Source organism: Bacillus sp. FSL W8-0102 (assembly GCF_038007225.1).
Classification (GTDB): Bacteria; Bacillota; Bacilli; order Bacillales; family DSM-4216; genus Bacillus_O; species Bacillus_O smithii.
On the sequence record NZ_JBBOWT010000001.1, the window covers coordinates 3568014 to 3755543 of the forward strand.

Consider the following 187530-nt stretch of genomic DNA (forward strand, 5'->3'; position numbering starts at 1 on the left):
ACATTTGGCTGAATGCCGAGGCTGCGCAATTCTTTTACGCTATGTTGGGTCGGCTTCGTTTTCATTTCACCGGCTGCCTTTATATAAGGAATCAACGTACAATGGATGTACATCACATTGTCACGCCCAACATCATTTTTAATTTGACGGATTGCCTCTAAAAATGGCAGCGACTCAATATCGCCGACTGTTCCGCCAATTTCTGTGATCACCACATCCGCGTTCGTCGTTTTTCCTGCCCGAAATACCCGATCTTTAATTTCATTCGTTATATGGGGGATCACTTGCACCGTTCCGCCTAAGTATTCACCGCGTCTTTCTTTTCTTAATACAGCCGAATACACTTTCCCGGTTGTAACGTTGCTGTATTTATTTAAATTAATATCAATAAAACGTTCATAATGCCCAAGGTCAAGATCCGTTTCCGCTCCATCATCCGTAACAAACACTTCTCCATGCTGATATGGACTCATTGTACCTGGGTCCACATTGATATACGGATCAAATTTTTGAATCGTCACATTTAATCCTCGGTTTTTTAAAAGCCTGCCTAAAGATGCAGCCGTAATTCCTTTTCCCAAAGAAGAAACCACACCGCCAGTTACAAATATATATTTTGTCAATTTAGTTCCCCCTTCATAATGTTCGCTGATATCTGAAACAACTGTTGTATATAATGTTCCTTAGTTTTTTGGGTAAAATACAAAAACGCCCCTCTTACCTATGAACAGTAAGGGAGCGTTCTTTCTTCTTTATATACAAAAAAGTTTTTATAGAGCCCAGATAACATACTACAATTCTCATTAAAAGAAGTCAAGCGCAGAATTATAATTGAGTCAGTCAAGATTTTGTGGGAACTTTTTTGGTTCGCTAAAAAACAGGTGTAAGTCATAGGTTAGCGAACCATTTTTTTAAATTTCATCCGTAAGCGCTTTCGGACTCTCATCCCTTGCCATGACAGACCGATATGTATACCTTTTTTTACCATCCCTTGAGTTCAGACAGGGCATGATAGATCGGTGTCCCGGACGATTGCTGTAAATATGGCACGTTATTCCGCGTGATCTCCGGCCAAAGACGGCGGACGCGTTGTTTCGCCTTGTTCACGATCGTCTGTTTGGTGGATGCCGTCGACACCGTTTCCTCCGCCGGATGCGACGATTCTTCTCCTAAACGACGTCCGAAAAGACGAATCCCATCCATCCGGGCAATCATTGCCTTGAAAAACGCCCTGAGTCCCTTGTCTGTCCAACTGCGGCGGTATTTCACCCGATACGCCAGCTGGCTCATCACGCTTTCAGCCCTCCCCATCGGATACATGCCCGTTGTGTCCACTCCTTGCTCCTTCAGCCATTCCCGGTAATCACGGATGCATCCCGGCATCGATTCGATCCGGTGGATCAAGGCAGCCAGCTGTTGTTCTTTCGCTTCGTCCCCCAGCGTGCCGAGGGCGCTGTTCAGTTCCACAAGCAGCTTCTCTTCATCCTGCTTCGCCAGCTTTTGCCGAATCGCCTGCCACCGTGGATGGCCCGAGAGGCATTGGCGCAACTCACGCGCCACGTGGAATCGATCCAATTGGAAGCAGACCCGTCCCTTGAAATACTCCCGGCACGCGGTAATCCATGGAGCGCCGTCCCCGTTGATGACAAGAAGATCCCGACACGGATCATAGGCATATTCATTTATCAAAAATTCCTCGAAGCCTTCCCACACCTCCCCCTTGCCCTCATGGACGTAATGGCGCTGATTGACAAATTCGATCCGTGAGCCGTTGCGCTTCCACCCTTCGTGAACGGTTAGGATCTTGTCTTCCTTGGCCCGTTTTCCCTTCCCTTGGCGAGAAACAAACAGTCCATCGGCCTCCACAAACAGCACCCGTCCATATCGCTGGTTGACCGGGCAGTGCAGCGGAGCTTCAGCTTCGAGCACCAACTGGCGGATCGCCTCATGGCTCATCACCGGATACCCGACCATCTGGGCAAGCGTACGAGCCGCTTTGCGATAAGAAGAGCACTCCACCGCCAATCCCACCGCTGTTTCTTCTAGACAAGGGCTGATTGACTGCGATCCATCAAACGCTAAAAAGGAATCAAGCAAAAACGTGTAACGGTTTTGTTCCCGGTCTAAATAGTAGTTCCGCTCAAAGGTAACTTCGCCAAACAGGGTTTGAATCGTGATGCGTCGTTTGTCTTTCAAGTGGTACCGGCGCTTGTCCCGGGTTTCCGCCAATTGTCGGTCGATGTCCTCCAACAAAGCCGTAAACAGTTCGGCGAAGGCGTTTTGCAAGGCTCGAAACAAATCAAGTTCGATCTCTTTCCATGACAACGAATTTGTGGTAAGATGTTGTTGAATATTCATGGGACTCTCTCCTCCTGTTTGATGGTTTGGCAATGATCATCTTACCAGGGAGAGAGTCCTTTTTTCATGTTTCCTGCTTGGGATCCTACCGCGCTTCGCTTGGTGGCCCCGATGAGGGGGATTGCGAACCTACGTTCCCAACCCCCTCATCGGGGAATTCTAAGAATTTCTCCCACAAACATTTTACTCACACATTATAATTCCTTTTCTTTGTCAATAGTGTCTAAATCCTCGTCCAATTCGTCTTCGTCCAAATCATAGTCTTCATCCAGAAGATCGTCATCAAAATCTTCTTCTTCATCCAAATCGTCAAAATCCTCTTCGTCATCCAGATCTTCTACTTCGTCGAGGCTGTCATCAAAATCATCCAGATCTTCGAAATCATCATCCTCCACCGTATCATCGTAATCTTCGAGTTCATCTTCCACCGCTTTTTTCGCCTTTTTCTTTCGTACTTTCACCGTCGGAGCGGTTTCTTCTTCAATTTGATCAATTGGATACCACGCTCTTAACCCCCATTGGTTTTCACCTAAGGCAAGAAAACGACCGTCAATATTTAAATCCGTATAAAACTGAACCATTTTATCCTGAATTTCTTCATCGGACAACTCTAATATTTTTTGAATTTCGTTCAGTAATTGTTGGAATGGAATGGCTTGTTTTTTGTTTTCTAGAATGGCAAAGGCCAGCTCAATAAAAGACATTTCATTTAACTCATCTTTCGACAACTGTTCAAGATTCACTGTTCGCACTTCCTTTCTCTATTTCCACACTCTATAAGGAGCGAAAAAAACAAAATGTTGATCCATTCGGGTGCTTCCTGCTCAAGAGCACATAAAGAACACGGATTAAAACCCGGCCTTTTCTTATGCTGAAATTACGCTCTGTACATTATTGAACACTAGAATACATATTTTCCATTATAAACAATAATGCTTTGTTTATGCCATATATAATCCGCTTATTCACTCATTTTTTCACTCTTATAAGAAGTTCCCCAGATGCTCACATTCATTTTCTTCCGATCTTTTGTTTTCTCTCGATAAGCAGCCGTCAGGAAAAAAATAGATAAAAACAAAAAAGGAACAGCTCCCAATTGTTTTTCATAAAGAAAGGAGGAGACAGCTACAAAGAAACCGATTGCGACCCATCTTCGCAAAATTTTCATCGCTCCACGCCCCAAGTTATCTTTCGCTGTATTATTATAGCGCGAATATTCTTCATATACTACTCCCTACTGCAGCTTCAGCAAAAGAGAGGGACCCCTCTTTTGATCAACACTTGACGTACTTGGTCCCGTCTTTCGAAGAGATGAGCAAAATATTGAAATGTCTTATGAATGATCAGAAACCGACCGGCCTTTCCATCCGTACGACAAAATTGATTTCATCCTTTCCTCTTCTTCTTTTAACACCCTTTCGTTCCAAATGAAAGGGTGGTTTGTAAAAAAGACAGATATTCACAATTTATGTTTATGTCTTGGACAGACGAAATTGATTTGGTTTTTTACAATACGCAGTTTTTTATCGGAAAGAATACACAGAAACCTGCCAAATCTTTTTGCTCTTTCCTTGTTCCAACGTTTGTGAACTACCCGCCACCTTCGCTTCGCTTAGAGGTGAGGGCTTCTAAGGTAATCGCACCTAACGGTACGAAATTTACTTAGCTATCGAGCCTGTTCCATGCTCTATTTATGATGATGCTAATGCCAACAGTCGCAATCCTTCACGCTTGATATTGATAGAAGCATTCCAATCTCTATCTGCTACAAAACCACAATCACAATGGAATATGCGCTCAGAAAGAGATAGAGACTCCTTTACTCGACCGCAACATGAACAAGTTTTGGATGATGGAAACCACTTATCTATTTTGATAAGCTTTTTCCCTTGCTCCTCTAACTTGTATTGGAGAAATTTCGTGAACATGCCCCATGCATGATCAGCAACGCTTTTGCCGAAATTGAGTGCTTGGGACATTCCCTTCATGTTGAGGTCTTCGATAACCACGCAATCATATAGTTTCGCTAATTTGTGCGATTCCTTATGTAGAAAGTCTTTTCGTTGGTTCGCAATTCTTTCATGTAGCTTCGCCACTTTTAGTCGTTGCTTGTGCCAACGATTAGAACCTTTCTTTCTGCGTGATAGAACGTGCTGTTCTTTCGCTAATTTTCCCAAGGCTTGGCGATAGAAACGAGGGTAATTGGCTGTCTTACCTTCTTCACTATCGACAAATAAACCGTTCATGGAAAAATCTAAGCCAACAACAGCTTGTACTTCTTTTTGTACAGGTTGATGTTCGTATTCAGTGAGAATAGAAACATAGTATTTTCCTGTTTTTGTTCGAGAAACCGTACAAGACTTGATGATAGGATGTGACGGAATTTCTCGATGTTGTTTGATTTTTACAAGTTTCAGTTTCGGTAATTTGATATAACCATCCAAAAGCATAATGTTTCCGTTGACCACGTTGGTTGTGTAGGACTGTCTCGCCTTTCGGCTTTTGAACTTCGGAAATTCAGCACGACCAGAGAAGAAGTTTTGGTATGCCTTCTGCAAATTCAGTTGAGCGTTTGCCAACGCAAGGCTGTCTACTTCTTTGAGCCATGGAAATTCCTTTTTGTACTTTGCAGGAGTCGGGAATTTTTTTTGCTTTTTCAAAGCTTCTTTGTCGTCCTTGAATGGTTCATACGTTTCCATTCGTTCAGCCAACATTTTGTTGTAGACGAAACGAACGCAGCCGAAGGTTTTTGTAAGAAGTTGCTCTTGTTCTTGTGTTGGGTACAGACGAAATTTATATGCTTTGTTTGCCGTATCGAATCACCTCACTTCCTCCCTTGATTTTCTATATACTGCTTTATCACTTCAATGGGCGCACCACCTGTTGTAAGTAAGCAAAAGCTTCTTGACCAAAAATACTCTTTCCAAAGTTTTCTTTTCACTTGTGGATAATGCTTTTTGATAAGTCTTAGAACTTGCACTTTTATAGGCATTGATGAACTTTGATAGTTCACTATTCGGATGTGCCTTGAACAAAATATGCACATGGTCAAGATCGTGATTCCATTCGACCAAGGAAATATTGTAATGTTCACCAAGTCGAATAAACATATCTTTTGCACAGTCAGATATGGGGTCATCAATCACTTGTCTGCGATATTTTACGACCAGAACAAGATGATAATACAAAAGGAATACCGAATGATTATTATTATCTAATTCCGTTGATATAACAGTCTTTCATTATATAAATACTGATTATATCGTAATACAAAAAAGAGACAACTTTAGGCTACGCCTAACCGAAATTCATCTCCCACTTTCACTGGTGCTTCCGCACTTTCACGTTTAGAAGTAGGAGACTTCTTTCGGAGGGAAGTTAAATTCACTTGCCATTTCTTTAGTAGTTGTGCGATGAAACTCTTTTGTGAACTACCCTCCACTTACCACCCTTGCGGGTCGCTTGAAGTGGGGGCTTCTCGGGTAATCCTATCTAACGATAAGAAATTGACCGAGCTTACCCTCTCGTTCCGAAAGTTATTATTCTTTATGCTAATATGCGTAATCCTTCATTTTTGATATTGATTGCTGAATTGTGATCACGATCTAATACAAAACCGCAAGAACATTCATATACACGTTTAGATAATGGCATTTCTTTTTCCTTGCCACAACAAGAACATTTCTTAGTAGAAGGGAACCACTTATCGATTTTTACAAGTTGTTTCCCTTGTTCTTTTAGCTTGTATTCTAAGAAAGTAGTGAACATACCCCAGCCATTATCATGAACACTTTTTCCAAAATTGAGGGCTTGAGACATTCCTTTCATGTCTAAGTCCTCAATGATAACTGCGTCATAGGTTGATGCTAATTCTTTTGATTTATGGTGAAGAAAATTCTTGCGTTGATTGGCAATTTTCTCTTGTAACTTTGCTACTTTCAAACGTTGTTTTTCCCAACGTGCAGAACCTTTTTTTCTGCGAGAAAGAATTCGTTGTGCTTTTGCCAGTTTGTCTAATGCTTGTCGATAGTACCGTGGGTAATTGGCTTTCTCACCCTGTTCACTCTCGACATATAGACCGTCCATAGCAAAATCTAAGCCAACTACTTTTTGAATCTTTACTGACTGAATATCTTTCTCGTATTCTGTCAAAATCGAAATATAATATTTACCTGTCTTTGTTTTAGAAATAGTACAAGATTTGATTTTATAATCAGCAGGTATTTCTCTATGTCGGTTCATTTTCATTGGCTTTTTGATTTTTGGTAGTTTGATATGACCATTTTCTAGCTTAATATTGCCGTTGACCATATTGGTTGTGTAAGATTGTTTATTTTTCTTGCTTTTGAATTTAGGAAACTCCGCACGACCTTCAAAAAAGTTCTTATAAGCATTTTGCAAATTGATCTGTGCGTTTGCTAAAGCTAAAGAATCCACTTCTTTTAGGAATGGAAATTCATCTTTGTATTTCGCTGGTGTCGGGAATGCTTGTTGTTTAAGCGTTTCTTTATCGTTTTTGAATTTCTCATACGTTTCCTTACGTTCTTCCAGCATCTTATTGTAGACAAAGCGAACACAACCAAATGTTTTGGCTAATTGGATTTTCTGTTCTTTATTCGGATACAAACGAAATTTGAAGGCTTTGTTTTGTTTGGCCATATCAAATCACCTCACTTCTGACCTTGATTTTCAATGTATTTTTTTATGACTTCTATTGGTGCACCGCCTGTTGTAAGCAGGCAAAAGCTTCTTGACCAAAACATCTCTTTCCATAGTCTTTTTCGGATATGAGGAAAGTTTTTCTTTATCAGTCGAGAACTTGCACTCTTATACGTATTGATGAACTTCGATAATTCAGAATTAGGATGTGCTTTGAATAGGATGTGGATATGATCCTTATCATGATTCCACTCTGTCAAAGTAATGTTGTATTTTTTTCCGATCTCAATGAACATATCTTTTGCAAAATCAGATATTTTATCGGTGAACACTTCTCTGCGATACTTTACAACTAATACAAGATGATAATGTAATAGGAACACTGAATGATTATTACTATCCAATTTCATTGATATATCAATCCTTTTTTATATATAAGACTGATTATATCAAAACCTTTGGCTAAAGCCAACCGAAATTCATCTCCCACCTACTCATTGGGCTACGCCCTGCACATTCCTTGAGGATGGGAGACTTCTTTCGGAAATCCGTTAAAAAAAGGACCGTCCCTCTAATCATCTCATTTCGCCTTTTTTGAATCAGTTGTTCATCTTTTACAGAAGCATGAACTTTTCTTCCTTTCATACGATCGACCGCCTTTTCATCAGGCATAGTTTGTTCTAGTCTTGGCTGCTTTTGACCATTTGCGGTAAAAAAAGTCTGCGCTCCTTTGCGTATTCTGGCGCCCTCTTTGACGGAGACCTTTTGATACTGTGCAAAAAACGCAGAGGAGTCAGACTTCCGACTTCTCGTCCAATTGGGATCATAGTTATTTTATAGGCAAGCTCTTGCCGTTGATATTTTTTTCGATTTTTATTCCTTTGTTAACATTCTAGAGATAACCAGTTTTTGAATTTCTTGTGTTCCTTCATAGATTTGGGTGATTTTAGCATCACGCATAAAGCGTTCCACCGGATAATCTTTTGTAAACCCGTAGCCACCAAAAACTTGAACGGCTTCGATTGTGACTTTCATCGCTGTATCTCCGGCAAAAAGCTTCGACATGGCGGAAGCTTTTCCGTATGGAAGACCTTGCGATTCAAGCCAAGCAGCTTGATAGGTTAATAATCTGGCTGCTTCTACACCGGTTGCCATATCCGCTAATTTAAAAGAAATTCCTTGGTTGGCGATGATCGGCTTGCCAAATTGATGACGCTCTTTCGCATAGGCTATTGCGGCATCCAAAGCGCCTTGAGCAATACCAACCGCCTGAGCGGCAATCCCATTTCTCCCTCCATCCAACGTCATCATGGCAATTTTAAAGCCATCCCCTTCATTTCCAAGAAGATTTTCTTTTGGAACCCGGCAATCTTCAAAAATAATTTCCGTCGTAGGCGAAGAGCGGATTCCCAGCTTTTTTTCTTTTTTGCCAACGGAAAATCCCTCAAATCCGCTTTCCACAATAAACGCACTGATGCCACGGTGCTTCTTTTCCGGTTCCATCATGGCAAAGACGACATATATATCCGCTTCACCGCCGTTCGTGATAAAAATTTTCGACCCATTTAATATGTAGTCATCTCCATCCCGCCGCGCAGTGGTTTTCATTGCACTGGCATCCGATCCAGATCCCGGTTCCGTCAAACCGTATGCTCCGATCTTTCTTCCTTCCGCCATTGGTCTTAAATATTTTTGTTTTTGTTCTTCACTGCCGAATTTATAAATCGGCCAACCGGCAAGAGATGTATGAGCCGAAAGGGTAACGCCAATAGAAGCGTCTACTCTTGACAGCTCTTCTATCGCAATACAGTACGCAAGATAATCACTGCCGATCCCGCCGTATTCTTCCGGCCACGGGATTCCAGCAAGTCCTAATTCTGCCATTTTTTCAAATAAAGTCCGATCAAAACGTTCTTCTTCGTCCCGTTCACTTGCAGTCGGCTCCACTTCCTTTTGGGCGAAATCACGTACTGTTTTTCGAATCATTTCATGCTCTTCCGATAATTGAAAATTCATTTTCAGCACCTCTTCTCACAACCGTTTACTAATGACGATTCTTTGTATTTCATTTGTTCCTTCATAGATTTGGGTGATTTTGGCATCTCGGAAATAGCGCTCAACGGGATGGTCTTTCGAATAGCCCTCCCTCCCGAAGACTTGGATCGCCTCCGTTGTGACTTCCATGGCGATATTGGATGCGAACAGTTTTGCCATGGATGCTTCCTTCTCGCATGGAAGCCCCCGGGAATGCAAAAACGCCGCCCGGTATACTAACAATTTTGCCGCTTCCACATTCGTTGCCATATCCGCCAATCGAAAGTTCACGCCTTGCTCGGAGATGGACGATTCCCCCGTTGACCGCTGCTCTTTGACATAGGAGACCGCTTTTTCCAAGGCAGCTTCCGCAATTCCCAACGCTTGGGCCGCAATGCCGATGCGTCCGGCATTGAGATTGGTGATTGCCACCTTAAATCCCTCGCCTTCCTTTCCAAGTAAGTTTTCCGCTGACACTTTCATGTCTTCGAACGTCAATTGAACGGTTCGAGAGCCGTGAAGCCCCATTTTCCGTTCGTCTTTTCCTATATGAAAACCGGGAGTCTCCCTTTCAACGATAAAAGCGGAAATCCCTTTTCTTCCTGCTTCAGGATTAGTGGAGGCAAACACAATATATGTATTCGCCTCCCCTCCGTTCGTTATAAATATCTTTGAACCGTTTATAATATAGTGATCCCCTCGTTTGACCGCTCTCGTCCTTAAACTAGCCGCATCTGAACCGGAACCTGGCTCGGTCAGGCAAAAAGCTCCCAAATACTCTCCCTTTGCCAACTTCGGAATATACTTATGTTTTTGTTGAGGAGTTCCAAAATGCAAAATGGGATTCGTGCCAACGGACGTATGAACGGATAAAATAACTCCAATGGTTGCGCTGACTTTGGACAGCTCCTGAATTGCCAAAATATAAGAAATAAAATCCAGTCCGCGACCTCCGTATTCTTCCGGAATAGGAATGCCCATTAGCCCCTTTTTTGCCATTTTGTCTACAATAAGCCTCGGAAACACCCCTTGCTCCATTCGGTCCAAATACGGCTCTATTTCTTCCTTGGCAAAATCATGAACCGCTTTTCGAAACATTACCTGTTCTTCCGTGAAGTGAAGCTTCATCGCTGCCCCCCAAGAAAGTAGTGATGACAGCCTAAACAGCTCTTCCTGCTGTCCCTGTTTTAAACCCCTTTGTCCTTATTCAAACAATATTTAAGAATATTCATAAAATCCTTTTCCCGTTTTTTTGCCTAGCCACCCAGCTTTTACATATTTTCTTAAAAGCGGACATGGACGATATTTATCATCGCCGAACCCTTCATGAAGGGTTTCCATAATATACAAGCAAGTATCAAGTCCGATAAAATCGGCCAACGTAAGCGGTCCCATTGGATGATTCATCCCCAATTTCATCACTTCATCGATGGCTTCTTTTGTTGCGACCCCTTCATATAATGCATAAATGGCTTCATTGATCATCGGCATCAGCACTCGGTTCGAAATAAATCCAGGGAAGTCATTTACTTCAATCGGCACTTTTTGAAGAGATTTGGTCATGGACTCAATGGATTGATACACTTCCTCTGATGTTTGCAATCCGCGAATAATCTCCACAAGCCTCATTACCGGCACCGGATTCATAAAATGCATGCCGATTACTTTTTCCGGCCTATTCGTGGCCGCAGCGATTTCCGTGATCGGCAAGGATGAAGTATTGGAGGCCAAAATGGCGTGCTCCGGCGCATATTTGTCTAATTCGGCAAAAATGCTTTTTTTGACTTCCATATTTTCTACTGCCGCTTCAATGACTAAATCCACATCACCAGCATCTCGAATATCAATCGATTTCCTTAATCGGGAAAGCGTTTGATCTCTCTCCTCATTTGTTATCTTTCCCTTTTCCGCTTGCCGGGCTAAATTTCGGGCAATGACTGCGAAACCCTTGTCTAAAAATTCTTCCTTAATGTCGTTTACGATAACTTGATAGTCGGATTGCGCACAAACTTGTGCGATTCCGGACCCCATTTGGCCGGCGCCGACAACCATGACCGTTTTGATATCCATTCATTTCACCTCAACCATTCATTTGGGAACCATTTGATGCAAGACACTGCCAAATCTTCCTTTTCATTAGGAAGACAGCCTCCGTCTCCTTCACGCCAGCCAAAAAGGCGCAAAAAGGAGTAGCTGCCGGAGGCTTCCTTCTCCGGTTGTCAAAACGGTATCCCCATTGAATTCGTGTAATCTTTTCTATAGAATTTGAATCCCTCGCTTTTAAAGTGAAAATGATATCTGAACCGAATCTGTCCTGACGGAAGGTCCATCAACCAAACAGGTAAAACCACGCTTTATTGTTTGGGAACGTCAATCATAACGGCATCACCTTGACCCCCGCCGCTGCAAATGGCCGCCACTCCTATTCCGCCGCCTCTTCTTCTTAACTCATATGCCAACGTGAGAACTATCCGTGCTCCGCTTGCCCCGATCGGGTGGCCGAGAGCGACCGCTCCGCCGTTGACATTGATTCTATCAAGATCGATCCCGGCTATTTGACTGCTTGCCAGCGCCACTACGGCAAAAGCTTCATTAATCTCAAATAAATCGATGTCATCAATTGATTTTCCGGTTTTTTTCAAAAGCTCATTAATGACCAATCCGGGAGTTTTCGGAAAATTTTCCGCCTCTACCGCCACGGCCTCATGAGCAATAATCCGAGCAAGAATGTTTTTGCCTTCTTTTTCGGCGCGTTCTTCGCTCATCAGAACCAGAGCCGCCGCTCCATCATTGACACCCGGAGCATTTCCCGCTGTGATCGCTCCGTCTCGATCAAAAGCCGGCTTTAATTTGGCCAGCTTCTCAATGGACGTATCTTTACGCGGCGCTTCATCATCGGACACCACCACCGGATCGCCCTTTGGCTGCGGGACTTCGACAGGAACAATTTCCTCGGCAAACTTTCCTTCCTCCATTGCCTTAATGGCCAACTGATGGCTGCGATAAGCCCATCGATCTTGTTCTTCGCGGGAAATGCCCAGTTCTTTTCCTGTCTTGTTTCCGAACGTACCCATATGGACTCCTGAAAAGGCGCACGTTAAGCCATCATAGATCATTAAATCCACCAATTTGTCATCGCCCATTCTCAAGCCGGAACGGACGTTTTGCAAAACGTAAGGAGCATTGGACATCGACTCCATTCCGCCTGCTACCACTACTTCTCCGTCTCCCGCACGAATGATTTGGTCTGCCAATGTGATGCTTCTTATTCCTGATGCGCAGACTTTATTGATCGTTTCCGTTTTGACGTTCCAAGGAATTCCCGCTTTTCTCGCGGCCTGTCTGGACGGAAGCTGCCCCTGTCCCCCTTGAAGAACGGTCCCGATGATCACCTCATCGACTTCCGCCGGTTGAACATTGGCTCGAAGCATCGCTTCTTTCATCGCGACCGCTCCAAGTTCGGGAGCCGTTAAGGAACGTAAACTCCCGCCAAGTTTTCCGATCGGCGTCCTCGCTCCCTCAACAATCACTGTTTTCACCATTTTTTCCATCTCCTTTCCCCTCTAAAAGAAACGCTTACACACAAATGAACATTCGCTCAATGTATGGAATAAGGAGAAAGGGACAAGTGCCCCTTATCATCTTTTCTTTATTTTAAATGAAATTCGGATGAAAGGTAAATATATTTTTGAAAATTCAAAATTTAATGCATTATATTGGCTTTTGATCAAGATGAAATTGACATTTCTGCTTCTTTCGGACCAAACACTGCTCTTTCCAGAATTTCAGCAATATCCAGTGTAGCCACTGTCTCTTCCACTTCTTTAGCCTTTGTACCATCAGACAACATCGTCAAACAATAGGGACATCCTGAACTAATCACTGTCGGCCGGACAGCTAACGCTTGTTCAGTGCGAGCCACGTTGATACGTTGACCTGTGTCTTCTTCTGTCCACATCAATCCTCCGCCTGCCCCGCAACACATTCCTGTTTCACGATTGCGCTCCATTTCCACCAATTTTACCCCTTTAATGGACTTCAAAATATCCCGCGGCGGGTCAAAAACATCATTGTAACGGCCCAAATAACAAGAATCATGGAATGTGATCGTTTCATTCACTTCATATTTCGGCCGGAGTTTCCCTTCCTTTACCAGCTTGGCCAGAAGTTCAGTGTGATGATAGACTTCCGCTTTGAATCCAAAATCCGGATACTCATTTTTGAATACATTGTAAGCGTGCGGGTCAATAGTGACGATTTTCCGCACTCCAATCTTTTCAAATTCCGCGATATTTTGTTGAGCCAGCTCTTGGAATAAAAATTCATTTCCAAGGCGGCGTGGTGTATCGCCGGAATTTTTTTCTTTATTTCCGAGAATGGCAAACTTAACGCCCGCTTCATTTAGCAATTTTGCAAAAGACAAAGCAATTTTTTGGCTGCGGTTGTCAAATGAACCCATCGATCCAACCCAGAATAAATACTCGAATTCCTCTCCCGCTTTCTTCATTTCTTTTACAGTCGGAACATGAACATCTTCTTGAGCATCCCGCCAATTTTCTCTATCTTTTCTGTTTAATCCCCACGGATTCCCTTGCCTTTCTATGTTCTGCATAACTCTTTGGGCATCAGGCGCCACTTTCCCTTCTGTTAAAACAAGATAGCGGCGCAAATCAATAATCTTGTCGACATGCTCATTCATCACCGGGCATTGGTCTTCACAATTGCGGCAAGTGGTGCATGCCCAAATTTCTTCTTCCGTGATGACATCGCCTATTAAAGATGGGTTATAGTCTACAGCGGCTGCGGCTTCTATGGACCCTTCGTTTTTCGCGGCCAAAGCAAGCTGATTTCCTTTCGTATTTTGAAAAGCGAACGCCGGCACCCAAGGCTGTTTGGAGGTGACCGAGGCTCCGTAATTCGTTAAATGATCACGAAGTTTGACGATCAAATCCATCGGTGACAACATTTTTCCTGTCCCTGTCGCCGGACACATATTTGTGCATCTTCCGCATTCCACGCAAGCATAAAGATCAACAAGCTGAAGTTGTGTAAAATCTTCAATTTTGCCGACCCCGAACGATTGTTGAGATTCATCTTCAAAATTGATAGGGTGGAGTTTTCCTTTATGGTCCAGCCGATTTAAATACACATTTACGGGACCGGCGATCAAGTGAGCATGTTTAGATTGAGGCACATAAACAAGGAATGTCAGCAGAACGAGCAAGTGAATCCACCAGAAAATATAAAATACGGTGACAGCAGCGGTCTTGCTGATCCCCATTAGAGCCACCGCTATGGCGGAAGCTACCGGCTCGTTCCAAGTCCAGCTAATGGATGGTTCGTGCCAAATGATGTCCATGCCGTTACCCGCCAATACGGATATCATGAGCGATCCAATAAAGAGAAGTACGAGTCCCGCTTTAAAATTTCGTTTTAAACGAACAAGCTTTTCAATATATCGGCGATAAAACGCCCAACCTACCGCAAATAAAATCAGCAAACTGACGATTTCCTGAAAAAAAGTAAAACCTGGATACACCGGACCAAGCGGCAAATGGGACCCCGGGGCAATTCCTTTCCAAATAAAATCGACCGCCCCAAACTGCACAAGAATAAATCCGTAGAAAAAAATCACATGGTATATTCCGCTTTTCTTGTCTTTCAATAATTTTTGCTGGCCGAAAACATAGACCCAAATCTTGTTCAAACGCTCTTTAACACGGTGGTCAAACTCTGTTTTTTTTCCCAGTTTGATGTATTCTATTCGCGTTTTGACCACATAGGCAAACAAATACACAGCGTAAGCAGTGACAAGAATGGCCGCAATCAAATTTACCCATAATAATCCATTCATAACTTCTTCAGCACTCCCTTCCCCTATCTTTGAACAGCTCTTCTTTTCAATTATATTAGAGTAAAAATATATAATTTTCTGAATTTACTTATTTCTATTATATAATGAATGAATGTTCAGTCAATCTTTTTCTCGAACAAACTTTTTCAATCAACCAAAAACGGACAGCGGATCGAGGCTTTCATTCCTGGAATTTTATCTTCAATAACAGGCTAAATGCTTCTTGAAGCAACAAGATCCTTTCATTCTCGCACGTAAAATGGCTAGGAATGGGACAGACTAAAAGATAACGACATTTGGAAAGGGGATGGCTTTATGATATGGATGTGGGCTGTTGGATTGGTTATCGTTCTCATTATTTGGTTGACCATCGATTTTTACTTCGGAAAAAAATGGTTTAGAAAACGCGTCGCGCTGCGAAATTATCCCATACAGACAGGAGATCTTGAATTCATTACGGATGGACAGGATTTTTTCAAACGTTTGTTTAAAGATATAAACGATTCGACCAGTTCTATTGATATCCTCTTTTATATCGTAAAAAACGACGCCCTTAGCGAACATTTTTTAAAGCTTTTAGAGCAAAAAGCGAAAGAAGGAATACAAGTCCGTCTTCTATGCGATTGGGTCGGAAGCTTCGGTTTAAAAAGAAAAAGGATCAAACAGTTAAAAGCCAATGGCGTTCAGTTTGCTTTTTCTAACCGCCCGAAACCTCCTTTTTTCTTTTTTACTTTTCAGCAGCGGAACCACCGCAAAATCACCATCATTGATCAAAAAATTGCTTATATCGGCGGCTTTAATATCGGCGGCGAATACATCGGGAGAAAGCTGCGTTTATCCCCCTGGCGCGACTACCATCTTCGCTTGACAGGCCCTGGCGTCTCAGATCTCCTAAAAGAATTTAGGATGGATTGGCAAGCGGCTGGTGAAAAAAATACGGAACCTGCAGACTCGTCTGTTCCAAATGCAGGAAATGGCGGAATCATGCATCAATTTACCTTTTCGGACGGAGTCGGCCTTGATGAACAATTAGAAAATGAGCTGTTGAAAGCAAAAAAGTCTATATTGATCGGCAGCCCTTACTTTATTCCAACGAAACGCCTTTTAGATGCTTTATTAAAAGCTCTCAAACGAGGCGTCCATGTCTCCGTTATCATCCCTTGTAAAAAAGACCATCCGCTTGTTCGGGAAGCCGCCTATCCTTTTCTTCAACAAATATTGAAAGCAGGAGCAAACGTTTACCAATTTCAAGCCGGTTTCTACCACGCAAAAGCGATCATCATCGATCATGAGAAAGCCATTATCGGAACGGCGAACTTTGACCAAAGAAGCGTCAGCCTGAATTTTGAGTGCGACTGCTTTATTTACAACCCTTCTTTTATCCAAAACGTGATCATGAAAGAGATTCAAGAAGATATACGTCAATCGAAAATCATGACGTATAAAGAAGCCAAAAAATTGGATCCGGCAACCTATGCAAAGGCCATATTGGCTAAAACGCTGCTTCCTTTGCTATAAAATGAGGTGTTCAGCTTCTTCTTTCCATGAAAAAAGGGGGATCCCCCCCTATTGCATGAAAGGCTCCCTCTATTCCTCCAGTTTTGGCCCGTTTTTTGGACGAAATCTGTTTCTTCCGAAAAAACGCCTCGAGGAATGGGCAAGCCGAATGAAAAAGCAAAAAATGTTCTTGAATCGGTTTTTTCTTACATTTTTTCCGGTGCAGAAACACCGATCAAGCTTAATGCATTTTTAAGCGTTATTTGAACGGCTTTTACTAAAGAAAGTCGAGCCTTGGATAAAGAAAGATGATCTTGATCCAAAACTTTATTGGCATTGTAAAAGCTGTGGAAAGCAGAAGCCAACTCTTGAATGTAATTAGCTACCCGGTGTGGTGTCCGCTTTTCTGCTGCGTCAGCGATAACTAGTGGAAAATCTCCTAGTTTTTTCAATAAATCAATTTCTTTTTCCGTTCCAAGCAACGATAAATCTACTTGATCATCAATAGAAATTTGCTGTTCTTCCGCTTGCCGCAAAATGCTGCAAATGCGCGCATGAGCGTATTGTGCATAATAAACCGGGTTTTCATTAGACTGAGAAACGGCAAGATCCAAATCAAAATCCATATGAGTGTCCCCGCTTCTCATCGCAAAAAAGTAACGAACCGCATCCAGACCCACTTCTTCAATCAGTTCACGCATCGTGACCGCTTTTCCGGTACGTTTGCTCATTTTCATCTTCTCGCCGTTTTTGTATAAATGAACAAGCTGTATAATTTCTACTTCCAGATTCTCTGCATTAAAGCCAAGCGCCGAGATCGCTGCCTTCATTCTCGGAATATAGCCGTGGTGGTCCGCTCCCCAAATATTGATCACTTTATCAAACCCGCGTTCGAATTTATCGCGGTGATACGCGATATCCGGTGTTAAATATGTGTAAGAACCGTCGCTTTTAATGAGTACACGATCTTTGTCATCGCCAAAAGCGGTAGAGCGAAACCAAAGAGCACCGTCTTTTTCATATGTGTAGCCGCTTTTGCGCAACACTTCCAACGCTTCATCGATTTTTCCATTTTTATAAAGAGATGTTTCCGAATACCAAACATCGAAAGATACACGGAAGTTTTCTAAATCTTTTTTCAGTTTTTCCATTTCATATTTCAAGCCGTATTCTCTGAAAAATTGATAGCGTTCTTGCTCGTCTACATGAAGATATCGATCCCCGAACTCTTCTGCTAAACGTTTCCCGATCTGGACGATATCTTCTCCATAATAGCCGTCTTCCGGCAAATCTTTATCTTTTCCGAGCGCCTGAAAATAACGAGCCTCCACGGAAAGGGCAAGATTATGGATTTGGTTTCCGGCATCATTAATATAATACTCGCGCGTCACTTCATAACCGGCTTTTTCCATTACGTTGCACAATGAATCGCCGACTGCCGCCCCGCGAGCATGTCCAAGATGTAAATCGCCTGTTGGGTTAGCCGATACAAATTCCACTTGAATTTTTTGTCCAGCTCCCGCGTTGGACTCGCCGTAGCGGTCTTTCGCCTCTAAAATGGCCGGAATCAACTTTGTTAAATAATGATGATCCATAAAAAAATTAATAAAACCCGGTCCGGCAATTTCGATTTCTTTTACCGATGCCTGGGAACGATCGAATTGATTCTTAATTTCATCCGCAATTTGGCGAGGCGGCTTTTTCGCGATTCGAGCCAACTGCATCGCAATATTGGTCGAATAGTCGCCGTGCGCTTTATCTTTTGGAGTTTCTAACACAATAGCCGGCAACTCTTCCTCCGCTGCCAGCCCCGCTTTTAACACAGCCGCTTTAATTTCCGATTTCAACTGTTCCTGAATCTTTCCTACGATATTCATACATTCTTTACCTCCTCAAACGTGATGGTCAAGGAATATATTCCGAGGAACTTTCCTTGCATAAATAAATCGTATGTCAAAGCCAAACGGCCGTTCAACGGCTTCTCGCTGTATGTATATCGATCCATGTTCCGGGTGATCGTATTTAATAACAGTGTACCATAAGGGCTGTCGTAAGAACCGCTCATCGGGTGATTTTTATCGAAAACAAGCCTGGATTTTACCGCTCCATTTCTTAAAATGACGGCTTCTTCACCTGACATCTTTACAATCGTTCTAACGGTCCCTTCTTCTTGGACTTCCGTATATTTTAAGTAAACGGATCCGCCTTTTTCAAAGTATTCCCCAAATAAAACCAGTTCAAATTCTTCCTTTTCCTCATCGTTCGTAATCACTGTAGACAGATGAATTTTGACTGTTCTTTTTTGGTCGATCGAATCCGCCAAACCCTCCACATCCCTTTCAAAAAGACTCATTCCATTTATTTGCATCTTTAAATCAATGTCAACGGTCATGTTGAGAGGCACCTTTTAACCCGCTTGGGACAATATTCTGGAAAGTGCAATGACTCGTTTTCACTTTTTCGGTGCCGTGCCCAATGTTTTCATTCCTGTTCAATCAAACTAAAAAAACCGTTCCGTTTTTCGTTCACTATAACTTTATCATTATAAGAGGGATTTCTTCAAAAGGCAATGTAGGGAGGAGTCTTTAAAAAATTTTTCCACATCTTTTCTAACTAAAAGCTTGCTTAACGGAATCAAATTTTATAAAAAAAAGACCTGCCCGAAAACGGCTTAGCCGGAAAGTTGTCCTTCTCCCAGCCGTCTTGAGCAGATCCTTTTATATATAAGCCAAAATGATGATTAAAACCAGCCCAACAGCATTTCGCGAATCAATTTGCTGGCTGTATTAGCCGTTTGCTCAGAATGGTCGTACACTGGCGCCACCTCGACAAGGTCGGCTCCCACCACTTGAACTTCGGAACGGCTGATTTCCAAAATGGATGCGAGCAATTCTTTTGAAGTAATCCCACCGCAATCTACCGTTCCGGTTCCCGGAGCGTGGGCCGGATCCAGCACATCGATATCAATCGTCACATAAACCGGCCGGCCTTTTAATCGTGGCAAAATCTCTTTTAAAGGTTCAAGAACTTCAAATTTGGCAATGTACATACCATTTTCTTTCGCCCATTGAAATTCTTCTTTCATTCCGGAGCGTATGCCAAACGAAAATACATTCTCAGGACCGATCAATTCAGCTACTTTTCGAATCGGAGTCGCATGGGATAAAGGCTCTCCTTCATAATCCGTCCGCAAATCCGTATGGGCATCCATATGAATCACCGCCAAATTTGGATAGCGCTTATAGACGGATTTAATGACCGGCCACGACACGAGATGCTCTCCCCCCATTCCCAGAGGAGATTTCCCGTCTGCCAGCAATTGGTCAATATACTCTTCGATTATTTTTAAGCTTCTTTCTGCATTCCCGAAAGGAAGGGGGATATCGCCGGCGTCAAAATAGCGGATTTCCTTTAGTTCTCTGTCCAAATAAGGGCTGTATTCCTCAAGTCCAATCGACACTTCCCGAATCCGGGCCGGCCCGAACCTGGAACCGGGCCGGTAACTGACCGTCCAATCCATCGGCATACCGTATATGACGACTGAACTTTCCTCGTAATTTGGATGGCTGCCAATAAACACATTTCCCGAGTAAGCTTCGTCAAAGCGCATGTTTCAAGACCTCCCTGTGGCACCTCTTATTTTGTCAAATCTTGCACAAATTTTGGCAAAACAAATGCTGCTTTATGAATTTCTTTCGTATAGTATTTTGTTTCAATATCAAGAAATTGTTCATCAGGCACCGCAAGTGGGTCATATTTTTTCGAACCGATGGTAAATGACCATAAACCACTTGGATACGTCGGGATATTGGCAAGATATAATCTCGTAATCGGGAAAATTTCCTTTACGTCCTTCTGAACTTTGCGGATTAAATCGGCTTTGAACCAAGGATTATCGGTTTGTGCGACAAAAATACCGTCCTCTTTCAGCGCTTTGGAAATTCCGGCGTAAAAGCCTTTTGTAAATAAATTGACTGCCGGTCCAACCGGTTCCGTTGAATCAACCATGATGACATCGTATTCATTTTCACTTTGTGCGATATGCATAAAACCGTCGTCGACTTTTACTTCCACTCGTTCATCTTCCAACCCGGATGCAATCTCCGGCAAGTATTTCTTGGAATACTCAATGACCTTGCCATCGATATCGACTAAAGTCGCTTTTTTCACATTCGGATGCTTGAGTACTTCGCGGATTACACCGCCGTCTCCTCCACCCACGACCAGAACGTTTTCCGGGTTTGGATGAGTAAACAACGGAACATGCGCCACCATTTCATGATACACAAATTCGTCTCGTTGAGTGGTCATCACCATTCCGTCGAGAAGAAGCATGTTTCCCCACTCTTCCGTTTCAACCATTTCCAAGTATTGGAAGTCCGTTTTCTCTGTATGTAAAGTCCGTTTGACCTTCATCGTAATCCCAAAGTTTTCCGTCTGCTTTTCAGTAAACCAAAGTCCAGCCATTAACCTGCTTCCTTTCATTTTAAATTTGTTCTAAACTTTTTCAGCCATTTTTCTCATGAAACGATAGATTTTATCCATCGTTTAGCTTATTAGAATTCCCCATTCTTATCAAATTTACAAGATGGGAGTTTTCTGATTAAAAGAGTGGAAAAACAATAAATCCTAAAAGAAAAAACCAAACATGTCAATCAGTATATTGGAAACTGCCAAAATTTCAAGAGTTTTTTTCTGCCTATGCCGCTCCTTTCACCTGCCGATGTTTAAAAAGCTGACTTTTTTTTCATACTAAAAAATGAGAGAAAACTGCTTTTATATACAAGCGGGGTGAAAATATGGAAATTATCACAAATTCAAGATCCAGTAAAACCGTGAAATACTTTCGAGCTTTCTTCTTTATTTCCCTGCTTTTATTGATATTATTTTCGGCCGGAGTTCTCGCCATATTCTCCTATGCAAAACTTTTAGGACCTCCGCCGCTGTCAGTTCCTCAATCTACTCTTCTGTATGCGGACGACGGAACGTTAATAGGAGAATCCAACCGCGGAGAAAAACGATATTGGGTGAAAATAGAGGACATTTCTCCTTACCTCCTCGATGCCACCGTTTCGATAGAGGATCAAAAGTTTTACGAACATCATGGATTTGATTTAAAAAGAATTGCCGGAGCCGCTTTGGCTGATGTAAAAGCGATGTCCAAAGTTCAGGGAGCCAGCACCATTTCCCAGCAGTATGCCCGCAATTTATTTCTTCATCACGACAAAACGTGGAACCGAAAATTGTTGGAAGCATTTTATACGATCCGCTTGGAAATGAATTACACAAAAAAACAGATTTTAGAAGGATATGTGAACACCATTTATTATGGCCACGGCGCATATGGGATTGAAGCAGCCAGCAAATTTTATTTCAATAAAGATGCGAAAGACCTTTCTCTCGCGGAAGCCAGTATGCTGGCCGGCATTCCTAAAGGCCCCAGCATCTACTCGCCGCTTATTTCTTTTCAAAAAGCGAAAGAACGTCAATTATTAATTTTGCGCAAAATGGAGAAAGACGGCTATATTACTGCCAAACAACGCCAGCAGGCAGAAAAAGAGAAACTAACGATTGTCGGAAAACAAACGGATCCGAAAACCAATATAGCCCCTTATTTTCAAGATGTCGTCAAACAAAAGCTGAAAACGGATTTGGGCTTGGACGATCGAACGATTGAATTCGGCGGGCTTCGAGTCTATACAACCTTAAATTTAAAACAACAAAAACTGGCAGAAAAAGTAATCCAAAATCAAATCTCTCCAAACTCTCAAATACAGGTAGGGCTCGTGGCAATGGAACCGAAAACCGGCTACGTCACCGCGCTTGTCGGAGGGCGCGATTATGAACAAAGCCCTTTCAATCGTGCTGTGCAAGCCATCCGGCAGCCGGGATCCACTATGAAGCCCTTTCTCTACTATGCTGCTTTGGAGCACGGCTTTACGCCTGCCACAACGTTAAGAAGCGAATATACTGTTTTTCATTACAACCATGGTCAAAACACCTACACACCGCATAATTTTAACGACCAGTATGCCAACCGTGAAATTACGATGGCACAAGCTTTAGCTGTATCGGACAATATTTACGCCGTCAAAACCAATATTTTTCTTAAACCGAAAACATTGATCGAAACGGCCAAAAAATTCGGGATTACAACCCCGTTGGAAAATGTTCCTTCTTTGGCACTTGGGACTTCCGGGGTCAAATTAATCGAAATGGTGAACGCCTACTCGATGTTTGCCAACGGAGGGAAACAAATCGAGCCCGTTTTTATCAAAAGAGTAGAAGATGCCCACGGAAATGTGATTTATGATAATCACCCTTTGCAAAAGCAAATATTGGATAAACGTCTCGCTTTTGTGATGACCCATATGATGACGGGCATGTTTGATAAAAAATTAAACGGCTACGCAACGGTCACAGGAGCATCAATGCTGAAAGATCTGACAAGACCTTATGCCGGCAAATCAGGCTCGACTTCCGCCGATCATTGGATGATCGGCTTCTCCCCTCAGCTGACAACAGGGATATGGACGGGATACGATAACGGAAAAGAAATAACATTAACAGAGGACAAGAAACTCGCGAAAAAAATTTGGGCCGCTTTTATGGAAAAATCGTTAAAAGGGCAGCCTAAGAAATCATTCAAACCACCAAAAGGAGTGAAAGCGGTCGCCATCAATCCGCTGAACGGAAAACTGGCAACCAAAGACTGCCCCGTTTCCGTAAAGACTTATTTTGTTGCCGGAACCGAGCCGACCGAATATTGTACGGAACACTTGAAGAAAAAAGATCATTCAAATCCAACCAAAAAGAAAGAAGAAAAAAATTGGTTTCAAAGGTTGTTTGGCTTGTAACCAAACGGCCTGCCAACAGAAAAAGCCCGGAATCTGTCTACCGGGTTTTTTCGTGTCTTCATTATTCTTAGTGGCAAACGGTTCGAACATCCTTGTTTTTTCTAACAACTATCTTAGATTTATATAATAATCGTCGTTCCACACAAAATTATTGCAAGCCATTTTTCAATTGTTCGCTGGATCGCTCCCACATGCCTTTATCATGGCTTTCCAAAAAGTCTTTTAACACTTTTTTGGATTTGGCATCCATATGATCCAATATAAAATGTCCCTTTAACGATTTATCCAATCGGTTCACATGTTCAGGCAAAGATTTGTAGCCTCTTCTTGTTTCTTGATTGACGGTCATTTCGCAAGCGGTCGCCCCGTAATAATAAGGTCCTTCTTCTCCTTGCTGGACGGTCACCCAAACGATCCAGTACGGTTTCCCATCCGGCACTTCTTCCTTATGAGGAGTAAATTTGATTCTCTTCTCTACTTCACTGCGCGCATGCATGGCGCCTAAATCGACAAACGCTTCACCCGCCTCCACGTCAATGATGACCGGTGAAACATTGTCTAGGCTTACCGCTCCTTTTCCGAATCCTCTATGGCCATCCAGTGGATCATTTTTGATAATATGAAACCCGATATTTTTCTTTTTCTCCATGTATCCAACCTCTCCTTGAACAAGATTTTATTCTCAATATATCGCAAACGCTTTCCATATCCAAACAGAGATTTTTTTTCATTTTGAATTTACAGTTGAATCAAGCGGCTGCGCCATCCAAGCTGTGACTTGTCAACCATGCCTTCTCCATCGAATCATCATCTTTCAAGATCATTCATTATTTTTATTTTTTATTTCAGCTTCTAATTCTTCCATTTCTAAATTCCATTTATCCCGTGTACTATACAATATTTCAAGGATGAAACTAGAAAAAGAATCTTGATTTTGATCGATTTCTTTTTTTAGTTTTCTAAGATCTTCTCTCAATGTTTCAACTGCTTCTTTTTTCTCTTCGATGGACAGATATTCATAAATTTTCCTCATTCCATAACCACCCTTTTTCAGTCAACGAACATAATAGCGGCAATCAAGCCATAGCCTTGCAATGGCATCTACAATTAGCAACGACTATGTACTTGTTATTCGCCCATCTTAAAAAAACGGAGAAAACAACGAACTAAACCCTTGCAAAATCGCCGGCACAACCATATTGAAGAGGGGATGAATCGTATAACGGTCAAGCGGAGTAATGACTAAAATTAAAAAGATCAGCGCCCCATATTGCTCATACTGGCTCATTTTGACCCGAAAAGACGGTGTTACAAGATCTTCAATAATGCGATATCCATCCAGTGGCGGAAACGGCAGCAAATTAAAGACAAAAAGAACAAGATTCAGCCACAACATCATATTTAATAAATCCACGAAAAACTGTGGCAATGCGGAACCACTTCCGGAACGGATGAGAAAAAACATGATCACATAAGAGAGAAACGCAATCAAAAAATTGCTCAAAGGCCCGGCAATCGATACGAGAACACCGGCCAGCCTCGGGTTATGAAAGCGGCTGCGGTTGACAGGTACGGGACGCGCCCAGCCGAAACCAGCAATCAAAAGAAACAACGTTCCGATCGGGTCCAAGTGCGATACCGGGTTTAATGTTAATCTTCCTTCATCTTTGGCCGTAGAATCACCGAATTTATAAGCAACAGCAGCATGTGCAAATTCATGCACCGTAAAAGCCACCACTAAAGAGATAATGACAAACGGAAGTTCCTGAAACGAATAAGCAAAAAAACGATCCAAACTATCGACTCCTTTAATTGATGTTGTTTTTAGACAGCCAAACTATTAGGAAAAATGACGGATGCTTCCCCTATTCAACGTGCACCTTTTGTTTTCCTTCCTTTTGAAAAACATTCCTTTATCATCATCTTATACTAAAACTTTGAAAATTTTATCACAGATTGTTCTTTCCTTGCTGTTTCCAAAAGAAAAGCATAAAATCTGAGATAAGAAAGTATAAAGGAGAGTGATACATAATGCCGTATGTAACCGTAAAAATGCTGGAAGGTCGTACAGATGAACAGAAAAAAGCGCTGGTGGAAAAAGTCACGGAAGCAGTTTCAGAAACGACAGGAGCTCCGAAAGAAAAAGTGACTGTTTTTATTGAAGAAATGTCCAAAAACCATTATGCCGTCGCCGGCAAACGCCTGAGCGATGAAAACTGATCCCGGAAAGCCAAGCCTCAATGGGGCTTGGCGATTCCTTTTAATTCTTCAATATACTGGTACGCTTTTTCAATTTCTTCTTCCGTATAGTTTTGCTTCTTTTTTAAGGTAAAAATTTTCTCCTTTACTTCTTCCTCGGACAAATGATCGAAATACAAAACGGTAGATACCAGCTCCAGAAATCGGGCGCTTTGCTCATTCATATGGAGCACGCATTCTTTTAATTTAGGTATCTCCTCTTCATAAAGCTTTAAAAAATCCATTCCTTCTTTTGTAACGGTATAGCGATATTGGTAATAGCCGCCTTTCTTTTCCTTTTCTTCATGAACAAATCCCATATTGCATAGTTCTTCCACTCTCAACGTCAGCTCTTCTGAATAGGGTCCATAAAAATGGAACTGAAACTTTTCTTGAAAAGGAAAGGATATTTTTTTGGCAATGTAAATCATTTTTTGCAATTTTTTTCGTCCGATAATTTCCCCACAGGCGGAAAAGGCACTCATCAATTTGACATGTTCTTTTAACAACGTGGTCATCTCCTACTCCAAAATTCCTTACTTACCATTTAAATGTCCAGTATCTCGCGAATTTTTCGTTTGATCGACGGTTTTGAACGGTCATCTTTGAGGAAGTCGGCAGGATAATAGAGTTTATGATCCGTCCTCCTCTTTCCGGATATCGCGTCCACAATATCCGATTCTCTTGACAGTTCTCTTAATTCCCCGTTCCTCATCAGCAAATGAATGGGCAAACGTTCCTCTTCTTCACCTGGGCGATAAAAATCGTAAGGAAGATCTGATGACGAATCCAACACCAAGTAATAATCCGGATTGATTCCGGCCTTTCGAAACAACGACTCTAATTCACTGTATTTCTTATATTCTTTAGCCGGATCAAACTCGATATATTTGAAAAGATTCCTGTTGACAAAGCGATTGGCGAGATCCTTTAAAATTGGATCTTCCTCTTCCTGCCATATTTGGAAATAATAAAGGATAATGGATTCATCCAGCTTCAAATAATCTTCAAGGGTAATATTGCCTTGAAACAAAGAATAGAAGTGAACGGGATCCTGTTTAAAAGAATAACCATTTCGATACAGTTCTTTTGCGCGGTGAAGAATTTTCGTCAACACTACTTCCGCACTTCGAGTCACAGGATGAAAATAAATTTGCCAATACATTTGATACCGGCTCATTATGTAATCTTCTACCGCATGCATGCCGCTGTATTTAAAAACCACTTGATCTTCCCGAGGCCGCATAACCCGCAATATCCGCTCCATGTCAAAATGACCGTAGCTGACGCCGGTAAAATACGCATCTCTTTGCAAATAATCCATACGATCAGCATCAATCTGACTGGAAATCAAACTGATAACCAACTTATTATGGTATGTTTTGGCTATCACTTCCGCCACTTTTTCAGGAAAATCACTTCCCCCTCTTGAGAGGACTTGATGGATTTCCGTATCGCCGAGAATGATTTCTCTCGTAAATTGTTCATGATCCAAATCAAAGACTTTTTCAAACGAATGAGAAAAAGGTCCATGTCCGACATCATGGAGCAAGGCGGCGCAAAGCGAAAGTAGACGTTCTTCTTTATTCCACTCAGGTCGACCATCAAACACATCATCGACAATTCTGCGGACGATTTCATAAACACCAAGTGAATGGCTGAAACGGCTGTGTTCTCCGCCGTGAAATGTCAAAAACGTTGTACCAAGCTGGCGAACCCTCCGCAGTCTTTGAAATTCTTTCGTTCCGATCAAATCCCAAATCATTTGGTCTCTTACGTGAATATACCGATGAACCGGGTCTTTAAACACTTTTTCTTCATCTAACTTTTTTTTGGAATAGTCCATCTCACTACGCACAGAAGACCCCCACTGTTCCATAATAGCCAGGATAAAGCTCCGTAAAAGCAGGGGGAGGAATGAGTGTTGTGCAATGGCAAAACACTCCTGTACTTCCTCCTTTCAAATAAAATATGGTGAAATAAAAGCGGATTGAACAATGACGTATGATCCGTTCATTGGATAAACGGGAGCAGCACTAGTTGTCCTGCAACCAAAAATGGAAACATCCTTTATAATCCTGAGCATTTTGCAAAATTAGATTTTTTGGATAAAAGTATAAAAAATAAAGCACTCGACAAATAGCTACCAGCATGTTATTTTACAAAATATTACAATAATCCTGTTTTTGGGCATACCTGCAGAATTTTTCACATTGAATTTTTTTAAGCGGCTTTCTTCCCTTTATTTTCCTTTGCCATCGCTAGCGCTGAAACAAGTAATACAATAGCGTTCAGGTAAATATGGCTCTTTACTTTCTCAATTCCCCATACATGTAGGGAGTTCGCCGTAAGGTAGCTTTTCATTCTTGAATTACAGCGTTCTACACTTGTCCTCTCGTTGTAAAGCTCTTTCCAACGTTTTGTATCACGGTGCGGATTGGAATATCGGCGCACATCCTTTTTGATGTCGACTTTTACCACCATTCCATAGTTGGAAGATGAACAGGCTGCCATTCCTAATGGGCAATCCACTTTGCCGGTTGCGTGAGGACATCTGAACTTGAGCTGGTCCTTATCAGCTCCCCAATAAGTCATTTCATAACCCATGGAACAACGCGGAGTTCCATTGGAAGAAATCCCTTCAGGAGGCTCTTTTTCGTTGCGCAAATTGAGCGGGATAATGGCTTGCGCTCCAATGTTTTTGGCTGATTCATAGTTTTTTAGTTGGTCATATCCGCCATCCATGATCAGAAATTCAATTTTGGATTTGGTACGCTCTGCCACTTGCTCTATTAATTCTGGTGCGACTTCTCCATCGTTCACATGGGCAGGGGTTACTTTTATGGCCATTGGCAGTTCGCTTGCGGTATCGACTGAAAGATGCATCTTATAGCCAAACCAGGTAATTTTATTGCCGAAGGAATCATATTTTGCGCCCCAATTGGCATTACCCGTTTGTTCACTACGCTTTTTGGGCTGTTTCTTTTCATAGGCATCAATGGCGGCACTGTCGATGGCCTGGTGGCTGCCGTCAATTATTCCTTCCTCCTGAGCTAACTGTACCAAGTCAAGGAAGATCTTTTCAGCCAGCTTTTTTTTGGTAAGTGCCGCAAAAACCCGGCTGAGAGTGGAGATAGACGGTGCGGGGCGATCAATCGATAAACCGCATTGATAACGGAAACGAAGGTCTTTATCCAATCGATGATGAAGGGCGGTAAAGGTGTCGATGCCTTCGAGTGGGGCAGCGATGAGAGCCCTTAGAATCCCTTCTCTGGAATGACCGTCAGCCCCTCGGGGTGAAGAACTTCTCAACTGTTTAGCATAAGGGCGTAAATCAAGCGAGCTAAAAAAGATAGGTAATTTCTCTTTTGACTCTAATTTTTGCAGTTCTTCAAAGGAAAATAGGCTTTCTTGTAGAATATACAAAGTGACTTCCTCCTTTTGAATTTTTTGTTGTTTCGTCACTTCAAAAATTCTACATTTTAGGGGTGAAGTCCTTTTTTATGTCTTTGAAATCCTTATGGCTCTTGGGTCAAAAAATATGCAAAATGCTCAATCCTAAAAAAAACGAAAAGACTTTGCAAAGATCCTTTTATATACAAAATGTCCTATCGCGGGACATCAGGATGTTTGCATCAAAAGCTTTTCTTATGCCAACACCCACATCATTTGAACGAAACGCAAGGAATTCTCTTCCATCTTCCAACCTATTTCTATTGTATCAGCAAACAGACTTTTGCGAATCCCCCGTCTTCCATCCCAGATAATGAAAAATCACCTTTTCCGTTTGGAATGAGGTGACACGTTTCATCTATTTTAGTCTTTTCTTTACTTTTTCTATCAATTCATCTTCCGTTAATGCTGCAACCGGGCGGTTATTCACAAAGGTGAACGTTTTTTTGCGGCCTGGACCGCAGTAGGATTGGCAGCCGATTTTAATCTCTGCATCGGGATCCAAGGCTTTTAGCTTAGGCAGCAACGTTTTCAAATTGACAGCCTGACAGTCATCGCAAACACGAAATTCGTTTGCCATTCCATACAATCCCTTCTGTTTTGTCTCTTAAAGCTATCGGTATTTTACCCCTTAATTTAGCAGTTTGCAAGTTCAACGGGCAGCCTGTCTCGTTGGAAAAATCGTGATTTCTTATCATGTTCTGCGAATGGGAGACGGGATGATAGACATATGAAAAGGACTTTGATTCCCTCTCGAAAAACATACCGGGCTCCTTTGTCTGAAATGAACGTGCTTTCTCTTTTTCATCCATAAAAAATCGTATTTGCTTTAAGAATTCGTTTTATCGTCCTGTTCCCCGGCTGTCGGCATCGTCAACAATAAAAAAATCCCCATTTATATGGGGACCTGAAAAGCAAATATTTATTTCATTTTTGATACGTTCTCTTTTGTAACGAGCTTTAACGGTACAGCAATTTTCTTTTCTACTTTCTTTCCTTGTAAAACATCAATGGCTGCCTGTACGGACTTTTGACCAATCAGTTCCGGCTGTTGAGCCACGGTAGCAGATAATTTCCCTTTTTTGATGGCTTTGATTGCATCGTCATTTCCATCAAATCCAATGACTACAATATCACGGCCTGAACTTTTGATCGCCTCGATAGCGCCTAATGCCATTTCATCATTATGCGCAAATACCGCCTGAATATTTTTTTGAGATTGTAAAATATTTTCCATTACATTTAAGCCTTTGGATCGGTCGAAATCGGCAGCTTGCCGCGCGACAATATCCAGTTTTTTATCTGCAATACTATGGAATCCTGCACCGCGTTCACGTGTAGCAGAAGCACCTGGCTGACCTTCAAGTTCAACCACTTTTGCCTTTTCCCCTACTTGATCGATGATATAGTTTGCTGCCATTTTTCCGCCTTTTATATTATCAGAAGCTACAAATGTTGCGACATTTCCCTCGTCAGCTGAACGGTCGATCGTAATAACGGGTATCCCCATTTTATTAGCCGATTTCACAGCAGTCGAAATGGCTGCTGAGTCCGTTGGGTTAATGAGTAAAACGTCAACGCCTTGTTGAATTAAATCTTCGATATTATTGACTTGTTTGGTGGAATCATTTTGGGCATCTACGACTATGACATCCATTCCTTTTTTCTTGGCTTCTTTTAAAATGCCATTTTTTAACGTGACAAAGAATGGGTTATTTAAAGTGGAAATACTGACGCCAATTTTCATGTCTTTTAAATGGTCTTTTTTGGCTGGTTTGGCCCAATTAGGAGGCTCAAGTGAACATGCGCTTAACAAGAGAACGATACACATCATCATTATGCCTGCTAATTTTTTCATTTTGATTTTCTCCTTCAATTACGATGTTATTTTCAAAACTTGATAGGTTTTCAAAAGATTGTTTCCTTATGCTTTTCTCCGATCAATTAAAACCGCTATTAATATGACGACACCTTTTACAACTTGTTGGTAAAAGGAGGAAACACCCAATAAGTTTAACCCGTTGTTTAATGTTCCAATTATGAGTGCTCCAATTAAAGTTCCAAAAATTCTACCTCTTCCCCCGGATAAACTGGTTCCACCTAAAACAACAGCGGCGATCGCATCCATTTCATAAGCCGTTCCCGCTGTCGGCTCTGCTGAATTTAATCGAGACGTTAAAATCGCACCGGCCAAAGCAGACATCATACCTGCTAATCCATAAATCATCCATTTTACACGATTGACTTGAATACCAGAAATAAGGGCCGCTTTTTCATTACCGCCAATGGCATATGTTTTGCGACCGAATGACGTCTTATGAAGAACAAACCATAAAATGGCGAAGGTAATGATCATCGTAATCGCAGGAACAGGGATTCCCAGAAAGTATCCTTGCCCAAATAATTGAAAGGTGTAATGGTTCCCTAATCCTGTGATAGGGTTGCCGTCTGTGTAAACGAGCGTAAATCCTCGGTAAATCGTCATCGTTGCTAAAGTGGCAATAAAGGGCGCCATTTTTCCTTTCGTAATAAGCAATCCATTAAACATCCCCATGAGCGTACCGAGTAAAACACTAACGATGATAGCCAGAATAGGATCCATGCCTGATACAATCATTCCCGCCATTAAAGCACTGGAAAGCGCTAACATCGATCCAACCGATAAGTCAATTCCACCGGTCAAAATCACAAACGTCATTCCAAAAGCAATTAATGCATTAATAGATACTTGTCGCAGTAGATTGAGTATATTTAATGGTGCTAGAAAAGATGGATTTAAAATGGCTACAACTACGAACAATAGAACAAGTGCAATCAACGGACCCAATTTTGAGAACACTTGCGACAATGGGCGTTTAGTTGTTTGTGTGTTCATGTAATTTTCCTCCAGTCGCTAACGTCATAATCGTTTCTTGGTCAGCTTCTTTTCCTTGAAGTTCACCTGCGATTTTCCCTTCATGAATGACTAGAATGCGGTCGCTCATCCCTAATATTTCAGGAAGTTCCGAGGAAATCATAATAATCCCCATTCCACGATCGGTTAATTCATTCATGAGCTGGTAAATTTCACGTTTGGCGCCAACATCAATTCCTCTTGTCGGTTCGTCCAAAATTAAAACTTTCGGGCCAATGCCAATCCATTTCGCAATGACCACTTTTTGTTGATTACCGCCTGATAAATTTCCTGCAGCTTCTTCTATTGAAGATGTTTTAATTTTTAAACGCTTGCTCATCATGTCGACGAACTTTTCCTCTTCTTCACTTTGAACGATTCCTTTAGGTGCCAAGCTAAATAAGTTAGGAAGGGAAATGTTTTCTCTAATCGAAAAGTCTAAAATTAATCCTTCCTCTTTTCGGTTTTCCGTTGCAAAAGCCATATGTTTTCGCACAGCATCATATGGATTTTTAATCGTTACTTTTTGGCCGTCTATGAATATTTCCCCTTCATCCAGCGGATCGATGCCGAATAGGCTGCGCATGATCTCTGTGCGGCCCGCACCCATCAAACCGGAAATACCCAAAATTTCCCCTGAACGAAGCGAAAAATGAATGTTTTCGAAGTAGCCTTTTCTTGTTAAATTTTTGACTTCAAACACGATCTTCCCCGGTTTAGGTCGTCTCTCCGGAAAACGATCTTTTAGTTCACGCCCCACCATTTTTTTCACTACTTCATCAAAGTTCGTTTCTTTTATCGGGGAAGTATGGACGGTTTTCCCGTCGCGCATAATGGTAATGCGGTCGCAAATCGTAAAAATTTCCTCCATACGGTGAGAAATGTACACAATCGATACGCCGTCTTTTTTCAAAGATTCCATCAACTGAAAAAGTCTTTGAATTTCCCTGTCTGTTAAAGCAGAGGTAGGTTCATCCATTATGATCACTTTGGCATCGGTCATCAAGGCTTTGGCAATCTCGATCATCTGTTGTTCTCCAACAGAACAAAGACCCGCTTCTTGTTCCAAGGGAAGAGTCATCCCAAGGCGTTTAAAAATATCTTTTGCTAACGCTTTCATTTTTTTCGTATTTAAAATTCCGAGTTTATTCGTTACTTCTTTCCCAATAAACAAGTTTTCTAGCACGGTCATTTCCGGCCAAATATTTAATTCTTGGTGAATAAACATGATTCCGGCATCTTCTGCCTCTTTTGGACTTTGAAAATCTGTTTCTTTTCCATCGATGACAATCTTGCCGTTATCTTTTTTATGAAGACCTGTCAAGATGTTCATTAATGTTGATTTTCCGGCTCCGTTTTCCCCCATCAGTGCATGTACTTCGCCGGGTTCTAGCGTAAAATAAACACCATCAAGTACTTTATTAGCACCAAATGATTTATGAATATTTTTCATTTCAATCCGCACTTTTTTCACTCCTTTCCTGTTGAAAAAATGACGCCTGCTTGCAATATACAGTTGGAATAAGGAGTTGTTTCTCCTGTTCGGATGACCGCTTTTGCTTGTTTCATGAACTGTTTCAATTGTTCATGGGAGATAAAATCCACCATTCCGCTAAATTCAGATTCTAAAAATTGAAGCTGAGCGGGATTATTCGTTTTGATTTCTTCAGCTGCAATGACTTTTTCGACGACCATATCATCATGTATGACCTTCACAACCTCTTGAAAGGTAGGAGTTCCGATTTTTATAGCTAAATCAATTTTAGGAATATCTTTTGGCACCGGAAGGCCTAAATCACCGATGACGATCCAATCGGTATGGCCGAGATCCGCAAGGACTTTTGCAATAGAACTGTTCACGATTCCATGTCGTTTCATTTTGCAACCACCCTTTCCACTTCTTCCCGCGTCGGCATTCCACCTTGTGCTCCAAACTTGGTAACCGATAGGGAAGCAGCGCAATTCGCAAATCGCAAGCTTTCTGTTATCGATTTTCTTTCTGCCAAAGCGACTGCAAATGCGGCATTAAACGTGTCCCCGGCTCCTGTCGTATCGACCACATCGACTTTGTAAGACGGAATGACGACTTCCTCTGTTCCGTTATGATAACGCACCCCATGCTCTCCTTCCGTAATGATTAATTTATTCGGTAAAGCGGCAAGCATCTCAGATCGTTCTTTCCCGTCAAATAAAACTTGATATTCATGTTCGTTTGGCGTTAAAAACGTTGCTTTTGATATCACTTCTGGATTAATTTTTCTGGCAGGCGCCGGATTTAAGACAAGCTTCACTTCATTCGAAGCACAAACGTCTGCCACATATTCTACTGTTTCTTCCGGAATTTCTTGTTGAATCAACACTACATCCGCTTTCTCGATGGACTCTAAGGCTTTCTCTACATAGTCTGGAGTAATGAAATCATTCGCCCCTTTTACGACAATAATGCTGTTGTTTCCATCCGCCAAAGTAATGTGGGCTGTGCCTGACTCCACACCTGTAACCGGTTTCACAAAATCGGTTGAAACACCATTTTTTTGTAAATTATCGACGATCAAACTTCCATAATGATCATCACCGACACAACCAATCAATGTCACTTCGGCGCCAAGTCTTGCCGCTGCCACGGCCTGGTTTGCTCCTTTACCGCCCGGCACGGTTTTAAAAGAAGTACCAATAATGGTTTCTCCTGCTTCTGGTCTTCTTGGTGAAGTGACCACTAAATCCATGGACGAACTTCCGACTACCACTATTTTAACCATTAAGACTCCACCTTTCTTGTCGTTTCTCTTTCTATTAATTTTACGGGCAGTTTTATCTGAGTATCCATACATTTTTCTTTTCTTAAAATGGCCAACAAAAGCTTGGCTGCTTCTTCGCCCATTTTATAGGCTGGTTGATGAATGGTGGTTAAGGGCGGAAAAACTAGTTCACTAATGGGGACATCATCGTATCCGATTATTTGCAGATCTTCCGGTATTCTTTTGCCGATTCTCAACGCCTCATGAAGGACAGCGGTTGCCACCACATCATTACATGCCAATATTCCGTCTGTTTTAGGATACTTTTGAAAAACTTCCTTTGCACGGGCTTTTGCTCCATTAAAAGTAAAGGACGTATCCATGACGTAGAAGCAAGCACTGGATTGGCTTAAAACGTCAAGAGCGGCTAGAAAACGTTCTTGTGCAGGACGTATATGCTGCGGTCCTCTTAACACCGTAATCTCTCTGCTCCCGCGTTCCAATAATGTTCTAGCTGCCAATCTCCCTCCTTGCTGATGATTGGAGTAAACAGAAGGAAATTGATCTGTCGTTCGATCGAGCAGCACGACAGGAATTTTTAAATTCAAAAAACGATCTGAATGGATCGTGGATGCAATGATGCCCATTACATGATTTTGAAGAAACGTTTCAATATAACGAAACTCCTTTTCCATATCTTCATCGCTGTTGCCAACGATCAAACGATATCCCTCATTTTGAACAGCATCTTCCACACCACGGGCTAATTCGGGAAAAAAAGGATTGGTGATATCTGGAAGCAAAAGACCGATTAGTTTGGATTCCCGCTTGTATAAAGATCTAGCCACTACATTTGGTTTGTAGTTGAGTTTTTGAATGATTTCCAGAACTAATTTTTTTGTATCCTCCTGTACATAACCGCTCTTGTTTAAAACACGGGAAACCGTTGCTACAGAAACACCCGCCTCTCTCGCAACGTCTCTAATCGTCACCAATTTGTTTCACCTCTACGAAAACTGTAACCGTTTACATATATCTTACTCTTTCATGTTAAAAAGTGCAATCCTTAATTTTTTGTAAAAAAATCATGATAAATTAGTTTGTTTTCTTTCTCCAAGTTGAACGAATACATTCTCTCTTAAAACGGCTTTGCTTGCTCAGAATTTTTTAATGAACTCGAAATAGCCTCGTTCTTTTGGAAGGTTGATAAGGTTGATCTTCCCGGTCTCATGAATGCCCGCTTCTTAGCAGGGTGATTTCTTTTTGATCACCAATAAAACAAAGAAAAATTTTGCCATTAATCCTTCATTCCCAAAATCCGCAGAGTGATGATTATCGCCGAAACGGTCATTTACTCTCCTTTTTTTTGCCGTCCAAAATTCCATATCAAACTATTACTCAAAATATTTTCTTGCAAATGTATAAAACTATTCGTTATTGACCAAGATGTAAATAAGAAAAAAAAACATTTTTACAAAAGGGAGTTGAGAACCATGAAAACACGCCAGGATGCCTGGACTGAAGAAAATGATCTGCTTTTAGCAGAAACTGTACTGCGTCATGTAAGAGAAGGAAGTACTCAATTAAACGCTTTTGAGGAAGTTGGGGACAAGTTAAACCGAACGTCTGCTGCTTGCGGCTTTCGCTGGAACGCTGTCGTCCGCCATCAATATGAAAAAGCTCTTCAGCTTGCGAAAAAGCAGCGAAAACAGCGGCAAAGGCTGTTAGGCAAAGACCAAGGAGGCAAAAAGAAACTTCTTTATCAGCCGCCTGTGCCTTCCATAGAGGAAGTGGAAGCGATGTCCCTGCCCGTGGCAAACGATAATCTAAAAACCGGAGAACAAGAAGCGGCATTGCCTGCTGTTATCGCACCAAGCGGTGAAATCACGCTGGAAAAAGTCATTGCATTCTTGCAAAACATGACCCATTCCAACTACCACGCAGATATTTTAAAAAGCGAGAATGCCAGATTGAAGCAGGAAATTGCGACCTTAAAGCAAGAAAAAGAAGAATTGGAAAAGAAAGTGAAAGAACTAGAAAAAAATTCTATGATTATGCAAGAAGACTACGAAACTTTAATAAAGATTATGAACCGCGCCCGCAAACTAGTCTTGTTTGAAGACGAGGAACCCGCTCCGACTACTTTTAAAATGGATCGAAACGGAAATTTAGAAAAAGTGGCTGAATGATTATAGAAAGATCTGTCCTCCGCCGATGCTTTGGCGTTGAGGACGGATCTTTTTTGCATTAGCAGGAGGCAGCCAAGAGCTTTTCGTTGCGTTCCGTTACCCGCTTCAGGTAGTACTGATAAAGCTCTATTTCTTCCCCTTCCAATTGGCTCATATAAAGGGTTTCACTGACCGTTTTTAATGCCGTGAAAAATCGGGTCATCACTTTCGTCATCGATAAAGCTGGGTCGATTAACTCAGCGAGGGAGGCCATCACTTCCGGCCGAATTTCGGGGTACTCCCACTTGGTTACAATGTCTTTTTTCCCAGCTTGGTAAAATTTTCGAATCAGCTCTGCTCGTTTTGCCCCGCTTCCGGTAACGCCTATATAAATTTGGACGGCAACGCCATTTTTTATTCGTCTTTGCGATATCCCGGCAAACTTTTTTCCGCGAATGCTCAAATCATAGCTTCCGGGGCAGTAAGAACCTATGATTTCTCTCGCTTCGATTTCTTCAGGATAATCGTGAAACATTAATTGAACCAGCTTCCACACGGCATCATACCCTCTATCAATATCGATGCCTTTTTCCGTATCCGGAAATATTAAAGAAAGATTTAAAACTCCTTCATCAAGCAATACAGCCAGTCCGCCTGAGTTTCGGACAATATAGCGGTAGCCCGCATTTTCTAAGACTCTTAAACCATCTTGAAGAAAAGGAAGTTTTGTATCTTGGGTGCCAAGAACTACCGTCTGATGGTGAACCCACGCTCTTGCAGTCGCAGGGGAAGCACCTGCCCCAACGGAAGTGCAAAGCGTATCATCAGCCGCAAACGATTGCAAAGCGTCAAACATCGGCCCTAAACTTGATTGGTCGATAATCCTCCACGCTTTCTGTTGTAATAGAGCCAAAGCATTACTCATCAAAAAATTCTCCTTCAGTCATCGTTTCGTGATCCTATTATATCACCGCTATTTCACGGATGGAAAGAATAGAAAGCGATTGTTCGCCTGCCTAAAATAAAGGTCTACTCATTGTAATCCCTCTTTCTAATGAAGCTTCAAGAATTAGCCACAACTGCACAGGTTTCTTTTCAGATGAATAGGGACAAACTATGGTATATTAAAAAAAGAGAAAGTTGAAGCATTTTGAATAGGAGTTGATATCGTTGAGTGAAGCTGCGCAAACACTGGACGGCTGGTACGTCCTTCATGATTTTCGAACCATCGATTGGGCCCTGTGGAAAACTCTTTCCAGCGAAGAACGTCAATTAGCTCTGGCTGAACTTAACCGTTTCTTAGAAAAATTAGAAAAAACACAAGCTGAACAAAAAGGCAGCCATGCGCTCTACTCCATCGTGGGGCAAAAAGCCGATATAATGCTTATGACATTGCGCCCAACAATGGAAGAATTGAACGAGCTGGAAAATGAATTTAATAAACTAACAATCGCGGAGTTTACGATCCCGAGCTACTCATATGTATCCGTCGTGGAGCTAAGCAACTATCTCCCTTCTGATTCCGATGAAGATCCATATGAAAATCCATATGTGCGTTCTCGGCTTTATCCCATTCTGCCAAAATCGAAATACATTTGCTTTTATCCAATGGACAAACGCCGGCAAGGAAACGACAACTGGTATATGCTTCCAATGGAAGAACGCCGTGAATTGATGAGAAGCCACGGATTAATCGGACGTAAATATGCCGGCAAAGTCAAACAAATTATTTCCGGTTCTGTCGGTTTTGACGATTACGAATGGGGAGTTACCTTATTTGCCGACGATGTTCTCCAATTTAAAAAATTGGTCTATGAAATGCGTTTTGATGAAGTAAGCGCCCGCTACGGCGAATTCGGTTCATTCTTCGTCGGTCCGTTGTTGGAAAAAGAAAAACTTCCTCAATTTTTTCATATCAATGAATAAATCGAGATAGGTCCTTAAGAGCCAAACTCTTAAGGACCTTTTTCTTTCTCTCCGTTTATGAAAACCTGTATTCTTTCCCCCCAAAAAACTTTGTCACAAAATTTGTACAATTCTTTAAGAAAGCTGTTCATTTTTTGAAGATGCTTGCATAAGTATGAAAATGGGCTATTTCATTAAAAAACATAAAGACGCTCTTCAAAAAGTGAGGTGAAATACAGAAAAACTGCCTATAGCGAAGATGGTGCTTTTTCTGTCTGTTTTATAGGAAAGGTAAGCATATAATCCATAAAAGATGGATGTTCCAATGCCATTGCTTTCCTGTTTGCAACTGATAAGACCCATTGGCAGCGCCATGATTCCAACCTCCGAAGACATATCAGAAGAGCCAGAAATAAAAAATAGTTGGCAAAAGAACCATTTCACCCGTCAACTAAAAAGTGGTTGTTTCATGAACAGTTTCCTGAATAGAACCAGGCAGGTCTATTCCTTTTACTTTCTATTAAACCTCTTGCCCAAGGTGTATGAATATTAGAATAAGGAGGATCTCGAATGAGGCAACAACCAAGTGGTAACCAACAAGTGTATTATACTTATCCGCAAGGATATCCGGCTCAAGCGGTCCAGCCAAGCCCATATCCTCATGTACCCTTTTACCCTGGAGCGAGCCAGCAACAGCAGCTAGTAGGAGGTGCTGCTCCAAGCCAACAAACTCCAACCAGCGTCGCTCAATATATTCCGGGAATGCTGCCCCTAGAGCAATCGTATATTGAAAATATTTTACGGCTGAATAAAGGGAAACTCGTCACCGTATATATGACATTTGAAAACAATCGAGAATGGAATGCCAAAATCTTCAAAGGAGTTATCGAGGCAGCCGGCCGCGATCATCTTATTATAAGCGACCCGCAAACAGGCACACGCTATTTGCTTCCTATGGTATACGTGGACTACATTACATTTGAAGAACCGATTGAGTATGAATATCCGTTTGCAGGCGGAGGCGGCGGGCCAGGCGGATCGTACCAGCCAAGATAACGTGCCCTTTATTGGGGTGTTTTAAGCGTGATGATCCTGCTCGTTTAACGATTCAAATGCATGATTTCTATCCCTAGCTTCGCGGATATCACAAGCACAAAACAGAAACAATCAAAAAAAGAAGAGGCCCCTACAAAAGCGGATGGGATCGCCTCTTCCTTTTAATATTTGATTGTATTGACAATCCAATCTTTTTACATCCACTTGGTTGCTGCCAAAACAAGCAAAAACCAACCTATTAAAAACGAGATCCCGCCTAAAGGAGTAATGGCCCCCAAAATATGAATTTTCGTCAAACTGAGTACATACAAACTTCCCGAAAAGAGCACAATTCCAATAAACAAAAGCCATCCCGACCAAGAAATAAGTGAACTAGCCGGATATTTTCCCGCTAAAATGGCGACAATCAACAGCCCAAGTGCATGAAACATTTGATATTGGACGCCGGTTTTCCAAATATCCATATACTTTTGTTCCAATTTTCCTTCCAGTCCATGTGCGCCAAACGCCCCCAGCGCCACAGCTAGCAGTGCATTAATAGCCCCTATTATGACAAAAATTTTCATCCTGTTCCCTCTCCCTTCAAGGTTTTGCTGCCACTTATCTATACAGCCATCTGCTTAAAAAGCATTTTAGTGTTTCCATCTCCGGGTCTAGCGGCAAAAAATTCGTTAAAAATCAAAAATGGAATCTCCGTTGGCTCCATCATCCGTTTCCAGCTTGTTTCCTTGCAAAGGCAAAGCCCTTTCTTCAGCAGGACTGACAGGCGTGCTGTTCTCTTCCAAAAATGCCGCAGGGTTCAATTGTGAATCGAGCACCACTTCACACAGAGTTTTTATGGTATAAAGATGCTGATATAATGCATCGCTATTTTCTTCTTGGCGCGCCTTTTTCGTTTCCTCTTCAATTTTCTTTAAAAGTTGATAATGGCTGATCTGCAAAATCTCCACCTCCCTAAGCCCATTTTTAAACCCTTCTCTGTTTCACGGATTAAAAGTCCTCTATTGGCTTTTTCAGTATGCTTTCAAAATGAAAAGGACATGATAATTCCATTATGATCGTTCTGAAATATGTAATTCAAGCGAAAAAATTCTTCTGTAAATCGTCGCCACTTTTTCAAATAATCCGTAAAACAAGGCCCGAAAACCGAGTATTTTCACAGTATGCTTTGTTTTGCTACAATATGGGTCGTATAGATCTATTCTATCAAAACAGGTCTAATTTTTACATTTGTATGGGAATCAAAAAAGAAAGGAGACGATCATGATGAACACTAATCTCGAATGGCTGCAAGAAATAGACGGGAGCCTATGGCTGACAGAAAATGACCGAAATACGCTGAAAATCAGTTATAAACTAAAAGAGATTCTTTTCTCAGAACAATCCCCCTATCAGCATGTCATGATTGTAGATTCGTATGATTTCGGAAGAATGCTGGTTTTAGACGGGGTTGTACAAACGACTTCCTTGGATGGACACATTTATAATGAAATGATTACCCATGTTCCTATTCTGCTTCATCCCCATCCTAAAAAAGTGCTCATTATCGGAGGCGGCGACTGCGGCGCAGCAAGAGAGGCAGCCAAACATCCCGGCATCGAACAAATCGATATGGTGGAAATTGACGAACTGGTAGTGAAAGCTTGTAAACAATATTTACCGGATGTTTCAGGGAACTTATCCGATCCCCGCGTTCAATTTATTTTTGAAGACGGGATTGAATTCGTGAAAAATCGCCAAGACGAATATGATGTGGTCATCATTGACTCCTCCGATCCTGTCGGGCCCGCAGAAGCATTATTTACACATGACTTTTATGCAAGCGTAGAAAAAGTATTAAAAAAAGACGGCATTATAGTATGTCAAAGTCAATCTCCTTTGTTCCATCAGGAGATTCTTAAACAAACGTTTGATCATATTCAAAATTTATTCCCTTATGCCGGTGTCTATAAAGCTGTTGTTCCAACCTACCCAGGAGGAATGTGGAGTTTCACACTAGGATCAAAAGTCTATCCGATTGATACTAACAGCAAACAAGTACCTAACCTTGATACCAAATATTTCAACGCCGAAATTTTCCAAAGCTGTTTTCTTCTCCCTCAGCAAATGAAAAACCTGCTGAAATAAACTTCTTTCTATATCCATGCATGCAAGAAAAGCTGGAAATTCACAATAGATTCGTTTGAATGATAAAAAATCCTTCAAGCATTTTGTCGAAATGTTTCACGTGAAACATTTCGACTTTTGTTGTTATTTGTCAAAAGAATGAAAGATGGTTTATGAAAGATTGGGAATTTGCCAGTCAATTTCTGTCTCACCTATTTCCCGCAAAAAGCGATTTGCTTTTGAAAACGGACGGCTGCCAAAAAATCCTCGGTTTGCGGACAATGGACTAGGATGCGGCGAGCGGATGATAAAATGCTTCGTCTGATCAATCAGCGGCAATTTGCTTTGAGCCGGACGCCCCCACAAAATAAATACCGCCGGTTTTTCTCGATTATTGATGAGCGAAATCACCCGATCGGTAAATTGCTCCCATCCTTTTCCGCGGTGAGAATGGGCTTCTCCTTGACGAACCGTTAAAACTGTATTTAACAGCAAAACGCCTTGGCGCGCCCAAGGGATCAAACAGCCGTTATCAGGAATATAGCAGCCTAGATCATCATGCAATTCTTGAAAAATATTTTTTAAAGAAGGAGGGATTGGAACATTCGGTTTGACTGAAAAACTTAAACCGTGGGCCTGATTAGGTCCATGATAAGGATCTTGCCCTAAAAGCACTACTTTTACGTTCTTGTAGGGAGTAAAATGAAGGGCATTGAAAATATCATACATGTCCGGATAAACAATTCTTGTTTGATATTCTTTTTTTAAAAATTCACGCAAGCGTAGATAATATTCTTTTTCAAATTCTTCCTCCAATAACTGAGCCCAGTCATTGGATAGAATTTTCTTTTTCATTCGTTCCCACCTTTGCCTTTTCCATGAAATGTTTATTCTTGATTCAACTATACCTTATCAATTTTTGTCGAAATGCGCTACTTCCAACGAGCAAAGAAGGATTCCGTTATCTTCGCCATCAAAAAATTTTCGAAGTTGCTGTATACACAACAGAAAGCGCATCATCAGAAAAACAAAGATTTCAAAAAATTTTTCAAACATTCGTTTAAGAAAAAATACAAAAGTAAAAGAGCGGCCGGATGTTGAAACGGGCCGCCGCTTGTTTATGTTCATTAACAGCTATCCTAAAAGAGTTTGATAGATTTTTTTTGCCGTGGCTTCATCTTTCGTGCCGTGAATCAAAGCTCTGCCATCTTGAAATAAAACGATGCGAAGATCCTCTTTTTCAATGGCTAATAAATAAGGATTCCCCTCTACATTCCAGCCTGCTCTTCTCCATTGAAGAGCGAGTGCAGATAGCTCCATGTCTCGTTTTTTCCCCGGCCTTACCTGCACTGTGTCCCTTCCGCAAAGAACGGTTGTTTTTGTGCGTGCTTCCCGCGACAAGAAAGGATAAGCAGGCTGTGCCCCGCAAGATAAGCAGCTTTCATCCTTTAATGCCCCCGCTTTGATTTCCAAATGATCGTTTTTCCAAAGATCAAAGCTTACAAAAGACGGACGTAAATCTTCTTGATGGTCGGTTAAAATCTTTAACGCTTCCGCCGACTGATAAGCAGCCACCATTTGAACAGCCGGCCCGATCACCCCCACCGTGTCGCAAGTCAATCCTTGCATCGGCATTTGCTTTAATAAGCATTGAAGACAGGGAGTTTTTCCGGGAACAATCGTATAAGTCATTCCAAAACTTCCCACACAAGCGCCAAAAATCCAAGGAATTCGATATTTTTGGGAAATGTCATTGATTAAAAAACGAGTTTCAAAGTTATCCGTACCGTCCAATATGAGATCGACTTCCTGCGCCAACTCTTCCAGCAATGCAGCATCTGCCTCGCCGACAATAGAATTTACATCAATGAGACCATTGATCTCTCCAAGCCTTTTTTCTGCCGCGGCCGCTTTTGGCCAGCGCATGCGAGCATCTTCCTCACTATATAAATGCTGCCGTTGCAAGTTGCTTTCTTCCACATAATCGCGATCAATGACGGTCATCCGGCCTACTCCCGCTCTAGCCAATATTTCGGCTGTTGCAGAACCTAAAGCTCCGGTCCCCACGATCAAAACATGCTTTTGGGAAAGCTTCTTCTGTCCTTCTCTCCCAATTGGTTCAAACAGTATTTGCCGGGAATACCGTTCCATTGCTGCACCTTCTTTCCGTTAAAATAGCATCCTGTGGCGCTTGTTATCCCCCGCTAACAGGTGGAATAAAGGCAACGACATCTCCCTCTTTTACTCTGTAGTCTTCCGGAACGAATTCTTCATTGACAGCTGTCATAGCAGAATCGAGCCGGCTGGCGTGAAACTGTTCCACCACTTCTTTTTTTATTTGTTTGATCGTTTTTCCGGCTCCTTCTATTTCTGCTTCGGATTGCCCCGTTTCTTCACGAAGATGAGCAAAAAATAAAATACGAATCATCCTACATCCTCCATTTCTTCCTTCATGCCCGCATTGCTTGCACGTTTACTTCATCCATTTCACCAGGGACATTATGATTCTTGCGGTGGTTTCCCATCGGAATAAGCAATCGTGCCTTGCTGATTTCCAATCCACTCTTCTCCGTCTTCCCAATGCTCTTTTTTCCAAATCGGCACCATTTCTTTTATTCTTTCAATAGCATAGCGGTTTGCCTCATAGGCGTCCTTCCGATGCGGAGTGGAAACAGCAATCGCTACCGCAATATCAGAAATGTCCAGCCGGCCGATTCGATGCACGATCGCCGTTTTAGCCCCCGGCCATCTTTTTTCAATTTCCTCTCCAATTTGTCTCAATTTCTTTTCTGCCATGGATTCATAGGCTTCATATTGCAAATAAAGTGTCTTTTTCCCGTTTGTCAATTCTCTTACCGTACCTAAAAACGTCACTACCGCACCTGCTTCAGGCCGGATCACCTGCTGGACTACCTCTTCCATTTTGATTGGCTGTTTTGTAATCTTAAACATCGTTTCTTTTCATTCCTTTTATTTTCGTTTTCACCACTTTGAACGATTCGGGATCATTCATATTCCAAAAAGCATTCGCATATTCTGCTTTTAAAGCATCAGGAACATCGTGTTCCGCCACGATCTTCATATCCAACAAGCGGAGAAATTCTTTCAAACGATATTGCTTGCGCTTAAGCTGAATTTTGGCCGTTTTTTTCGCTGATGTCTTATAAACAGCGAATAAAGGATGAAGAATCCCATCCGTCATAGGGATAATGGCATCTTGATCGGTCTTTGCCAATTCGTCTATCATCCATTTCCCGATACGTCTGGAAGCGAACGGCATATCACAAGCCACAAACAAGTTCATCTCCGTATCCGAATGAAGAAGACCCGTATAAATTCCTGCAAGCGGCCCGCATCCTCGAAAAGAGGCATCGTCTGGCAGCTGGGGAAGATCCATAGAATAAGAATGACTGCCCGTCAGCAACACCATTTTAGAAGTCAACGGTTGAAACTCATCCTTTAATCGCTCCAGCATGGTTTTCCCATCGACTTCCAAAAGTGCTTTATTCATCCCCATTCTGGTCGATTGACCGCCAGCCAACAAAAACACCGTTGTTTCCACTTGTCTCGTTCCCCTCTATTGCGCTGCTTACATTGAAGATTCACAAAATGAAAATCACAGATTAAAATTTATTCCGATGGTTTTTGCCTCTTTGACAAATAAACATTCTTCCCAATAGTGTAATGTAGCGTTGCATCCGTTAAAAGTTACATGAACATCTTTCAGTTGTTCTTTTTCCTTGATTTTACTATATCGTTAAACAACGAACAAACCTTTTGACAGAAAACGCTTTATTTTTCCGACAGCGTCAAAACGTCCAAAAGTATTTTCTCCCACAGCGGCATATGGAAACGATCAGAACTTGTGTAATCGAAAGCCTTTGCGGTCAGCCGCCGAATTTCGGACTCTGTTCACTCGTCAGCAACGCTTCTATAGTAAGCACCGTTTGAAAAGAAGTTCAAACAATTAGTGTGAAAGAAAAGAAATTTAGAAGGGGACCATCGACCGTTACGAACATTTTGCAGAGAGTCTTTCATTGCCCAACTCTTTTCGCAATTCTATCTGTTTTCTAGTACAATGAATCTATATATTTTTGTATAGAGGTGAAGAAAATGGAGCCGATTCTCGCTGACAAGGTCCAAGAATATATCAATCAATTTGCCGGCAAAGACGTGTATATCCATGTGGAAACGACGAACGGCGCTTATGCTTCTCATTTTAACGAAGGCTTTTTTTCGGCCGGTTGTTTTATCCGGAATGCCAAAGTAAACTATGAACATGGCAAAATCGCAGGAACAGGTCCATATCGGATCGGTTTGAAGTTGGATCTCGGGTGGATTTACGTAGAAGGCCTCACCCATTTTGAACTGGATGACCAAGGAAGACTGCTTCTTTCGGGGCATGGCCATGACGGAAAATTAGCGGCTGCTTTGGAAATCAGCCACACACCGTTCGACTAAGGAAAGGAGCGATTTAAGAACATGAACAAAATCGAAAAAGAGCGTCATGTGCTGGTTATTTATCCACATCCGGATGATGAAGCACTGGGGGTTTCAGGAACACTTGCCATTTATGCGAAAAACAACGTTCCTATCACCTATGCGTGTCTGACATTGGGCGAAATGGGAAGAAATTTAGGCAATCCGCCGTTTGCTACTCGAGAAACATTGCCCAAAGTCCGTAAAAAGGAACTCGAGAAAGCAGCTGAAGTGATCGGCATTCAAGATTTGCGAATGATGGGGCTTCGCGATAAAACGGTGGAATTTGAAGATGATGAAAAAATGGTCAAACTGGTGACTGATTTAATCGAAGAACTGAATCCATCGTTGATCATTACTTTTTATCCCGGCTACTCCGTCCACCCGGACCATGAAGCTACCGGACGTGCGGTTGTAAGAGCGGTGCGCCGAATTCCAGTGGAAAAACGGCCGAAGCTATACTGCACAGCCTTTTCCAAAGACTGCGAAAGAAATCTAGGTGAACCCGATATTGTAAACGATATTCGTGAAGTACAGGATATCAAGATCGCTGCTTTAAAAGCGCATATCTCCCAAACTGCTTGGATGCTGAAGGGATTGGAGGAAAGCATAGCTCAAAACAATCCGATCAGCGAACGGTTAACAATAGAACGTTTATGGAGCTATCAATGGGATCGTGACGAAGTAGATTGATCCTATCTTTGTCATAAACGCTCGTAAAAAAGCAGCACTTTGCCTTTCATCTCTAAGCGATTGTTTTATTTTAAAAAGGCAATGATCGCAAGAAAGAGTTCGATTGCAACCAATACCTATCAAACCGATTCTACACAAAAAGCCAGCCCACTTCTTTCACGTTGGTACTGGCTTTTATTATTTTTCTTATCCACTCATCGCCTGAATCAAAACAGGAAAGAACCGATCCTATGTAAACTCTTTGGAGCGTCTTCTCTTTGACTTTGATCATCATCCCTTAATGAGGCGCCATGAGCTGGATGAAGATAGTGAACTACCCGCCACCTACGCTTCGCTTAGAGGTGAGGGCTTCTAAGGTAATCGCACCTAACCGTACGAAATTTACTTAGCTATCGAGCCTGTTCCATGCTCTATTTATGATGATGCTAATGCCAACAGTCGCAATCCTTCACGCTTGATATTGATAGAAGCATTCCAATCTCTATCTGCTACAAAACCACAATCACAATGGAATATGCGCTCAGAAAGAGATAGAGACTCCTTTACTTGACCGCAACATGAACAAGTTTTGGATGATGGAAACCACTTATCTATTTTGATAAGCTTTTTCCCTTGCTCCTCTAACTTGTATTGGAGAAATTTCGTGAACATGCCCCATGCATGATCAGCAACGCTTTTGCCGAAATTGAGTGCTTGGGACATTCCCTTCATGTTGAGGTCTTCGATAACCACGCAATCATATAGTTTCGCTAATTTGTGCGATTCCTTATGTAGAAAGTCTTTTCGTTGGTTCGCAATTCTTTCATGTAGCTTCGCCACTTTTAGTCGTTGCTTGTGCCAACGATTAGAACCTTTCTTTCTGCGTGATAGAACGTGCTGTTCTTTCGCTAATTTTCCCAAGGCTTGGCGATAGAAACGAGGGTAATTGGCTGTCTTACCTTCTTCACTATCGACAAATAAACCGTTCATGGAAAAATCTAAGCCAACAACAGCTTGTACTTCTTTTTGTACAGGTTGATGTTCGTATTCAGTGAGAATAGAAACATAGTATTTTCCTGTTTTTGTTCGAGAAACCGTACAAGACTTGATGATATGATGTGACGGAATTTCTCGATGTTGTTTGATTTTTACAAATTTCAGTTTCGGTAATTTGATATAACCATCCAAAAGCATAATGTTTCCGTTGACCACGTTGGTTGTGTAGGACTGTCTCGCCTTTCGGCTTTTGAACTTCGGAAATTCAGCACGACCAGAGAAGAAGTTTTGGTATGCCTTCTGCAAATTCAGTTGAGCGTTTGCCAACGCAAGGCTGTCTACTTCTTTGAGCCATGGAAATTCCTTTTTGTACTTTGCAGGAGTCGGGAATTTTTTTTGCTTTTTCAAGGCTTCTTTGTCGTCCTTGAATGGTTCATATGTTTCCATTCGTTCAGCCAACATTTTGTTGTAGATGAAACGAACGCAGCCGAAGGTTTTTGTAAGAAGTTGCTCTTGTTCTTGTGTTGGGTACAGACGAAATTTATATGCTTTGTTTGCCGTATCGAATCACCTCACTTCCTCCCTTGATTTTCTATATACTGCTTTATCACTTCAATGGGCGCACCACCTGTTGTAAGTAAGCAAAAGCTTCTTGACCAAAAATACTCTTTCCAAAGTTTTCTTTTCACTTGTGGATAATGCTTTTTGATAAGTCTTAGAACTTGCACTTTTATAGGCATTGATGAACTTTGATAGTTCACTATTCGGATGTGCCTTGAACAAAATATGCACATGGTCAAGATCGTGATTCCATTCGACCAAGGAAATATTGTAATGTTCACCAAGTCGAATAAACATATCTTTTGCATAGTCAGATATGGGGTCATCAATCACTTGTCTGCGATATTTTACGACCAGAACAAGATGATAATACAAAAGGAATACCGAATGATTATTATTATCTAATTCCGTTGATATAACAGTCTTTCATTATATAAATACTGATTATATCGTAATACAAAAAAGAGACAACTTTAGGCTACGCCTAGCCGACATTCATCTCCCACTTCACTGGTGCTTCAGCGCCTTCACATTTAGAAGTAGGGGACTTCTTTCGGAGGGAAGTTAAATTAAAAAATTAAATAAAAGCGGGTCATTGTTAATTTCCATATACGGGAAGCCTTTGCGATTCATACGCTCAATCAGCGGGTAATAGTCTTCCCGTTTTTTCAATTCAATGCCTACAAGCACCGGTCCTTCATCGCGGCTATTCTTTTTCGTGTATTCGAATCTTGTAATATCATCATGCTCGCCTAGCACATCAGACATAAATTCCCTTAATGCACCAGCTCGCTGCGGGAAATTGACGATAAAATAATGCTTTAATCCTTCATAAATAAGAGACCGCTCTTTGATTTCCTGCATTCGCGAGATATCATTGTTTCCTCCGCTTAAAACGCAGACAACATTTTTTCCTTTTATTTGATCTTTGTAAAAATCCAAAGCGGCGATAGGAAGAGCCCCTGCAGGTTCCGCCACAATCGCATTTTCGTTGTATAAATTCAAAATCGTCGTACAAACTTTTCCTTCCGGCACCACCACGATGTCGTCCACAACTTCTTTGCAGATTTCCATCGTTAAATCTCCTACTTGCTTGACCGCGGCGCCGTCGACAAATGGATCAATATTTTCTAAGTTCATCACTTTTCCGTTTTCCAATGATTTTTTCATACTTGGCGCCCCCTCCGGTTCAACGCCAATAATTTTTGTTTCCGGGCTGATGCTCTTTATATAAGAGCCGACGCCGGAAACTAATCCTCCCCCACCAATCGCAGCGAAGACAAAATCCACCGGTTCAGCACTGTCATTCATAATCTCTACCCCAACCGTTCCTTGTCCCGCAATAATGCGAGAATCATCAAACGGATGCACAAATATCATATCTTCTTTAGCACAACATTCTCTTGCTTTCATATAGGAATCATCAAATGTGTCTCCTGTTAAAATCACTTCTACATAAGAGCCGCCAAATAATTGAACTTGGGAAATCTTTTGCCGTGGAGTCGTCGTCGGCATAAAAATTTTTCCGTAGATTCCCAAATTTTTGCACGAATAAGCCACCCCTTGAGCGTGATTGCCGGCACTGGCGCATACGACTCCTTTTTTCCTTTCTTCTTCTGTCAAGCTCTGGATGAAGTGGTAGGCACCGCGTATTTTGAAAGAACGGACGATTTGCAAATCTTCCCTTTTTATATAAATATTGCATTGATAACGTTCGGATAATCGTTCATTTTTTTGTAGAGGTGTTTTTTCCACTACATCCTTCAGCATTTGATTGGCTACTACGATGTCTTCCACACTGATTTTTGTCAAAGCTTTGCTCATCATAACGCCCCTTCTTAATATTTGAATTTTAAACTGTAGATGAGCAAATTCACTGACATAAATTGACAACTAAACAAAAAAGGAGACATGAACCGGACTCCTTGGGTAAAATAGATGTGCTCAAAACCCATTCACACAAGGAGGTTCATGTCTCATGAATAGATTAGCACATCACCAAGGAATCCACAAGTTTTTCTTCACGCTGGGGTTGACGCTGCAGCTTTCCAAACCGGTCATCAAGCATCTCATTCATATCGTCGATGCCTTGACCACCAAGGGATTCTCGGGAACATTGACTGATATTCATTACTGGAGCTTTCATCCGAATCATCGAACGACGCTCAGTCACTTTTTCACGAAAAGCCCTTGGAACGAGGAAAGGCTGCTTGGGAAGCTTCAAGAGTGGATCCTTTCCCAGGTCAAACGACTGGCCAAACGGAAGAATCAACCCCTTTTTGTTTCGATTGATGATACGATTTGCCAAAAAACGAAGCCTTCGTCACGGGCTGCGCACGCCATTCAAGGGTGCGACTGGCACTACTCGCATAAAGATCATCAATCGGTCTGGGGGCATTCGCTCGTTTGGCTGATGGTGCACACCTTCACGCAGGCGTTCCCATTTGCGTTCCGCCTGTATGACAAGAAAGCGGGAAAAAGCAAGATCGACCTGGCGATCGAGATGCTTTCCTCGCTCAAGGTGAAGCGGGCTCAGCCGGTGTATGTGCTCATGGATTCGTGGTATCCGTCCAAAAAGCTCATTGAAGCCTGCTTGAAACAGGGATTCCATGTCATCGCGATGCTCAAGACGAACCGGATTCTCTACCCGAAAGGCATCGCCATCCAAGCCAAGCAGTTCGCCCGCTATATCGAGTCCAAAGACACCCGCCTCGTCACGGTGGGGCAGGAGCGTTATCGCGTGTATCGCTATGAGGGGGCCATCCATGGCCTCGATGACGCGGTGGTGCTACTGGCTTGGAAGGCGGATCAGCCGATGGCGCCGGAACATCTTCATTGCATCTTGAGCACCGACCGGGAACTCGGGGACGAAGACATCTTGCGTTACTACGCCCAGCGCTGGACGATCGAGTGCTTTTTCCGGCAGGCGAAAGATCAACTGAAGCTGGATGGATACCGCGTTCGCCACATTCGGGCGGTGAAACGGTATTGGGCGGTGGTGCTGTTGGCCTGCGTGTACAGCATCGCCGAATCCCGACAAAACCTCTCCACCGGGCTGGAGCTTCTTCGGTCGCGGAAAGACCACAGCGTCGTCGAGTTCATTTATGACGCTGCAAAGCAAGATATTCCCATTGATGTGATCAAAAAACAGCTCCGTATCGCGTAAGGGGTACCCTGTTTGTCTCTCTAACCATGGAAATTATTGTAATGAAAAATGCTCATCTACAGTTTTAAAAATAATTCTAACACATTTTCGGTCAAATAGATGAACAAATTTTCTTAAAATGATGATTTTTATGATAGCTCACCTTTGACTTTAAGCGCGAAAATAAACATAACGTCAACTTAGCCAATGCCACTGATGATAAAAGAAAACTTACCACCAGCTAAGAATTCACATTCCCTACTGACGGTAAGTTCGATAAGCTGTTTTTGGATAGCTTATTGTCTCTATTGAATTTATTCGTATCATTCGGTCTTGGGAATTTTTAAAGAACTTCCAGTATTGCTTTTCCAACCCCATCTTCGTCATTCACCGCTGTCTCATGGCTGCAAATTTTTTTGATATCCGGATGGCCATTTCCCATCGCAACAGAGCGCCCCACTCTCTCAAACATAGAGAGATCGTTCAAGTTATCGCCGATCGCCATTGTTTCTTGCATAGAGATGCCCATTCTTTCAGTAAACCACGTCAATGCGATTCCTTTTTGGGCTTTATTATGCGTCACTTCCAAATTCTCGCTTCCAGATGAACTTACCGAAATTTCCGGAAGCGCTTCTAATTTCTCTTTGACCCTCATCAATTCACTAGGATTTTTTGAAACAACAAGGAATTTATAAACAAGCTGATCATTGCTTTCGATAACGTGTTCATAGTTTTCTACAATCTGAATATGTCCTTTGGAGTATCGGTTTTTGGCCATTTCATAAATTTGATCCTCCGGCATATCTGGATTTGCCGTTTGAAAGATGTTCATTAACGTCTGAACGCCTTTTTCATAATGATCCGTATATATCCCTTTGTTAGTAAACACTTCGTAATAAGTATCCGAATGATGAAGAATTTCATAAATATCGAGGGATTGTTTGGCCGATAATTCATTTGTATGAATGATTTCGCCTTCTTTTGTTCTCACTTCTGCCCCATTCACACAAATAATTGGGCACTGTAAGCCAGCTTCCGCTAATACTGTTTGGGCTTCATCGTACGAACGCCCTGTGGCAATCACGACTTCTATTCCCTTTTCTTGGGCTTTTTTGATGGCTGTACGGTTACCCTCGCTAATCATCTGCCGGCTATTTAACAGTGTTCCATCCATGTCTGTAGCAATACATTTAATCATGCATTTCACCCTTATCTATTTCCTCATTACACTTTCAGCAATTCATTTCTATCTTACCATTTTTTAAAGACAAGATCAGTTTTCCGCACCCGTTTAAAGGCTGTCGAAACTTCAGTCCATAAAAAAAACGTATGTCCCTATACATACGTTTTTGTGAAATCATTAATGAATAATCTGCCTTAATTTTTCATATTGTTTATCAGTTTTACTTTTAATTTTTCTTCGTTCGATTTCCATTTCCAGCAATTGAATAAAATCTTTAGAGAGATTTTCCGTTTTAGCTCGTTCATATACTTCCATCAACTGTTCATCCCTCAGCAAAACAAGCGATGGATTCACCTTTCCCAACCTCCTTTCCCTTTTTAATTTCTTTTGAATCATGAAAAGTTCCTCAAAACAAAAAAGGGGACCCGATCCTTAAAAATATGGCAACATTCCCGTTTTGATCAAGTATTCATCATTTAAGAAATAATTCAAAATTTCTGGGTGATGATCGTTTTTTCTGGCCTGATCCTCATTAACATCGATATTTTAATATGATTTTTAATAGAAATAAAGGGTTTTTCAAAAAATGAGTCAGTCAAGATTTTGTGGGAACTTTTTTGGTTCGCTAAAAAACAGGTGTAAGTCATAGGTTAGCGAACCATTTTTTTAAATTTCATCCGTAAGCGCTTTCGGACTCTCATCCCTTGCCATGACAGACCGATATGTATACCTTTTTTTACCATCCCTTGAGTTCAGACAGGGCATGATAGATCGGTGTCCCGGACGATTGCTGTAAATATGGCACGTTATTCCGCGTGATCTCCGGCCAAAGACGGCGGACGCGTTGTTTCGCCTTGTTCACGATCGTCTGTTTGGTGGATGCCGTCGACACCGTTTCCTCCGCCGGATGCGACGATTCTTCTCCTAAACGACGTCCGAAAAGACGAATCCCATCCATCCGGGCAATCATTGCCTTGAAAAACGCCCTGAGTCCCTTGTCTGTCCAACTGCGGCGGTATTTCACCCGATACGCCAGCTGGCTCATCACGCTTTCAGCCCTCCCCATCGGATACATGCCCGTTGTGTCCACTCCTTGCTCCTTCAGCCATTCCCGGTAATCACGGATGCATCCCGGCATCGATTCGATCCGGTGGATCAAGGCAGCCAGCTGTTGTTCTTTCGCTTCGTCCCCCAGCGTGCCGAGGGCGCTGTTCAGTTCCACAAGCAGCTTCTCTTCATCCTGCTTCGCCAGCTTTTGCCGAATCGCCTGCCACCGTGGATGGCCCGAGAGGCATTGGCGCAACTCACGCGCCACGTGGAATCGATCCAATTGGAAGCAGACCCGTCCCTTGAAATACTCCCGGCACGCGGTAATCCATGGAGCGCCGTCCCCGTTGATGACAAGAAGATCCCGACACGGATCATAGGCATATTCATTTATCAAAAATTCCTCGAAGCCTTCCCACACCTCCCCCTTGCCCTCATGGACGTAATGGCGCTGATTGACAAATTCGATCCGTGAGCCGTTGCGCTTCCACCCTTCGTGAACGGTTAGGATCTTGTCTTCCTTGGCCCGTTTTCCCTTCCCTTGGCGAGAAACAAACAGTCCATCGGCCTCCACAAACAGCACCCGTCCATATCGCTGGTTGACCGGGCAGTGCAGCGGAGCTTCAGCTTCGAGCACCAACTGGCGGATCGCCTCATGGCTCATCACCGGATACCCGACCATCTGGGCAAGCGTACGAGCCGCTTTGCGATAAGAAGAGCACTCCACCGCCAATCCCACCGCTGTTTCTTCTAGACAAGGGCTGATTGACTGCGATCCATCAAACGCTAAAAAGGAATCAAGCAAAAACGTGTAACGGTTTTGTTCCCGGTCTAAATAGTAGTTCCGCTCAAAGGTAACTTCGCCAAACAGGGTTTGAATCGTGATGCGTCGTTTGTCTTTCAAGTGGTACCGGCGCTTGTCCCGGGTTTCCGCCAATTGTCGGTCGATGTCCTCCAACAAAGCCGTAAACAGTTCGGCGAAGGCGTTTTGCAAGGCTCGAAACAAATCAAGTTCGATCTCTTTCCATGACAACGAATTTGTGGTAAGATGTTGTTGAATATTCATGGGACTCTCTCCTCCTGTTTGATGGTTTGGCAATGATCATCTTACCAGGGAGAGAGTCCTTTTTTCATGTTTCCTGCTTGGGATCCTACCGCGCTTCGCTTGGTGGCCCCGATGAGGGGGATTGCGAACCTACGTTCCCAACCCCCTCATCGGGGAATTCTAAGAATTTCTCCCACAAACATTTTACTCACACTCAAAAAATTCAACAAAATTTTCTTTCGACTTTATTAGCGTTTAGCCAGCATTCACTGTTCCACTCGTATTCTTGACATCCATCGATCCATTAATTTCAAATTTTCACCTTCTATTTAGTCAGATTTCATCGGGCTGTCACATTTTTTGCCGAAATGCGTCTTCATCATTTAGCAGCTTATGTTCAATTGATGTTCCCTCTGTATGGAACGCATTAAGTAGAAGCGATTTTTTGTTAACGAACAAGATTGCATGTTATCGGCAAAAAAAAACACTCCATGGTCGAAGGAATTTTCAACATCCTTCCTTTTGATTTGAATAGCCATTCAAGATCACGCATCTGTTTGTTTGTCTGACCATCGTTTCTTACATGAAAAGTTTGCAAAAAACTCAAGTCTCCTTCTTAATTGATAAATCACTTCTATATTTATTTTGCCATCAAAACAATAAAGCCTTTCTCCTCCCCAGACACCTTTTAAAAATCCACCCAAAAAACAGAATTCTTTGCGCCATTTCCAAAAAAACTCCCTCATTCACCATCTTCTGTTTATTATTGCCACCAAAAACACATGACCCAATCGAATGCTGCTGGGCAAAATAAATTTTGAAAAGATCAATGCCTGACGGTGTTTTATACCAAAAATGAAATGTTCGAATGTACATCTTATTTTCAATTTTATATAGATATGATACAATGCACACGCATTGGAGGGTCAAAAATGAGTAAAAGCGGTAAAAATATACCTTTTTTATTGTCACTTTTACTGTTATTAGCTTATATCAGTTTTCAATTATTGAATCGTTCCGAGCCGGTCAATTCGCAAAATCAAACCTATATCGATCCACCGACCATTTTTGTTCATGGCTATAAAGGAACTTACAACTCTTTTAACGGAATGCTGAACCGCTTTGAATATAACTATCATTGGGGACATCGTGTGCTGATTTGCAAAGTGGCAAAAAACGGACATCTTTTCGTGAACGGGCATATCCCAAATGACAGCCATAGAATGTTCATTCAAGTCGTTTTTGAAAACAACCGAGCCAGTTTTCAGGACACTTCCCATTGGCTTTCTGAAGTGATGCTTTTGTTAAAAGAACGATACGGGATTGAAAATGTGAATATTGTCGGCCATTCCATGGGGGGAATTATTTCAACCAAGTTTCTCCTGGACCACGGCAACCAGCTTCGCTATCCTAAAGTAGAAAAATTGGTCACCATTGGCAGCCCTTTTTTGGGGATTGATCAATCCTCCTACTTTAAAGTGAATAGCGGACCAGCCGCTCTCGATTTAAAACCTGGATCTAAAGCTCTACAAGACCTATGGAGAAAATCGAACCACTTCCCACCAGACGTCAAAGTACTCGCTATTGCCGGAAAAGGCGACCAAGTAGTCAACACTTCAAGCGCCTTGTCTATCCGAAGAATGGTCCCTCGCCACAATTATCAAGACAAAATCGTCCAGAATGTACAAGTGACACATAGCGGCCTGCATGAAAGCACCGAAGTCGACCATTTTATCGGAACATTTTTATGGGGCCTGACCCCTTTCACACATTAAAGTGTGAAGGGGGTCAGGCCCCTTTAACTAGATCTTCTATTTTGGCGTTGACGACTTTTTGCAAGTCTGCGGGTGACAATTCTATTTGAACTCCAATTTTTCCTCCGCTTACTATAATTTCATGACAGTTTAACGCCTGCTTATCGATAAAAACGGGGTAATGCTTTTTCATGCCGATGGGCGAACAGCCTCCACGAACATAACCCGTCCACTTTTGCAGCTCGTTGACAGGGAGCATCTCTACCTTTTTTTCTCCTGCTACTTTAGCAGCCTTTTTCAAGTCCAGTTCAGACGCCACCGGAATGACAAACACATACAGCTGCTTTGTTCCACTTTGAACCACCAGCGTTTTAAACACACAATGAGGATCTTTGCCGAGGTTTTCCGCTACCGAAACACCATCTATTTTTCCGCCATGTGGTTCATACGTATAAACCTTATAGGGAATCTTTTTAGTATCCAGCATCCTTATGGCGTTCGTTTTTGCTTTTGACATCCTAATCACCTTTCCGTCTAGTTGCTTACTCCGCCGGCGCGTCAGCCACTCATAAAAGCAACGAGAGATTCCATTCTTCCATACGCCGTCTAATACATATCGCTGTTTTCATATCTCCTGTTCCCCTGGGAAACCGCTTCTTCGTTGATTTCTTCACTCTTTATTATCCGACAAATTTCGAGCATCTTCAATTTTTTGAACTTTCAACCGGTGGAAGACCATCATATATATCAAAAATAGATCAATTTTAATGTAAACGTTCTTTTAAGCACGGAATCAAGTTGGTATAATAAATGGTAAAGGTTTTACGATTTTCGAAAAAATCCAATATTTCGACATCGTTCATACAGAAGTACAAAGTTGGAGGAGTTGACACCTAGTGGACAAATTTACCGTCGCTTCTGTAATGGGAATTCTTTCTGAATACTTGCCTAAAAACACTTCAATCGCGATTTCCGACCACAAACAATATATTTATTATAAACCAAGTAAAACAGTTGATTTAAAAATAAAGCCCGGGGACCCCGTAAAACAAGGGACCGCTGCCTACAAAGCACTGTCAACAGGCCAAAAAGTTTCTCTCTATATTGATGAAGAAGTGTTCGGCGTTCCTTATTTCGGCATGAGCATCCCTATTTTTGAAAAAGATCGTCCTGCTGGAGCGATTACAACCATTCTGCCGGCTAAACCTTCACCCATTTCTGCGAATTTCTTAACCATTAAGTTTAATGAGAGATGGTATCCTATTCCTTATGAGCAAATTGTCTATTTAGAAGCGCAAAATCGCAAAACGAAAGTCCAATCGGAAACATTGGAAGGAACTCATAAACTGAATTTAACGGAACTCGAATATCTATTGCCAAATAACTTGTTTATTAGAGTTCACCGTTCTTATATTATTAATGTTCATTTTATTAAAGAAATTCATCCTGATTCCCATTCCACTTTTTTGCTGATTATGAAAAATAACGTAAAGATTCCTGTCAGCCAAACGTACGCTAGCATTTTTCGCAGATCCCTTAACTTTTAAAAGAACAATGAAAATTTTTTCCATTTTCTTTTATATGACCCTCTTGCGATGTCAAAAGCGAAGCCTTTTTTTAAAAATGCATCTAGCATTAAAGTATCTAAAATTCTTTTTTGCGAAATTTTTTTCTGCTTTACAACAAAATTAAGGCTTTTCATACAAAAAATAATGAGATTTCCCCCTTAAATTGGTAGAATGTTTTAAACAATCAAAGGGGGGATTTTTGGTGGAGAAACGTATTGCAGAACGCTTACGTGATCCTAGATTAGCTGATCGAATTGTTCCAGCTCACGAGGCTGCTTCATGGATTCAAGATGGGATGACATTGGGGTTGAGCGGTTTTACGCGCGCTGGGGATGCAAAAGCTGTTCCTCTAGCTTTAGTGGATCGTGCTAAAACCGAGAAATTCAAAGTAAACGTTTTCACAGGAGCTTCTCTCGGATTTGATATTGATAAACTAATGGCCGAAGCAGGCATTATCCATAAACGCCTTCCTTTCCAAGCAGATCCGGTAATGCGTAAAAAAATAAATCAAGGAGAAATGCTGTTTGTAGATCAACACCTTTCTCACGTAGCCGAATATGTCCGCAATGATGTGCTAAGCAAAATTGACTTTGCCATTATTGAAGCTACAGCGATTACCGAAGACGGACTTCTCATTCCAACTACATCAGTTGGAAATAATTCTATTTTTATTGAAAAAGCAGATGCCGTTATTGTAGAAATTAATTTAGCCCAACCTGCAGAATTAGAAGGGCTTCATGATGTTTATGATCTGTCTCCACAAGGAAAACGCGAACCTATTCCGTTGACAAAAGTGGATTCAAGAATTGGTCAAATCGGCATTCCTCTTGATCCGGAAAAAGTAAAAGGCATTGTGATTACAGACGCTTCTGATTCTCCTTCAACCATCGTGCCGCCGGATGAAGAGACCGCTGTTATGGCCAATCATTTAATTGATTTCCTCAGAAAAGAAATTAAAGCCGGTCGGCTGGATAACACTTTAGCTCCTATTCAATCAGGGATCGGATCCGTAGCCAATGCGGTGCTGCACGGCTTGCTGGTTTCCGAATTTGAAAATTTGGAAGTATATTCTGAAGTTCTTCAAGACGCCGTATTTGATCTAATTGACAGCGGTAAAGTACGTTTTGCTTCAGGCTGCTCCATCACGTTGTCCGAAGAAAAAATGAAAGCCGTTTTTTCAAATTTGGACCGCTATAAAGACAAGCTCATTTTGCGGCCACAGGAAATTTCCAACCATCCAGAAATTATCCGCCGCCTCGGATTAATTTCTATTAATACTGCGTTGGAAGTTGATATTTATGGCAATGTCAACTCGACACACGTGACAGGAACAAAAATGATGAACGGCATTGGAGGCTCCGGTGATTTTGCAAGAAATGCCCGTCTTTCTATTTTTGTGACTAAGTCCATCGCCAAAGACGGCAAAATCTCTAGTATCGTGCCTTTTGTCTCCCATGTAGATCATACCGAACATGATGTGGACATTATCGTAACCGAACAAGGATACGCTGATTTAAGAGGACTCGCTCCTCAAGAACGCCCACGCTTGATCATCGAAAACTGCGCTCATCCAATGTATAAAAAACAACTGCTTGCGTACTATGAAGAAGCCTTAAAAGTAGGTGGACAGACACCTCATGTTTTAGAAAAGGCATTTTCTTGGCATGCCAATTATTTAAAACACGGAACCATGCTGTTTGATCACCAATATATCAATTCTTAATCTTAAACTCCCGATTCCAGACGGGAGTTTTTCATTTTGACTTTAGTCAGTTGAACTAGCGATAGCGTGCGAAGCAATAAACCACCTGCTATGTGGGTGGCGACGATTGGCGCTTATGATCACCCGTAAACCTTCCCACCGAATATCTAAAAACAAAATCCCTCCTTTTACAGATTGGTAGAATCTATCTTATAAAGCCCGTCAAAACCGCCAGTCATCCATCGTTTTTATAAAAGGTCTTATTATTTAGGAATGCATGGAGAACATTTTTGTTGTGTTGATAACAATAAATAGTGCATCGTTTGGCAATTAAGAGCATGCACAAAATACTGCATAACCGCTGCTTTACATGGAGCAGAGGGCATAATGCCTGCAAAGCTTCTAAGACGCTGTCCTTTGCAAAAAATCATGACCGCGGAGGCTCCATGTCAATCATTGAAGTAGTGAAATATATTTAGTTTGATGAATCACTTATTTGCCATTTTACTACATTTTCTAATTGCCAAATACGCCTTTGTTATTCCGTTTTCTCCTCCCGCAAACACAGTATTCTTCCTCCCGCCAACGGATGATCCCTCGATTCCATATGCCTCTCTGTTATTCCTTAAGCGTTCCATCATAAATAACCCACACTCTTCCCCTTCTCCTTATCGCAAGTCAAAGATATTAAAAAGCGAGTTGGATATTTCAATCACATAAAACTTAAGGATAAATAAAACCTCTACTTCATTCAGTACAGAGTCAAAAAAATGGCTTTTGTTTCATTCTGCCTTCGCAAAACAAATGAAACAAAAGCCGATTCCTATAGATGTGATTATGCCCACGGATACAGAAAAACAAAATCTCCCTCCCTTAACAACTTGAATTGTTACAAGGGAGGGAGACATATTCAACACGTCATCAGTGAGGTGATTTCTCATCTGATGAAAGTTTTAATCCTTTATTTATTTTCTTTTATATTTTGTTCTGTCTTTTTGACAGAGTAATCATAATCTGCACGATTTACTGGTTTAAATCCTTTTGGATGGTGGAAACGTAGCAAGTCTCCGTATACTACTCGATCGGAAAAATCCAGCATAGCTTTTACTTGTTTATTTGGACGCGAACATGCATTTTTGTTTGGCACTTGTTTTCCAGTAACATTGCTGTAGCATTTTCCGCTTACATACGTATATTGAGGTGTTACAAAGTCGCCGTTTCGGAACGGAACAATTTGGCGATGTTGTTTAGAAAGCAAGTCCGTTCCAAACTCGATGTAATCTTTCGTATCAATTCCCAACAAATGAAGAATCGTTGGACGAACGTCAACATCACCGGCATATTCATGCATTACTCCACCTTTAACACCCGGCACGTGAATGAACAATGGCACACGTTGCAATTGGGCATTTTCGAAAGGAGTAATTTCTTTACCCATTACTTTAGCCATTGCATCGTTATGGTTTTCGGAAATTCCGTAATGGTCACCATACAACACAATGATGGAATTATCGTAAAGACCCGATTTCTTCAGATCGTCAAAGAATTGCTTTAACGCTTCATCCATGTAATGAGCTGTTTGGAAATAATGGTTGACAATCGAGTCTCCAAAATCTCCTGCTGGAAAGTCCGTATCCCCCTCATCCAACGGGAACGGAAAATGGTTCGAAAGCGTGATGAATTTCGCATAAAACGGCTGTTTCAAGCTCTTTAACAGAGGCATGGACTCTCTAAAGAACGGCTTATCTTTCAAACCATAGTTTAGCACGTCTTTATCATTCATATCATAATAGGCAGAGTCAAAGAAATAATCATACCCCAACGATTTATACATTTCATCGCGGTTCCAGAACGTCTTCGTATTGCCATGGAAAGCCGCGGAAGTGTATCCATGCGTTTTTAAAATGGCCGGAGTGGCTTGGTACGTATTCAAAGCTTTATTCGTGAAAACTGACCCTTGAGGTAACGGGAACAGCGAGTTTTCCATCATAAATTCTGCATCAGACGTTTTCCCTTGTCCAGTTTGATGGAAGAAATTATCAAAATAAAACGTATTGTTGTCGTGAGCCAACGAATTTAAAAATGGTGTTACTTCTCGTCCATTTAATTTATAGTCAATCATAAAGTTCTGGAACGATTCCAGCGAAACGAAAATGACATTTTTTCCTTTTGCTTTACCGAAATATTGCGGGTTCGGCTCTGCATAATTGGATTTTACGTAATTCTCAATATCCGCAATATCCGAGCTGTCCGCCAGTGCTCTTTGTGCAGAAGAACGGACGTTTTGAATCATGTCATACACAGCGTAGTTGTACATACCTAAGTATTTCACAATATAGTTGCGGTCAAACGTACGCTGCAGAAGTTCTGGACGATCTGATTCCGCCAGTCCCAAGTTGACCATAAAGATGATAAAACCGGACATAAAAACACCAACAACCGGGCGCCATCCAATTTTCCCTTGTGGTTTTACCACTTTGAAGACAACCAGTAAAATCAAAATGATAGTGTCCAAGAAATAAAGAACATCATACGGCTTCATCAACGCAAATGCGCTGTCTCCCAAATTTCCGATGCTATTCGTTTTTGCCTGCGTCAAAACCGGCACTGTAATAAAGTCATTGAAAAACCGGTAATAGACAATGTTTGCATACAGTAAAAAGGAAAGAAGAAAATTGATAACTATAATCGCAATATTTCTTCCTTTCCCTTTAAAAAACAATCCAAAGGCAAGAAACAAGATAGCGGAGCTAATGGGGTTTATAAAAAGCAAAAATTCTTGTATTTTATTGTTAATGCCAAGGTTGAATTCTACTTTGTAAGCAATATACGTCTTAATCCAGAACAAAATCACAGCTAAAAAGAAAAACGAGAGTTTCATATTAAACAACCCTCTTTTTCCTACCTTTTCCATATTCAACTTTGTTTCACTCCTTCGGATTAAAACTCTAATGACCATTATAATACATTGTTTAAGAAATTGAAAATATATTTTTAGACAAAATTTACAAACTGTACTTGCAATTTTACAAATAGGAAGCATTGAATGTAATTACTTCTTTTAATCTCATTTATACAACGTTTACAGCCATTATGCAAACAAAAACCTTTAGATAATTTTTCCATTTCAAAATTCAGCCATACAGCGGACGTTATGGCTGAAAACTGCAAACCAATGTTACGGCCCTTTTAAATGCTCATCCGCAAAACGTATCACTCTAAGCGGCTGTTCTTCATAGCATGATGATATATTTTGCGCTAACGGGGTGAAAAATAGTGAAACCAACATATCAGGACGCTCTTGCCGCTTATGGAATTGGCGGTGCTCATCCAGGAGGGCTGGCGTTAACGAGAAAGATTCTGAAGAAGGAGAACATCAGCCGGAGGTCAAAAATTTTGGATGCTGGCTGCGGGACGGGCCAAACGGCCGCCTTTCTTTCGAAATCTTTTCGATGTTCGGTCACGGCTTTAGACAATCATCCGACAATGATTCAAAAAGCCAAACAAAGGTTTTCCGATGAACGACTTCCCGTTCATGCGATTCAAGGGAATGTAGAAAGCCTTCCTTTTTCAGATGCCTCCTTTGATTTTGTGCTTTCCGAATCCGTTACGGCTTTTACAAACATTGCAGATTCTCTAAAAGAATACTGTAGAGTGTTAAAACCAGGCGGAGTTTTATTGATGATTGAAATGACAGCAGAAAAACCTTTCCAGCCGTTGGAATTGAAGGACATGAAAAGAGTTTACGGAATATCCAACGTATTTTTAGAGACCGAATGGATCCAACACTTGCATCGTTCCGGATTTGCCGAAGCTGCCGTTATCTTTTCCAACACCGTTCAATCGGAACTTCAAAAAAACTCTCCAGAAAAAGATGACTACCCGGAGTATCAAATCTCAGACCCCGTGGATCCCCAAGTGGAAGAATTGCTTCATGAACATATGAATCTTTCCCGTTTGTATCAAAACATTTTAGGATACCGTGTCCACCGTGCTGTTCGTCCATCTTTAGCAAGAAATCAAGAATAAAAGATCAAAACCTGATGCCTGTGCGAGATTATCCCTTTCGCTATCCCTCATAAATACAGAAAAAATTTGTTTCGGTCTTAGAACAGAACCTTTGTCTCTGGCTTTAGTTTGCTGCGTGAACGCCACTAACGGGAGGATGGTTTTTCAAAACGAATTTTTCTTGTCATTCTACTCTAAAAATCACCTAATCGATTCCCCTACAAAAAGCGGATTAGAAAAAAATAGAGACGTATCCTCTTAGTGATCAAAATGTGCTGTAAACAGACGTTTCGACATCTGCTGCCAAGATTTTTTGTTTTGATTTTTTTCAACATCATTTTTGAATAAGCTAACGTTTGTGCTACGAATCAGTACCAATGACACTAGGCATTCCATCGATATGACCATTAGGACAATACAACTAACCTTCCTTTGTTGCTTTCGATAATCGGACGGGGCTAAAATACCTATTCTCATCCAAAAATCTTATCACAACAGGAAATTCAAATCATGACATATATAATAGTAGAAAAACGGAAAATCCATCATACTCGCTTCCACGATTATAATGAAAGCAGCCCTTTATAACCCCCTATTTCATCACCTACAGTAGAAAGAAAAAGCGGCATCTAAAACGAAAGCAATCTTGCCAAAACATTAGAAGAGGCTGGAACTTTATGTGCCAGCCTTTCATTTTGAATGGATGAACGCACTGGGAATGAAACGATTTTTTGTCCTCTCTTCTTTCGCAATGGCTGGAGCGTTCGTAGCTGTTGTCAACGTCATGTTCCATATCTTTAAAGGTCAAGCAACTACCTTGTTAAAAATTGCAGCAAAATACATATTTCTACAGCAGTGAAATCTTGTTGAAAACCGATAATAGCCACTGTCGGACAAGCATGATATCGGTTTGCTTTATGGCAAGGTCGCATGCTTGCCGCATATCATTCGTTTCCTTCCCGGCGCTGAATATCAGTAGTGAACCTTTTAAATCCAACTGTTGCATGAAATAAAATCAAGTAAAACTTTCGATCTTTTTCACGAAAAAAAATCTATTAATAGATTAAAGACGATTTGTAAAAATTCAAATATCTATTATGTAAAAAATATATAAAAACAGTAAAAATATGACTAAATTTCCATAAACAAAAGATCTCTCCTATAAAGTCATCGGTTTGGATTCGCCTAAATTGCTTCAGCAAACTAAAGAAAGATTGTACGTAAAACTCTTCAACATGTTAGCCTTCCATGAACGTAAACACGAAGACATGAGATTAAAAAGTCTCTAAAAAATCATGTTTGTCATACCGCTCTCCTTGAATTCGCATTCATTTGACAATACAAGAAGAATCATTGCTTTTGCCAAAATCATTACATGTTTTTTCTTTCTGAACATATTTATACAATGAAAGGAGAAGAGGCCATGTTTTTTATCCATGTCGTGAAGCCCGGAGATTCACTTTATTCGATTTCTCAAAATTACGGGGTTTCTTTTCAAAGGCTGCAAGAAATAAACGGGGTATATCCGGGAGGTTTAGTCCCCGGCCAAGATATAGTTGTTCCAAGTTCCACCTACATTGTTCAACCGGGAGATTCTCTCTATACCATCGCTCAAAAAGCATTTTTATCTGTTCAAACGATCCGAGCTGCCAATCGATTAACTTCCGATGTCATTTATCCTGGAATGCGCCTCTATTTACCATCGCACCCCAAATATTCAACTGAAGATTTAAGTTTTATTTATCCTGGTACACCTACGGAAGATGAACAGCTGATCAGGTCTTTTTCTACCATCAGTACGTATTTTGCCATGTTTGAATATCACATTTTGCCCGGAGTCGCTTTAAGCACCTTAAATGATCGTTATACCATTCAAACATCTCGCTCGTTTCGGGTAGCCCCGCTTGCCACCATTACGAATTTAACTTCAGAAGGATTCAGCTCAGCATTGATCCGCCAAGTATTGTCAAACCCGCAGATCCGAAACAGGGTTGTGAATGAAATTGTCACGCTTGTAACACAAAAAAATTATTCAGGGGTGACCATCGACTTTGAAAGAGTGGCTGAAACAGAAAGAGACTTATTTACTGGATTTCTTCGGATTTTAAATCAACGTTTGAAAGATCGCGGCCGTTATTATCTTTCTGTCGCCCTTCCAGCAAAAACGGACGATCAAATTCCTTGGTTGAGAGGATACGACTATGGAGGGATTGGATCAGTTGTTGATTTCACGTTTATCATGGCCTACGATTGGCATACTCCTGATTCTCCTCCAGGACCTGTTGCCCCTATTCAAGAAGTGCAAAGAACCATAGAATATGCCATCAACCAAATGCCTTCAAACAAAATCATTCTAGGTTTTCCGCGTTACGGATATGAATGGACTATGTCAAACGGAAGCGTCCAAAGCGCCCGTGCTGTTTCGGTTGATATGGCCATACAACTAGCCTCTTCTCACCAAGTGCCCATCCAGTATTCAAATGAATACCAACAGCCCCATTTTACGTTCCGCGATGAAAATGGGAGAAGGCTTATTGTCTGGTATGAAGATGCCCGAGCACGCGTAGCGAAGCTTTTATTATTCCCTAGGTATCGATTAAGAGGAGTCGGAGCATGGCAGCTTGGATTGCATTTTCCTCAGTCCGGATTTATTGTCAGTGAATTGTTTGATGTTCGGAAAGTATTGTAACGGTCAGCCCCCAACTCTTTTCACGGGTGAGTAGATGGCTATTGACTTGTTTTTAAGATACCTTTTGTAAATTTCCACTAACAATTACACCCCAACAATCAGAACAAGATCCAGTTTAGTCCGTATAATTGTGTAAAAAGAGAAATAAGAAAAGAGCCATGTTGCTTCCCTTTGATAGAACAAACAATAACCGCCAAATATAAGGTGGTATGCAACAATGGCTCAATATCATATTCCCGTAAAAGATAGACTTTTGCACGGATTATCGACGAAGGATGGGGGAATCTGCTGGAATAAATTCCTAATTAATTCCTCTAGGCGCAAACAAAAGAACAGCCTGGTGCCCTCCGTTATGAACAAACGGATAAACATAAAGTCTATCGAAACAGTCCGTATCCATGTCAGTTGGCGCGTTTCACGAATAAGAGATGGAAGTTCACCACCGAATTGTTTCAACTATACCAACGAAGTGAACAAGTTCTAATACCAGCACGAATGAAAATGGTGAAGAATAGGGGTGTCTGCCCGAAAGATGACCTAATCACGGAAGACTCGTTTGGAACTTCATTTTCCAAATCCATTATCTCCTCGCCGTGCAATTGGTGTCGGGTCACATCATCTTGGTTTAGAAACATCGACAACCTTGGTAGTCGATTAACATTCAGTACATCAGAAAAATCTTATTCATGAAGATGATGTTATTGTATACTAAACTAACTTGTCTGAAAGGGAAAGATTTCAGAAAACCGCATCATTTTCTTTTTTTAAAAATATTTAAAATTGACGAAACTAAAAAACCAAAAGCAACTGCTACAATTATTTTTCCTGACGTTTGATTTATATAATTCGTCTTAGAAAAGTATGCAATTATAATTAAAGAAACAATAAATATAATAGAATACATTATCCTCATCGCTACATCTCCTTTAATTTTCCATTTGACATTAAATAAATTTTATTTGCTAGTTCACGCTGTAAATCTTTCAAGTGGCTAACAAATAAAATCGCTCCCCCATTTTTGCTATATGTTTTTAATAAATCTATCGCTATTTCTTGGGATTTTTGGTCTAACGCTGTAAATGGTTCATCAAGAAAAATTATCTCAGTTTTTCTTGCAAACATTGCGATAAAAAACAATTTATGTTTCATACCAAAAGAATAATTTTAATAACATAATTTGTCTATAAAATTGCAGGAAAATTCGAATTTAAATCGAGTAGGAGGGAGCGATTAACTCCCGTCCTCTCACACCACCGTACGTACGGTTCCGTATACGGCGGTTCAATTAAGATCATTGACGCAAGTCTTTATAACTTCCGTGAATAGCTGTTCTCTTTATGCCAGTGGTCACTCCACCCTCCAAGAGGTCTCCCACGGGATTCACCGCTTCCTCCCTCAAGTGAGGTACTACGTTTTCTGTGTTCATCATGACTCACTGAATACCAAGGGCTATTCTCTCTTAATTGTTCGGTCCTTCTTAGTTGTTCTAGACCAACTAATACTATGACCTCTGCTGACTTCTGACGGTTCAGCTACTTATCACTAAGTAGGTTATGAAGAGTACTTCACATATCCGCCAGACCTCCCCGGGTAAGTACATGCACTTTCACACCATCTATCCGCCTCATTTACTCGATATGACCTTCGACAGAAAGAGCTTTGTTTTGTTATGCAAACTCACTCAATCATACCTAGCCTTATATGAGGTTCGTGTTCCTCGGACCGGTGTTTTGCCTCCAGCTTCCTTCAGATTCCGCGTCACCACGGACACCCTTGCTCTTGGCTAACCTCTACTTCTGTCTTCGGGGTTCGGGACTTACACCCTATAGTTCATGTACATGCCGGGCGCACATAAAAAAAACAGTCTTGTTGTTGCTTAAAAAAGGCAAGATGTTGTTAAAACAATTTATAATAGTCCCCCCATAAAACTAGACACGAAATAAGGAGGCGTTAAAGTAGGTTTATGGAGAAAACGATATACAACAGATTATAAATTCCAGCTCGTACTAAAGGTCCTAAAAAGGGAAAAACGATGAATGAAATTCCTCTCTCAATGGGATTCACTTGAATCAGATCAGGCAATGGAGAAATGTATTTCTTGAACAATGCCTAGTTGTTTGCGAAAGTAAATTGAAATTACCCAATTTCAACGAGATGATATTCCCCACATTATGAACGTTTAATTCGACAACCACGAAGGATAAATGACTGCTTTTTCTTTTTCGCGGAAATGGTAGGAATCACCTATAATGTTAAAGACCCGAAATGGCTGTTGCTATTACATCGTTGCCGAATACTTTTCCCCTTTCAAGATAAGATTAATTCCCAAAAAATAGATATTGTGATGATATACATCTGCATGGCTGGAACGAAAAATCAAGACGCTCAATCAAAAATCAGGAGTCTCCAATTTTAAGAGAGCGGGATAAATTATTCGCCGTGTCAAGGAGAACGTGGAATCCAGAGCCGAGTAAGAATTTGTCGCAAACGTTTCTATCATGATATTTTGTCGGAGAAGGCGACTGCTAGAGAAACTTTCTGGATTTTCTAAAACCATACGTCATGCCCTCCACCTATTTACTGGTTGGAATGGTCGGCGAAGAATTCGGCGATTTGCAGCGAGCCTTCTTAAAATGGGCATGTGGTTCCACCATTGTCATGATCATCGTAGCCGTCATCATCCAGGTGATTCCGTTTTAAGCTTTATTTAAAAAGGTTGCCGAGGCCTTTCTTTCCCATTTTTGAAGAAAGCCTCCCTTATAAATGAAGCTCAATGCTGCCTATGAAAAGGAAACGGAATCGAGGCTTTTGACAATATTGATCCATGTTTTGCCGGGAACGAATGGAAGAGAGTGCCCGTTTTCGTACGGCAAAATCCTGCCGTTTTCGTTTCTCCATTCCACTTCTCGGCACACGCCCCGTTGAATCCAATAGGCTTTTCCTCCCGAAGTTAAATCAATCTCTCTTCGCCCTTTGCTGTCAATAACGCGATGGATCGTTTCGATAATCAACAGATTATCCACTAAAACAGGTTTTTTCGTTTCTGCATCCATTGTTGGCTCTCCACCGGAATAGCGTTCCATTTTTTTCGTTTTAGCATCGAATCGATAATCTGCATTAAAAAGTGAATATTTGGAATAAGCAATATGAACGTTCTCTACCTTACGTCCGGAAAGATGCTTCGATTCGTTATCCGTATAAAAAGGGAGCGGCCTAGGCGCAGGAGTCATTTTGAATTGCTTTTCGGCAGCTCCTTTTTGAATGTTTTCAAAGGTGATGTAGGAATTGTGGGGCGCCTTTCTGTCCTTTGACCGTTTAAATAAAGTGCCATCATACTGAATGCCATTCAGATTATCAATCAAGCCCGATTGGAGCATTTGTTTCGCCTCCGGGCTATAGCCGTGAGCGATAAACAGGCTATCGTAGCCCTTCGCCAAATCAATCATGTAATCTCTCGCGCTGCGGACAGGCCCTATTTTATCGGGCTTTTGGCTTTGAAAAATGGCCAGAAACCGAGTAATATCACCTTCGGCCAGCACTTCATACACAATATCAGCTGATTGAAGCCCTGATTGCGGCCGAGCTTTCGGATGATTATTGATAACCACAGCCACTGCGCGATCACTAGGCTTTTGGGTAGTCCAGATCCCAGTCAACGGGTAACGATATCGAATTTCGTGTTTGTCCGTGTCGGAAACTTTTTCTTGAATTCGATCTTGATCATTCCGTGAATTTTCTTTGCCGCTGCCGGCACATCCCGATAATGTCAAAATCATGATACAAGCTGCTGCTAACCATTTTTTCAACATAAACATAATCCCCTATTCTTATAATATGGACTTCTTCCCACCATCTTTTTGAAACGGCGATGATTCTTTTCTTGATCGCTGCTGGTTGAACTCTCCCTCTCATAAGGCATCTAAAATGAAATAAATTTGCACTTGAAAACAACTTGCTAAAAAAAGTACATTTCCTATTGATCATTCTTGTCAAATTTCTCTGTCAGCAACCGTGTACACGTCGATTCTTAAACTATGGAACTGTCTTGCAATCGGTTGTTCGGGAAAAAAAGCAAATGCCCGCAAATGAACCGCTTTTGTCAATATATGTTTCCGGCAGAAAACGGGTATAAGCTTATAAATTGATTTTCTCCTAAAACAAGAAGAAAGTATTTTAAAGGATGAATACAACTTGAAAACAAAATAATCCTTCTTCTTGTTACAAGGTTATATAAGCCCAAATGGAGAATACTACAAAATACATGAACCTTGTCGCCAAGTTTTTCAAGGGAGTGAAAACATTGCTTTGCTTAGATAAGAATCACGATCCTATCAAAAATAAAGATTTGATTGCAAACCTTTTGGATACGAAAACAGATTTGAAAAATGCCATCAAGGAAACCGATGAACTTTTTGATCAATACAGCAGCATGAGAAAGCAACGAAATCCTTTCATCGCTTCTGTGCTTTCCACCATCAAAAAAACAACAAACTTTTTACCTGCCCAAAAAAGGAACGATATTTCATGGGAGACAGATCTTGATGAGAACGGTTTTGTTTATCCAACATGGAAAAACCTTTTAGATCAAGAATACATCCATTTAATGTCCAAGATTGATAGGATCGTAAATGTGTTAGATTACGGAGCTATAGGAGACGGAAAAACCGACAATACCAAAGCGTTTCAAAAAGCGATTGGGAACGGGCGGGTAATAGTGTACGTGCCGGAAGGTAATTTTTTAATAAGAGGAATCAAACTGCCTTCTTGGACATGTTTAATTGGAAAAGGAAAAGGGATCACAATCATCAAGCTTCATCCTGATGCCCCCATCGCGACAAGATTAGTGACGAATGCCAACCATCGGAAAGGGAATCACCATATTTTAGTAAAAGGGATGAGTTTAGACTGGAATATAGAACGGCTCGGGAACATGGAGCGTACGAGCGCGGGCGGGCATAGCTCCAGCTGCTTCACATTCGCCAATGTCAAATATGGATGGGTCAAACAGGTGGAAGCTATTAACCCCGGCCTGCATTGTTTTGATGTGTCCTCAACCCGCTATCATTACGCAGGAGACGGAAAACGCGCCCGAGGCCGAAGCCGGTACATTTGGCTTGACCAATTAAACGGATATGGGTTTGGCGATGATGGAATCACCACTCATCACAGCGACTACGTTTTTATTTCCAACAGCCACATGTGCGATCCAAGCGGAAGAGCCCATCCAAAAGGGATATCCAATTCCAACGGCATCGAAGTAGATGATGGATCCAGAAACATATGGCTCGTCCATAACTCGACGTCAAGATGCTTCGGCGGCGTAGAAATTAAAGCCCACCACAATGCTTCGGCAGCATCCAACATCTACATCATCGGACATTTATCCGTCCACGATAACCGTTCTTATAACTTCCGTCATATCGGACACCATAAAATCTCGGATCCCGAATCAAAGACGGCTTATAACATAAAGGCGACAATGATGGTGTCAATCGCGCCGATCTATACAGATTTATATCAGCATTCTTCCCCCAGGGGACTGGTTGTTTCTGCCTATCGGAACGTAGTCATCAACCATTTTACGTTAATAGGCGACCCGGATTATGACTACAAGGGAAATCCTATGATCGCCATTCAATATCGGGCGCGTAATATCGTGTTGAATCATGTGTCGATACGGAATTTTCATACAGCAGGTGCTGATATTAAGATCTTTGGCGGCCCACAGCGGGCAGATGATGTCACCATTCGCCATTCAACCATCCGCCAGTCCGCTCCTCTGGCCATTCAGATTGGTGCCGGAGTTCAAAATATCCACGTTCATCACTTGAAAGCCTTTAATCAAAACGGCAAATGCGGGCTGAAAACCGTAGAGTTTCCCCCCTCCATTTCCAATTTTCAAGCTGTGGGCTATAAAATGCCGATTTGTATAAAATAAAAATTCCATCAGGGGAGTTTTTTCATCCTCCCCGATGGTTAGTGGAACTAATCGTGGGGCCGTTGTTCTTACGCCAAGTCATCCGTAGTTGATCTTCATTCCCATAACGACCATATAACATCTTTTCCTGATCTGTTCAATCCGGATAGGGAAGCGGAGAGTTCATTTCAACTTTCGAAATCTTCTCTTTGCGGTGGTAATTTTTCCTTTTATTTCTTATTCCCAATTCTACTTTTCCATCATCTGCAACGAGAAAAAAAGATGATTCATGTGGGATCAAAGATCTTATGAATCTAATGATTTCCTCAGTGCATGTCGTTTATTTTTCGTCTTTTAGGTAACCATAAATATAGAGAAACGAACAGGAAGGTGGGATTTTATGAACCAACATCAACAGCAATTATTTGATTATGTAACAAAATTACAACAAAAAGTAAGTATCTTACATGCAGACTATTGGGCACAATATTCCAGTTTTCATACATGGCAATTTTGGGTGGTTGTGTTAATGCTTATCGTTCCTTTAATTGTTTTAGCTTTTACGATAGACAGAGAGAAAATTTTTTTAATTGGATTTTATGGCTTTAATATACATGCTTGGTTTGCATATATTGATACATACGGGGTAAGGACAAGATTATGGGGATATCCCTATGAAGCCATTCCTTACTTTCCTAGTTTTTCATTGGATGCCTCCCTTGTTCCGGTCGTCTTTATGCTCGTCTATCAATGGACGTTGAATCACAATAAAAATTTTTATCTCTATTCCTTTCTTACCGCCTGTGTATTCGCTTTTATCGTGAAACCGATTTTGGCCAGCCTTGGTTTATTAGTCGTATTTGACGGGGTGAACTATTTTCACATTTTGATCGTATACTTGATCACATTCTTAATTTCTCGGATTGTGACAAAGATCTTTTTATTGGGTGAAAAAAAACCGGCTCATTAAACTTTAACGAACCATTCTGAAATCGATTGAAAAAATGCTTAACAGATCCTACTTTCGATGGAGAGTGAACCCTCACTCTCCTATTTTTTGCTCCCTTGACAATTACCACCGATCATGATATCTTGACGTTACTGTTTTTCTATAATTTATAATATAAATTATTTTTTTACAATTTAATATTGTGGGAACAGGTTCCAAAGACGATTTTTGTCCTTGGATGAAAAGGGAAGCCCGGTGCAAATCCGGCACGGTCCCGCCACTGTAAGAGGCGAGCAATGCCGATGCAGCCACTGGCCGAAAAGGCTGGGAAGGTCGGCAAAAAGCGATGACCCTTAAGTCAGGAGACCTGCCTGTTCTGACAACACTGCTTTTACCTACGGGAGATAGGGAGGTGTTATGAATGGAAAAAACAGGGTATTTTACACCCTTTTTTTGGCATTTCTAACTCCTTATCGAACGTTAGAAATGCCTTTTTATTTGGGGAAATTAATGAGGGAGTGAAAAAACACATGAAATCAAGCAATCTTGGTTATCCACGTATTGGTGAAAATCGAGAATGGAAAAAAGCATTGGAACAATTTTGGAAAGGCCAAGTGGATGAAAGCCAGTTTCTACAGACGATGGAATCCATTCGGCATCAACACTTGAAAAAACAGCATGAAATCGGGATCGACCTAATCCCCGTCGGCGATTTTACGTTTTACGATCAAATGTTGGACACGGCAACTATGTTTGGATTAGTACCGGAACGATTTAATTGGAAAGGAAATGACATTCCCCTTTCTGTTTATTTTGCCATGGCGCGCGGCAGCGACACTGCGCATGCTTGCGAAATGACGAAATGGTTCAATACAAACTACCATTATATTGTGCCTGAATGGAACAACGCCCAACCAAGACTCATTGAAAACAAGCCGCTGAAAGCGTACCAAGAAGCAAAAAGGAAACTTGGAATCTTAGGAAAACCTGTACTGATCGGGCCATATACCTTCATCAAACTGTCCAAAGGATATAAGGAAAAAGAGCTCCCTGCCCTTATTTTGCAGCTTCTTCCTCTTTATGAACAAATTTTACAGGAATTGCAAAATGAAAAGGTAGAATGGCTGCAAATCGATGAACCTATTCTCGTTACTTCTATTTCCAAAGAGGAAATGAAAACGATCCAGTTCATTTATCATCAATTGCATGAGGCGGCACCAAACTTAAAAATTATGCTGCAAACATACTTTGATTCCGTCGATTGGTATCAAGAGCTTATGGACTTGCCGGTTCAAGGAGTCGGACTCGATTTTGTCCATGGCGGCGAAAACAACTTAGAATCACTGCTTACTCATGGCTTTCCCGCCAATAAAGTGCTCGCGGCTGGCATCATTGACGGACGGAACATCTGGCGGTCTGATTTGGCGGAAAAACGTAGTCTCATTGAAAAGATCACTTCTGTCGTTCCGGAATCGATGCTGTGGATTCAACCTTCTTGCAGCTTAATTCATGTACCGGTAACGACGAAGAACGAAATAAAATTAGACAAAATCATCAAACAATCGCTGTCTTTTGCGGATGAAAAATTAACCGAAATTGTGTTCCTGGCAAGAGATCAACATGGGGTGGATGACGCTTATTTTCAAGAAAACCAACAAATCATCCATACATGGAAAAACCATTCGGAAAGACATCGCCAAAGTGTACAGCAAGCTCAAAAAAACTTACAACATGTATCAGCGAAAAGAAAATCGCCTTATTCCATTCGCCAATCCGTCCAAAAAGAAGCGTTCGACCTCCCTATTCTTCCGACAACGACTATCGGCAGTTTTCCGCAAACAGCTGATATCCGTAAGGCAAGGCAAAAATGGAAAAAAGGCGAATGGAATGAACAGCAGTACGAACAGTTTATTCAGCAGCAAATTCAAAAATGGATTTGTCTACAAGAAGAGATCGGACTGGATGTATTGGTTCATGGTGAATTTGAAAGAACCGATATGGTGGAGTTTTTTGGGGAGAAACTGGGGGGATTCGCTTTTACCGAAAATGGTTGGGTCCAATCCTATGGCTCACGCTGTGTCCGTCCCCCTATTATTTACGGCGATGTAGAATTTTTGCAGCCAATGACCGTGAAAGAAAGCGTCTATGCACAATCATTAACGGACAAGCCTGTAAAAGGGATGCTTACGGGACCGGTGACGATTTTAAACTGGTCGTTTGTTCGCGATGATAAACCTCGTCAAGAAGTATGCGAACAAATTGCGCTCGCTTTAAGAAAAGAAGTGGAAGCTTTGGAATCAGCAGGCATTGCGATGATCCAAGTGGATGAACCCGCTTTGCTGGAAGGATTGCCTTTGAAGGATCATGACAAGCAAAACTATTTGAATTGGGCCGTGCGGGCATTCCGAATCACCACCTCAACAGTCCAAGATACAACGCAAATTCATACTCATATGTGCTATTGCGATTTCGCTTCTTATTTAGAAGACATCAGCAAAATGGATGCGGATGTGATTTCAATTGAAACATCCAGAAGCCATGGCGAAATTATCCCTGTCTTTGAAAAACAAACGTACGACAAAGGAATCGGACTAGGCGTTTATGACATCCACAGCCCTCGAATACCAACTGTAGAAGAGATGGCCGCTATTATTGAAAAGTCATTACAAGTGTTGGATCCCGGCCAATTTTGGATTAACCCTGACTGCGGTTTAAAAACAAGAAGTGAAAAAGAAGCGATTGCCTCTTTAAAAAACATGACGGCTGCAGCCGACGAAATCAGAAACAAACTAAAGGAAACCATACGCTAACTTTATACGCTGAAAAGAAAGGGGCGCGACTTGCCCTTTTCTTTCATTATGAATCTAATAAATCTTTTCCATATCATGAAAAACACTATGTTATCGCTGTTGCTGAAGGGGTACTTATGACCCCTTATGAATGAACAAATCTCACAATCTTCTTTCAATCTATGAACGGTTAAAAAGAACCTTTTCAACTTTCCAAAATAATTTAGAAACCAAAGAAATAAAATGCCCCCGGATCCCCTTGTCTATACTCCCCTTTTCTCGTTCAAAACAAACGATTTTCCCATATTAGATTAGTTCTCATCTATGAAAAAATTTTCATTTTATAATAAAATGATATAAGACTGTTTTGTTTTTCTTAATAAAGGTAAATTCGTAAGGGTGTATGCACATGATGAACATTCTTGTGACACTGAATGCCAATTACTTACCCCCGCTGAAAGTACTATTACATTCACTGTTCTGCAACAACAAAAACGAGTCATTTTCCATCTATCTTCTATATTCCGACATACCGGATCAAGACATAAAAACTTTGGAGCAATACATAATCTCAAAAGGACATCGTTTCACTCCCATATTCGTAGATTCGAAATGGTTTCAAGATGCACCTGTATTTCGGCACTACACATCCGAAATGTATTATCGGCTGGCCGCTTATCAATTTTTGCCGGAGGATGTCGATCGAATATTGTATCTTGATCCGGATATTGTTTGTATTAATCCGATCACAGATTTTTATTGGACCGATTTTGAAAATTGCTTATTTGTCGCTGCCGAGCACGAACATTCCGCTAAAATGGCGCGGGCAATCAACAAATTGCGTTTGCGTACACCAAATGCGAAGGGCTATTTTAATACAGGTGTGTTGTTGATGAACATGGCGTCTATCCGAAAAGAAGTGAATATCGAAGAGATCTACCAGTTTATCGAAAAAAACAAATTAAAACTCGTTCTCCCAGACCAAGATGTATTGAATGCTTTATATTGGGATAAAATCAAGCCGGCAGACAGCCTGAAATACAATTATGATGCCCGCTATTATGAACTTTCGAAACTGATCCCTAAGCGAAAACACTCTATCGACTGGATTCGCCGCAACACCGTTTTAATCCATTATTGCGGAAAAGACAAACCTTGGCATAAACAGTACAAAAATGAACTCAAGTGTTTTTACGATCAATATAAGGAATGAAGATTTCAGAATAACGGAACCATAAAACATTGTTAACACTACAGACAATATTATTTTAATGTCTCTCATTCCAAGACTTTCAAGATAAAAAAGTAAGAGCTGTATGCGAAGATCTACGCGTACAGCTCTTTCGTTCTGTGGTGAAAAGTGTTAGAAACGCCCCATCTCTACTCGAATTTTGTTTATTAAAATTCGTTTAATTGGAATGTATTTTCCGTAATTCGACACTAAATCCAATGATGCCAATAAGACCAGAAATAGCAAAAGTGAAAGGAATTACAAGTGAATGAAATGACGGTGTTTCAAGAAACAAGCGATACACCCCATAAACGCATACAATAAGAGAACTTAATAACCCGATTACAGTCCTTGTCTTTATTTTGAATACCTCCGTAGAACTTATGGAAAGTTTTATATGGTTATATGAACACGCTTATTCAATATATTGGCAAAGTCGCTAACATGATAACAGGAATCTGCTAATATTTTCTTTTTTTCCTAAAATCACCAATGCAGTGATGTAAACCTCAATAGTTTACATATAGTATGAATGTCCAGCCATTTTCAGACTAATTGTTTTTCCATTTTTGCAACTGATTCACCGTGACGAATTTGTAGCCTTCTTTGGACAAGGTCGCTAATATTCCTTCAATGGCTTTTAACTCTTTTCCCGTATCATCATACATTGGATGCATCAAAATAATAGACCCGGGTTTCACGTTTTTCTCTACATAATCGACTTTGTCAGAAACGGAAGTATAATAGGTGTCTGGTTCAAGATTCCAAGTGATGGTATCCATATGATGTTTATTTAAGTAATACGGTAATCCCACCAATTTTTTGCCATTAGGTGGTCGAAAATCGATGGGCCCTTTATAACCTGTTTTTCTGATTAACGTATTGGTTTTTTCAATTTCCTGTTGAATAAAGGAAGGGGTTTTAAAGACCATTCGCTTATGGGAATAGCTATGATTGCCAATTTGATGTCCTGCTTGTGCTATTTTCTTTCCTTCCTCCAGATTCTTTTCCAACTCATTCCCAATGACAAAAAAAGTGGCTTTCGCATTGTATTTATCCAAAAGAGGCAACAGTTGATCGACATTCTTTGTAGGCCCATCATCAAAGGTCAAAGCCACAACTTTTTGACTTGTTTCAACCTGGTTGGTTAACCCTCCGAATAGCTGGTATGTTCGTGAATTCATTAATTTGTAAGTACCATACAAAAGAAGAAAAATGGCCAGGAAAACGATTCCGACTACAAAAATTCTTTTTTTCATACATTTACCTCTACTTCTTATTTAGTTTTAATGAAATGTTTAAAGGTCATATTGTTATATCAAAAATCGTATGCCATAGATTTTTATTGAGAAAGCCTAAACATTCGGTCGATTCAAAGCCTTGAAAATAAAAAAGTGAGTGCTAAAAACCATTGTTGGACTTAAAATAAAATTTTTCTTGCATTTTGGATCAAAATCTCAATCGGCTTACGAGTTTCATTGAAAACGATCTTTATCAGCAAAAAAGAAGGTGTTCGCGTGAAAAAAAGGAAAATAAAAAATTGTTGGTTTTCTCGATTGTAGAAAACATCCGAGAAAGTATGTATCCTCTCGGAAGAGTATAATATAAAATAAAACGTGAGGAGATGAACGAAAATGAAAAAGGAAGTAATGGAAAGATTTATTTCTTATGTCAAAGTGGACACTCAATCTGATGAAAACAGCAACACTTGTCCATCTACTCCCGGCCAGTGGACGCTTGCCCGCATGCTTGTGGACGAATTAAAAGCGATCGGCATGGAAGATGTGACAGTGGATGAAAACGGCTATGTGATGGCCACTCTTCCGGCCAATACGGAAAAAAATGTCCCGACCATTGGATTTTTGGCCCATCTGGATACAGCGACTGATTTTACCGGTGCCGGCGTTCAACCGCAAATTGTCGAAAACTATGACGGCGGTGACATTATCTTAAATAAATCTCTAAATGTCGTACTTTCGCCAAAAGATTTTCCTGAACTGGCTAACTATAAAGGCCACACGTTGATTACCACTGACGGCACCACTCTTCTCGGCGCCGATGATAAAGCGGGGATTGCCGAGATCATGACGGCTATGGCTTATTTATTGGATCATCCAGAAATTAAGCACGGAAAGGTAAGAGTGGCGTTTACACCGGATGAAGAAATTGGAAGAGGTCCTCATAAATTCAATGTAGACGCTTTTGATGCAAAATATGCTTACACAGTGGACGGTGGCCCGCTCGGCGAACTGGAGTATGAAAACTTTAACGCTGCCGCTGCCAAAATTACGATCAAAGGCAACAACGTACATCCCGGAACAGCGAAAGGGAAAATGGTGAACTCGACAAAGATTGCCATGGAACTCCATCGTAAACTGCCGGAAAAGGAATCACCTGAATATACAGAAGGATACGAAGGATTCTATCATTTGCTTGCGATCAACGGTGATGTCGAACAAACAACTTTGCACTACATCATCAGGGATTTTGATCGAGAACAATTCAACGCCCGAAAAGCCCAATTAGAAAAGATTGTAGAAGAATTCAGAAATATATACGGGAAAGATAATATTTTGTTGGAACTCAAAGATCAATATTATAATATGAAAGAAAAAATCGAACCGGTCAAAGAAATTGTCGACATTGCGTACGAAGCGATGAAAAATTTAGACATTGAACCGAAAGTTACACCGATCCGAGGAGGTACCGACGGCGCACAGCTATCGTACATGGGCCTCCCGACACCTAATCTTTTTGCAGGCGGAGAAAACTTCCACGGCAAATATGAATACATTTCCGCCGACAATATGGTAAAAGCAACGAACGTGATTATTGAAATCATCAAACTGTTTGAACAAAAGGCCAATGCATGATCCTTACCGTTATGTTTTAGCTAAAAAACACATCGGAATCATCTGCAAAAACGAACCCATCTTACATCTGGGTTCGTTTTTCTTTTTACAGACAATCAGAAAACAGAATTTTGGTAGAAAAGAAGCTAAGATCCTTCAATTTCTTTTTTAAATAGGGCCACATTTCCGAGAAATAGAATCAAGTATGCAGAAACGATCGATATGACAGACCTGTTTTATGTTTCAAAATATTTACTTCTATCTGAATATTTGATACCATTTAATTTAATTATTTAAAGGAAGGAAGGGAACAACTTTGGAACAACACACAATTCAATCACTGCAAACCAAAAAACCGCCATTTCGTGCGGATCAAGTGGGCAGTTTGTTAAGATCAAAACGGATTCAAAAAGCTCGTTCTCAAAGAGCAGCAGGCGAAATAACAGCTGACCAATTGTGGCTGATTGAAAATGAAGAAATCGCACGGATCGTTGAAAAACAAAAAGAAATCGGACTTCAAGCCGTGACAGATGGTGAATTTCGCCGAGCATGGTGGCACTTTGATTTCCTTGAAAACCTTGACGGTGTGGAAGGCTATGAAACAGAAAGCGGCCTCTCATTTCATCAAATGCAAACAAAGTCTCATGGAATTAAGGTGACAGGAAAATTGGATTTCACAGACCACCCTATGCTGGAAGATTACCGATATCTCCATAGCATCGCCGGCAGCCATATTGCTAAAATGACCATTCCAAGTCCAAGTATGCTTCATTTAAGAGGCAAAATCGAAAAAACCGCTTACGGGGACGAAGAAGAATTTTTCCATGATTTAGCTAAAACTTATCAAAAGGCGATACAAGCTTTTTATGATGCGGGCTGTCGCTACTTACAGCTCGATGATACGTCTTGGGGCGCCCTGTGTTCAACCGAGAAAAGAGAAGAAATGCTGGCTCAAGGAGTAGACCCCGATCAATTGAGCACTACATACATGAAGTTAATAAACGAAGCTGTGGCGGTCCGTCCGGATGATATGACGATTACCATGCACATTTGCCGTGGCAATTATCGCTCGACATGGTTTTCTTCCGGCGGCTATGAGCCGGTAGCAGAAGTCCTGTTTAACGGATTGAATATAGACGCCTTTTTCCTCGAATATGACAGCGACCGAGCCGGCGGCTTTGAACCGCTCCGATTCGTGAATCGATCCGATTTGAAAATTGTGCTCGGCTTAATCACATCAAAAGCGGGAGAATTGGAAAATCCAGACGATATTAAACGGCGCATTGATGAAGCCTCCCATTATGTTGATTTAAACCAATTATGTTTAAGCACACAGTGCGGTTTTGCTTCAACAGAAGAAGGCAACTTGTTAACGGAAGAACAGCAATGGGCGAAACTGCGCCATGTCGTTCAAATTGCCCAAGATATATGGAAATAATAAAATGTATTTAGAAAGACATATCATTCCGGTATTCACGGGTGATATGTCTTTTTATCAATGAAACCGAAACGTCGATTTTATGTTCTCTAAACAACACCGCCCCCCCAATCTGAAACGGATCGATTTTCCCATCAACACAAAATGATTTAAAAAATTTCAAAAGGATCATGAACGGAAATCGATTTTTTATTTTTGTGAATGCGACTCAATGAATCTTTAGGAACTATTGTAAAGATTCATTGAAAAACGGAAAGAAAAGCGAGGAATAGCGATGAAAAAATACCAAGTCTTTTTGTTTCTAGTCCTAGCCAATTTATTTTGGGCAGGTAATTATGTGTTCGGAAAATATGTAGTGGCCGAAATGTCTCCTTTACAAATGACATTTTCCCGTTGGGTGATTGCGATCTTTCTTTTATTCCCTCTCGCTCATTGGATTGAACGTCCGGATTGGAAAAACGTTTGGAACCAGTGGAAAATTCTCATCGTTCTGTCGCTGTTGGGGATTTTAGGGTATAACCTTCTTTTATATGAGGCCTTGCGGTTTACGACCTCCTTAAATGCAGCGCTGGTCAATTCGATCAATCCGGCAGTCATCGTCCTTTTTTCCGCCATTCTTTTAAAGGAAAGAATTTCGCTGGTGAACGGCTTCGGCCTCGTCATTTCCCTTCTGGGGGTTCTTCTTGTTTTAACGAAAGGACACTTGGAGCAAATTTTTCTCATTGACTATAACCGAGGCGATCTCCTCATGCTCTTGGACATCCTCGTTTGGACGTTTTATTCCATTTTAGGGAAAAGATTCAAAACGTTCCCCCCATTTCTGCTACTGCGGTATCCGTTCTATTGGGATTAGTGATGCTTCTTCCTTTTATTCTTGTTTCCGGCGTCCACTTTCCTCTTAGCAAAGAAGCCGCGATAGGAATCTTATATATTGGAATTTTTCCCTCCGTCGGATCTTTTGTTTTCTGGAATGCGTCCATTCGGGAAATTGGCCCCAGCCGAGCGGGAATTTATTTGAATTTGATCACGGTATTTACCGCTCTTCTAAGCCTGCTCATGGGGAACCCTATTACTTTCGTGCAGATTTTAGGAGGACTCCTCGTCTTTATCGGCGTCTATCTGTCCAGCCAAAAAAGAAGGCAAGAACAGGCCGCCCTGTTAAACCAACAAAAAATAAGTACGAAATAGCGACACATAAATAGATTTCACCAACTAAATGCAAGCCATAAAGAATAAAACATACACACAACAAAGCGATCATAGAATGGAGATAAATGACTTATTGCATGATCTGAGGAAGGGGAGCGTGTTTCATGGACAATCGAACTCGGAATCAGCATTATTATGGCCATGTGCCTCATCCTATAAGAGATGATGGCGCCGGTGCAACCGATTTCGGTCCGCGGGACATCATGAGGGACCTGGAGGACCCCGACATGCTGGTTCCGCCTGCCACCGATGCCGGAACGATCCCTAACTTGAAGTTCTCTTTTTCCGACACCAATATGCAGTTAAATCATGGTGGTTGGTCACGAGAAGTAACGGTAAGACAGCTGCCGATCGCAACCACACTGGCAGGCGTGAACATGCGTCTGACCCCTGGGGGTGTTCGTGAGCTGCATTGGCATAAACAAGCGGAATGGGCCTTCATGATTATGGGCCGGGCGCGCATCACCGCCGGCGATCAGAACGGTCGGAACTTTATTGCGGACGTCGGCCACGGGGATCTATGGTACTTTCCCCCCGGCATTCCACACTCCATCCAAGGGCTTGAAGAAGGCTGCGAGTTTCTGCTTGTTTTCGATGACGGCAACTTCTCCGACTTCGACACCTTCTCCATCTCAGATTGGTTCGCGCACACACCGAAAGACGTGCTGTCCGCAAATTTCGGCGTATCAGAAAGCGCCTTTGCTCATATGCCCAAAAAACAACGATACATTTACCAATCAAAAGTTCCCGGTCCTTTGGAGAGCCAAAAGATACCGGACCCTTATGGAACGGTGCCCAAAAGCTTCACACACCGGTTGCTTGCGCAGGAACCGCTCGTCACTCCGGGCGGGACAGTGCGTATAGTCGATTCCACCAACTTCCCCATTTCAACTACCGTTGCGGCGGCATTGGTAGAAATCAAGCCAGGCGCTATGAGGGAAATGCATTGGCACCCGAATAACGATGAATGGCAGTATTACCTATCGGGCACGGGACGCATGACCGTATTCGCAGCAAATGGCAAGGCGCGAACTTTCAATTACCGGGCCGGTGATGTAGGATATGTGCCGTTCGTCTTCGGACACTACATCCAGAACACCGGTGACCAAAGCCTATGGTTTCTGGAGATGTTCAAGAGTGACCGTTTTGCCGATGTGTCACTAAATCAGTGGATGGCGCTCACTCCTCGGGAGCTGGTAGCGGACAACTTGCATGCAGGACCAGAATTGATGAACGCACTACGTAAAGAAAAATGGCCGGTTGTCAAATACTCCAATCAACAACGACAAGTTTGATGCGACCAAACCGTTGATCATTTCTGTGAGCTGTCTGCCGACTCCAAAATTAGCTGTCGCTTATAATGATTTTTTACATCACAAACACAAGGAAAGATTGAAAAATCCTGTGCATTCGCTAAGTCTCACTCCTTGCCCTCATCTTCAATCTCCCAGTGAGCAGATCTTGCCTCCGCAAATGGTTATCCATGATTCATTTCACCTTATTTGAATCATTCACTGTTACACAAAGATTTCGCAACTTTATCCTATTGAACCAACAAGCACAAAGCATTTTATCCGGTTATAAAAGACAAGTTTAAACCATGACTTTTTAGTCATGGTTTTCGCTCTTTTTGTCAATAACTGATTATCAATTTATTTTTTATATCAAAAAATCATCAGCTTTGGCTCATGGAGCAGCGCTTGAACGATCCCAACCTTCTTTTTGTTCCCCAAAGATAAATCATCTATTTTTTTATTCAGATCCAAATCCATTATTTCAGCTAATTCTTTCATTCTCTTGCTGCAATCTTTTTTATAAAAGCTAGCTGAATATTTCAGCAAATCTATCACCTTCATATTGTCATAATAAAAAACTTCTGAAGGCAAATAGCCGATGTCTTTTTTGATTTCAGGAGCATATTTTATACAGTCTTTTCCGAAAATCTTGGCATTTCCGCTTGTCGGATAAATGAGAGACAATAACGTTCTTATAGTCGTCGACTTTCCCGCACCATTTGGTCCGATGAATCCAAAAATCTCCCCTTGTTCAACCGTAAAACTAATATCCGTAATTCCTCTTGCCTTTCCATAGGTTTTCGTCAAGTGGTTGATTTCAATGACATTCATTCTTTGAACCCCCTTTTTTAATAATGCAGACTTTCTCAATCTTCGGTTTCATCATAAAAAGATTCCTTAAGCAGATTTAGATAATGATCCATTTCCGATAATATTTCATCCATATCGAAATGCTTCAAAGAGAATTGCTTCATCTTTTTTTGCTGTTCATTTGATAATCCTTCCATCGTCCACATGATAATTTTGATAGCTCTGTTTATATCAAGGCCTTGTTTAAATTTTGAAGTATCAATATCGGTAAATAATTTTTGATAGCTGCTGACCAATATTTCGTTATTCCTTTGCTCTAACTCTTTTTTTACCTCGTCGGATTCTTCTTGAGAGGCGGCTATAAAGAAATTGAAGATATCGGGATATTTCTTCATTAATTCAAATTCCAGGACTGTGCATTCTCGCCATCTCATGAACAAGTCTTTTTCATTCCAATCGATTTTCGCGTAAAACTCATCCATGATCATCTCTACAAAATAGTCATACAAAAATAAAAACAATTCCTTTTTATTTTTGAAATAGTGAAAAAGCAGCCCTTTTGAGATATTGGCTTCTTTTACAATCTCATTGGTGGACGCTTTTTCATAACCATGTTTGGCAAATTCTTTTAGTGCCGCATTTAAAATTCGTTCTTGCTTTTCTGGATTTATTTGAAAGAAATTGGAAAACAAATGATGATCCCCCCATTTATTTACCGTTATTGACCGATTTGGTCAATTTCATCATAATTCTATTGACCAATTAGGTCAATAGAATATAAAATGAAATTTCCTGATTCATCCTATCCTCAAGAGGAATGTTCAAAACTTGATCGGAATATCATATAAAGTTTTGTGGAAAAAATACCGTTTGTATGAAAAGGTTCATCCTGCAGATTTTTTTGACATGAAAAAAGAACGAAAAGTAGAGGATGTTTCCATAAATGAGTGAATATAACTCGTTAGTATTTAAAAAAATCGTCGTTGATTTTTATTTCAATAGCCTTTATATTTAATGGCATGGAATTTTATATACAGTAAATATTTATAAAATGTAAATTTACCTCCAATAATTAGTAAGGAGAATCCGATTATGGGGGATATTTGTGACTACATTGCACGAATCCAATCGGCCAGTCATCTTGTTTACCAAAAAATACATCCGGAAATGTCGGAAAGTCTACATGATCATGGAATAACACCTACACAACTGTTTGTTCTGTCTTTATTAAAAACGCAAGGAAGATGTAACATTTCTCAATTAGCCGATCACCTGGGTGTAAAACCAAGTGCCGTAACATTTATGATGGATCGCCTTGAACAGAACAAACTCATTATGCGCGAGCATGATCAAAAGGATAGAAGAGTGGTCAATATTAGACTGACCAAACAAGGAGAAAATATGTTGGAAACCATTTTGGAAAGCAGAAAAGCCATCATAACCAAATACCTTTCCTATTTGACAGAAGATGAACTTTCGTTTATGGCGGAGACTGCCGAAAAACTTGCAAATTACACAGAAAAAGAACAAATAGAAGAACGAACAGACTGAAAGATAAAGGATCAACATGTTGTTTCGTTAACTTAAGATAACGAAACATCCCGTTTATAGATGATACAAAAGAAAAAAGGAGCTATGGATATGGATAAAACGATGGATACAAATCATAATCGTACGATATTATTGATTGGTCTTATTATTGCGATGTTCTTTTCTGCGCTTGACGGAACCATTGTGGGAACCGCTATGCCAAAAATCGTAGGAGACCTAGGCGGATTAAGTATGATGACATGGCTTACTACCGCTTATTTGCTTACTTCTACTACTATTGTTCCGATCGCAGGAAAATTATCGGATTTATTAGGCCGCAGAGTGGTATATGTTGCAGGACTGATTATTTTTATGGGGGCATCAGCACTTTGCGGAATGGCCCATAACATGACAGAGCTAATTATCTATCGTGGAATACAAGGAATTGGCGGCGGAATCATGATGCCGATGGCTATGATTGTCATCGGGGATACATTTACAGGAGAGCAGCGCGCCAAATTCCAAGGAATTTTTGGCGGAATTTATGGCCTCGCTTCTGTCATTGGTCCGCAAATCGGCGGATGGATTGTCGACTCATTAAACTGGAAATGGGTATTTTATATCAACCTCCCTGTTGGAATTTTAGCCACCATCTTTATCGCCTTAGGATTACAAAAACACAAACATACAGGCCCTATTCACTTTGACATTGCCGGTATGTTTACGATGATGGTCGGAACCGTCAGCTTGCTTCTGGCGCTTAGTTTAGGCGGAAAAGACTACGATTGGAATTCATGGCAAATTATCGGTCTGTTTGCATTGGCAGCCATCGGTTTAGTGAGTTTCGTGATCGTGGAAAGGAAAGCGAAAGAACCGATTCTTCCTTTGCATTTGTTCAGAAATAGAACATTCGTTTTCTTGAATTTAATTGGATTCTTTATGACGATTGGAATGTTTGGAGCCGTTACGTTTGTTCCGTTTTTTATGCAAGGCATTATTGGAGTCAGTGCTACTCAATCCGGAACGATCATGACACCGATGATGATTTCCATGATTATTACAAGCATTATCGGCGGCCAGCTCGTTTACAAGATGGGCATCAAACTGCAAATCATGATAGGGATGTTCATTATGGCCGGTGGACTCTTTTTATTAACTACTTTAGATATGGATACAAGCAAGTTAGTCGCAACATCTTATATGGTTGTGATAGGTTTAGGGTTAGGGTTCGTGATGCCAACAATTACTTTGGCTCTTCAAGAAAGTTTTTCAAAGCAAGAACTGGGGGTTGTCACCTCTTCCAGCCAATTTTTCCGTTCTATTGGAGGTACCTTTGGCATTACCGTTTTAGGAGCTGTCATGAATAGCACATCCGGTACATTATTGACAGACAAACTAGTTCCATTTTTAAATACATTGCCTGCACAGGCGGGACCTATCGTATCAAAATTTAAACAGATGATAGCAGACAATCCAGAAGGTTTGTTCCAAATGCTCTTTAATCCAAAAACGTTGAAACAGATGCCTCCTGAATTGTCCAATCAAATGGTGCCGATTTTAAAAACATCCTTAATGGATTCCTTGCATAGCGTGTTTTTTGTAGGTTTATGGTTTGTCGTAGCTGGAGCAGCGTGCACCCTTTTCTTAAAACAAATCCACTTGTCGAACAAAAAAGGTGAAAAAGAATCGAAACTGAAAAATAGAAAAAAAGTCGTTGCTACCAATTCGAATTAAATGAACGAAAATATCATTCATCAAAGGGCTGTTTGCAATGATTTCAATATAACAAGTTCCATCTTTTCTTAGCAACAGCCATGCGAAAAGAAGCCGTCCATTTGGATAGCTTCTTTTTTCGTTTGGCGAAGTAATAGTTCACTTATTTTTTTTGCAAAAACAACGGCTCTTGTGTAATCAACGCCGTCTAATAAAACACTCCCAAGAAACTTATCAAATAATGCCTCCTATCTCCCTAAAATTGGAACAATTATGGGAAACCACTTGAAAAAATCCTTCTTTTTCAAAAGCTGAGCTGAATGATTTCATTTAAATGATGAACGCAATAACTCGATAACCTGCGCGGCTTCTTGACTTTCAATTTCAAAGCTTCAACGTTCATGGCATTTTCATTGTACAAATAAAAAGTTCATATATTCTCAAAAATCCTATCATTAAATTTAAATAAAATTCTATTGATTTACGAAAAATTTTTTCATATAATTTACTTACAAAATGAAAATGCTTTCAATTATTAGTTGTGCTGCAGTGATCACATTCGGTCCCATCCGAAAAGGAAATTTGTGACCCCCTAACACAACAAAAACATGACAGTATCGTTTTCAACTTTTTTGAAAACGATTACCGTATAAAAGGAAGGTGAAATGAAGTATGGATCTATATTTGTTGACCATTACATTTTTGGCCATTCTCATTGTTATTTTAGGAGTATCATGGTGGAAATGGCATGCGTTTATCAGCTTGCTTGTCGCCAGTTTGTTCTTAGCGATCATGTCCGGAATGTCCTTGGATAAAATCGTAACTGCCTATGAAACCGGAGTTGGGGGTGTATTAGGCCATTTAGTCGGAATTTTGGCATTAGGCATCATTTTAGGACAGATGATGTCAGAATCAGGCGCTGGAATGCAAGTGGCCAATTTCTTCGTTCGGCTTTTCGGTGTAAAGAAATTGCCCTGGGCCATGCTTCTTTCAGGGTTTATTATTGGAATTCCTGTGTTCTTTGAAGTCGGAATTTTGATTGTATTGCCATTAGTCATTTCTATTCATAAAACGACGAAACAAAACATTTTATTAATCGCTTTGCCTGTCATTGCCGGTTTATCGATCGTACACGGTCTTGTGCCGCCGCATCCGGGAGCGATTGCCGCGATCCAGATTTACAATGCCAATCTTGGAAAAGTGCTTCTTTATTCCTTGATTATTGCGCTTCCTGCAGCCATTATCGCAGGACCATTATTTGCAAAATGGGTTCATAAACGCGTCATTCCTGAAAGCGAACCGGAGTTAATTCGCGTCAATATGACAGCGAAAACATTACCTAGTACAGGACTTTCGTTCTTCATCATTTTATTGCCTGTATTGTTAATGATTTTATCGGCCGTTGCACCATATTTGCCGCTTTCAAAAGGCTTCATGAAATTTTTCGAATTCATTGGAAGCCCTATCATTGCGCTTCTGATCGCTTGTTTCGCAGCATTCTACTTCCTTGGAATTCGTCAAGGAATGAGTAAAAAAGACATTAAGAAATTAACAGATCAATGCTTGCTGCCTGTTGGTTCCATCATTTTAATCATTGGAGCCGGCGGTGGATTTAAACAAATCCTTATCGATAGCGGTGTTGGTACGACCATTGGTCATATGTCCCAACATCTATCTCTGTCTCCCCTTGTTTTAGCCTTTATGATATCAGGATTAATTCGTATTGCTACAGGTTCAGCAACCGTCGCCTTAACCACAGCGGCTGGCATCGTTTCACCTATTATTGAACATATGTCCGGTGTCAATCTGGAATTGCTCGTGATCGCAACGGGTGCAGGTTCCTTAATGTTCTCACACGTAAACGATGCCGGATTCTGGATGGTAAAAGAATATTTAGGATTATCCATGAAAGAAACGTTTAAAACATGGACCGTATTGGAAACAATCCTTTCATTTACCGCTTTTGCAGGCGCTTTGCTGCTTAATATGTTTGTATAAAAACAAAACTCCTTCTACACATCCGTAGAGGGAGTTTATCTCTTTGAGAATTCAACAACATGAGCTGATGAAAACAAAACGAGACAGAATATGGTATGATGCAAACGATGGCAGAAGATTGTAAAAAGGAAATGATGGAAAAATTTTTAATCCTTAAGAGATGGAGTGGCTTAAAACGGTTCATGTCATCAACCTATGTAAAGAAAAGAACCGATGAAAACAACACTGGACCTTACTGATCATAGCTTGTTGCTAAAGAAAGAAAGGCGCTTATCGGAAAAGAGAGCACTTAGGTTGTCAGGTATTTGTAAGGAGGAAAAAATCATGAGTTCAAAATATGTAATCGGTGTAGATATTGGAACAACCAGTACAAAATCCGTTTTGTTTTCCGCAGAAGGATCCGTTATTTCAAGACATGGAATTGAATATTCTTTATTCTCCCCTACACCGGAAACGGCAGAACAAGATCCGGAAGAAATTTTCCGCGCTGTGGTCAACACCATTAAGAGAACGATACAAGATAGCCATGTTCAGCCAGCTGATATTCTTTGCGTTTCCTTTAGTTCCGCCATGCACAGCGTCATTGCTGTAGACAAAGAAGGCAAGCCTTTAACGAATTGCATCACCTGGGCGGATAACAGAAGCGCAAAATGGGCCGAAAAAATAAAAAAGGAAATGAATGGCCATGAGATTTATCGGCGGACCGGAACGCCTATCCATCCGATGTCTCCTCTTTCTAAGTTGACATGGCTTCGAAATGAGCATCCCGAAATATTTGCACGCAGCTATAAATTCATATCAATAAAAGAATATATCTTTTATAAGCTATTTAAGGAATATATGATAGATTATTCGATTGCCTCCGCAACAGGAATGTTTCATTTAAATTCCTTAAAATGGGATGAGGAAGCTCTACGTATCGCCGGTATATCAGAAGAGCAGCTGTCACGTCCCGTACCAACCACTTATCGTTTAACAGGTTTGGATGAAACGTTTGCAAAAGAAATGAATTTGCTTCCGTTCACTCCTTTTGTGGTAGGAGCCAGTGATGGCGTATTATCCAATTTAGGAGTTAATGCAATAGATCCCGGAGTTGTGGCTGTCACCATTGGGACAAGCGGTGCTATCCGAACCGTAACGAACCGCCCTGTAACCGATCCTAAAGAAAGAATCTTTTGTTATGCATTGACTGAAAACCATTGGGTCATTGGAGGCCCGGTCAACAACGGAGGCATGATTTTCCGATGGGTTCGCGATCAACTAGGTTCTTCAGAGGTCGAAACAGCGAAGCGTTTAGGGAAAGATCCATATGAAGTGCTGACAGAGATAGCGGCAAAAGTCAATCCCGGATCGGACGGATTATTATTTCATCCGTATTTAGCCGGAGAACGGGCTCCATTGTGGGATGCCAATGCAAGAGGCTCTTTCTTTGGATTAGGTTTGCATCATAAAAAAGAACATCTAATTCGTGCTGTTTTGGAAGGGGTTATTTTCAACTTATACACCGTTCTGCTTGCCTTAGAAGAATTAATCGGTGAGCCGAAAAAAATTCAAGCCACCGGAGGCTTTGCCAGATCCCCACTCTGGCGTCAAATGATGGCGGACATCTTCGATCAAGAGGTATATATACCGGAAAGTTTTGAAAGTTCTTGTTTGGGAGCCGCCATCCTTGGCTTATATAGTCTAGGTGAAATTCATTCATTACACGTAGTATCTGAAATGGTAGGTGCCACCCATCACCATGTACCGAATCCAGAACATGTATCCGTCTATAAAGAATTAATTCCTATCTACATTCGCCTTTCTAGACTGTTAAAAGAAGAATATGAAAGTATTGCAGCCTTTCAAAAGAAAAGAGTTTAGAAACTCTTAGTAAAGTGCAGAAATGGAATGAAAACAAGGGAACCTTTCGTCCAATCACGATTCCCTTGTTTTTTTATTTCCTAATCAGAAACGGTAAAGGCCCCGTTCTTGCTTTTGGTTAAGACAAAAAAGATCTCCAAGCATCTGTCAAACCACCCATCATCCTGCCAATAGTTTTTAATACCGTTCGCCATTATGATGGAACGAATGATCTTATCATGATGCAGCAAAAAACATTTTCTTGTTCCCATTTACCGTATCCAAAGTTTAAATAAGCCTTCGGTTACACCTAAATTATACATATAATGAATTCCGAATACCGTGCTGATAAAGCCTGTTATTTGAATGAAGGCATTGTGAATACGAATCTTTCTGGCACTCAGTGTAAATGGGATCCCAATTAAAGTCGTAAAGCAAAGCATGCCCAAAACCGTTCCGGCGCCAAAAAACAGAATATAAAGAAGACCTTCCCATGCATTTTCTACTGTACTCATTGTCAACAATACCATGGCTGCACTTCCGGCAAGTCCATGAATGATCCCAATAAAAAGAGATTTAACATAGGGAATCCCTTTATATGTATAAATAGGATGATCTTTATGAAGATGAAGACGAAAATGGGAATGTTCATGCGTTTTCTTAAGAGAAAGAATGGCTGAAATTCCAAAATAAACGAGTATGATTCCGACTAAAAACTCTAATGACATCGACCATTCTTGTGAAATTTTTTTCTTCATCAAAATAATAGTCATTCCAAATATAAGTAATGTGGATGTATGCCCGATCCCCCAAAAGACTCCGGCTAAAGAGGATCTCCAAAGTTTTTTACTTTGACAAACAATCGTTGATACAGCTATCACATGATCCGGCTCCATAGCATGTTTTATTCCAAGAACGAATCCTAAAGTTAAAACAGAAAGCAAGTCTACTTGGTCCATCTATAAGCCTCCTAATATCATTTATTCCTCACCCTATCTCAATACTTTCGCCAAATGACACCATTCTTGCCTAATAACTCTCGTCTGGCATATGAATGAGCGCGAGAAATCATGTTCTCAATGATACCCGTACTACGTGCAAGTATACGTAAAATAATGCCGCTAGCCGGTAATGATGTCATACCAAATCGAACGTCGGAATCAAAAGCCTCCATTTCATCATATAAACGGTCAAGAAATGTTTTATCTGCTTTTGGATGAAAGATCAAAAAAGTGCCGATATGAGTATGTCCGTCCATTTGCAGCATTCCGGACATATCTTCATCCGGCTCAAGCCGTAAATGATCAAACAACACAAGCCGGTCCTTTTTATATACTTTTAATTTCGAACGAATCCAATCATAAGGAAACAAACTCCCATCTTCCGCCCAACCCGGTGTAATGACATCGCTGTAAAAAAAACCGGCATCCTCTTCTATATGAACGGTCGTTTCTTGTATAAAACGTGCTTCTTTATAAGCAATTAAAGAATCCGGCAAGTATTCAAGAACGCTTCCTTTTTTTAAGTGAATGTTCGTTTTCTGAACAACAGGCTTCTTTGGTGTTTTATATACTTTTGTGGCGGATTGCGTTGTAACCGCCAGCTCAGCTTCTTCTTCCACGTTGAGATTGGTTAAATAAACATCCCCGTCTACATAGCCTCCGCCAACATGAATGAGATATAAGAAAGGTAGATCCTTTTCAAGATAAATGGGACGGCTCACTTTTAAGGCCCCTTCATGATAGCAAGATGAGATAATGGTTTTTTGCCGCTTTTTAGCGGCAGATACTTGTAATACTCCTGTATATTTCATGATTCCAATCCGTACAAAAGTGCATTGGTTTTAATCCATTCCAATACTTCTGCAAGACCGATTTCATCTTTTAAATTGGTAAAAATATATGGCTTATCCCCTCTCGCTGCCAGAGTATCGCGCTCCATAACCTCTAAACTGGCTCCAACATACGGAGCGAGATCAATTTTATTGATGATAAAAAGATCAGATTTAATCATCCCTTGTCCACCTTTACGCGGAATTTTTTCCCCTTGCGCTACATCAATAATGTAAATAGAGAAATCGACTAGTTCCGGGCTGAATGTAGCGGCTAGATTATCCCCGCCGCTTTCGATAAATATCAACTCAAGATCGGGATGCCTTTCTTTTAGTTCATCAATGGCGGCAAAATTCATGGATGCATCTTCACGAATAGCTGTATGCGGACACCCTCCTGTTTCCACACCAATGACGCGATCTGCCGGCAGCACTCCATGCTTCAGAAGAAATTGAGCATCTTCTTTCGTATAGATATCATTTGTCACAACGGCGATGCTCAATTCTTTATGCATGGCTCTCGTCAATTTTTCCACAAGCATCGTTTTTCCCGCTCCAACAGGCCCTCCGATTCCAATACGTATTGGTTCCACGTTTCTCACTCCTTATATTCCGAATTTTAAGACATAAATAAGCGCACATTTAAACGTTCATGGCGCATTTGAGCAATTTCCATCCCGGGACTTACCGCTCCTAAATCCTCTTTAGGCAATTGTGAAATCGTTCTTACCCCTTCCTCTAAAAGAGGTTGAATTTCAACTAAGATCTTTTGACCGTCTGTTTGACCAATCGGAATTCCACGCACCGCATTTTGCACAAGAGCAGATACATTGGCAAATAAATAGGCTCCAACTGCCGTTTCCTTTGTCACCTTTAAGTGGTAAGCGACAATCGCAAACACTATGGCAGAATGACCATACGCTTTCTTTTCTTTTATCCGGTTTGTATATTCTATTAAAATAGGAGATGGATACAGATCCACACATAGCTTGGCCATCCGTTCCCCCATCCTTTGATTCCCGCTTCTTGTTTCTTGCGCAACGTTCGATGCAAATAAAATGTGATCAAGCTCCTCCAATGTGGATGGTTCATTTTGTTCCATTGCTTCATAAGCCAGTCTGCAAGCAAGGCCTTCTGTGAAAAACAGCTGTTTCCGAATATAAACGGAAATAGCATTCTTAAAGCTTTCTTTATCCGTGATCACTTTTTCTTGAATGTATGTTTCCAATCCAAAAGAGTGAGAAAACGATCCCGATGGAAAGTTGGAATCACACAACTGAAAAAGTGAAAATAATCTATTCATGACGATGTCCTATTGGGCGAAATGCTTGTTTCATTTTTCTGTTTTCACGTGTAAATGGAATCGATAGCTTCTGAAGCAGTTCTTCTACTAAATAGTCATATTGCACAATCATTTCATTTCCTTCAAACTGCGCCGGCAAATGCCGATTGCCAAGTTGATGCGCAATTTCCCCCATTTGCTGCATGGATGTTGGTTTGATCGTTAATACATCATCTTCTAAGACCGATATCACAATCATATTGTGATCGTCCATGTATAAAATATCTCCATCTTGTAATTCCTGATGTTCTTTTAAGCGAATGCCAATCTCTTTGCCATGATCTGTCACAACCCGTTTCACCTGTTTGACTAAATCATCGCTTCGCATATAAACCCGTTCTATATGTGGAACTCTTTTCTCTAATGTCGTGATGTTTCCGACTACTTTTTCAACCATCATGTTTTTCTCACCTCAAAATAAGAAATACCGTTGTGCCATCGGGACGATTTCTGCCGGTTCACATGTCACTAATTGACCGTCTACCCTCACTTCATATGTTTGAGGATCGACGTCAATTTTTGGGGTTTTATCATTCAAAATTAAATCTTTTTTCGTCAATTTTCGAATTCCATAGACCGGTTTCACCTTTTTCTTCAAACCCAACTGTTCATGAATGCCTTTTTCATACGCTGCCTTTGAAACAAAGGTGATAGACGTTTGATATTTGGCATCTCCTTTCGCTGCAAACATCGGACGATATAAAACCGGCTGCGGTGTCGGAATGCTGGCATTGGGATCTCCCATAGTGCTGTAAGCAATCATTCCTCCTTTTAAAACCAGTTCAGGTTTCACACCAAAAAAAGCAGGATTCCACACCACTAAATCAGCTAATTTCCCCACTTCAACAGAACCCACATAATCCGCAATACCATGAGCAATGGCTGGATTGATCGTATATTTGGCAATATAACGTTTCACGCGAAAGTTGTCTCCCACACCTTTGTCTTCTTCTAATTTCCCTCTTTGCTTTTTCATCTTGTCAGCCGTTTGCCACGTACGAATGATCACTTCTCCTACGCGCCCCATCGCTTGTGAATCGGACGAAATCATGCTGAATACGCCTAAATCATGTAAAATATCTTCCGCCGCGATGGTTTCTTTCCGAATACGTGAATCGGCAAAGGCAATATCCTCCGGAATATTGGCGTCTAGGTGGTGGCAAACCATTAACATATCTAAATGCTCTTCCAAAGTATTGATAGTATAAGGTCGAGTTGGATTCGTGGAAGAAGGCAAAATATTCGGGAAGCCGGCCGCTTTTATAATATCCGGAGCATGCCCGCCTCCAGCTCCTTCTGTATGATAGGTATGAATCACTCGACCGTCTATGGCTTTCAATGTATCCTCGACAAATCCACCTTCATTTAAAGTGTCGGTATGAATCGCTACTTGCACGTCATATAGATCCGCCACTTTCAAACATGTATCAATAGCCGCCGCTGTCGATCCCCAATCTTCGTGAAGCTTTAATCCCACTGCTCCTGCTTCAATTTGTTCCTTTAAAGGAGCCTCATCAGAACAGTTTCCCTTTCCTAAAAAGCCCAAGTTCATCGGGAACTCTTCGGCTGCTTGAAGCATACGATGGATATTCCAAGGCCCCGGTGTACAAGTAGTGGCATTTGTGCCTGTAGCGGGTCCTGTTCCTCCGCCAATCATAGTGGTCACACCCGATGCAAGAGCTGTTTCGATTTGCTGAGGGCAAATAAAGTGAATATGAGCATCTATTCCTCCGGCTGTCACAATCATCCCTTCTGCAGCTATGACTTCCGTTGCCGCCCCAATCACCATATCGACCCCATCCATTAACAGCGGGTTCCCCGCTTTGCCTATGGAGGCAATCATTCCATCTTTTATGCCGATATCCGCTTTGTAAATACCTGTATAGTCAACAATAATCGCGTTTGTTAATACAAGATCGACGCATTCATCGCTTGTCGCCAAAGGATGCTGCCCCATTCCATCTCGGATCACCTTTCCGCCGCCAAACTTTACTTCATCTCCATAGGTTGTATAGTCTTTTTCAATTTCGATAAACAATTCTGAATCTGCCAAACGAATGGCGTCGCCGACAGTTGGTCCAAACATATCCGCATATTGCTTTCGAGACATCGAAAAACTCATTTTCTTTTCCCCATTTCAACTGATCCATTCGTTAAATTATTTAAACCATACACTTTGCGTTCACCTGAAAACGGAATTATTTCTACTTCTTTCACATCACCGGGCTCGAAGCGAACCGCCGTTCCAGCCGGAATATTCAAATGCATGCCAAATGCTTTTTCACGATGAAATTGAAGCGATTGATTCACTTCAAAAAAATGAAAATGGGAACCAATCTGAACAGGTCGATCACCCCGGTTTAACACGCGAATCTTGATGCTCTGCTTATTTTGATTGCATAAAATAGGTTCTTTTTTCAATACATACTCCCCTGGTATCAACGTATGTCCTCCTCATTTAACGAATCGGGTCATGAACCGTGACAAGCTTTGTTCCATCAGGAAAGGTTGCCTCAATTTGAATATCCGGGATCATTTCGGCAACCCCTTCCATTACATCTTCTTTTGTAAGAATCGTTGCACCGTATTGCATTAACTGAGCTACCGTTTTTCCATCCCGCGCCCCCTCCAGCACTTCATATGTAATCATCGCGACAGCTTCAGGATAATTTAATTTTAAGCCCCGCTCTTTACGACGACGGGCCAAGTCAGCCGCCACAACAATCATGAGCTTTTCCATTTCACGTGAAGTCAGTTTCATGGATAACCTCCTATTTTAAGTGGTTGTTCCAAACTATGAAATTGATCTTATAAATCCCCATTTATAAGATTGAATATTTAGAATTTTCTATCTAAAAATTATATCAAATTTCCTTCTAATACATCCAATAGATTCTCACTCATTTTACAAACCCGCCAGCAACAGCTTTTTTTTGTGATATATTATTGATCTTTCTTAAAAAGCTCCATCAACGGTCTGATCGTGATAAAAATACCGGCTACCATTAACCATACGAAAGCAAGTACAGTCCAACCTTTAAAAAACGATAAACTATACTGATATCCTGTGATAAACATAATCCCGGGCCACACAAATATCAAAATAACGGTTAACCCAATAGCCCACTGTATACACAACTTTGCGTCTTTATTTATTGGCTGTTTCTCCATAGCTAACTTCCTTTCCATATTCAGATAAGTCATCATCGTAGCTTTTAAACTTATCTTTTAAAGAATCAAAATCAAATTCCTGACTGGACAGCAATCCATGACCGATGGAAATAACACCACTAACAACAAAAACCGTTAAATTTCCAATCAACATAGGATAAAGCCCGCCTAACGATTCGATCGTAATTTCTCCTGATGTGGCATAAGCCGATGAAACCCATGCGATGAGTCCGCTGATCATTCCCAATAAAGCTCCATAAAAAGATCCTTCATTCGTTGCCCGTTTCCATAACAACCCAAGGGTAACAGGAATCACGGCACTGCTTATAAAAATTCCCATTGCCATATAAACGAAACTAAGGCTTATCCCTACTTTAAAAAGCAAAATGGACAATAGCCCCATTGCCAATCCGGCACATAAGGTTACTTGGCGGGAAACACTTAATATTTTTTGACTATATGCTTGTGGATGGATGGAGTGAAGGTAGATGTCCGTAACGATGATGTTTGTAATAGCCGTCAGTTCCGCAACACCCGTAGACATCACAGCCATAAAAAGCATAATTAAAAATAAGATAGATCCAACAGTCCCCATGACGTGGGCCGCCATAATAGGGGCAACAGAGTCCGGCGAGTCAACAGAAATTCCTAACCCGGCTGCACCCACACCTAGAAAAGTGGCCATGGTAAACGGAATTGAAAACCAAGCAATCCCTCCATAAATATAGGCTTTCGCTGCTGCTCTTTCTGTACTTGCAATGGCGCGCTGCCAATAAGATTGATCCACAAATACGGTTCCAAAATTACCAATAATATTGATCATTCCAAAAAACAGTCCCGGTATCGAAGCCATTGTGATCATTTGTTTGGATTCAGGGATTTTACGTAATCCTTCATAAATATCCGTAACACCGAATTTGTAATAAACAGCCGCTGCAAAAATAGCAAGAATGGCAAAGATAATAACTGTATTTAAGTAGTCTGCAATAAAGGAAGCTTTTAATCCACCGATCACCGTGAAAATCGTGAAAGTGATAGGAATTAAAAGCGCTGCAATATATACATTCATTCCCGTTAAAGAGTGTAAAGAAACCGCTCCACCCAAAATGACCATTGCCGTTACGATGATATTGGTCATTAAAGCGAATACGAGCATCAATCGGTGATTTTTCTTATCAAATCGCTGAGCGATAAATTCTAAAAATGTATGAGCATTCGGTGCTTTCCGTTTCAAATGAATGGCCACTATCGCAAATAGTAAAATTTGAATAGTAGCGCCAGCAGCATACCAATAAGGTCCACTAATTCCATATTGATATCCGGTAGAAGAAGACATCATTAATGTCGCTGCCCATGTCCAAGCGGCAATAATGGAAGCACTCGCTAAACCCACCCCGACACTCCTGCCTGCGGTGCTAAATTGTTCTGCCGTCATGACTTCTCCTTGACGACGTTGGATCAAAACTGTAATCACTGTAAAAACAATTCCAAAGATAAGCAATATAAGATACCCGACACTCGATGATAACATTCTATCCCTCCTTTAATATGATGGTAATGTTAGAATTCAAACAAATGTTATATAACTTAACACAAAATAAATATAAAATATAACTTAATTTTTTGTCAATACTAAATTTTCCGAAATATAAATCTGTAGTTCAGATTATTTCTCCCATTTTCGGTGGTTTTGACATTATGTTCTTAACACGATATGTTAAATTTTTTAACAATGAATAAAGAATAGGATTATAGAGGAAATAATGGAACTTTGTTTTTTTCACAACGTTTGAAATGGAAGATTTGGGGATTAGAGAGTGCAGATATAAGTATTGAAAAAGGACATGCGAACAATATATGGGGCATTTCGGCATTTTAAAGACCTAAAGAATAGAAAATATTTGTCACCAATCACTTTTGAATTGGACAAGAGCAGGCAAGAATGAATCCATAAATTCTTGCCTGCTCCTTCGATAAATGGTGTCCAATCCCACATGTGTCATTCTCTGATTCAATTCAATTGATGTTTCATCCGAATCTTCTCTTTACTAAGAATGTAGCCCCAGTGATTGGAGGCGACGATGTTTAAATGATTCGAAGCGGCCAATTGTTTTGTATAAAACCTTTTTTTCACTAAAAGCAAGGCTCTATCATTTTTTAAGAAGGCATGAAAATCTCCGCCTTGCACTTTCAAATCATTCACTAATTCAGCCGTTAGAACCGCACTTTGAGCCCATACCGCCTTATGTCTTTTTGGATGGTATTTAAATAAGCTATATCCCCTTACTCCATCCAATGACTTCGTTTTTTCAATCAAACTTAATTGATCATTCGGTATGGGGTTGTTGACATACATTAGAATTTCCCCTTCATAATAATGAGCAACAAAAAGAATGGTCGATAAAAGAACTATTTTGACCAACCATTTACCTTTCAACAAAATTCTGCTGGCCAAAATCCCTATCATGATGGCTAGCGGAGGATAAACCGGCAAAATATACCATCTTATCTTCGTTTTAGCTAATGTATACAGGATGAAAGGAACGATGACCCATAAACAGAGCCCTATTAAATAAGATCGTTTTTCATGCTTGGATAGATTAATCGAAAGATTTTGATGAAAATGATAGACTAAAATCATTCCCAATAAAACAGCGAACCACAAAAAGTAAAAATGGGATAATATGACTCCATAGTAAGATTCATCGCCTACATGACCTTCAATGGGAACCGTTGATCTATGCAGCAAGTCATACGAAATCATATTTTGGAAAAAAGCAAAGCCGTCATATTGATATCGCATAACCGCCCAAATCAAAATGGGCACGATCATGCACAAACATAAAATCATCCATTTTTTAAAGGATAATTTTTTGTATTTTCCAGTAATAAAGAGGTACAATCCCATAATGACGGCTATATTCCCTGCATGCCAACTTTTTGTTAAAAAAGCCAAAGCAAAGGCTAGTCCCGATACATACAGCCAATAATCCTTTTTCTCACTAAGCAGCAAAGACAGAATAGCCACTGTAAATAAAAAAACATAAAGAGAATCTGCGTCACCGGTTCGTGCACTATGATTGATTAAAAATTGAGTGCTTGTCGACAATGTTAGCATCGATAATAAGGAAGCTGCATTTCCGAAATTCTTTTTCACAAAAATGCCCACGATGATAATCGTCAACATAGCACAAATGCCTGAGATTAATCTTAATCCTAAAGCATTGAATCCCGCCGTTTTATAGCCAAGCATGATGGCCCAATAACTAAGAGGCGGTTTTAAATTCCAATAATCCATCTTATAACGATAAGTATTGACGATAAAATTTCCTTGTCTTAACATCTCATAAGCATTTACTCCGTGTCTTGCTTCATCCCAACTATAAATAGGAAATTTACCTAAATTGAAAAAGATATTATAGCAAGCAACAGATAACAAAATCAGAGCCAGCAAAAAATAAATGACGTTTCCTTTTCGATCTGACCAGTACATAAGCCAAACTCCTTGTTGTCATAAATTCAAAATCTAAAATTCAAAACCCATTATAAAAATTCCATAAAGAAACTCCATTTCCCCACACATGTTTATTGTGAAGAACAAAATTTTCTCCTACTCATGGAGTTTTATGGAATCCTTTACGCTTTTGATACCGTCACTTAAAACTTTTTGCAAAGATGCACTCCAAAAACTTCAAAAAAGGAAAAAGCCCCGTTACATAAAGATGAAAACAAGGCTAAATCTTCCAATATCATTATATTAAATCATCCTGTACAGAGATTGGCTAGCATCCTTCGTATGAATTTTAGCACTAAGATAAGGCCATGTCACGTACTGAATTTTTACGAATATGTCCAATTTTTTCAATCATAAGAGTGCGGTGCTTTCTTTTTATATGCTATTTTCCAATTCTTCTTTTGAAGCGAAAAATAAAAAAGGGGGCTTTCTTTTGATTGCTGCATTCTTCGATATCATCGTTTGGTTATGTATAACTTCAATACCTTCAAAAAACAAAGAAGAACGAATCAGAATATAGAAATACTGAAACAACAATTATGGTTCCATAACTTGCGAGAACACCACGGAACTTTGTTTTTATTGAATTCCGACGTAAGAATGATCATCAACCATTATAATCTGCAAGATGAAATCCACCTAAAAGAAAATATGGACCGTTTAAAACAGGAAATAGAAAACTTCATTCAACTCGAAATTTGTAAACCTATGAACTAAAAAGGTATTTTAATGAATTATAATGTCTACCAATAAAATCATTTTTCTTTTATACCACTATACACCGCAAATTTAATCAGCAGGTGTATCAACCCATCTCAACGTGTTCTACTTGCATATAACAAGCAGAAAAGAAAAGTGTTTCTGCTTGTTTCATTTTATTTGCAACATACGATCTATATATGGTTCAATATTTTTCATTTTTTGCAGCAATTCTTCGATTAGTCCTTCAAACGTAGTATGGTCCTTTAAAGGAACAAATAAAATCGAATTACTGCCATTTCGCAATGATACTTCATTCGAAAAATCCGAATTCAACACGGATTGATGAAAAGCTTTTGTACGTTTTGAGCGGAGCATGGTGTATTTTTCATAACCGGGAATACCTTCATACGTCTTTTTCGATTTGTATGGATTGGGTTCATAATGGACCGAAAAGCTAGATACTTTACCGGGCGAACTTCCTACCAAATTGACCGTAACTTCGAAATGAATATTGATTGAGTTTGCTTGGAGCTCTTTTCCGTTAAATTCATTTTGCTTCCATTCTTCTTTTTGAAATAAAAACACAGCAGAATTCCTTCCATATCCTTCTACTTCTCCGAAATGCATTTTTAACGATTCAGGAAACTGACTTTGTTGAAAAACTTGTATCCATAAAAGTTTTTTTGCAAAGAATCTAAGCCAGTCGTCGCTTTTTCAATCTGATCTTTTAAGTCTACATTTAAAATAGGGGCATAAAATGATTTTAAGTAAGAAGAAAAATCTTTCATGACTAGAACAGCTGTCGGATCTTGGATCAGTGTATCCCATTTCATGTCAACAAATTGTTGATAATCTCTTTTATGAAATTGCGTATTCTTTGGCAGCGTAAAAGGATCTAAAGTAAGAAAGAAAAACTCAATAGGAACCGGGGAAATCTTAAGAGCTTTAAAAAGCTTTTCCTTTCCCTGGTCGGATGCATACCGATTTGTTTGCTCATAGCCTTCTAAAGCACCTAGTTTATTTTCAATAACCAAAATCTTTTCAGCTGCTGAATCATTTTTCAATTCAATAATTAAATCCGGAGTTCCAATGCCCTTTCCTAATCCCACACGCGTATGTGCGTTCACCATCTTATATGAACCAGAAACATGACATACATGTTCCACAAACCAGTTCGCAAACTTCTTTTCTGTATTGATTAAATTTGCCATCAGATCCGTAACCACATCTTCTCTATAAAAGCAATTAAACAGTTGAATAATGTTCATGATGGTCACCCTCTTACTAAAGCCTAGTCATAAGATGATGATGTAAATCGAAAACTATAAAAAGAACCTTGATGCTTACTTTTTATACAAGCAGCATTAAAAGATGATATTTTAAACGATGAACGAACCGTCGATGCACATATTAGCCTAATCTGGAAGAAAATTGAAGATGATCCTACAAACCCTGTCTATTGTATGTTAACAAATGAATCCCCCTAAAGATCCTTTACAAATATTTAAAAAAAACTTTTCTAGCTAACTACGAAGCCAATTTAGTAGTTTTTAAGTTGGTTGGTCTAAACCTCCAATTTTTCTCCTGAATAAGTTATCACCCATGGAGGTGACAAAAATGGGGCAAGATAAGTCTCAAAAAGAAAATATTTGCAGTGAAGAGATAAAACAGGCTTACAAGGATATGGATGATTTGCATCAAGCGGCAAGTGCGCTCTTTATAATACCTGTTTTTTTCAGCCACCAAAACCTTATTTCTCTCGGACTACAGCAACCCCCATTTACAATGGAGCAACAATTTATCATTCGTATGTTTAAAGAAATAAAAAAAGGTACTGCTTTTCCCAAGAACATTGCCTAACACTGACCAGTTTCCTAATACTACATTGGAAAATATTCGTAGAATAGTTAAGTCAAGTTATGGAACGGCAGCTGCCCTTTTGAATCCAACAGGCCCTACAGCTCAAGGTAAACCATATTCACCTTTCTTGCAGATTGAACCTGCCATGGCCTTTCAATACGGACATCCATTGCTTCTTGTTAAACAGAGTACGATTCAAGCAAGCGGTGTTTGGGGAGATGCGGGACCACTTGCGCCTTTCACTCCACTGATATGGTTCTAGGATACAACAACAGTTGATGAATTTTTTGACACTGTTCAGTGGAAGGAAGCATAGCAAAACTGGGCTGGGCAAGTAAGAAGTGGATTTTTTATCCAAACTGATCCTGAATTTCAATACACTTGCAATGAATAAGTTTAAATACTAGAAACTGTTTTGTTCTTTTATTCTTCCATAGTTATAAGTTATATGTGATAAAATAACTGTTTTTTAAAGGAGACTACTGATTAGGACTGTAGTTTGATACAGTAGTGATGACATTTCCTATGTCTAACCGTCTCCCTTTTTATTTCTTTCTTATAAAAACCTCATTCACTTATGATACGGTTCACCGTGGTAATTTGAGAGGCAAAATATTAGCACTGGGATGTAATTTCTCAATGCTTTCAACAATTTTAATCAATATAAAAGTGTAATAAATAATAATTTCTACAGTTTCTCTTCCAGACTACGGACTTTCTCTAAATCCAAGAGATATTGCTTTATTGCCATTTCCATACAAGATTTCCTATTTTCCAGTGTTCTTTGGGATAAATACTTCCTATTATAAAACAGAGTGAAATCATAGATTGTTCCAATTAAATCCGCACATGCTTGACTCCAATCACGAATCTCATCAGGTGGGATATTTAAATTTTGACTTTCAACAACATACTTGTTTATTTCAGGAATCAAGTAGTCCATCTTCTTTAAAAAGTCTTCTTCTGTTAGAACTCTATTATTATATTCATTAAAAAAATGAATGACTTTTTGGGCAAGGGATATTACAGAGGCTAGTATTTTTTTGTTTCTAATATTAAATCATTTTTGCTACCTGTATTCTCCTTGTAATATGTTCTTATCAATTCATAGTAAGGAAAGATTTTATAATGGACACCGTTTATAAAAAAAGTGTCTTTATTATCTATTCTATACCACCATTTTTTATCTTGAGAATCATCTACCCACGTTGTAACACAAATATAATTATTTTTCACAATATCACTTTCATCACGCCCAAAATAATTCCAAATTATATTGGCTGATTTACCAAGATAAACGTTCTTTAGTAATTTCATTATTGTATACCTCTGCATGCTTTATTATCTTGGTAATTTCTAAAGAAATTTCACCTATTTCTTCAAGAGAAAATGGTTCTTTTAAAATAGTTTTCACAGCATATCTCTTTGTCAAACCAATGTGAAGAGGTTCTACAGTGTAAATAATATATTTATCATATTCTTCATATATCCTTGTTGTATAAAATGGTACATATTCTTTTACTTCGAAATAAATAGTACCGCCCATATTTGATCTAAATATAGGATGTTGTTGCTTATCAGGATTCTTTTTATTCCACACCTCTAAGTAAAGCCTAACGAGCTTCTGTATATCATATAATGAAACTTTACCTTGTCTTATAATATGTCTATCTTTAAGCGCAGAGCATAAAAAACTAGTAAAAATACTAATCTGCTTATCAGGATGTCTATATGATAATTGAGTAGAGCTACTAGATGAAAATACTGCATATCCTCTACCCACAAAATCATTAACTGTTTCCTCAATACTAAAAACTGGTGTCTCATCAACTGAAAAATTTCCTGAGTAGCAACAATCTAAAAATATAATCTTTCCTTTAGCTGAAACCCTCTCGAAATATTTTATAATTTCCTGTGTACTTATAAAGTTATCACTACACACAAGATAGTGTTGGTTTTCTATTTTGGCTCCATGCCCTGAAAAATAAAATATAAAATTGTCATCTTTATTCAAAAGACCTGAAATTTGCAAAATGGAGTTTATAAACTCTTCCTTCTTTACATCCTCTTTTTTTCCAAGTGTAATAATGTCATCGGTATTTAACTTCAAACCAGAACAAAGGGATTCCTCCATCTCAATTACATCATTCTTAACAAATGGGAGATTTCCGGCCCCAGCAATATAATAATTACTAACACCTACTACTAGTGCTTTAGTATTTGACATAATAACACCTACATTTAAAATTCATGAAAATACTATCTAATATATTTAAATTTATATAGATTCGCAATTTATGAGAGCCAATGTTCATCCTTTTCTAAGATAATGCACTTTTTTAAACAATCCCCGTCTGCGTCAATTTTAATGTATATAAGCGGGATCATCTACTATAACGCCCTGTATTTCTTCCTAACCATCCTTTGCTATTTCCCGAGAAGGAAAATTAATGGCTTCACCTTTAAAAGAATTTAAATAAATATCACCTTTTGTTTGCCTACTTGTCCAATAGATCCCAGTTAATTTATTTGTATCATCTATAATGAATCTACAGGTACCAAATTGTATTGGGTTTAAATCACTATATTTACTTTTCGGATTTGTAATATATGTATAATACAGGACGTAATTTCCATTTTCCTTAATAATCTTACTTGTAATGGTTGAACTAACAATCTCATCAGTTACTAACTTAATTTCTAGGTGAAATAAACTTTGCTTAACATAAACTCTTATATTCTTATTACTAGTTTTTCCATTATATTGATATTCTATAGTACCGTCATATTGATTAGATAGTTTAGGAGTTTTTTCAAAAGGATTTAGTCTCCAACCCCATTTTTCATATAAGGCTGAAATAATTATTGTTAAAAAAACGGAAATACCTGTGTAGCTAGAGATATCTTTAAATGAATCAGGCATTGATATTAATGAACAAATAATAAATATAGCAATAGCGATATATAAGGCAACCTTCAAGTGTTTTTTTACTTGTTCACTCAAGAACTCTACCTCCTAAATATCGTATTCATAAAAGTTATATAAATCTTTAATAAATCTAGTATATTTTTCAACATCAATTGTAGATTCGCATAATGGTTTTATTCCGTTTGCTTCCTTATAAAAAGGTAGCATATGACTATTCTTCCACAAATATTCTGTTATTTCCCCAAATGCATATCTATATATAGTATATTTTGTAAATGCTTCATTAGGTAAATTCCATAAAAGAGATTCTAAACCAAATGAACTTACATTATTTGCAGATTCATAGTTCTCATCCTGCATAATGTATCTCATTTTTTTAACATTATTTCCGAAAGAAGTCTCCCACTTCAAGCGTGTGAAGGGCGATAGCCCAACGATAAGTGGGAGATGAATTTCGGTTGGCGTTAGCCAACTAATAGGATAGAATATAGCTAGAACGGACACCTTCGGAACGAAGGGAAGCGTAAAGGGTTCTTGTGTGTGGCTTACCGTTCAGCGAACACGCACAAGTCGCTTGAAGCCCCCGCCTCTAAGCGAAGCGTAGGTGGTGGGTAGTTCACTAATCCTGACCATTTTTTTATAGTAAGTATTAGTTTGATTATTTTTTTCTCTTCCATTTCTTATGTGCTGTTCTGGATAATTGATAATTGTCTGACCATCATCAGAACGTATAAAGATTCCACCAATAAAATTATTTGGATCAGAATTATAGTCATTACTATAATCTCTATGCCTCATGCATGGGACAGCATCAGCATCTACACGGTATGTATTACCATGTATCTTTATGGACTTATTTTTCCGTTCTACGTCACTACCGAATTTTTTCCTTAAAGCATCTTCAACATCATCTTTAAACGTCATTACATTATCAGTAGAATTTGAAAATCCATATTTAGCATCATTTATATTTGGTCTATACTTAACTTTAAAAGTTGATTCTAATACTACAGCTATGTCAACATCACTTTCTGTCCTTACATTGGTATTATTTGCATAGGATCCTTTAACAAAAAGTTTAACCTTCCTATTTTTTGTTGCATTTCTCATTTCTAAAGAATAAGAATAGGTGTCTGCATATAATTTTTCAATCGTTTTTCCATCATCAGTAAATCCAATGTCTTTTAATGCGTCCCTTACCATACCAATAGCATTTTTACATTTCTGATCCTCAGTTTCACTTAAAGGAGCTGCAAACAACCTTAATTTTTCTTCTGAAAATTTCATTTATATCCCTCCCATTTATAGAAATTATTAATCTACTTATTGTTAGGTTTCATTTATACTAACTTCTATAAAAAAAGCAGTTCCAAAGAATCTGGAACTGCCTTCTGTTGGTATATCTAGTTGTTATGATCTGAGTAGCCCAATTCTTTATTTAAATCACTTTTCTTTTTTAAATCAAGGATTGAAGAGTAAAGAATTTGGCAGAAGTAATTATCACTTTAGTTCTTTTTTAATTTCATTTGAAGTAACTGAGGACAGTTTCTCTTAAACCTCATATTCACCTTTAGACTCCGCAGCCTGCAGCGTATTCCAATCTCTTACTTCAGTATGCTCCGCCATTAACTCTGCTTGTCGCATAACTGTGTCCAATGCTTTTTTCGCTTGTTCTGGTGGATAATCATACTTCTTCAATAGTCGCTTAATAATTCTCCTCATTCCTGCACGGGCGCTTTTTCGAACATGCCAGTCAATGGTCATGTTCCGTCTAATTGCTTGAGTCAGTTCATTGGCGATTTTACGTAAGACGTCATCTTCCATTAACTCTTTAACTATAGACTCAGATGTTAAAGCATCGTAAAAGGCAATTTCATCTTCATTTAAACCGAGATCTTTTTCTTCTTCTCGTTCTTTTTTCATGTCCTTTGCCATTTGAATTAGTTCTTCGATTACTTCGGCGTTTGTAATGGCTTGGTTTTTATATTTGTTCAGCGACTGTTTCAGTTTTTCCGAGTATTTTTGGGATTTGACAAGGTTGCGTCTTTCCATTGTTTTGATGTTGCCTTCCAGCAATTTTTTAAGCATTTCAAGGGCTAAATTTTTATATTCATATGAACGTACTTCTTCGAGAAATTCTTCTGACAATATGGAAACATCCGGATGTTTTAATCCCATCACTTCAAAGACATCCACTACTTCTTCTGAAATAATGGACCGTTCGAGTAATTGATTCACGCGTGCTTCGATTTCTTTTTTCGTCTTTCGCTTCGGCTGTTTTTCTTGAAGTTTATTTAGGCTAGCCTTAACCGCTTTAAAATAACTAACTTCAAGGGCTGCTGCTTTTCCTTCATCCGTCGCTGCACATAGTGAATGCGCCTTCGCTAGCTCGGTTGCCGTCTTTTTGAATTCTTTTTGTTCTTTTTCACTCTTACCAAAAATGACATTCATTCCGCCAGTGATGGCACGAATACGTCCTGCTTGGGATGAACCCATATAAGCAGAGTAATCAAACCCATGCATCATATCTTGCAGGATTTCAAGTTTCTCTTTCATCACAGCAATTGCAGCCGATGTATCGATACCCGTTGTTTTCTTATCACTTTCGGTATATTGATTTAAAGCTTTCTTTAAGCTTTCTAAAATCCCAATATAATCTACAACAACTCCACCTGATTTATCTTTAAATACACGGTTTACCCGTGCGATTGCCTGCATAAGGTTATGGCCCTTCATCGGTTTATCAATGTACATCGTATGCATGGATGGGACGTCAAATCCAGTGAGCCACATATCTCGTACAATGACGATTTTTAGTTCATCACTATTGTCTTTCATTCTTTTTGCCAATAAATCACGGCGTTTCTTACCGCCAATATGCGGCTGTAAGAAATCATCATCCCCAGCACTCCCTGTCATGACGACTTTAATTTTACCTTTATCGTCATCATCGGAATGCCAATCTGGACGTAATTTGACAATTTCGTTATAAAGTGCGACACAAATACGGCGACTCATACAAACAATCATTGCTTTACCATCAATGGTTTTTGCTTTTTCTTCATAGTGACTGACGATATCATTTGCTAATTGTTTAATACGGTTAGGTGAACCAACGATCGCTTCGAGCCTCGACCATTTGGACTTGTATTTTTCACGTACTGATTCTTCCTGATCTTCGGTAATCTCTTCAAATTCTTCATCGATCTTCGCTAATTCTTCTTCATTGGCTTCCAAGCGGATAATACGGTTTTCATAATAAATTTTAACCGTTGCTTTGTCTTCAACTGCTCGCGTCATATCATAAATGTCAATATAATTACCGAAAACTGCGGGCGTTGACTTATCTTCCAGCTCAATCGGTGTTCCTGTAAAACCGATAAAGGAAGCATTCGGAAGTGCATCACGAAGATATTTTGCATATCCATATTTCACTTCGCCTGTTTTTGTATCTGTCTTTGCAGAAAAACCATATTGACTGCGATGGGCTTCATCGGCAATGACGATCACATTTTTACGATCGGTTAAAACCGGCATTTCGCCATCTTCCGGTTTGAACTTTTGAATCGTTGTAAAAATAATACCGCCTGATTCCCGGTCATTTAGAAGATCATATAATCCGTTTATCTCTTTTGATTTTTCGTTGGCTTGTTGTTTTTTCTGTTCTTCATTCAATTTGCGGACATCTGCTTGTTTCGGTGTTTGTCTTAAGATATCCTTTGATTTTAAAAACGTAGAAAATAGCTGGTCATCTAAATCGTTGCGGTCGGTAATCACCACAATGGTTGGATTATTTAGCTGCTTGACAAGCTGTGCTGTATAAAAAACCATCGAAAAACTTTTACCCGAACCTTGTGTATGCCATATAACACCGATTTTACGGTCTCCATTCTCACTGGTCGCTATTTTTGTCTTTTCCACCGCTTTTTTTACCGCAAAATATTGGTGATAGGCAGCGAGAATTTTGGCAATCGTTTTTCTTTCGCCAATTTTCTTCCCATTTTCATCTCGTTCTTCTTCTTTAGATTCCTGAAAGAGAATAAAGTTTTCAATAATATCAATAAGCCGGTCTTTTGCCAGCATCCCTCTTAACAACACTTCATATTGCGGCACTTCAAGTGGTTCAATGTTTTCCCCATCCACCGTCCGCCAATTCATAAAACGTTCTTGACTTGCGGTAATCGTTCCCGCTTTCGCATTAATTCCATCGGATAAAATACAAAACGCATTATAATAAAATAAAGATGGAATATCACGTTTATACGTTTGAATTTGTGCATAGGCATTATCGATACTCACATTTTCATCAGATGCTGATTTTAATTCGATAACGACGAATGGGATGCCATTTATAAAAATAACTAAATCCGGGCGGCGTTCTTCTTTTTCAACGACCGTAAACTGATTCACTACCAAAAAATCATTATTAGCTGGTTCTTCAAAATCAATCAAGAATGCCTTCATGGAACGGCTAAGACCATCTTGATGAAACGACACATCAATGCCTTCCGTGATTAATTTGTGAAAATGACGGTTGTTTTCTTCTAAGCTTGGACTATTAAAAGCTATAATTTGCCGAAATGCTTCTTCTATTGCTTCCTGTGGCAAATGGCGATTATGTTTAAACAAAGCATCTTTTACACGGTCTTCTAAAATTACGGTACGATAATCTTTGCGTTCCGGTCTTTCCCCATCACAACTAATGTCCGGACCAAAGACATAGTCATACCCAAGTTCCTGAAGAATTTCTATAGCTGCTTCTTCCAGCTTATCTTCCGTAAAATTTTCAAAAAAACTCATTCTCCTCTCCCCTTTCGCAATCGGAACCTGCCATATTCCATTAACTCTGTTCTACTAAATTTTCATTATCCAGCGGGACACGAATTTCTCCGGACATTAGTTTAGGAAGGAGAGTATCGCGAAGTTTTTCTAAGCGCTCATTCTGTTCTTCATAAGTGGCAATTAACTCCCCAATTTTTTTTGTTCTTTGATTAAACTTATCTACTACATTCTGAGGAGGTAAAATTACTTCTATTTTTTTTAACTCTCCTCCTGAAATTTCTTTAAATGTAGAACCAGAAGCTCTATTTTTTATTGTTTCTATATTATTTTTTAAAGTTTGAAAGACGAATTCGGTTCCAAAATTTTCAAACGGAACAACAGATTTAAAACCTTGATTAGTAGTTACTTCATTACTAGCTATCGCAATGTAACCAATAGGCGCTCTTGAACTAAAAAGAACTGAACCTTTTGGTAACATTTTGGCGCTACTATTTTTATAACCTTTATGAGTTATATCAATAGATCCTTTTTTTATGTACCTCTTATTAAAACCTGATAAATCTTTCGGAGTAATCCAAGGAATACCATTAGATGTATAGTAATCATTTTTTTTCTTAGACGGTGTTCCACCACCAACTACTTCACCAATATCTTTTATTGTTCCAACTTCCCAACCCTTAGGTATCATCCCCAACTCACTTTCAACCATTTCGCCGCCACTTGATTTGTAAGGCTTGCCATTTTCATTTGGAAATTCAAAATCTACAAACCAATGTTTAAACAATGCTTGTGCCATTTCTTCAAGCTTTTCGTTGATTTGATTGTTCGTTTCAATTTTTTCGTCTAAAGTTGAGAGGATACGGGCTATGGCTTTTTGTTCGTTTATATTTGGTAAAGGAAGTTTCAGATTCACTAAATCTCTTTGATATAAATGAGGTATAACAGAACCTTCTATTCTTGAATGAATTAAACTTCTAAAAAAGTGACTTCTAAAATAATAAAATAGGTAGTTTACATCAATACTTGGATCTTCTACTCTAATTAAAAATAATCCAGATGCAATAGTCGTTGGTCCAGGAAGATTTTTTATAATTGCTAGTTTTCCTATTGTACCATCTTTTGTCATAACAATACCCGTGGTGCTAGTTGAGTGTCAGCGCTCAACCAGCCCTAGTGTGACCAAGGAATAAGCCAACAAGATGCCATCGAGTGCCACTTCAAACCCGGCAATGGAATTCGCTCGAATGTCGGTGATCCGGTATTGGTCTACGAGAATCGAAAACACCGTCTCGATGACTTTGCGTTTTTTCCTGATCCATTCTTCCCATGCCTTGGATGGGCCGTGCTTTTGATTGTGTCGAGACGGTGTCCAGAACGCGGCTTGGTGTTCTTCGTACAGCTTTTCTCGAAGAGCGTGGCTGATGTACCCTTTGTCCCCAAAGTTGTAGGGATGAGGGATTTGAGTCATCACCGTTTCAGCGGCTTTGACGTCGTGGCAGGACGCTTCCGTCACGACATAGCCCATGGCCAGCCCTTGATTGGTCACTTGAAGATGCAGCTTGAAACCGTAGTACCATTGCTTTTTGGAAGCACAATACCCCATATCCGCGATCCCTCGAAACCGCTTGACGCGCTGCATTCTTGCGGGATGGCACAACGGAAGAGGCAAGCTGTCGACGACCGCATAAGCATGGTGTTGGCCACGTTTCGCCAGCTCATGACGGATCCATTTGATGGCGAAACCAAGCGCTCGGCAGCGGCGGTTGTATCGGGAGCGTTCAAGAAACGAGCCGTTTGTGAACAAATTTCCCGTGACAAAACGATGCCAGGCTCGTTCGGAAGAAAAGCCCAGCAGCTTCCCCAAAAGGTGAACCGCCATGACCACTTCGTCTTCTTGCTTGACCAAGTGACGGTTGCGGCGATGAAGATACATTTGAATCAACGACAGTTGGGCAGAAACAAAACAGAAAATAGCGGCATATTGTTTTTGAAGTTTGGCTGGATCTGTAGTAAAATGAAAGTGCTCTTGCATGGGGGATCTCTCCTTTCGAATGTTGGGTGACACTTTCATTCTACTGGAGATCCGCCAGCAAGGGCTATTTTTATGCTTGTCTGAGTTTTATCTAGCACCACGGGTATAACAATATCATTTTCTTTAAGCATTATTTCAGGTGATTCTAGGTACCTTTCTTCAGAAATAAAACCACAATTTTCCCAATCAATTTTATTATCATTTGTAATATTAGATCCATTTATTATTCTAAAGTTACTTTCTTTTAGATATTCAGACTTTTTTAAACCTTTCCATCCTATCCTTCCTTTAATATAAAGAGAGTTCTTTAATGAATCTACTTTCCATTCTTCCGGTATCAAGCCTAAATCTGTTTCTTTAAAACTCATACCCAATCCCCCCTAGATTTTTTCTAATCTCTTCTTCCAATCGGTGGGATTTTTCAAATAGTTCTCTTAATTCACTGGTGAGAGTTTCCATTTTTTCTTCAAACGGTATACCATCATCCTCGACATCACTTATTCCAACATAGCGTCCGGGCGTTAATACATAGTCATTTTGACGTACATCTTCTAACGTCGCTGATTTACAGAATCCCTTGATGTCTTCATATTTCCCATCTGGTTTACGCCAGTTTCGGTATGTTCCAGCAATTTTTTGAATATCTTCTTCCGTTAATTCACGAAGGCGACGGTCAACCATTTGACCCATGTTTCGTGCATCGATAAATAGAATTTCATGCTCACGGCTTCGGTATTTAGGATGATTTTTCTTATTACGGTTTAAAATCCATAAGCTCACTGGTATTCCTGTTGAATAGAATAATTTGTCAGGCAAAGCAACAATGGCATCGACTAAATCCGCTTCAAGTATGTTTTTACGGATTTCCCCTTCATTCGATGTATTGGAACTTAACGAACCATTGGCTAATACAATACCAGCTGCGCCATTTGGTGAAAGGTGATAAATCATATGCTGTAACCATGCATAGTTGGCATTGCTCGCTGGTGGTGTACCGAATTTCCAACGAACATCATCCACTAATTCATTTCCGCCCCAGTCACTCACATTGAATGGAGGATTGGCAAGGATAAAATCTGCTTTCAGCGTTTTATGCAAATCGTTATGGAATGTATCCGCATGGTGTTCACCGATATTCCCCTCAATTCCACGGATAGCAAGATTCATTTTACAAAGCTTCCAAGTCGTTGAATTGAGTTCCTGACCATAAATAGAGAGATTATCAATTTTTCCTTGATGGCGTTCAACAAACTTTTCACTTTGAACAAACATGCCGCCGCTGCCACAACAAGGGTCATAAATCCGCCCTTCATACGGTTCAATCATTTCAACCAATGTTTTAACAACGCTTTGTGGTGTATAGAACTCACCACCGCCTTTTCCTTCCGCACCGGCAAACTTACCTAAGAAATATTCGTAAACACGACCAAGTAAGTCTTTTTCTTGCTTGCTGTGCAATTTAATCGTTGAAATGAGGTCTATCAGTTCTCCTAATCGGCGTTTATCAATTTCAGGACGGGCATAACGTTTATCTAACACCCCTCGCAGTGTCGGGTTTTCTTTTTCAATTTCGATCATCGCTTCGTCAATGTATTGACCGATTTTCGGATCTTTGGCATGGTCTTTAATAAAATCCCATCGTGACTTCTTCGGAACCCAGAAAATGTTTTCTGCAATATATTCATCGCGGTCTTCTTCAAAACCTTCTCCCTCTTCAACTAACTCGTTATACTTCATTTCAAACTTATCAGAAATGTATTTTAAGAAAATCAGTCCTAAGACTACGTGTTTATATTCGGATGCATCCATGCTTCCACGTAATTTGTCAGCAGATTTCCAAAGTGTTTCTTCGAATCCAATCTTTGCTGTTTCCATCATGAAGTCTCCTTTAATTCTAGTAATTAAAATCATCTAATACTTCGAATAATTCGCTTTCAAATTCATCTTGTTCTGGGCCTGTTGACACCCAATCTGGTAACACTTCTAAATAATGCGCTAAAGCTTCTATTGTTTTATGGAAAACCGGTTCATGCTGTGCTTTATCTAAAAGTTCAAGAACCAATTTAAATGTGTCTAAATAAGGTTGATGTTCAGCACGATTAAGCATGTTCCGAAATTTTTCGATTAGTTTGGCTTTTTCAATATCGTGTTCTATTTGATTCAATTCCTCTTTGTCATAAACTGGCACTTCAACAAGATCATTTTCTTCCCCAATGAGGAACTGTTCTTCATATTTCGTAATAATAGGCTGTAAATCCCGTTTTAATTTTTCTTTTTGAATCTCCAGTTTATCCAAATCAGTTAATTCTTTCGAAAAGTATTTAGCGTCTATGCCAAAAATTTGTTCCAACGTAGGTAAATGTTTTTTGGAGATCTTTTGCTTTCTTTTAATCCAAAGATTAATATTTTGCTTTTTAATTCCAAGCTTTTCGGCTAGTTCAATTTGCTGCATTCCATAAAGTTCAAGGATGTATTCTAAACCTATCAATTGATCACCCGCCAAAATATTGTCTGGGTCAATATAGTTATATTGTAATAGGTAAATAGCTTCCAGTCAATCAAACATTTACTATTATAGAGTTGAGTCCGTAAAATTGTGTAAAAAGGAAATGTGTCTCATCACCATATTCTGTGATGTTCACACAATTCCGGAAATAAGTTAGCGAGATTGATACTCAATCTAGAGTAGCTCCTTCGTCAGCTTGCAGACCACTAAGTGGGTAGAATGGAAGCGGTCAAGTGCTTTCCTTGACGGATTCCATTCTACCAACTACAATGCGGAAAGCTGATGAAGGGCATGGTTAAGCAACCTGATTTTTATAAGTTTTACCTGTACATTCCAAAAATACACGTAGCCGAAATCTTTCAAGGTTTCTGAAGCCAAAAGCACGTCTTTTGATGTTTTTAATCTTATGGTTTGTACCTTCAATCCGGCCATTCGTAAAAGGTGTAAGAAAATATTGTAAAATTTGTGCCTTCCAATTTTCTATCGTCTTGGCAACTTGATGAAATGAAGGAAATGGGCTGCTCCATGCGAGTTGAATCCATTCTTCTAAGAGTGAATCAGCTGTATCATAGTCATTCACTTGGTATATTTCTCTAAAGAGTTCTTTTAGAAAATAGGCATATGACAATTCTGAATGCTCTTTGAGCATCTCGTCTAATTGTTGTTTTTCATTAGCCGTTAACTTTTCAGAACCTTTCAAGAGTTTAAACCGTCCCTTTTTTAGTCCAGGAGTTTTCTTTCTAACTTGGTCAAGTGCATGTGTCACCTTTTGCACCACATGATATTTATCAATGACGATACAGGCCTCTGGGAATATAGATTTAACAGCTTTATGGAAGGGATCCCACATATCCATAACAACGGTATGAACACATTTATTAGACAGAATCTTCTTGGCAAGTAAGATCTGAGTTGAATGATAACTCCGTTGATGTTCCATACCAAGCACACTCCCGGATTGGGTATCCATAAGAACTGTTTCATATCGGTGACCCTTTCGGACAGCGATCTCATCAAGGCTAAGGATTAATTCATTGTTTTCTAAAACACTTTCAAGAGTTTCTAAATGCTCCTTCTCTTTTTCTTTAGCAACGGAATAAAATATTCTTTCAACAGTTGTATAAGGTATTTTTTCCTTTCGACTCACTTCTTGGATAGTAGAGCCAATGCACATTTCGTACAGATATTCTCTGTACCGATTGGTCTGATGCTTATTAGGACGGATAGATTCAAATGTTTGTGAAAATACCTCATTACAGTTGTGACAACGGTATCTATACACTCTGACAAATAAGAAAAGGGGCTTGCCTAATACGGACAAGTCACGAACCTTTCTTGTCCGCCAGTCATGGACATGACTAGAAAAAAAACCGCAGTAAGAACAGCGTTCTTCTGTAGTATTTTTCTCGACATGTAACAAATTGCAATCTTCAAGAAACACTTGTTTAACAACTTCAAATTCTGGCAAATCTAGTGATACGGAAAACACTTTAGAACCTCCTGTTTATGTTAAGTGACGCTAACATTATTGCCAGGAATTCGTGAGTGTTTTCCTTATTTTTTGGGTTAAATCACAAAATGTGGTGATGAATCGGAAATGTAAAAAGAGCCACGTTGCTTTCCCTTTGATAGAATGGACATTGACCAAAACAAAAACAAAAAGGAGGAAAGCAACTATGGCGCAATACAATATTACTTTAAGCGATGAAATTCTGCACGGGTTCCTGTCGCAAGATCAAAGACTGGCCAAACTGTTGGAACAGGTCTTGAATCAAATCCTTGAAGCTCAGTTAACGGATCAACTTGGCGGCGTCCGTTATGAGCGCACAGAGGAGCGAAAAGGCTTTCGAAAGGGTATTATCCCCGCCAATTGACGACTTGGGTGGGACGGTTGACCTTGCGCGTGCCGCAGACAAGGGATGGGGAATTTTCCACCAACTCTTTCAACGCGATCAACGGAGCGAACAAGCTCTGGTACTGGCCCTCATGGAAATGGTCGTAAACGGAGTGCCTCCCCCGCAAGATCACCCCGTTTTACAAAAAAATTTTGCGGAACATCATTTTCCAAGTCGTTGAGTTCATATTATTGTGAAAAAATGTTAAAGAGAAACGCATGGCTTTTTTTCTGCTGAGATGATTAAAAACATAGGCCGGCGTGTTTCATCTTTCATTTCAGGTTTATTTTTTAACATCTCATCACAAGGCACAGGTTCTTTGACCGCTTTTATACTAAAGCCAGCATGAATTAAATCATTAATATAGGTTGAAATCGTGCGATGGTATTTTACAACATTCTCGGTTAAGAAAGATGTTACACGCATGCCTTCCGATTGATAGTGGTCAACCGGCCAATGCAGTCGATTCCCTTGGTCATCGTAATACCAATCTTGTTCGTTTCGGCAAGTAAAGATCGGATGTTCTACTGAAAAAACAAAAGTACCCTCTGCCTTCAGCCAGTCATAAACCTTTTTGCAAACGGATGCAAACGGCTCAATGTAATGAAAAGCCAATGAACTGATCACAACATCAAATTGAGCGTCAGGAAAATCAACGTCTTCAATGGCCATTTTTATATACGTAATAAATGGGTCATCCGTCATTTCGCGAGCCTTTTGAAGCATTTTTTCTGAAATATCTACACCGATCACAGAACTTGCTTGTTGCTCGCGCGCATATCGGCAATGCCAGCCAAAACCGCACCCTAAATCAAGAACCCTTTTGTTTCGCAAATCTGGCAATAAAGATTTAAAAACATGCCATTCTCCCGCACCTTCAAGTCCTTTGACTGACCTAGACATTTTTTCATACGCAGAAAAAAATTCTTATCATCATATTTATTTTGTTTCACCGATCAATACATCTCCTAAAAGTCTCTCTTTTTTGGTTCCTACACATGCAAAAAACAACTGGACCACAATATTCATACTGTAGTTCGGCTTGACACTTTTAGTAGAGGACACTTGATGGCTTTTTGTCAATAAAGCAATTTAAAATTTACGTCACGACTTGAGATTTTAACTTGCCGCCAAACGGCAAGAAAAAATCATCCAGCAAAAAGAGTTGGCTTTCCGTTCGTTTATATAAAGCAGGAGCCTCCAAGCGCAAGGTTTTTTAAGAATGGATGATAAAATCCTTGCATTTGGTTTCGACAAAAAGGGATGAAAATCCTTGTAAATCGGGAAAATTCTATTTGTTCAGCAGCCCCTACTCAGGACGACAGTGCTTACATTTCTCAGCCCGAAACATTTCTCTACCTTCCACAAGACCATCAGTAAAGTAATACCAACGATTTTTTGCTGGCATTTTTCAATACTTTCTCTCGGAAGTTTGAAATATTTACATATGGACAGCCTGTTGTATGTATAACTCTTCTGGTTGTGTCGATTATGACGAAATAGCCGTCTCGGTACGCTTTATAGTGCTTAAATTCTTCTTCGCTCTTAATTTCAATATTCAACTTTTTCATCCTCTTGGAATCCTCTATTAAAGACTCAATCATAAGGTTATTTATTCCACGTCTGTTCTATATTGACCTACGTTCAACAATAGTCTTGAGTTCCCTTTTAATTGTCATCTATTATATCTTTATGAAAATGATAATCTGAACCTATTTCACTGGTAATGAGGCGGCCGTCGTTGATCCGCAGGATGCGGTCACCTCGCTTGGCCACCCGATCATCGTGCGTCGCCACGAGCACCGCCGCCCCCTTTTCTTTGAGAGATAGAATCAGAGTCATCACCGCATGGGCGGTCTCGCTATCCAGGGCCGCTGTCGGCTCATCGGCGAGTACGACGACCGGATCATTGACCAACGCCCGGGCAATCGCCACACGTTGTCGTTCACCCCCCGACAGCTCCGACGGTTTCTTCTTTAAGGCCCAATCAAGACCGACTTGTTCCAGCGCTTGCCGTATCCTCGCTTGCCGCTCCTGACGGCCAGGACGGGGTCTGGCATATTGCAGCGGAATCATCACATTGGCTTCGACGGTCTCATTCTCAATAATCGCGTATTCCTGATGGACATACCCAAAAAACGCATTCCGCAGCCTGGCCCGGCCGCGCTCATTTTCCGCGGCATTTTTGCCTTGGATGAGTATGTGCCCCTCGGTGGGTCGGCTTATCAAACCCAATAGACTCAGCAATGTCGATTTGCCGCTCCCAGACGCTCCCATCAACACGACGCACTCGCCCGCGGAGAGTCGCAGGGAAACGTTGTGCACCGCCGTGACTTGCGTACGACCGCTCCCATAAATCTTTGACACGTTGCGAGCTTCAAGGATCGTTTTCATTTTCACCCTCCTATCTTTTCCGTGATGCGCACCTTGCGCACCGACGAGAACCACAACAAAACGAACGTGAGCAAGACCGCCAACATGACCCAAAGCGGCACGCCCGGCGCGGGGGCACCCGCCACATGTAGATACCAAAGGAGCAGTGAAAGCAAGGTGAGCGGCGGGATCAGGATCACGGTTGCCAAAAAACCGCCAATTCGAAGGCTGAGATGAAAGGGCGTCGCCCCATACATGGCTCTGATCTTGAAAGCTCGATGCTCCTGCCGAATCGTCAAGCGGGCGGAGGACACGAAAGCAACGAAGACCAACACGAGAAAACTCAGCATGCCCACGATATACATGGCGGAACTCATCATGATCTCGCGGAACCGTTGTGGCTGATCGACGGCGACGTCATGGGGAACGAGAAACAATCCCCCATGTGCACTCCCGGCAACGAATGTGTCCACCACCTTGGCTTCTGGAGCCAGCAGGACCGTCCGGACCAACGCCTCCTCTCGCTCCTGTACATTGAGCAAAGGCAGCAGTTTCGTCGGCGCCCGGATGACGAGACGGTTATCCAAGGGTAAGCCGGCGGCATTGGGATCAAAAAAGGTCGCTCCCGGCGGCAGCGTTCCGACCACCGGGATGCTTTCGCCTGCTATGTTCACGGCATGGATCTTATCATCGGCGAGTTTCGAGCCGCGCATGGCGCACGGCGCGGGTTCGCACAGCGGGAGTTCCGGGAATAAATCCGGGAGCACGTCACCGAAAAGTACCAAGGTGGGATGCCCACCGGCGAAATCAGGATGATTAAGACCCATGTTGTAAATGATTGCAGCGTAGGCCTTCTGGCGGTTAATTAGGTCCATCACGTATTGCACGGTCTCGTTTCCGACGTGACTCGCCTCACCCGACGGGTAGTACGGAGTGAACATGACGGCGTGACGCTCCCGTAGATGCACGGCCCCTTTCAGGACGGCGACCTGGGACACAACGTCCTCCAAGGCCAACGCGAACACCACGCAGGCGGAGGCGATCATCCCTGAAAGTCCCAGCATTACCGGCCAACGCCGGCAAGCCATAACCACCCCATCCCACACCTCACGCATCAATGTTCACCTCCTTACGCGTTTTAATGACCCCATAAAGGGTCGCCGACCACGTCACGATGACCATGAGGAACGAGACAGCAGCACTGGCAAGCGTCCGGAAGTTGCCTAGCTCCGGATTCGTTTGGCCGATTCCCGCCACCAGCAGATCCGACAAGATCACTCCCACAACGCTGCCCACCCCCAAGCCGGGTAGCCCACCCACCAGATTTTCCCGGACGAGGTCAGTGGGCAAGGCGCCATGGCGCCACCGAATGCCGAACTCCCGCGCGCGTCCGCGAATGTAGAGAGCCCAGTCCAAGATGGCGCAGACGTGGCCCATGGCCAGAAAAAGCAAGGTGATCATCAACAGCGGATTTTGAAGGAAATATGTAAGTAATGGAATCTTTTGGCTCTGCTGAGGGACAAATCCCATCCGATAGAACAGATCGAGGATATGTTTTACTTGGGTCGGGTCCGTGGTATTGATCGTGTAGCGTCCAGAGGGCAGTGGCTCCCGACCGATGGTCCGTACATATTGAAGGTTATCTGTTCCGGGGGGAGCATCAATCACCCCGGCCACCTCGACTCCATTCGGCAAAAGGGGCGCTGTGCCCAAGGCAGACCACCGATGTGCCGTGTACGTGCCTCGAAAAAGGTAGGCACGGGCCGTCGTCGAGTCGGGACCTTCGTTGCCGGCTCTGGGCAACCACGGGAGGATATGATGCGGATCGCAAACAATCATCTCGGGACGGCCTTCGCCTACCGAGGCATAGACCAAGGCCAGCGACTGATCATTAAGATAGGCCTTTAGCGCCTCTCGCGCAGAGGCAGCATCGGCCGCTGAAACCTTCTGCGGACCCTCGAACATCGTCAGTATAGTGACCTCGCCCGGCAATCCGAACGTCACTTCCTTGCGATCTTCAAGGGTCCACTGGAAGGCCTGTACCATGAAAGCGGTCAGCATGCCGAGAAGGAGGCTGCTAAGCGCAAGTCTTAAGTTCATCAACAACTCTTTTTTTGTCTTCACGCGAAAAACCTCCTTCCTGCGGCATGCTCCCAGACAAAGTCAGTGATAAAAATTTTCAGCCAAAGATTCGAACTTAGAACCAAAAAAAGTCGTAGTAATAGTGGGTCGTGTACTTGTCACCCCAAAGCGGAGAATCCCATACGGAGTCCTCCCTGGACCGGATTTTACTGTCCGATGGTGAGCTTGCCGTTGACGTATAGAGACGACCCGTATCAAGCGAAGGTCCCGCTTCCCGTGTAAACCGGTGATAACCGCGCTTGGCGTGACGACCATGATCATTGTAGGACGCTTGGATCTGAACATGACCGTTCCATCGTGCACCAAACAATGTTTCCCATGCTTTGGCATAGTTCATGCCACTTGCATGCGCCGACACGGAGATGCTCAAGACAACCAAAATTCCGACGACAATTGATGCCAATCCAATACCGACATGGCGACGACTGGTTTCGACACTTCCGCTCATTGCTCTTATCCTTTACCCTCCCTTCTCAATAGAAGTGCTTCTGCTGCTTCTAAATCATCGCTGTTATGTAGACGTTAGACACGAAGTTATAATTATCCTCTTTTTTTGATAAAATCAGGATAAATTGACTATTTGTACAACCACTCTATTTGCTTATAGGACTTTCGTACCAGTGAAAACTAGCACATTATTTCCGTATTCCTTATTAGGATTGAATCATTTCCGGATGTTAGCATACTCTTTTTACAATTATAAATCTTTCTTTCCCTCGCCCCGACCTTCTACAGCCTCACTCCCCCAAGGCTTTGGGCCCGCTTTTGAGCTGATGGGCAATCGAGAGACCCCGGAATCCTTGCAGGCAAGGGATTGAGAGCAGAACGAAAAAGAAAAGAACCAAACCCGGTCAAGGATATGGTCCTGGTTTTGGTTCGACTGCGAATGGACTTTGGCCGATATCATATTCTATGGAATTTTGTTGAATCCAGTCTTTTCCCAGTTCATCCATTCAAACAGTCAGTCTGGCCTGTCCTACGTTTCTTTACAATTTAGGTGCTACCCTTCCACGGTTATCTCTCTATCTCGGAAACGATTTTCAAATTTTGACCATAGAAAGTAACAACCTATGCCAATCATTGCCCCTATGGTATTTAAAATCATGTCATCGATATCAACGCTTCTTCTTAATCCAAGAAAGAACAAACAATAAATAGACGTTTTGGAGAAATTGGATGCTTTCAATGGTTAGTGCACAAATCATAGAATATCCAATAGCCCGCCGATAGCTTTTGACCCATTTAAAATAAAGCATTGAAAAAGCGAAAGGCATGAGTAAAAAAACGTTGCCAAAAATTTGATAGAGTGCAGAAATAAGTGAAGGATTAATGCTTATTTCCTCAATAATACCTCTTAGAGGAATCCCATTAAATGTGTTGAACAAAGAGTGAAGACCATTTGGATAGTAATGATGTGGTACATTTAAAAAACCTCTAAAATAAATGGTTTTTTCGTATAACACACAAAAATAAAACACGAAACAGATCGCGATCCCCCAATGAAAGACGTGCTGTAAGTTTGTGCGTTTTAAAAGAAAATCTAAACAAATCACGACCACCATTAAGTTCAGCACATCCTCTAAAGAAAAATGGAGAATACTATTCTTGTAATGAGCATTTTGCACATTTTTCAACCCAAGAGCCATAAGGTTTTCTAAAGCATAAAAAAGGACTTCACCCCTTATTTGTAGAATTTTGAAGTGACCAAACCACAAAAATCCACAAGGAGGAAGTCACTTTGTATATTCTACAAGAAAGTCTATTTTCCTTTGAAGAATTGCAAATTTTAGAGTCAAAAGAGAAATTACCGATCTTTTTTAGTGCTCTAGATTTGCGTCCTTATGCTAAACAATTGAAAAGTTCTTCACCCCAAGGGGCTGAAGGACATTCCAAAGAAGGGATATTAAGGGCTCTTATCGCTGCCCCATTAGAAGGTATTGATACTTTTACTTCTCTTCACAATCGATTGAAAAATGACCTGCGTTTTCGTTACCAATGTGGTTTAGATATTAGCAGGCCTGCACCATCCATCTCTACTCTTAGCCGAGTATTTTCTTCACTAACCAAAACTGGACTTGTGAAAAGAATCTTTCAAGATCTCGTCCAGTTAGCTCAAGAGGAAGGAGTAATTGATGGAAAACATCAGGCTATCGACAGTGCCGCCATTGATGCTTACGAAAAGAAGCAGCCTAAGAAGCGAAGTGAACAAACAGGCAACGCCAATTGGGGGGCAAAGTTTGATTCCTTCGGTAATAAAATGACTTGGTTTGGCTATAAGATGCATCTTTCCGTTGACACCAAAAGTGAATTACCAATGGCGATTGAAGTAACCCCTGCTCATATCAACGATGGGGATGTCGCACCACAATTAATTGAACAAGTAAAGAGTTGTACAAACTCTAAAATTGATTTCCTGATAATGGATGGTGGGTACGACCAGCTTAAAAACTACGAATCCGCCAAGAACATTGGGGCTCAAGCTATTATTCCACTCAATTTGCGTAATGAAAAGGAGCCTCCCGAAGGAATTGCCTCCAATGGAACCCCACGCTGTTCGATGGGGTACGAAATGACTTATTGGGGAGCCAATAAGGATCAGCTCAAATTCAGATGTCCACACGCAACCGGAAAAGTGGATTGCCCATTAGGAATGGCAGCCTGTTCATCCTCCAACTATGGAATGGTAGTAAAAATTAACGTGAATAAGGATCTTCGCCGGTACTCTAATCCACACCGCGATTCCAAACGTTGGAAAGAACTTTACAATGAGCGAACCAGTGTAGAACGGTGCAATTCAAGAATGAAAAGTGATCTTACAGCGAACTCCCTGCATGTGTGGGGAATCGATAAAGTAAAAACTCATATTTACTTGAACGCCATCGTATTACTGGTTTCAGCTCTCGCAATGGCAAAAGAGAGTAAAAAGCAACAAACCGCTTAAAAAATTTTTAAAGCGAAAAATTCTGCAAGTACGCCCAAAAAAGGACAAACAGAATATTTGTAAACCAAAGATACAAAATACCCCAATTTATTTGGGTTTCTTTTAAAACTCTTTTTAATAAAAATCTAATTTTGCAAAACTCTCGTAATAAAAAATAGGGATGAGTAATAATAAATATTTTTTCATGACTCTTTTATCCTTCTTTTCCGCTTAATATTCAACTTAATTGACATAATAATCAAAATATCCAACCACTATAAATGGTAAAGTAATCCCGAACCAATGACAAGCGCCTGTTTTTTTAGACTGGCTTTTCCTTTAAAAAATAAGACATAAGAACTAATGAAGGGTCTGAACCCTCTATGTGTTGCCCAGAAGAAGCCATGGTACCGATAGAAATTGTTGTTTGGGGAAGCGATCAAATCACACCGAAAAAAAAAAGCCACTCCTTGTGGAAGTGACCCTTCTGAAGTCTCTATTCCATTCCATTTACTGCGGACTTATCCATCACCTTACGATTTTCGTGCCAATTCCTTTATCCACTTTGTACCGCCACGCGCCTTAAACGTGTTTCCTTTCCCCTCTCGCCCTGTCTTATGTATCACCTTAAAAACGAAGAAGCCGAACAGGTGATCAGGCATGAAATCAAACCTAATTTAGTGAGCTTTTATTATAGAAGAACAACTCCTACTATCTGATAATCGGCGATAGCTATCGATTAAAGTACCGCCAGACCATTTTGGGCAAATCGTGTTCAAAGTTATTTAGAGAAAATGGTTTAAAAGTACGTGACGGTTACATTTTTCCCTTAACCTGCTTTAACGTCGCTACGATAAGAAAGCTAACAATCACTAATAAGAACCATGAACTCACCTTTCCTGGATGAACGAGACTCCATGCATCGGTTTGGTATGGATATTCCCAAGCTCCAAAGAACGTTGCGATATTTTCGGCTATCCATATGAAAAATCCGATGAGCACAAAAGAAAGTGCGAGTGGCATACGGTAACGAGTTCCATCCACCTCGAATGTGACCTATGATTGCCAAAAGACGATAAATACAAGTCCGGATAACCACCAACGAACGTCCATCCAATAATGGTGGGTGAAAAAATTCAAATAAATCGCAGCTGCAAGAGCTACAACTACCAAAAACGGGGGCCACTTCACCAGTTCAACCTTAAGCCTCCTCCACGCCTGGCAAAGATAACTCGCTACACTTGCGTACATGAATCCGCTATACAAAGGCACTCCAAAAATTTTGCAATATCCTTTCTCCGGATAAGACCAGGAGCCCATATTTACCTTGAAAATTTCAAGGGCAAGTCCAATAAGGTGGAACAATATGATAACCTTTAGTTCATCCCGTGTTTCAAGCCCTGAATGCACCATCCACCACTGCATCAGAATGCAGATGATGAGCAGCCAGTCATACCGTGGCAGGAAAGGAAGCGGCATGATTTTTGTAAAAGCCAAAGAGGCAAAAATCACGACAGGAAACAAACAGGATAGGGCCTGTTCCCAACCAAAACGAACGAGTTGTTTTAGAGCGCTCATGATTTGTGCCACCAAAGTTTTCTTCTGAATATATGTAAGTTCTGATTAAGATAGATTTAGGGTTATGCACCCAGACTCACCGCCGAATCATTTCTTCTATTATTTAAAAGGCGATTTAAAAAATATTTATATCCCCCAATACATTTTATGCCTAAATATTTGTAAATTTTATGAATGGTTAAATTATAAGTGACTCCCCTTTCCTTTTAATTGATGATGGATAGGATTACAGCAAGGTTAGAAACAAAAAAATGTCAGCAATCATATCGTGTAAATTTTCCCGACTTTCATCATCCTTGAGTGTCTTCGTCGCTTTTGTATTCTAAAATATCGCCAGGCTGACATTCTAAAGCCTTACAAATCGCATCTAAAGTTGATAACCGAATGGCTTTTGCCTTTCCATTTTTTAATATAGAAAGATTAGCCATCGTGATTCCAACCCTCTCCGAAAGTTCTGTAAGGCTCATTTTCCTTTTAGCCAACATCACATCAAGATTGATTATAATTGCCAAGTGATTCACCTCAGATCGTTAAATCATTTTCCGATTTTATATCGATGGCTTCTTGTAAAAGTCTTTGGAGAACAGCAGCAAAAAAGGCGATCACCATAGAGGCGAAAATAATGACCAATCCCATTGGTATGAAACTTGGAGGGTCAACTTTTTTTCCCATGAGATAGTAGAGTGGCATACCTAGCAGGTACAAGGTACTGATCGTGATGGCACAGTATTTTATATTCTTTAAAGCCTTTAGTTGAGTCCGTAAAATTGTGTAAAAAGGAAATGTAAAAAGAGCCACGTTGCTTTCCCTTTGATAGAATGGACATTGACCAAAACAAAAACAAAAAGGAGGAAAGCAACTATGGCGCAATACAATATTACTTTAAGCGATGAAATTCTGCACGGGTTCCTGTCGCAAGATCAAAGACTGGCCAAACTGTTGGAACAGGTCTTGAATCAAATCCTTGAAGCTCAGTTAACGGATCAACTTGGCGGCGTCCGTTATGAGCGCACAGAGGAGCGAAAAGGCTTTCGAAAGGGTATTATCCCCGCCAATTGACGACTTGGGTGGGACGGTTGACCTTGCGCGTGCCGCAGACAAGGGATGGGGAATTTTCCACCGAACTCTTTCAACGCGATCAACGGAGCGAACAAGCTCTGGTACTGGCCCTCATGGAAATGGTCGTAAACGGAGTGTCTACCCGCAAGATCACCCAAATCACAGAAGAATTGTGCGGTACTTCGTTTTCTAAGTCCACGGTCTCCTCGTTGTGCAAAGGACTGGATCCGATGATCCAAAATTGGAATCAACGTTTCCTTCATGAACACGTGTATCCGTTTGTATTGGTCGATGCAAATTCAAGTTCTGCTAGTTCTCTAAACAACCTGAATAAAGAACTGTAGATGAGCAAATTCGCTAACATAAATTTACAACCAAACAAAAAAGAAGACATGAACCCGATTCCTTGGTTAGAATAGATGTGCCACAACTACTCACAAGGGGGTTCATGTCTCATGAATAGATTAGCACATCACCTAGGAATCCACAAGTTTTTGACGATGTTGGGGTTGGCACTTTATTTCTCAAAACCTGTCATGAAGCATCTCGTTCATATCGTGGATGCGATGATTACAAAGGGCTTTTCGGGAACACTGACCGATCTACATCACGGGAGTTTTCATCCGAACCATCGCACGACACTCAGCCATTTTTTCACGAAAAGCCCATGGGAAGAAGAGACGTTGCTTCGCAAACTCCAGCAGTGGGTGCTTCATCGTGTCGAACGCAGCTCGAAACGAGAGAATCAACCCATTTTTGTTTCGATCGATGATACGATTTGCCAAAAAACGAAGCCCTCGTCACGGGCAACACACGCCATTCAAGGGTGTGATTGGCACTATTCTCACGCAGAGAAAAAGTCGATCTGGGGACATTCTCTCGTTTGGCTCATGGTTCATACGATGACCCAAGCGTTTCCTTTTGCCTTTCGCCTCTACGACAAGACGGCGGGGAAAAGCAAAGGGGAACTCGCGATCGAGATGCTTTCTTCGTTGGATGTGAGTCGACCCGTTTATGTGCTCATGGACTCTTGGTACCCATCGAAAACACTCGTGGAAGCCTGCCTGAAAAAAGGATTCCACGTCATTGCGATGCTCAAGACGAATCGGGTTCTTTATCCAAAAGGCATCGCCATCCAAGCCAAACAGTTTGCCCGCTATATCGAACCGAACGACACCCATCTCGTCACGGTGGGAGAAGAGCGTTATCGCGTGTATCGCTACGAGGGAGCGCTGAAAGGTCTCGATGATGCCGTTGTGTTGTTGGCTTGGAAAGCCGATCAGCCGATGACACCTGAACATCTTCACTGCGTCTTGAGCACCGACCGGGAGCTAAGCGATGAAGAGATCTTGCGCTACTATGCCCAGCGTTGGTCGATCGAATGCTTTTTTCGACAAGCGAAAGACCAGCTGAAGCTCGATGGGTACCGCGTTCGCGGGCGTCGGGCGGTGAAACGGTATTGGATCTTGGTGCAACTCGCTTATGTGTACAGTATGGTCGAATCCAACAGCGATTTCTCTACCGGGCTTGACTTCCTTCGAAAGAAGAAAGGACATAGCCTCGTGGAGTTTATTTACGATGCAGCGAAACAAGATATTCCCATTGATGTCGTTAAAAAACAGCTTCATGTGGCATAAGGGGTACTCCGTTTGTCTCTTTTTACATGGTAATTATTGTAATGAAAATTGCTCAACTACAGTAAAGAACTAGAACAAATTGAAAACCGCTTGTTGGAAATCCAGCAATTGCAAGACAGTATACGGAAGTTTTTGAAAAGAATACACTCCCGATAGATATCCTACAAGAAAGATTACAAAAGGTTTCCAATGAAAAAAGAGAATTAGAACAGAAGAAAAATGAGATTACATTACATTTGAGTTCTTCTGACTCAAAAAGTTATTCAACCGGAGCTTATTGAATTGTTACTTGAAAAGTTTCTATTCGTTTATAAGCAGACATCAAGAGAAAATCAAAAACAATTACTTCATTTATTGATCGATAAAATTACAATTAAACAAACAGGAAAATCAAGAACCATTAAAAACATTGAACTTGAATTCGATTTTACAGAAGTCAACATTCTAAAACCTTTGTACTTATCCACGTGTTGTATCGTGAAGCGGATAATGAAACTGATTATCTACAGCCAATACCCGCTTCCGACAATAAAATTCCACCTTATCTTCAACAATTTTTGCCTCTATTTATGATACAATTCACCGCAACATCCCCCCGAGGCAAACAACACCAAAAACAAAAGAAAGCAAAAAAGTGTTTGCTTCCCTTGTAAGAACCGCTCGCAATTCCTTCACTTTATTCATCATTGTCCTTATGATTACGTAATAAAAAAAGAGCCGTATGCTGCTTCCTCTTTGTAAAATAATCCTTTTACAATAATGAGAAGGAGCACATCCATGGCTCAAAACGTATTTCCAAATACATATACAATATAAGATGCAATCATGTTCCGGCGATTTTTATCCATATCTTCAATCATTCAGTATGTAATGATTTCTCAATTAAATTCAATACATATTCTCTATCTTCAAGATTATTTTCAAAATCGATTTGATCCACATTGATTTTTAAAACAGGAGAAAACGAATATTGCTCAAAATAATCACGATAATTTTGATTGAGTCTTTCCCAATATTCTCTTTCTACTACTTGTTCATACTCTCTCCCTCTTTTTTTAATCCTCTTTATGGCTTCATCCGTTGAAATTTCTAAGTATACCAAGAGTTTAGGCGCTTTTAAATGCTCCATCATATTTCCGAATAAATCCAAGTATATTTGAAATTCAACCTCGCTCATTTCACCATTGTCGCGCAACATTTTGGCAAAAATGACGTCGCCATATATACTTCGGTCTAAAACCGAATTTGGATATTGAGACGCTTTTTTAATTTGTTTAAACCTTTCATTTAAAAAATAAATTTGCAAGGGAAAGCTATACCTTTCTCTGTCATAATAAAATTTATCCAAAATGGGATTTTTAGTGACAGGCTCTTTAAAAGCTATGTACCCGTTTTTCTCCAGAATTTCCATCAATGTACTCTTTCCAACACCTACCACTCCATCTATTACGATCATTTCCCCATAATCCCCCTTCTTTTGATTGAGTATTTTCAACTGGTTGTAGTAAAACAAAGAGGTCACCTACTTTTCTTAAGTTTGCACCTTTGAATGAGATAGGTTTCACTTAAATTGAATCGAACGATACCCATTATCTTTTTATAAGCATGAGATATGAATGAAAAACTTTTGCTATTTTTTGTTGATATTATTTATTGGAACTCCCTTTTCGGTAAATCCGTCCATGAATGACGAATCAGGTACACTTTTCAGTAAGAAGAAAGAGTCGTTGTTGAAAGGTTTATCTCATTGTTACGCAAGATTCTATTATATTAGCGCTGCTGTTAAATGTACAGTGGAACTTTTTAGAGGGTACTTGTCTTCTCTTTTCTTCTTTTTATTGATGGATGTGGAGGATCAATTTCCAGCTAACTCCATTGGGTAATTGCAAAAGTATGATAAAAATGACGTAAATCATATAGGGTAATGGTACTACCATATTTTTCATAAAAATCTGGTTCTTTCTGCTTTTCGAATAAGGTTTGTCTAGTTCCTTAAATACATATTACTAACAAAATGTTGTGAACTTATGACGAAAGATTACGGTTTTGATGAAAAATAAGTCTAATACTTTAAAGGAGATTTGATAGAATGCTGAATAATAGTCCTTGTGGATGACGAAGAAAATGTCATTGCATTAATGAAACCTTTTTAGAATGTAGAAGGATTTGAAACGTAACGGCAAAAACGGATAAGATGGGATATTCGAAGCAATAGAATAACCGTTCATTATTGACAACAGATTGGATGTTGCCGGAAGCAGATGGAACCGATGCTGACCAGAAGCTCTCAAAGGAGCGACCTTATTTGTACTATGACGTCTGCTGACTTCTGACGGTTCAGCCATGCATCGCTAGATGGGTTACCAACTCAGTTGGCGTGTCCGTCAGACCTCCCTGGGTAAGAGTACAGTCTTTCTCTCCATCTATCTGCTCCATTTACTCTGTAACATCTTCGGCAGTATGGACTTTATCTTGTTTTGCAGACTCATCCAATGTTACCTAGCCTTCTATGAAGTTCGTGTTCCGAGAGACCCTAAGTTTGCCGCTCGCTTCCTTCGGATTCCGTGTCACCACGGACACCCTTGCGTTAAGCTAACCACTACTACTGCCTTCGTGGCTCAGGACTTTCACCCTATAGACTGCACCCATGCCAGGCGCACAAAAGAGCTGGATGATACGAGAATCATCCAGCTCTATTAACCATTCCGCTAGCGAACATTTCTAATCATCTCATTCGCTTATGATACGGTTTTCTGCAACGTATATAAATTTCTCGAATAAATATTCCTCAAATATTATTCATATAATCGCATATATCTTAATTGGATCAGTGTGAGGCTGTACCAAAAATATCACCTAAACATTCTTTTTTATATCACTATTCCTTGCCAACCTAATTTATTTTTTCTTTCATCATGATGATGTTGCTCTTTTCAAATATGAAAGATTAGAAAATAAACCAGCTAATGAAACCAATTAAAATCAGTAAAACTAAACTGTACTTTATTGTAAACTTGAACAATTCGTTGTCTTTTCCTACCAGTCCTACAGCCGCAGCAGCCACAGCGATAGACTGCGGAGAAATCATTTTCGCCATTGTTCCCCCCATGACGTTAACAGCAACCATTGTTTCCGGCGGAATTCCGATTTGTGTTGCCGTTACAGATTGAAGAGGAGCAAATAATGATCCACTATTCACGACTGAACCGGTTAAAAATACCCCTAGCCAACCAAGAATGGGTGAAAATAGCGGGAAAATCTTTCCGCTAGAAGCAAAAGCAAGACCAAGCGTCGATGACATACCTGAATACATACAAATATAGGCGAATGCCAGTACGCTGCAAATGGTTAATATAGGTGAAATGAGTTCCTTTCCTGTTTCGACAGCCGTTTCTTTTATCAACTTCCAATCGCAGTGTAGTATCAGCAAAGTAAAAATGATCGCTAATACAATAGCTGTCGTTGTGGATGAGAATAAATCAAGTTTAAAAACAGCAGGATACGGGCTTTTTTCAGGCACCACCGGCGCATGCCGAATCACTAGATTATTTAATCCGGGAATCGGAAAAAGAAGAACAAGTTTATTCAACGGACCGCCTGCTTCAAACAATTTTTTTATGAAAGATAGATTAAACAACGTTACGAATACAGTTAATAATATGAATGGCAGCCAGGCAAATATAATTTTATTAACAGGATATGCTTCCTTTGCTTCTGTTGCTGCCGTCTCTTCTGTTGCTGTTTCCGAGTTGTTTTCAGAGCGTTTCACCTGATAGATTTCTTTTGGTTTCCATACTCTTAACAAAAGAATGAGTGCAAGTAAACTAACAATCGCAGAAAAAATATCTGCCAGTTCAGCTCCCAAGAAATACAATACGAAAGCCTGTGTAAGACTGAATGAACCACCGCTTACCAGTATAGCAGGGAAAGTTTGGCGTATTCCTTTAAAGCCATCCACAATGAAGATAAGCAAAAAGGCAATCATAAAGCTCACCAAAGGCAGAACCAAAGCAGTGTATCTTGCAACAGAAAGGCCATTTAAACCGGTAAGCAGTGCAGGGATGGTGACCGGTATTCCCATTGCACCGTAAGCCCCGCCTGCAATATTGGCTATCAAGCAAAGTCCTGCGGCATATAAAGGACGAAATCCAAGACCAACAAGAATCGCAGCAGTGATGGCTACCGGCGCTCCAAACCCTGCAGCTCCTTCCAAAAAGGCTCCAAATGAAAAAGCTACAAGCAACACTTGAATTCGCTGGTCTTCCGTTACAGATGAAATACTATTTTTGATAATCGTAAATTGTCCCGTTTTTACCGTTATTTTATATAAAAAGATGGCTGCTAATACGATGGATGCCACCGGCCATATCCCGGCAAGAACACCGTATACGGCAGCTGCAGCAACCATAGCAGCCGGCATTTTATAGACGAAAAGAGCCACAGCTCCTGCTGCTAGAACGCTTAAGCCACCTGCGACATATCCTTTTAACTTAATAAAGACTAACATAACAATAAAAAGGATGATTGGAATGGCTGCTATAGCAGCTGACAACCAAATGTTGTTCAATGGATTATATAATTGCTCCCATACACTCATGACCTTTCAACTCCTAATCAGTAATTCCTTTTTATTCTTGCCTGTAAAAATAAACTTAGTCTAAATATTATTGTGAAATATTTCACAATCAATTCTACAATGTTAATATACCATTACTTTGTGAAATATTTCACATTTATTTGTGAATTTAATTTGAACTTTTTCTATTTGCAGAGTTATCATCTTCAGACTTAAATGTTGAAAGAGACGGGCAGAAAAAAAACAAAATTCCCTTTAAATCAAAAACCCTTGCATATAAAGGAACTGACGTTTGACTAATGATATTAGCCATTATGGAAAATCTCAATCTAGTATGACAGGTATACTTGTATAATTTGATAACAATAGCCCTCAAAAAAATGAAAATGAAAAGATTCAATTTAATTGGAATGACCAAACATATTGAAAACTCAAGAATCGAAACTGGTCAACCAGTCCAAATATCAATAAATTGATTATTCTGAATGAAAACGGCATAAAAAAACAAAGGACTTTCATCCTTTGTCTGTTACTAAAATAAACCGAAAACTAGAAAATTCCATTTGGGATTCAGGTATAAAAAATAGTAGCACAAACCATGGTCTGGATTTGTGCTACTTATGTTAGTGTGTTTTGGATCAGTGCTCTTTGATTGATCTCCTTATCATGATCTTTTTTTATTTTTAATCAATCTCAAACGAGAAAAGGGAAACAATCAGGCATGGAGCTCCAACAAATTGTTGAGCTCCATCCATCATTTATTCTGCTGCAGGTGGGAGCAGGATCCTTAATTGTTTGCGATAACTTGATCCCATACTCCCCCGGTGCCGTAAAGTTTAGTATTAACACTGTCCCAGCCGCCTAAATATTTTGTAGTAAATAAACCTTCAGGTTGGGTATATTTGTCGGCATATTTTTTGGCAACGCTTGAATCAACAGGGCGGAAACCGTTTTTCGCAAAAATTTCTTGCGCTTCCGGTGACCAGAGGAATTTTAAAAACGCTTCTGCTACTTTCCGCGTGCCATGCTTATCAACATATTGATCTACAATAGCAGCAGGATTTTCAATGGATGTTGTGTATTTCGGAATGACTTCTTCGTATTTTTTCCCTGCTTTCTTTCGGGCAAGCAATTCATTTTCATACGTAATGATGACATCGCCACTTCCTTTATCAAAGGTGGCCATCGATTCTTCACCGCTTTTATCTAAAGATTTAACATTTTTATAGACTTTGCTGAGCAATTCTTTTGCTTGCTTTGGACTCTTTTTCCCTGTCTTTTCTTCCGAAATTTTCAGGCCGGCTCCGTAAACGGCATTTATGTCCCACTTTGCGCCGCCGGAAGTTTTTGGATCAGGAAGCAAAACTTGCACCCCTGGTTTGGTTAAATCGGACCAATCTTGAATATGTTTCGGATTGCCGCTGCGAACGCCAAGAGCTACGATGGACTTTGTAATAATGCCATTATGAGGAGCTGATTTCCAATTGTGTTTGATCAATCCGGCTTTTTGGATTTTGTCTACATCCCCTTCAAGCGACAAAGCAACAATGTCAGCTTCAAATCCATTGACGACATTTAAAGCTTGTGATCCTGAACCTTGGTAAGATTCTTTAAAATTAACGGTTTGGCCCGTTTTTTTCTTCCACTCTTTTTGAAACAAAGGAATAATTTCACCAAATTCATCTTTGATGGTGGAATAGCCTGCGATCGTTAGTGTAACGGTTTTTTTATTATCACTTGCAGCACTGTCGGCTTTACTGGAAGAGCAGCCGGAAAGCGCTACAGCGACAATTAGAGTGATTACTGCAAAAAGCGAAAAAATTTGTTTGTTTTTCATTTTAATCCTCCCTATTCTTAGAAAAATTATAGGTTTATAGGCATTAAATCGACTTTTGATCGATTTTCTAATATCCGTGTTTCTTTAGGTGTGAATACAGAGAGCCGATGTATGAATATGTTTACTTTGTCGCCAGGTTGATACACTTGTTGATTAATGGCCTGGTACGTAAATAATCGAATTCCGTTTAAAAGTTCAATCTCCAAATACCATGAATCACCCCGAAAGTGCACATGTCTTACTGTTCCTTCCTGCCCTGCTTCCGGACGGACAGGGGCATTTTCAGAATGGATTTCTATCCATTCGGGGCGGATGAGAACCTGGACATCCGGACCTTTATACTCCGATAGTTCCGGAAAGCCGTTTAATGAAAGCGGGGCATCCAGTTTATTGGATTCACCAATAAAAGATGCAACAAACGCAGAAGCTGGTTGGTTATAAATTTCCCATGGGGTACCCTGCTGTTCCACTTGCCCTTTTTGAATAATAATAATTTCGTCAGCAACCTCTATCGCTTCGTCTTGGTCATGTGTCACGAAAATGGTGGTCGTACCAAATTCGTTTATGAGGCTGCGCAGCCAAACCCGGAGTTCCTTGCGGATTTTGGCATCGATTGCTGCAAACGGCTCATCCAATAAAAGCAGCTTGGGCTCTGGGGCAAGCGCCCGTGCAAAAGCGACTCTTTGACGCTGCCCGCCTGAAAGCTGGTCGGGAAATTTATTTTCAGTCCCTTCAAGCCCCATAATGTTTATTAGATTGTGTACGCGTTCTTTGATGGCAGCCGGTTTCGTTTTTTTGACTTTTAAACCGTAAGCAATGTTATCAAACACAGTCATATGTTTAAACAAAGCATAATTTTGAAAGACAAAGCCGATTCCCCGTTCTTGGACGGACAATGAATTGGCAAGTTTGCCGTTAAAATAGATCTCTCCGGCATCGGGTTTCTCCAGGCCGGCCAGCATTCTTAAGATAGAGGTTTTCCCACCTCCGCTAGGTCCCAAAAGCCCGACCAGATGCCCTTCTTTAATTTGAAAACTTGCCTGGTTGACCGCTTGAAATGCTCCAAAGCGCTTTTCTAAATTTTTTACCTCGATATGCATAAACTTTTCCTTCCCTTCTATTTTTCATCCATTCTAAAACCAACAGAACGAGTATGGATAAAAACCCAAGCAGCAACGCAACACTATCGGCTGCTACGATATTGTTGTTTACTGAATCTTGATAAACTAAAGTGGTAGCAGTCTGAGTTTGATTGATAATATTACCGGATACGACCAGCACAGCCCCAAATTCTCCAACTGATCTTGCAATGGTGAGAACGAGGCCGTAATAAACTGCCCAGCGAATGGAAGGCAAAGTGATTTGAAAAAAAGTGCGTACCGGGCCAGCCCCTAAAGTGGCCGAAGCTTCTTCAGACGAAGTGCCGAGCTCAGATAACACAGGAACAATTTCACGTACCATCAGTGGAAAAGTAACAAAAACGGTTGCCATCACCATGCCTGGAAGGGCAAAAACGATTTTGAACCCTATATTTTCGAAAAACATCCCTAAAACAGTTGTGGGCCCGAACAAGAGAATAATCATTAATCCGCCAATTACCGGTGAAACGGAAAACGGCAAGTCGATCATGATATTGATGAAAGAATGGAGCCATTTTGGAATCCACTTGCCGCGCACGATTTCCAACGACAAGATAATACCGATTACCGCGTTCAAAATTACGACAATGACGGTAATGATAAAGGTGACGGTCAAAGCGTGAATGGCCTCAGGCCTCTTGAATGCCTGAATAACCGGACCAACTCCGTTTTGAAAAGCTCCGAAGACGATGCTTATAAAAGGCAGTATAAGAATCAGGACAAACAAAAGCACTGTAATGGATATGAAAACCTTTCTCATGCTTGTATGCCCCTCCTTTTTTGAAAACTATTGACCAATAATAAAACAATTAAAGACAGGGTAATGAGTACAATGGCCACAGCAGCGGCTCCCTGCATGTTATTGTTTTCAACTTCACCATAAATAAAAACGGATGCAACCATGGTTTTTCCCGGGAGATTGCCGGAAATAAGCGAGAGTGCCCCGAACTCTGACAATGCACGGGAAAAAGCCAGCATACTTCCGGCGATAATGCCAGGAAATACAGAAGGAAGCAGGATTCTAAAAAATGTATAGCCCTTTCCTGCGCCAAGCGTATAACTGGCCTCTTCTTGTGATGGGTCGAATTGCTCAATCAAGGGCTGGACTGTACGAATAACAAATGGAAAGGTCACAAAAACCATGCCGATGATAATGGCTGCTTGATTGTACAGAAGATGAATTCCCATTGTATTAAGCCATTTTCCGATCGGGCTTTGCGGCCCAAGAAGCGTTAGCAGCATCAATCCAGACACCGAAGTCGGCAATGAAAAAGGCAGATCAACCATACTATTGAATAAACTTCGCCCGAAAAAACGATAACGAACCAAAACAAAAGCAATGAAAGTCCCGATAACAGCTTGGATTAACGTAGTGAAAATGCTTAATTTCAAGGTTAATAGAATCGCTTTCCAGGCAATAGCCCCTGAAATTTCTTTCCAAAAGGGTTCCCAACCAAGGGAAAAGCCCTTTATGTAAACGGCTGAAATCGGCAAAATGATCAAAATCAACAAATATCCCATAACGACGGACCGTACTGCGATACGGAAACTTTTTATTTTCATACCAACACTCCCTAGATGTCCCAAAGAGAAATACAATATATTCACTTATTCTACTATTCTGAATAAAAAACGGCTGAATATTCACTTTCAGAAAGTTTTCCCAATAGGGAAACATAAATCATAAAATAAGGTTTTACAAAAAGATTTACGTAACTAATTTGTTTGCTGGCGGACGAAATCTATAAAATTTTGTAATTCTGGTTTATCAAAACGGTGCATTTTTTTCACCATAAACAAATCCCTTGTTAAGTGAAAACCGGAAATCTTGATCTCCCTTAACGTTCCATATTGCAATTCCCGCCTAACCGTCAACTTCGGAAGAATACTGACACCAAGATCAGCTTCTACAGCGCTTTTGATGGACTGCATGCTGCCAAGCTCCATTACACTCTCAATCTGGTCCAATACACCCCATACTTGTTTAATGCATTTTCGACAATCAGACGTGTTCCCGAATCCACTTCACGCCAAATCATCTGTTCTTCCGCCAGTTCTTCTATATGGATTTCAGGGCTGTCTTTCCATCGATGATGATATGGCGCAACCAGTATAAGTTCATCCTCAGCAAATTTTTCAATATGGAAGCTGTCGTTATTTACAGCACTTTCAACAAACGCAATATCCATTTGATTGTTTTCCAGCTTGGATAAGATATACGGCGTATTCCCAATGATCAAACTAAACTTCAGATTTGGGTTAATCTTTCGAAAACTTCCGATAAGTCCGGGAAGCAAATACTCGCCGATCGTTAAACTCGCACCTATGTATAATGTAGTCGTTTGTTTTTTGACTAACTCGGCAACCGACTCCAATGATCTGTTATAGTAATAGATCATTTCCCTTGCATAGTGATAGAGAACTTCTCCAGCCTCTGTAAGATTCAACTTTCCATTGATCCGCTCAAACAGCAAAGTCCCGTATACATTTTCCAATTGATGAATTTGCTTGGTAACTGCCGGCTGCGATATGTTTCCAAGGCGTGCAGCCTTGCTGATACTCCCTTCCTCTACTACTTGACAAAACATTTTTAAATTATCGATATTCATAAACGTACTCCACCTCTGATCCATTGGGTAAGCATGTACCTTATGTTTACCATTAGACTGTTCATTATCTATGAAAAATCTTTTGGTATTCACGTAGATAAACAATATACACTTCATCCCATTACATTGAAGTGTTAAATGACAAAATGCAGAAAGTTGGAACATTTGCTATTTTTTGAAATTTCAAATTACTCCTTCTGGTCTTCGCAAATCCGTTAATGCCAATTGTATTACTTATATTTATACCCTATAACTTTTGAGAAATCAACATGCAATATGAAAATGTATGTGTTCAGTTTTTCTTGACATTCGATTTAAGTGATCATGTACAATGTATGGCCTACTCAAAGCAACCACATCAACAAGCCAATCTTCATGAACTATTTCAGACCAATAATGGTTTATGTATTTCTTAAACATTCAATTGCTGTTATCTTTTCTAAACCTCATTCCTATTTGAAGTTTTAAAATAATAAAAGGAAAGAATTCATCAACAATGGATGAATTCTCTCCTCCGTTAAACATGAAGTGTTTTTCTATTACTCTGTTTAATTGTATTTGTATAGTGTCCATTTTTCTGTTTTCCGAGATAGTCATCTGATGAATCAACAAATGCAAAAATTGCTTGCGCTGTTCTTGTGTGAAAGCTTCCTTATAGTTTGTTATGAAATTCCGCATGACTTGCTTGACTACTTTAGGGATGCCACCTTGCCCCATCTGTTTCTCGATTGGAGCCAGTCGTTCCTCCAGCCGCTCTTTCTCATCATTCATGTTGGATAACCTGCCAACAAGATCAGCTTTGCTAATTACTCCATCTTCATAGCTTTGGATCTTTCCAGAGATTTTTATATGGACTAAATTGTAAATCATTATAAAATGTTATACCTTTCGCTGTTCTCAATAAAGTGCCATCGGTATACAATCGATACACATTTAGACTGTGAAATCCTATATGATTTGTTAAAAGTTCTGCAAGCAGCAGTAAGATTCCGTATTGTTTCGGTAAAAGCCAACTAGGCTATCGTGTACGGATCCGTATACGATACCCAATTTAAGCCCGACGCATATATACACGGAAGGTGATGGGGGCAAAGATCGCCACGATAACAGCGGCCCCGATGAGAGAGACAGCGAAATCCTGTCCAATAGTTCCAGCATTGATCAGATCGCGGACGGCAGCAATAATATGCGAGAGCGGATTGATCTTCGCAAACCATTGGAGCCAATCTGGCATTGTCTTGACTGGCACAAAAGCATTAGAAAGAAACGTAAGTGGAAACAGCACAAGCATCGAGATTCCTTGTACGCTTGAAGCCGTACGCGCAATCACCCCAAAAAAGGCGAAGATCCAGCTGATTGCCCAAGAGCACACAATCACGAAAACCGCAGCGATGGCGACATAACCCAGTCCTCCTTCTGGACGATAGCCTATAATATACCCCATAACAAAAGTGAGCACTGTCGCGATGGTATATCGGATCGTGTCTGCCAACAGGGCTCCCGCCAACGGAGCAATCCGTGCAATAGGCAGCGACTTGAACCGGTCGAAGACACCCTTATCCATATCCTCGCGCAATTGGACTCCGGTAACAATGGACGTCCCGATGACAGTCTGCACAAGAATGCCGGGAATGATAATCGGCAAATAGTTATGTACATTTCCCGATATGGCTCCGCCAAAGATGTAGGTAAACATCAAGGTGAAGATGATTGGCTGAAGCGTGACATCGAATAATTGCTCAGGTGTGCGCCGAATCTTCAGCAAACCTCGGTAGACCATCGTCAACGAATTGCGGACCGCCTGGCCAAAGCTTGTTTTGTTTTTTAATTGGCGATTCACATTTAGTTGATTGGAAGTGCTTTTCATACTCTTACCCCCTCTATTTCATTGGATGTCTCTGATGTTTCTTCCTTCACGCTTTGACCAGTAATGGCTAAAAACACTTCGTCAAGAGTCGGCTTCTGGACACTCAATTCGGCCAAGTGGATTCCTGCCTCGCGAAGAGCGATAAGCAAATCAGTCACTCGATCTGCGTCCGCCATCGGTGCCGTAATCTTACCCGTTTCCAACGACACATTTGATCGGACTTTGAGCACCTGTTCAACGGTCTGGCGCGCATTTTCGATATCTTTTGCATTTTGGATTTTCAATTGCAGCGACGAACTGCCAACCGACGCTTTCAGTTCATCCGCTGTTCCTTCGGCAACGACTCTCCCACGATCAATCACCGCGATTCGATCAGCCAGTTCGTCAGCTTCCTGTAAATACTGGGTTGTTAACAGTACGGTTGAGCCCTGCTTTAATAATCGCCGGATGGTATCCCACATTTGATTGCGGGTGCGTGGATCCAATCCTGTAGTCGGCTCGTCTAAGAAGATGAGCGGCGGCTGTGCAATCAGGCTTGCTGCCAGATCCAGCCGTCGCCGCATGCCGCCGGAGAAATGTTTCAGCGGGCGCTTCGCCGCTTTCGTCAAACCAAATTCCTCCAACAACTCCGCCGCTTTGCGCCGTGCCTCTGTGCGGCTCAGCCCTAGCAGCCGAGAAAAGATCACTAAATTCTCGATCGCGCTGAGCGACTCATCAACCGATGCATACTGGCCAGTCACGCCAATCAACTGACGCACGATTTGCGGTTCCTTTACCACATCGTAGCCAAAGATGTATGCCGAACCTGCGTCCGGTCGCAATAAGGTCGCTAGCATTCTGACTGTGGTAGTCTTTCCTGCTCCGTTCGGCCCAAGCACGCCGTAGATTGCACCAGCGCGCACATTCAAATTTACGCCATCAACCGCACATTTATCGCCAAAAGTTTTAACGAGTCCGTGCGCTTCAATGGCCCAATCACCATTGTCTGGCAATGTTCGGTGTAAATGTTTCATTTCCATACCTCCTCTATAACTGAGTCCATGGTAACAGTCATTTATGAACTGAATATGAACTCCCAAATCCAAAGGCTTTCCTCTTTTATTCATATTTAGTTCATAAAGAAGGAGTATGCTAAAAAAAATTAAATATTTTTAAAGGATGCAAAATGAATCATCACCTTGAAAAAGGAGTGAACAGTCATGGCCAAAATTTTGATTGTAGACGACGACCCTCATATTCGTAAATTGCTTCAAGTCATCTTGTCCGAGAAAGGCTTCACGATTCTTGAGGCGCAGGATGGGAAAGACGCGTTATCCTTGCTTGATTCCGAAAAAGTCGATCTCATCATTCTCGATATCATGATGCCAAATATGGATGGCTGGGACCTTTGCGAGAACATTAGAGCTTATTATTCTGATTCTCTCCCGATCTTAATGCTGACTGCAAAGGGAGAAACGGTCCAAAAAGTAAAAGGCTTTAATCTTGGAGCAGATGATTATTTAGTTAAACCATTTCATCCAGCTGAATTGATTGCTAGAATAAAGGCATTGCTCAAACGTTACCATATCATCATTTCAAATAAGGTGAATATTGGAAATTTTGAACTTGATCGCTCTACATACAAAGTGTTTGATGGCAAGAACGAAATCACATTGCCACTTAAGGAATTTGAACTTTTGTATAAGCTTGCAGCACATCCCGGCAAAACCTTTTCAAGAGAGCAATTGATAGAGGATATTTGGGGTTATGATTACGAAGGGGATGAGCGAACTGTAGACGTTCACATTAAACGTCTTCGGCAGCGTTTTTCAGATGAGAACTGTCCTTTTAAAATTACTACGATTCGTGGGCTCGGTTATCGTTTAGAGGTGAAAAAATGAAAATCATCAAGTTTTTAAAAAAAAGCGGCGAGGTTTTAGCCGTTTTACTACTATTATTTTTTTGCTGGACAGCGGCGTTTTTCATCACCTCATTGTTTTTCCGTGTTTTTCCAATTAATCATTTATCTTTCTATATGAGGGAGATTATCGATTCATTTTTGGGATTTTTCCTCTTTGGTCTTATCATGTATGGTATTTCCCGAATTGGCTTTGTTCAAGAAAAGCGGAGCCTTTTTTTCCGTCCCATAATTGATGCCATGAAAAAAATGTCTCAAGGGAATTTTAATATTGATCTTTCTTCCTACAAAGAAGAGCTTGGGAATCGAAATCATCCTTTTCATGAAATAGTAGAAAGTATTACCCAAATGGCAAAAGAGCTTGGAGAAATGGAACAAATGCGCCAAGATTTTATTTCCAACGTTTCTCATGAAATCCAATCACCTCTGACATCCATTTCAGGATTTGCTCATGCCTTAAAAAATGACCATTTATCTCATGAAGAACGTAAACAGTACCTGCAAATCATTGAGATGGAAAGTATTCGGCTTTCAAAGCTTAGCGAAAATCTGTTAAAGCTGACTTCATTAGAGTCAGCTCATCCGCCGTTTCAACCCAAAACATATCGTTTAGACCAACAATTACGCAGAGTGATCCTTTCGATGGAACCACAATGGAGAAATAAAGACCTTGAAATGGATGTTTCTTTAAATAAAATGACCATCCATGCTGATGAAGATCTGATGGATCAAGTTTGGATTAATTTAATCCATAATAGCATTAAATTTACACCAAATAATGGGAAAATAACGGTAAAAACGGTAAAAAAAGATACGGATACGATAGAGGTAATCATTAAAGATACAGGAATTGGGATGACAAAAGAGGTTCAAATGCGTATATTTGAGCGTTTCTATAAAGCCGATCCATCAAGAAACAGATCAAAGGGCGGGAGTGGATTAGGACTTTCCATTGTAAAAAAAATCATTGAAATGCATAAAGGGGACATTCAGGTCAAAAGTTCACCTAAAGAAGGTACGAAAATGAAAGTAATATTGCCAATACAGATACAATCCTAACACATGAAAGTAAATAAAAGTTTACAATTACTTTAACATGGGGCTGTCCAAAAAGTCAGGGTAACTGACTTTTTGGAGCCCGTTATTTTTCATATTTTTATAATAACACACCCATCTTAAATTTCGAGAAACTGGTATTCAGAACGTCAGCTATAAACTCTATCAAGATAGAAGACATGAGATGTTAAATGGGATTAATCGCGAAGAAGTATGTCGTGATGTGATCAACTGGTTGAAGCAGTACAACAATGAAATCCGGAGAATTTTGATGAGTATAACTTCATTACGGACAGAGGCAATGAATTCAAGAACAAGACAATGGATGAAGTGCTAGATATATTCAACATTAAACGATCGTTAAGTATGAAGGGTTGCCCCTATGACAACGCAGTCGCTGAAGCAACGTTTAAAATTATCAAAACAGAATTTGTAAAAGGGAAATACTTCGAAAGTTTAGAACAATTAAAAATGGAATTAGATGATTATGTTCATTGGTTTAATCATACAAAAATCCATGGAACACTAGGGTATTTAAGCCCAATGGAGTACAAAGAGAAACACCTCAAAAAAATTGTCTAGTTTAGTGTTGACATACCATACCTACCGCGCTTTCGCTTGGTGGCCCCTTTATTTGGTGAGTGATCTGACGATTCCTCACCAAATAAAGGGGTTTAATTTTGCCCACATTAATTTTACTCATACAATCACGCATGTAGAGGATCAAATCACTTACTTTGAAATCCATATTCAAACGCCTGTAAAAGTTCAAAAATGCCCCTGCTGTCAGAAGGAAACTTCCTCTGTCCATGATTATCGGATTCAAAAGATTCGTGATGTAAAGGTCTTTGAAAAATATTGTTTTCTCATCTTGAGAAAGCGCCGATACAGATGTAAGTCTTGTGGAAAACGGTTCTACGAACCCTATTCTTTTCTAGAGCGTTACCAGCGCCATACGAAACGACTCCTCCAAGCTCTTTTGGTTAAAGTGAGGGAGTATAACTTTAAGCAGGTTGCCAAGGAAACAGGACTTGGGCATTCCACCGTCATTCGGCTCTTTGACAAGTACTATTCCTATGACAATAAGGCCCTCCCGAAAGTTCTGGCCATTGATGAATTTAAAGGGACTTCTGAAACGGGCAAGTACCAATGTATCATTGGCGATCCTGTAAACCGAAGGGTTTACGATATCATTCCTAACAGGAATATATCCACCCTAAACGTACACTTCCAAGGGAGAAAATACAGATGGTGGTCATGGATATGTGGCAGCCCTACAAGACGCTCGCTTTGAAAAGTTTTGATAAACCGATTCTGGTGGTCGATCGATTCCATTATGTTCGGCATAATGTATGGGCATTGGAACGGGTAAGTAAGAGAGTCCAGAAAAACTTTCAAGAGAAGGATCGTAAATCCATGAAGAAGTTGCGTTATCTGCTTCATAAGCCACATGCCCATTTGAATGCAGATGAAATGGAACAACTGAACAATTTCTTTTCACTGGCCCCTGACTTAAAGAAGGCCTATATCGTAAAAGAGACCTTTTATCAGTGGCTGAAGGAAAGTGACCAAACGAACGCCAAAAGAAACCTTGAGCACCTCTATAAGGTAATAGAGAGGTCAGGACTTGAAGAATATCAATACATGAAAAGAACATTCAAAAACTGGGAAAAGGAGATCTTAAATTCCTTTCTCTTCCCCTACACCAACGGATTTATTGAGGGGATCAACAACAAGATAAAAGTCATTAAACGAATGTCATATAGCATTCGGAACTTTAAGAGACTAAGAAATAAAGTTCTCTGTTCACTCATCTAGTCAACTACAAAAAAGGGGGCACTTCGATAAGTGTACCCCAACAATTGACATAGAGCCTCTTTTTTTGTCTAACATCACAAAATGTCATGATGAATCTTTTTGTTTAATTCACCTATTGAGCTAAAAGCTCATGAATAATTTTTGTAAAATAGTACTTTTTACAAAAAGGTATATTGATTTAGTTTTTCTTATAGATTTGTGATTGACCTTCCTACTTAACCTTTGACGGTTTCCATGTAATCCATTCACCAGTATCTGGTTCAATAGATGATAGCCGAAGCCAACCGTTTTTTACTTTTTGGCGAAACGAATTATTTTGTTCAAGCAACCTTTCAATATAATAATCAGGTGCTTCTATGACCAAAAGCAACCGAAGAGGGGCGTGAAAAAGTTCATCATCCGAAGAAGCAATCGACTGCCACGGAAGTCCAGATAGAAGGTCGCTTCCGTTCCCCTGCATGACCCCGATGCCACTAGTGATTGTCTGGGTTGTTTTATTTCCGCTTCCATAATATTCAGGATTAGATGCAGATGCATAATATTGAAGATTGATCCATTGACCGACGGTTGCCGGGCCAGAAATAATATTTCCCAGTGCTTCCCCTGACAAGTCTTTTTCCCAGTCGTAGCTGTGTAAAAATACTTCCCCGTTTAAAGAGCAATCTTTTGTAAGATTTCGCTTTCCGATAATAAATGCTTTGTTATTTGCAAGCCCCCACTCCGGACGAATTTCGCTCCAATCAATAGAACGAAGAATCGCTTCCTTTTTTGGATTTTTATATTTCGCAATATGAGGTAACTTTTCCAAACGTTCCGCGTTGGTTTTTTGTCTCACTTCTACTAATTTCTTATTTAACAGCTGAAAAGATTGCTTAGCTGAATTCGTTAATTCCGGCAAATCCAACCAAACTAGTTCATCCGTTGTCGTAATATGCTCCGCTGCTACAAATACCGTTTCATCTGGAATAAAAATACCTTCTTTTTTTAAGCCTTCCCTGACGTTTTTTTCGTTACAAAGGATTGCAAAGACTTTGGCATTAAAAGAACCCGCAGCACCGCCACAAGCTCCGCAATCCAAAGAAGAAGCGTACGGATTGTTCGTCGTGGCACTTTCGTGTCCACAAATAACCACAAGAGGAGAGAAAGTTGATGTTAAACCTATATTTAACAATTGTTGTTTTACATATTGAATCTTTTCTTCTTCTGTCAAGCCCACTGGTAACCCAGATGAGGAGACTCCCTTTTTTCGGTTTAAGGAAAATTGTACCTTTTGTGTATTGAAACCCCATTTAATGATGCGAGTAATTGCATTCCCCCCCTTTAATGGAGCAATACTTCTAGTAATGGTATAAAAACCTAGCCAAGGGCCACTCATCTCAGGTAAAAATAGTGATGCCAACGTATGTTTTTTTATTTTCCGAAAGGTTTCTGCTATGGACAGAAACATATTTCTTCTCCTACGATACACTGACAATTCCTTTTCAGAAACGATTTCGTATATCTCATGCTTTGGTTTTACAATAGCTGGGCAAGAAGGATGGGAATACAGACTGTCCAAATTTCTTGTTTTAATGGGAAGACCAAAAAAACCTGCACATCCATAGGTTTCAAAAGGGCCACTAGCTTCTAGATGACGCCGGAGTACTTCTGATCTTACATCAATGCAAAAAAGAAGCTGTGCTACAGGTTGTTCAGATTGTTTTACAGAGTTTCCTGCAATTTTTTGTTTCAGACGTAATTCATAAGTTTCTTCCCAAGCCTCAAGCCAAATTTGAAAACGAGTATTCCGCCAAAAACGGTCTGCTACTTGTAGACACTTTAGGATGTCATCTGTTTGTAATTTTGTCCAATCCGCTTCTGTCAAACCTCCCCAGTGACTCCATGCAGCTAAAAGTGGTAAAATAGAAGATTCTGTATTAAATTTCTTTTGGAATGGCAAATGTGAAGCTGTCATAGCCCATTCTAATGACAATCGAATAGCTAAGTAATCTGATAATAAATCTTTAAACTGTTCTTGTTGTTGCGACCGCCATTTTAGCATACCAGCCCATCCCGGTAATTGTAATAGATGCCCCTCCAAATAGTTTTTAATATTTTCTTTTGGAATTTCCAAAAGAGAGAGGGCCAATAGAATAGCGGATTTATCCTCTTTTGGCCATTCAGAGAGATGGTTTTTTTCTTCCTTTGACAGTGTCGGATCATGCTGGAAAAGTTCCCTCCAAGCAGCATAAAAACCCTTTTCTCGGAGTGGAAGCGTCCAAGCCCCCATTTTTTCATCCAAAAATAATTTACACCATTTAATCATTTGCTGATTCAAACGGTCTCCTAGTTGTAGATGAACAGAAACGGGAAGGAATTCTCCACGAGAAAAGATTTTGGTATATCCTGACAGTTGTCTCGCCAGTTCCCCTAATGTAGAAGAATGGTACCATTTATCAGGTAGATCTTCTGCCATTAAAAGATTTTCACAAAGTGTTTTTAAAAAACGTCTATTCACTGCCAAATCTTGTTCCATTACCCATTGATTCAATCTTTTTTCTATAAATTTTTTATGAATTTCCCCCTTTTGAAGCGCCCTTTTAAATACTTGAATATCAGGATAAATATTGATGTCAAAAGATTGTTGAAAATAATTAGCAACTTTAGAAAAAGGTAAGTGTTCTAATTCCTCCCATGGGTGGCGGGCGATAAAAGTGGAAATTGGCCATAATGGTGCTATAACTTTCTCTGCTTCATTCACCAATTCTGTAATTGAATTGAAAAACGTTTCTTGTTTAAATTTTTCTTTTAAGTCAAGGCGTTCTAGACTATTTATAGAATGTTCCATTATTTTACTCCTTTCTCATTTTGCTTGAACGTTGATAAATCCCCGTCAATTTAGGCTCTCCTAAGGCAACAAACCACAAATAAAATTTATATGAATTTTTAGAAGAACGTTTATTAAAAAGAATGAAGAAAAATGCTGTAAAAAGTAAAAATAATATCAACACAAACCATTCAACCCATAAAGGTAGTGAAAAAGATAACTCCACTGATTGTTGAAAAAGGTACATTAATCTTTCACGCAGTTTTTCAGAAAGAAAGGCAAATCCAGCTAAACAGAGAGCAGCAATCCATCTACCTTCATGGAAGAAGGATAGACGACCCCAACCGATCGCAACGGAAGCCGTTAGCAACAGTGAACTAATTAGCCTTGTTGGTTCCTCCGAAGCATTATTCCAGAATAGAAGTCCAACACTGATTCCCAAGAAGATCCCAAACATTCTATCAAATCTAGACCATTTCTTTATGTGACCAATGTATTCAGGGCGAGGAACAGCATTTCCCGATTGCAAAAATAGTGTAGCTTTAAAAAACCCATGTAACATCAAGTGAATAATGGCAGCCGAATAAGCTCCCAATGCACATTGAACGAGCATCAATCCCATTTGGGCCATGGTAGAAGCCACAAGTTGACGTTTATAGTCTACATGGACTAAGTTTATACCTACTCCAATGACAATTGATATAAAAGCGATTATTAATAAGAATACATGGGTATATATATTTGTAAATAATGGATAAAATTTCCAAATTAATAACGCCCCTGCATTAACCAAACCTGCATGCATAATAGCTGATACAGGCGTCGGGATAACCGCTGATTCTATTAGCCAGCGATGAAACGGCCATTGTCCGGCCAAAATAACAGCACTTAAAACTATCAAAAGATTAATTATAAATGTTTCTTGCCACAACAAATTATTTGTAAAGTTTCCCATTAAAATTTCTGATAAGTACCATTTTCCTGTTGTATAATGCAGTAAGTAAACTGCAAAAAATACAGCTAGAAAGCTTAAAAAAAATATCTTTTCCATCTGTTTGGATTCAATATTCGCTGGTTTCCATTCCTTGTTTAATCGAGTTAACAAGACAAGTCCCAAAAATGGAAATATCCAGATTACACTAAATAGAAAAATATTGTCAATCATCCATGTGATGGACGTGGTACCTGAAATCCACGTAAATAAAAGGAAATATTTTCGATAATTTTTATCACCGTGTAGATACCTTATCGAAAAGCGCTGAATGACAAAATTGAGTATAGAAACGTATAAAGCCAGAACCCAGTTAAAAATATCCATTTGAAAAGTTCCAAATAAAACTTCTGGTTCAAAATACATTAATCCAAAGACAGCCATCATAATAGGTAATACTAGTAATATTAAATGTGTATAAACAAATCCTTCAGGAACCCGAGGAAGTTGATAAATAAGTGCGCTGATTAATATAGTCATTAACGACAATAACCATCCGATTGCAATTAGTTCCTCCATATTTTCCCCTTCTTTACAAATTGTGTAAAAAAAAACGGCTATGACTTAAGAAACGAGTATTCTTACCCGAATATCTTAAGTTCATAGCCGGTTTATCAAGAGCCAATTTTTGTATTAACTCAGATCTCCCGTTCTATCTTTTATGTTGCTGATTTACCTTTAACAAACCTGTTAAAACAAGTTTTTTAAAGGTCTACCAGCATTTCATTTCTGAAACTGAATACAATTATACATGATTTTAATGAAAATTGCATCGTTTTGTAACTAAATACGATAATAAAATAACTAGCGATTTAATTTCTTCTCTACATTCTCCTCGAGTTTAAAAACCATAATCCGTTCCCCTGTCTGCGTACTAATATCAGTATGGAAACTTTTTACATTAACTCCCGTAATTTCAGAAATCATTTCCATAAGATCATCTACCCCAGATTCTACTAAACTGGTCCGAACTTGTTTTATAGACAATCTCCCCTCTTTTGAATCACAGAGTGTATATTCTGCAGGGGTTAAAATTCCATGAAGAGATACAATGATCATATCTCGTAAAATGTCCGTTTTAACCGATATAGAACCCCTTCCAAGGTATTCCTTTTCCCATTTGGTTAGAGCTTTGCTTATTTCAGACTCTATCCATCCTTTCTTATTTATCACAGGGGTTGCTCCTTTCCAAAATACTAGAAAATGAACGCTTTATTGAGTGTACAAATAATATACCCTTGCTAAAGATTTCTTTTATGAAGTTAAGTATTTTTACACACATAAATTTATCATTCACTCTTCAAATCTTCAAGAAAAAATTGATAAATAAATTATGCTTCTTCACCATTGTTTGTGATTCAAACAGAATTTACGTAATAATCGAAAAAGGAAAACCGTTACAGAAAACTTATAAAAAGTTATAATTTCCTACAACTTTTATGTTTCATTACTTCTTCATCGTGTCTGCTTTCACGTCTATCTATTAAACAGATCGCTACTTGCATTTGGTGTAACACTCCAAAGTCGTAAATTCCCGACTAACGAATCGGTACATGTCTGCATTAACTTGCATTGTTAAGATGCAGATTCTAAAACATTTTCACCATATTTTTTAAGATTTATAGACGCTTGATAATCTCGATCAACAATATTTCCACATTCGCATTCAAAAGTTCTATCGGATAACTTCAAGTCTTTTTTAACTTTTCCGCAACAAGAACACAACTTAGAACTTGGAAACCATCTATCCGCCAAAATGAAGCGAATATTATTCCAATTTGACTTGTATTCAATTTGTCTTCTAAATTCATGGAAACACTGTTGTTGAACAGATTCAGCTAAATGTTTATTTTTCATCATACCTTTTACATTCAAATCTTCTAAAACAATAAACATTGGTTTTCTGTTTACGATTTCAGAAGTGATTTGATGTATGTAGTTATGACGAATATTCGTTAGTCTTCGTGAAACTTTTAAAAGTTGCTTTTCACTTTTTATAATGTTGTTGGTTTTCCTGTAACGGTTTCCCTCCCTTCCTTTTTCATATTTTCTTGAAATTTTACGTTGCAACCTGCGCTTTTTCTTTTCTAATTGCCTAATTCTTTTTGTTTTATTAATATTTCCATAAACTTTACCATCAGAACAAACAGCTAAATCTTTTATTCCTAAGTCAATACCTATTCCTTCTGTTTTTGAAGGAGAATAACCACTATCTGTTTCTATCCCAACAGATACCCACCAATTCAAACCATCAAATGTAAATCGAGGATTCATATACTTAACATTTTCACCAAATGGAATACGTCCTTTTTCTGCTAATCGAATCCAATTTATCTTTTGTTTATTCGACTTCTTACTTGAAGCAAATCCTTCTACTTTTACATGTGTTTTTGTGAATTTAATTTTCACATTGTCTTGATAAAAACTGGGTGTAGATTTCTTTTTACTCTTAAATTTTGGATATTTTGATAGTCCTTTAAAAAATCGTTTGTAAGCATCACAAGCATCTTTAATAGCTTGTTTCGTTACATTATTACTTACATTATTCAGCCAATTAAATTCATCAAGATTTTTCATTTGAGTAAACTGTTTTCTCAAAGTTGAATCATTGATGAATTTACCACCATTTTGATAATTTTCTTGTTGCTTTGCAATTGTCCAATTATAAGCAAATCTAGCTGTATTCGCATATAGAAATAATTTAGTTTTTTGCTTATTATTTGGTTTCAACATCACTTTTATTGACTTTATCATTTAGCAACTCCTCATTTTCCTCAATTAATTCATCTACTAACTTTCTAGTTTTATTAGCACGTTTTCCTTGTAATCTACAACTAAATACTGTAACAATCTGTATTAAATCTTCTACAAGTTCTTGTTCATCTGTTTTTTCAGTGCTATCTAAAACTTCAATCTCACACCCATTAAGGTTTGCCATATACTCAACCAATTCAAAACCAAATCTAAGAAGCCTATCTTTATGGAATACTACTATTTTATCTACTTCTTTGTTATTTATCATTTTGATTAGTTGACGCAAACCTTTTTTCTTGTAATTAATCCCACTACCAATGTCTTGAATGATTTCATATTCAACATTTAACGATTCTAAATATTTTTTCATATTTTCAACTTGTCTTTGCAAATCATCTTTTTGTTTATTAGAAGAAACTCTGCAATAACCAACCACTTTTTGACTGGTTTCTTTAATACCAAGTACCTCTTTAAGTTGATCGTGAGAATAATATCTATAGCCGTTTGAGCCAGTATGATGTGGTTTTAATTTTCCACTTTTGTCCCAATTTCTTAAAGTTTGTGGCGTTCGATTGATTAATTTGGAAAATTCATGAATGCTATAATATCTCATGCTATATTCCTCCTTAAATTAAATATAGCATGAAAAATTATAAAGTAAATAAAAATTTTATAACTTTTTATAAGTTATTTAAAACTGTTTAAGCCCTCCTTTACTTATGATACGGTTCCCCTCTCATAATCCGAAACGCTCGATACACTTGTTCGAGTAAAATGAGGCGCATGAGTTGATGAGGGAAGGTCATTTTAGAAAAGGAGATGGTTTCGTCGGCTCTTTTTAGCACTTGGCTACTTAATCCAAGAGAGCCTCCGATGATAAAAGCAATTTTGCTTTTACCGTATGTAGCGAGCTGATCGATGTGGGCAGAAAATTGTTCCGATGTGTACATTTTTCCCTCAATGGCAAGAGCGATGACATGTGTGTCCGGCTGAAGTTTTGCCAAGATGCGTGCGCCTTCTTTTTGTTTGACTTGCTCCATTTCCGATTCACTTAATGTTTCCGGAGCTTTCTCGTCCGCCACTTCGATAATTTCCACTTTTGCATAAGCGGACAGCCTTTTTAAATATTCTTCGATTCCTTGTTTTAAATACTTTTCCTTTAATTTACCGACCGTGACAATTGAGATATTCACATTTTCTCCTCACTTTACAAACAAGTTATTCACAGCACTTATCCACATATCCACATTTTTTATCCACATATTGTAGGGGAATATTAGTTTGCCACAACATATATCGCCCGGTTTTGACAATATTCACAGGTTGTTGACAATTGTTGTTCCTCCGGCAGTTTCTCCATGTTCGGAGCCGTTCCATGCTCGTCAATGGCAATTTCTAATGCCAATTCCACATGTTCTTCACAACAATAAATCATTTAAATCCTCTCCTCTAGCATTTGTTTATCCATAGTTTAAAGCATTGCCGGCTTGTCTAAAAATCTTTCTTTTTCGACAGTCCTTTCTCTTTAACAAACGAAAAAACGAATGTGCGTCCTATCGAATTGACAAAGAATTTAATAGCTGTGCGAAACAATAGTATCCCCCTTCTAATAACCGATCAAAACTCATGAAGCGTAGGAAAGTCCATTATCAGTAAAAAAGAGCGGAAAATGGATTCCGCCCCTTTGCTTCAGAATTTAGAAGGAATTCTCGCTTGTTAATTTCACAGTGGTCGTTTTCAGTTTTCCTTCTCGATAAAATTTAACCGTTATGGTGTCTCCCGTTTTCTTATTGTTATAGAGGTATTTGCGTAGTCCGAGAATGTCATGGATCTTTTGATCATCCAGCTGAACAATGACATCTAATTCCTTTAATCCTGCTTTATCTGCCGGTGAATTCGGCAAGACTTGTTCGATCATGACGCCATCTTTCACATTGCTCGGCAATTTCAATGTTTCTTGTTGATGGTAGGCGGAAATTTCGTTTACATTCCTTAAGGTTACACCCATTGCCGGACGTTGTATTTTCCCATACTTTTCAAGGGAGTTTATAATTGGCTCAGCATAATTGATCGGAATGGAAAATCCGATGCCTTCCACTGCTTCTTGGGAAATTTTCATCGAATTGATTCCCACCACTTGACCAGCAAGATTGATCAAAGCACCGCCGCTGTTTCCTGGGTTGATGGCTGCATCCGTTTGAATAACTTCTGCTTGCCAATCTTCTACGCCGTCTTGATCGATGTCGACCGGAACGGTTCGTTCAAGCCCAGACACAATTCCTTCGGTAACAGAACCGGAAAATTCCAGTCCAAGCGGGTTTCCGATAGCGATAACCGGTTCTCCTTGTTTTAAAGCACTGGAATCACCGAATTCCGCCACTTTCTTCACGTGCGAACCGTCAATTTCAAGAACGGCCAAATCCGTCCATATATCCCCGCCACGGACTTTGGCTGGAACTTTGGTACCGTCTGCCAGGGTGACTTCCAATTTTTCAGCCCCTTCAATGACGTGATAGTTGGTGACGATAAAAGCACGGTTTCCCACTTTTTTATAAATAACACCTGAACCAGATCCAGCTTCTTCCGATTTCGTTTCCCCTGTGTCCCAAAAGCTGGTCGTTTGAATGTTGCTAATTCCAACAACGGCATCCTTTGCCTTGCTGACCGCTTTCGTCACATCCGTTGTCACGTTCACTGATACTTTTTCATGACGGACCGTTTGATTCGTTTCGGTATTGTCTGTACCCGTGCCACTGTTCAAAATAGATTGATCCGTTAATCTCGGAAACGCTATAAGGACCAAAAGCGCTCCCACAATAAGCCCAGCCAGGCTGGCTAAAAAATAGCCTCCTTTTCCTCGGCCTGTCTTTTTTTGAGCCGGGTCCTCATCGTAAAAGCCCATTGCCTATCATCCTTTCTCCTATCGCTTTCACCTGTTAGTTTATTCTTCCTTTTTTCCTATAAGAATAACCCTTCATAGTGAAAAAAGGATGAAAACACACATCCGCTTTTATTTTAAACAATATCGGAATATTCACAAAGTGATTTGCCTTTCCCATTCCAAAAATAAGACGGGGCGTTATGTATTAGGCTCTAGCTGTCGAAAAAGGCAACGGAATCTTTGCAGCTTATGATAAGCTCATAAGCTGATCCAGCCCCATTTCTTGACCAGGAATCTATAAAGAAGCCGTTCATCGCCAGGCAATTAGTTTGCTTATCAAAGCTCCGTTTCAATGAAAAAGTTCTTTGCCAACAGAATCCTATCATCGGTTATAAAGAAAACTTTACAAAACAAGGAAATGAAATAGAATCTTATACAACTGACGCTATGAAAACTGTTGTTTTATACTGCCGTCAAAGTCGTCGGGATTTTAGGATCGGTATCCATCAGCCTCACTTGCTCTCCAACAACGATCCCGCGCTGTTCCAGTGTTTGAGAAACGCTCATTCTTGCCAGTTCTTTCATGTTATTGTCTTGACTGAGGTGAGCAAGATAGATTTGTTTCGTCCGATCGCCGATAACCTCACTCATAGCCAAAGCAGCGTCTTCGTTGGATACGTGTCCCACATCGCTCAAAATTCTCCGTTTAATGTTCCAAGGATACTTCCCCATCCGCAGCATTTCCACGTCATGATTGCTTTCAAAAACAAACACATCGGCATTCCGGATCGTTCCTTTCATGCGGTCGCTGACATATCCGGTATCGGTAATTAAAGCTAGTTTTTTTCCTTCATGATGGAAAATATAAAACATCGGCTCCGCTGCGTCGTGGGATACCCCAAAAGACTCAATGTCGCAGTCTCCGAATGTCTGAACCGATTCCATTTCAAACACAAATTTTTGGTCAGTAGGGATTTCCCCGACCAGCCCTTCCATCGCTCTCCATGTTTTTTCATTCGCATAAATCGGAAGCTGGTATTTGCGGGCCAGCACTCCCAAGCCTTTAATATGGTCGCTGTGTTCATGCGTGACCAAAATACCAGTCAAATCGCGAATATTGCGGCCTATTTTCGAAAATAATCCTTCCATTTGCTTTCCGCTTAAACCTGCATCGACTAAAAACGAATGCTTATCTGTTTCTACGTAAATGGCATTTCCAGTGCTTCCGCTAGCAAGTACACTAAATTGAATGGCCATGGTATCCTCTCCCAATTCATTCTTTATCTGTTTGCTGAATAGAGCCATCAAAAGCGTTGACAAATAGATGGTTCACTTTTCCTCTATGTTCGATGGCAAAATGCCAAGTAGGGGAAAGAACTTGAGACTTCGTTAGCTGAACCAACGTATAATAGCCGAGTTCGGCTTTTTTAATCGTACTGTTCGGCTTCAGCATTCCATTTTTATATAAATTATTGACTGCTTGCGTTGCCGGAAGGACGCTTTCTTTATTATTTTCCTCAATTTCCTCCAGCATGGTCTGTTCATAAGAATCAATTTCATTGTTGTCATTTACTTCAAACAATATCTGCCCGCTGCCGTTTTTAAAAAGCTTATTTCCTTTGAATACTTGAGAGAAAACGATTTGGTTTTGATCCTTGTCGTAACCCCAATATTCATAATGATCTCCATACAACACTTCTTCTTTTACAAACTTCTTTAGATTTTGCTTCCAATCTTTATCTAAACGAATCGATTTATCCAAATGGGAAACGATCATCGTTTGATCGCTCGTCAACGCTGCTTTTTGTTTATTCAATCCGGCTACTTCTTTTTTGGTAAATGTTTTGGCTTTGGCAGTAATCAGAGGGGTTTTCCCCACCTTGCCCGGCAGCTTATCGTATTTAATATCATCGTTTTTTAGTTTGTCTTGAATAGACGATTCTTCGATAATATCAAATTGGCTGGCCGAATGTTTGTTCAAAAAAACCGTCAGCAAAAAAATATCGAGTATGAAAAAAACAAAAATAAAAATGGTTTTCGTTTTACTCCAATCCACTTTGATTCCCTCCTCCCGAATTTTTATTCGTGAGCGGGAACCATGACTCGCCGTACTTATAGTACCAAGCCGGCTCCAAGATCAATATTTTAGGGGTTTGTGGACTACGGATTAATTGGTATCCAATTTCCATATCCTCCAGTAAATCCGGATTAAAATCCGGCTGTTTGGAAATAAAATCCAATTCCTCCTGAGCAGACGGCAACGTGATTTCCACAGTTTCCGATGGTAGCGAAATATTAAGAGTAAAGTAAGGGCGCTCATATTTATAAATTTTCTCTTTTCCCCAATATTGCTGAATTTCCGCCATTCCATTTTCATTAAAAACGGGATACCCATTCACGAAAAGCCGATACACAATCTTTGACTCCTTCAAATCGCTGTCAAAATAACGATATTTATCTGTCCAGCCGCCATGTTCATTCACAAATTGAATGCTTTTCCCCATTAAATCATTCAGATCGGATATATGGCCCAGTTCCGCTTCCTGGGCAGGGTTGACATAAAACATCATATTATTGGTGTAATTGACCCTCATCAAACTCGAACCATCCGTATATTCTTTCCCTTCGGAATTGACATTCTTTTTCACAAAATGGGGATCGCTAAAGAGGGCATCTTTAAATTTTTCGGTTTCTATAAAATCGGGAATATATTTATAACGAATCATCGTTGTTTTTTCTTTCGGCAAGTAAACGGTGCCGGTTTTAAACTTATAGGCGCTGTATTCCTTCTTGTCATTGACTTTGGTCAGATAAATTTTTTTCCATTCTTTCAGTTGACTGGAAGCGATTGTGGTTTTATAAACAGCTTTGTTATGAACAGATACGAAATAGACCGTCGCCTCACTTCCAGCCGTGTTCATATCGTTCAAAATAATATGATCAAAAGTGCCGTTGGGCAATTTTTTATCTTCAAAGTGCAGTACATTTTGATACATTTTGAGCGGAACTTGTGCCGAATATTCAATATCCACTCGGCCGTTTCCATTGACCAGCCTTTGCAGTTCCTTCTGGTTGAAATAGCGAGATACATTGCGGAAATCATAAAATTTCCACTTCATCAATTCCTTCATCATGGTATCGATATCTCGCTCATTCACAGTACCGTAATGTGCACCCTCTTTATGGAAGATGATCTTGACAGGTTTAATTAAACTGGAAGCATCGCGATTTTCGCTGATCTCTACTTCATATAAATAGTGATTGTTAATCGTCTCATAATCCGGCTGATACGTCCATATGTTCCACGTTAAAATCGCGCTGGCAACCACCAACACTGCTAAAATGACGGATTTGATGTTTTCGTACTTCTTCATGACCAATCTTCCTCTTCTGATGGTTCATATGGCAACGTCAAATAAATAGTCGTACCTTTTCCTTCCACACTGGTCGCCCAAATTTTTCCGCCATGAGCAGTGATCAACTGTTTAGCGATTGTCAGTCCCAGTCCTGTTCCTCCCATTTTACGAGAACGTGCTTTATCCACCCGGTAAAAACGCTCAAAAATCTTATCCAAGTTCTTTTTCGGTATACCCATTCCTTGGTCTTTAATGCTGACCTCAATATAATGATTCTTTTCTTCCGCCTTAAAAGTAATTTGACCTCCTTCCGGAGAATATTTCAAGGCGTTGGAAATGATGTTGTCCAGCACTTGAGTCAATTTGTCCGGATCAAACTCGACATATAACGGATAGTTTGGAAGTTTTCTTTCAAAAACGACATGCTGCTCTTTCGTCATTTCAAAACGATCAATAATTCTATGGAAAAACTTCACAAAATCTAATTCTTCTTTTTCCAGTTTGAAATCGGTGTTGTCCATTTTGGAAAGCTGAAGAAGATCATTGACAAGACGAATCATTCGTTCTGTTTCATTTTGTGCGACTTCTAAAAACCGCGGTGCAATTTCTGGATCTTTCCACGCTCCATCTGCCAGCGCTTCTAAATAGCTTCGCATCGTGGTTAATGGAGTCCTCAGTTCATGGGACACATTGGCGACAAACTCTTTACGTTCCATTTCGATTTCTTCTTGTTCTGTAATATCATGCAGAACGACAATCAGTCCGTTTAAAAACCCGGTTTCTTTTTGTAAAATCGAAAAATTGGCTCTTAAAATATAAGGGCGATCTTTCGTGCTGAAATCGAGATTAATGGAATCTTTCATATTCAGTAAGTCCTCGAATTCATATTGGCCCTCTAAATGAAGCAGAGTGACAATCGATTCGGACATTACTGTTTCACGTGAAACATTCAACATTTCAGTAGCCGGCTTGTTGATTAAAATAACGCGCCCTCTTCTGTCGGTCGCAATGACGCCGTCTGTCATATAAGATAATACGGAAGATAATTTTCTTCTCTCGCTTTCAGTGGAAGCTTGGGCTTCTTGCAAACGTTTTGTCATATTATTAAACGTTATCGCCAGCTGACCGATTTCATCATTGCCATATACTTTTACTTTTCTCGAAAAATTCCCTTTTCCCATTGCAAGGGCCTGCCGCCTCATTTCAGTAATCGGTTTTGTAATCGTATTGGCAATCAAAATACCGAGAAAAGCAGTTATCAATAAAGCAATGATGGTTCCTGATATAAAGATTTGATTAATTTCATTCATTTGTTTAAAGACATTTTCAATTTTGGCAACCAGATAGACGGCCCCGATTACCTCTTTATTGGAGACAATGGGGGAAGTATACACCCAAATGCGGTTGTGGGTCTGCTGATCCAAATATATCTTGTCTTCTTCCGAACCGACAGCCAGCGTTCTCTTGACCGCCAGCTCTGTTGTTCTTTGTCCGACAATTCCTTGGTTGTTAGGATCAGAAGTCCCGATAATCCGATTGTGGTTATCAATCACTCGCACTTCTGACACGTCAGAAGCTGCAAAATCCCCCAAAATTTTGCGAATGTCTTTTTCTAATGTCGCCGAATTTTCATTCCGGTCTTTGATCATTTCTTCGCGCAAATTATACTCTAGTAAGTTGACTCGTTCTTTCAATGAGTTTTTAAAATTGGTGACAAGTTTTGTTTCCAGTTCACGGGCAAAATAAACCCCGATCACCTGCGTGGCAAACAAAATCAAGAGGACATAGATCACAACAAATTTGACCCGGATTGAGCGAAAAAAACCAACTTTTTTCATCGAATTCTACTCCTGATCCGGAGTACGCAAATAATAACCTACTCCACGACGTGTTACAATCCATGTCGGGTGGCTTGGATTATCTTCAATTTTTTCACGCAAGCGTCGGATGGTAACGTCTACTGTCCGAACATCCCCGTAATAATCGTATCCCCAAACCGTTTGAAGCAAATGCTCTCGGGTCATAACTTGGCCGATATGTTTTGCCAAATAATGGAGCAGTTCAAACTCGCGATGTGTCAATTCAATGGTTTCTCCATGTTTTGAAACGACATATGCATCAGGATGAATGACTAATGGTCCAATCGTAATCTCACTGTTATTCTCTTCTTCATTTGATTGTGTCGACACATTTTGATGACGACGCAGATTTGCTTTTACACGAGCTAATAATTCCCGTGTACTGAACGGTTTTGTCACATAGTCGTCGGCTCCCAATTCCAGACCGAGAACTTTGTCAATCTCAGAATCCTTTGCCGTCAACATGATAATCGGCATTTCGTATTTTTTCCGCACTTCCCGGCAAACTTCTATGCCGTCTCTTCCCGGAAGCATAATATCAAGCAATATCATATCTGGTTGGATATCCTCCACCATTTGCATGGCTGTTTCCCCATCATAAGCACAATGTACTTCATAACCTTCTTTTTTTAAATTAAACTCCAATATATCTGCAATCGGTTTTTCATCGTCTACAACAAGAATTTTCTTTTGCATACTTACTCTCCTCTTTTATTGAGAATCCTACTACTTATATATTATCAAATCATTTCAATGTAAAATAGAACAGGTCTTTTATTACTTTAACACTTTCTTGATGCCTTTTCATCCGACCTGTTGATAGAAAAATCAACGCTATTCGTCATTTCTGAATCTGAATGTTGTCAAATGTACAGCGGCGGTATATGAAAAAAGAAGCACTGCGAGAGCAATATGTCATCGCAATGCTTCTTTGAGTGGCTTGGGACGGAATCGAACCGCCGACACAAGGATTTTCAGTCCTTTGCTCTACCGACTGAGCTACCAAGCCGCAATAAAAAATTCGATCTGCTTATTCATTCGTCCAATGCATTCATTCAACGATTGCCGCACCAAATTTTGACGGAACAAAGCAAAAGTTCAATTGTTGAAAATGGCGGTCCCGACGGGAATCGAACCCGCGATCTCCTGCGTGACAGGCAGGCGTGATAACCGCTACACTACGGGACCAATATTCATCATGAAAGGAAGTTGGCAGCAAGAAGCTTTTCTTCTGGCAAGTGACCCGTACGGGATTCGAACCCGTGTTACCGCCGTGAAAGGGCGGTGTCTTAACCACTTGACCAACGGGCCAAAATGGTGAGCCATGGAGGATTCGAACCTCCGACCCTCTGATTAAAAGTCAGATGCTCTACCGACTGAGCTAATGGCTCATTATTAAATGTTAATGCTTCTTATGTATAAAGAAGTTTGGACAAAGGAACTAATCTAATCATTACGGCTAGAACCGCTTGTCCTGTCTTTTCATCAATGGACAGCTCAAGCTGCCAACATCCTTTTGCCGCCGGCTCTCGAATGACTAATTTCAATAGGTGTTTGTACTGTGTATCTGAAATCGCACCGGGAGCATGATCTTTCAAAATATGATTAGCGGCGACGTTGTTAATAATAACACAACATTTGATAATTAGACAACACCTTTTTAAAAGATTTGTCGAAAAAAAGAATGGGATGTAAAAAAAAGCTGACCCCATCTAAAGTTTGAACTCCTCCTTCACAATATACTCGATAATCTGCTTTGATCATCTCCATATACGTAAACTTCGGAGGAGTCCAATCTTTTAGAAGTCAGCCTATTTTTGTTTAATTTTGCGACCAGACGCTGCGCACCACATTTGTTTGCGAACGATCTGGACCGACCGAAAAGAGGGAAAGAGGAATACCGGTCAACTGCGAAATACGTTCCACATAATGGCGAGCATTTTCCGGAAGTTCATCCAACGTTTTACAACCAGTAATATCTTCTGTCCATCCTGGCAATTCTTCATAAACAGGTTCGCATTCTGACAGCACGCGCAAATTGGCAGGATAATGGCTCAATATTTGGTCTTTATACCGGTAAGCAGTGCAAATTTTTACCGTCTTTAACCCTGTCAGCACATCGATCGAATTCAGTGATAAATCCGTTATGCCACTGACACGGCGAGCATGACGTACCACTACGCTATCAAACCAGCCGACACGACGCGGACGGCCGGTTGTGGTTCCATACTCGCGGCCAACTTCACGAATATGGTCGCCTATTTCATCATGCAGTTCTGTTGGAAAAGGACCGTCTCCAACACGGGATGTATAGGCTTTGCACACACCGACAACATGATTGATTTTAGTCGGACCTACGCCAGATCCAATAGTCACACCGCCAGCAACCGGGTTAGAAGATGTCACAAACGGATATGTACCTTGGTCGATATCGAGCATGACTCCTTGAGCCCCTTCAAAAAGCACACGACGTCCTTCATCAATCGCATCGTTTAATACTACGGACGTATCACACACATACTTTTTGATCTGCTGTCCGTATTCGTAATACTCATCTAAAATGTCTTCCAATTTAAAGCCTTCTGTTTCATAAAAACGTTCCAATAGACGATTTTTTTCTTTTAAATTGTGGGCAAGCTTTTCTTCAAATATTTCTCTATCCAGCAAATCCGCAATGCGAATGCCGACTCGCGCCGCCTTATCCATGTAAGCAGGGCCAATTCCTTTTTTCGTCGTACCGATTTTGTTGGCTCCTTTACGCTCTTCTTCCACTTCATCCAGCTTCAAATGATAAGGAAGGATCACATGAGCCCGGTCGCTAATACGCAAATTTTCTGTGGATACACCGTGGTCTCGCAAGTAATTGAGCTCTTCAACAAGCGCTTTTGGATCAATCACCACACCGTTTCCAATCACGCATATTTTTTCTTTATAAAAAATCCCTGAGGGAATTAAATGAAGTTTATATGTCACTCCATTCACACGGACTGTGTGACCGGCATTATTGCCTCCTTGGTAGCGAGCAACCACTTCAGCATGCTCGGACAAAAAGTCCGTTATTTTTCCTTTTCCTTCGTCCCCCCACTGGGTTCCAACCACAACTACTGATGACATTCTCCGCACCTCCGCAAGGTCCTTTTATCGTTTCTATTGTTTAAACCGGCAGAAAACTCAAAAGTCATGTTTGAGATCCCGGTCTGAACAACTTCCATGTTCAAGATACCACCATCACTTGGAAGATGAACTTTTCAGTTTTGGCACCTTTTTTATTTTACCAATATCTTCTTTTGTTAGTCAATTCAAAATCCGAACATTTATTTTTATATAAATTGTTTTCGTTCGTAAAAATCATTTTTCACGAGCAAAAAAATTCCGTGATGACAATAGAGAGCAAGCGAAAAGGCCCCTTTTGGCTAATTTCGTTTTATTCCTTCAATACCTAATGATTCACAAATCCCGACATGGGATTGTTTAACCGCCTAAAAAAGAGAGGCATTTTTTCAGAAGATATGCCTCTCTTATGCTCCCGGCGGAATGGAAGCTTCATCATACCGCCGTTCCAAATTGACAAATTTATTGTATTCTTTTATAAAAGCCAGTTGAACAGTGCCGACAGGACCGTTTCTTTGCTTTGCAATGATGATTTCAATAATGTTCTTATTCTCAGATTCTTTATCATAATAATCATCCCGATACAAAAAGGCAACAATATCGGCATCTTGCTCTATAGCTCCCGATTCACGGATATCCGACATCATCGGCCGTTTATCCTGGCGCTGTTCCACTCCACGAGACAGCTGAGATAAAGCAATGACAGGGACTTCCAGTTCTCTTGCCAACGCTTTTAACGATCGGGAGATTTCCGACACTTCTTGCTGGCGGTTTTCTCCAGAGCGTCCGCTGCCTTGAATCAGCTGCAAATAATCAATGACGATCATGCCAAGTCCATGTTCTTGTTTTAAACGGCGGCACTTGGCCCTAATTTCGTTGATGCGAATGCCCGGTGTATCGTCTATAAAAATGCCAGCATTGGACAAGCTTCCCATTGCCATCGTTAATTTTCGCCAATCTTCTTCCGTCAAGGTCCCTGTCCGCAAGTTTTGGGCATTGATATTCCCTTCCGCACACAACATCCGCATGACAAGCTGCTCAGCCCCCATTTCCAAACTGAAAATGGCTACATTTTCATCGGTCTTTGTAGCGACATTTTGGGCAATATTGAGCGCAAAAGCCGTTTTACCGACAGATGGACGGGCGGCGACAATAATTAAATCGCTGCGCTGGAATCCCGCGGTCATCCGATCCAATTCAGCGAATCCAGTCGGAATTCCGGTTACATCGCCTTTGCGATTATGAAGCATCTCAATATTGTCATACGTCCGGACGAGTACGTCTTTTATATTGTGAAACCCAGAAGTATTTTTTCTCTGGGCAACTTCCATAATTCTTTTTTCCGCATCGTTTAACAGATCGTCAACATCGTCTTCTCGTGTGTAGCCTTCTTGGGCAATCTCTGTCGCTGTTCGAATTAACCTTCTCAACAACGATTTTTCTTCGACAATTTTAGCGTAATATTCAATATTGGCGGCTGTCGGTACGCTTCCGGCAAGTTCCGTCAAATACGCTACCCCGCCGACATCCTCCAAGTTGTTAGAAGCGGCCAATTCTTCTGTAACGGTAATCACATCCACCGCTTTTCCTTCATCACTTAATTTCAGCATCACACTGAAAATTTTTTGGTTGGCGCTTCGGTAAAAATCAGTAGGACTTAAAATCTCCGACGCGGTGATCAAAGCAGAAGGTTCTAAAAAAATAGCCCCTAAAACGGCTTGTTCCGCTTCTATATTTTGCGGGGGAATTCTATCCATCAATAGATCACTCATCATAACCACTCCCAAATGGTTAGAAGGAATTCAGAGTCCCTCATGAAAAGAAGGCCGACTCACAGAGTTCGCCCTCCAAATTCACAATATATAGACAAGGATGATGGATATAGTTTATCTATATATTGTCAAAGGGATCTTAACCCTCTGAATCAGCCCTTTTCCTTTTAACTATTTTATCATGAAAACAAGCCAAACGGTTTGGTAAAATTAGTTGTCTTCTGAAACATGAACTTTTAACACGGCCGTAACGTCAGGATGAAGCTTAACCGGAACGTTCGTATATCCTAATGAACGAATGGCATCGTCCAATTCAATTTTCCGTTTATCCAATTTAATTTTATGGGTTTTGTTTAATTCTTCCGCGATTTGTTTGCTTGTGACAGAGCCGAACAATCGCCCGCCTTCTCCAGCTTTTGCTTTTAATTCCACCGTCGTGTTTTCAAGAACTTCTTTTAATTTTTTAGCATTTTCCAGTTCTTGCTTTGCCAATTCCGCTTCTTTTTTCTTTTGTGCTTCCAAAGCTTTTAAATTGGCTGGCGTCGCTTCGATCGCCAAATTCTTTTTGAATAAGAAATTGTGGGCGTATCCATCGGCCACATTTTTAATTTCACCTTTTTTTCCTTTGCCTTTTACATCTTGAAGGAATATTACTTTCATGATTCCATTCCCCCTTCTACATATTTTTGAATAGCTTTCCATAGTCTAACTTCGACTTCCTCGATGGTCGTATCCTCCAGCTGTGTTGCGGCATTGGTCAAATGTCCTCCGCCTTCCAATTCCTCCATAATTAGCTGTACATTGACGTCACCAAGAGAACGGGCGCTGACTCCCACTTTGTTATCTTTCCGCTTGGCAATGACAAAGGAGGCGCTCACGCCGTCCATCATAAGCAACGTGTCGGCTGCCTGCGCGATCAAAACGGGATCGTATTCCTCTTCTTCGCTTCCCACGGCAACCGCAATTCCATTTGGCTGGATGGATACAGTTTCAATTAGTTTCGAACGCTGAATATACATATCAATATTTTCTTTTAAAAATTTTTGAACTAGAACGGTATCAGCTCCTTGTGCCCTCAAGTAGGAAGCTGCATCAAATGTCCGTGATCCGGTTCTCAATGAGAAGCTTTTGGTGTCCACCGTAATTCCGGCAAGCAGAGCCGTCGCCTCCAGCATAGAGATTTTTTCTTCTTTTGGCTGGTACTCTAGTAATTCCGTTACCAACTCTGAAGTAGAGGAGGAGTATGGTTCCATATAGACAAGCATCGGATTTTGGACGAAATCCTCCCCGCGGCGATGATGATCGACTACCACTATCTTCTCTATTTTACTCAATAATTTCTCATCAATCACGAGCGAAGGCTTATGAGTATCCACTACTACCAGCAACGTTTTTTCTGTGACCATTTCCAACGCCTCATCCGGAGTAATAAAGCGCGAATAGAGGTCAGGGTCTTTCTTCACTTCCGCCAGCAGCCGTTTCACACCCTTATCCATTTGAGAAAAATTTAATACGACATAGCCTTCCTTCTGATTCATACGAGCCATTTTGCTTATCCCTATGGCCGCGCCGATAGCGTCCATATCCGGATATTTATGGCCCATCACCATTACTTTATCGCTGGCAATCATCAATTCCTTTAACGCGTGAGAAATCACTCGCGCGCGAACTCTAGTCCTTTTTTCCATTGGATTGGTTTTTCCACCGTAAAACTTGACTTTTCCACTCGATTCTTTAATGGCAACTTGGTCGCCTCCACGCCCAAGGGCTAAGTCCAAACTGGATTGTGCCAACGTCCCCAGTTCCGGCAGAGACATTGCGCCCGTTCCAATTCCAAAACTCAAAGTTAGCGGAACATTATGCTTAGAAGTCAATTCCCGTACTTCATCTAATACAGAAAATTTTTCTTTTTCAAGTTTTTTTAAAATCCCCTCATTGAAAACGGCAACAAATCTTTCCGTAGAAGTTCTCTTCAGAAAAATTCCAAACTCTTTTGCCCACTTATTTAATAGAGAAGTCACCATACTATTTAGGCTGCTTAGAGTTTGATCATCCATTCCTTGTGTAAGATCATCATAATTATCCAAATATATAATTGCAATCACCGTTTTAGCGTCTTCAAATTTCCTGACCATTTCTTGATGGTCCGTTTCATCAAACAGATACATAAGCCGTTCTTCCGGCTTAAACACCACCCGAAACTGCCTGTCATGTAAAGTCACAATCTCTTCCCTTGATTCCTGTTTGATCATCGGTACGAGTTCTTCCGCTACTTCATAAAGTGACCGTCCTATTAACGTTTCTTCCTTAAAATAAGAAGCAAAAAAAGGATTTGTCCATTCAATATAGAGATCCTCGTTAAAAAGCAAGATCCCAATCGGCATTTCCGTCAAGGCTTCTTCTCCCACTCGTTTGACACGATAAGAAAGCGTTGAGATATACTCTTCAATTTCGTGGGAAATCAATCGCTCTGAACGGAAAATTTGAAAAAATAGAGCAGCTATAATGATAAACCCAACGAGGCTTAACCACCAGTAAAATAGCGCTAGCACAGATAACAAAGCAATGGACATAATGATTAATCCGATCAACGGATACCTTATGTTCCGCCTGTTATAATAAGAAAGCATAACTTCAGCTCCTAAGTCATGGTTTTTGTTGGAGGCGCTGTTTTAAATCAAAACCTAAATCCATTATACCTAATATCCGGACAAGATAAAGCACCGGAAAAAAGAGAAAAGAAAGAACTGTCAGCGCTGTTGGGACCGCTTTCGGCCAATTTTTTAAGTTCCCGAAAAAGTAAAGAAACGAAATCCCTTGAATGGTGAGACAGATTTGCAGCATAAATAACAAATTTATATAAATCATATACCCTGAATCCGTGACAAAACATCTTTACAATGGTCGCAAACCGTTGATACGATAAGGAAAAACGACGTTGACGATTCTTCATCAAGTAGGTGATGTGATGAAAGATTTCCCGATTCGGTTTGTATTGACAGATGAAGCGATTACCCCAAGTGCTGGGCTTGCTCTCGTTGGCTACTTACTCCATCGAACGAAACTGGATAAACGGGTAAACGCACTTCGGCTTCCAACGGTTCGTCGAGAAGTGCACATTTCCCATAGCGATGTCATTCGCTCGATGATTGGCTTGCTTGCCACAGGAAAAACGGATTTCGATCATATCGAAGCGTATCGTCAGGACGATATCTTTTCGGCATCGATGGGGATTCAGCACGTGCCTTCCTCTCCAACCTTGCGACAACGACTCGATCAGCTCGCTTGTCTTCCGATGACCGAAACGATTCTTTGGGAGGAGTCCATACGTCTGTTGATTCAACGACATGCCACTTTGTCCCCTTGTTGGACCAAAGGAAAGACGACATGGCTTCCCCTTGATATAGATGGTTCCCCATTTGACAACTCCGATACGAAAAAAGAAGGAGTCAGTCGAACGTATAAAGGATTTGACGGTTTTACACCGTTGTTTGCGTATGCAGGGAAGGAAGGGTATCTCGTTCATGCCGAGTTGCGTCCAGGGAAACAACATGTGCAAGACAACATGCCCTCGTTTTTAGTCACCGCTATCCGTCGAGCTCGTCAACTGACTTCATCTCGTCTGCTTGTTCGCATGGATGCAGGAAACGATGCAGAAGCGAATGTGCACGTATGCCTAAAGGAAGACGTGGACTTTGTCATCAAGCGAAACTTACGCCGAGAATCGAAAGCGCTTTGGTTCCAGATCGCTTCGCAAAAGGGCAAACGTGTCGATGATGGACAAAGCGAAGGAGTACAAACCTATGAGCTATGCCTTCCACAGAAGGCAGCGATCGATGGAAACACGTATACGTACGTTCAAGTCACCCAAGTGACGGAACGGACGATGGAACGCAATGGACAGCTGATGCTCGTTCCTGATTATGAAGTGGAAAGCTATTGGGTGCGGCTCAAAGGATACGAGCATGTTCGAATGAGCGATGTGCTCGCGTTGTATCATGACCATGCGACATGCGAACAGTTTCATAGCGAACTGAAGAGCGACTTAGATTTAGAGCGGCTTCCATCTGGGAAGATGAAAACGAATGCGCTCGTGTTGGTCATGGGAGCCTTCGTTTACAATCTTCTTCGTCTGATTGGACAAGATCTATTAAGCGATCCGAGACATCCGTTGCACCACAAAGTGAAACGCCGCCGCATCAAGACGATTATTCAGACGGTGATCACGATGGCAGGGCGACTCGTCCGTCGATCACGACAGATCTGGATGAAACTGACGCGAAGGAGTGGCTATAGCGAGCCCCTACTGAACGTCTATCAGAAATGGAGAGAGGCAAGATAACGAACGAATGTTCGGGCACTAATGTCCAACGTCACTCCCTGTGCTTTTTTGTCTATTTTTTTGGTTCGTATACCTAAAAAAGAGATTGGTTCCATTTTCGGAAATAGAGATGACATAGGTCATAAGCATAAAAAGGGTTTTATGGATTATCAATCCATCAAAATTACAACAAAATCAAAGTCGATTTCAATTCATCACGGATTCAGGATATACCACATACTCCCATTTTCAGGAACAAAGATAATGGCTGCGATTAAAACGATGATATAATACCATAATACGCTTTTCGGCATTTGCCATTCACGGATAGGCTTCCAAGAGGGAACCTCAACCCCTAATCTTTTCAAAATCGGAAAATGGATGACTGTAAACAGGAAAACCATGACAAACGAAGAAACGACAAATATACTTGGCACAAGAGCACGGAAATAGTCCATGCCAAATTCGAATTGCTCCATTGCTTTGTCAGGAACGGGCTCTCCCAGTTGATCCATCATATGAACGGATCGCTCAAACGATTCTCTCAACATTTTCATGGAATCATCAATAAAATTAAAATGGAAGAAAAGAACAGCGACCACGTATTGAATGATCGTATTGGCCAAAAAGACCAAACTTCCCGCCATATAAACAGAGAACTTCCCTTTTTTTCGATAAAGAAAATAACCCATCGCCGCGCCTGTTGTTCCATAGGCAAACCCAATCGAAACAGCGGCAATATTTCCCGTTATCATAGATATGATAATGGCTGCAATGATGAGCATGACTGAGTTTTTGGCAGGGTATTTTGCGCTGTATATGAAAAACGGCAATATAAGAAAAAAGCTTGATGCAATCCAAAGTACCGGTATGTAAAGAGTGATGAGTAACAGGACTGCATAGAGAGCGAGCATCATCGCTCCTTCCGTTAATATTCGCGTATTTTTCACAAAAACACCTCTCTATGTCATGGTAAGTTGCTTAAGTTCATCACTTACCATTTTAGCTTTCATATCACGATGATTCAATATTCTTGGCAGACTGTTGAAATCGCTCTGTTTTATGAAATGTGCAGAAGAAACACAGATTTCATCCTATTAAACAGATGGCGCTTATTTTACAAATAAGCAAAAGCAGCAAGGATTCCATTCCCTGCTGCTTACTAAGAAAACCTTATTTATCTTCCGCTACATATGGCAGAAGTGCCATTTGACGTGCCCGTTTGATGGCACGAGTTAATTGCCGTTGATATTTAGCACTCGTTCCCGTTACACGACGTGGAAGGATTTTTCCACGTTCAGAAATGAACTTTTTCAAAAGATCTACATCTTTATAGTCGATGTGCGTAATTCCATTTGCTGTGAAATAGCACACTTTCCGACGTCTACGTCCGCCTCTGCGTCCAGCCATGTTATTCCCTCCTTTGTCCAAATTTCTTTAAAATGGGAGATCATCATCAGAAATATCAATTTGTTGTCCGTCATTGGCAAACGGATCTTCATCCACACGTGTATAATCATCGTTTCTACGTTGATTCTGATTAGGGCTAAAAGGAAAATCCTGAGGTTTTTGGCCACCATATACTCCCAATTCACCGCTGCGGTCGGCTGTATTAGAAGAAGCGCTGCGTGGTTCCAAAAATTGAACGCTTTCGGCTAACACTTCCGTCACGTATACACGTCTTCCGTCTTGCGCTTCATAGTTTCGTGTTTGCAAACGGCCATCCACACCAGCTAAGCTACCTTTTTTCAAATAGTTTGCCACATTTTCAGCAGGTCGTCGCCATACGACACAATTAATAAAATCCGCTTCTCTTTCACCCTGTTGATTCGTATAATTACGATTGACAGCGAGAGTAAAAGTTGCAACTGCCACTCCATTCGGTGTATACCGAAGCTCAGGATCCCTTGTTAACCGACCGACTAAAACGACACGGTTCATCATCAGAATCAACCTCCTTTTTTACACGTGTTTCACGTGAAACATATATGATCGAGATTACAAAAATTCATCCGATTATTCTTCTTCTCTAACAACGATGTGGCGAATGATATCGTCGCTGATTTTAGCTAAGCGATCGAATTCTTGAACAGCTTCCGGATTAGAATTTACATGAACAATGTGGTAAATTCCTTCGCGGAAGTCGTTAATTTCGTAAGCTAAACGACGTTTTCCCCACTCTTTCGAATCGATGATTTCCGCTCCGTTGGAAGACAAAATGTTGTCAAAACGTTCTACGATTGATTTTTTCGTTTCATCATCAACATTTGGGCGGATAATGTACATTAATTCGTACTTTCTCATCATTCTTTCACCTCCTCATGGTCTATACGGCTCTTTTAGTAAAAAGAGCAAGGAGTAATAATCTTTCATTACTCACAAGTTGATAGTATACCATAGTTTTAACGAAAAAGCAATTTCCCATAAATGTTGTGCAGTATAAAAAAACGATGGTAATGTGTATCTATCATTGTCTTGTTTATTATACCATAAACAGAACGAATGTTCCTGATTATTTTTTAAAATCTGAAAAAAAGATCGCTTTTCAACTGAATCTTGTATTTTCAACTGTTACAAAATAATTTGTTTCCTTAACATACACTGAAAAGAAAAAAATCCGCTAAAAACACAGCGGATTTTCCCATCAACTTCATTATACGTTGAAACGGAAATGAATGACATCTCCATCCTGCACGACATAATCTTTTCCTTCCAGTCGCACTTTGCCGGCTTCGCGGGCCCCAACCATAGAACCTGCTTCGATTAAGTCTTCATAAGAAACCACTTCCGCCCGGATAAATCCTCGTTCAAAATCCGAATGGATAATACCGGCGCATTCCGGTGCTTTCATTCCTTTTTTAAACGTCCAAGCACGCACTTCCGGCTCACCCGCCGTAAAATACGTCGCCAAACCGAGCAAATGATAAGCAGCGCGAATCAATTGATCAAGCCCTGATTCTTCGATGCCTAGTTCTTGAAGGAACATCGCTTTTTCTTCATCCTCCAATTCGGCGATCTCTTCCTCAATCTTTGCACATACCACGATGACTTCAGCATTGTCTTTTTCTGCAAATTCACGTACTTGCTGTACATATTGGTTGTTGGAGGCGTCCGCTGCATCGTCTTCTCCTACATTGGCGACATAAAGAACCGGTTTCATCGTTAACAATTGGAAACCTTTCACAAGTTTTTCTTGTTCTTCGGTGAATTCTACCGTACGAGCCGGTTTTTCCGCTTCAAAGGCTTCTTTTAATTTGCTCAACACTTCAAATTCAGCCATAGCTGCTTTATCTTTTTGCTTCGCGATCTTTTCCACTTTTCCAATTCGCTTTTCAACTGTTTCCAAGTCCGCCAAAATTAATTCTAAATTGATCGTTTCTATATCGGCAATCGGATCTACTTTTCCAGCAACATGGGTAATATTTTCATCGGCAAAACATCTTACGACATGACAAATCGCATCCACTTGGCGAATATGGGAAAGAAATTTATTTCCTAATCCTTCCCCTTTGCTGGCACCTTTTACAATTCCGGCAATATCTGTGAATTCAAAAGTGGTCGGAACGATTTTTTTGGGATGAACGATCTCTGCCAATCGATTAAGACGTTGATCCGGAACTTCCACCATTCCTACATTGGGATCAATCGTACAAAATGGATAGTTCGCTGATTCAGCTCCCGCCTTTGTAATCGCATTAAATAAGGTAGATTTTCCAACATTCGGCAAGCCGACAATTCCGGCTGTTAAAGCCATAAATAGTCACTCCTCTATTTATATAACTTTCATCCATAATTGTTCTGCTTTCTAAAAACGGCTGCAACAAAGAAAAGGATATTTATAAATGAGCCACTTTCCTCTTGAAAAAAGAATAAAAAATTATCAGTCTACAATAAAACCTTTTCCAATTATAGAGATAAGAAAGAAAAATGACAAGAACCGCGTCTTGGCAACTCTTTTAATCCTGTTCCGAACACTTCCAATGAAAAAGAGTGAACGCCTTTGTCATCAAGAGATAGTCTTTTTTGTGATTCAAGAAGCATCTCAAATGACAAACCATTTTCATATCGTGGAAACATTACAAAACAGCTTAGTGGCAAAGGAAAACTTTTTTGACAAAGAAAAAGACCTGAGTGGTTCTCACCAAAGATTGTAAGATTTCTCCATTTTCTCAATGGACAAATAAGAGGCCAATTTTAATAGAGGGGACAGCCCCTCTGAAAATGGCCTCATTTTCGTCTAGTTTTCCTGATCAGCTGATTCCAATACCCTTTTCATTTTTTTCACAAACTCTTTTCTTGGAATCAACACACTATGACCGCAGCCCTGGCATTTTATGCGGATGTCCATCCCCATTCGGATGATTTGCCAACGGTTCGTTCCACATGGATGCTGCTTTTTCATTTCTACAATATCATGCAGCTGAAAAGTTTTGGTGTCCATACACGATCACCCTCCTAACTCGTCTCCGTGTCTTTTTTTCCAATCATGCTTTCTTTTTCTTCACGAGAATACATGACAAGACGCGGAAATGGGATTTCGATGCCTTTTTCATCTAGACACAATTTTACTTCTTTTCTTATCATCCGGGCAATATACATATGATTCATGGGCGTTGTTTCGGCAACAATTCTCAATACTACTTCCGTTGCCCCCATGTTTTGGATGCCAAGCAGCTGTGGAGGGGCAACTAACTCTTCGTATTTATCGGGAAGAGTCTTTAAGAGCTCTTCAATCGTCCGCTCCACTTCCTCAATATTTTCTTCATAAGCAACGGTAACGTCGACAATCGCTAAACTGTTGTGCAAAGAAAAGTTCGTCACTTCCGTTATACTGCCATTAGGTAAAATATGAAGCTCTCCTGTCCAGCTTTTGATTTTTGTCGTCCGCAACCCGATTTCTTCCACATATCCTTCATATTTGCCAATACGGATATAGTCGCCTACTGAGAATTGATCCTCAAAAATAATAAAAAATCCCGTAATGACATCTTTAACTAAACTTTGCGCTCCAAAACCAACAGCCAGACCAACCACTCCAGCACCCGCGATCAAACCTTTTATATCAAATGTCATAATCGACAGTATATTAACAAAAGCGATAAAATACACCACATAGGTAAGAACATTTTCCAGTAGCCTTAATAAGGTGTTTTCCCTTCTTTCCGAAAAGTTTAAAGGTGATTTCGCACGCAATTTAAAGATATTACGGATCATCACTTTTCCGATTCGAATCACAATAGCTGCCAGCAATATCGTTACGGTGATTTTCAGCGCTCCTTCACCAATGGACAGCCATAAATCTTCATTGGTCAATCTTTCCCATAACCGCTCAATCAATCTATCCCAAGTTTTCAAGTCGGTCCCCCCTTTTGGTTATCATTTAACGAAAACATAGATCCATTTTTTAAACGAACATTCCTTTTTTATCCAGCAACGGATATTGCAGATAGATATTTTGGCAATATTGTGCATTCCCACGTATAGAAAAATTGGTTTATCCGTATACTATAATACATCCGGAAGGGAGCGGTATAAATGAATATAAAAAATTGGCTGGACAAGAAAATAGAGCCTGTAAAAATTCACTATGAAGATGAAAACGCCGTCCAAATCATTTCAAAACAACTTGTCTCGCTTCTGCCTAAACAAAATCGGCCGATCGTATTCATATGTATCGGAACCGATCGGTCCACTGGCGATTCATTAGGGCCTTTAGTTGGGACATTGCTGGAAGAAAAACAGCTTTCTTCTTTTCATGTTTTGGGAACGTTGGACGATCCGGTTCATGCGGTAAATTTACAGGAAAAATTACATAAAGTACACAGCACTTTTGACAATCCGTTTATTATTGGAATCGACGCATGCCTGGGCCGCTTAAAAAGCATTGGATGTATCCAAATCGATCTAGGGCCCGTCAAACCTGGAGCGGGTGTTCAAAAAGATCTGCCCCCTGTAGGCGATGCCCATTTAACTGGCATCGTGAACGTCAGCGGATTCATGGAGTTTTTTGTTCTTCAAAATACCCGTTTAAATTTAGTGATGAAAATGGCCAAAATCATATCGCGAGGCATTTTAGAGGCGTCCTACCTTTATCCCGTCAAAAAATCTTTCTATCCATTGGAACTGAAAGAAAGGCAACAGCTCCCATAAAAATACTGACTGCCCACTTTACTATGATCATATCATTAGCAGTTATCAAACAAAATAGTAAAAAATGACAAGAATGGCCGTCACCACAAGGCTCGGCAAAAAATTGGCCACTTTGATTTTCGTTAACCCAAGAACGTTTAAGCCAATCGCAAAGATCATAATTCCTCCAACCGATGTCATATCGGTAATAAAGGAATCTATCATTTCTTTTGGGACGAAATGGTTAATTTGTGTGGCAAACAAAGCGATCAAACCTTCATATAGAAAAACAGGTATAGCCGAAAATAAAACTCCCATTCCGAGAGTGGAGCTTAAAATAAGCGCCGTAAATCCATCCAGAATGGACTTCGTAAACAGCACTTGATGATTTCCCCTTATACCGCTGTCTAAAGCACCAACAATGCCCATGGCGCCAATAACAAAAATGAGCGTAGCGGTCACAAATCCTTCAGAAATGCTCCCACTACGGTTTGAATGATTGCCTATTTTTCTTTCGATCCATATGCCTAACTGATTTAATTTGTCTTCCAACGCCATCCATTCTCCGATGACAACACCGACAACTAAACTGATCACAACGGCCAAAAAATTTTCGCTCTTCAATCCCATTTGCAGACCAAGCACTAATACAGCCAATCCGATCGCATGCATTACCGCATTTTTAATGCCTTCCGGTATATTGTGTAAAAATTTTCCTATAATCGAGCCGGCTAAAATGCTCAATCCATTAACCAACGAGCCCAAAAGCACCATACCAATTTCCTCCAATACTTCCGAAGTTGTTACAAACTTGAAGCGGCATTCATCTTGCATTTTCGATGATATCGATAAGAATTCATAGGAAATCTCAATTTAAAACAAAGCCCAAAAAATAAACCATCGTTGGATGGTTTTTTATCTTTCTTGCTGATCGAGCAGCTGAAGGATTCGATTTAAATCCTCTTTTGAAAAAAATTCAATCTCGATTTTTCCCTTTTCTTTATTTTTTCCTTGACGAATCACCACATTGGTTCCCAGTCGATCTCGTAAAATGCTTTCTTGCTCTTTCAGAAAGACATCTTTTTCTTCTTTTTTCTTTTTTGTTTCACGTGAAACATTTTCATTTAATTGCTGAATTAATTTTTCAAGCTGACGGACATTGAGATGTTCTTTCAACACTTTTTCGACTAAATAAGGCAGCTTTTCTTTTTTCTTTAACCCCAGCAACGCTCTCCCATGTCCCATGGAAATTTTCCCGTCCGAAATATAAGTTTGAATTTCAGGTGGGAGTGAAAGAAGACGAAGATGATTGGCTATATGTGGACGGCTTTTTCCTAATCTATTCGCTAATTCTTCCTGAGTTAAACCAAGTTTATCCATTAGCATTTGATAGGCGGCTGCTTCTTCAATAGGTGTTAAATCCTCCCGCTGCAGGTTTTCAAGAACAGCCAGTTCCATCATTTGCTCATCTTTCATTTCTCGTACAATCACCGGGACTTTTTCCAATCCCGCTTCTTTTGCTGCCCGAAAACGTCTTTCCCCTGCAACAATCTCATATCCTTTTATACTCTTTCTGACAATCAACGGCTGCAGCACTCCATGTTCTGCTATGGATTGCTCTAATTCTTTAATTTTTTCTTTATGGAAAATTTTCCGTGGCTGATAAGGATTAGGGCGCAGTTCTTTCAATTTTACTTCTTTGATGACTTCTTCATTGGCCGGTTCCAAATTTTTAAATAGGGCGTCTATTCCTTTCCCGAGTCCCTTAGCCATTCATGGCCACCTCCTTGGCAAAATCTAAATAAACATCTGCTCCCCTTGATTTGGGATCATAAAGAATAATAGGCTTCCCATGGCTAGGCGCTTCACTCAGCCGGACATTGCGGGGAATGATCGTTCGATAGACTTTATCCTGAAAATATTTTTTGACTTCTTCAATGACTTGAATACCCAGATTCGTCCGAGCATCCAGCATGGTAAGAAGAACACCGTCAATAGTAAGATCATGGTTTAAATGTTTTTGGACAAGACGAACGGTATTTAAAAGTTGGCTCAGCCCCTCGAGAGCATAATATTCGCATTGAACGGGAATAATCACGGAATCAGCTGCTGCCAATGCATTAATCGTTAATAAACCTAATGAAGGGGGACAATCTATAATAATGAAATCATATTCATGCTTGATTTTATCCAATGCGCTTTTCAATCGCACTTCCCGGGAAATAGTGGGGACTAACTCAATCTCAGCACCTGCAAGATTGATCGTTGCCGGAACAACATACAAATTTTCAACAGCGGTCGGGTTCACTATTTTGGCTATATCAGCATCATCAACTAAAACATCATAAATGCATTGCTGAATTTCTCCCTTTTCAATACCGGCACCGCTCGTTGCATTTCCTTGAGGATCGATATCTACGAGCAGAACCTTTTTTCCTATGTAAGCAAGACAAGCGCCCAAATTGACGGATGTCGTTGTTTTCCCCACTCCTCCTTTTTGATTTGCAATTGCTATGACCTTGCCCACGGTTTTCACCTACCTTTTGCTCTACCAATTATGTAATCTATTTTATCAAAGGCTGTGTTAAAGTACAGTGCAGATTTAACCACGATAGAATAAAGCGAAACTTACTTTTCATAAAAGATTCTTAAATCTAAATTAATTTTTAAAATCAAAATTTTTTGTTTATTTAAGAGGGAGAAAGATTAGGAGGAGACTGGTTGAATCGATGCAATGAAGACAAACGTGAAAAGTCCATGAAAAAGTGAGAAACATTTATGAAATTTAATGCTTCTCACTCACGTAATCTATGATTTTTTCTTCGGGATTCGAATAGTAATTTGATAAAACTCTCCTAAATCTTTTTCTTCTGAATCCAGCTTGATTCCACTTTTTGCAACCATGGTAAGGGACTGTCTGATCGTATTAACCGCAATTCTCATATCTTTGCTGATTGCTTTTTTTCTCGGTTTCGGTTTTGCCGGTGTTTTGTCTAACATTTTGGCAACTCGTTCTTCGGTTTGTTTGACATTCAAATTTTTCTCGATAATTTCATTCAACAGCTGAATTTGTTTTTCAGGATCTTTGAGAGGAATGAGCGCCCTCGCATGTCTTTCTGTAATGTTTTTTTTCAATAAAGACTCTTGGATTTCTTGAGGCAGTTTTAGGAGACGAAGCTTATTGGCCACAGTGGATTGGCCTTTTCCCAGCCTTTGAGCTAAAGCCTCTTGAGTTAAATTATGAAGCTCTAACAGCTTGCCGTAAGCCATTGCCTCTTCTATGGGTGAAAGCTCTTCCCTCTGTAAGTTTTCGATTAAGGCCACAGAAGCTGTTTCCGTATCATTTAAATTCTTTATAATAGCCGGTACCGTTTCCCATCCTAATTTCTGGACAGCCCGCCAACGTCTCTCGCCAGCAATGATTTCATATTTTCCTTGCTCAAATTCCCTGACAACAATCGGCTGAATAATCCCATGCGTATGAATTGTTCTCGATAATTCTATTATTTTTTCATCATCAAAAATCGTTCTCGGCTGAAAACGATTGGGGATAATTTGGGATATGGGGATGTGTTTTACTTCTTCTCTCTCACTCGTTATTTCTTGCGTTTCATCAACTTCTTTTTCACCCAAACCAAAAAAACGAGAGAAAGGATGCTTCATCGTCCTCCACCACCTTTAGGAAACTCCCTTATTACATATTCTTTATCTTGACGACAAGTTCCTGCCATACCAATGGTCAATTCGTGTTTTTCAGTAATCTTCTTTCGACATATTTTTATATATTTCCCGGAAAATATTTTGACGGTCCGGACTTTTCCCTCTCTATAATAACTTTTTTCTCCTTATTATGGAACGTTATTCCAACGGCATTTTATTAGGCACTCCAGGCTTGCGCGGATATTTTTTAGGCGTTTGTTTTACTTTTTCAATCCAGATAATATTTCTTTCGCTTTGTTCGTACGGCAACAGAAACGATCCAATTTCTTTGATTTTGCCTCCCAAAGTGGAGATGGCTTTTTCAGCCGCACGCAGTTCTTCTTGGGCATGGGCAGCTTTCATCGCCAAAAAGGCTCCATTTTCTTTCACAAGCGGCAAACACAGTTCGCTCAACACCGACATTCTGGCAACGGCTCTAGCCGTGACCACATCGTAATGCTCGCGATGCTCTTTCTTTTGTCCAAAACTTTCTGCGCGGTCATGGTAAAAGGACGTATTTTCCAATTTCAATGTTTTGGCTAATTCCTCCAAAAAGGTAATTCGTTTTTTTAAAGAATCGACAATGGTTATTTTTAACGATGGAAATACGATTTTTAAAGGAATGCTTGGAAAACCGGCCCCCGCTCCCACGTCACATACCGACCATTCTTTGCGAAAATCGTAATAAAAAGCAGCGGAAATCGAATCATAAAAATGTTTTAAATAGACTTCTTCCCGATCGGTTATGGCAGTCAAATTCATTCGCTCGTTCCAGTCCACAAGCATTTCGTAATAGCGTTCGAATTGCTCAAGCTGAAAAGAAGTCAATATAATTCCTTTTTCTTTAAGTTTTTCTTGAAATTGATCAATGTTCATGACTTCATCATTCCCTATTTTGATTCTCTCACTTATAGGCAGTCATCCCCCACTTGTTCAAATCGACAAAAAGTGGGGGACATTTTTTGAAAAAAACCTATTGCAGTGTCTTTCACGGAACTTTTCTCCCACATGCTAACGCATTCGTTCAGCTTGACGCTTCCGGGAAAATGATCCGATCCATATTCATTTTAATTAGCGATGCGTGCAATTTTTCCTTGTTCAATATAAACAAGCAAAATGGAAATATCCGCCGGATTGACGCCGGAAATACGTGACGCTTGAGCAATCGACAACGGCCGCACTTTTTTTAATTTTTGTCGAGCTTCTGTGGCAAGACCGTTGATGGCATCATAATCAATATCTTCCGGAATCTTTTTATTTTCCATTTTTTTCAACTTATCAACTTGCTGCAGCGATTTTTGAATATATCCTTCATATTTAATCTGAATTTCAACTTGTTCTTCGACTTCCGGGCTTAACTCTTTTTCGGCCGGAACGATTTTTTTGATATGGTCATATGTCATTTCCGGTCTTTTCAGCAAGTCTGAAGCTCGGATCCCATCCTTAAGCGGGCTTCCTCCTGCTTCTGAAATCAGCTGCTGAACCTCTTCATTCGGCTTGATGATAGTGGATTTCAGCCGTTTCATTTCATTTTCAATGTCTTGCTTTTTATTTAAAAAGGCTTGATAGCGTTCTTCTTTAATTAGTCCAAGCTTGTAGCCAATTTCCGTTAAACGAAGATCGGCATTATCATGACGGAGCAGCAAGCGGTATTCAGCCCGCGATGTCAGCAAACGATACGGTTCGTTCGTTCCTTTTGTCACCAAGTCGTCGATAAGCACTCCAATATAAGCATCGGATCTGCTTAAAATCACTTCTTCTTTTCCAAGAACCCGACATGCTGCATTAATACCTGCCATAATCCCTTGTCCAGCTGCTTCTTCATAGCCGGATGTTCCATTAATTTGACCGGCAGTATACAAATTCTTAATTTTTTTCGTTTCTAGAGTTGGCCACAGTTGTGTTGGCACGATCGCATCATATTCGATGGCATAGCCAGCACGCATTAATTGTGCTTTTTCAAGACCGGGGATAGTTTGCAAAATACGATGTTGCACATCTTCCGGCAGACTCGTAGACAAACCTTGAACATATACTTCCTCTGTATTTCGTCCTTCCGGTTCCAAGAAAATTTGATGACGTGGTTTGTCATGGAAACGAACGACTTTATCTTCAATGGACGGACAATAACGCGGTCCAGTCCCTTTAATCATACCGGAATACATTGGAGACCGGTCCAAGTTGGCATTAATGATTTTGTGTGTTTCCTCATTGGTATATGTCAGCCAGCAAGGGAGCTGGTCGGTGATAAATTTGGTCGTTTCATAACTGAAAGCTCTTGGTTCTTCATCGCCCGGTTGAATTTCCGTTTTGCTGTAATCGATAGTTTTGCTATTGACGCGCGGTGGTGTACCCGTTTTAAATCGAACAATGTCAAATCCAAGTTCTTTTAAATGCTCAGCAAGGCCTATCGAAGGTTGTTGATTATTCGGACCACTCGAATATTTCAAGTCTCCGATGATAATTTCCCCGCGCAAATAGGTTCCGGTCGTTAAAACGACTGTTTTTGAACGATACACCGCACCTGTTTTTGTTATAACCCCTTTACATTCATCATTTTCGACAATTAATTTTTCAACCATTCCTTGAACTAATGTTAAATTCGGTTCGTTTTCCAGCGTTTTTTTCATTTCCCGCTGATATAAAACTTTATCCGCTTGCGCTCTTAGCGCACGGACGGCCGGACCTTTACCTGTATTTAACATTCTCATTTGGATATAGGTTTTATCAATATTTTTTCCCATTTCCCCGCCCAATGCGTCAATTTCGCGGACAACAATTCCTTTTGCCGGCCCGCCGATTGACGGGTTGCAAGGCATAAATGCGATCATATCCAAGTTGATGGTAATCATTAACGTCTTGGCACCCATTCTGGCAGCAGCCAGGCCTGCTTCGACTCCAGCATGTCCGGCACCGACGACAATGACATCATATTGGCCTGCTTCATATTGCTGCATCGTAATATTCCTCCTCTAAAAAGTACTGATCATTATTTTCCAAGACAGAATTGTGAAAACAGCTGATTGATTAAACTTTCATGGACGCTATCCCCAATGATTTCACCGAGCAATTCCCACGTTCTTGTTAAGTCGATTTGCACCATGTCGACCGGCATAGACGCTTCCACTCCTGCAATCGCATCATTGATCGCATTAAGCGCTTGGTTCAGCAAAGCGATATGGCGACTGTTGGATACATAAGTAGCGTCCTGCGATTCGATCGACCCCTCGAAAAATAGTGAAGCAATCGCCTCCTCCAATTCATCAATTCCTTGTTCTTCCAACAGAGATGTCGTTACGATCTTATGGTTGTTTGCCAGTTTCTGTACCCGTTCCATATCAATTTTTTGGGGAAGATCGGTTTTGTTGACGATGACAATGACGTCCATTCCTTTTGCCGCTTCAAACAATTTTTCATCTTCCGGCGTCAGCTCTTCTGAATAATTTAATACGAGTAGAATTAAATCTGCTTCTTTTAGTACTTGCCGCGACCGTTCTACCCCTATACGTTCGACGATATCTTCCGTTTCCCGGATCCCCGCTGTATCCACTAATCGAAGAGGCACGCCTCTTACATTTACATATTCCTCAATTACATCGCGCGTTGTTCCCGGAATATTGGTGACGATCGCTTTATTTTCATGAACAAGAGCATTCAACAGCGATGATTTTCCTACATTCGGCCGGCCAATAATAACCGTTGACAATCCTTCTCTTAAAATTTTTCCTTGCTGAGACGTCCGTAACAGTTTTTCAATTTCTTGTTTGACGTATAAAGATTTTTTCAAAAGCAGCTCGTGGGTCATTTCTTCCACGTCATCATATTCCGGATAGTCAATATTCACTTCCACGTGAGCGAGCACTTCTAAAATTTCCTGACGAAGTTTACGGATCAGCTTGGAAAGGCGTCCTTCTATTTGATTAAGAGCCACATTCATCGCTTTATCGGTTTTGGCGCGGATTAAATCCATCACTGCTTCTGCCTGCGACAAGTCAATACGTCCATTTAAAAAGGCTCTTTTTGTAAATTCACCCGGTTCTGCCATCCGGGCTCCCGAATTTAGTACTAGCTGCAATACACGATTCACCGAAACAAGGCCTCCGTGGCAGTTAATTTCCACCACGTCTTCCCTTGTAAACGTTTTGGGAGCCCTCATGACCGATACCATTACTTCTTCGACAACATTTCCGGTTTGTGGATCATGCAGTTGTCCGTAATGGATCGTATGGGTAGGAACGTCCGCCAATTTTTTTCCATTGGGGCTGTGAAACACTCGATCAGCAATAGAAACAGCATCGGGGCCGCTTAAACGAACGATCGCGATCGCTCCCTCCCCAAGCGGTGTCGAAATAGCTGCAATCGTGTCGATATCCATATCGACTCACCTCTTTTCGTCTCAAACTTTTGATCTATATAAATAAATTGGATTGGTTTTAAATCCTCTAAATTATTAGGTTACCACATAAGGTATTTCAAAAAAAGAACCTTGCTTTTTGTCAAGGCTTGGTTCAGATCTCATTTTATGATTTTCTACCCATAAGTGTATCAAAAAATATCCACAGTATAAACGGATAATGGTATTATTTTAACTTATTCACATGTGAATAACAATAATCAGATCGACCTTCGAACAGGGGCATTATAAACATGTGAATATCTTCGGAGGAAAAGAAAGTTTTCAAAGTAAAACGAAGAGAATTAAGTGAGCGGGAAAGAGAAAGGATTGAAATGAGAGATAAGGAGAAAACTTTCACAAAAAAACGACACAAGCCTTCTAGCTTGTGTTTTTCGTTTATAGAAATTAACAAATTTATACTTAAAATTTTCCTATATTATACAGTTATGAACTTTTCTTGAAATTAGAGCCTCTTTTTCACGCTCAAAATATCTAATTTCCACCCGATTTTTGGAGACGGAACGGGGAAAATTTTCTTTTATTTGAGAGAAATGACGACAAAGAGATGGCGTTCCGCTTATTCTGAATGAGTCATCATACAAGCGAAAATGGACGATCTCCCTTTAGATGATTGGTTCTATCAGCGAAATCCCTTTTTTCGCTTTCTGCAAAACTCCTTATTCAACGGCGTCCCGTTTCACTCTCAATCGCGCCAAAAACTGCTTGCACGGCTTCTTTAACGATTTGTCCGATCACCGTATATTCTTTCATATTTTTCTTCCTGTACCTGACTGTCATTCTCTAAGCTGATTCTTCCGCAAAAAAACAGACCTCTGTCTGAAAAATGAACAGCACGAAAAAGTCAGCAAGGCATACCTTTATCAATCAATGGATGTCTGCCATCCTACTTTAGGACTAACATTCACTTGAATTCTTGTTTAAAACCTTCGCTTTTTTTAAGACATGAAGCAAACTTTTTTTGGTTTCATGAAAATCCATTTCCGCCGTAGGCTTTCTTGCAATCACCACAAAGTCGAACCCAGGTTTAATATCCTCTTTCAAGTCAGTGAATGTTTGCCTTATGTATCGTTTAATCCGATTTCTAATGACCGCTTTCCCTACTTTTTTACTGACGGATAACCCGATCCGAAAGGGCACCTTCTGCTCTTTTGGAAAATAGTACAAAACAAACTGACGGTTTGCCACTGAATTTCCGCCTTTAAACACCATTTGAAATTCTTTATTTTTCTTGATCCGAAAAGCTTTCTTCATTTTTCTCATCCACCTATTTGATCCTTTACAGACGCTTTTCCTTTAGCATCTATTTGCCCTAAAGCGAAAAAAGACCACTGAGGTTTTCAGTGGCCTATGCAGACAATACTTTTCTTCCTTTGCTACGACGGCGTGCCAATACTTTTCGTCCGTTTTTCGTGCTCATGCGTTTACGAAAACCATGAACTTTGCTTCTTCTCCGTTTATTCGGTTGATATGTTCTTTTCATTTTTTTATTACACCTCCCTGAGGATCGGTTAGTCAACAGTAAAAGACAGTCTAATTCATTATAAAGATCTTACGGTATCATTGTCAACTTGTTTCCAAAAAGCATCGATCAACGTCCGGTGAAACAATCAATTATTTTCCATACGTCTGTGTGAAATGGATTTGAGATTCATCCAAATAGAAAGTTCTATCATTCTAGCAAAAAAATCTTTTTCATATTCAAAACAGCTTCTGAATAGATTTGTGGATATCTTTCGACAGTTTTTTTCTTATCCACATGGAATATTGACAAGTTTTAAACACGTCCCCCGCTTGTGGAAAACCGTTTTTGCACACCTTTTTGAAATTGTGGATAAATAGAGAAAGTCATTGCAACGACTAACATTATCTGCTATTATTAATGTGTTTTTACTCTGGATAGCTTTTCGGGATAAACTTACTTATCCACAACTGTGAATAACCTGTGGAAAGTTTATTCCACAACCTTGCAAAAAATTTATCCACATATTGCGGATTTTGTCGAAAAGCTATTTATATCACTATTATATAATTATCCACTTTGCATAATATGCATAATTATAAATTCTACTAAAATGATGCTATATGAATTTATAAAAGTTGATCATGCCCTAAGGAGGGGACGGC

Annotated in this window: 166 protein-coding genes, 4 tRNA genes, 11 pseudogenes and 1 riboswitch (1 of these 182 cut by a window edge); of the genes and pseudogenes, 41 read left to right on the forward strand and 140 right to left on the reverse strand. The window is 40.4% G+C overall.

Features of this window, described 5'->3' with window-relative positions:
- The 13 genes and pseudogenes from N1I87_RS16920 to N1I87_RS16980 all read right to left on the reverse strand — a co-directional run.
- A protein-coding gene (locus N1I87_RS16920) for a CTP synthase (RefSeq protein WP_341103039.1) crosses the window boundary here: on the reverse strand, positions 1–623 show its start. Its footprint begins 979 nt before the window's first position; only the first 623 of its 1602 coding nucleotides appear in the window; its start codon is at positions 621–623; the stop codon falls past the left edge of the window.
- A 358-nt stretch (positions 624–981) separates the two neighbouring features.
- A complete protein-coding gene (locus tag N1I87_RS16925) occupies positions 982–2358 on the reverse strand; it encodes an ISLre2 family transposase (RefSeq protein WP_341100208.1) in 1377 nt (458 codons plus the stop codon).
- Between the two features lie 194 nt (positions 2359–2552).
- A complete protein-coding gene (rpoE, locus tag N1I87_RS16930) occupies positions 2553–3101 on the reverse strand; it encodes a DNA-directed RNA polymerase subunit delta (protein WP_003353372.1) in 549 nt (182 codons plus the stop codon).
- 218 nt (positions 3102–3319) lie between these two features.
- Complete coding sequence (locus N1I87_RS16935; RefSeq protein WP_341103040.1) at positions 3320–3526, reverse strand: hypothetical protein; 207 nt, start codon at positions 3524–3526, stop codon at positions 3320–3322.
- A 523-nt stretch (positions 3527–4049) separates the two neighbouring features.
- Positions 4050–5165 (reverse strand): annotated as a pseudogene (locus N1I87_RS16940) (RNA-guided endonuclease TnpB family protein); the annotation flags it as partial.
- 17 nt (positions 5166–5182) lie between these two features.
- Positions 5183–5588: pseudogene (gene tnpA / locus N1I87_RS16945) on the reverse strand (IS200/IS605 family transposase).
- 316 nt (positions 5589–5904) lie between these two features.
- Complete coding sequence (locus N1I87_RS16950; protein ID WP_003353586.1) at positions 5905–7017, reverse strand: RNA-guided endonuclease InsQ/TnpB family protein; 1113 nt, start codon at positions 7015–7017, stop codon at positions 5905–5907.
- An 11-nt stretch (positions 7018–7028) separates the two neighbouring features.
- On the reverse strand, positions 7029–7427 hold the full coding sequence (gene tnpA, locus N1I87_RS16955) for an IS200/IS605 family transposase (protein WP_003352529.1): 399 nt from the start codon (positions 7425–7427) through the stop codon (positions 7029–7031).
- A 463-nt stretch (positions 7428–7890) separates the two neighbouring features.
- Positions 7891–9033: an acyl-CoA dehydrogenase gene (locus N1I87_RS16960; RefSeq protein ID WP_341103042.1), complete on the reverse strand. Its 1143-nt coding sequence runs from the start codon at positions 9031–9033 to the stop codon at positions 7891–7893.
- Between the two features lie 15 nt (positions 9034–9048).
- Positions 9049–10179 carry an acyl-CoA dehydrogenase gene (locus N1I87_RS16965; RefSeq protein ID WP_341103044.1) on the reverse strand — a complete coding sequence of 377 codons (1131 nt, stop codon included), beginning with the start codon at positions 10177–10179 and terminating at the stop codon, positions 9049–9051.
- 90 nt (positions 10180–10269) lie between these two features.
- Complete coding sequence (locus N1I87_RS16970) at positions 10270–11121, reverse strand: 3-hydroxybutyryl-CoA dehydrogenase (RefSeq protein ID WP_327804583.1); 852 nt, start codon at positions 11119–11121, stop codon at positions 10270–10272.
- A 284-nt stretch (positions 11122–11405) separates the two neighbouring features.
- The gene (locus N1I87_RS16975; protein WP_270583771.1) at positions 11406–12593 is read right to left on the reverse strand and encodes an acetyl-CoA C-acetyltransferase; all 1188 of its coding nucleotides are present in this window, start codon (positions 12591–12593) and stop codon (positions 11406–11408) included.
- Positions 12594–12778: 185 nt separating this feature from the next.
- Positions 12779–14905, reverse strand: a complete 2127-nt coding sequence (locus tag N1I87_RS16980; RefSeq protein ID WP_341103046.1) for a (Fe-S)-binding protein — start codon at positions 14903–14905, stop codon at positions 12779–12781.
- 315 nt (positions 14906–15220) lie between these two features.
- Here N1I87_RS16980 and cls point away from each other — a divergent pair, with 315 nt between their 5' ends.
- On the forward strand, positions 15221–16423 hold the full coding sequence (cls, locus tag N1I87_RS16985; RefSeq protein WP_003353384.1) for a cardiolipin synthase: 1203 nt from the start codon (positions 15221–15223) through the stop codon (positions 16421–16423).
- 185 nt (positions 16424–16608) lie between these two features.
- Here the strand turns inward: cls and argS are convergent, their stop codons facing one another.
- The 4 genes from argS to speE (N1I87_RS17005) form a co-directional block, all read right to left on the reverse strand.
- Complete coding sequence (gene argS / locus N1I87_RS16990; RefSeq protein ID WP_341103049.1) at positions 16609–18279, reverse strand: arginine--tRNA ligase; 1671 nt, start codon at positions 18277–18279, stop codon at positions 16609–16611.
- Positions 18276–18794, reverse strand: a complete 519-nt coding sequence (locus tag N1I87_RS16995; protein WP_341103051.1) for a DUF1934 domain-containing protein — start codon at positions 18792–18794, stop codon at positions 18276–18278. The genes argS and N1I87_RS16995 overlap by 4 nt, the downstream gene beginning before the upstream one ends.
- Before the next feature lie 348 nt (positions 18795–19142).
- Positions 19143–20012 carry an agmatinase gene (gene speB / locus N1I87_RS17000; RefSeq protein WP_003353387.1) on the reverse strand — a complete coding sequence of 290 codons (870 nt, stop codon included), beginning with the start codon at positions 20010–20012 and terminating at the stop codon, positions 19143–19145.
- Positions 20013–20038: 26 nt separating this feature from the next.
- Entirely contained in the window at positions 20039–20869 is an 831-nt protein-coding gene (gene speE, locus N1I87_RS17005) for a spermidine synthase (RefSeq protein ID WP_003353388.1), read from the reverse strand.
- Between the two features lie 332 nt (positions 20870–21201).
- Here speE (N1I87_RS17005) and N1I87_RS17010 point away from each other — a divergent pair, with 332 nt between their 5' ends.
- Entirely contained in the window at positions 21202–23259 is a 2058-nt protein-coding gene (locus tag N1I87_RS17010; RefSeq protein WP_341103053.1) for a transglycosylase domain-containing protein, read from the forward strand.
- 148 nt (positions 23260–23407) lie between these two features.
- Here the strand turns inward: N1I87_RS17010 and N1I87_RS17015 are convergent, their stop codons facing one another.
- The 3 genes from N1I87_RS17015 to N1I87_RS17025 all read right to left on the reverse strand — a co-directional run bounded on the left by N1I87_RS17015 (position 23408) and on the right by N1I87_RS17025 (position 25054).
- Positions 23408–23908: a YwhD family protein gene (locus tag N1I87_RS17015; RefSeq protein ID WP_003353390.1), complete on the reverse strand. Its 501-nt coding sequence runs from the start codon at positions 23906–23908 to the stop codon at positions 23408–23410.
- 171 nt (positions 23909–24079) lie between these two features.
- On the reverse strand, positions 24080–24292 hold the full coding sequence (locus N1I87_RS17020; RefSeq protein ID WP_341103054.1) for a hypothetical protein: 213 nt from the start codon (positions 24290–24292) through the stop codon (positions 24080–24082).
- Positions 24293–24400: 108 nt separating this feature from the next.
- On the reverse strand, positions 24401–25054 hold the full coding sequence (locus N1I87_RS17025) for a site-2 protease family protein (RefSeq protein ID WP_270583628.1): 654 nt from the start codon (positions 25052–25054) through the stop codon (positions 24401–24403).
- 236 nt (positions 25055–25290) lie between these two features.
- Here N1I87_RS17025 and N1I87_RS17030 point away from each other — a divergent pair, with 236 nt between their 5' ends.
- Positions 25291–25479, forward strand: a complete 189-nt coding sequence (locus tag N1I87_RS17030; protein WP_003353394.1) for a 2-hydroxymuconate tautomerase — start codon at positions 25291–25293, stop codon at positions 25477–25479.
- Positions 25480–25496: 17 nt separating this feature from the next.
- On the opposite strand, the gene N1I87_RS17035 is transcribed toward N1I87_RS17030, so the two are convergent.
- The 10 genes from N1I87_RS17035 to N1I87_RS17080 all read right to left on the reverse strand — a co-directional run bounded on the left by N1I87_RS17035 (position 25497) and on the right by N1I87_RS17080 (position 35576).
- Entirely contained in the window at positions 25497–26006 is a 510-nt protein-coding gene (locus N1I87_RS17035; RefSeq protein ID WP_327804612.1) for a YwgA family protein, read from the reverse strand.
- Positions 26007–26044: 38 nt separating this feature from the next.
- Complete coding sequence (locus N1I87_RS17040; RefSeq protein ID WP_327796734.1) at positions 26045–27343, reverse strand: HD domain-containing protein; 1299 nt, start codon at positions 27341–27343, stop codon at positions 26045–26047.
- A 377-nt stretch (positions 27344–27720) separates the two neighbouring features.
- On the reverse strand, positions 27721–28923 hold the full coding sequence (locus N1I87_RS17045; protein WP_096550413.1) for a transposase: 1203 nt from the start codon (positions 28921–28923) through the stop codon (positions 27721–27723).
- Between the two features lie 385 nt (positions 28924–29308).
- Positions 29309–29530, reverse strand: coding sequence for a DUF1450 domain-containing protein (locus N1I87_RS17050; RefSeq protein WP_003353397.1), 222 nt, complete (start codon positions 29528–29530; stop codon positions 29309–29311).
- 342 nt (positions 29531–29872) lie between these two features.
- A complete protein-coding gene (gene rbsB / locus N1I87_RS17055) occupies positions 29873–30808 on the reverse strand; it encodes a ribose ABC transporter substrate-binding protein RbsB (protein ID WP_341103057.1) in 936 nt (311 codons plus the stop codon).
- A 66-nt stretch (positions 30809–30874) separates the two neighbouring features.
- Positions 30875–31825 (reverse strand): ABC transporter permease, encoded by a 951-nt coding sequence (locus N1I87_RS17060; protein ID WP_270583626.1) that lies wholly within the window; start codon positions 31823–31825, stop codon positions 30875–30877.
- The gene (locus N1I87_RS17065) at positions 31806–33308 is read right to left on the reverse strand and encodes a sugar ABC transporter ATP-binding protein (RefSeq protein WP_341103059.1); all 1503 of its coding nucleotides are present in this window, start codon (positions 33306–33308) and stop codon (positions 31806–31808) included. The genes N1I87_RS17060 and N1I87_RS17065 overlap by 20 nt, the downstream gene beginning before the upstream one ends.
- A gap of 5 nt (positions 33309–33313) precedes the next feature.
- Positions 33314–33721 carry a D-ribose pyranase gene (rbsD, locus tag N1I87_RS17070; protein WP_341103060.1) on the reverse strand — a complete coding sequence of 136 codons (408 nt, stop codon included), beginning with the start codon at positions 33719–33721 and terminating at the stop codon, positions 33314–33316.
- Positions 33718–34602 carry a ribokinase gene (gene rbsK / locus N1I87_RS17075; RefSeq protein WP_341103063.1) on the reverse strand — a complete coding sequence of 295 codons (885 nt, stop codon included), beginning with the start codon at positions 34600–34602 and terminating at the stop codon, positions 33718–33720. The genes rbsD and rbsK overlap by 4 nt, the downstream gene beginning before the upstream one ends.
- Positions 34602–35576, reverse strand: coding sequence for a LacI family DNA-binding transcriptional regulator (locus N1I87_RS17080; RefSeq protein WP_341103066.1), 975 nt, complete (start codon positions 35574–35576; stop codon positions 34602–34604). Before N1I87_RS17080 ends, rbsK begins: the two co-directional genes overlap by 1 nt.
- Before the next feature lie 498 nt (positions 35577–36074).
- Here N1I87_RS17080 and N1I87_RS17085 point away from each other — a divergent pair, with 498 nt between their 5' ends.
- Positions 36075–36770 (forward strand): RsfA family transcriptional regulator, encoded by a 696-nt coding sequence (locus tag N1I87_RS17085; RefSeq protein WP_048624273.1) that lies wholly within the window; start codon positions 36075–36077, stop codon positions 36768–36770.
- A gap of 58 nt (positions 36771–36828) precedes the next feature.
- Here the strand turns inward: N1I87_RS17085 and N1I87_RS17090 are convergent, their stop codons facing one another.
- Positions 36829–37674 (reverse strand): lipoate--protein ligase family protein, encoded by an 846-nt coding sequence (locus tag N1I87_RS17090; RefSeq protein WP_270583621.1) that lies wholly within the window; start codon positions 37672–37674, stop codon positions 36829–36831.
- Between the two features lie 245 nt (positions 37675–37919).
- On the opposite strand from N1I87_RS17090, the gene hemQ reads away from it, so the two are divergent.
- Both hemQ and gerQ read left to right on the forward strand, forming a co-directional pair.
- Entirely contained in the window at positions 37920–38675 is a 756-nt protein-coding gene (hemQ, locus tag N1I87_RS17095; RefSeq protein WP_003354335.1) for a hydrogen peroxide-dependent heme synthase, read from the forward strand.
- 549 nt (positions 38676–39224) lie between these two features.
- On the forward strand, positions 39225–39710 hold the full coding sequence (gerQ, locus tag N1I87_RS17100) for a spore coat protein GerQ (protein ID WP_341103069.1): 486 nt from the start codon (positions 39225–39227) through the stop codon (positions 39708–39710).
- A 194-nt stretch (positions 39711–39904) separates the two neighbouring features.
- Here gerQ and N1I87_RS17105 read toward each other — a convergent pair whose 3' ends face one another.
- Both N1I87_RS17105 and N1I87_RS17110 read right to left on the reverse strand, forming a co-directional pair.
- Positions 39905–40276, reverse strand: a complete 372-nt coding sequence (locus tag N1I87_RS17105; RefSeq protein ID WP_048624276.1) for a DUF423 domain-containing protein — start codon at positions 40274–40276, stop codon at positions 39905–39907.
- A gap of 105 nt (positions 40277–40381) precedes the next feature.
- A complete protein-coding gene (locus tag N1I87_RS17110; protein ID WP_048624277.1) occupies positions 40382–40651 on the reverse strand; it encodes a YwdI family protein in 270 nt (89 codons plus the stop codon).
- A 325-nt stretch (positions 40652–40976) separates the two neighbouring features.
- Here N1I87_RS17110 and speE (N1I87_RS17115) point away from each other — a divergent pair, with 325 nt between their 5' ends.
- Positions 40977–41837, forward strand: coding sequence for a polyamine aminopropyltransferase (gene speE, locus N1I87_RS17115; protein ID WP_327804606.1), 861 nt, complete (start codon positions 40977–40979; stop codon positions 41835–41837).
- A gap of 150 nt (positions 41838–41987) precedes the next feature.
- Here the strand turns inward: speE (N1I87_RS17115) and N1I87_RS17120 are convergent, their stop codons facing one another.
- The 5 genes from N1I87_RS17120 to mobA form a co-directional block, all read right to left on the reverse strand.
- Entirely contained in the window at positions 41988–42671 is a 684-nt protein-coding gene (locus tag N1I87_RS17120; RefSeq protein WP_341103071.1) for a uracil-DNA glycosylase, read from the reverse strand.
- Positions 42672–42950: 279 nt separating this feature from the next.
- The gene (locus N1I87_RS17125) at positions 42951–43967 is read right to left on the reverse strand and encodes a ThiF family adenylyltransferase (protein ID WP_341103073.1); all 1017 of its coding nucleotides are present in this window, start codon (positions 43965–43967) and stop codon (positions 42951–42953) included.
- Between the two features lie 43 nt (positions 43968–44010).
- Positions 44011–44244, reverse strand: coding sequence for a molybdopterin converting factor subunit 1 (gene moaD, locus N1I87_RS17130; RefSeq protein WP_003354344.1), 234 nt, complete (start codon positions 44242–44244; stop codon positions 44011–44013).
- A 71-nt stretch (positions 44245–44315) separates the two neighbouring features.
- A complete protein-coding gene (locus N1I87_RS17135; protein ID WP_003354345.1) occupies positions 44316–44768 on the reverse strand; it encodes a molybdenum cofactor biosynthesis protein MoaE in 453 nt (150 codons plus the stop codon).
- The gene (gene mobA, locus N1I87_RS17140) at positions 44761–45378 is read right to left on the reverse strand and encodes a molybdenum cofactor guanylyltransferase (RefSeq protein WP_341103075.1); all 618 of its coding nucleotides are present in this window, start codon (positions 45376–45378) and stop codon (positions 44761–44763) included. Before mobA ends, N1I87_RS17135 begins: the two co-directional genes overlap by 8 nt.
- A gap of 551 nt (positions 45379–45929) precedes the next feature.
- On the opposite strand from mobA, the gene N1I87_RS17145 reads away from it, so the two are divergent.
- Together N1I87_RS17145 and bshB2 are read left to right on the forward strand one after the other, a co-directional pair.
- A complete protein-coding gene (locus N1I87_RS17145; RefSeq protein ID WP_003354347.1) occupies positions 45930–46277 on the forward strand; it encodes a YojF family protein in 348 nt (115 codons plus the stop codon).
- Between the two features lie 30 nt (positions 46278–46307).
- The gene (gene bshB2 / locus N1I87_RS17150) at positions 46308–46988 is read left to right on the forward strand and encodes a bacillithiol biosynthesis deacetylase BshB2 (protein ID WP_270583637.1); all 681 of its coding nucleotides are present in this window, start codon (positions 46308–46310) and stop codon (positions 46986–46988) included.
- A gap of 414 nt (positions 46989–47402) precedes the next feature.
- Here the strand turns inward: bshB2 and N1I87_RS17155 are convergent.
- The 3 genes and pseudogenes from N1I87_RS17155 to ilvA all read right to left on the reverse strand — a co-directional run.
- A pseudogene (locus N1I87_RS17155) lies at positions 47403–48518 on the reverse strand (RNA-guided endonuclease TnpB family protein); the annotation flags it as partial.
- 17 nt (positions 48519–48535) lie between these two features.
- Positions 48536–48941, reverse strand: a pseudogene (gene tnpA, locus N1I87_RS17160) (IS200/IS605 family transposase).
- Positions 48942–49088: 147 nt separating this feature from the next.
- Positions 49089–50351: a threonine ammonia-lyase IlvA gene (gene ilvA / locus N1I87_RS17165; protein WP_327803655.1), complete on the reverse strand. Its 1263-nt coding sequence runs from the start codon at positions 50349–50351 to the stop codon at positions 49089–49091.
- Positions 50352–50502: 151 nt separating this feature from the next.
- Between ilvA and N1I87_RS17170 the strand changes: the two genes are divergently transcribed.
- The gene (locus N1I87_RS17170) at positions 50503–51690 is read left to right on the forward strand and encodes an IS701 family transposase (protein WP_341101118.1); all 1188 of its coding nucleotides are present in this window, start codon (positions 50503–50505) and stop codon (positions 51688–51690) included.
- A gap of 322 nt (positions 51691–52012) precedes the next feature.
- Here the strand turns inward: N1I87_RS17170 and N1I87_RS17175 are convergent, their stop codons facing one another.
- From N1I87_RS17175 to N1I87_RS17190, 4 genes are all read right to left on the reverse strand, one after another.
- Entirely contained in the window at positions 52013–52867 is an 855-nt protein-coding gene (locus N1I87_RS17175; RefSeq protein ID WP_003354352.1) for a Cof-type HAD-IIB family hydrolase, read from the reverse strand.
- Between the two features lie 162 nt (positions 52868–53029).
- Positions 53030–53206 (reverse strand): sporulation histidine kinase inhibitor Sda, encoded by a 177-nt coding sequence (sda, locus tag N1I87_RS17180; RefSeq protein WP_327796732.1) that lies wholly within the window; start codon positions 53204–53206, stop codon positions 53030–53032.
- A 382-nt stretch (positions 53207–53588) separates the two neighbouring features.
- Positions 53589–54965: an ISLre2 family transposase gene (locus tag N1I87_RS17185; RefSeq protein ID WP_341100208.1), complete on the reverse strand. Its 1377-nt coding sequence runs from the start codon at positions 54963–54965 to the stop codon at positions 53589–53591.
- 524 nt (positions 54966–55489) lie between these two features.
- Positions 55490–55690 carry a hypothetical protein gene (locus N1I87_RS17190; RefSeq protein WP_341103078.1) on the reverse strand — a complete coding sequence of 67 codons (201 nt, stop codon included), beginning with the start codon at positions 55688–55690 and terminating at the stop codon, positions 55490–55492.
- Positions 55691–55876: 186 nt separating this feature from the next.
- Between N1I87_RS17190 and N1I87_RS17195 the strand changes: the two genes are divergently transcribed.
- Positions 55877–56719, forward strand: a complete 843-nt coding sequence (locus N1I87_RS17195; protein ID WP_341103080.1) for an alpha/beta fold hydrolase — start codon at positions 55877–55879, stop codon at positions 56717–56719.
- 13 nt (positions 56720–56732) lie between these two features.
- Here the strand turns inward: N1I87_RS17195 and ybaK are convergent, their stop codons facing one another.
- A complete protein-coding gene (ybaK, locus tag N1I87_RS17200) occupies positions 56733–57215 on the reverse strand; it encodes a Cys-tRNA(Pro) deacylase (RefSeq protein WP_003354922.1) in 483 nt (160 codons plus the stop codon).
- Positions 57216–57594: 379 nt separating this feature from the next.
- Between ybaK and N1I87_RS17205 the strand changes: the two genes are divergently transcribed.
- Positions 57595–58245, forward strand: coding sequence for a LytTR family DNA-binding domain-containing protein (locus N1I87_RS17205; RefSeq protein ID WP_003354921.1), 651 nt, complete (start codon positions 57595–57597; stop codon positions 58243–58245).
- Positions 58246–58468: 223 nt separating this feature from the next.
- Complete coding sequence (locus N1I87_RS17210; protein ID WP_341103082.1) at positions 58469–59989, forward strand: acetyl-CoA hydrolase/transferase family protein; 1521 nt, start codon at positions 58469–58471, stop codon at positions 59987–59989.
- Between the two features lie 940 nt (positions 59990–60929).
- Here N1I87_RS17210 and N1I87_RS17215 read toward each other — a convergent pair.
- The gene (locus tag N1I87_RS17215; RefSeq protein WP_341103459.1) at positions 60930–62882 is read right to left on the reverse strand and encodes an LTA synthase family protein; all 1953 of its coding nucleotides are present in this window, start codon (positions 62880–62882) and stop codon (positions 60930–60932) included.
- A gap of 362 nt (positions 62883–63244) precedes the next feature.
- On the opposite strand from N1I87_RS17215, the gene N1I87_RS17220 reads away from it, so the two are divergent.
- Together N1I87_RS17220 and N1I87_RS17225 are read left to right on the forward strand one after the other, a co-directional pair.
- Positions 63245–63997: a class I SAM-dependent methyltransferase gene (locus N1I87_RS17220; protein ID WP_341103084.1), complete on the forward strand. Its 753-nt coding sequence runs from the start codon at positions 63245–63247 to the stop codon at positions 63995–63997.
- A 1402-nt stretch (positions 63998–65399) separates the two neighbouring features.
- A complete protein-coding gene (locus N1I87_RS17225; protein ID WP_341103086.1) occupies positions 65400–66665 on the forward strand; it encodes a glycosyl hydrolase family 18 protein in 1266 nt (421 codons plus the stop codon).
- Between the two features lie 915 nt (positions 66666–67580).
- On the opposite strand, the gene N1I87_RS17230 is transcribed toward N1I87_RS17225, so the two are convergent.
- Both N1I87_RS17230 and N1I87_RS17240 read right to left on the reverse strand, forming a co-directional pair.
- Positions 67581–67802 carry a hypothetical protein gene (locus tag N1I87_RS17230; RefSeq protein WP_053083266.1) on the reverse strand — a complete coding sequence of 74 codons (222 nt, stop codon included), beginning with the start codon at positions 67800–67802 and terminating at the stop codon, positions 67581–67583.
- A 1643-nt stretch (positions 67803–69445) separates the two neighbouring features.
- Positions 69446–70474, reverse strand: coding sequence for a DUF3048 domain-containing protein (locus tag N1I87_RS17240; RefSeq protein WP_445285701.1), 1029 nt, complete (start codon positions 70472–70474; stop codon positions 69446–69448).
- Between the two features lie 452 nt (positions 70475–70926).
- On the opposite strand from N1I87_RS17240, the gene N1I87_RS17245 reads away from it, so the two are divergent.
- From N1I87_RS17245 to N1I87_RS17260, 4 genes are all read left to right on the forward strand, one after another.
- A complete protein-coding gene (locus N1I87_RS17245; RefSeq protein ID WP_445285721.1) occupies positions 70927–72603 on the forward strand; it encodes a glycosyl hydrolase family 28-related protein in 1677 nt (558 codons plus the stop codon).
- 379 nt (positions 72604–72982) lie between these two features.
- The gene (locus N1I87_RS17250; protein WP_048624291.1) at positions 72983–73552 is read left to right on the forward strand and encodes a CBO0543 family protein; all 570 of its coding nucleotides are present in this window, start codon (positions 72983–72985) and stop codon (positions 73550–73552) included.
- A 172-nt stretch (positions 73553–73724) separates the two neighbouring features.
- Positions 73725–73920: riboswitch (cobalamin riboswitch) on the forward strand.
- Between the two features lie 141 nt (positions 73921–74061).
- Complete coding sequence (gene metE / locus N1I87_RS17255; protein WP_341103092.1) at positions 74062–76341, forward strand: 5-methyltetrahydropteroyltriglutamate--homocysteine S-methyltransferase; 2280 nt, start codon at positions 74062–74064, stop codon at positions 76339–76341.
- A gap of 388 nt (positions 76342–76729) precedes the next feature.
- Positions 76730–77533 carry a glycosyltransferase family 8 protein gene (locus N1I87_RS17260; RefSeq protein ID WP_341103094.1) on the forward strand — a complete coding sequence of 268 codons (804 nt, stop codon included), beginning with the start codon at positions 76730–76732 and terminating at the stop codon, positions 77531–77533.
- Positions 77534–78102: 569 nt separating this feature from the next.
- Here N1I87_RS17260 and N1I87_RS17265 read toward each other — a convergent pair.
- Positions 78103–78810 (reverse strand): polysaccharide deacetylase family protein, encoded by a 708-nt coding sequence (locus tag N1I87_RS17265; protein WP_327803676.1) that lies wholly within the window; start codon positions 78808–78810, stop codon positions 78103–78105.
- 375 nt (positions 78811–79185) lie between these two features.
- On the opposite strand from N1I87_RS17265, the gene pepT reads away from it, so the two are divergent.
- The 5 genes from pepT to N1I87_RS17290 all read left to right on the forward strand — a co-directional run bounded on the left by pepT (position 79186) and on the right by N1I87_RS17290 (position 84345).
- Positions 79186–80424: a peptidase T gene (gene pepT, locus N1I87_RS17270; RefSeq protein WP_003354897.1), complete on the forward strand. Its 1239-nt coding sequence runs from the start codon at positions 79186–79188 to the stop codon at positions 80422–80424.
- 295 nt (positions 80425–80719) lie between these two features.
- Positions 80720–81841, forward strand: coding sequence for a 5-methyltetrahydropteroyltriglutamate--homocysteine S-methyltransferase (locus N1I87_RS17275; RefSeq protein ID WP_341103097.1), 1122 nt, complete (start codon positions 80720–80722; stop codon positions 81839–81841).
- 274 nt (positions 81842–82115) lie between these two features.
- Positions 82116–82694: a DMT family transporter gene (locus N1I87_RS17280; protein WP_341103100.1), complete on the forward strand. Its 579-nt coding sequence runs from the start codon at positions 82116–82118 to the stop codon at positions 82692–82694.
- The gene (locus N1I87_RS17285; protein WP_341103461.1) at positions 82694–83029 is read left to right on the forward strand and encodes a DMT family transporter; all 336 of its coding nucleotides are present in this window, start codon (positions 82694–82696) and stop codon (positions 83027–83029) included. Before N1I87_RS17280 ends, N1I87_RS17285 begins: the two co-directional genes overlap by 1 nt.
- A gap of 125 nt (positions 83030–83154) precedes the next feature.
- Positions 83155–84345 (forward strand): oxalate decarboxylase family bicupin, encoded by a 1191-nt coding sequence (locus N1I87_RS17290; RefSeq protein WP_341103102.1) that lies wholly within the window; start codon positions 83155–83157, stop codon positions 84343–84345.
- A 375-nt stretch (positions 84346–84720) separates the two neighbouring features.
- On the opposite strand, the pseudogene N1I87_RS17295 reads toward N1I87_RS17290, so the two are convergent.
- Positions 84721–85176, reverse strand: a pseudogene (locus N1I87_RS17295) (ABC transporter ATP-binding protein); the annotation flags it as partial.
- 35 nt (positions 85177–85211) lie between these two features.
- Positions 85212–85847, reverse strand: coding sequence for a TetR/AcrR family transcriptional regulator (locus N1I87_RS17300; RefSeq protein ID WP_341103104.1), 636 nt, complete (start codon positions 85845–85847; stop codon positions 85212–85214).
- Positions 85848–86247: 400 nt separating this feature from the next.
- Here N1I87_RS17300 and N1I87_RS17305 point away from each other — a divergent pair, with 400 nt between their 5' ends.
- From N1I87_RS17305 to gntK, 4 genes are all read left to right on the forward strand, one after another.
- Positions 86248–86706, forward strand: a complete 459-nt coding sequence (locus N1I87_RS17305; protein ID WP_341103106.1) for a MarR family winged helix-turn-helix transcriptional regulator — start codon at positions 86248–86250, stop codon at positions 86704–86706.
- A gap of 90 nt (positions 86707–86796) precedes the next feature.
- Entirely contained in the window at positions 86797–88419 is a 1623-nt protein-coding gene (locus N1I87_RS17310) for an MDR family MFS transporter (protein ID WP_327797386.1), read from the forward strand.
- A 651-nt stretch (positions 88420–89070) separates the two neighbouring features.
- Positions 89071–90396, forward strand: a complete 1326-nt coding sequence (locus N1I87_RS17315) for a GntT/GntP/DsdX family permease (protein WP_341103108.1) — start codon at positions 89071–89073, stop codon at positions 90394–90396.
- Positions 90397–90717: 321 nt separating this feature from the next.
- On the forward strand, positions 90718–92259 hold the full coding sequence (gntK, locus tag N1I87_RS17320) for a gluconokinase (protein ID WP_341103463.1): 1542 nt from the start codon (positions 90718–90720) through the stop codon (positions 92257–92259).
- Between the two features lie 80 nt (positions 92260–92339).
- Here the strand turns inward: gntK and N1I87_RS17325 are convergent, their stop codons facing one another.
- The 14 genes from N1I87_RS17325 to N1I87_RS17390 form a co-directional block, all read right to left on the reverse strand.
- A complete protein-coding gene (locus N1I87_RS17325; RefSeq protein ID WP_341103110.1) occupies positions 92340–92510 on the reverse strand; it encodes a hypothetical protein in 171 nt (56 codons plus the stop codon).
- Entirely contained in the window at positions 92511–93197 is a 687-nt protein-coding gene (locus N1I87_RS17330) for an urease accessory protein UreH domain-containing protein (protein ID WP_341103112.1), read from the reverse strand.
- A gap of 38 nt (positions 93198–93235) precedes the next feature.
- Complete coding sequence (locus N1I87_RS17335) at positions 93236–94051, reverse strand: urease accessory protein UreD (RefSeq protein ID WP_341103114.1); 816 nt, start codon at positions 94049–94051, stop codon at positions 93236–93238.
- Positions 94048–94662 carry an urease accessory protein UreG gene (gene ureG / locus N1I87_RS17340; RefSeq protein WP_003354884.1) on the reverse strand — a complete coding sequence of 205 codons (615 nt, stop codon included), beginning with the start codon at positions 94660–94662 and terminating at the stop codon, positions 94048–94050. The genes N1I87_RS17335 and ureG overlap by 4 nt, the downstream gene beginning before the upstream one ends.
- Positions 94663–94688: 26 nt before the next feature.
- Entirely contained in the window at positions 94689–95372 is a 684-nt protein-coding gene (locus N1I87_RS17345) for an urease accessory protein UreF (protein WP_048624306.1), read from the reverse strand.
- Complete coding sequence (ureE, locus tag N1I87_RS17350; protein WP_341103117.1) at positions 95365–95811, reverse strand: urease accessory protein UreE; 447 nt, start codon at positions 95809–95811, stop codon at positions 95365–95367. The genes N1I87_RS17345 and ureE overlap by 8 nt, the downstream gene beginning before the upstream one ends.
- 12 nt (positions 95812–95823) lie before the next feature.
- Entirely contained in the window at positions 95824–97533 is a 1710-nt protein-coding gene (ureC, locus tag N1I87_RS17355) for an urease subunit alpha (RefSeq protein ID WP_327803697.1), read from the reverse strand.
- Entirely contained in the window at positions 97530–97853 is a 324-nt protein-coding gene (locus N1I87_RS17360) for an urease subunit beta (protein ID WP_327803699.1), read from the reverse strand. The genes ureC and N1I87_RS17360 overlap by 4 nt, the downstream gene beginning before the upstream one ends.
- A 16-nt stretch (positions 97854–97869) precedes the next feature.
- Positions 97870–98172, reverse strand: coding sequence for an urease subunit gamma (locus N1I87_RS17365; protein ID WP_048624310.1), 303 nt, complete (start codon positions 98170–98172; stop codon positions 97870–97872).
- 182 nt (positions 98173–98354) lie between these two features.
- On the reverse strand, positions 98355–98582 hold the full coding sequence (locus N1I87_RS17370) for a hypothetical protein (RefSeq protein ID WP_327797393.1): 228 nt from the start codon (positions 98580–98582) through the stop codon (positions 98355–98357).
- Positions 98560–100113: a sodium:solute symporter family protein gene (locus tag N1I87_RS17375; protein WP_341103121.1), complete on the reverse strand. Its 1554-nt coding sequence runs from the start codon at positions 100111–100113 to the stop codon at positions 98560–98562. The genes N1I87_RS17370 and N1I87_RS17375 overlap by 23 nt, the downstream gene beginning before the upstream one ends.
- Before the next feature lie 480 nt (positions 100114–100593).
- Positions 100594–102075, reverse strand: coding sequence for an ArnT family glycosyltransferase (locus N1I87_RS17380; RefSeq protein ID WP_341103122.1), 1482 nt, complete (start codon positions 102073–102075; stop codon positions 100594–100596).
- Positions 102076–102966: 891 nt separating this feature from the next.
- Positions 102967–103383: a hypothetical protein gene (locus tag N1I87_RS17385; protein WP_341103124.1), complete on the reverse strand. Its 417-nt coding sequence runs from the start codon at positions 103381–103383 to the stop codon at positions 102967–102969.
- Positions 103384–103427: 44 nt separating this feature from the next.
- On the reverse strand, positions 103428–104066 hold the full coding sequence (locus tag N1I87_RS17390; RefSeq protein ID WP_341103125.1) for a hypothetical protein: 639 nt from the start codon (positions 104064–104066) through the stop codon (positions 103428–103430).
- Between the two features lie 349 nt (positions 104067–104415).
- Here N1I87_RS17390 and N1I87_RS17395 point away from each other — a divergent pair, with 349 nt between their 5' ends.
- Positions 104416–104658 carry a hypothetical protein gene (locus N1I87_RS17395; protein WP_327824865.1) on the forward strand — a complete coding sequence of 81 codons (243 nt, stop codon included), beginning with the start codon at positions 104416–104418 and terminating at the stop codon, positions 104656–104658.
- 688 nt (positions 104659–105346) lie between these two features.
- Here the strand turns inward: N1I87_RS17395 and N1I87_RS17400 are convergent.
- The 13 genes from N1I87_RS17400 to N1I87_RS17460 all read right to left on the reverse strand — a co-directional run bounded on the left by N1I87_RS17400 (position 105347) and on the right by N1I87_RS17460 (position 118396).
- Positions 105347–105592 carry a hypothetical protein gene (locus tag N1I87_RS17400; RefSeq protein WP_341103130.1) on the reverse strand — a complete coding sequence of 82 codons (246 nt, stop codon included), beginning with the start codon at positions 105590–105592 and terminating at the stop codon, positions 105347–105349.
- 98 nt (positions 105593–105690) lie between these two features.
- A complete protein-coding gene (locus tag N1I87_RS17405) occupies positions 105691–105975 on the reverse strand; it encodes a hypothetical protein (RefSeq protein ID WP_341103131.1) in 285 nt (94 codons plus the stop codon).
- Positions 105944–106885 carry a caspase family protein gene (locus N1I87_RS17410; RefSeq protein WP_341103133.1) on the reverse strand — a complete coding sequence of 314 codons (942 nt, stop codon included), beginning with the start codon at positions 106883–106885 and terminating at the stop codon, positions 105944–105946. Before N1I87_RS17410 ends, N1I87_RS17405 begins: the two co-directional genes overlap by 32 nt.
- Before the next feature lie 186 nt (positions 106886–107071).
- A complete protein-coding gene (locus N1I87_RS17415) occupies positions 107072–107662 on the reverse strand; it encodes a Cap15 family cyclic dinucleotide receptor domain-containing protein (protein ID WP_327824867.1) in 591 nt (196 codons plus the stop codon).
- Positions 107663–107674: 12 nt separating this feature from the next.
- Entirely contained in the window at positions 107675–107947 is a 273-nt protein-coding gene (locus N1I87_RS17420; protein WP_341103137.1) for a hypothetical protein, read from the reverse strand.
- A gap of 192 nt (positions 107948–108139) precedes the next feature.
- Positions 108140–108874: a nucleotidyltransferase domain-containing protein gene (locus N1I87_RS17425; RefSeq protein WP_341103139.1), complete on the reverse strand. Its 735-nt coding sequence runs from the start codon at positions 108872–108874 to the stop codon at positions 108140–108142.
- A gap of 264 nt (positions 108875–109138) precedes the next feature.
- Positions 109139–112387 (reverse strand): type I restriction endonuclease subunit R, encoded by a 3249-nt coding sequence (locus tag N1I87_RS17430; protein WP_341103141.1) that lies wholly within the window; start codon positions 112385–112387, stop codon positions 109139–109141.
- Positions 112388–112427: 40 nt separating this feature from the next.
- On the reverse strand, positions 112428–113495 hold the full coding sequence (locus N1I87_RS17435) for a restriction endonuclease subunit S (protein ID WP_341103144.1): 1068 nt from the start codon (positions 113493–113495) through the stop codon (positions 112428–112430).
- Between the two features lie 27 nt (positions 113496–113522).
- Entirely contained in the window at positions 113523–114401 is an 879-nt protein-coding gene (locus N1I87_RS17440) for an IS982-like element ISGsp1 family transposase (RefSeq protein ID WP_011231214.1), read from the reverse strand.
- Between the two features lie 35 nt (positions 114402–114436).
- Positions 114437–114769 carry a hypothetical protein gene (locus tag N1I87_RS17445; RefSeq protein WP_341103145.1) on the reverse strand — a complete coding sequence of 111 codons (333 nt, stop codon included), beginning with the start codon at positions 114767–114769 and terminating at the stop codon, positions 114437–114439.
- A complete protein-coding gene (locus N1I87_RS17450; RefSeq protein WP_341103147.1) occupies positions 114759–116279 on the reverse strand; it encodes a class I SAM-dependent DNA methyltransferase in 1521 nt (506 codons plus the stop codon). The genes N1I87_RS17445 and N1I87_RS17450 overlap by 11 nt, the downstream gene beginning before the upstream one ends.
- Before the next feature lie 16 nt (positions 116280–116295).
- On the reverse strand, positions 116296–116889 hold the full coding sequence (locus N1I87_RS17455) for a helix-turn-helix domain-containing protein (protein WP_017550648.1): 594 nt from the start codon (positions 116887–116889) through the stop codon (positions 116296–116298).
- Between the two features lie 313 nt (positions 116890–117202).
- Positions 117203–118396, reverse strand: a complete 1194-nt coding sequence (locus N1I87_RS17460) for an ISL3 family transposase (RefSeq protein ID WP_341103150.1) — start codon at positions 118394–118396, stop codon at positions 117203–117205.
- Positions 118397–118583: 187 nt separating this feature from the next.
- On the opposite strand from N1I87_RS17460, the pseudogene N1I87_RS17465 reads away from it, so the two are divergent.
- A pseudogene (locus N1I87_RS17465) lies at positions 118584–119006 on the forward strand (transposase); the annotation flags it as partial.
- Here N1I87_RS17465 and N1I87_RS17470 read toward each other — a convergent pair.
- The 8 genes and pseudogenes from N1I87_RS17470 to N1I87_RS17505 all read right to left on the reverse strand — a co-directional run bounded on the left by N1I87_RS17470 (position 119007) and on the right by N1I87_RS17505 (position 124942).
- Positions 119007–119755 (reverse strand): annotated as a pseudogene (locus N1I87_RS17470) (class I SAM-dependent methyltransferase). It lies immediately after the preceding pseudogene.
- 420 nt (positions 119756–120175) lie between these two features.
- A complete protein-coding gene (locus N1I87_RS17475) occupies positions 120176–120373 on the reverse strand; it encodes a hypothetical protein (RefSeq protein WP_341103153.1) in 198 nt (65 codons plus the stop codon).
- A 97-nt stretch (positions 120374–120470) separates the two neighbouring features.
- The gene (locus N1I87_RS17480; RefSeq protein WP_003353479.1) at positions 120471–121196 is read right to left on the reverse strand and encodes an ABC transporter ATP-binding protein; all 726 of its coding nucleotides are present in this window, start codon (positions 121194–121196) and stop codon (positions 120471–120473) included.
- 2 nt (positions 121197–121198) lie between these two features.
- Positions 121199–122290, reverse strand: a complete 1092-nt coding sequence (locus N1I87_RS17485; protein ID WP_341097297.1) for a hypothetical protein — start codon at positions 122288–122290, stop codon at positions 121199–121201.
- Complete coding sequence (locus tag N1I87_RS17490) at positions 122283–123299, reverse strand: hypothetical protein (RefSeq protein ID WP_341103156.1); 1017 nt, start codon at positions 123297–123299, stop codon at positions 122283–122285. The genes N1I87_RS17485 and N1I87_RS17490 overlap by 8 nt, the downstream gene beginning before the upstream one ends.
- Before the next feature lie 73 nt (positions 123300–123372).
- On the reverse strand, positions 123373–123765 hold the full coding sequence (locus N1I87_RS17495) for a hypothetical protein (RefSeq protein WP_003353476.1): 393 nt from the start codon (positions 123763–123765) through the stop codon (positions 123373–123375).
- A 552-nt stretch (positions 123766–124317) separates the two neighbouring features.
- On the reverse strand, positions 124318–124422 hold the full coding sequence (locus N1I87_RS17500; RefSeq protein ID WP_081473034.1) for a hypothetical protein: 105 nt from the start codon (positions 124420–124422) through the stop codon (positions 124318–124320).
- A 10-nt stretch (positions 124423–124432) separates the two neighbouring features.
- The gene (locus N1I87_RS17505) at positions 124433–124942 is read right to left on the reverse strand and encodes a VanZ family protein (RefSeq protein ID WP_341103159.1); all 510 of its coding nucleotides are present in this window, start codon (positions 124940–124942) and stop codon (positions 124433–124435) included.
- A gap of 113 nt (positions 124943–125055) precedes the next feature.
- On the opposite strand from N1I87_RS17505, the gene N1I87_RS17510 reads away from it, so the two are divergent.
- Positions 125056–126258, forward strand: coding sequence for a transposase (locus N1I87_RS17510; RefSeq protein ID WP_327825349.1), 1203 nt, complete (start codon positions 125056–125058; stop codon positions 126256–126258).
- Positions 126259–127053: 795 nt separating this feature from the next.
- Here N1I87_RS17510 and N1I87_RS17515 read toward each other — a convergent pair.
- The 3 genes and pseudogenes from N1I87_RS17515 to N1I87_RS17525 form a co-directional block, all read right to left on the reverse strand.
- Positions 127054–127815, reverse strand: a pseudogene (locus N1I87_RS17515) (DUF817 domain-containing protein).
- Positions 127816–128105: 290 nt separating this feature from the next.
- Positions 128106–128327, reverse strand: a complete 222-nt coding sequence (locus N1I87_RS17520) for a helix-turn-helix domain-containing protein (protein ID WP_003353470.1) — start codon at positions 128325–128327, stop codon at positions 128106–128108.
- A 10-nt stretch (positions 128328–128337) separates the two neighbouring features.
- Positions 128338–128568: pseudogene (locus N1I87_RS17525) on the reverse strand (DUF2975 domain-containing protein); the annotation flags it as partial.
- Between the two features lie 108 nt (positions 128569–128676).
- Here N1I87_RS17525 and N1I87_RS17530 point away from each other — a divergent pair.
- Both N1I87_RS17530 and N1I87_RS17535 read left to right on the forward strand, forming a co-directional pair.
- Positions 128677–129170, forward strand: a pseudogene (locus N1I87_RS17530) (transposase); the annotation flags it as partial.
- 159 nt (positions 129171–129329) lie between these two features.
- The gene (locus N1I87_RS17535) at positions 129330–130511 is read left to right on the forward strand and encodes an IS701 family transposase (RefSeq protein WP_341100314.1); all 1182 of its coding nucleotides are present in this window, start codon (positions 129330–129332) and stop codon (positions 130509–130511) included.
- Positions 130512–131367: 856 nt separating this feature from the next.
- Here the strand turns inward: N1I87_RS17535 and N1I87_RS17540 are convergent.
- The 11 genes from N1I87_RS17540 to N1I87_RS17590 all read right to left on the reverse strand — a co-directional run bounded on the left by N1I87_RS17540 (position 131368) and on the right by N1I87_RS17590 (position 143558).
- Complete coding sequence (locus tag N1I87_RS17540; protein ID WP_341103163.1) at positions 131368–131967, reverse strand: deoxynucleoside kinase; 600 nt, start codon at positions 131965–131967, stop codon at positions 131368–131370.
- 1491 nt (positions 131968–133458) lie between these two features.
- Complete coding sequence (locus N1I87_RS17545) at positions 133459–135108, reverse strand: lactate permease LctP family transporter (RefSeq protein WP_341103165.1); 1650 nt, start codon at positions 135106–135108, stop codon at positions 133459–133461.
- Positions 135109–135874: 766 nt separating this feature from the next.
- On the reverse strand, positions 135875–136924 hold the full coding sequence (locus N1I87_RS17550) for a sulfate ABC transporter substrate-binding protein (protein WP_327824873.1): 1050 nt from the start codon (positions 136922–136924) through the stop codon (positions 135875–135877).
- A gap of 26 nt (positions 136925–136950) precedes the next feature.
- A complete protein-coding gene (locus tag N1I87_RS17555; protein WP_341103167.1) occupies positions 136951–138024 on the reverse strand; it encodes a sulfate/molybdate ABC transporter ATP-binding protein in 1074 nt (357 codons plus the stop codon).
- Entirely contained in the window at positions 137948–138823 is an 876-nt protein-coding gene (locus N1I87_RS17560) for a sulfate ABC transporter permease subunit (RefSeq protein ID WP_341103170.1), read from the reverse strand. The genes N1I87_RS17555 and N1I87_RS17560 overlap by 77 nt, the downstream gene beginning before the upstream one ends.
- Positions 138820–139626 (reverse strand): sulfate ABC transporter permease subunit CysT, encoded by an 807-nt coding sequence (gene cysT / locus N1I87_RS17565; protein ID WP_341103172.1) that lies wholly within the window; start codon positions 139624–139626, stop codon positions 138820–138822. Before cysT ends, N1I87_RS17560 begins: the two co-directional genes overlap by 4 nt.
- 153 nt (positions 139627–139779) lie before the next feature.
- On the reverse strand, positions 139780–139995 hold the full coding sequence (locus tag N1I87_RS17570) for a LysR substrate-binding domain-containing protein (protein ID WP_341103174.1): 216 nt from the start codon (positions 139993–139995) through the stop codon (positions 139780–139782).
- A 14-nt stretch (positions 139996–140009) separates the two neighbouring features.
- Positions 140010–140672 carry a LysR family transcriptional regulator gene (locus N1I87_RS17575; protein WP_341103177.1) on the reverse strand — a complete coding sequence of 221 codons (663 nt, stop codon included), beginning with the start codon at positions 140670–140672 and terminating at the stop codon, positions 140010–140012.
- Positions 140673–141092: 420 nt separating this feature from the next.
- Complete coding sequence (locus N1I87_RS17580; protein ID WP_341103180.1) at positions 141093–141443, reverse strand: hypothetical protein; 351 nt, start codon at positions 141441–141443, stop codon at positions 141093–141095.
- 280 nt (positions 141444–141723) lie between these two features.
- Positions 141724–142539 (reverse strand): ABC transporter permease, encoded by an 816-nt coding sequence (locus N1I87_RS17585; RefSeq protein ID WP_341103184.1) that lies wholly within the window; start codon positions 142537–142539, stop codon positions 141724–141726.
- Positions 142536–143558 carry an ATP-binding cassette domain-containing protein gene (locus N1I87_RS17590; RefSeq protein WP_445285702.1) on the reverse strand — a complete coding sequence of 341 codons (1023 nt, stop codon included), beginning with the start codon at positions 143556–143558 and terminating at the stop codon, positions 142536–142538. Before N1I87_RS17590 ends, N1I87_RS17585 begins: the two co-directional genes overlap by 4 nt.
- 180 nt (positions 143559–143738) lie before the next feature.
- Here N1I87_RS17590 and N1I87_RS17595 point away from each other — a divergent pair, with 180 nt between their 5' ends.
- From N1I87_RS17595 to N1I87_RS17610, 5 genes and pseudogenes are all read left to right on the forward strand, one after another.
- Positions 143739–144419: a response regulator transcription factor gene (locus N1I87_RS17595; RefSeq protein ID WP_341103188.1), complete on the forward strand. Its 681-nt coding sequence runs from the start codon at positions 143739–143741 to the stop codon at positions 144417–144419.
- Positions 144416–145495 (forward strand): sensor histidine kinase, encoded by a 1080-nt coding sequence (locus N1I87_RS17600; RefSeq protein ID WP_341103190.1) that lies wholly within the window; start codon positions 144416–144418, stop codon positions 145493–145495. The genes N1I87_RS17595 and N1I87_RS17600 overlap by 4 nt, the downstream gene beginning before the upstream one ends.
- A gap of 279 nt (positions 145496–145774) precedes the next feature.
- A pseudogene (locus N1I87_RS17605) lies at positions 145775–146074 on the forward strand (transposase); the annotation flags it as partial.
- A 55-nt stretch (positions 146075–146129) separates the two neighbouring features.
- Positions 146130–146786: a transposase family protein gene (locus N1I87_RS18160; RefSeq protein ID WP_445285722.1), complete on the forward strand. Its 657-nt coding sequence runs from the start codon at positions 146130–146132 to the stop codon at positions 146784–146786.
- Complete coding sequence (locus N1I87_RS17610) at positions 146735–147310, forward strand: transposase (protein ID WP_341103465.1); 576 nt, start codon at positions 146735–146737, stop codon at positions 147308–147310. The genes N1I87_RS18160 and N1I87_RS17610 overlap by 52 nt, the downstream gene beginning before the upstream one ends.
- Positions 147311–147521: 211 nt before the next feature.
- Here N1I87_RS17610 and N1I87_RS17615 read toward each other — a convergent pair whose 3' ends face one another.
- The 23 genes from N1I87_RS17615 to N1I87_RS18165 all read right to left on the reverse strand — a co-directional run bounded on the left by N1I87_RS17615 (position 147522) and on the right by N1I87_RS18165 (position 169708).
- Complete coding sequence (locus N1I87_RS17615) at positions 147522–150137, reverse strand: DUF2309 domain-containing protein (protein WP_341103193.1); 2616 nt, start codon at positions 150135–150137, stop codon at positions 147522–147524.
- A gap of 4 nt (positions 150138–150141) precedes the next feature.
- Positions 150142–151626, reverse strand: a complete 1485-nt coding sequence (locus tag N1I87_RS17620) for an NADH dehydrogenase subunit 5 (RefSeq protein WP_341103196.1) — start codon at positions 151624–151626, stop codon at positions 150142–150144.
- Positions 151627–151911: 285 nt separating this feature from the next.
- Entirely contained in the window at positions 151912–152280 is a 369-nt protein-coding gene (locus N1I87_RS17625; protein WP_341103197.1) for a DUF2294 domain-containing protein, read from the reverse strand.
- A 402-nt stretch (positions 152281–152682) separates the two neighbouring features.
- The gene (locus tag N1I87_RS17630) at positions 152683–153861 is read right to left on the reverse strand and encodes an RNA-guided endonuclease InsQ/TnpB family protein (protein WP_341102633.1); all 1179 of its coding nucleotides are present in this window, start codon (positions 153859–153861) and stop codon (positions 152683–152685) included.
- Positions 153824–154474: an IS607 family transposase gene (locus tag N1I87_RS17635; RefSeq protein ID WP_270584269.1), complete on the reverse strand. Its 651-nt coding sequence runs from the start codon at positions 154472–154474 to the stop codon at positions 153824–153826. Before N1I87_RS17635 ends, N1I87_RS17630 begins: the two co-directional genes overlap by 38 nt.
- A gap of 100 nt (positions 154475–154574) precedes the next feature.
- Complete coding sequence (gene rlmH, locus N1I87_RS17640; RefSeq protein WP_341103200.1) at positions 154575–155054, reverse strand: 23S rRNA (pseudouridine(1915)-N(3))-methyltransferase RlmH; 480 nt, start codon at positions 155052–155054, stop codon at positions 154575–154577.
- 83 nt (positions 155055–155137) lie between these two features.
- Positions 155138–155296, reverse strand: a complete 159-nt coding sequence (locus tag N1I87_RS17645) for a CxxH/CxxC protein (protein WP_003353458.1) — start codon at positions 155294–155296, stop codon at positions 155138–155140.
- A gap of 261 nt (positions 155297–155557) precedes the next feature.
- Complete coding sequence (locus N1I87_RS17650; protein WP_341103202.1) at positions 155558–156763, reverse strand: S1C family serine protease; 1206 nt, start codon at positions 156761–156763, stop codon at positions 155558–155560.
- A 441-nt stretch (positions 156764–157204) separates the two neighbouring features.
- The gene (locus N1I87_RS17655) at positions 157205–157999 is read right to left on the reverse strand and encodes an MBL fold metallo-hydrolase (protein WP_003353456.1); all 795 of its coding nucleotides are present in this window, start codon (positions 157997–157999) and stop codon (positions 157205–157207) included.
- 16 nt (positions 158000–158015) lie between these two features.
- Positions 158016–158798: a two-component system regulatory protein YycI gene (locus N1I87_RS17660; RefSeq protein WP_341103204.1), complete on the reverse strand. Its 783-nt coding sequence runs from the start codon at positions 158796–158798 to the stop codon at positions 158016–158018.
- A complete protein-coding gene (locus N1I87_RS17665) occupies positions 158785–160116 on the reverse strand; it encodes a YycH family regulatory protein (protein WP_341103205.1) in 1332 nt (443 codons plus the stop codon). The genes N1I87_RS17660 and N1I87_RS17665 overlap by 14 nt, the downstream gene beginning before the upstream one ends.
- Positions 160113–161936, reverse strand: a complete 1824-nt coding sequence (gene walK / locus N1I87_RS17670; RefSeq protein WP_341103208.1) for a cell wall metabolism sensor histidine kinase WalK — start codon at positions 161934–161936, stop codon at positions 160113–160115. The genes N1I87_RS17665 and walK overlap by 4 nt, the downstream gene beginning before the upstream one ends.
- Positions 161937–161942: 6 nt before the next feature.
- On the reverse strand, positions 161943–162653 hold the full coding sequence (gene yycF / locus N1I87_RS17675) for a response regulator YycF (protein ID WP_341103209.1): 711 nt from the start codon (positions 162651–162653) through the stop codon (positions 161943–161945).
- Between the two features lie 240 nt (positions 162654–162893).
- A tRNA-Phe gene (locus N1I87_RS17680) sits at positions 162894–162966 on the reverse strand.
- 103 nt (positions 162967–163069) lie between these two features.
- Positions 163070–163145, reverse strand: a tRNA-Asp gene (locus N1I87_RS17685).
- Positions 163146–163196: 51 nt separating this feature from the next.
- Positions 163197–163268, reverse strand: a tRNA-Glu gene (locus tag N1I87_RS17690).
- Between the two features lie 4 nt (positions 163269–163272).
- Positions 163273–163348, reverse strand: a tRNA-Lys gene (locus N1I87_RS17695).
- Positions 163349–163369: 21 nt separating this feature from the next.
- Entirely contained in the window at positions 163370–163669 is a 300-nt protein-coding gene (locus tag N1I87_RS17700; protein ID WP_341103212.1) for a hypothetical protein, read from the reverse strand.
- A gap of 109 nt (positions 163670–163778) precedes the next feature.
- Positions 163779–165071 carry an adenylosuccinate synthase gene (locus tag N1I87_RS17705; RefSeq protein ID WP_003353447.1) on the reverse strand — a complete coding sequence of 431 codons (1293 nt, stop codon included), beginning with the start codon at positions 165069–165071 and terminating at the stop codon, positions 163779–163781.
- 404 nt (positions 165072–165475) lie between these two features.
- Positions 165476–166840: a replicative DNA helicase gene (gene dnaB / locus N1I87_RS17710; protein ID WP_003353446.1), complete on the reverse strand. Its 1365-nt coding sequence runs from the start codon at positions 166838–166840 to the stop codon at positions 165476–165478.
- Positions 166841–167050: 210 nt separating this feature from the next.
- Entirely contained in the window at positions 167051–167500 is a 450-nt protein-coding gene (gene rplI, locus N1I87_RS17715) for a 50S ribosomal protein L9 (protein WP_003353445.1), read from the reverse strand.
- Complete coding sequence (locus N1I87_RS17720; protein WP_341103215.1) at positions 167497–169470, reverse strand: DHH family phosphoesterase; 1974 nt, start codon at positions 169468–169470, stop codon at positions 167497–167499. The genes rplI and N1I87_RS17720 overlap by 4 nt, the downstream gene beginning before the upstream one ends.
- Before the next feature lie 16 nt (positions 169471–169486).
- Entirely contained in the window at positions 169487–169708 is a 222-nt protein-coding gene (locus tag N1I87_RS18165) for a DUF2232 domain-containing protein (protein ID WP_445285703.1), read from the reverse strand.
- Between the two features lie 100 nt (positions 169709–169808).
- Between N1I87_RS18165 and N1I87_RS17725 the strand changes: the two genes are divergently transcribed.
- Positions 169809–171182 (forward strand): IS1380-like element ISGsp2 family transposase, encoded by a 1374-nt coding sequence (locus N1I87_RS17725; RefSeq protein WP_044899598.1) that lies wholly within the window; start codon positions 169809–169811, stop codon positions 171180–171182.
- 194 nt (positions 171183–171376) lie between these two features.
- Here N1I87_RS17725 and N1I87_RS17730 read toward each other — a convergent pair whose 3' ends face one another.
- From N1I87_RS17730 to ychF, 5 genes are all read right to left on the reverse strand, one after another.
- A complete protein-coding gene (locus tag N1I87_RS17730) occupies positions 171377–172111 on the reverse strand; it encodes a YybS family protein (protein ID WP_341103219.1) in 735 nt (244 codons plus the stop codon).
- Positions 172112–172334: 223 nt separating this feature from the next.
- Positions 172335–172571: a 30S ribosomal protein S18 gene (rpsR, locus tag N1I87_RS17735; RefSeq protein ID WP_003353442.1), complete on the reverse strand. Its 237-nt coding sequence runs from the start codon at positions 172569–172571 to the stop codon at positions 172335–172337.
- A 27-nt stretch (positions 172572–172598) separates the two neighbouring features.
- Complete coding sequence (ssb, locus tag N1I87_RS17740) at positions 172599–173105, reverse strand: single-stranded DNA-binding protein (RefSeq protein WP_327797418.1); 507 nt, start codon at positions 173103–173105, stop codon at positions 172599–172601.
- 72 nt (positions 173106–173177) lie between these two features.
- Complete coding sequence (rpsF, locus tag N1I87_RS17745; protein ID WP_003353439.1) at positions 173178–173465, reverse strand: 30S ribosomal protein S6; 288 nt, start codon at positions 173463–173465, stop codon at positions 173178–173180.
- A gap of 349 nt (positions 173466–173814) precedes the next feature.
- The gene (ychF, locus tag N1I87_RS17750) at positions 173815–174915 is read right to left on the reverse strand and encodes a redox-regulated ATPase YchF (RefSeq protein WP_048624328.1); all 1101 of its coding nucleotides are present in this window, start codon (positions 174913–174915) and stop codon (positions 173815–173817) included.
- An 88-nt stretch (positions 174916–175003) separates the two neighbouring features.
- Between ychF and N1I87_RS17755 the strand changes: the two genes are divergently transcribed.
- The gene (locus N1I87_RS17755; protein ID WP_341103222.1) at positions 175004–175315 is read left to right on the forward strand and encodes a hypothetical protein; all 312 of its coding nucleotides are present in this window, start codon (positions 175004–175006) and stop codon (positions 175313–175315) included.
- 83 nt (positions 175316–175398) lie between these two features.
- Here N1I87_RS17755 and N1I87_RS17760 read toward each other — a convergent pair whose 3' ends face one another.
- Together N1I87_RS17760 and N1I87_RS17765 are read right to left on the reverse strand one after the other, a co-directional pair.
- On the reverse strand, positions 175399–175602 hold the full coding sequence (locus tag N1I87_RS17760; RefSeq protein ID WP_003353436.1) for a DUF951 domain-containing protein: 204 nt from the start codon (positions 175600–175602) through the stop codon (positions 175399–175401).
- A gap of 14 nt (positions 175603–175616) precedes the next feature.
- A complete protein-coding gene (locus tag N1I87_RS17765) occupies positions 175617–176516 on the reverse strand; it encodes a mechanosensitive ion channel family protein (protein WP_341103224.1) in 900 nt (299 codons plus the stop codon).
- 180 nt (positions 176517–176696) lie between these two features.
- On the opposite strand from N1I87_RS17765, the gene yyaC reads away from it, so the two are divergent.
- Positions 176697–177311 carry a spore protease YyaC gene (gene yyaC / locus N1I87_RS17770; protein ID WP_327797419.1) on the forward strand — a complete coding sequence of 205 codons (615 nt, stop codon included), beginning with the start codon at positions 176697–176699 and terminating at the stop codon, positions 177309–177311.
- Positions 177312–177356: 45 nt separating this feature from the next.
- Here the strand turns inward: yyaC and N1I87_RS17775 are convergent, their stop codons facing one another.
- From N1I87_RS17775 to rpmH, 9 genes are all read right to left on the reverse strand, one after another.
- Positions 177357–178064: a DUF554 domain-containing protein gene (locus tag N1I87_RS17775; RefSeq protein WP_341030449.1), complete on the reverse strand. Its 708-nt coding sequence runs from the start codon at positions 178062–178064 to the stop codon at positions 177357–177359.
- 141 nt (positions 178065–178205) lie between these two features.
- The gene (locus N1I87_RS17780) at positions 178206–179063 is read right to left on the reverse strand and encodes a ParB/RepB/Spo0J family partition protein (RefSeq protein ID WP_327804246.1); all 858 of its coding nucleotides are present in this window, start codon (positions 179061–179063) and stop codon (positions 178206–178208) included.
- Positions 179056–179817: a ParA family protein gene (locus N1I87_RS17785; protein WP_003353431.1), complete on the reverse strand. Its 762-nt coding sequence runs from the start codon at positions 179815–179817 to the stop codon at positions 179056–179058. The genes N1I87_RS17780 and N1I87_RS17785 overlap by 8 nt, the downstream gene beginning before the upstream one ends.
- A gap of 281 nt (positions 179818–180098) precedes the next feature.
- Complete coding sequence (gene noc, locus N1I87_RS17790; RefSeq protein WP_048624334.1) at positions 180099–180953, reverse strand: nucleoid occlusion protein; 855 nt, start codon at positions 180951–180953, stop codon at positions 180099–180101.
- A gap of 195 nt (positions 180954–181148) precedes the next feature.
- A complete protein-coding gene (gene rsmG / locus N1I87_RS17795) occupies positions 181149–181865 on the reverse strand; it encodes a 16S rRNA (guanine(527)-N(7))-methyltransferase RsmG (RefSeq protein WP_048624335.1) in 717 nt (238 codons plus the stop codon).
- Between the two features lie 191 nt (positions 181866–182056).
- Positions 182057–183946 carry a tRNA uridine-5-carboxymethylaminomethyl(34) synthesis enzyme MnmG gene (gene mnmG / locus N1I87_RS17800; RefSeq protein ID WP_003353427.1) on the reverse strand — a complete coding sequence of 630 codons (1890 nt, stop codon included), beginning with the start codon at positions 183944–183946 and terminating at the stop codon, positions 182057–182059.
- A gap of 32 nt (positions 183947–183978) precedes the next feature.
- Positions 183979–185358, reverse strand: coding sequence for a tRNA uridine-5-carboxymethylaminomethyl(34) synthesis GTPase MnmE (mnmE, locus tag N1I87_RS17805; RefSeq protein WP_187118544.1), 1380 nt, complete (start codon positions 185356–185358; stop codon positions 183979–183981).
- A gap of 942 nt (positions 185359–186300) precedes the next feature.
- Complete coding sequence (gene rnpA, locus N1I87_RS17810; RefSeq protein WP_327804240.1) at positions 186301–186657, reverse strand: ribonuclease P protein component; 357 nt, start codon at positions 186655–186657, stop codon at positions 186301–186303.
- A gap of 94 nt (positions 186658–186751) precedes the next feature.
- Positions 186752–186886, reverse strand: a complete 135-nt coding sequence (gene rpmH, locus N1I87_RS17815) for a 50S ribosomal protein L34 (RefSeq protein ID WP_003353423.1) — start codon at positions 186884–186886, stop codon at positions 186752–186754.
- Positions 186887–187530: the final 644 nt, after the last annotated feature.

Excerpts from the sequence above, each read along its gene's own strand:
- N1I87_RS17145 (WP_003354347.1), top strand. The coding sequence starts at position 45,930 with ATGGAGCCGATTCTCGCTGACAAGGTCCAAGAATATATCAATCAATTT.
- N1I87_RS17775 (WP_341030449.1), bottom strand. The coding sequence starts at position 178,064 with ATGGTGCTTTTGGGCTCGTTGGTTAATGGATTGAGCATTTTAGCCGGC.
- argS (WP_341103049.1), bottom strand. The coding sequence starts at position 18,279 with ATGAATATCGTAGGAAAGATTCAGGAACAGTTGAAATCGGAAATTAAA.
- N1I87_RS17185 (WP_341100208.1), bottom strand. The coding sequence starts at position 54,965 with ATGAATATTCAACAACATCTTACCACAAATTCGTTGTCATGGAAAGAG.
- N1I87_RS17430 (WP_341103141.1), bottom strand. The coding sequence starts at position 112,387 with ATGAGTTTTTTTGAAAATTTTACGGAAGATAAGCTGGAAGAAGCAGCT.
- N1I87_RS17545 (WP_341103165.1), bottom strand. The coding sequence starts at position 135,108 with ATGAGTGTATGGGAGCAATTATATAATCCATTGAACAACATTTGGTTG.
- rsmG (WP_048624335.1), bottom strand. The coding sequence starts at position 181,865 with ATGAACATTGATCAATTTCAAGAAAAACTTAAAGAAAAAGGAATTATA.
- N1I87_RS17550 (WP_327824873.1), bottom strand. The coding sequence starts at position 136,924 with ATGAAAAACAAACAAATTTTTTCGCTTTTTGCAGTAATCACTCTAATT.
- metE (WP_341103092.1), top strand. The coding sequence starts at position 74,062 with ATGAAATCAAGCAATCTTGGTTATCCACGTATTGGTGAAAATCGAGAA.
- N1I87_RS17645 (WP_003353458.1), bottom strand. The coding sequence starts at position 155,296 with ATGATTTATTGTTGTGAAGAACATGTGGAATTGGCATTAGAAATTGCC.
- N1I87_RS16935 (WP_341103040.1), bottom strand. The coding sequence starts at position 3,526 with ATGAAAATTTTGCGAAGATGGGTCGCAATCGGTTTCTTTGTAGCTGTC.
- pepT (WP_003354897.1), top strand. The coding sequence starts at position 79,186 with ATGAAAAAGGAAGTAATGGAAAGATTTATTTCTTATGTCAAAGTGGAC.
- N1I87_RS17435 (WP_341103144.1), bottom strand. The coding sequence starts at position 113,495 with ATGACAAAAGATGGTACAATAGGAAAACTAGCAATTATAAAAAATCTT.
- N1I87_RS17315 (WP_341103108.1), top strand. The coding sequence starts at position 89,071 with ATGGATCTATATTTGTTGACCATTACATTTTTGGCCATTCTCATTGTT.
- N1I87_RS16975 (WP_270583771.1), bottom strand. The coding sequence starts at position 12,593 with ATGGTGAAAACAGTGATTGTTGAGGGAGCGAGGACGCCGATCGGAAAA.
- N1I87_RS17395 (WP_327824865.1), top strand. The coding sequence starts at position 104,416 with ATGGGGCAAGATAAGTCTCAAAAAGAAAATATTTGCAGTGAAGAGATA.
- N1I87_RS17330 (WP_341103112.1), bottom strand. The coding sequence starts at position 93,197 with ATGGACCAAGTAGACTTGCTTTCTGTTTTAACTTTAGGATTCGTTCTT.
- rpsR (WP_003353442.1), bottom strand. The coding sequence starts at position 172,571 with ATGGCTGGACGCAGAGGCGGACGTAGACGTCGGAAAGTGTGCTATTTC.
- N1I87_RS17705 (WP_003353447.1), bottom strand. The coding sequence starts at position 165,071 with ATGTCATCAGTAGTTGTGGTTGGAACCCAGTGGGGGGACGAAGGAAAA.
- moaD (WP_003354344.1), bottom strand. The coding sequence starts at position 44,244 with ATGATTCGTATTTTATTTTTTGCTCATCTTCGTGAAGAAACGGGGCAA.
- N1I87_RS17190 (WP_341103078.1), bottom strand. The coding sequence starts at position 55,690 with ATGAGGGAGTTTTTTTGGAAATGGCGCAAAGAATTCTGTTTTTTGGGT.
- N1I87_RS17375 (WP_341103121.1), bottom strand. The coding sequence starts at position 100,113 with ATGTTATCATCGAGTGTCGGGTATCTTATATTGCTTATCTTTGGAATT.
- N1I87_RS17650 (WP_341103202.1), bottom strand. The coding sequence starts at position 156,763 with ATGGGCTTTTACGATGAGGACCCGGCTCAAAAAAAGACAGGCCGAGGA.
- cls (WP_003353384.1), top strand. The coding sequence starts at position 15,221 with ATGATATGGATGTGGGCTGTTGGATTGGTTATCGTTCTCATTATTTGG.
- N1I87_RS17010 (WP_341103053.1), top strand. The coding sequence starts at position 21,202 with ATGGAAATTATCACAAATTCAAGATCCAGTAAAACCGTGAAATACTTT.
- N1I87_RS17440 (WP_011231214.1), bottom strand. The coding sequence starts at position 114,401 with ATGCAAGAGCACTTTCATTTTACTACAGATCCAGCCAAACTTCAAAAA.
- N1I87_RS17635 (WP_270584269.1), bottom strand. The coding sequence starts at position 154,474 with ATGAGATATTATAGCATTCATGAATTTTCCAAATTAATCAATCGAACG.
- yycF (WP_341103209.1), bottom strand. The coding sequence starts at position 162,653 with ATGCAAAAGAAAATTCTTGTTGTAGACGATGAAAAACCGATTGCAGAT.
- N1I87_RS16950 (WP_003353586.1), bottom strand. The coding sequence starts at position 7,017 with ATGGCCAAACAAAACAAAGCCTTCAAATTTCGTTTGTATCCGAATAAA.
- ureE (WP_341103117.1), bottom strand. The coding sequence starts at position 95,811 with ATGATGGTTGAAAAAGTAGTCGGAAACATCACGACATTAGAGAAAAGA.
- N1I87_RS17570 (WP_341103174.1), bottom strand. The coding sequence starts at position 139,995 with ATGCAGTCCATCAAAAGCGCTGTAGAAGCTGATCTTGGTGTCAGTATT.
- cysT (WP_341103172.1), bottom strand. The coding sequence starts at position 139,626 with ATGAAAATAAAAAGTTTCCGTATCGCAGTACGGTCCGTCGTTATGGGA.
- N1I87_RS17060 (WP_270583626.1), bottom strand. The coding sequence starts at position 31,825 with ATGAACACACAAACAACTAAACGCCCATTGTCGCAAGTGTTCTCAAAA.
- N1I87_RS17240 (WP_445285701.1), bottom strand. The coding sequence starts at position 70,474 with ATGTTGAAAAAATGGTTAGCAGCAGCTTGTATCATGATTTTGACATTA.
- N1I87_RS17535 (WP_341100314.1), top strand. The coding sequence starts at position 129,330 with ATGAATAGATTAGCACATCACCTAGGAATCCACAAGTTTTTGACGATG.
- speB (WP_003353387.1), bottom strand. The coding sequence starts at position 20,012 with ATGCGCTTTGACGAAGCTTACTCGGGAAATGTGTTTATTGGCAGCCAT.
- N1I87_RS17585 (WP_341103184.1), bottom strand. The coding sequence starts at position 142,539 with ATGAAAAGCACTTCCAATCAACTAAATGTGAATCGCCAATTAAAAAAC.
- N1I87_RS17495 (WP_003353476.1), bottom strand. The coding sequence starts at position 123,765 with ATGAGCGGAAGTGTCGAAACCAGTCGTCGCCATGTCGGTATTGGATTG.
- N1I87_RS17480 (WP_003353479.1), bottom strand. The coding sequence starts at position 121,196 with ATGAAAACGATCCTTGAAGCTCGCAACGTGTCAAAGATTTATGGGAGC.
- N1I87_RS17620 (WP_341103196.1), bottom strand. The coding sequence starts at position 151,626 with ATGGAGGAACTAATTGCAATCGGATGGTTATTGTCGTTAATGACTATA.
- N1I87_RS16960 (WP_341103042.1), bottom strand. The coding sequence starts at position 9,033 with ATGAATTTTCAATTATCGGAAGAGCATGAAATGATTCGAAAAACAGTA.
- N1I87_RS17410 (WP_341103133.1), bottom strand. The coding sequence starts at position 106,885 with ATGTCAAATACTAAAGCACTAGTAGTAGGTGTTAGTAATTATTATATT.
- N1I87_RS17250 (WP_048624291.1), top strand. The coding sequence starts at position 72,983 with ATGAACCAACATCAACAGCAATTATTTGATTATGTAACAAAATTACAA.
- rbsK (WP_341103063.1), bottom strand. The coding sequence starts at position 34,602 with ATGGTTAAAATAGTGGTAGTCGGAAGTTCGTCCATGGATTTAGTGGTC.
- N1I87_RS17485 (WP_341097297.1), bottom strand. The coding sequence starts at position 122,290 with ATGCGTGAGGTGTGGGATGGGGTGGTTATGGCTTGCCGGCGTTGGCCG.
- yyaC (WP_327797419.1), top strand. The coding sequence starts at position 176,697 with ATGAATATAAAAAATTGGCTGGACAAGAAAATAGAGCCTGTAAAAATT.
- N1I87_RS17225 (WP_341103086.1), top strand. The coding sequence starts at position 65,400 with ATGTTTTTTATCCATGTCGTGAAGCCCGGAGATTCACTTTATTCGATT.
- N1I87_RS17040 (WP_327796734.1), bottom strand. The coding sequence starts at position 27,343 with ATGGACTATTCCAAAAAAAAGTTAGATGAAGAAAAAGTGTTTAAAGAC.
- N1I87_RS17600 (WP_341103190.1), top strand. The coding sequence starts at position 144,416 with ATGAAAATCATCAAGTTTTTAAAAAAAAGCGGCGAGGTTTTAGCCGTT.
- N1I87_RS17755 (WP_341103222.1), top strand. The coding sequence starts at position 175,004 with ATGAGCCACTTTCCTCTTGAAAAAAGAATAAAAAATTATCAGTCTACA.
- mnmG (WP_003353427.1), bottom strand. The coding sequence starts at position 183,946 with ATGCAGCAATATGAAGCAGGCCAATATGATGTCATTGTCGTCGGTGCC.
- speE (WP_003353388.1), bottom strand. The coding sequence starts at position 20,869 with ATGGCTGGACTTTGGTTTACTGAAAAGCAGACGGAAAACTTTGGGATT.
- N1I87_RS17475 (WP_341103153.1), bottom strand. The coding sequence starts at position 120,373 with ATGAAAAAGTTGAATATTGAAATTAAGAGCGAAGAAGAATTTAAGCAC.
- N1I87_RS17615 (WP_341103193.1), bottom strand. The coding sequence starts at position 150,137 with ATGGAACATTCTATAAATAGTCTAGAACGCCTTGACTTAAAAGAAAAA.
- N1I87_RS17760 (WP_003353436.1), bottom strand. The coding sequence starts at position 175,602 with ATGGACACCAAAACTTTTCAGCTGCATGATATTGTAGAAATGAAAAAG.
- rplI (WP_003353445.1), bottom strand. The coding sequence starts at position 167,500 with ATGAAAGTAATATTCCTTCAAGATGTAAAAGGCAAAGGAAAAAAAGGT.
- N1I87_RS16995 (WP_341103051.1), bottom strand. The coding sequence starts at position 18,794 with ATGACCGTTGACATTGATTTAAAGATGCAAATAAATGGAATGAGTCTT.
- N1I87_RS17215 (WP_341103459.1), bottom strand. The coding sequence starts at position 62,882 with ATGGAAAAGGTAGGAAAAAGAGGGTTGTTTAATATGAAACTCTCGTTT.
- N1I87_RS16925 (WP_341100208.1), bottom strand. The coding sequence starts at position 2,358 with ATGAATATTCAACAACATCTTACCACAAATTCGTTGTCATGGAAAGAG.
- N1I87_RS17700 (WP_341103212.1), bottom strand. The coding sequence starts at position 163,669 with ATGGGGTCAGCTTTTTTTTACATCCCATTCTTTTTTTCGACAAATCTT.
- tnpA (WP_003352529.1), bottom strand. The coding sequence starts at position 7,427 with ATGAAATTGGATAGTAATAATCATTCAGTGTTCCTATTACATTATCAT.
- N1I87_RS17135 (WP_003354345.1), bottom strand. The coding sequence starts at position 44,768 with ATGTTTAAGATTACAAAACAGCCAATCAAAATGGAAGAGGTAGTCCAG.
- rpsF (WP_003353439.1), bottom strand. The coding sequence starts at position 173,465 with ATGAGAAAGTACGAATTAATGTACATTATCCGCCCAAATGTTGATGAT.
- N1I87_RS17325 (WP_341103110.1), bottom strand. The coding sequence starts at position 92,510 with ATGGGAACAAGAAAATGTTTTTTGCTGCATCATGATAAGATCATTCGT.
- N1I87_RS16980 (WP_341103046.1), bottom strand. The coding sequence starts at position 14,905 with ATGAATGGATTATTATGGGTAAATTTGATTGCGGCCATTCTTGTCACT.
- N1I87_RS17665 (WP_341103205.1), bottom strand. The coding sequence starts at position 160,116 with ATGAAGAAGTACGAAAACATCAAATCCGTCATTTTAGCAGTGTTGGTG.
- N1I87_RS17580 (WP_341103180.1), bottom strand. The coding sequence starts at position 141,443 with ATGAATGATGAGAAAGAGCGGCTGGAGGAACGACTGGCTCCAATCGAG.
- dnaB (WP_003353446.1), bottom strand. The coding sequence starts at position 166,840 with ATGAGTGATCTATTGATGGATAGAATTCCCCCGCAAAATATAGAAGCG.
- ilvA (WP_327803655.1), bottom strand. The coding sequence starts at position 50,351 with ATGATGAGCAAAGCTTTGACAAAAATCAGTGTGGAAGACATCGTAGTA.
- N1I87_RS17265 (WP_327803676.1), bottom strand. The coding sequence starts at position 78,810 with ATGAAAAAAAGAATTTTTGTAGTCGGAATCGTTTTCCTGGCCATTTTT.
- N1I87_RS17595 (WP_341103188.1), top strand. The coding sequence starts at position 143,739 with ATGGCCAAAATTTTGATTGTAGACGACGACCCTCATATTCGTAAATTG.
- N1I87_RS17405 (WP_341103131.1), bottom strand. The coding sequence starts at position 105,975 with ATGAAATTACTAAAGAACGTTTATCTTGGTAAATCAGCCAATATAATT.
- ybaK (WP_003354922.1), bottom strand. The coding sequence starts at position 57,215 with ATGTCAAAAGCAAAAACGAACGCCATAAGGATGCTGGATACTAAAAAG.
- ssb (WP_327797418.1), bottom strand. The coding sequence starts at position 173,105 with ATGATGAACCGTGTCGTTTTAGTCGGTCGGTTAACAAGGGATCCTGAG.
- N1I87_RS17725 (WP_044899598.1), top strand. The coding sequence starts at position 169,809 with ATGAAAGATTTCCCGATTCGGTTTGTATTGACAGATGAAGCGATTACC.
- N1I87_RS17425 (WP_341103139.1), bottom strand. The coding sequence starts at position 108,874 with ATGAAATTTTCAGAAGAAAAATTAAGGTTGTTTGCAGCTCCTTTAAGT.
- walK (WP_341103208.1), bottom strand. The coding sequence starts at position 161,936 with ATGAAAAAAGTTGGTTTTTTTCGCTCAATCCGGGTCAAATTTGTTGTG.
- noc (WP_048624334.1), bottom strand. The coding sequence starts at position 180,953 with ATGAAGCATCCTTTCTCTCGTTTTTTTGGTTTGGGTGAAAAAGAAGTT.
- N1I87_RS17655 (WP_003353456.1), bottom strand. The coding sequence starts at position 157,999 with ATGGCCATTCAATTTAGTGTACTTGCTAGCGGAAGCACTGGAAATGCC.
- N1I87_RS17445 (WP_341103145.1), bottom strand. The coding sequence starts at position 114,769 with ATGAGTTTTAAAGAAACAGATTTAGGCTTGATACCGGAAGAATGGAAA.
- N1I87_RS17590 (WP_445285702.1), bottom strand. The coding sequence starts at position 143,558 with ATGGAAATGAAACATTTACACCGAACATTGCCAGACAATGGTGATTGG.
- N1I87_RS18165 (WP_445285703.1), bottom strand. The coding sequence starts at position 169,708 with ATGATTTATATAAATTTGTTATTTATGCTGCAAATCTGTCTCACCATT.
- N1I87_RS17245 (WP_445285721.1), top strand. The coding sequence starts at position 70,927 with ATGAACCTTGTCGCCAAGTTTTTCAAGGGAGTGAAAACATTGCTTTGC.
- rbsD (WP_341103060.1), bottom strand. The coding sequence starts at position 33,721 with ATGAAACGACATGGAATCGTGAACAGTTCTATTGCAAAAGTCCTTGCG.
- N1I87_RS17050 (WP_003353397.1), bottom strand. The coding sequence starts at position 29,530 with ATGGCAAACGAATTTCGTGTTTGCGATGACTGTCAGGCTGTCAATTTG.
- N1I87_RS17120 (WP_341103071.1), bottom strand. The coding sequence starts at position 42,671 with ATGAAAAAGAAAATTCTATCCAATGACTGGGCTCAGTTATTGGAGGAA.
- N1I87_RS17170 (WP_341101118.1), top strand. The coding sequence starts at position 50,503 with ATGAATAGATTAGCACATCACCAAGGAATCCACAAGTTTTTCTTCACG.
- N1I87_RS17560 (WP_341103170.1), bottom strand. The coding sequence starts at position 138,823 with ATGAGAAAGGTTTTCATATCCATTACAGTGCTTTTGTTTGTCCTGATT.
- N1I87_RS17500 (WP_081473034.1), bottom strand. The coding sequence starts at position 124,422 with ATGATTTTAAATACCATAGGGGCAATGATTGGCATAGGTTGTTACTTT.
- N1I87_RS17175 (WP_003354352.1), bottom strand. The coding sequence starts at position 52,867 with ATGATTAAATGTATTGCTACAGACATGGATGGAACACTGTTAAATAGC.
- N1I87_RS17380 (WP_341103122.1), bottom strand. The coding sequence starts at position 102,075 with ATGTACTGGTCAGATCGAAAAGGAAACGTCATTTATTTTTTGCTGGCT.
- N1I87_RS17015 (WP_003353390.1), bottom strand. The coding sequence starts at position 23,908 with ATGGAGAAAAAGAAAAATATCGGGTTTCATATTATCAAAAATGATCCA.
- N1I87_RS17290 (WP_341103102.1), top strand. The coding sequence starts at position 83,155 with ATGGACAATCGAACTCGGAATCAGCATTATTATGGCCATGTGCCTCAT.
- N1I87_RS17345 (WP_048624306.1), bottom strand. The coding sequence starts at position 95,372 with ATGAATAGATTATTTTCACTTTTTCAGTTGTGTGATTCCAACTTTCCA.
- rnpA (WP_327804240.1), bottom strand. The coding sequence starts at position 186,657 with ATGAAGAAAGCTTTTCGGATCAAGAAAAATAAAGAATTTCAAATGGTG.
- N1I87_RS17030 (WP_003353394.1), top strand. The coding sequence starts at position 25,291 with ATGCCGTATGTAACCGTAAAAATGCTGGAAGGTCGTACAGATGAACAG.
- N1I87_RS17420 (WP_341103137.1), bottom strand. The coding sequence starts at position 107,947 with ATGCAGGATGAGAACTATGAATCTGCAAATAATGTAAGTTCATTTGGT.
- N1I87_RS17780 (WP_327804246.1), bottom strand. The coding sequence starts at position 179,063 with ATGGCTAAGGGACTCGGGAAAGGAATAGACGCCCTATTTAAAAATTTG.
- N1I87_RS17555 (WP_341103167.1), bottom strand. The coding sequence starts at position 138,024 with ATGCATATCGAGGTAAAAAATTTAGAAAAGCGCTTTGGAGCATTTCAA.
- N1I87_RS17365 (WP_048624310.1), bottom strand. The coding sequence starts at position 98,172 with ATGAAACTGACTTCACGTGAAATGGAAAAGCTCATGATTGTTGTGGCG.
- N1I87_RS17280 (WP_341103100.1), top strand. The coding sequence starts at position 82,116 with ATGAAAAAATACCAAGTCTTTTTGTTTCTAGTCCTAGCCAATTTATTT.
- ychF (WP_048624328.1), bottom strand. The coding sequence starts at position 174,915 with ATGGCTTTAACAGCCGGAATTGTCGGCTTGCCGAATGTTGGAAAATCT.
- N1I87_RS17720 (WP_341103215.1), bottom strand. The coding sequence starts at position 169,470 with ATGCTTTCTTATTATAACAGGCGGAACATAAGGTATCCGTTGATCGGA.
- N1I87_RS17370 (WP_327797393.1), bottom strand. The coding sequence starts at position 98,582 with ATGGAGAAACAGCCAATAAATAAAGACGCAAAGTTGTGTATACAGTGG.
- N1I87_RS17540 (WP_341103163.1), bottom strand. The coding sequence starts at position 131,967 with ATGATCGTAATAGATGGAGTGGTAGGTGTTGGAAAGAGTACATTGATG.
- N1I87_RS17090 (WP_270583621.1), bottom strand. The coding sequence starts at position 37,674 with ATGAGTAATGCTTTGGCTCTATTACAACAGAAAGCGTGGAGGATTATC.
- gerQ (WP_341103069.1), top strand. The coding sequence starts at position 39,225 with ATGAGGCAACAACCAAGTGGTAACCAACAAGTGTATTATACTTATCCG.
- N1I87_RS17260 (WP_341103094.1), top strand. The coding sequence starts at position 76,730 with ATGATGAACATTCTTGTGACACTGAATGCCAATTACTTACCCCCGCTG.
- N1I87_RS17450 (WP_341103147.1), bottom strand. The coding sequence starts at position 116,279 with ATGATGGAAACAGCAAAGATTGGATTCGAAGAAACACTTTGGAAATCT.
- rpmH (WP_003353423.1), bottom strand. The coding sequence starts at position 186,886 with ATGAAAAGAACATATCAACCGAATAAACGGAGAAGAAGCAAAGTTCAT.
- N1I87_RS17575 (WP_341103177.1), bottom strand. The coding sequence starts at position 140,672 with ATGAATATCGATAATTTAAAAATGTTTTGTCAAGTAGTAGAGGAAGGG.
- N1I87_RS16965 (WP_341103044.1), bottom strand. The coding sequence starts at position 10,179 with ATGAAGCTTCACTTCACGGAAGAACAGGTAATGTTTCGAAAAGCGGTT.
- rbsB (WP_341103057.1), bottom strand. The coding sequence starts at position 30,808 with ATGAAAAAATTAGCAGGCATAATGATGATGTGTATCGTTCTCTTGTTA.
- N1I87_RS17305 (WP_341103106.1), top strand. The coding sequence starts at position 86,248 with ATGGGGGATATTTGTGACTACATTGCACGAATCCAATCGGCCAGTCAT.
- speE (WP_327804606.1), top strand. The coding sequence starts at position 40,977 with ATGAACACTAATCTCGAATGGCTGCAAGAAATAGACGGGAGCCTATGG.
- N1I87_RS17195 (WP_341103080.1), top strand. The coding sequence starts at position 55,877 with ATGAGTAAAAGCGGTAAAAATATACCTTTTTTATTGTCACTTTTACTG.
- N1I87_RS17085 (WP_048624273.1), top strand. The coding sequence starts at position 36,075 with ATGAAAACACGCCAGGATGCCTGGACTGAAGAAAATGATCTGCTTTTA.
- N1I87_RS17020 (WP_341103054.1), bottom strand. The coding sequence starts at position 24,292 with ATGAGGAAAATTTATGAATATCTGTCCATCGAAGAGAAAAAAGAAGCA.
- N1I87_RS17125 (WP_341103073.1), bottom strand. The coding sequence starts at position 43,967 with ATGGAACGGTATTCCCGGCAAATACTGTTTGAACCAATTGGGAGAGAA.
- ureC (WP_327803697.1), bottom strand. The coding sequence starts at position 97,533 with ATGAGTTTTTCGATGTCTCGAAAGCAATATGCGGATATGTTTGGACCA.
- N1I87_RS17335 (WP_341103114.1), bottom strand. The coding sequence starts at position 94,051 with ATGAAATATACAGGAGTATTACAAGTATCTGCCGCTAAAAAGCGGCAA.
- N1I87_RS17390 (WP_341103125.1), bottom strand. The coding sequence starts at position 104,066 with ATGAACATTATTCAACTGTTTAATTGCTTTTATAGAGAAGATGTGGTT.
- N1I87_RS16970 (WP_327804583.1), bottom strand. The coding sequence starts at position 11,121 with ATGGATATCAAAACGGTCATGGTTGTCGGCGCCGGCCAAATGGGGTCC.
- N1I87_RS17310 (WP_327797386.1), top strand. The coding sequence starts at position 86,797 with ATGGATAAAACGATGGATACAAATCATAATCGTACGATATTATTGATT.
- N1I87_RS17105 (WP_048624276.1), bottom strand. The coding sequence starts at position 40,276 with ATGAAAATTTTTGTCATAATAGGGGCTATTAATGCACTGCTAGCTGTG.
- N1I87_RS17630 (WP_341102633.1), bottom strand. The coding sequence starts at position 153,861 with ATGATAAAGTCAATAAAAGTGATGTTGAAACCAAATAATAAGCAAAAA.